The sequence below is a fragment of the Gillisia mitskevichiae genome (assembly GCF_003634585.1).
In the GTDB taxonomy this organism is placed as follows: domain Bacteria; phylum Bacteroidota; class Bacteroidia; order Flavobacteriales; family Flavobacteriaceae; genus Gillisia; species Gillisia mitskevichiae.
In genome coordinates, this window is record NZ_RBLG01000005.1 from 1 (window position 1) to 189696 (window position 189696).

Consider the following 189696-nt stretch of genomic DNA (forward strand, 5'->3'; position numbering starts at 1 on the left):
TTCTTCTAGTCTTAATTCTTATCTTTTGGTTTCTTCTGTTATTCTTGCGAACAACATTGAAACGCGCTGTCAATTCAATATATCAATGAACATTTCCCATCTGCCCTTGCGGGCATCTTCCCAAAGGGAAGAATCAAATGGACTCTTGTTGAAATAAAAGGAGTTGAACCTCTTTATCTTATACCCTACCTCGGGATCTCATGTCAATAACTTTTCGTGAACTTTACTACCGCTCAAAGCGGCTGCAAATATACAATGCTTTTTCTTTACCAACCAAAACTATTTGAAGTTTTTTTTAGTTAAATTTTTAAGAACTTTCACTCTCAAAATTTACATCGTATTCTCACTAATCAAGGAACTTTTTGTACCGCTAAACGCGGCTGCAAATATACCAACTTTAATTTCATTCCAGCAAACTTATTTCAAACTTTTTTTTAGTTAAATTTTAACCTTAAAAACGCTCGTGTCTCCCAGTATACAATGAACTTCACCTCCCAAATCAACTACTCGTTGATCGCTTAGCGGGTGCAAATATACAGTTCTTTTATCTTCCTACGCAAGTTTAATAAAAATAATATCAAATTATTTTCAACTTCTTCTTCAAAAAGCGGGGCACTAAAATACAATTTTTTTCTAATTAATTACAAATCAGATCAATAAAATTTTTTAACCTCAGTTTCGGTTTATTAAATCTTTAGAATTTTAATAACTAAAAATAGAAATGCTTCTTCTCTTTATATATACTTGAATTCGGCTTTAGCAAAATCCCCTATAATACTTCATGCTTTGAATAAAACAATTAAACCACTCCTATATATAATAGAGTACTATTCTATCTTTTTTTTAAATCCAACTTTTGTGTTAGGGATTGAAACAGCATCCTTTTGGCGATTTGGAGAAATACTATTATATATAATAGAGTGAATTTATTTACTCTATTATATATAATAGTATTTAGAATTGCCAAAAGATATCGTGGATAGCCCGACCCTGATCTTTTGATCGGGGTAACACCCAGATAATATTCATGAATATATAGACCTAGTATATTGTGCAACCGCATTTAACCTATTATCTTTGCTTTCTTAATATATGGAAATGATAAAAATAAGTTTGCCAGATGGCACTGTTAAAGAATTTGAGAGTGGAGCTACTCCTATGGATGTAGCTAAAAGTATTAGTGAAGGTTTCGCTAGAAATGTGATTTCAGCAAAATTTAATGATACAGTGGTAGAATCCTCTACCCCTCTTACAACCGATGGCAGTCTTATATTATATACTTGGAATGATAAAGATGGTAAAAAGGCTTTTTGGCATTCTACTTCTCATGTTATGGCGCAGGCTATTGAACAATTATATCCAGGATCTAAATTAACCATAGGACCAGCAATTGAAAATGGTTTTTATTACGACGTTGATTTTGGAGAGCAGAAAATTTCTGAAAACGATTTTAAGAAGATAGAAGGGAAAATGTTGGAGATAGCTCGTGGGAAACATGAGTTTAGTATGAGATCTTCTACTAAAGCGGAAGCTTTGTCTTATTATAAGGATCAAAATAATCCTTTTAAAGTTGAGCTTATTGAAAATTTGGAAGATGGCACTATCACTTTTTGTGACCATGATAGCTTTACAGATCTATGCCGTGGTGGTCATATTCCGAATACCGGAATAATAAAGGCCGTTAAATTGATGAGTGTTGCCGGAGCTTACTGGAGAGGAAATGAAAAAAACCCTCAATTAACCAGAGTTTACGGAATTTCATTTCCGAAGCAAAAGGATCTAAAAGAATATTTAGAACTTCTAGAAGAAGCAAAGAAACGTGATCACAGAAAACTTGGAAAAGAATTACAGCTTTTCACTTTTTCACAAAAAGTTGGGCAAGGTTTGCCTTTATGGCTTCCTAAAGGCGCAGCATTAAGAGAGCGTTTAGAAAATTTCTTGAAAGCAGCTCAGAAAAAAGCTGGTTACGAAATGGTGATCACTCCACACATTGGTCAAAAAGAACTTTATGTGACCTCTGGTCATTATGAAAAATATGGAGCAGATAGCTTTCAGCCAATCCTCACTCCTAATGAAGGAGAGGAATTTTTGCTAAAACCAATGAACTGCCCACATCACTGTGAAATTTACAACTCGGCTCCATGGAGCTATAAAGATCTTCCGAAGCGTTTTGCAGAATTTGGAACGGTTTATAGATATGAACAAAGTGGTGAATTACATGGTTTAACCCGTGTTCGAGGTTTTACTCAAGATGATGCTCATATTTTTTGTACTCCGGATCAATTAGATTCTGAATTCAAAAAAGTAATAGACCTTACCTTATATGTATTTGAATCTTTAGGATTCGACGAATTTACCGCACAGGTTTCACTAAGAGATCCAGACAATAAAGAAAAATACATAGGAAGTGATGATGTTTGGGAGAAAGCCGAAAATGCAATCTTATCTGCAGCAAAAGAAAAAGGGCTTAATTATGTTGTAGAAACCGGAGAAGCAGCATTTTACGGTCCAAAATTGGACTTTATGGTAAAGGATGCTTTAGGAAGAAGCTGGCAACTTGGCACAATCCAAGTTGATTATAATCTGCCAGAACGATTTGAACTGACATATAAGGGAAGTGACAATGAAATGCATAGACCAGTAATGATCCATAGAGCTCCATTTGGTAGTATGGAACGTTTTGTAGCTGTTCTTTTAGAAAACACTGGAGGGAATTTCCCTCTTTGGTTAACACCTGAGCAAGCTATTGTACTCTCTCTCAGTGAGAAATATGAAAAATACTCACAAAAAGTTTTAGATTTGCTTGAAAATGACGAAATTCGCGCCGTGTCTGATGACCGAAGCGAGACCATTGGAAAGAAAATAAGGGATGCTGAAATGAGCAAAGTACCTTATATGCTGATTATTGGAGAGCAAGAGGAGAAAGATGGTACAGTTTCTGTACGAAGACATGGGGAAGGTGATATTGGCACAATGCTAATAGAAGACTTCACCAAATTAGTAAAAAACGAAATCAAAAAAACGCATAAAGCGTTTGAAGTATAATTAAAATTAGACAGCCATAGCAATACGTAGAAAAAGATCGAAGCGACCGCTAAGAGAAATTAAAGAAGACCAACACCGCATTAACGGAAAAATCCGAGCAGAAGAGTTACGCCTTGTTGGCGACAACATCGAGATGGGAGTATATCCTACTTCCAAAGCCATGGAATTTGCTGAAGAGCAAGGTTTAGATCTTGTGGAAATATCTCCTAATGCAAAACCACCAGTTGCAAAGGTAATGGACTATAAGAAGTTTCTTTATGAACAAAAGAAACGTGAAAAAGTCTTAAAGGCGAAAGCCAGTAAAGTGGTGGTTAAAGAAATTCGATTTGGTCCACAAACCGATGATCATGATTATGAATTCAAAAAGCGTAATGCTGAGAAATTCCTAAAAGACGGAGCTAAATTAAAGGCTTTTGTATTCTTTAAAGGGAGATCTATTGTTTTTAAAGATCAGGGTCAGATATTACTTCTTCGTCTTGCACAAGATCTAGAAGAAATTGGAAAAGTGGAACAGATGCCGAAGTTGGAAGGAAAACGTATGACTATGTTTCTCTCTCCTAGAAAAACGAAATAAGAACGTTAATTATAAAATTACACGAGCATGCCTAAAATGAAGACAAAATCCAGTGCCAAAAAGCGTTTTAAGCTTACAGGTACAGGTAAAATTAAAAGAAAGCACGCGTTTAAAAGTCATATCTTAACAAAGAAGTCTAAAAAACGTAAGCTTGCTCTAACGCATAGTACTTTAGTACATACTGCAGATGAGAAAAATATCAAAACTCAACTACGTTTAAAGTAGATTGAAATTTTTGATGGTTTAAACTATTTAAAAACCCTGGAGTTGCGCAATGAAAGTATTCAGAATTAATAATTTATGAATCGCCTTCTTCAAAAACAATTAAAATTATGCCAAGATCAGTAAATTCAGTTGCGAAGAGAGCCAGAAGAAAAAAGGTTCTTAAGCAAGCAAAAGGTTACTTTGGACGTCGTAAAAACGTTTGGACAGTAGCAAAAAATGCGGTTGACAAAGCAATGTTATATGCTTATAGAGACCGTAAAACCAATAAAAGAAATTTCCGTTCTCTTTGGATCGTGCGTATTAACGCTGGAGCTAGAATGCACGGGATGTCTTATTCTCAGTTTATGGGAGGTTTAAAATCTGCAAAAATCGATTTAAACCGTAAGGTTTTAGCCGATCTAGCGATGAACCATCCAGAAGCATTTGGAGCTATAGTTAACAAAGTAAAATAATATTTTTCACGATTAACGTTCTTATATATTCAAAAGCCCGCTCTAATAGAGCGGGCTTTTTTATTGGTTTTTTTTTACTATCATTTTTCACTAAAGTATTAATGTGGGTTACATTAAATCTTAAATTTTAAATTTTAAATAAGACAGATTCATTTGGACTTGAAATTCTTCGCTAAGTTCTATATGAAATTCAGAATGAAATTGAACGGGATTTAGGAAACCCGAAATGCTGAAATAAATTCAGCATGACAATCAATTCGCTATAATAGTTAGGGAAAAGAGGAATTCTAAAAGATTTAATGAACTAAGTCTTCTGTTTCTTTTTCTTTGCCGCTGGGAATAAAACGTTATTTAAGATTAGTCTATAACCCGGAGAAGTTGGATGTAATTCCAACTCTGTCTTAGGATCTCCTACTCTATGTTGATAGTCTTCCGGATCATGCCCTCCGTAAAATGTAAAAAAACCACGGCCTTTGATTCCATGAATATAACGAGCTTCCTCATTCAGTTTATTTTCAGCAAGTACTAAAATATTAGACTTTAAAGTATTTCTATTAAAAGCAGTTGTTTGTCCCATGAAGCCTTTCACCAACATTGTATGATTTTGATTTAACATCGTAGGAATAGGATCCCATTTGGCAGAAAATTCCATTAAAGTGAAATAATCTGTATTCATAGCTACTTGCCTTTTTTCTGTCATATCTATAGATGAGAACTCATATACCATTGGGTTTCGTTCTAAAATAAAATTTGTGAAAGCAAAGGTATTCTCAAAATCTATCTTAGATTGATAGCCTGCTTCACTAGGATCTCCATCAAACATTGGCTCTGCTATATCTACTCCTTCGGCTGCGAGAGCAATATCAAAACTATCTGTTGCGCTACACATAGCAAACATAAATCCGCCACCAATTACATAATCTCTGATCTTTAAAGCTACAGCTAGTTTTTCTTCAGAAACCTTAGAATAACCTAATTTAGCAGCTAAGGCTTCAGCATCTTGCTTTTCTTTTATATACCATGGCGTAGCCCTATAATTTTTATAAAACTTGCCATACTGTCCTGTAAAATCTTCATGATGCAAATGTAGCCAGTCATATAAAATAAGGGCATCACCCAACACTTCTTCATCATAAATAGTCTCATATGGAATTTCAGCATAGGTTAATACCATGGTTACAGCATCATCCCAAGGTTTGTTACCAGTTGGCGAGTAGACCGCAATTTTTGGTGCTTTCTCTAAAATCACTGCTTCCATATTCTTAGAGGGACTTTGAATTTCTTCCAATATAGATTCTGACATTGAATCACTCAAAACCTCAAAAGAAACACCTCTTATTTTACATTCTCTTCGTAAGGTTTCTGTATCTGAAATAAGAAAAGAACCTCCCCTATAATTAAGTAACCACTGAACGCTTAAATTATTCTGAAGCGCAAAATAGGTGATCCCGTAGGCTTTTAAATGATTTTCTTGGGTTTCAGCATCCATCGGGATTAATATCTGAGATGCTTGTATTTGAAAGGAGACAAAAAATAAACCCAGTATAAAAAATGATTTTTTCATACTGGGCGGTAATTGGCAACTATATTGGCTGGAATAGAATACACTATCAACACAACATGTAGGTTTTTTTACTAAATATAATTTGGATAGTAGGACTATTAAGTAGTCATAAATTTTATTTTTAAAATGGCACGTCGTTGTCATCATCACTAAAGTCATCATTCATTGAGCTTCCGAAAGCTTCGTCTGCTGAAGGACTAGGCAATTTACCTCCACCAAAAGGATCTTCGTTCCCACCAGCTTCATTCATTTTTGAATGAAATTCACCGAATGGGGAATCAAAGTCGTCTAAGTTATCAAATTTTCCGAGATGACCAACAAATTTCAAACGGACACTCTCCAAGCCACCATTACGGTGTTTAGCCACTATAAATTCTCCTTGCCCTGCAGTTGGAGATCTTTCTTCATCATCCCACTCATCAATTTTATAATATTCTGGGCGGTAGATAAACGATACAATATCGGCATCTTGCTCAATCGCTCCAGATTCCCTCAAATCACTTAATAATGGTCTTTTACTTCCTCCACGAGTTTCCACCGCACGAGATAGTTGCGAAAGTGCTATAACAGGTATCGCTAATTCCTTTGCTAAAGCTTTTAAATTTCGAGAAATTGTAGAGATTTCTTGTTCCCTATTACCACCTTTAACAGAGCTCCCAGCAGTCATTAATTGCAAGTAATCTACCATGATCATTTTTATACCATGTTGAGAAGCCAAGCGTCTTGCCTTTGCTCTAAGATCGAAAATGGATAAAGATGGAGTATCATCTATAAATAATGGAGCTTTCTCCAAATCTTTAACCTTTACATTTAGTTGCTCCCACTCATGGGTTTCTAAATTCCCTGTTCTTAATTTTTCTGAAGACAATCCTGTTTCAGAAGAAATTAATCTAGTTATAAGTTGTACTGCAGACATCTCCAAAGAAAAGAAAGCTACAGGTATATTATGTCCTACAGCAATATTTCTAGCCATGGATAATGTTAATGCCGTTTTACCCATACCTGGACGAGCAGCAATGATAATTAAATCACTTGGCTGCCAACCAGAAGTAAGTTTATCCAGCCTATCGAAGCCAGAAGGCACACCACTTAAACCTTCTTTATTGGAAATTTCCTGAATCCTATTTTTTGCTTGGATAACCAAACTATGAGCAGTTTCCGAAGATCTTTTTATATTCCCCTGAGTTACTTCATACAATTTGGATTCAGCTGTATCTAAAAGATCAAAAACATCGGTTGACTCATCGTAAGACTGTTCAATTATTTCGTTTGAAATTTTTATAAGACTTCGTTGAATATATTTCTGAAGAATGATCCTTGCATGGAACTCAATATGTGCAGAGGAAGATACTTTTTGAGTAAGCTGAATAAGATAATACTCTCCTCCTGCCTTGTCTAAATTTCCATCCTTACGCAATTGATTAGAAACGGTTAATAAGTCAATCGCTTCGGTATTTTCAAAGAGTTTATAGATCGCCTCATATATTAATTTATGAGATGTTTTATAAAACACGTCCGAGTGTAGAATATCTATAATTTCATCTACCCCTTTTTTATCAATCATCATAGCTCCAAGCACAACTTCCTCTAAATCAACAGCTTGAGGAGGAATTTTACCTTTTTCAAGACTCACCACATTGCCTTGGCCATATTTTAGTTGTTGGGGGATTGTAACTTTTTCCATACTACGAATGTAAATAATTTGTTAAGATATCCTTAATTAAATCAGGACAACTTAGTTCACAGGTAGTGAACATTTTACCTGTTGATAACTTAATATTTTTGTTGATAAGGCCAAAAAAATCCGAAGTTATTACCTCGGATTTTTTGAAAGAGTGACTAAGAAAGAACTAATCTTTAAAAACCCCCATATTTGAATATTTATCCATTCTCTTATTCACCAAATCTTTTGGTGATAAGTTTCGGAACTCCTCAAAAGAAGCTAAAATTGTATTTTTTACCGTATTAAAAGTTTCTTCTCTATTGCTATGTGCTCCTCCAAGTGGCTCCTTAACAATTTCGTCTATTAACTTTTGCTTCAGCATATCTTTTGCTGTTAGCTTTAAGGCATCTGCAGCAACTTCTTTATATTCCCAGCTTCTCCATAATATTGAAGAACAAGATTCCGGAGAAATAACAGAGTACCAAGTGTTCTCTAACATTAACACCTTATCTCCTACTCCAATTCCTAATGCTCCACCACTTGCACCTTCTCCTATAATTACCACGATAATTGGAACTTTTAGGCGTGTCATTTCTAATATATTTCTTGCAATGGCTTCCCCTTGACCTCTTTCTTCTGCTTCCAGTCCTGGGTATGCTCCTGGAGTATCTATAAAAGCTACCACTGGAACTCCAAATTTCTCGGCAGATTTCATTAAGCGTAATGCTTTACGATATCCTTCGGGATTTGCCATTCCAAAATTGCGATATTGTCGTGTTTTGGTATTGAAACCTTTTTGTTGACCCACAAACATAAAGCTCTGGTCACCAATTTTACCTAGACCACCAATCATTGCTTTGTCGTCTTTTACATTTCTATCCCCATGAAGTTCAAGAAAAGTATCACCACAAATTGCTTTTATATAATCTAAGGTATAAGGTCTATTAGGATGTCTTGAAAGCTGAACACGTTGCCATGCTGTAAGATTCTTATAGATCCCCTTTTTAGTCTCTATTAATTTCTTTTCAATTTGTTTACAGGTAGCAGTAACATCCACTTCACTTTCTGCTCCAATATTACAAGCTTTCTGGTACTGTTCCTCTAACTCTTTAATGGGTAATTCAAAATCCAAATATTCCATATTAAGTTATTCTGTTTTAATTAGCCTACAAATATAACAAACTTTAAAAGGAAGAATTCCTAAGATATCTTATTAATTTTTCGTTTTGTTTTAAGATAGCCATTCAGTATAACAGTAGATAGAATTATCAAGGCTCCATAATAGAATTGAGGGTTCATTTGCTCTTTACTACCAAAGACTAAAAATGCTAAAAATATGCCATAAACCGGCTCTAAATTAATGGTGAGCATGATGGTATAAGGACTTAGATGCTTCATCACTGCTACTGCGGCAATAAAGGCATAGGCGGTGCATATGGAAGCGAGAATTAATAAATACCACCAATCTTCAGAAGAAAGAGAGAAAAAAGCAAGATTAAAGCCATTATCTCCTCCACTAATGAAAGAGCTGAAACCTAAATAAGTACTTATTGCGACCACTCCTGTTAAAAGCTCGTAAAATGAAATTACAGAAGGAGCAGTATCCTTTATCAATTTCCCATTCATTAAAGTAAAAACAGCAGATAAAAAAGCGGAAATCAAACCTAAGATGATCCCTAAGGTATATTTAGTTTCCACCTGAAATATTATATATAATCCCACGATAACTAATAATCCAAACAGGATCTCGTAACCTACAAACTTACGTTTGTAGAAAATAGGTTCTAAAATAGAAGTAAAAAATGCACCTGTAGAAAGAAGTGCTAAAGTAATTGATACGTTGGATACTTTTATTGCGCCGAAAAATGTTAACCAGTGCAAGGCGATCACAAGTCCTGCAATTACAAGAATTGCTAGTTTTCGCTTGGAAACCTTAAGATTACGCTTCTTCCATTTAATGTATAAGAAGATAAATCCGCTGGCCAGCAACATCCTGTACCAAACTAATGGGACAGCATCTAAAGAAATTAATGCTCCTAATACTGCGGTGAAACCCCAGATAAATACAATAACATGAAAATGTAGGTAACTTTTAAGTTTATCGTTTAGCATTGATCAACAGATAAATAGCTAAAATCCCAAAAGTAACGTTGGGAAACCAAACTGCGATCAATGGTGAAAAAGTAGATTGCTCTGCCAATGTTCCAAAAACCTTGTCGAAAAATATGAAAATAAAAGCCAAGGAAATTCCTAAAGCCAGGTTTACTCCCATTCCTCCTCTTCTCTTAATAGATGAAACTGCAACAGCAATTATAGTAAGTATAAATGCTGAAACTGGCAAGCTCCACCTCTTATAAGCCACCACCAAATACCTGTTCATGTTTCCTGAGCCCCTTCTGGATTCTTGCTCTATAAAATCGTTGAGCTCATTGTAATTAAGTGTTTCTGCGATATAAGTTACAGGAGTTAATTCATCAAATTCGAATGGGAGAATGGTATCTAAAGACCTTTCATGAAAAATTTGATCGGCTTCGTCCCCAATAATTCTCTTATCAAAATTGCTTAAAGTATAAGTGCTATCTGCTTCATTATATTGTAATCTAGAAGCACTTAATTTAAACGTCAATTTATTTCCTTCAAAATGTTCTAAAGTGAAATTTCTGGCAGATTTAGTTTTAGGCTGAAAATTACTTGCATAAATATACTCATCATCATTAATCTGCCTATACACATCACTCGTCTCTTGGACTTCTCCCCCTTTTTTAAGGTATTGATATTTAAATTCATTAAAACCTTTACTTGCTCTAGGCGCTAAATACATACTTAAAACCAAAGCTCCAACACAAACGATACTTGCACCTATTAAATAAGGTCTTAAAAACCTCCAAAAAGAAACTCCACTACTTAAAAAAGCAATGATCTCTGTGTTATTAGCCAGTTTTGAAGTGAACCAAATTACCGATAGAAATAAAAATAAAGGAAAAAGTAGGTTTGCAAAATAAATTGTAAAATCTAAATAATATGCCGCTACTTCTATAAAAGGTACTTCATTTTCCAAGATCTTATCGATCTTTTCTGCAAGATTTACAGTAATACCAATAGGTATAAACAGAAGCAACATCAGGATAAAGGTTCCCAGATAGCGTTTTAATATGTACCAGTCTAATATCTTCAACTTACAGTCGCTTATTCATTTGTTGTACCATCATATTTTTCCAGCTTGCAAAATCTCCAGCTAAGATATGTTTTCTAGCTTCACGCACCAACCAAAGGTAAAATCCTAAATTATGTATGGTAGCAATTTGTTTCCCTAATAATTCATTAACCGTAAACAGGTGTCTTAGATAAGCTTTAGAATATTCTGTATCTACGAATGTAATGGCCATATCATCTATTGGAGAGAAATCATCATGCCATTTTTTATTCTTTATATTAATGGTTCCATGTGCGGTAAATAGCATCCCATTTCTTGCATTTCTAGTAGGCATCACACAATCGAACATATCTATTCCCAAGGCAATGTTCTCCAAAATATTAATTGGAGTTCCCACACCCATTAGATATCTTGGCTTATCTTCAGGTAATACAGCGGTCACCACTTCAGTCATCGCATACATTTCTTCTGCTGGTTCCCCAACAGATAATCCACCAATTGCATTCCCCTCTGCTCCTACAGAAGCTATATATTCCGCAGATTGTTTCCGCAGATCTTTATAAGTACTTCCTTGCACAATTGGAAAAAAGGCTTGACTATAATCATATTCAAACGGAGTTTTTTCTAAATGTGTGATGCATCTATCCAACCATCTATGCGTCATGTGCATAGAACGTTTTGCATATTTATAATCGCAAGGATAAGGTGTACATTCATCAAAAGCCATGATAATATCGGCTCCAATAACACGTTGAATTTCCATTACATTTTCTGGAGTAAACGTATGATAAGATCCATCTATATGAGACTTGAATTTTACCCCACTTTCTTTAATCTTTCTTCTTTCTGAAAGGGAGTAGACTTGGTACCCACCACTATCTGTAAGTATACTTCTATCCCAATTCATAAATTTATGAAGCCCACCAGCTTTTTTTAAGATCTCGGTTTGAGGTCTTAAGTATAAGTGGTAGGTATTCCCTAAAATTATATCTGGATTTATATCTTCTTTTAATTCTCTTTGGTGTACCCCTTTCACAGAACCAACGGTTCCTACGGGCATAAAAATTGGTGTTTCAATAACACCATGATCTGTGGTAACTTTTCCCGCACGAGCATTACTCTGAGGGTCTTTAGCTAAAAGGTCAAACTTCATAATATATTTTAAATAGCTGCAAAGATACTTAAGTAAAGCTCATATAAAAGAGACAAGATTTTAAAAATTGTTAGCTATTACATACAAATCGTTGATAACTGGCATCTTCTAACTTTGTGATACGTATTTAAAAACTTATTTTTGCAGCATTCAAAAAAATAACAACACAACACACAATGCCACACACTAAAGAATTAGAAAATTTTGTAACCCAGGTTCGCCGGGACATTTTAAGGCAAGTTCACAAAGTAAATTCAGGTCACCCTGGAGGATCTCTAGGCTGCGCCGAGTTTTTCACAGCTCTCTATCAAGAGGTGATGGATTATAAAAGTGATTTTAATATGAACGGAATAGATGAAGATCTTTTCTTTTTGTCTAACGGGCATATTTCTCCAGTATTTTATAGCGTTTTAGCGCGAAGCGGATTTTTCCCAGTGGAAGAACTAAATACTTTCAGATTAATAAATTCAAGATTACAAGGGCATCCTACAACTCATGAAGGTTTGCCGGGAATTCGTATTGCATCTGGTTCTTTAGGGCAAGGTCTCTCTGTAGCAATTGGAGCTGCGGAAGCAAAAAAACTGAATAAAGATTCTCATTTAGTATACACCTTACATGGAGATGGGGAATTACAAGAAGGGCAGAATTGGGAAGCTATCATGTATGCCGCTGGTAATAAAATAGACAATCTTATTTCTACTGTAGATGTAAACGGACAACAGATTGATGGGGCTACAGATCAAGTTTTACCAATGGGTAATATTAAAGCAAAATTTGAAGCTTTTGGATGGGATGTTCTAGAGGTAAAAGAAGGAAATGATATTTCTAAAGTTATAGAAGGTTTAAATGAAGCTAAAAGCAGAACCGGAAAAGGAAAACCGGTATGTATCTTAATGACAACCGTAATGGGTCATGGAGTGGACTTTATGATGCATACGCATAAATGGCATGGAGTAGCTCCTAATGATGAGCAATTGGAGAATGCTTTAGCGCAGAACCCTGAAACTCTTGGAGACTATTAATTTTAATTGCTATTTCTTTTAGAAATATTATTCAGACAAAATGAAAAAATACACAAATACAGGAAATAAGGATACGAGATCTGGTTTTGGAGCAGGTTTAACCGAGCTTGGGAAAAATAACGAAAATGTTGTTGCACTTTGTGCAGATCTTACTGGTTCATTAAAAATGGACGATTTTAAAAAGAATCATCCTGAACGTTTCTTTCAAATAGGGATCGCTGAAGCAAATATGATTGGTATTGCAGCTGGGATGACTATAGGAGGAAAAATACCGTTTACAGGAACATTTGCTAATTTCTCTACAGGGAGAGTCTACGACCAGATTAGACAAAGTGTTGCATATTCTGGTAAAAACGTGAAAATATGTGCTTCTCATGCAGGAGTTACTTTAGGTGAAGATGGAGCTACTCACCAAATCTTAGAAGATATAGGCTTAATGAAGATGCTACCTGGAATGACGGTAATTAACACATGTGATTACAACCAGACTAAAGCGGCTACACTTGCAATTGCAGAATTTGAAGGTCCTGTTTACTTAAGATTTGGGCGTCCAAAAGTGGCAAATTTCACACCTGAAGACGGGAAATTTGAAATTGGAAAAGCGGTTAATTTAACTGAAGGAACCGATGTTACTATCATTGCAACGGGACATTTAGTTTGGGAAGCTTTACAGGCTGCTGAACAATTGAATGAAAAAGGAATAAGCGCTGAAGTAATTAACATACATACTATTAAACCTTTAGATGAAGATGCTATTTTAGCTTCTGTAAAAAAGACTGGATGTGTTGTTACAGCTGAAGAACATAACTTCCTAGGAGGTTTAGGAGAAAGTGTTTCAAGAACCTTGGTTGAAAACTTCCCAGCTCCACAAGAGTTTGTTGCCACTAAAGATACCTTTGGTGAAAGTGGAACTCCTGAGCAATTAATGGAAAAATACGGATTGAATGCAGAAGCAATTGTAACGGCATCAGAAAAAGTATTGAAACGTAAATAAAATTAAAAAGTTTATATTTTAAACCCTTCAATCCTAGTGGTTGAAGGGTTTAATGTTTTTAAAAGGAAATAAATGGTATATTTTCTGCGTTATCCATAATCAAAATAAAAAACACAACTTATGAAAAAATTAATTGTTCTTGGCCTTATTTTAATTGGAGGTTCGGCTATGGCTCAAGCCACTTATGGAATAAAAGGAGGTCTTAATTATGGTGCAACTGGAGACTATGAGAATTACGGCCAGGTTATAGGAGATGCTTCAACAGTAGTAGATGGAAAAGAAAAGACCGGATATCATTTAGGAGGCTTTGCAAAACTGGAATTCCTTGGAATATTCTTACAACCTGAAGTTGTATATACTAGACTTAATACAGATTATGGCCAATTTGATTATAATATAGACAAGATCGATGCGCCGGTTTTGGTAGGAATAAACGTATTAGGACCTTTAAATATTAAAGCTGGACCCTCTTTTCAATACGTCCTAAAAAATGAATTAGAGAATACTACTCTTTCTATCTCAGAAGTAGAAAATGAGATCACTGTGGGATATCAACTTGGAGCAGGATTAGAATTCGGGAATCTAGGTTTCGATGCTAGATATGAAGGAGCTTTTAAAGAAAATAATGCTTTTGGAGAGGCGGCATCAGACCAGAACTTCAAAATAGACTCAAGACCTTCACAATGGATCTTAAGTGTTTCCTATACTCTTAATTAGAGTTTAGAAATAGAAATAAAAAAGCCACGAAAAATTTCGTGGCTTTTTTTATATTCAATTAGATAGCATTTACATTTTCAAACTCGTCTTCATCAAGATAGTTTGGTATTCCGTTACCATTCGTATCCGGGAAAGTTATTGTACCATCCTCATTTACTATTATTTCATCCCTAGTTAAAGTACCATCACCATCATCATCTACATCTATAAAATTTGGTAAGGTATCTTCATCAGAATCATCGTTAGATACTATTCTATCGTTATCCAGGTCTTCTAAGTATGAAGGAATTCCATCTTGGTCGTGATCTGCTTGATTTACTTTGTATAACTGAAAGCTAAATATCAAAGGACTATATGCTGGAATATTTTCACGTGCATTATTAAAATAAGCCAAGCCTGAAGGTAAGAATACTGCTCCTACTCCATAGTCGTCGGTAAATTTTACTGTATTATCGTCATTCACTTCAAAATTTGAAGCTCCTCCAAATTCAACCAATGCTTCTGTTATAGCTACAACTGCAAGACCTGAATTTGCTTGGGTCAAGGTTCCTGGATGATCAAACCAAACAGGGTTTGTGGTATTATCAAAAGAGATCTCATTCAATAACTCCCCTTTATAATTCTGAAAAGTAGAATCTGCAAAAGTAGGATGCGCTCCAACTCCTTCTCTTATTTTCAGAATATAGATAGTATAATCCACCTCGTTACGAGTAACGATCTTTGTTGATAATAAATCTGAATCTATAAGAGGGGTTTTATCTGCATTCGCCTCGTCTATAGAATCGAACTTTATTTTGTAATCAAAACCCTCTGCTGGGTTCTGAAAATCTTCTTCGTTATAAAAATGTGTTTGCAAATAGGCAATTAATGCTTCATCATCTTCAATGGCTTGTTCTCCACGATCTCTTACAGGAACCACTTCAGTATCATCATCATCGTCTTTTTTACAGGATATTATAGAAATGCTCGTAAGCACCATTAAAATAAACAACTTTGTCAATCTCATCATTAGGTAAATTTAAGGCGGCAAGATACAATAATCTTGTATTTTTGCTTAGGATTTAGACAGATTTAAGAAGCTAATATGAGAGTTGATAAATTTTTATGGTGCGTTCGGTATTTCAAAACAAGAAGTTTAGCTACTAACGCATGTAAAACAGGGAAAGTTAAGATAAAAGGGGCAAATGTTAAACCTTCTAGAGAGGTGTTTCCGCAAGATAAAATCACTATTAGAAAGAATCAGATAAATTATGAAATTGAGATTCTTGATGTTCCCACAAGTAGATTAGGCGCTAAGTTAGTTGGTCTTTACATTAATGATATTACACCTAAGGAAGCTTTTGAAAAAATGGAACTGCTTAAATACTCCAAAGATTACTACCGAAAAAAAGGAGTAGGAAGACCAACAAAAAAGGACAGAAGGGATATAGACGATTGGTTTGAAGAAAAAGCAGAAGAAAAGGAAACTAAAGTTGAGGACAAAGAGCAAGATCTAAAAGAATGAAATTAGACGAAAACTATTGGGCAACCCGTTACAAGGAAAATAGGATAAAATGGGATATTGGAGAAGTCTCTACCCCTATTAAGGAATATATAGACCAATTAGAAGATAAATCCTTGAAAATTCTAATCCCAGGTTCAGGGAACTCTTATGAAGCAGAATATTTGCATCTTCAAGGTTTTAAGAACGTCTTTGTTATAGACATTGCAAGAGAACCCTTAGAAAATTTAAAAAACAGAACACCCAATTTTCCTGAAGAACATTTGATACAAAACGATTTTTTCGAATTGAATATGCAATTCGATCTCATTTTAGAGCAAACGTTCTTTTGCGCTTTAAATCCTTCACTTAGACCTAAATATGTTGAAAAAATGAAGGAACTATTATTCCTCAATGGTAAATTAGTAGGTTTGTTTTTCAATTTCAAACTAACTACATCTGGTCCTCCTTTTGGTGGTAGCGCAGAAGAATATCTGGAATTATTTCACCCACATTTTAAAATATTGCAACTAGAAGATTGTTATAATTCTATTTCTCCAAGATCCGGGAATGAATTGTTTTTTATCTTTAAAAAAATTAAATAATCTATGCCAACCTCAAACAAGATCCTCAACAACGAGCAAATTCAGCATAAAATAAAACGTATTGCCTATCAGATCTACGAAAGTAATATAGATGAAACGGAGCTTATTTTGGCGGGAATTGCTAAAAGTGGGTTCGTTTTTGCAAATAGACTTAAAACAGTATTGGAAGAAATTTCCGATTTAAAAATTATTTTGTGTGAAGTTAAATTAGATAAGAAAAATCCTTTAGCTGGTGTAAAAACTTCTTTAACCGCGACAGAATATCAAAATAAGTCTATCGTCTTAATAGACGACGTATTAAACTCGGGCACAACTTTGATATATGGAATTAAACATTTCCTAGAAGTGCCCTTAAAACAGTTTAAAACGGCTGTGCTTGTGGATAGGAGCCATAAAAAATACCCTGTAAAAGCAGATTTTAAGGGAATTTCTTTATCCACCTCGCTTAATGAAACCGTAAAAGTGAATTTTTCTATTGGCCGAGATAAAGTAGAATTATTTTAATTTATCGGCAATTTCGTTAGCAATTTCATTTGGAGTACGGTTTTCTACATTTACCACTAGATTAGCTTGATTATAGTAGTAACCACGCTCAAACAAATGCTTTCTCACAAAATCTTCAAGATCATCCTCTGTCTCCAAATGGCTTATCATTGGCCTTTGTGATTTTTCTTTGAACAATCTTTTCACTAAAAACTCAACCGAAGCTTTTAAATACACCATTTTGGATTCCGGGAAATTCTTAATAAGATCTAAATTGGTTCCATAGCAAGGGGTGCCTCCACCTAAAGCTACTATAAGATCATTTGGGTCTTCGAGTACATCTTCTAATATTCGGGTTTCCATTCTGCGGAAATATAATTCCCCTTTAAATTTAAAAATCTCAGGAATAGTCATTTCCTCAATTAGAGAGATTTGTTCGTCTATATCGATAAGCGGATAAGCTAATTTAGTGGATAATTTTTGTGAAATCACAGATTTGCCTGATCCCATATATCCTGAAAGAAATATTTTCATGCTGAAAAAGAGGTGTTTAGAAATTAATTTGAAACATTTGCAAATTTATGTCAATTTCCTCTTGAAAAATAAATTAATGATAGTATATTTGCACCCGCATTTGCAAAACAATGCAAGTAATGATTTGGTAGCTCAGTTGGTAGAGCATCTCCCTTTTAAGGAGAGGGTCCTGGGTTCGAGCCCCAGCCAGATCACTAAATTTTTGGATTTATTTCCAATATGTTCTTTTTAATTAAGATTTGGTAGCTCAGTTGGTAGAGCATCTCCCTTTTAAGGAGAGGGTCCTGGGTTCGAGCCCCAGCCAGATCACTAAATTTTAGTTCTTACTAAAATTATTTCCGCAGCCCTTAGGAATTCAATTTCGAAGCGCGCAATTTGCCCGGGTGCTGGAATTGGTAGACAGGCATGGTTGAGGGCCATGTGTCCATTAGGGCGTGCGGGTTCAAGTCCCGCTCCGGGTACTATTTAACTTCCACCCCTTTTCAAATTTTTTTTTCTAGTTTTTATTTTTTCTCTTTCGTGTAATTTTCTACGACAAGGGTCTCTGTTATTTTATCATATAAATTTTGATTCTCTTTATCCCATAACAACCATATTAGGGGAATAATTAAAAAACCACCCAGGTATTTTAGTAATTCACGTATAGCACCATCTGATGCGAATTGATATTCTTCTCCAGATTTGGAAGAAATCACTTTAAGCCCTAAAATTTTGTGCCCTAAATTACCCGAAAATAGTGGGTAAAAGATAAATCCTGTTAGTATAGATGCGAGAGCCGAATAAAGAAATTCATCAACATTAATTTCTCTATTTAAATAGTCATCTATAGAATTCCCTAAGATTTTATAATATCCCAGTACTATAATGGCATATATAATTCCTTCAAACAAATGGGCTAAAAGGCGCTTTCCTTTAGATGCTATTTTATATTGAAACACGTAATCTTCGGGCATGTTACTATTAAATTAATTGGATTTGAGAATGAGTACAAAAATATCATTTATTAAAGGATAACATACTTAAATCTAGGCTGAAAAGGAGATCACATCTTATGGTTTATAAAAGTCCGTAAATTCAATGCAATTATTTTGTTTAATTATTTAACATAAAGATTAAACAATTTAACATTACATCAAACATATCCCTTAATATTTTATGTAGATTTGTTTATCTTGCTTCAAGCATCCTATGGAACATATAAAACAGAATTTCAGCATAAAAGATTTAGAGCACCTTAGCGGTATTAAAGCTCATACTATAAGGATCTGGGAGAAGAGATATAATATTCTCTCCCCAAGTAGAACTGATACCAATATTAGAACCTACGATCTAGAGAGTTTACAGAAAATTTTAAATGTAACTTTCTTAAATGGTCACGGCTACAAGATCTCCCGAATTGCCAAATTAAGTGATTCTGAAATTGGAAAAATGGTTAAAGAGGTCGCTGCCACCGCAAGCGAAGAAAATAGAGCCATAAATTCTTTTAAGATCGCGATGGTGAATTTTGATTCGAATTTATTTCATAAAACCTATATGAATCTCTTGGATACTAAAAGTTTTAGAGAGATATTTTTAGAGATCTTTATTCCACTACTAAATGAAATAGGTCTTTTATGGCAAACAGACACTATCAATCCAGTGCACGAGCATTTTTTAGTGGGTTTAATTAAACAAAAGCTGTATTTAAATATTGCACAACTGGAAAGCTCTAATAGTTATGAGGGGGAGGATTTATACGTTCTCTTTTTACCCGAAAATGAGATTCATGACCTAGGGATATTATATTTAAATTATGAGCTTAATTTTCATCATAAAAAAACTATTTATCTTGGACCAAGCATGCCCTTAAATGATATGAGATATCTTTTAGACATTCATCCAAACCCAACCTTTATTAGCTACTTAACGACTGAACCTAGAGAACTTTCTGAATTTATAAAAGAGTTTGACACTGTTTTATGCAAAAATCTAAAGGTGGAATTGAATCTGTTTGGAAGTAAAATTCAAACTATAGATCCAAACACTCTATCCCCACATATTAAAATATTTAAGTCTATTCCAGAATTCTCAAATCAATTTTCGAATTAATGAGTAAAACGGTAAGCATAATAGGTTCTGGTTTTGCATCTCTTGCTGCGGCTTCTTACCTAGCAAAAGATGGGTACAAAGTTTCTGTTTATGAAAAAAATGCAGACTTAGGTGGACGTGCAAGGCAATTAAAAAAAGAAGGTTTTACATTCGACATGGGTCCTTCTTGGTATTGGATGCCAGATGTATTCGAGCGATTCTTTGCCGATTTCAATAAGGCTCCATCAGATTATTATAAGTTAGAGAAATTGAAACCAGCTTATAAAGTGTTTTTTGAAGCTGGTAAAAGCATTACTATAGAAGATACCTTAGAAAAAATTTATTTAGCCTTTGAAGAAGAGGAAAAAGGTAGTTCTAAAAAACTTAAAAAGTTTATAGACCAAGCTCAAAGCAACTATAATATTGCAATAAAAGACCTTGTATATAGGCCAGGTGTTTCTCCTATAGAACTTATTACTCCGGCGACTATTAAAAAAATAGGTCAATTCTTTGGTACAATTGCAGGAGATGTAAGAAAAGAATTTAAGAATAAAAATCTTGTTCAGATATTAGAATTTCCAGTGTTATTTTTAGGCGCAAAACCAAGTGATACCCCATCTTTCTATAGTTTTATGAATTATGCCGACTTTGGATTAGGAACATGGCATCCCCAAGGAGGAATGAATAAAGTGATCCAAGCTATGATCTCTTTGGCTAAATCTTTAGGGGTTGAATTTTTTACAAATGCTTCAGTAGAAAAAATCAATGTTTCTAAGGGAAAAGCAGAAAGTATTTCTGTAGAGGGAAGAAAGATACCATCGGATATTATTTTAGCCGGCGCAGATTATCATCACAGTGAAACTTTATTGGAACCAAAGTATCGCCAATATTCTGAAAAATATTGGGCGAAAAAGACCTTTGCTCCATCCTCATTACTTTTTTATGTTGGTTTCAGTAAAAAAATTGATAACATAGAACATCATAATTTGTTTTTTGATGTCGATTTTGAAGCGCATGCTCAAGACATTTACGATTCTCCTAAATGGCCAAACGAACCACTTTTCTACGCTAATTTTACCTCTGTTACAGATAATACCACCGCGCCAGAAAATTGCGAAAATGGATTTTTCCTTATTCCTTTAGCTCCTGGGTTGGAAGATACGGAAGAATTGAGAGAAGAGTACTTTGAAAAGATTATTACGAGATTTGAAAAACTCACGAATCAAGAGGTAAGAAAATACGTTATATTTAAAGAATCGTTTTGTGTTAACGATTTTATTAAAGATTATAATAGCTATAAAGGAAATGCTTACGGTATGGCAAATACCCTGTTGCAAACCGCTTTTTTAAGACCCAAATTAATGAGTAGTAAAGTAAAAGGCTTGTTTTTTACTGGGCAGCTAACCGTTCCTGGTCCTGGAGTTCCTCCAGCACTTATTTCAGGAAAATTAGTGTCTGGACTTATTCATAAAGAATTTACCATATGAAATCAATATTTGACTCAGTTTCACGAGCCTGTAGCCAAACGGTAACTAACGCGTATAGTACCTCTTTCTCGATGGCTACTAAAATGCTAGCTCCTTCAATTAGACAGGATATCTATAATATTTATGGATTTGTAAGATTTGCAGATGAAATTGTAGATTCTTTCCATGATTATAATAAAGAACAATTACTTGAAGATTTCACTCAGGATCTTTACAAGGCGATAGATAACAAAATAAGTTTAAACCCCATTATAAATTCATTTCAGGAAACTGCGCATAAATATAAGATCGCACCAGAGCTTTACAATGCTTTCTTAAAAAGCATGAAATTAGACTTACATAAATCCACTTACCTTACTCAAGAAGATTATAAGGAATATATTTATGGTAGTGCAGATGTTGTTGGCCTCATGTGCTTAAGAGTCTTTGTAAAAGGTGATAATAAAAAATATCTGGAATTAAAAGATTCTGCAATGAGTTTGGGATCGGCATTTCAAAAAGTTAATTTTCTAAGAGATCTAAAAGCAGATTTTGAAGATCTTAGCAGAAGCTATTTTCCAGGTACAAATCTGGCAGCCTTAGATGAAGTTAGCAAGCAAAAGATTATTTTTGAAATTGAAGAAGATTTTAAAGCAGGATTAAAAGGTATTGCCAAATTACCTGTAGAAGCAAAATTTGGAGTTTATACAGCTTATATTTACTACAGTAAGTTATTGAATAAATTAAAAAAAGTGCCGTCTTTGGAAATTAAGAACAAGCGCATAAGTGTACCTAATTATCAAAAAGCCGGATTACTTGCAAAATCTTATATCTCATATAGATTAAACTTAATATAATGGAACTCATACTTTGGATCGTAATTTTTATTGCTACTTTCTTAATGATGGAAGGAATGGCATGGTTTACTCATAAATATGTAATGCATGGTTTTTTGTGGAAATTGCATCAAGACCACCACAAAAAGGATCACAGTCACTGGTGGGAAAGGAACGATCTTTTCTTTGTTTTCTACGCAGTTGTAAGTATCACTTTCTTTCTTTTGTGGCGTTATGATGACCTTTGGATAGGTTTGCCAATAGGACTAGGTATACTAGCTTACGGAATTGCTTATTTTATGGTTCATGATATTTTTATTCACCAGCGATTTAAAATATTTAGAAACGCAAATAATAAATATGCGAAGGGAGTTAGAAGAGCACACAAAATGCATCATAAACATTTAGGAAAAGATGAAGGTGAATGTTTTGGAATGCTTTGGGTACCTTTCAAATATTTTAAGAAGTAAATTCATTTTAACACCCCGATCTATTGCCACAAAAATTCGATTATATTATTATTGGAAGTGGCTTAGCGGGACTTCAGTTAGCCTATGCACTTAGCAAGGATCCCTATTTTTTAAAACTAAAAATTGCTATAATAGATCCTTCTTTAAAAGAAACCAATGATAAAACTTGGTGTTTTTGGGAAAAGGGGATTGGAAAATGGGATGAGATAATTTACAGCACTTGGAATCATGGTAAATTTATTTCCTCAGAAGCCAATATAGAATTAAAATTAGATCCGTATTCCTATAAAATGTTGAGATCTTTAGATTTCTATAGTTTCATAAAATCAGCATTAAAGTCCAAAACCAACTTTCATTTTATTTTAGATGAGATCGTGGAGATAGATGAAATAAGTTCTATAGCTACAGGAAAAGAAGGCAATTATATTGCGAGTCATTTTTTTGATAGCCGAATTGACTCTAGATATTTAGAAGATTCTAAATCAACTAAAATTTTTCAACATTTTAAAGGATGGCATATTAAAACAAAAACACCTGTTTTTGATAAGTCTACTTTTACGATGATGGATTTTAGGATAAAATTTCCAGAAAGCACCAGCTTTACATATGTATTGCCTTTAAATGAAAGTGAAGCACTATTAGAATATACATTTTTCACCCCATTTCTTACTGAAGATCCTGTTTATGATACTTACCTAAAAAGGTATATAAAAGAAATACTTAAAATTGATGAGTATGAAATCCTAGCAACAGAAAAAGGAGTGATCCCTATGACAGATCATAATTTTCATGATGCAAGTAGTTCCAAAGTTACTAAAATAGGCACAGCTGGTTCTTGGGTAAAGGGCTCTACAGGATATTCATTTAAGCACACAGAAAAAAAAATAGCCCAATTAATCGCTAACCTGAAATTTGGGAAGGAACCTAGAGATGGATTAATAAACAATCGCTTTAGATGGTATGATGCTATTTTTTTAGATGTTTTAAATAGAAATAATGAACAAGGAGAAGAACTATTCTCTAAATTCTACTCAAAAAACAGTCCTCAGGCAATATTCAAGTATCTAGATGAGGAAACAAATATATCTGAAGAGCTAAAAATTATGTTTAGCCTGTATGATCCAGAATTCGTACGCTCCTTTTTTAGAAAATTATTCTAACAGAAGTTTATCTAAAGTGTTTCTAAGACTTTCACTATTCCAATCTGCCGCACCAACCTTTTTAATAACGATAGCGCCATTTTTGTCTATTAAATATGTGGTAGGTAGCGTATTTCCATTTAATGGCTCTGGAGCTTCACTTAAAGGCCTGTAAGCAGGAAGGGAATATTTCTTTCGGTTTAAAAAGCCTTTTACTGTTTCATGATCTTCAGAAGAAACAAATAAGAACTCTACTTTATCTTTATAATCTCTATATAATAGCTCAAAACTTGGCATTTCTGCAATACAAGGAGGACACCAGGTAGCCCAGAAATTTACAAGTACTACCTTATTCTCTAAAGAAGTTAATTCTAATCTATCCTTATTGTTCTTTTCCAAAGCCCAATTATAATCTGCCAAGGATTCTCTCTCCTCTTCAGAAGTAACAGATGGACTAAAAGCTAATAACTTATTTACAAAGATCTGTATAGGTTTACGTGTGCCGGGAATGATCATTGCGAGAATTACTACAGCAATAATAATATTTGACCATTGATTTTTAAAAAGCTTCATCTTTATATATTCTTGTAACTAATTGGACTCAAAAATTAGTACCAAAGTTACCATCTATTTTTCAAGACTGCTTAGTTTTCTATTCAATTTAAATAATTCCTTTTTTAAAAAATCTATGGCTTCCTCCATATTCTGGATCTTGCCCTTAGAGGCAATTTGATGATGAGGAATCATTACACTACTAATTTTTCCACGTACAACCATGGCCTGGTAAATCTCTGACTTACGAATTTTCTTAAGTTGATCTGGTTCCAGCTGATTATCACTTTCTAAAAGTAAAAAATCTGTATTATTATCTAAACGAATACGTTTAATTAATATACCGCTTTCGGTTACTAGTAAGATTAAAGATCCGTCCAAAATATTATCTATTTTAGGTTGATCTTGACAAATTAGCACATCTCCAGAAAGCAAGGTTGGCGTCATACTATCTCCAGCTACTTCAAACAATTTTTGCTCATAAGCTGGGTTAAATCCAGGGATCCTATACCAATCTGCTACTTCAAAACTATTTTCCTTATGGAAATTTTTAATAAAACCGGCGTGAGCAGATGCTTTAATAAGAGGGATAAAACCATTGGAAGGATCAATCCTTATTAAATATTTATCTCCTTTTAATATAAAATCTGTAGTTACATTATATAATTTGCTCAAATTAATAATATGGTCTACTGCTATCCCGTTTTGAGAATTTTCAATTAAAGAATATGCTGCTTGCGAAATAAATAATTTTTCAGCTACTAAAGATTGTGAATAACCATTTTGTTTACGCAGGGCTTTAATTCTTTCTCCGATAAATGCTCTTTTAGTCATTATCAATATTGCTTGGTGGTTAATAAATTTGAGTTGAAAATGCATCAGCAAGGTCGACAATTAAAGGCGAAAGAAATATGGTTATAATGAATAATGATAAAATTGAGTGAGAGCAGTCATAAAATTGTTAATTTTATGTTAAATAGAAATATTTGACTTGACAAATATTTCTATAATTTCTACTTTCATATAGAAAATTAACTACAATGGAATATGATGATGCAGTCTAATTAGTTAATAATCAGTTTTTTAAAAATGTTTAAATAAAAAAAAAGTGCAGCATGCAATTTATGATTACAGATGGTAACTAAATGTTAAAATGCATTAAGTTAAATGGCAAAAACTAAAAATTTTTATTTATGGACTAACATTTTAATCAAATTTTATACTTAATTATTATAAATAAATTGGTTACGCAATTGTAGGGTGTTGTTTAACTAATTGAAAGAAACTCGGAAATTTATTTTCGAGTTTTTTTATTGTGTTGGATGTCAATATGATAAGAGTTTTTATAATTAATTGCAATATATTTAATATTATTTTAATAATTCATAGTTATATTGCATATATGTTAATTACATGTTAAAAATTGTTAATGCTTTTTTTAAGCCTAATTAATTCATAAATTTAATTTTTAATTTTTAATTGTTAATGGCAATTTCACTTGATTTTACAATCCCTACCTTCTGAAATCAGGTTATTTCGAATTAAACATTATTCGAAATTGAACTAAACATAATTACATTTTTTAATAGTCTAGGTATACAAAAGTATTTTATGTATACAGATTTGTGTGTTTCATTTATTATGATTCACAAGATTATCTGACTTTGATATTGGTTAGTTAGTTGATAGTAGGGTATTAACTTTTCTAACTAAAGAACCCCGGAAAATTAATTTTCCGGGGTTTGCTATTTAAAATTGGGTAGAAGTTTATCTACTTCTTATGCATTATTCTGGATCTTAATTAAGTTTAATGCTGAACCTTGCTTAAACCACTCTATCTGAGAATCGTTATACGTATGGTTCGCTTTAAATGTATCTTTACTTCCATCTGCATGCACAACCTCTATAGTTAAAGGCTTATCTGGCGCAAATTGAGCTAAATCTACAAAGTTAAAAGTATCATCTTCTTGAATAAGATCGTAATCCTTTTCATTAACGAAAGTGATCCCTAGCATTCCTTGCTTTTTAAGGTTAGTTTCATGAATTCTAGCAAAAGATTTCACTAATACTACCATAACACCAAGATGTCTTGGCTCCATAGCTGCATGCTCTCTAGAAGACCCTTCTCCATAGTTGTGATCTCCAACTACAATAGTCGGAATTCCAGCAGCTTTGTATTTTCTAGCAACTGGCGGCACACCGTCGTACTCACCAGTAATTTGGCTTTTCACGAAGTTTGTCTTTTTATTAAAAGCGTTTATTGCTCCAATAAGCATGTTGTTAGAAATATTATCTAGATGCCCTCTATATCTTAACCATGGGCCAGCCATAGAAATATGATCTGTCGTACATTTTCCAAAAGCTTTAATAAGCAATTTTACTCCAGTAAGATTTTTACCATCCCAAGCTTCAAAAGGCTCTAGTAATTGTAACCTCTCACTATCTTCAGCAACCTTGATCACTACTTCACTACCATCTTCAGAAGGAGCAACATATCCAGGATCTTTTACATCAAATCCTTTTGGAGGAAGTTCTATTCCTGTTGGCTCATCCAACATCACTTCTTCTCCATCTTCATTTAATAATTTATCTCTAGTAGGATCAAAATCTAATCTCCCAGAAATTGCTATTGCAGCCACCATTTCTGGAGAACCTACAAAAGCATGCGTATTAGGGTTTCCATCTGCTCTTTTAGAAAAGTTTCGGTTAAAAGAGTGTACAATTGTATTTTTCTCATCTCCTTTTCTATCACTTCTATCCCATTGCCCTATACAAGGTCCACAAGCATTTGTGAAAATGGTAGCATCCAAATCTTCAAAGATCTGAAGCAATCCATCTCTCTCTGCTGTAAATCGTATAGTTTCTGAACCAGGATTAATTCCGAAGTCTGATTTTGCTTTTATATTTTTATCTACCGCTTGCTTCGCTATAGAGGCAGCACGCGTTAGATCTTCGTAAGATGAATTTGTACAAGAACCTATAAGACCCCAATCCACCTTTAATGGCCAATCATTTTCTTTTGCTTTATCTCTCATTTCAGAAATAGGAGTTGCAAGATCTGGAGTAAATGGTCCATTTAAATGAGGTTTCAATTCAGATAGATTGATCTCGATAACTTCATCAAAATATTGTTCTGGATTTGCGTATACTTCATCATCTCCAGTTAAGTGTTCTCTAATTTCATTTGCTGCCGCAGCAACATCTGCTCTATTTGTAGCATTTAAATAACGCTCCATAGAATCGTCATATCCAAAAGTAGAAGTTGTTGCTCCAACTTCCGCACCCATATTACAGATAGTTCCTTTTCCTGTACAAGACATAGAACGAGCACCTTCACCAAAATATTCAATTATAGCTCCTGTACCACCCTTAACCGTTAGAATACCAGCTACTTTCAAAATAACATCTTTAGCAGAGGTCCATCCAGAAAGTTTCCCAGTTAATTTTACTCCAATCAATTTCGGGAATTTAAGTTCCCATGCCATTCCTGCCATAACATCTACAGCATCTGCACCACCAACTCCAATTGCAACCATTCCCAATCCACCTGCGTTAACAGTGTGAGAATCTGTTCCAATCATCATTCCACCAGGAAAAGCATAATTTTCTAAAACAACTTGATGAATAATTCCTGCACCTGGTTTCCAAAATCCAATTCCATATTTATTAGATACAGACTCTAGGAATTCAAAAACTTCATGACTCGATTTATTTGCTGAAACTAAATCCAGTGCTGCACCCATTTTAGCTTGGATCAAATGATCACAGTGAACCGTTGTAGGAACTGCAACATTCTTTTTCCCGGCCTGCATGAACTGAAGCAATGCCATTTGAGCCGTCGCATCCTGACATGCAATTCTATCTGGCGCGAAGTCTACATAATCCTTCCCACGTTTAAACGCCTGGTTAGATTCTGCATCCCATAAATGAGAATAAAGTATTTTTTCTGAAAGTGTTAAAGGCTTTCCAACAACATCTCGTGCTTTATTTACACGATCTGCCATTTGACTATAAACCTTCTTGATCATATCTATATCGTATGCCATATTGTATTTGATTTTATGTTCTAAAAAAGTCTTGCGAAATTACGAAATTCCACCGAATTTTAAAAATTAGAACTAAAATTGAATAATATTTAGGAATACTTTAAATAAACCCGAGTTTTAAATCCAATGTTTTAATTTGAATTAAAAATTTAGCTGAAATTTGAGAATATGATAATTTATATTTGAGTTATGCGCGTAGAGAAAGATTTATCGTCCTTCATATTAAATAAAATTCAAGAACAAACGTAGCAAAGTTTGCTACCAAACTAATTATCCATTAAATTAAAAGAAGTAAGAAATTTAGTTTTACTAAATGTAATTTTTCAATGGATATTAAAAAATAGATCCTAGAAGAGGGATTGTATAATTTGGTCTTCAGTTATCCCTTCTGCTTCCGCTTTATAATTTCTTATAATTCTATGCCTAAGAATCCCCGATGCAACAGCTTGAATATTCTCAATATCGGGAGAGAATTTTCCATTTAGGATTGCATGAGCTTTAGCGGCAAGAACTAGATTTTGTGAAGCTCTTGGCCCTGCTCCCCAATCTACATAATTCTTTATTAAATCTGGAGTAGCTTGTCCATTGGGACGACTTTTGCCAACCATTCTAACAGCATACTCAATCACATTATCTGCAACAGGAACTCTTCTCACCAATTGCTGAATTTCTGTGATTTCTGAAGCAGAGAACAAAGGTTCTACAGCTTGTTCCTTATTAGAAGTAGTTGCCTTTACTACATCTACTTCCTCCTGAAAAGACGGATAATCTAGGTTTATTGCAAACATAAACCTATCTAATTGAGCTTCTGGTAAAGGATAGGTTCCCTCCTGCTCTATTGGGTTTTGAGTTGCTAAAACAAAATATGGTAAACTAAGCTTATAATGATTTCCTGCAACGGTTACAGATCTTTCCTGCATAGCCTCCAGCAAAGCTGCTTGAGTTTTTGGAGGAGTTCTATTTATCTCATCTGCAAGAATAATATTAGAGAAAATTGGGCCCTTAATAAATTTAAAATGTCTATTCTCATCTAAGATCTCAGATCCTAAAATATCACTAGGCATTAAGTCTGGCGTAAATTGGATCCTTTTAAAATCCAATCCTAAGGCTTTGGCAATTGTATTTACCATAAGGGTCTTCGCTAACCCAGGAACACCAATTAATAAGGCATGTCCTCCGGAAAATATCGATAAAAGGATTTGGTCTATAACCTCCTCTTGACCAACAATTACCTTCGCTATTTCTTTTTTAAGTAGCCTATGTTTTACGACTAAATTTTCTACAGCGGTGACATCAGACATTTTTATGTTTTATTTCTTTAACCAATCACGATCGAAAGTACAATTACGGAATTTACCATTGATCTTAATATAGGTATTAGCAATTTTTTCATTTTGCCATTTCCCAATTGCTTCCAATTGTTTATCTCTTAAAGCCAATTCCTTGATCTTCATATAATCTTGCACAAAATCTGCCTTGTGCTCTTTGTACCTTTTATTAACGGTAATTATTTTATAGAAAATCTTTCCTGTACGTTCTTGATCTCTTAAAACTAAAGAAACATCACCTTCTTTTAAATTTACAACCTGCTCGTAAAGTTCTGGATCTATTTTGGTAAGTTCAAATCTTGTATCTCCATTTGTAGGATTTATTAATTTCCCATTATTTGCTGCAGTTTGCTCTTCATCTGAAAATTGTTTTGCGGCAGCACCAAATGTGATCTCTTTATTAATGATCTTAGCTCTAAGGCTATCAATCTCAGCTCTTGCGCTTTCTATAGTTGCATTGGTAACATCTGGGATCAATAAGATATGTCTGATCTCAAGATTCTGCCCAATAACCTTTTCGACCTTAATAATATGATATCCAAATTGAGAAGCAAATGGTTCACTAACTTCACCTTCTTGTAAACTAAAAGCTGTGTCTTTAAAATCTTTATCTAAACCATCTTTACGAGTGATCACCATTCTACCACCATCGCTGCTGGAGCCTGGATCTTGCGAATAAAGCACGGCTTTCGTTCCAAAGCTCGCTCCATTATCTACAATATCTTCTCTAAATTGATTAAGTCTATCTATTACTTTCTGCTTTTCAGTTTCTGGAACTTCAGGCTTAATTATAATTTGGGCTACCTCAACTTCATCTCCAAAAAACGGTCTGTCTTCTACTGGTATTTTATCAAAATAAGATCGAATTTCTTCAGGGGTGATTTCAACTTTTTCAATAATATTTTGTTGCATTCTTTTAGAAAGTTCTTGCTGCTTATTAAGCTCAAATAATTCATTTCTAAAATCATCTTCAGAATCTCTTTTGTAGAAATTTAATACCTTTTGCATAGAACCAACTTGTCCTACCATTTGAGTTATTTGCTGATCTACGTAATTTCTAACTTCTGCATCAGAAACAAGAATACTATCTTGAATTGCGTGGTGAGCATATAATTTATTCTCTAATAAACTACCTGCTAACTGGCAATCTGTAATATCTTCAGTAGAAACCCCTTGACTTTTAAGATCTTTATACATAAGATCTATATCGCTATCTAGGACAACATAAGCTCCAACAACAGCTGCAATACCGTCAACTTTATATCGTTGGAATTCTGCTGGCTCTTGCTTAACTTCTACTACTTCTGTTACTGGCTGTATGGCTGTACTATCTGTAACAATTACTTCCTGTGCCTTAACGCTGCTATGAAACCCAATTAAGAGTGTTCCTATAGCTATACCTTTAGTTATAAATTTCAAATTGTTCGTTTTCAATCGCATCTCTTGTTATATCTTTTTCTAATTCTTTTACCAAATTGGCTTTTCGCTTATTAAGCAGGATCTGCTTTATTGTGGATGTTGCATATTCCAACGGGGCTTGATCATTCCTTAATAATACGTCGTTTACATACACCAAATATACCTCTAATGAATCTTCAAGCTGAAGAAAATTTGACTTTTTTAAAAGTTGTGATTTATTCGCATCATTTAAGGGTACAATTCTATTATAAACAGATTTTGTACTAACCCAAACCGAATCGTTAAAGGAATAGGATTTAAACTGAAGAGAAATTTTATCAAGCTTAGATTTATCCTTTTCATTAAACCTAATAAACTCCTTTTTCACATCATCGAAATCTTGATTATTATTAAGGTTGATAAACCTCAATTTCACGAGGTCTTCATTCAGCCTAAAATTCTCGAGATGCTCCTTATAGTAACTTTCAATTTCATTTTGATTAAAAGTGGTGTCTAATCGTTTCGCCACCATAGCATCTGCATAAGCTTTACTATAAAGTTCGTTTTTATAGTTATTTACCAATTCATCAAATTCCTTCTGCTGCTCGTTGCTTAAATTAAACTTAGCCTTATCTATTAATAACTGCTGTGTAGCCCATCTATTTATAAAATTATTCACCATTAGAGTGCTATCTTCCTCAGAAACACCTTCCCCAACCAATGCTTGAATGTCTTCTATGTACAAATAATTTTCATTTACCCTAGCAACAACTTCACGTTCATCTGCAGTTTGAAAATAATTACAACTTTGCAATAGTAATAAGCAACCTAGGGATAAAATAAATTTCGAGATATGATTCTCCATTGTAGGAAGATAACTTTAATAATAAACAATATTTCTATTTAATACAGAATAGCCTGATTGTTATAAAAATATAGCCACAAAAATAATAATTCCATAAGCTTATACAAGCTATAAGTTGTAAACGATTCAAAATACAGGAAATTACACCCTTAAAATATAATTTTTCTGAAGTATCTTGATAATACAACTAAAATGATACCAAGATGAAATATTCAAAAGAAATTATCATCGATTTACCTAGAGAAGAAGTGATCGCCAAAATGGAAGACCATAAAAATTTTAAACATTGGCAAAAAGGCTTTATTTCTTATCGGCATCTTAGTGGAAGTCCCGGCCAGGAAAATGCCCGATCTAAATTAAAATATAAAATGGGTAAGAGAGATATAGAAATGATAGAAACTATAGAGATAAATAATCTCCCTAAAAAACTCGTTCTTTCTTATGATGCAAAAAGTGTCTTTAACAGACAAAAGAATTATTTTGAAGAAGTGGAGAACAATTCAACTAAATGGATCTCAGATAATGAATTTGTATGTGCGGGCTTTATGAAAATAATCGCATTTTTGATGCCTGGGTCTTTCAAGGATCAAACTTATAAATACATGAAAGATTTTAAAGCTTTTGCTGAAAACGGCACAAGTGTATTAAATGAATAAAATAATGGAGAGACAAATTAAACTTATATGGGACTTTAGAGGCCCGCAAGCATTACATATTGCTAAACATCATGAGATCCATTTAAAGGACTTTATTAAGGCTGAAAAACTCACAGATTGGGACATTACTGGTTTTGAAGAAGTAAGTGAGTTACATTCAATAGCTTTTTGGGTGGTCCCAGAATCTGAGATCAAAAAATATCGAGATATCTTAAAACCAAATAGAGCAACTGTCTACGAAAAATGATCTTTTTAGCATTAATCGTATAATTATTAGTCTGTCTCTGTTATATTTGGAAAAATTAAAAAAATCATGAAAAAAGTTTTACTGGCATTAGCCATTTTTATTACAAGTATTAATATCCAAGCCCAAACAAAAGTAGGAACTATAGATGCTGAATATATTCTAGCACAAATGCCTGAAATCGCAACTGTTGAAGAAGGTTTGAAGGCCTACAATGACGATCTTCAGGCTGATATGCAAGCAAACATTACCAAATACGAGGAATTAGTAGCTAGTTATAAGGAAAATAATACCACGTTTACTAAAGAAGAAAAGACTGCTAAAGAATCTGAAATTATTTCACTTGAAAATGACATTAAAAACTTTAGACAAAAAGCTTCTGTACTTATGCAGGTAAAAAGAAATGAATTAACACAACCTCTGTATGTTAAAATAGATGAAGCAATGAAAGTTGTTATTGCTAAAGACAAATACACACAGATCTTCAACGCAAGCGGAAATGGATTGGCATATTCTGATGCTAAGTATGATATTACAGATGCAGTTATGAAAACCTTAGGTATAGAATTACCGAAAGAATAAGCTTAAATAACCTCATAGAAAAAGGCTGCCTCAATAATATTGAAGCAGCCTTTTTTATTTCTTAACTAGTTTTAATTTATCTGCTATAATTAGGAGATTCGTTAGTGATCGCAACATCATGAGGATGACTTTCATTAATTCCAGAAGAAGTGATCTTCACAAATTTTCCGGTCTCTTTTAAAGTTTCAATATCCTTAGCTCCACAATACCCCATTCCAGCTCTAAGACCTCCAACAAATTGATGGATACTTTCTTCTAATTCCCCTTTATAAGGAACACGACCAACAATTCCTTCTGGCACAAGTTTCTTAATATCGTCTTCTACATCTTGGAAATATCTGTCTTTAGAACCTTGTTTCATAGCTTCCACAGATCCCATTCCTCGATAAGATTTGAATTTTCTACCTTCATAAATAATGGTTTCACCTGGAGATTCTTTTGTTCCAGCAAGAAGAGATCCTAACATTACAGAATCTGCTCCGGCTGCAATAGCCTTTGGAATATCTCCTGTATAACGTATCCCTCCATCTGCAATTACAGGAACACCTGTTCCTTTTAACGCAGCTGCAACTTCTAAAACCGCAGAAAATTGAGGAAATCCTACTCCTGCTACCACTCGTGTTGTACAAATAGAACCTGGTCCTATTCCAACTTTTACAGCATCTGCTCCAGCATCCGCTAAATATTTAGCAGCTTCAGCTGTTGCAATATTTCCAACTACTACTTCAAGTTCGGGAAATTTAGCTTTAATATTTTTCAATACTTCTACTACTCCTTTAGTATGCCCGTGAGCAGTATCTATTATAATAGCATCTACACCAGCTTTTACCAACGCGCTAGCACGCTCTACAGAATCTGCAGTAACACCAATAGCCGCAGCCACACGAAGTCTTCCGTAGCTATCTTTATTGGCATTTGGTTTTTGAGTAAGTTTTGTAATATCTCGAAAAGTAATAAGTCCTATCAATTTATATTGATCGTCTACAACAGGCAACTTTTCAATTTTATTCTTTTGTAAGATAACCTCAGCTTCCTCTAGGGAAGTCCCTTCAGAAACCGTAACCAAATTCTCTGAAGTCATTACCTCAGCAATTGGTCTATTATTATTTTTTTCGAATCTTAGATCCCTATTAGTTACAATACCTAATAACTTTCCATGCGCATCTATAATTGGAATTCCTCCAATACTGTGTTCCTTCATATTATTTTTGGCATCCTGCACTTTTGCAGTAAGAGGTAAAGTAACGGGGTCTATGATCATCCCGCTCTCTGCACGTTTAACCTTGCGAACTTTCAAGGCTTGTTCCTCGATACTCATATTTTTATGCAAAACTCCAATACCGCCTTCTCTAGCCATGGCAATAGCCATTTTGCTCTCTGTTACCGTATCCATTGCAGCGGATATAATAGGTACATTAATGGTAATATTTCTTGTGAATTTTGTGCGAATACTTACTTCGCGAGGTAGAATTTCTGAATATGCTGGAACTAATAATACATCGTCGTATGTAAGTCCTTCCCCAACAATTTTGGATTCGTGTGCAGTCATAGCAATTAAAGATTAATTGCGTGCAAATATACGTAATTTAAAACAAGGAAATTGTCTGAAAATCAGCTATTATTATTTTTCTTAATAAGAAGCTGATATAGGGCTATTAACACTGAGGTTGTGAAAATTAGTGTCATAAATACTCCTGAAATCATTACAACATATTTCATCCATATAACTCCAGCCCACATAAAATAGATTCCTCCGAAAGTTAGGAGTATAGAAAAGAAAGGTTCTATAATAAGAAACATCTTAAATGTAGTTGGAAGTTTCGTTAATAACATAACCCCTCCCAAAAGGAAAAAGATAAATGACATAGAAAGGATATGTGTATGAATAATGGTAAGCATCTCCCGCTCTCCCTTTTTAAATTTCATAACATTAGCCTCTATATCTTCTTCATTACCCAAATAATTTTCTTCAATTCCAGAAGGATTTGTGGTCTCTGTTTGATTTACAAACAACAAACCTGTAAAATATCCAAAACTTAGAACTACAATAAAAGTTGCCAGAAAATATTTAATTTCCTTGGGAAAAGTTAAAAGAAGCCCATTATATTTCATTAAATAATTTTCTTATTATGTAGAATCCCTACAGATTCTAGAATATCGCTCATTGCGCTTTTCATAGAACGAACTGAAATAGTTGCTCCAGAAATGGCCGCAATATCATCTAAGGAATCTTTATTGGACTTTCCTGTAAACTGACTTAACCATCTTCTACTCCCTATCTCTCCTCCATATTCTTCACGATACACCAAAACTTTGGTGCTAGCGATCTTAAGATCTTTATCAAATATTACTAAATAATCAAACTGGGCAGTTTTGCTAGCCGCCTTGTCTAAATAGACATACCCTAAAACTGCGCCCTTCGCTGTGATCTGAAAAAAATTTTCATTTGTGATCGATGAAGGTAATTGAGAATTAATATTGGACGAGACTTCTACGTTTGTGAAATTATAAGAAGTAATATCAAAAACATCCTTCACCTCTTTATCTACCTTTTTGTCTAGAGTCTTTGGAATTCCAAAGGACATTAAAAAAAGAACAGAAAAAACGACTGGTATTAATTTTCTAAATTTCATAGTGTAAAAATATCAATTTGTTTACTCTTAGTCAATTAAAATGCCAAAAGTCGGAATTGCTTTTATATCCCGACTTTTTAACATCTCAATTATATTTCAATTAGAACCATACTCCAACTCCCAAGTTAAATTGGTTTTGAGCATTACTTCCGCTTACTGCGTTATTTTTAATTTGATAATCTCCTTTAAAAACAACCCCATTTGCTATGTGATAACTTAATCCCATAGTAAGATCGTCTCTATTATAAGCATCATTTCTTACCAAAGAACCTTCTGTATCTGCATGAGTATCGTATTGCTCGTATCGTGCAAAAGCAAATAACCTTTGTTCATTTTCTATTGGTAAAATATTATAAGCTGCTTCTGCATACCAACCTCCAAGTTCACTTCCAAGCTCAGATCCTGTTAACTCGTTATAATCTTCAGTATCTGTTAAAGACGCATATACAATTTGACCTCTTGCTGTGAATTTATTCTTCACATATCTCGCATCAAAACCAATCATAGACAATCCAACATCTGCTCCAGGAATATGATCTACCTCATCATCTGCTTGTGTTCTACCTACATATCCTGAAAGTCCTAAACGCAATCCAGGTACTCCATAATATTCAACTTTAGATGCAAAGTTTGGTTTATTAATGGTAGACTTGATTCCTTTTTGACGACCACCACGTAATCCAGATTTTCCTCCAATATTTCCAGAGCCATCTGCATTAGTAGATTTAAAACCGTTAAAGATATATGCTTGGTAAGATAAGGAAGCACTATTTATCCTTCCTGTAACTCCAACCCCAATCTCTCTCCAGGTAGTTGGTATAATTTCGTGATCCATAGATGGACGTTCCACTCCGTTAAATGTAGTTGGTTCGTGATATTCATTTATAATTCCCATAGGAACCAGCATTAAACCAGCTCTTAGATTTAAATTATTTGCTACATTATAATTTACAAATGCTTGCTCTACAAATACCTCATCTACATGCTCAAATTCTATTTCAGAAACAAACTGAACCTTATCTGAGAATCTATAACCTAATAGTACTACCAAACGATGTACATCTAAAGTACCATTATCACCTTCCGGCTGGTTGTAAACTACTTCTCCATACCCTCCAATTGTAACAGCATTTCCATTATTTGCTGAAAGAATTTTTTGTGCAGCATTTTGCTGTTGTTGCGAATTTGCCGAGGTGGTATCTTGTGAAGTTTGCGAAAATGTAAGAGCAGAAGTTGCTCCTAAGATCAATGAAAGTATTACCTTTTTCATTAGAGTTTTATTTAGACTGATTTAAAATAGTGATTCAATTTCGGGTGCAAATATAGAAACGAATTTCAGTTGCACAAAGTTTATTTAGAATAATTTTAAATAAGAATATTCGATACTAATTCTAAAAAGAATAAATAATTCTAATGGTAAGCTGAGAAGATTTTTGTAGCCTCATTGTAAGAAGATTCGAAGCTGGTCATTTTAATATTTGAATCTGCTTTTTTAGAATTGAAATAAGAAAGCATCTTTTCTGTAGGCATATTACCTGTAAGTTCATCTTTCGCCATAGGACAACCTCCAAAACCTTGGATTGCACCATCAAACCTTCTACAGCCTGCTGTGTAGGCAGCATCAATTTTTTCATGCCACTTTGTTGGCGTAGTATGTAAATGAGCTCCAAATTCGATATGTGGGTATTTTGGAATCAAGTTAGAAAATAGATGAGAAATTATCTCTGGAGTACTACTACCAATAGTATCTGAAAGAGATAAAATACTCACTCCCATCTCCGAAAATTTTTCTGTCCATTCGCCCACTATATCCACATTCCATGGATCGCCATAAGGATTTCCGAATCCCATAGATAGATACGCAACAACTTCTTTATTTGAAGCATTTGCGATCTCAAGTATTTCCTTTAGAGTTTCCACCGATTCAGCGATCGTCTTATGGGTATTCCGCATCTGAAAATTCTCAGAAATCGAAAAAGGATATCCTAAATATTTAATCTCGGGATGTTGAGCTGCATCTTGGGCACCACGCACATTTGCAATTATAGCAAGCAATTTACTTTGGGTGGTAGAAAGATCTAATTTAGATAATACTTCGGCAGTGTCCTGCATTTGGGGAATCACCTTTGGTGAAACAAAACTTCCAAAATCTATGGTGTCAAATCCGCATCTAAGCAATGACTGGATATATTGAACTTTCTCATTTGTTGGTATAAAAGATTTAATGCCTTGCATTGCATCTCTTGGACATTCGATAAGTTTAATTTTATCCATGCCCAAAGATACTATTTTAGCATTTATATAAAAATAATCAAGAAATATGTGAAGAATGTAAAACTGGAATGATTTAAAGACTGAAGATTAAGATATTGCAATTATTACAATAGAATTAAAATCCCGATTCCAATAAAAACTACCACCTGTATCCATTTCAAAAAATCACCCGATCTTCTATGTTGCATTAAATATTCAGAAATTTTACCGGCAAGAAGTGCAACCGCTCCAAAGATCAACAAGGCCTGAATCATAAATAGAAATCCCAGCAAATAAAATTGTAAAATAGTATTCCCTTCCGGTTCCCATAGAAATCCAGGAAAAAAGGCGAGAAAGAAAATAGTCACCTTGGGATTTAAAACATTCATGATAAAACCTTGACGAAATAAACTTCCAGAGCTTTTTTCAGGAACTCCTTTAATCGCTATAGTACTATCACTTTTAAATACTTTATAGGCTAAATAGAATAAATACAATGCGCCAAACACCTTAATTAGGGTAAACAATACTGGGGAAGCTTTTATAACTGCAGAAACCCCAAATGCCACAAGGCTGGTATGTATAAGAATTCCCGAAACCAATCCAAGTGTAGTTACAATACCTGCCTTTTTCCCATTAGATATACTCTGTACTAATACATAAATATTATCTGGTCCAGGAGACAGCGTTAATAATATTGATGCAGTTAAAAATGGAATAAGTTGTAGTAGCACAAAGAATGGGTTTACTGTGTTTTGTTAGTAGCAGATAAGATTGCCTTATTAATTTCTTTTATTAATCCCGGCCCTTCATAAATAAAACCTGTATAAAGCTGAATTAAACTGGCACCAGCTTCTAATTTTTCCAGAGCATCTTCAGCAGAATGAATTCCTCCAACACCGATTATCGGGAATGCTTTATTACTTTTTTCTGAAAGAAAACGAATCACCTCTGTAGATCTATTTTTTAATGGTTTACCGCTTAATCCTCCAATTTCAACCTTATTCTCAGATTGAAGATTTTCTCTTGAAATGGTAGTGTTAGTTGCAATTACGCCCGCAATTCCAGTTTCAGCAACAATTTCTATAATATCCATAAGCTGCTCGTCTGAAAGATCTGGCGCAATCTTTAAAAGAATTGGTTTAGGATTTGTCTTTAATAAATTTAATTGCTGCAATGTGTTTAATAATGCAGTTAAGGGCTCCTTATCCTGAAGTGCTCTTAGATTTGGAGTGTTTGGTGAACTCACGTTTACAACGAAGTAATCTACATAATCAAAGAGAGCATCAAAACATATTTTATAATCTGAAACCGCTTCCTCATTTGGAGTGATCTTGTTTTTACCAATATTACCTCCAATTAGAACTTTCTTATTGGATTTTAGTCTTTTTACTGCTGCCTCTACCCCTTCATTATTAAACCCCATTCTATTAATAATAGCAGAATCTTCCTTGAGCCTGAATAATCTTTTTTTATCATTCCCTGGTTGTCCCTTTGGAGTAACAGTTCCTATCTCTATAAATCCAAAACCTAGTTGATCTAATTCCTTGTACAAATCTGCATTTTTATCGAAGCCAGCAGCCAATCCAACAGGATTTTTAAAGGTCAAACCAAATACTTTTCTTTCCAAGCGTGGATCATTTATTTGAAATTTGTTTTTTAACAAACTTGCAACTCCTGGTAATTTAAAAAGAAACTTCATCGCATCAAAAGTAAAATAATGCACCTTTTCTGGATCAAAATTAAATAAAAGCGGTCTTATCAGGGATTTATACATATTTGGGAGATTTTTACAAAAATAGTTTATTTTAGAAAACAGCGAAGCCTTTGCATAAATGAGTATTAAAGTTTTATGGCCTTAAAGAAAATATAAAACAAAAATAAAAGCAGCCCGAAGACTGCTTATATTTTGATTAGTGAATTATAAGTTTATTTCAAAGTAAATGCAACTCTTGCAAATAAAAATCTACCGCCAATCCCAAATTGCTGGGCTCTTCTAGACCAATCGAATCTTCCATCACTTCTATTGTTAAACTCACCTTTTGCTCTATCTGGATACACATCTAACAAATTATTTGCTCCCACAGTAAGAGTAAGAGATTCTGATGCTACATAGCCTAGAGATAGATCTGTTACTATCTTAGAACTAAACACTTGTTGGTTTGCAACTGTTGTAGTAGCTTCAGTTACCTCTCCAAAAAACACATTTCTTAAGAACACGTTGAATTTTCCAGCTGTTAAGCTATTAGTAAGATTTACCTTTGTTCTAGGCACGGCTTCTTCAAGATATATTCTACTATCCTCTGGGAAATAAGTTCCTACCAATCCTGCTCTTTCAATTTGTGGAGAAGAATTGATTGACCCAACCTGTTTTGTTTTAGATAAGGTTGCAGCAAGATCAGATTTTAGTCTGAATCCGTTGTTAAATATCGCGTTATGCGTAAGTACAAAATCTACCCCTTTAGATTCTGTATCGATCGCATTTGCAAAAAAGGAAGCTGCTGTAGCATTAGCTTGTGCTAATAAATTATCCAATTCTGTTCCAGTTCCCGGGCCTTCAAACTGCCCTGTATAAACTACTCTATCATCTATAGCTACAAAATATCCATCTACAGTTAGAGAGAGATTTGCATCAGGAATTTGTGCTGTAAATCCAACGCTCAAACTTTTAGATGTTTCCTCTTTTAATTGAGGGATCCCTAATAATTTTGCTGCCCGACTATCGTTTGCAAAGGTTCCTACTTCTTGCGGATTCCCATCATTATCAAATATAGTTGATGTCGAATTAAAATTTAATTGATGTAAAGAAGGAGCTCTAAAACCAGTATTTGCGGCTCCTCTAATATTAATGTTCTCTGTTAACTTATATCTTGACGACAATTTAAAATTAATTGTAGATCCAAAATCTGAATAGTCCTCGAATCTAGTCGCAAAGGTCAGTAAAAATTGTTCTGTAATATCTGCTTCAATATCGAAGTATCCTGCAATACTACTTCTTTCTCTAGATAATTCATTTTTAGGACTAAAACCAGGAAAAACCTGAGATCCTCCAGGTCTTCCGCTACCAAAGAAATCTGTTGCCGGAGATTGAGTGGCTGTAGTAATTGGTGTTCCATTTTGCGTGTATTGCTCGTATGAGGCTCTTTCTCCTGCAACTATCTCATAATTCTCTAATCTATATTCAGCTCCAAAAGCAACGTTTAATCCAGCGAACATATCTTCATAGAAATTGGAAATATCCAGATTCGTGGTATTTTGAGCAAAAGAGAATCCTCCTGCATCAAAAGTAGTTGGACTTGCTTGTTGTAAAGAAGCGTTCGAAGTGTTAGAGATTAAATACAAAAACTCATTTTTTCCCCAAGCATTACTAAAATCTACATCCCACTCACCGATCTTTCCTTTAATACCTGTGGCTATAGATTTATCATTAATTTTAGAATTTATCTCAGGTAAAAATCCATCTATATAAATGGGAGTATAAGTTCTATTTTGATTTGGTAATCTATAAAAACCCGCAGAATTACCTCTTCGAGAACTTATCCCTGCAAAAGAATATATCTCTGTTCCATTATCATCCAATGGCAAAGAAAAATTCGCAAAGAATCTTCCTCCTCTTAAAGCAGACTGACCAACTCTCATATTGTAATCACTACGTTCCTGATTTCTCGCAGCCAATTCTTGATCTGTCACATTATTTGACAAAGGATTGTAAAAAATGACATTTCCTTCAGTATCTGTCTGAGTAGAAGTATGCAATTCTTCCGAAGAAAAACCACTTATTAGGTCTTTATCTTCTTGTGTTAAAAAAGGCAAACTTTGAGACAAGCTCCTTACATCATCATCTGCAATATTGGTGATATCTATATTTTGTGCTAAAGCCAATCTTTCAATTGAGTTATAAGCATTAAAAATAGAGCCTTCCCACTCTTTCATTCTGCTATAATCTTCACGATAATCAAAATCTCCAGAGAAATTAATAAATCCTCCATTATCTCCTAATCCAATTCCGTAGCTAGCGGCAACATTTATTGTTTCTCCATCTACTCCACCGGTTTGATCGTTTGCATTTTCTGCGAAATTTGCTCCAGTAGTAACAGCAAGATTTAGTTCATTTATATTTTTATTCAAAACAATATTAATAACCCCTGCAATTGCATCAGAACCATATTGTGCAGCTGCCCCGTCTCGTAGAACTTCAATTCTTTGTATAGCTGCAGCAGGGATCGCGTTTAGATCGGTTCCCACACTTCCTCTACCAAATGTTCCATTCACATTAATTAAGGAAGAGTTATGTCTTCGTTTACCATTTATCAACACCAATACTTGATCTGGCCCTAAACCTCTAAGAGAGGCAGGATCTATATGATCTGTTCCATCGGAAATTGTTTGGGTATTAGAAGTAAATGAAGGAGCAACATAATTTAACATCTGGTTTAAGTTAACCTGCGGCACCGCAGTGGCTAATTCTTTTATATTTAATACATCTATAGGAACGGTAGATTCTACCACGGTTCTGCTAGGATTACGAGACCCTACGAGCATCACTTCACTAAGTGCTAATCCAGAAACCATAGTTACATTTAGGCTTGCACTCTGAACTACAACTTTTTTGGTATCAAAACCTACAAATGAAAAAACCAAGGTTTCACCCATGGTTGCATCAATATTAAATTTCCCGTCAAAATCTGTTATAGTTCCTTTATTAGTGCCTTCTATAGCAACCGAAACCCCACCCAGTGGCTGTTCTTGATCATCTACAACAGTACCCGTAATTTCCTGCGTTTGAGCTTGTGTTACCCATCCAACAAAAAACAAACAAAACATTACATAAAAATTCTTCATAAGTTTATATTTTTGGTTTATCTAAAGATAGGAAAAAAAAGGCGTTATTAACTTAACTCAGTGAGCATCAACACTTAACTTATCTATAATATATTAACGTTCGCAACAATTAATAATTAAAAAGCATTTATGATATCAAAAAATAATATCATCAATAGGTTTATAGGGTATGTTACAATAGACACTCAAAGTGATCCAGATAGCAATAAAACGCCTAGTACAGAAAAACAATGGGACCTCGCCAATAAACTTGCAGTAGAGCTCAAAAAGATAGGAATGACGGAAGTTGAAATTGATGAAAATGCCTATATCATGGCAACTCTCCCTTCTAATGTTGCACATGATGTTCCTGTAATTGGTTTTGTATCCCATTTTGACACTTCTCCAGATTTCACAGGAACAAATGTTAAACCTCAAATTATAGAAGATTATGATGGAAAGGATATTTTATTAAATAAAGAGCAGGATATTATTTTATCACCAGATTACTTTGAAGATCTTTTGCAGTATAAAGGTCAAACTTTAATCACTACAGATGGTACCACTCTATTGGGCGCCGATGATAAAGCAGGGATTACTGAAATAGTGACCGCTATGGAATATTTAATAAATAATCCTCAAATTCCTCATGGAAAGATTAGAGTTGGATTTACCCCAGACGAAGAAATTGGTAGGGGTGCACATAAATTTGATGTAAAGAAATTTGGGGCAGCTTGGGCCTACACCATGGATGGTAGCCAAATTGGCGAATTGGAATACGAGAATTTTAATGCGGCGGGAGTTGTTGTGAAAATTAAAGGGAAGATCGTACATCCTGGATATGCTAAAGACAAGTTGATAAACAGTATGTATATAGCACAAGATTTCATTAACTCGTTACCCAGATTAGAAACTCCAGAGCATACGGAAGACAGACAAGGATTTTTCCATTTAACGGATATTAAGGGAGATGTAGAAGAAACAACATTGAAATATATTATTAGGGATCACGATAAAGGTCATTTCGAGGCTAGGAAAGAGATGATAAATAACTTAGCGCAGGAAATTAATTCTCAGCATGAGCGAGAAGTAATAAATATTGAGATAAAAGATCAATATTTCAATATGCGCGAAAAGATAGAGCCTGTAATGCATATAGTAGATATTGCTGAAGAAGCAATGAAACAACTTAATATCACTCCGCATATAAAACCAATTAGAGGTGGAACAGATGGGTCTCAACTAAGTTTTATGGGCTTACCATGTCCAAACATTTTCGCTGGAGGACATAATTTTCATGGTAGATTTGAATATGTTCCTGTAGAAAGTATGCAAAGGGCTACTGAAGTAATTATTAAAATTGCAGAATTGACTTCAGAAAAACATAAATAGCTTAATATGGCTAAAGTTGAAAATGTCGATCAATACATTAACAAGCATTTTAAATGGAAAGATAATTTGTTGCTTTTAAGAGAAATGTTGCTTTCTTATAACTTATCTGAAACCATAAAATGGGGTTCTCCAGTTTATATGAAAGATGGTAAAAATTTAATTGGGATAGCAGCTTTTAAAAATCATTATGGTTTATGGTTTTTTCAAGGAGCATTACTTCAAAAGAACACCAAATTATTGGTAAATGCTCAGGAAGGAAAAACACAAGCCATGAGACAAATTAAACTAGTAGAGACTTCTGTATTGGATTTGAATGTTTTAAGCAAATATATTGAAGAAACCATTGCACTTCATGACCAAGGAGAAACCGTGAAGTTAGTCAGTCCTAAAAAAGTTGAAATCCCAGTACAATTAAAATTAGAGTTAGATACCAATTCAGATTTAAATAAAGCTTTCAGTATACTAAGCCCTGGAAAACAGAAGGAATATTCATTATATATTGTTGAAGCTAAACGGGAAGCAACAAAACAAAGTAGAATTAAAAAAATAATTCCAATGATCATAGAAGGAATTGGTTTAAATGATAAATACAAAAATTGAACTAGTAAAAAACAATAAAACAAAAAAGGAGCAAATAAAATTTGCTCCTTTTTTGTTTTGAAATGTTATTTTAGTTAGAAATAGCAGCTTCCACCTTTTCTACGCTTAGTTTTATTTTCTGAATCCCATATTTTAAATGTAAGACTTACTATAAGTTGATCTAAACGAAGATCGTCTAAAGTGGCTCTATTTACAGTGGGAGCAGTAAACAGAGCATCATCAGATTGAAAATCCACTTCATAAGGCTCAGCAGAGGATAAAGAGTAATCATAACGAACATCTACTCCAATAAATCCAAATTGTGCTTTCACCCCAAATTGAGCGGAAAAAGGCGTGTTTTGAATCGTGACTTCAGCGGGATTATCCGTAGGTTCTATTCTTTCTATAGTTGCTGAAATTATATTTTTATAAGCTACGCCTCCATAAACATCCAAAGGGCCATAAATATTATACCCAACTAAAAGGGGAACACTAAATTCCTCGACTTCAAATAAAGTTGGCCCTTGTGGAAAATCAAATCTGGATTCTAATTTAGAGTATACCACTTCTGGTCGAACAAAAAACTTTCCAAAATTTACTTGCACCCATCCACCACCATGAAAACCAATTTCACCCTCAGCTTCAAAAGTATCGCTTGTATATTGTAATGGAAGGCCTGAATTTATACCTGTAATTTGGCCACCGAATGTTTTATTAATCCCGCCTTTCAATCCCACTTGAAATTGTTGAGCATTCATTTGAGAAAAAGTAAAGCTAGTTAAGCTTATTAGGAGGGCAAAAACTAATTTATTCATAGGAAAGAGGTTAGTCTAATTGGTGGCTATTAATGGTAAATATATTGTTTTAATAGAAATTTCAAAGTTGTTTCTTTTGATAAACGCCTCAAAAATAAAAAAATTATACAATTCTTGATGTTATATAAAAATAAAAGGTTGTTCCAAATATCGAAAACTCATTATTCAATACCTGGGACAACCTATCTATACTAAGAAATTTAATCTAATGTACAATGATAGCATCTGCCTTTCCATCAGGATCATTTGAAACAGAACCATCTGTTCTAGATGCCCCTAACAGCAAAACTCCTGCTGCATGTGGAGAAGCCATAGAAGTCCCACTAATAGTATTGTAGCCACCACCTTTCCATGTAGATTTAACCGCTACACCAGGTGCTGCAAAATCTACAGGAGGATTTCCATAATTAGAAAAACTAGCCCATCTATCATTGCTATCCATAGCAGAAATGGTTACAATGTTTGGTCCATTTACTCTGGCCGGAGAACTATTATTTGCATCATTACTTTCATTTCCTGCAGCTAAGGCAAATTTAATTCCATTTTGAGATGCTGCATAAATTGCATCATCTAAAGCTTGAGAAACAGGGCCTCCTAAACTTAAGTTTGCAACATCGCCATTAGATCCATTAGCTCCAACATAATCTACACCAGCTATAACTCCAGAATATGAACCACTTCCTCTACTATCTAAAACTTTTACAGGAATAATGGTAGCTCCAGGAGCTACACCTATTACACCAAATCCATTATTTAAAGCCGCTATCGTCCCAGCAACATGAGTACCATGACCATTCCCATCATCTGCAGATTTACCATCTTTCCCGGAGGTAAATGCATTAAACGCTCTAGAAGAATCTACATTTAAATCTGGGTGATCCAAGTCTACACCGGAATCTACGACAAAAGCTACATTATTACCGGTATAACCAGCAACTCCATTAACTCTTAAAATTCCATAAGGAGTTTCTTGAGAACCTCCTCCTGTTCCAGGGTCAGGCTCACCACATGGGCCTCCATTTGGAGTTCCACATGGAGGTGCAAAACTCACTATTCTATCCTGCTCTATATATTTAACTCCTTTGTTATTCTTCAATAACTCTAACTGAGCTTTATCTAATTTAAGTGTTGCACCACTAAAAACATTACTATAAACATTAACGATTTCTGCGTTTATAGAAACCTCATTTAAAAATCTTTTAGTCTCTTGATTCATCGCAGCCTGCGCTTTTCCGTAATTTTTAGGATACTTTGTACTTACATCGGCGATAGCTCCTTCTTGAAATACTACAATATACTGTCCATCTATATTCTGAGCATCGAAATTTGCATCAATTTCTGTAAAAGCTTCAGGATCTGTAGTGGTGTTTTGGTCCTGTGTACAGGAAAAGAAAAACGCAGAGGTTGCTAATACAGCAATACCAACTTTAAGTCTTGATTTTAACATATTCATTTTAATTTTGGTTAAAAATTAGTTAACAACATCTTCAAATCTAATCTATTTAAACCTTAAACCAAAAAAAATCTGAGAGGTAGCTCTCAGATTTACTTGTACTTATGGTTCATTTACATGACTTTAATAGATATGATATACGCTATACAATAATGTTAAAATTTATATTGAATGATATTAAAACTAATCTCTAAGGTTCCATTTTTTTATACCATTATCAAGAATATAAATTTGCTGAAAACCGATTTCTTTAAGAATTAATGCAGCTTCATTAGATCTATTATTAGTAGTGATATATATAGCAATTGGTGAATTTTTATCCAACTTTTTGAGATCTTCTCTTAGCTCCTCATTCCCTATAATATTGTCTGCGCTAATTAAATGTGACTTTTTAAAATCTTCTTTCGATTGAATCTCAACTTCCTCGACAGTATTATAACGAATATGAGTATTTAACTCATCCGCAGTAACCACCTGAATTTCTTTCGCTTTAGACTGCACACAGCCTTGCATGAGAAAAGTGATTAATAACAACCTAAAAAAAACTTTCATCATTTGCAGAAGATTATTTTTCTATCTCACCATCCCAATCGGTAATACCACCCATTAAGTTATAAGCGTTTTCAAAACCTTGTTGTTTCATTAAGGCACATGCTTGAGCACTTCTTGCTCCAGATCTACAGTACACATAATAACTTTTCGATTTATCTAATTTCTCGATCTCATCTAAAAAGCCTTGTCCCTTGTAAATATCAATATTGATTGCTGTTGGAATATAGCCTTCAATAAATTCTTCTTCTGTACGTACATCTAGGATTACGGCATTATTATCTTCGCCAACATCTTTAGACCACTGTTCTTGAGTAAGGTTTTTCATATTTATGATTTTTATGCTTAACTAATAGTAAATTGAAATGTAAATATAATGTAAAGGATATTATCTAATAATTTCAGAATAGAAAAAATTAAAAAATTATAAGCTACCATATAAACGTTCATTTATATAGTTTATTGAGTTTAGAACGATTTCATCCATTTTGAATAAAAAACATTTAACAAAATATTTAAAGTTAGATTGAAGATTTGAATTACATTTGTACATACAAATATTGTAGATACAAATGAAAATAGAAGAATTATTAAAAACAGATCAAACTCTTCCTCCTTCGCGGAAGCTGCTTCTTAGCATTTTACATACTACAAATTTGATAAACGATAAAATCTCCGAAACATTAAAACCTTTTGATATAAGTATATCTCAATTTAATGTTCTAAGAATATTAAGAGGACAGAAAGGTAAGCCAGCTAATTTATCTACAATTCAAGAACGAATGATTAGCAAAATGAGTAATACCACTCGGCTAGTAGACAAATTAATCGTAAAGGAATACGTAGAAAGATCTATTTGCCAAATGAATCGTAGAAAAGTGGAAATAAATATCACCTCCAAAGGATTAGAAGTTTTAAAGGTTATAGACCCTCTAATAGATAAAACTGAGGAATTAATTACTAACCAATTATCTCCTTCAGAAGTAGAATCAATCACAACTAATTTACAAAAACTATTAAAATAGAAAATTATGAGTACTTATATAGACGATTTAAATTGGCGTTATGCCACCAAGAAATTCGATTCAAATAGAAAGGTTTCAACGCAAGATCTTCAAACCTTATTAGAAGCTATTCAACTTACAGCTTCATCTTATGGTTTGCAACCTTATGAAATTATTGTTGTAAAAGATGCTGCCTTAAGAGAAGAATTAAAAGCAGCGTCATGGAATCAAACTCAGATTACAGATGCTTCAGAAATCATTGTATTCGCTAACAAAACAGAAATTACCACAAACTATGTAGATTCTTATCTACAAGATATTGCACAAACGAGAGATCTTAAGATTGAAGATCTACAAGGTTTAAAAGGAATGCTAGAGTCTACTATTTTAAAACTTAATCCAGAAGATCAGAGTGCTTGGGCAGCTAAGCAAGCATATATAGCATTAGGAAATTTTCTTTCTGCCGCAGCAAATCTAAGAATAGACACCTGTCCTATGGAAGGCTTTGATGTCACTAAATACGATGAGCTTTTACATTTAAAAGATAAAGGTCTTACTACAGCTGTTATAGCAACCGTTGGATATAGAAGTGAAGAAGATACCACGCAATTTGCAGCAAAAGTTAGAAAAAGCAAAGAAGATTTAATAAATAATTTATAAACCAATTAAGAGAATAATCATGAAAAAAAATCTATTAAAAGGAGCTGCTGCTTCAGTAATTGTTTTAACAACATTAGCATTTACAACGATGAAAAAAGAAATTAATATCAAAGAAAGTAACGTAACCTGGACAGGTAAAAAAGTTACGGGATCGCATACAGGAACTATTCAATTAAAAAGCGGATTCTTTAATATGGAAGACGAAAAATTGATAGGTGGTGAGTTTGTAATGGACATGTCTAGCATTTCTAATACCGACCTTTCTGGAGAAAGTAAGCAAAAACTGGAAGGTCATTTAAAATCTGAAGATTTCTTCGGGGTAGAAAAACATCCTACCGCCAAATTAGTAATCACTAATATAGCTTCGAAAGGAAATGGATCTTACGGTGTAGTCGGGAACCTTACTATAAAAAACATCACAAAACCTGTAACTTTCGATTTGGAGATAAATGATAATTCTGCATCTGCAAAATTATCTATTGATAGATCTAAATATGATGTAAAATATGGCTCTGGAAGCTTTTTCGATGACTTAGGAGACAAAACGATCTACGACAATTTTGATCTTGACGTAAATTTAAAATTCTAAGTTCAGATAAATCTATTTCAACTTAAGTATCATTTTGGAGAAAACCTTTGTCAATTCAACAATGATACTTATATTTGAACCAATGAAAAATAATACAGTACATACTTGGTGGTGGAGTAACTTACGTCAAAACGTCGTGAAGTAACACTGCTATAGTATTTTCATATACAAGGCTTGTCTCACGACAAGCCTTTTTTTGTTTAATTTTTTCTGAAATAATAACATGTATACTTTAAAGACCACTTTTAAAAAACTACTTGCAGACACTCTTACTCCGGTAAGTGTCTATCTTAAAATTCGTGATAAATACCCCAATAGTTTATTGTTGGAGAGTAGTGATTATCACGCTAACGATAATAGTTTTTCCTATATATGTTGTAATCCTATTGCTTCTATTAAAATAAAGAACGGAGAAATAAAGGAACTATTTCCAGATGGTTCAAAAAGAGTTACTGCTATTACCCCTGAAATTAAAGTTTCAGAAGCAATTCAGAAATTTTCCTCTTTTTTTAAAACAGAGAACTCCAATTTCAAGTTTATAAATAATGGCCTTTTTGGATATATTGGATACGACGGTGTTCAATATTTAGAAAATATTAAGATCGAGAAAAAGAAAGGAGATCTTGAGATCCCGGAAGTTTATTATGCGGTTTATCAAAACATTATAGCGATCAACCATTTCAATAATCAAGCTTATATTTTCGACCATAATTATAATTCTGAAAGCAAACTAGAAGAAATCTCTCAGCTTATAAAAGTGAAGAATTTTGCAAGTTATAATTTCAGAAAAGACCATGCTCCTATCTCTAATCTCACCGATTCAGAGTTTATGGAAAACGTGAAATTAGGAAAGAAACACTGTCAACGTGGCGATGTTTTTCAGTTGGTACTCTCCCGCAGATTTACTCAAAACTTTAAGGGAGATGAATTTAATGTGTATCGCGCATTAAGAAGTATCAATCCTTCTCCATATTTATTCTATTTCGATTATGGAGACTTTAAGATCTTCGGAAGTTCTCCGGAAGCGCAATTAGTGGTTTCCGATGGAAAAGCGGAGATCCATCCAATAGCGGGAACTTTTAAGCGTACAGGAAATGATGAGCAAGATGCTGCTTTAGCTAAAGAATTATCTGAAGATGATAAGGAAAATGCAGAACATGTAATGTTGGTAGACCTTGCCAGAAATGATCTAAGTAGGCATAGCACAAATGTAAAAGTGGAGAATTACAGAGAAGTACAATTCTTCTCCCATGTTATTCATTTAGTGAGTAAAGTAACTGGGACTAAAAATAAAGAAGTTAGTACCATGCAAATTGTGGCAGATACTTTTCCTGCAGGAACCCTTAGTGGTGCCCCAAAACATAGCGCTATGACTCTTATTGAAAAATATGAGAATGTGAATAGAAGTGCGTATGGAGGCGCCATTGGCTTTATGGATTTTCACGGAAATTACAATCACGCCATCATTATTAGATCTTTTGTTAGTAAAAATCATCAACTACATTATCAGGCTGGAGCAGGTATTGTTTCTGAATCTAATGAAGAAAATGAATTGCAAGAAGTGTATAATAAGTTAGGGGCATTAACTCAGGCAATTGAAATTGCAGAAGAAATTTAAAATGAAAGAGAACGAAAATAAAAATATAGCAGCAAAGATCGAATTTCAAACTGGCAAGAGAACTTCAGTTTTAGTGATAGACAACTACGATTCCTTTGTGTATAATTTGGTGCATTACCTAGAAGAATTGGACTGTGAAGTAACGGTTGTTAGAAATAACGAAGTGGATCTGGACATGATCGCCAAATACGATAAGATCTTACTTTCTCCTGGCCCCGGAATTCCCGATGAAGCCGGCTTATTAAAGGAGATCATTATACGTTATGCTCCTACAAAAAGCATCTTGGGAGTTTGTTTAGGCCAACAAGCAATTGGAGAAGTTTTCGGCGGAAAATTGATCAATTTAGAATCGGTTTTTCATGGAGTTTCTACTAAGATCAATGTTTCTGTGGAAGACGAGAGTTTGTTTAAGCATATAGATAAGGAACTAATGGTGGGAAGATATCATTCTTGGGTGGTAGATCCAAATTTGCCGGGAGTCTTAGAAGCTACATCTTTCGATGAAAACGGACAAGTTATGTCCCTACGACATAGGGAATATGATGTTAAAGGCGTTCAATTTCATCCCGAATCGGTATTAACTCCTATGGGTAAACAAATGATGAAGAACTGGGTTATAGAAAGCAGAAAGTAAAAAGATGAAACATATACTTAACAGATTAATCAATCACGAAACCATTTCGAAACAGGAAGCAAACGAAGTTTTGGTAAATATTTCGAAAGGAGAATATAACCAGAGTCAGATCGCTGCTTTTTTAACGGTTTATATGATGCGAAGTATCACCATAGATGAGTTAGAAGGATTTCGGGACGCACTTTTAGAACTTTGTCTTTCTGTAGACCTTAGCGATTATAATGCTGTAGATCTTTGTGGAACTGGAGGCGATGGAAAAGATACATTTAATATCTCTACGCTTTCTTCATTTATAACTGCCGGAGCGGGAATCAAGGTTTCCAAACATGGTAATTATGGGGTTTCTTCTATTAGTGGAAGCTCGAATGTAATGGAATATTTGGGGATTAAATTCAGTAATAAAACAGATTTTTTAGAGCGTTGTATAGATAAGGCTGGGATATGTGTTTTACATGCTCCCCTATTTCATCCAGCAATGAAAAATGTTGCGCCTATTAGAAAATCGTTGGCGGTAAAAACCTTTTTCAATATGTTGGGGCCCATGGTAAATCCTGCATTTCCAAAGAACCAGTTGGTTGGAGTTTTTAGTTTAGAATTGGCAAGAATGTATGGATATCTCTATCAGAACACCGATAAGAATTTCACTATTTTACATGCCTTAGATGGGTACGATGAGATCTCTTTAACAGGTGCAACCAAAACAATTTCAAATTCTACGGAAGGAATTTTAGAACCTTTAGATTTTGGAGTAGAAACTTTAAATGCTTCTGAAATTTCAGGTGGAAATTCTATAGAAAATTCTGCCAAAATATTTGTTGATATATTGGAGGGGAATGGATCCATTCCACAAAACAATGTTGTTTGTGCTAATGCAGGGATGGCAATTGCAACTTCTACAGGATGCACACCTATGGAAGGTTTTGTGAAAGCACAAGAATCCTTGAATTCTGGAAAAGCACTGACAGCTTTGAAAAAATTACAAGAACTAAGCGCGGCCTAATTAAATTGTAAATAAATGAATATTCTAGATAAAATTATTGCTGATAAACGAAATGAAGTTACACTTAAAAAACAGCTTATTTCTGCTCAAGACTTAGAACGTTATCCGCTTTTTGGTTATAAAACCAATTCCCTGGCAACTGCTTTAAGGAATAGTTCTAGCGGAATTATTGCAGAACATAAACGAAGATCTCCATCTAAATCTGTGATAAATCAGGATCTAAATGTGCAGGATGTTGCTTCTGGATATGAAAATGCAGGAGTTTGCGGAATGTCTGTACTTACCGATGGAAAATATTTTGGCGGATCTTTAGATGATCTTATTCTGGCAAGAACTTCTGTAAAAATGCCATTATTAAGAAAGGAATTTATTATTGATGAATACCAGATTTTGGAAGCCAAAGCCCATGGTGCAGATGTAATTCTACTAATTGCTGCAGTATTAACTCGAGATGAAATAAAGGCCTTTTCTGAATTGGCTAAAAGTTTAGGTTTAGATGTTTTATTAGAGGTCCATAATTTAGAAGAACTAGAGAAATCTATCATGCCTAGCCTTGATATGTTAGGTGTGAATAACAGGAATTTGAAAACTTTTGAAGTGAGTACCGAGATCAGCAAACAACTTTCAGAAAAGATTCCAAATGATTTTGTGAAGGTTTCAGAAAGTGGAATTAGCAGTGTGGAAGCTATTAAGGATCTAAAAAATTACGGCTATCAAGGTTTTTTAATTGGTGAGAATTTTATGAAGACCACCGATCCCGGAAAAAGTGCTGCTCAATTTATTCAAGAATTAAACGCACTTTAAAATGAAGGATCTCAAATTGAAGGTTTGTGGGATGAAGCATTCAGAAAATATTCTGGCGGTGGCAGCTTTAATACCCGATTATCTCGGTTTCATCTTTTATGAAGGATCTCCTAGAAATTTTTCAGGAGAAATCCCGGAAATAGATACAGCTATCAAAAAAACTGGAGTTTTTGTAGATGCTGAGATCGAGTTTATTTTAGATAAGGTTAAAAAATACAATTTCAACGCGATTCAACTTCACGGAAAGGAATCAGCTGAATATTGCAAAGAATTAAGATCAGCCTTGGGTCAAAATAATTCAGCAGAAATTATAAAAGTGTTTTCTGTGAAAGAGAGCTTCGATTTTGAAGAACTTATACCTTACGAAGGTGTCGTAAATTTCTTCCTTTTCGATACAAAGGGGAAGAATAAAGGAGGAAACGGAATTGCTTTTAATTGGGAGCTATTAAAAGATTATCCGTCCTCTACTCCATTCTTTCTTAGTGGAGGAATTGGTCTAGATGAAGTTTTAAAAATAGAAAAACTTTATGCTTATCTTGAAAAAAAGAATAAATCGAAGTTGCTTTTTGGAATAGATGTGAATAGTAAATTTGAAATTGAAGCAGGATTAAAAGATGCAAATGCATTAAAAAATTTTAAAGATAATTTGGGTTTAGATATCCAAGTATAATATAGAAAACATGACTTATCAGGCAGATGAAAAAGGTTATTACGGCGAATTTGGCGGAGCATATATTCCCGAAATGTTATATCCTAATGTAGAAGAATTAAGGCAGCAGTATATACAGATCATGCAAGAAGAATCTTTTCAGAAGGAGTTTAAAGAGCTCTTAAAAGATTATGTAGGAAGACCTACTCCGTTGTATTTTGCTTCCAGACTTAGCGAAAAATACAACACCAAGATCTACTTGAAACGTGAAGATCTTTGTCATACTGGTGCTCACAAAATAAATAATACTATCGGCCAGATCTTAATGGCGAAAAGTTTGGGCAAGAATAGGATCATTGCAGAGACGGGAGCAGGTCAACACGGTGTCGCAACCGCCACAGTATGTGCATTGATGGGGATTGAATGTATAGTATATATGGGGGAAATAGATATTGATCGCCAAGCTCCAAATGTTGCCAGAATGAAAATGTTGGGCGCTACTGTAATTCCTGCGAAATCTGGAAGTAGAACATTGAAGGATGCCACCAATGAAGCGATTCGTGATTGGATAAACAATCCGATAGACACGCATTATATTATTGGATCTGTAGTAGGACCTCATCCCTATCCAGATATGGTGGCACGATTTCAAAGTGTAATCTCAGAGGAAATTAAATCTCAACTTCTGGAAAAAGAAGGAAGAGAAGCGCCAGATTATGTGGTGGCTTGTGTTGGAGGTGGAAGTAATGCTGCGGGTATTTATTATCATTATTTAGATAATCCAGAAGTGGGAATTATAGCAGTAGAAGCTGCAGGAAAAGGGATTTTATCGGGTGAAAGTGCCGCAACTTCTGCGTTAGGGAAAGAAGGAATTATCCACGGTAGCAAAACCTTATTAATGCAAACTCCCGATGGACAGATCACCGAGCCGTATTCCATTTCTGCAGGATTAGATTATCCAGGGATAGGGCCGATGCATGCTAATTTATTTAGATCTGGAAGAGCTGAATTCATTTCAATTACAGATGCAGATGCTATGAAAGCTGGACAGGAATTAGCCAAATTAGAAGGAATTATTCCCGCTATTGAGACTTCCCATGCCTTAGCCATTTTTGAAGATCGAAAATTCAAGAAAGATGATATTGTAGTATTAAATCTTTCTGGACGTGGAGATAAGGATCTGAGCACTTATATAGAATACTTTAATTTATAGAATATTAAAATGAATAGAATTCAATCGAAATTACAAGAGGATAAAAAACTTCTTTCCATATATTTTACCGCAGGTTATCCACAAATTGATGATACCGTGTCTATTATAGAAGATCTTGAAAACAATGGGGTAGATATGATAGAAATTGGCTTGCCGTTTAGTGATCCTTTAGCAGACGGACCAACCATACAAGAAAGTAGTACTAAAGCATTAAAAAATGGAATGACCACAGAAAAGTTATTTCAGCAATTAAAAGATATCAGAAAAACGGTAAAAATCCCATTGATCATTATGGGATATTTTAATCCTATGCTTCAATATGGAGTGGAAGATTTCTGTAAAAAATGTGAAGAAATCGGGATAGATGGTTTAATTATTCCAGATTTACCAGTAGATGTATATTCAGAAAAATATCAAGCTATTTTCGAAAAACATAACCTCATCAACGTATTTCTAATAACTCCTCAAACTTCGGAAGAGCGAATTAGATTTATAGACTCTGTTTCCAATGGGTTCATTTACATGGTAAGCAGCGCAAGTGTTACCGGTTCTACATCTGGATTTGGTGAAGATACTAAGGATTACTTCAAAAGAATATCTGAAATGAATTTAAAGAACCCACAAGTTGTTGGCTTTGGGATTAATGACAAGCAAAGTTTTAAGGAGGCAACTGAATATTCCAACGGAGCAATAATAGGAAGTGCCTTTATTAAGGATTTAAATAAAAATGGAACTAGTAAGATCTCAGATTTTGTAAAAACACTTAGATAGCTTTAACCATACTCTAACAAGGCATTAATACTTTTTATGAATGTTTAGCTTTACCTTTAATTAAACTTAAAGATACAGTCATGGAAAAAAAGTTTGAAAGAACAACCGAGCAAACGAATCCTACCAATCCAACTGGTGATAGAAATCAAAAAACCAACAAGGTAGATATCGATGAAAAGACAATTAAAAAGCAACAAAATAAAAAGTAGTTATGGGCAGAGGTGATAAGAAAACAAAACGAGGAAAAATAGCTCTTGGAACCAGAGGAAGATTAAGACCTAAAAGAGGAAAGTTTAAGACGAAACCTTCTACTCTTGCAGACCTTGACAAAAAAGAGTTGAAATAATCTTAGTTATATCTTATTAAAAATACCCTTTATATTGAAGAATCCTGAAATCAATTGTATTGAATTCAGGATTCTTTGTTTTGATACTTTTGTAAAGATCCATACTTCCAATAGCTCTATTAGCAGAACCTGAAGGTGCTGTTAGAGACACCGTATTAATCAACCTTCCGTCTAATACAAATTGATGTACTCTAGGAACTTCATTAGAAATTACTTTCAATTTAATGTCTTCTTCAAGATCTTTTAAATGTCTTCTAAAAAAATATTCCGGTCCATTTTTACTGTTCCCTCCAGTAAAAAGCAAGGTGTTAATATTTAGGTTAATTCGTAAAATCCCAATTATATCCCGAAGTTCTACCAATTGCATTCCAAGATCTGAAGCATCTATTTTATCTCTTCGGCTACTTTCTACCACATCACAAATCCCGATCCCTCTTTTTTCTAAAAATCTTTTTCTTTGTAATATGGCTTCTTCCGTGTTTTCATATTTCAAGTTAAGATCGAATAGTTTATCCAATACGGGCCATAAAAGTCCGTCTCTACTGCCATAACAAAAATTCACATCGTCTGGCTTTAATGCTCCAGTTGTAAATCTAGGAGGAGGCAAAGTTCCAACGATTAATTTCGTTGCATTTTCAGGAATAAATGGTTCGTAAGGATGCGTATGATGAAACATATTTCAGGCTATTTCATAACAATTACCAAGTCATCAGAAAACACCATTCTACCTTCTGGTAGGATCACTTTATCCACTTCTCCTTCTGAATGTGCAGTGATCGTTGTTTCCATCTTCATAGCTTCAATAATAAATAAGGGCTCATTCTTTTTCACTTTTTGACCCACTTTTACCAATACAGATGCTAAAGAACCTTGTAAAGGAGCACCAATTTCAAGATCGTTCCCTTTATCTTTTTTCTGATGCACAATTTTTTCCACCTTGATAGATTTGTCTTGAACCTGCACTGCTCTAGTTTGCCCGTTAATTTTAAAGAAAATGCTAGACATTCCATCTTTATTGGCTTCACCTACAGAAACAAGCTCAACCAACAAGGTTTTACCTTTATCCATCTCTACAATGATCTCTTCTCCTATTTCTAATCCGTAGAAAAAATTCTTTGTTGGAATAGAGATCACATTTCCATGTTCTTTATGATGGTTATAGGCATCTGTGAACACCTTAGGGTATAATTTATAAGATAAGTAATCGGACATATTCAATTCTCTTCCCATACCATCTTTAAAAGTTTCTTTGAATTCTGCCAACTCCTTTTCAAAATCTATTGGTTCTAAATGCGCGTTTGGTCTTTCTGTAAATGGCTCTTCATCTTTTAATACGATCTTCTGAATCTTCTCTGGAAAGCCACCAACCGGTTGTCCTAAGCTTCCTCTAAAGAAACTTTTCACAGATTCTGGAAAAGAAATATTCTCACCATTTTCCAACACATCATCTATAGATAGATTATTGCTTACAAGATATTGTGCCATATCTCCCACTACTTTCGAACTTGGAGTTACTTTCACTATATCTCCAAAAAGGCCATTTACCTCGGCATACATATTAGTGATCTCATGAAACCTATTACTTAGACCCAAGGATTCTGCTTGTGGTTTTAAATTTGAATACTGCCCACCGGGAATCTCGTGTTTGTAAACAGCAGCAGAGCCAGCTTTTAGTCCACTTTCAAATGGATAATAGTAACTACGAACTGCCTCCCAGTAATTGGAATATTCATTTAATTTATCCATATCAAAATCGTTCGCACGACTTTGGAATTTCATCATCTCTACAATAGAATTAAAATTAGGTTGAGAAGTTAATCCTGATAATCCACCCAAAGCAACATCTACCACATCTACCCCCGCTTCTATTGCTTTTAAATATGTTGCTGCCTGTATTGAAGAAGTATCATGTGTATGCAAGTGAATAGGAATATTAATCCTGGATTTTAATGTTCCAATCAATTCTTCGGCTGCATAAGGCTTTAGTAAGCCCGCCATATCTTTAATTCCCAAGATATGAGCACCTGCATCTTCCATTTGCTTTGCCAGTTGAACATAGTACTCTAAAGTGTATTTTGTTCTTTTTGGATCCAGAATATCTCCGGTATAACAAATTGAAGCCTCGGCAAGTCCGCCAGTGTTTTTTCGTACATATTTAATACAAGGTTCTATAGATTTCATCCAGTTCAAGGAATCGAAGATCCTAAAAACATCTACACCTTGCTCCCAAGATTCTGTAACAAATTTCTCTATAAGATTATCTGGATAAGCAGTATAACCCACTCCGTTAGAACCTCTCAATAACATTTGGAGCAACACATTAGGCATTGCTTTTCTTAATAATTGTAAACGTTCCCAAGGGTTTTCTTTTAAAAATCTAAGACAAACATCAAAAGTAGCTCCTCCCCAAACTTCCATAGAGAAAATATTGGAATGGTTTTTTGCAAAACCTTCTGCTACCTTCATCATGTCATAAGTTCGCATTCTTGTAGCAAGTAAACTTTGGTGCGCATCGCGCATAGTAGTATCTGTAAAATGAACTTTATTTTGATGCCTTAACCAACGAGAGAATTTCTCTGGCCCCATTTCAGTCAGAAGATCTTTCGTTCCCTTCGGATAATCACCAAATTCATCGAATTTTGGTACTTTTGGAATAAGAAATTTAGCAGTTGGATCTTTTACTTTCACATCTGGATTTCCATTTAAAGTTACATCTCCTAGAAAACTTACAATTTTATTCGCTCTGTTTCGTGGTTCTCTTATTATAAAGAGATCGGGATTCTTATTAATAAAATTAACCGTAACATTTCCTTTTCTAAAGGTTTCATGAGCCAAGATATTATCCAGAAAGCTCATATTAGTTTTTACACCTCTCACTCTAAATTCTGCAAGAGCACGTCTCATTTTTCTACAAGCTCCATCCAAGGTTCTACTACTAGCAGAAACTTTTACAAGCATAGAATCGAAAAATGGAGAGATTTTCACGCCTTGATAGATACTACCCGCGTCTAAACGTATTCCAAATCCTGAAGCACTTCTATATGTGGTGATAGTCCCGTAGTCTGGTTTAAAATCGTTTTGGGGGTCTTCTGTCGTAATTCTACATTGTAATGCAAAACCATTAGTTTTTAAACTTTCTTGGCCTGCTATTTTAATTTGCTCATCTGAGAGTTTGTAATCTCCGGCAATAAAAATTTGAGCTTTTACGAGGTCTATACCTGTGATCACTTCAGTAACGGTATGTTCTACCTGAATTCTAGGATTCACTTCTATAAAATAAATCTCCTCCTCTTCTACCAAGAATTCTACCGTTCCAATATTATTGTAATTAACCGCTTTACAGATATCCAAGGCATATTTATAAAGCTTGTTCTTAGTCTCCTCTTTTAAACCTAAAGAAGGCGCGAATTCTATCACTTTTTGATAGCGTCTTTGCACAGAGCAGTCTCGTTCAAAAAGATGCACCATATTCCCATGGTTATCTGCCACGATCTGTATTTCTATATGCTTTGGATTCTCGACAAATTTTTCAATGAACACGGTATCGTCTCCAAATGCATTTCCTGCTTCGCGTTTAGATTCTGGGAAAGCTTTTCTTAGCTGATCTTCCTCTCTAATTACCCGCATTCCACGTCCACCACCTCCAGAAGCAGCTTTTAGCATTACAGGATATCCTATAAGTTTAGCCTCTTCTAACGCAATTTCTATTGAAGTAAGCTCCCTTTCGTTACTTTTAATAATTGGTACATTGTTGGCAACGGCAACTTTCTTCGCCATTACTTTATCACCCAAGGATTTTAAAACGCTTACTTTAGGACCAATAAAGATGATCCCATTTTCCTCACATTGCTTTGCAAATTCTGCATTTTCTGAAAGAAAGCCATATCCGGGATGAATTGCATCTACATCATTCTTTTTAGCAACCTGAATAATTGCCTTAATATTTAAATAAGGCTTTAAAGGTTCGCTGTCTTCGCCAATCTGATAAGATTCATCGGCTTTATAACGGTGTAAAGAGTACCTATCTTCATAGGTATAAATACCAACCGTTTTTAATCCAATTTCGGTACAGGCCCGAAAAATTCTGATGGCAATTTCTCCTCTATTTGCTACTAATACCTTTTTGATCTTCATCTATGCGTTGTGTTTTTGACAATTAAATTTCTATGCTCTGAAAGTTATTAAATAAAATAGGTATTCTACAAATCTATCTAGAAATTACATTAATTAATTAACAGAAAATGCCACCTATTAGGTGGCATTTTCTTTATACTGATGGAATTCTTATAAACTTTATAGAATTATAAATAAATTTATCTAGTAAATACTAACTCTGTATCACGGGAAGATTCGGTTTCACTGTATTTATATCCTTCATAATCAAAAGCCTTTAATTCTTCAATTGTTTCAACTTCTTTATCTACAATATATCTAACCATAGAACCTCTGGCCTTTTTAGCAAAGAAGCTCACTATTTTTAGTTTACCGTTATTAAAATCTTTAAATACAGGGGTGATCACCTTTGCTTTTAATTTCTTTTCATTCACTGCCTTGTAATATTCGTTACTGGCAAGGTTGATAAAAAGTTCTTCCTTCTCCATTTCCTTATTTAAAGAGTCTGTGATCTTTTTTTGCCAGATCTCATAAAGATTCTTCTTTGAATAAAGCCCCACATTAGTTCCCATTTCTAATCTATAAGGCTGGATAATATCCAATGGTTTTAAAACTCCATAAAGCCCTGAAAGTATTCTCAATCTATCTTGAATAAAATCGAGCTTTTCTGTAGGTAAGGAATAGGCATCTAATCCAGAATAAACATCTCCATTAAAAGCATACATAGCAGGTCTAGAGTTCTTTAAAGTATGCTCCTCTTGAAACTCTTTATATCTGGTATAATTAAGATCGGCCAGTTTATCGCTTATGTCCATGAGGTTGGCAACTTCATTTTTAGACATTCGTGACATTTTACGATTGATCTTTATTGCTGTATCCAAAAACTGAGGCTGAGTTCCACGAGTTGTGGGTAGCTTAGTTTCGTAATCTAAACTTTTTGCAGGGGAGAGAACAATTTTCATAAAAATTTTATTTTTCAATTCAGGAAAATAGCTACTTCCTGAAATTACCTTTCAAAAATAACAATCTAATAAGAGGTTTAAACTGCTTAGTATAACTTCTTATCGATTCAAGTATTGAAAGATTTTATCTTAACACTTGGCAATTTAAAAAATCCAAAAAAATTGGAATTACAGATTTAGCGTGAGGGATTGAGGCGTTGTTGAAGCTCTCCCGATCTTTATCGGGAAGCGACCGCCAAAAGCCCGACCCCAATTTTTATTGGGGGCACGCCCTAAGAATCCATATAATCCTTCTGATTGATAGAATATTTACGCCATTTCTCTATACATTCCTGAATGTCTTGTGGCACTTCCGAGTCGAAACTCATCCATTCCTTGGTCACAGGATGCGTAAATCCAAGTGTTTTAGCATGTAATGCCTGTCTTGGAAGCACTTTAAAACAATTATCTACGAATTGCTTGTATTTAGTAAAGGTGGTTCCTTTTAAGATCTTCTCTCCGCCATAACGCTCATCGTTAAACAAGGTGTGTCCAATATGTTTTAAATGAACCCTGATCTGGTGAGTTCGTCCGGTTTCCAATTTACAGGAAACCAAAGTTACATAGCCAAAACGCTCTAGAACCTTAAAGTGAGTTACCGCAGGTTTCCCTTGTTCTTCTACATCGTCTACATAAACAGTATTCTGCAATCTGTTCTTTGGATGCCTTCCAATATTTCCTTCAATTCTACCTTCATCTTCCTCAACATTTCCCCAAACTAATGCGATATATTCTCTGGAACTAGTTTTCTTGAAAAATTGCTTAGAAAGATGCGTCATTGCCTCCTCTGTTTTTGCAATTACCAATAAACCACTGGTGTCTTTATCTATTCTATGCACCAATCCAGGTCTTTCACTACTGTTATTCGGCAAATTATCTATATGAAAAATAAGCGCATTTATAAGTGTCCCACTGTAATTTCCATGTCCTGGATGCACAACCATTCCTGCTGGCTTATTGATCACCATAAGAGCATCATCCTCGTAAACAATGTCTAGCGGAATATCCTCTGGAGTAAGCAAGAATTCATATGGTGGATGTTCGAACATTACCTGTACTACATCTCCAGGCTTCACTTTGTAGTTGGATTTTACCGTTGCGTTATTTACATAGATATTTCCATCTTTTGCTGCCTTTTGAATTTTACTTCTCGTGGCATTCTCTATGTAATTCATTAGGTATTTATCCACCCTAAGTGGCTGTTGCCCTTTATCTGCAGTAAATTTATGATGTTCGTAAAGATCGTCGTCTTGGGTATCTTCCAGTTCTGGACCTATTAATTTAGAATTCGTCATTGTTGTCATTATCATTATCGATACCACCTTCTTCGATGCTATCATCTTCATTTAAATCGCCATTATATCTACTAGACCCATCTCCTAACACTAAATCTATTTTAGCCGTTTTCATAAGTTCGTCTCCTGCTTCCACAAGCTTCCCTTTGTGTCTTAATTCTAAAACTGCATCTTTAGCGATGTCTGGTTTATAAGTTACAGATCCAATTTCGAAACCTAGAGATCGCAAAGTAGGTTCTACCTGTCTTCTTGTTCTACGTATAAGATCTGGAATCATTACTTTTCCATATCCAGAAGGATTTAATGTGATATATATTTTTCTATTTTCTTTTACAAATTTCCCTGGTTGCGGTACTTGGTCTATTACAGAGTATTTTGGATAATCTGGGTTATAATTTGCTGAATCTAAAATTTCGTATCGAAGATCCAACTCATCTAAAGTAACCTCTACTCTACCCAAAGAAAGTTTTGCGAGATCTGGAACTTTAATGCGTTCATCTTGATTGGTAGAATGTTCTAACCATTGCATAGTTAAAAAAGCTAGCACCACAAGTGCTGCAATTGCTAAACCTATTTGGATTAAAAAGGTTTTGCTGAAAATAAATTTAAATAGACTCATAAATTATTTATAAATGGCAAAGATATAAAAACGCCGGGGTTTTGGTGGCACCCACTATTAGTCATATTTTTGTTAACGTAAATTAAAGCTGTTTATTTAATATGAAGAAAAGAATTGCCATTGCCATGGGAGGTTATTCTAGTGAATACCGGATCTCGATTAATAGCGGAAATGTTGTTTATAAAAATCTAGATCGCTCTATTTATGAGCCTTATAGAGTTCATATCATGCAAAATGAATGGTTTGTAGTGGCAGATGATGATACTCCATATCCAATAAACAAGAGCGATTTTACAGTAAAGATCAAGGATAGAAAAATTCAATTTGATTGTGTTTTTAATACTATTCATGGAACTCCAGGTGAAAATGGACTCTTACAAGCATATTTAGACTTGGTAGGAATCCCACAAACTTCCTGTGGATCTTATCAAGCTGCGCTTACTTTTAACAAACGTGATCTAATAAGTGTTTTAAAGCCCTATGGAATTAAAACAGCAATCAACTATTTTCTGGACAAAGGAGATGAAGTTGAAGTAGATGAAATTATTGCGAAAGTAGGTTTGCCTTGTTTTGTTAAGGCAAATAAAGCAGGTAGTAGTTTTGGAGTTAGTAAGGTTAAAGTTGCAGAAGATCTAGAACAAGCTGTGAAAGTAGCTTTAAAGGAAGATGATGAAGTTATCATTGAATCTTTTTTAGATGGAACTGAAGTTTCTGTGGGGGTAATCATGTATAAAGGAAAGATCCTAGCATTACCAGTAACTGAGATCGTTTCTGAAAACGAATTCTTTGATTATGAAGCGAAATATCTAGGAAAGTCTCAAGAAATAACGCCGGCAAGAATTTCTAAGGAGCAGACTAAAAAAGTGCAGGATATTTCTAAATTGATCTACTCGAAATTAAAAATGAAGGGATTTACCCGTTCAGAATTTATCTTTCATAATGATGAACCTCATTTTATTGAAATGAATACTACTCCTGGACTTAGCGAAGCAAGTATTTTACCTCAGCAAGCTGAAAAAGCAGGAATTAGTTTACCTCAACTTTTTGGTAGTGCTATAGAAGCTGCTCTAAAATCGCACTAATTATTAACTTAGGCTAATTAGCTATATTTGTTAGATATCACAAATTCAACTTCATGAAAAGAGCAGTTTTTCCAGGATCTTTTGATCCTATTACCTTAGGACATGTAGATATCTTGGAGCGTGCATTGCCTCTTTTTGATGAGATCATTCTTGCAATTGGAACCAATGCCGATAAAAAGTATATGTTCTCTCTAGAAGATAGAGTTCGGTTTTTGGAAGAAACTTTTAAAAATGAAGTCAAGATAAAAGTAATGACTTACAAAGGACTCACTGTAGATTTCTGTAAAAAGGAAAATGCAGCATTTATTCTTAGAGGACTTAGAAATTCTATAGATCTGGAATTCGAAAAAACCATAGGTCAAACCAATTATAAAATGTCTGGTATAGAGACCGTTTTCTTGATCTCTTCTTCAGGAAAAGGACATATTTCATCTAGTGTAGTGCGAGACGTTCGAAAAAACGGAGGAGACTTTTCTTTTATGGTGCCAGAGGTTGTTAAATAAAAGAGCCTCTAGGGTAAAACAAACAGTGACATCCCCTGATATTTCTAGACTCCTCCCGATAGTTATCTGGACGAAATGACAAAAATATAAATGTCATCCTGTCCCAATATCTATCGGGATTGTCGAAGGATGTTTTGAGATAAACAGACTATTAAAAAAATAGATTTCTTCGTTAAAACAATAACTTCTCGACTCCGCTCGAAGTGACACTATAGCTTTATGAATATTTAGAAAATATAATTCAAACCGGCACCCACGAAATAATTACGAGGATTTCCGGGGTAATAATATCTTGGAGCTGCTCCACCAAATCCTACGGCATTTGGCAACACACTAGAAGCATATTTCTCGTCTAAAACATTATTAACACCTGCAGAAAAATTAGCATCAAATTTCTTAAATAATTTAAAATCGTATCGCGCTTTTATATCTAATAGCTGATAATTTTCGGTGCTCAAAGAATTTGCATCATTCAATTGAATTTCTCCCACAGCCAATAAATTGGTGTATAGCGAGAACTTTTCTGTATAGTTTAATTCGAATCCTGTATTTAAAGTGCTTTTCGGAATTCCGGGTAGATTATTTCCACTAAAATCTTGTTCCCTATCCACAAACTCTTCAAATTCAAAATAATTTAAAGCAGCATTAAAATAAGGTTGTATTGTGATTGATGAAGACAAATCAAGATTATATCTTATAGTAGTTTCAATTCCATTATGATTGGTTTTCCCAGCATTAATCCCTACATATTGATCTTCAGAAATTCTTTGTGCAACCAATAAATTTTCAATTTGGATGGAGTACAGGGCAACTTCAGTATATAGTCTATTATTCAACCAATTTCCTTTAAAACCAATTTCATAATTAATCCCTGTCTCTGGTTTTAGATCGGTATTAATTTGTCCTTCCGGCGTTAAAGTTTCCTCCACTGTTGGAGTTGAAAATCCATGACTTATGGAAGTATAAATATTCTTCCCCTTATTAATTTCATAAGACAATCCCAACCTTGGAGAAAAAACGGTTTTAAATCTATAATCTCCAGACTGATCTATTTCATCCTGAACATATAAATCTTTTAAACTATAACTCGTTGTGTTTATATTAAAGCCTGTTTCCAAGTTTAGTTTTTCAGAAAGTTCCAAATTAAGCTGACCAAAGAAATTTGCATAACCTCTATCTTGCTCATTATTGCTAAGACTATTTCCTAATACGCTACCTTGATCTTCAAAATCCTGATATAAATTCTCAAAGGTTTGCATGTTATACCATTCTTTATAATACTCTGCTCCAAAGCTCAATTCTGAAGCGAGCTCAAAAACATCCATTTTAAGATTGAATTTTGTTCTAGCTCCAGTTGCTACTCGTTCTTCTTTTAAAATATTAAAAGGTCTTGGCTCGTAAGCATCCCGAAAATTCACAAAGAGACTGGTTAGATTTGTGAGTCTGTTTGAAAAATGATGCAAATAAGAAACTCCAAGCAAACCTCTATCATAAGACTCAAATCCTTTGGAACTTCCCCATGTAAAAGCAGCTTTTTCAGGATCGTTTAAATAGTCATTCTCATTAAGTGAGCTCGGGATAAATGCTTTTAATTTTGTAAAATTTCCCAGAATGGAAAGCTTGTTTCCATTTTCCGTAAAAACGTTCGCATTTATTAATGCTGATTGTTTTTTATAAGAACCATTAGCCCTGTAGCCATCACTTTTTAAATCGCTAAATGTAGCAAATAAGGAGGTATTCTCAGTTCCATGAGATCCCGAAATCGTTTTTTTATTAGTATTAAAACTTCCTATTTGTGTAGAAATCCCTGTTTGAGTTTTATCAATTTCGGCGTTCGCTGCAAACATATTAATTACGCCTCCTAATCCAGCTCCATACATACTTGAAGTAGGGCCTTTAATAATTTCAATTTTCGAGATGGCTTCAGCATCAAAATCATCTATCGTTAATTCTCCTTCTCCAGTCGTTAAAGGGATCCCATTGAAATAAGCCTGAATTCTATTCGTGCTAAATTGAGATCTTGCACCAATTCCCCGAATGTTTAATTTGGTGGTATTTAACGCTCCCTGATTTACATACACTCCAGGAACAGCATTAAAAACTTGAGCAAAGTTGGAGTCATCTTTTTTCTGAAGATCCTCAGAAGTTAAAACGCTAATTGCACCTGGCGTACTTTGTAATGTTTTTGAAATAAGCGCCCCAGTTATAACTATTTCTGATAGATTTTCTGTGGAAGGAATGAGTGCAATTGTTAAAACTGAACTAGGATTTGCCTTAATTTGGCTAGTACTATAACCTAATGCTGAAATTTCTAAAATGATAGTTTTAGTTGAAGTCTTTATTTCAAAACTCCCTTCTGAATCAGAAAAAACAAAAACCTCAGAACCAGTTTCAAAAATCTTTACATTTTCAATCGGTTCTGAAGTTTTTGCATCAATAATTTTACCTTTTACAACTTGTGCTGAAATATTCACAGCACTAAATAATAAGAATACAACAAGAATAAATTTCTTCAAGAGCAAGTGTTTTATTCCGCAGAAATTTTCCAGATCACATTAGAATCGTCATCATTCACTAATAAAGACCCATCAGGTAATGTAGTTATTCCAACTGGTCTTCCATGCACTTCTCCAGTTTCTTCATTCGCTATAAAGCCAGTTAAGAAATCCTCTGGTGGCTGTGGCTGTCCATTTACAAAAGGCACAAAAACAACTTTATATCCAGAAAGCGGATCGCGGTTCCAAGATCCATGTTGACCAACGAAAGCTCCATTTTTATATTTTACGGGAAAAGAATCATGATTATAGAATGTAAATCCTAAAGATGCAGTATGCGGGCCAACTGGTACATCTGGCATAATAGCTTTCTCAACTAATTCATTATGCGGATTGTCTTCCCAACGAGGATCTTTTATTTGCCCATAATAAGAATAAGGCCAACCGTACCATCCGCCTTGTTTTACGCTGGTAATATAATCCGGTACTAAATTATTACCCAATTTATCTCTTTCATTCACTGCTGTCCACAATTCTCCAGTAACAGGATTCCAATCCATCCCAACCGGGTTTCTAATTCCGCTGGCATATACTTGCTCTCCAGAACCATCAGGATTGATCTCTAATATCCCTGCTCTTCGAACTTCTTTATCCATACCGTATTCACCCACATTACTAGCAGAACCTACAGAAATATAAATTTTACTACCATCTGCATTTGCAATTAAGTTTCTAGTCCAGTGGTTATTATAACCTCCGGCTGGAAGTTCTACGATCTTTTCACCTTCAGATTTCAAATTAAGATCTCCTTCTTTATAATTATATCTATATAATCCATCTGTATTAGCGATATAAAAATAGTCTCCTAAAATCAACATCCCAAAAGGTTGATTTAAGCCTTCCTTAAAAGCTCCTCGGTGCTCAAAAATTCCATCTCCATCTTGATCCCTTAAAATAGTTACTCTGTTCGCACTATTTCTTGTATTAGCTTCAACAACAAATACATCTTTATTTGGAGCTACATAGGTCCAACGTGGATGTTCAAATCCATCAGCGAAAATTTCCACCTTAAATCCTTCTGGTGCTATTGGCATTTCCCCTTCTTTCCAACCCACTACTTTACTAACTTTTTGGATAGATTTAGAATGAAATGGCGCCGGTATCTCTAATTTCCCAACGGCAGTTTCAACTATATTAGCAGGACGTTGCGACAATTCTTGCTTCTCTTGCTCATTAAATTCCTTTACTTCCTTCATTTGTGCACAGGAAGTTAAAGTAGCTCCTACAAGCAATAAGCTAAATGTAATATTTCTCATAATTTCTCTATTAAAAATTAAAAATAGTCTATAATTTAAATGGATTAAAACATTCTCTAAGCATTAGGTTTACTTTAACTACTTTCATAAAATGATACAGGTTATAATAGTTTTGGCTGCCGTTGCAGTTTTAACTAAGTTTATAGCGTAAAATGGATTATTTCTTATGAAGAAAATTTTTATAGCCTCCCTATTAGCTTGTGTTTTTATTTCGTGTGATCTTTCTAAATATAAACTGGATAAAGAATACGACTTTGAAACAGTATTCGAAAAATCTGGAGGAACGCAAACCCCTGCTTATGCAGAGGTTATAAAATATTACGAAGAATTAGATGATGCTTATACATCTATTCAACTAAAAGAATTTGGAAAAACAGACAGTGGGGAACCTTTGCATTTAGCTGTTTTTAGTCCTACTGAAAACTTTAATTTTGATGAAATAAGAGAAAAATACACTATTATTCTTATAAATAATGGCATTCATCCAGGAGAAAGTGATGGTATAGATGCTACCATGATGCTTTTTAGGGATTTAGCACAAGATTCTATTACAGTTCCAAAAAACACCATTATCGCCACTATTCCAGTCTATAATATTGGAGGAGCACTTAATAGAAATTCTACTTCTAGAGTTAATCAAAATGGCCCAGAAGCATATGGCTTTAGAGGAAATGCTAGAAATTACGATCTTAATCGTGATTTTATTAAGGCAGACACAAAAAATACAAGAAGTTTTTCTGAGATCTTTCATGAAGTAAAACCAGATATATTTGTAGACACCCACGTTAGTAATGGTGCAGATTATCAATATACTCTTACTCACCTTTTCACACAACATAACAAACTTGGTGGAGAATTAGGAGATTATCTTAATGAGAAAATGATGCCTTCTTTAAAGGCATCCCTGTGGGAAAATGAATGGGATATTACTCCGTATGTTAACGTACACAATCAGGTACCAGACAAAGGATTTACGCAGTTCATGGATACTCCAAGATATTCTACTGGATATACAGCCTTATGGAATACCTTGGGATTAATGATAGAAACCCATATGCTTAAGCCATATAAAAACCGAGTTATGGGTACTTATAGAACTTTACGGTCTATAGTAGACATCGCTGAAAGAGATCGAGAAAAAATAAAAGATCTTAGAGCAAGAGCACAAAGAAAATATTTAACCGAACGCTTTTATCCTGTAAATTTTAAGGTTGATAGCACAAACATTAGTAAACTTCAGTTTAAAGGCTACGAAGGAGCAGAAATAGCCAGTGAAGTTACTGGTAGCACAAGGCTGAAATACGATAGAAATAAGCCTTTCAAAAAAGAGGTAGATTATTATAATAATTTTATTTCTGAAGAGCAGATAGAGATCCCACGGGCCTATATTATCCCGCAGGGCTGGTGGAATGTTACAGATATTTTAAAGACCAATAATGTGGAAATGACCGCACTTAAGAAAGACACTACCATGCTTGTGGAGATCTATAATATTGAAGATTACAAAACATCTCCGAATCCTTACGAAGGACATTACCCTCATTACGAAACTAAAATCACCACTACAAAAGATAGTATTAAGTTTAAAAAAGGAGATCTTTATATTAAAAGTTTTCAAGCTTCTGTACGCTACTTATTGGAAACATTAGAACCAACTGCCCCAGACTCATTTTTTAATTGGAACTTTTTTGATACTGTTCTTCAGAAGAAAGAGGGGTTTTCGGCATATGTTTTCGAAGATCTAGCCAAAGAAATATTAGATAAGGATCCTGCTTTAAATGAAGAGTTTCAGGAAAAGAAAAGATCTGACACCGAGTTTTCTAAGAATTCATCTGCTCAATTAAACTGGTTATATAAAAAATCTGGCCTAATGGAAAAAGCCTATTTACGATACCCTGTCTTTAGGGTGAGTCGTTAAATATTCTTTCGGAAACAATAATTTAATATTTGCGTAAGATTTGGTAAGTGCTTTTTGAGATTTAGAGAAGTTTTTCCATTTAACTTTCTTAATTCCTTCTGCATGTTCTGGAACAAGCTCTCCAGTATATGAAGTTTTCATCTCGTACCAATGCGTCACTTTCAATCTATATTTATCTTTACGCTTAAAAATATGGTAAGTCTTTCTTAAAAATCTAACAATTTCTAGGTCTTGAACACCAGTCTCCTCCATTACTTCTCTAATAGCAGATTCTTCTAAACTTTCAGATTTCTCTGTCTTTCCTTTTGGCAAATCCCATCGCTTGTTGCGATAGATAAATAAGATCTCCTTATTATCGTTAAAAACCATTCCACCTGCTGCAGTTACAACTGGAAGTTTTTTAAGAAGATGCTTAAAAAGTTTATCCTCATTTTTATGATAAAGATTTACATATAATAATTCTCCATCATTTATTTTTTGGATAATTTGCTTCAGCTTAACCGTTTTAATTGGAAAGGCACTGTAATTTTCACCTATTTCTTTCTTAGTTGATAGAATAATAGGGATATCATTTACAAAAACTTTATACATTTGCAGTATGATTTTAAATAAAGAAACAGCAATTAAAACAGCTGAATTGCTGTTGCAAATTAAAGCAATTAAATTAGAACCACAACAACCTTTCACTTGGGCCAGTGGATGGAAGTCTCCAATCTATTGTGATAATAGAATAATCCTCTCCTACCCAATAATTAGGAATTACATAAGAGAACAATTTGCTAAACAAATTGAAGACCTTTATGGGAAACCAGATGTAATAGCTGGAGTAGCTACTGGAGCCATAGGTATTGGCATGTTGGTTGCAGAGTATATGAGCCTGCCTTTTGTCTATGTTAGACCAGAAGCTAAAGGCCATGGCAGAAAAAACCAGATAGAAGGACATTTAGAGAGTGGACAAAACGTAGTGGTTATAGAAGACCTTATTAGTACAGGCGGCAGCAGTATTAATGCCGTGAAAGCACTAAAAGAAGCTAATGTGAACATAAAAGGTTTACTTGCCATCTTTACTTATGGGTTTGATATTGCTGAAGAGAATTTTAAAGAAGCAAAAGTAGATTTACATACTTTGGGTAATTACGAGTATTTAATAGAAACTGCTTTAAGAACAAATTATATAAATGCCGATGAGGCAGAAACATTAAAAACCTGGAGACAAGATCCCAGTAAATGGAACCAATAATATGAATTTAGAAAGTCCAAAAGTTACTACAAAAAAAAGTCAGCAAGAATTATATAATTTTTTAACTGAAGTAGAGAACTACAAACAATTAATGCCTGAAAGCATCGAAAAATTTGAAGTTACTAAACCAAACACCTTCCTTTTTGGTTTAAAAGGAATGCCCGAAATAGAATTAGCTATAAAGGAAACCGTAGAGCCTGAGCTAATTGTTTTAGGATCTACATCAGATAAATTCAATTTTTCACTGAATATTATTATTGAACCGAATGGAGAAAATAGTGATGCCCAGTTATTATTTGATGGAAAATTTAATGCGATGATGGCTATGATGGTAAAAAGCCCACTTAAAAAGTTTATTACCACACTTAGCGAAAACATGTCTAGCCTTTAAAAAAGCAATTTAAGTTCCTTAAGATCAAAAGTACGTATAACTTCATCTTCAACTTTTAATCTTAACAAGCCAGACGGGGTAACACCTAAAATAATTCCAGCAAGCATGCTTCCATCTTTTAATTGAAAGGTGGAAGCTTTTTTTCTTCGGAACAAATTGGCTTCATAATCCTTTAGAACGTCTTTAAAAAATGATTCATTGTTGGCTACGATCATATTTTCCAAGTGTTTCAATATAACCGATAGGACTTCATCCGTAGAAAAAATGGTACCAGTAAGATTTTTTAAAGAAGCTGCTTTTGGAAGATCCGGAAAATGAACTTGATTTACATTTAGCCCAATACCTATAACACTCGCCCTTATACTATTGTTTTGTAAGATGTTTTCAATGAGCACGCCACCTATTTTATAGCCATCTGCCATAATGTCGTTAGGCCATTTCAACTTTAAATTGTTAATTTTTAATTGCTTTAAAGCCTTTAGAATTTGCAATCCAACGGCTGCACTTATTAAGAATTGATCACCAATTTCTACACTCGGTTTTGGATAAATTACGCTAAAAGTAAGGTTTTCACCAGCATTAGAAACCCATGTTGCACCCCGTTGACCTCTTCCCGAAGTTTGGTTGCTAGCAATAATACAAATTGGAGAATCATTTTTATTAGTATTATACCTTTCTCTCGCTAAAGTATTAGTAGACTCGGTGGCATTAACTTTGATAATATGCATATATAAATGTAGTTAAGAATGGTGTTAAATGTTTATTGTAACAGACCATTAAAAAGACTAAAAAGTAATAACTTTGCGTAAAGAAATAAATTTAATGGCAAATAAAGAAACGAACAACGATCAACTTATTGCTCATATCATAAAAGGAATAGAAGAAGTTAAAGGAAACGATATTGATATTCTTGACTTAAGGGAAATTGAAAACACTGTTTGTGATTATTTCATTATCTGTAATGGTACTTCGAATACTCAGGTAAACGCCATTGTAAGCTCCGTACAAAAAACCGTAAGTAAATCTCTAAAAGATAAACCTTGGCATATAGAAGGAAGTGATAATGCCGAGTGGATCTTAATGGATTATGTGAATGTTGTAGTTCATGTATTCCAAAAGCATATCAGAGAATATTACGATATAGAGAGTTTATGGGGAGATGCAAAAGTGACCTCGATCGAAACTAAGTATTAAAAACTAATTAAAGAAGAATGTCGAAGAAACAACCAAATAAAAAAATAGAACCTAAAAAACCTAAATTCAGTGCTTATTGGATCTACGGGGCAATTATTATTATTTTTTTAGGTATCAATTTTTTTGGTGGATCAGGGTTCAATGAACCAGCAAAAACGAATCCAGCAGAGTTTGAAAGCTACTTGAAGGATGGTGATGTTAAAAAGGTAGTAATTGTAAATAGAAATCAGGCTAAAGTTTATCTAACAGAAGAGGCCAAAGCGAAAGATATTCACAAAAAAACTGGTGATGGCGAATTATTCGCAACCGGTGATTCTCCAGATTATAGTTTTGAATTTGGAGATCTTCAGAATTTTGAAAACAAGGTTCAGGAGATAAAATCTGAAAACAATTTAGAGACATTTGTTACTTATAATACAGAATCTAATGTACTTGGTGAGATCATTTTAACCTTGTTACCCTTTGTTCTTATTATTGGTATATGGATCTTTATAATGCGTAAAATGAGCTCTGGTGGTGGAGGTGGTCCTGGAGGACAGATCTTTAACATAGGGAAATCTAAAGCAAAATTATTCGATCAGAATACCGATGTTAAAACCTCATTTAAGGACGTTGCAGGATTAGAAGGTGCTAAAGAAGAAATTCAGGAAATAGTAGACTTCTTAAAGACTCCAGAAAAATACACCTCTCTTGGTGGTAAGATCCCAAAAGGAGCCCTATTAGTGGGACCTCCAGGAACAGGTAAAACTTTATTAGCCAAAGCAGTAGCAGGAGAAGCTAAAGTTCCATTTTTCTCATTATCTGGATCAGATTTCGTTGAAATGTTTGTAGGTGTTGGTGCTTCTAGAGTACGTGATCTATTTAAACAAGCAAAAGAAAAATCTCCTTCTATAATATTTATAGATGAGATCGATGCAATTGGTAGAGCCAGAGGAAAGAATAATATGTCTGGATCTAACGATGAACGTGAAAATACATTGAATCAGTTATTAACTGAAATGGATGGTTTTGGAACAAACACCAATGTAATTGTTATCGCCGCAACCAACCGTGCAGATGTATTAGATAAAGCGTTAATGAGAGCTGGACGTTTCGATAGACAGATATATGTAGATTTACCAGACGTAAGAGAACGTAAAGAAATATTTGAAGTTCACCTTCGTCCTATTAAGAAAGTAGCAGACGAGTTAGATATAGAGTTTCTTGCTAAGCAAACTCCAGGCTTCTCTGGGGCAGATATTGCTAACGTTTGTAATGAAGCAGCTTTAATTGCGGCTAGAAAAGGTAATAAAGCAGTAGGGAAACAAGATTTTCTGGATGCAGTAGATAGAATTGTAGGGGGTCTTGAGAAGAAAAACAAGATCATTACCCCAGATGAGAAAAGAGCGATCGCTTATCACGAAGCAGGACATGCCACTGCAAGTTGGATGTTGGAGCATGCAGCTCCTTTAGTTAAAGTTACCATTGTACCTAGAGGACAATCCTTAGGTGCTGCATGGTACTTACCAGAGGAAAGATTGATCGTACACCCAGAGCAAATGTTAGATGAAATGTGTGCTGCCTTAGGTGGAAGAGCTGCTGAAAAAGTGATCTTCAATAGAATATCTACAGGAGCGTTAAGTGATTTGGAAAAAGTTACTAAACAAGCCAGAGCAATGGTTACTATTTACGGATTGAATGAAAAAGTAGGTAACCTTACTTTTTATGATTCTTCTGGTCAGAGTGAATATAACTTCACTAAGCCATATAGTGAGAAAACAGCTGAACTTATAGATAAAGAAGTTTCAAATTTAATAGAAACTCAGTATCAAAGAGCAATAGCTTTATTAGAAACTAATAAAGATAAGTTATCTCAGTTAGCCGACATTTTACTTGAGAAAGAGGTGATCTTTAAAGACGATCTTCAGAAAATATTTGGAAACAGACCGTTCCCTGAAAAAGAAGAAGTTCCATTGATCGCTAAAAAAGCTGATATTAAGGATACTAGCTCTGAGGATAGTGAGATTGAGGAAGAAACTCCAATAAATAAATAATTAAATTATACTTAGGAAAAAATCTTAATTTATCTTAGTGTTAAATTAAGATTTTTTACCTTTGATTTGAAAGGTACTAAAAACCACGAATTCTCAATATGAGTCTATTTAGAAAATTTTTAAATCCTAAATCTAAATCAGACAAAGGTCAAGACGTTCCAGAAAGTTCTGACCGTGGCAAGTATATGCCAGATGTTAAGCTTCCTACCGACGAGCGTTTTATGCTCAATTTCAAAAATAATGGCGGTAAATTCTTGTATTGCGAGAATGAAGAAGAAGTTACCGATGCCTTCGATAATATTCTATTAGAAAATGATTGGTACGAACAACCAACTTGTTGCTTCGACACTAATTTAAAAAAGAGGTTCGATAAATTCAATTTAGAATTCAATAAGTCAGGAGAATCTGCTTTTTTTCTTTCTACTTGCGAATATTTAATTGCAAATGATGGTTCAATTTTAATTTCTTCTAACCAAATAAAGGAGAAGAGATTTAACGAACTTCCCCAGAATTTTATAATCTTAGCTTCTACAAGCCAGTTAGTTGATAACATTGGCGAAGGGTTAAGAGGGATAAAATTTAACAATAAAGAGAGAATCCCTTCTAACATTACAACAATAAAAAGTTTTGAAACTCAGAAAGAAGGTAATTTTATGAGTTATGGAAGTAGCACAAAAAACCTATATTTGCTGCTTCTGGAAGATTTATAAAATATGAGGGAAACTATTATTAGGGCAATTTCTGGATTACTATATGTATCCATTTTAGTAGCGTCAATTCTATCTTCAGAATTGATCTTTATTGGCCTTTTCTTTCTTATAGGTTTTGTTTGCTTACTAGAACTTGAGAAACTATTAAGATTAAAAAGCTATGCTCTATACGGAGTTCACGCTGTCTTATTCTTCTTTTTTAGTTATCTAAAATTTAATTCGAACGCCACCTTACTCCTATTAATAATCACCATTTTCGTAAATCTATTCTTAGTTAAGGATTTACTCTTTATTAGAAAAATCCCTGTTTTTGAAAAGAAGAAGTACATAATTCTAATTTTTTATTTAATATCATCCATCATATTCCTTACTCTAATACCTACCTATTCTGGAACTTTTAATCCAGATTTGATCGTTGGAGTTTTTGTGCTTATTTGGACCAATGATACATTTGCCTACTTAGTAGGGAAGAACTTTGGAAAAACCAAGTTGTATGAAAAGATATCACCTAATAAAACTATTGAGGGTTTTCTAGGGGGAATGATATTTAATTGCGTTGCTGGATACTTCTTATTCTATTTTACACGTTATCTGAATGTAGAATTCTGGTTGGGATTAGCCATTTTATTGAGTATTTTTGGTACTCTTGGAGATCTAATTCAGTCTAAGTTTAAACGTCAGGCTGGAGTAAAAGATAGTGGAAAGTTAATGCCGGGTCACGGCGGATTATTTGACAGACTGGATAGTATTATATTTTCTAGTCCTTTTGTTTATGCTTATTTATTGATAATAAACTATGTTTCATAAAGAAGGTTATAAGATCATGATTTTTACTACAATTTTATTAATTGTAGTAAATGTATTGTCCTATTTAAATATTAACACCTATTGGGTTAAATTCTCGATCCTCGCAATTAGCATATTATTTTTCTTATTAATACTTCAGTTTTTTAGAAATCCTAAAAGACCAACCCAATTAAACGATGCGAGAGTAGTATCGCCAGTGGATGGAAAAGTTGTAGTAATTGAAGAGGTCTTTGAAAAAGAATATTTTAAAGACAAAAGATTGCAGGTGTCTATATTCATGTCTCCTATAAATGTACATGTAACACGTCATCCTATTGGTGGGTTAGTAAAATTTAGTAAATACCATCCTGGAAAATTCTTGGTTGCTTGGCATCCAAAATCCAGTGAAGAAAACGAAAGAACTACGGTTGTTGTTGAAAATAACGTGGCTGGAGAAGTGCTTTACAGGCAAATTGCCGGCGCTTTAGCCAAACGTATTGTGAATTATGCCGTAGAAGGTCAAGAAGTGATTCAGGGTAGCGACAGTGGTTTTATTAAATTTGGATCTCGAGTAGATGTTTATTTACCTATAGGGACTAAGATCAATGTAAAATTGAATGATAAAGTTAAAGGTGGGGTAAGCGTTATAGCTAATCTAGATTAAGATAATAAAAATGGTAGTGTCTTCAGATCAAAAATTTTTAAAGGCTTACGAAATGGCAAGCAATACTAGTTTGAAATTTCCGCCAGATATCATGCTTCATTTTTATGCCTATTACAAGCGCGCAACCACACTTAATGGTTTCTATACAACTAAAGACGATGAGGATGTAAGAAGTGGTTTTAAAGCCAATGCACTTATACAAGTAGAACAACTTTCACAATTAGAAGCAAAAGAAAAATATATTGAAATGGTTGAAAAATATATTGGGCAAATATAACTACCTGCCCAATCCATATCTTTTAATTTAACTCACCTCTATTCCAATCCAGCTAAACTAGCTTTCAACATCTGAATTTTCGCCTCTGCATCTGCTTGTTTTGCTTTTTCAATTGCAACAACAGCCTCTGGAGCATTCCCTACAAAACGTTCATTAGATAACTTCTTTTGAACAGATTTTAAAAACCCTTCAGTATATTTTAATTCTTCTTGAATCTTCCCTTTTTCAGCTTCTACATCTATAGCCCCTTCAATTGGGATAAAATATTCATTGGATTTTACTCTATAAGAAAGAGAGCCCTCTACTTGATGATCTACATATTCTAGGGTAGATACATTCCCGAGTTTTTTAATCACCTCATTAAATGATGAAGAGGTATTTTCATTATTTAGAATTTGAAGAGAAATTTGATCTTTAAAAGAAATGTTTTTCGATTTTCTAATATTTCTTATTCCAGAAATCACTTCTGAAGCAAAAGAAAATTCAGAAATAATTTTAGCGTCAACAGCCTTTACTTCCGGCCATTTAGAAATTATTAAAGCCTCCTCTTTAGACCTTGTATCTAATTGCTGCCAGATCTCTTCAGAAATAAAAGGAACAAAAGGATGCAAAATCTTTAGGTTATCTTCTAAGATCGCAATCACCTCATTATAAGTTTTTTCATCTATAGCTTCACCAAAATTTGGCTTCACCATCTCTAAGAACCAAGAACAGTAATCATCCCAAATTAGTTTATAAGTAGACATTAAGGCATCACTCATTCTATATTTAGAGAAATGATCTTCGATTTCTAATAAGCTTTGTTGGAACTTAGCTTTATACCATTCTATGGCAATTGCTGAAGATCTAGGTTGCTCTATAGTTTTATCTACTTCCCAACTTTTTAATAATTTAAACGAATTCCAGATCTTATTAATAAAACCGCTTCCTTGCTTACAAAGGTCTATTTCAAACATTAGATCGTTCCCTGCTGGAGAGCTAAGCAACATTCCAACTCGAACCCCATCTGCACCATATTCGTTTATAAGCTTTATAGGATCTGGAGAGTTCCCAAGAGATTTAGACATTTTTCGTCTTTGCTTATCTCTAACAATTCCTGTTAAATAAACATTTGTAAAAGGTTTCTCTCCTCTATATTCATAACCTGCGATCATCATTCTAGCAACCCAAAAGAATAAAATTTCTGGGGCAGTAACTAAATCGTTTGTTGGATAGTAATAATTAATTTCGGGATTATCCGGCTCTAAAATTCCATTAAAAACACTCATAGGCCATAACCATGAAGAGAACCAAGTATCTAAAGCATCAGAATCTTGTTTAAGATCTTGGAGGTTAAGCTCAGGATTATTTGTTTGCACTTTTGCTTTCTCTAGAGCTTCCTCTATATTTTCGGCAATTACAAAATCATTCTTACCACTTCCGTAATAATATGCCGGGATCTGTTGCCCCCACCATAATTGTCTAGAAATATTCCAATCTCTCACGTTCTCCATCCAATGTCTGTATGTATTTACAAACTTATCTGGCACAAGGTTAACGTCTTTATTTAGAACCGCATCTAAAGCTGGCTGAGCCAGTTCCTTCATTTTCAAAAACCATTGATCGCTTAGCTTCGGTTCTATTACCGCGCCGGTACGTTCACTGGTTCCTACTTTATTAATATGAGTTTCAGTTTTTATTAAAACACCTAAACTCTCTAATTCCTTAACTATTTCTTTTCTGGCAACGAATCTATCTTTTCCTTTATAATGAAGTCCAAATTCATTTAAAGTAGCATCATCATTAAAAATATCTATTACCTCTAAATTATGACGCTCCCCTATTTCTTTATCGTTAATATCGTGGGCAGGAGTTACTTTTAAACAACCTGTACCAAATTCAACATCTACATAATCATCTTCAATTATTGGAATAATTCTATTTGCCAATGGCACTATTGCTTTCTTACCTTTTAGGTGACTAAAACGCTCATCATTTGGATTAATACAAATTGCAGTGTCTCCTAAAATAGTCTCTGGTCTAGTGGTAGCAATAGTTACAGTCTCCTCACTATTTTCTATTTTATAAGTAAGGTAGTATAGATTCCCTTGTTTTTCTTGATAAATAACTTCTTCGTCTGAAAGCGTTGTTTTGGCTTCCGGATCCCAATTCACCATTCTATACCCTCTATAGATTAGGCCTTTTTCATACAGATCTACGAATACTTTAATTACCGATGCCGACATATTGTCGTCCATAGTGAACTTCGTACGTTCCCAATCGCATGAGGCTCCTAATTTTTTTAATTGTTCGAGTATAATTCCACCATGTTTGTGGGTCCAATCCCAAGCATGTTCCAAAAATTCCTCACGAGAAAGGTCATTTTTGTTTATACCTTCTTCCTTCAATTTAGCCACCACTTTTGCTTCAGTAGCAATAGATGCGTGATCTGTTCCTGGCACCCAGCAAGCATTGAAACCTTTTAATCTGGCTCTTCTAATAAGAACATCTTGAATAGTATTATTCAGCATATGCCCCATGTGCAGCACTCCCGTAACATTAGGTGGAGGAATAACAATAGTATATGGAGTCCTTTCATCTACTTCTGAATGAAAATAACCTTGCTCCATCCAGTAGTTGTACCATTTATCTTCTACCTTTTGAGAATCGTATTTTTGGGATGCTGACATAATTGGTCTAGTTTTTGAAAATATCTGCAAAAGTACTTATAAGTTGAAGATTATAAAAGAAGTAGTTTTCCTTATATGTTTTTGAGTTTATTCAAAACAACTTACCTTTACTTAATTGAAAATTAAAAAACATGAAAAAAATCCTTATCATACTTACTTTAATAGTAGCTGGTTTTTCTACTGTGAATGCCCAAAATACTGCCAAATTTGAATTCAAGTCTGAACTTATAGACTATGGAGATATCGAAAAAGGGAGTGATGGCTTAAAAGTATTTCAATTTAAAAATGTGGGCACTGTGCCTTTAATTATTGAAAATGTTTATTCTAGTTGCGGATGCACTGTTCCTACATGGACCAAAGCTGCAATTGCACCAGGAAAATCTGGAGAGATCCAAGTGAAATATGATACCAATCGCGTAGGACCAATAAGAAGAACAATAACTATCTATTCTAATGCGGATGAATCTACCAAAGCGGTAAAAATAAAAGGTCGAGTTTTAGATCCCGATGAAAAATCTTAATTACCAAAACTCTCGAGAAATCGGGAGTTTTTTTTTATAATATTCTTTTTAATTTAAAACGAATATTTAGAATTTCTCCATTTCTATTGATTTTCAATCTCATGGTTCTCCCCTCTTCAGAACTAAACATTTTATTTATTTCGGAAAGTTCGTATCTATGAGCTGGTTTCCTGTTAATAGTTTCAACCAAGTCTCCAATTTTCAAACCTGCCAATGCCGCAGGAGAATTAGGTCTTAATTCAGCAATTACATATTGAGGTGCCAATTTAAATTTCACTTTAGAATAGCTTTTGTATACAACCACCCCTTTAAAATCATTTTCAGATTCACTAAATACTGCTGAATCATTATTTTCAAAATCCTTTACCACTGTAAATCCTTCATGTGCCAGCACAATCCCGCTCATATCATACTCGAAAGTATCACTGAAGTTCTTGTTAGGCTTTAACCTCAATCGTTTGTTATTATAATCGAAAGTTGAATAGAATCGTTTTAAAACCTGAGAACCCAAGCTACCGTTACGTGACTCGTAGGTTGTTACCCCTTCAAAATATAAAGTATCTGGAAAGCTTGCAGTGATCTCCTTTAGTTGGAATTTTCCTAGTTTCAGATTATTAAGTCTAGCACGTTTTCCATATACACTACCACCCATCCCGAATCCCAAAAAATCTTCGAAATTTTCAGCCGGGATCTTAATACCAAGATCGGGAGCTTCAAATATCCAAAGCGCATCCCCAGAACCACTATCTATCAACAGATCCATCGGAAGTAGGTCATCATTATCTATATTAACCAAAACTTTTATATAGGGTTTATTTTTATGAAATATCAAATCAAAATCATCGCAGCGTTTACATCTATCATAAACATAAGAGTCTGATTTGTAAGCGGTCAATCTTTCTTTTATATAATCAAATTCTACAACGAAGTCCTTAAAAAAATCATACCCAATTATTCCATGAATAGGTAATCCTAATCTATTGGAAAGGCTTATTTGATGATCGTAAACTATATAAACGGTAAAATTAGAGTGAGATGCATTTCCAATACGAACGTTATTTCCAGTAGATTTAATTGCTGTAATCGCTTCACCTTCCCCCCATCCTCTCAAAGTAATGTCAGACACATTTTTCACATCTAATGAATCCTTATCTTCCAAACTAAATATTATAGAAGAATCTACTCCGGTATCTAATAAGAAAGTAAGTTCTACTCCATTTATTTCAACCGGAATCACAACCAGATCGTTTACAGATTGAAATGTAAGATCAAATTTATTTTTATCGCCATCTATACTAAAAACTCCTTGAGCTATAGATATACTGGAAAAGCATAGAAAAACAATTAATATGTAAATAGGGTAAGCCATATTTTTAATTAATTTACGAAAAATATGAGGATAAATGACAATCCTAAAAAATTGAATTCTGCATTATATTTCGCATTTTTGCAATGAAAAAATAAAAAATTGTTATGCCTAAAATTTCAGTTAAAGGTAATTCTATGCCAGAATCACCAATTAGAAAATTAGTTCCCTTCGCAGAAGCAGCCATTAAAAAAGGTCGAAAGATATACCAACTAAACATTGGACAACCAGACATTAAAACTCCAAAAGTTGCTTTAGATGCGGTTAGAAATCACACTATTGAAGTGCTTTCATATAGCCATTCTGCTGGATTTGAAGGTTACAGAAATAAATTAGCGAACTACTACAAGAATCATGATATCCCTGTAAACGGGGAAGAAATAATAATTACCACAGGTGGGTCTGAAGCATTGCTTTTTGCTATGGGAAGTATTGCTGATACGGGTGATGAGATCATTATTCCAGAACCATTTTATGCTAATTATAATGGTTTTGCTACGGCATCAGGAATAAATATTGTTCCTGTTGAATCTAAAATTGAAACAAATTTTGCTTTACCTCCTATTGCAGATTTTGAGAAGTTAATCACTTCCAAAACTAAAGCAATTTTAATTTGTAATCCAGGGAATCCTACAGGATACTTATATACTAAAGAGGAAATAGATCAATTAGCTGAAATCGCAATTAAACATGATATCTTTCTAGTAGCCGATGAGGTTTACAGAGAATTCGCTTATGATGGTGTAAAGCATCACTCTGTAATGAGTATAGATAAATTGAAAGATCATGCCATAATGATAGATTCAGTTTCCAAGAGATATAGTATGTGTGGCGCTAGAATTGGTTGTTTAGTTTCCAAGAATAAAGAAGTTATTAGTACTGCAATGAAGTTTGCACAGGCTAGATTAAGCCCTCCAACATTTGAACAAATTGCTAGTGAGGCAGCTTTAGAAACTCCCCAAAGTTATTTTGATGATGTTATTGAAGAATATACTTCTAGAAGAAATTTACTTATTGCTGGACTAGAATCTATTGAAGGCGTAAAGGTTGCTACGCCAAAAGGAGCTTTTTACTGTATTGCAGAATTGCCAATAAAAAATGCAGATGTATTCGCAAAATGGTTATTAGAAGAATATCAATTAGATAACGAAACTATCATGGTTGCACCAGCAGCTGGGTTTTATTCTACTCCAAATACTGGTCTTAATCAAGTAAGGATTGCATATGTTCTTAAAAAGGAAGATCTAGAAAGAGCTATAATAATTTTAAAGAACGCCTTGCAGGAATATAATAAATAATGAAAATTTCTCAGAATGCTTCTTTAAAAGCCTACAACACCTTTGGTATAGATATCAAGGCGAAAACCTTGATATCTGTTAAAAGTTTAGATGAGCTTATTACTGTTCTTAAAAATAACTATGCTAAAGATCTATTTATTTTAGGTGGAGGTAGCAATATGTTACTTACTAAAAATATAGAGGAAACAGTAGTTCACATCGATATTAAGGGAATTGAGGTTGTAGAGGAAACTGAAGAATTTGTATTTGTAAAATCCAATGCAGGTGAAAACTGGCATGAATTTGTCTTACATACGCTCGATAATAATTGGGGCGGCTTAGAAAACCTGTCACTTATTCCAGGAAATGTAGGCACTTCCCCAATACAGAATATTGGTGCTTATGGCGTAGAACTTAAGGATCATTTTGTGTCCTGCAATGCCATTAATATTCAAACCTTAGAGATTGTAAATTTTACTGCTGAAGATTGCGAATTTGATTACAGAAATTCTGTTTTTAAAAATAAGCTGAAGGGCAAATATATAATCATTAGTGTGATTTTTAGGTTAACCAAAGTCAATCACAAATTGCTTACTAACTATGGCTCTATTAATGAAGCAATAATTGAAATGGGAATTGCCAAACCTGAGATTAGAGATATTTCTAATGCGGTTATACAAATTAGACAACAAAAGTTACCAAACCCTAAAGAATTGGGAAACAGCGGGAGCTTTTTCAAAAATCCAGTAATCAAGACTACAGAATTTGACATCTTGAAAAAACAATTTCCAGATATACCAAATTATCAAGTTGGAGAAGATAGCATTAAAATACCAGCAGGATGGTTAATAGACCAAGCAGGACTAAAAGGTTATCGTGAGGGAGATGCTGGTGTACATAAAAATCAGGCTTTAGTATTAGTAAATTATGGAAGAGCTACTGGAGAAGAAATACTGGAGTTATCCCGTAAAGTTCAAAAAGAGATATTGTCGAAATTCAAGATCCATTTAGAACCAGAAGTTAATATTATTTAAAATAAAAAAGTCCCGCAATTGCGGGACTTTTATTTAACTAGAAGTTATTTCTAATTATGATTTCTTCATTACAACGGCATCGATAACGTGAACAACTCCATTAGAAGCATCTACATCTGCTTGAACGATCGTAGCGGTTTTACCATTTCCATCTTTTAACATGATCTTATCACCTTTCATCATAGCAGTTAATTCGGATCCTTCTACAGTTTTAAATGTGTAGGTTCCATTATTATCTTTTATAGCTTTAGCTAAGTCTGCAGAAGTAATTTCACCTGAAACAACATGATATTTCAAAACAGTTTGTAAATCAGCCTGATTTTCTTTCATCATTAATTTATCAAGATTCGCTTTTGGAACTTTCGCAAATGCAGCATTAGAAGGTGCAAATACAGTAAACGGACCTTCATCTTCTTTCATCATAGTTGCAAGTTCTGCAGATTGAAGTGCACTAACAAGAGTACTTAGATCCTCTGTAGCCATTGCTTTGGCAGCAATACTATTAGATTGCATTTCCATCTTTTCTTGCTCCATCTTCATGTTAGCTTCTCTTTCAGCCTCTTTCTCAGCTTCCATTTTTTCCATTTCCATCTTGTCCTTCTCTTCCTGCTCTTTTTTCTTATTATCCTCACAAGAGGTAAAAGCAAATACAGATAAAACGGCAATTATTAATAAATGTTTAATTTTCATAATTTAGTTTTTTTTGTGTTAATTAATTGATGCAAGTTAGCTCAGATTCCATAATTATTGTACATATAGCAATTAAAGTTTAGTTAAATATTGTAAAGGTTATACTAATGTTTTAAATGGTTTTTTTAGGACCTTTTTTTATCCGTATTTTTGCATTATAAATTAATGATTATGGAATTACTTTTAATTACTATAGTATTATTAGGCCTTGCTTTTGCTGGGATTGCAATAAAAATTTGGGCAAAAAAGGATGGGGAGTTTGCGGGAACATGCGCGAGTCAGAGTCCATTTTTGAATAAAGAAGGAGAAGCTTGTAGTTTTTGTGGAAAATCTCCCGACGAAATTAAAGATTGTTCAGATTCCAAAAAATAGGAATTTTAAAATATGGCAATATTTTTACTCGGATTTTTCATTCTGATAACCCTAATTAATATCCTATTTTTTATAGGATATTTTAGTTTTGCCTCGGCAAAAGAATCTACATCTACGTCTACCCCTCCAGTCTCAGTAATAATTTGCGCAAAAAATGAAGCTGAAAATTTAAAAGACTTCATACCATTTATACTAGAACAAACATATCCTAACTTCGAAGTTATCCTCGTTAACGATGCTTCAATAGATAACACACTGGAAGTTATGGAACAATTTGAGGCTTTAGATCATCGTTTGCGCTTAGTAAATGTGCAAAACAATGAAGCTTTTTGGGGAAAAAAGAAATATGCCTTGACTCTAGGCATCAAGAAAGCTAAAAACTCTACTTTACTTTTCACAGATGCAGATTGTAGACCAGAAAGCAAACTCTGGATCTCTGAAATGGCTTCAAATTTTGAACCTAATAAAACCATTGTGCTTGGTTATGGGGGATATCTGAAAAATAAAGGTTCGTTTCTGAATAAACTCATTCGATATGAAACCTTATTAACTGCAATTCAATATTTTTCATTTGCAAAATGGGGTATTCCATATATGGGAGTTGGAAGAAATCTGGCATATACTTCTCAAGAGTTTTACAACCAAAACGGGTTTGCAACACATTTACATATAAAGTCTGGCGATGATGATCTATTTGTAAATCAAGCCGGGACACAACATAATACTGCTATTACATTTAACAAATCTTCTATAACCAGAAGCATTCCGAAAACAAATTTCTCTAATTGGATACTTCAGAAAAGAAGACATATTTCTACAGCGAAGTTTTACAAGAAGAAACATAAATTTCTACTGGCATCTTTTTACCTTTCTCAAGTCGGTTTTTGGATTTTGCTTACATCACTTTTGATTTTAAAAATATATTGGCCAATGGTATTGGGGATATTCTTATTAAGACTAATCATCCAATATACCGTTTATTATAAGTCTGCTAAAAAATTAGATGAGATGGACCTTTTATGGTTAATTCCATTTTTGGAAGTATTTTTAATCTTCACACAATTAAGTATCTTTAGCATGAATGTTTTTTCAAAACCAACCAATTGGAAGTAAATAGTGAATCTCTTTTAAAGGAAATTGAAAAAGCGAAAAAAGGAGACCAAGCTGCCTATAAATTTTTATTAGACACCTTTTGGCTGGAAGTTTTTAGCTTTCAATTAAAAAGAACTAGAAACGAAGCAGATGCCGAGGATATTACTATTCAAACATTCTCTAAGGCGTTTGATAAATTAAATAGTTTTAATGACAATTTTGTTTTTAAAACTTGGCTTATTACCATTTCCAAGAATATACATATAGACCTTTTAAGAAAAAAGAAAGCCTCTATTAGGGCAAATACTTCAGATTCTGGCATGGAATACGTTCATGATATCATGGACGAAACTCCTTCTATGGAGGATATTTTAATAAATGAACAACATCTGGCTCAATTATTAAGTGATATTAAAATGCTAAAACCTCCTTATCAAGAAGTTATTAATCTTAGGTATTTTCAGGAAAAATCTTATAAAGAGATCGCATCTCACCTTGATGAACCAATGAGTAATATAAAAGTAAAACTTTTAAGAGCTAAAAAATTACTCGCTCAAATAATAGAATCTCGTAAAGCTTAATTCTCCCTTTAAGACTATCCTAATCTAGTTACCCAATTCATCATATTATTGTATCTTTGGGCCTTAGATTTTTGATATGATAACAGAAACTTTAGCTACCCCAAAACGCACTCCGAAGCCAAAATGGTTACGCGTTAAACTTCCAACTGGAAAAAAATATACAGAACTTAGAGGACTTGTAGACAAGTACGACCTGCATACTATATGTACTTCTGGAAGTTGCCCTAATATGGGAGAATGTTGGAGTGAAGGAACAGCTACGTTCATGATCTTAGGGAATGTATGCACAAGATCCTGTGGTTTTTGTGGAGTAAAAACTGGAAGACCAGATACTATAGACTGGGACGAACCAGAGAAAGTGGCTCGATCTATTAAGCTAATGAAAATTAAGCATGCTGTAATTACAAGCGTAGATAGAGACGATATAAAAGATATGGGTTCTATTGTTTGGGCAGAAACTGTTAAGGCAATACGAAGAATGAATCCAGATACAACTTTGGAAACCCTTATTCCAGATTTTCAAGGAAATGAAAGAAATATAGATAGAATTATTGCAGTAAAACCTGAAGTGGTTTCACATAATATGGAAACTGTAAAAAGACTCTCAAGAGAAGTTAGAATTCAGGCAAAATACGAGCGCAGTTTACAGGTTCTAAAATATTTGAAAGATCAAGGTATTGCTAGAACTAAATCTGGAATTATGTTAGGTTTAGGAGAGCAAGAAGATGAAGTTATTCAAACCTTAAAAGATCTTAGAAGTGTTAATTTAGATATTGTAACTATAGGACAATACTTGCAACCTAGCAAAAAACACTTACCTGTTAAGCAATTTATCACACCAGATCAATTTAAAAAATACGAGACCATAGGATTGGAATTAGGGTTCCGCCATGTTGAAAGTGGCGCTTTAGTAAGATCTTCTTATAAAGCCCAAAAACATTTAACCTAATAGGATTCCATTTAAAAAATGTCACAAAAAATAAAAATTGGAATAAATGGTTTTGGCCGTATTGGCAGAAATTTGTTTAGAATTTTATTGAATCATCCGCAAATAGAAGTTGTCGCTATCAACGACATTGCTGAGGCACAAACCTTGGTTCATCTTCTTAAGTATGATAGTATTCATGGGCGTTTTCCTGAAGTTATATCTCATAAAGATTCCAATCTCCTAATTGACGATAAGTTAATTCCAATTTTACATAAGCAGCATCCAAAGGATATTAACTGGAGCGACTATAATGTAAATATTGTAATTGAGGCTTCGGGTAAATTTAAAAATCAGGAGGATTTACAATTCCATTTACAAAAAGGTGTAGAAAAAGTGATTCTTTCGGTCCCGCCAGATGATGATACTATTAAAATGGTAGTATTGGGAGTAAATGAGCATATTTTGGATGGAACCGAGAAAATTATTTCCAATGCATCCTGTACAACAAATAACGCTGCACCAATGTTCGACGTGATTCGGAAGAATTTTGGTATAGAACAAGCATATATTTCAACCATCCATTCCTATACTTCAGATCAGAATTTACATGATAAACCACATCGTGATCTAAGAAGAGCTAGAGCTGCTACCCAGTCTATTATACCTACAACAACAGGAGCCGCTAAAGCACTAACAAAGATCTTTCCTGAATATAAAGAAGTAATAGGTGGATGTGGGATAAGAGTACCAGTCCCAAATGGGTCTCTAACAGATATGACCATCAATATTTCAACAAATACAACAATAGAGGAAATAAATTCGGTTTTTAAAAATGCTTCGGAAACCTATTTAAAAGGTATACTTAGTTATACGGAAGAGCCTATTGTTTCAATTGATATCATTGGAGATACTCATTCATGTATTTTCGATGCAGGAATGACCTCTGTTATTGGAGGAGGATTAATTAAATTAATTGGTTGGTATGATAATGAAATTGGATACTCAAGTCGCTTGAAAGATTTAATTTTATTCGTCGATAAGAATTAACTATATTTAACAATATTAAGCACCAGCCTTTGCCCCAATGAGGAACATATTATTTTCTGCTTTTGTTTTATTTAATATTTACACAGCCCAGGCTTTTCAAGAAAAAGGGGTTGCTGAACCGTCTGATATAGATAAACAGCTAAGACAATTACTTAGCAATGCTGAAATCTCTATAAATGTATTAAATTTTGAGAAAGCTCACGAACAACTTGATGTTGCATTAAATCTTGCAAAACAAATTGGAAATCAAAAATATATTGCCCTTTCCAGCAGTATACTCTCACAATTATATTATATACGCCACGATTATCCCAAAGCGATCACCGAAATGGAGCGTGCCATTGCTATACAAAGAGAATTAGACGATCAACCAGGGCTAGCATATAGTTATCTCACTTATGCCAAACTTTTTCATTCAGCTGAATCTCCAGAGCGGGCAATTAAATATTTAAATCTGGCTCAGGATTACTATGAAAAACAAAATGATACTGAACTTTTAGGGATTGTGAGCCTAAATAGAGCAATGATTACTATGGGAATAAGTAATTCCGAAGAAAATATTAATCGCGCACTAACATATTTAAATAAGTCTCAAGAATATTTGAAAGACACTGATAATAAATATGAATTATCTAGACTATATTATTATTTGGCCAGAGCTTATCTATCATTAAATCGTACAAACGAGGCAGAAACCGAGGCTCTAAACGCTATTAAAATCTCTTATCAATACTCTCTTGGAGGTATGATTATGTATTCTAACAGGCTCCTAAGCCAAATTAAGGAAGCTCAAAAAGAATATAGTAAATCCCTTGATTATTTAAAAATAAGCAATCGGGTTAGAGATTCCATATTTAATATGAGTAAGGAAGCTTTAGCCGTAGAAGCAAACACTAGATATGGCGTGGATGCCATGCGAAATAACCTCCAAGATCTTACAGAAAGAAATGCTGCTCAAGAACGTTCCCTAAAAGTTAACAAGCTTACCACCATCTTAAGCGTTGCTCTTATCACGATATTATCCTTGCTAACTCTTTCATTATATAAGAACAATAATCTTCGAGCAAGAGCAAATGACTTATTACAAAAGAAGAATGATGAGTTAACCCTAGCTAAAGAAAATGCCGAAAAGGCATCACTTGCAAAAGCGCAATTCTTATCTACTATAACTCATGAATTAAGGACACCGCTTTATGCTGTAACAGGTTTAACCCATTTATTATTAGAAGAAAGTCCAACAGATAATCAAAAGGAGCATTTAAATTCTTTAAAATTTTCAGGAGAATATTTATTATCACTAATAAATAACATTCTGGACCTTAACAAACTTGAAGCGAAAAAAGTAGAAGTATTAGATACTTCATTCGACCTTGAAAAAAGAATTTCTGATGTGTTAGTTGCACTTAAAAATTCTGCCGATGATAAGAAAACTAAACTTCACTATTATTTTGATCCTGATATTCCTAAAAAACTAAAAGGAGATCCATTAAAAATCTCTCAAATCCTTATAAATCTAGTTGGAAACTCTATAAAATTCACAGAAGAAGGTGACATTTGGATTAATGTGAAAAGAGTGAATCAGGTTGGTCAATCTGTATTCCTGCATTTTGAAATAAAGGATACAGGAGAAGGAATAACCAAGGAAAAACAATCCTCCATTTTCGAGAATTTCACACAAGGTTCAATTCAAATAAACAGAAAATTTGGAGGAACTGGATTAGGCTTGTCTATTGTAAAAAACTTACTAAACTTAATGAACAGTGAGATCTATTTAGATAGTGAATTTGGAAAAGGGTCTACCTTTAGCTTCGACTTAAAATTTGAAGCATTCGAGCAAGCGGAAGGTGTAGCTGTGTCTAAATTATCCAAAATTGCTCCTCTGACTAATGATATAATGCACAATAAGAAGATCTTGATCGTAGAGGATAATAAGATCAACCAAATGATCACTCGAAAGATCTTAGAAAAGCATAAAGTAATATGCGATGTGGCAGATAATGGAACCATCGCAGTAGAGAAAGCATCCAACAATTATTTTGACCTTATTCTTATGGACATCCATATGCCAGGAATTAGTGGAATTGAAGCCACAATTTTAATTCGTGAATTCGATGAAAAAATTCCGATCGTTGCCTTAACCGCGGTGACCTTGGATGAAAATTTAGATGAATTTTATTTAAACGGATTTACCGATATCATCCCGAAACCATACAAAACAGAAGAGTTCTTTAATAAGATCAACTTCCACTTGTCCAAAAGAAGCGTTACAGTATAACTTTTGGCATGCCCTTTGAAGTTATCGCTTTAGTAGAAGTATATAAAAGATATATAGTTTGAATTAGCCAAATAGAAAAAATGAGATGCATCGTGCATCTCATTTTTCATTTAAAACAAAATTTGAAATTCGTTTATTGAATTCTTCAGTATCCCTAACAAACTTCATTTTAATTGGTAGATAGAATAATTTTTCTAATTCTACCTCGCCCTTTAATCTCATAAAATCCTTTTCTGTAGTAATAACCAGCTTGGATTGTGCTATCTTCTTTATTTCTACTGAAGTAAAATTATGATGATCGGGAAAATTTAAATGCTGAAACGAAATACCAGAGTCCTTTAAATATTCCAATAAAGAAACCGGGTTTGCAATTCCCGTTACTAAGCTTATTTCCTTACCAACAAGTTCCTGAAGACTAATTTTTTTAAGGCCATTAAAAACATGGTCATTATAACTTATATAACTAAAAAATAATTGCTGATAATTTCTAAGATTTAAAGTACTTCTAATATTTTCTTGCTCTATTACATTAAGGTTCTTTGGGCATTTGGTAACCACAATTATTTTCGCTCTTCCAGCTCCAGAAATAGGCTCTCTTAAATTACCGGCAGGCAACATAAAATCATTTTTATAAAGATCATTATAGCGTGTTAGCAAAATATTTAATCCTGCTTTAACTTTCCTATGTTGAAATGCATCATCTAACAATATAAGATCTGGATGATGTTCATTTTCCAATTTAGCTATGCCTATTCTCCTATTCTCATCTACTGCAACTATTGCGCTCTTAAACTTATTTTTAAATTGTAGAGGTTCATCTCCAACATTTGCGGCCTTTTCTTCAATTGTAACCAATCTATAACCTTGAGTTTTTCTACCATAGCCTCTACTTAATGTTGCCACCTTATTATTTGGAAGTAAAAATTCTAGTAGAAATTCTATCATTGGTGTTTTCCCTGTACCTCCAACACTAAGATTACCCACGCAAATCACTGGAAAAGAATAAGCTGTAGATTTAATAATCCGCATATCATATAGCAAATTTCTAATCGTTATAATTAGACCATAAAGCAAGGCGAAGGGAAAAAGGAATTTTCTTAGGATACTCATCTTAGCGAAAGTATAATATTTATATTTGAATTAAAATAGTAGAACATGATTATTGCAGATGTTATAAAACACTTAGAAGATTTTGCTCCAATTGCCACTGCAGAGGATTTCGATAATGTTGGATTATTGGTTGGGAATGCTACAACAGCTTTAAAAGGTGTATTAGTAACTCATGATACTTTAGAAGAAGTTGTAGAAGAAGCAATATCCAAAAACTGCAATTTAATAGTTAGCTTTCATCCCATTATTTTTTCTGGTCTTAAAAAGCTGAATGGCAAAAACTATGTAGAACGAGCCGTAATTAAAGCTATTAAAAATGACATTGCTATTTACGCTATTCATACCGCTCTAGATAATCACAATCTAGGAGTAAATAAAATTATGTGCGATAAGCTTGGACTTGAAGACACGAAAATATTGATTCCAAAAAAGGGAGTTCTTAAAAGACTTACTACTTATATACCTAAGGAACAAGCAGATGAATTAAGAAAAAAATTGTTCGAAGCAGGCGCGGGAGCTATTGGAAATTACGATGAATGTAGCTTTAGTATTCCAGGCACCGGAAGCTATAAACCTAATTTAAATTCTAATCCTACCATCGGGAAAAAGGGTGAAATTCATTATGAAGAAGAAATTCAGATTGGGGTAATATTTCCAAAACATTTGGAAAGCAAGATCTTAAAAGCACTTTTCAAAAACCACCCTTATGAAGAGGTGGCTTATGAGGTGATCACTTTAGACAACTCACATCAACAAATGGGATCGGGAATGATTGGGGAGCTTCCTGAAGCGATGAATGAGGTTGAATTTCTATCTCTCGTAAAGAAAACATTTAAAGCAGATGGAATTAGACACTCCCAATTATTAGATAAAAAAGTAAAGAAAGTAGCCGTGTTAGGTGGAAGCGGAAGTTTTGCTATTGATGCTGCAAAAAGTGCGGGCGCAGACTTCTATATAACTGCAGATCTTAAGTATCACGATTACTATAAACCTGAACAAAAACTGGTAGTTGCAGACATTGGTCACTATGAAAGTGAACGATACACAAAAAACCTATTACATGTGTATCTTAGTAAAAAAATTAGTAATTTTGCAATTATTTTAGCGAATACAAAAACGAATCCTATCAAGTATTATTAAATATGGCAAAGAAAACCGAGGTTACTGTAGAAGAGAAGTTAAGAGCATTGTACGATCTTCAGTTAATTGACTCTAGAATAGATGAAATTAGAAATGTACGAGGTGAACTTCCTTTAGAGGTAGAAGATTTAGAAGATGAAGTAGCCGGATTAAATACACGTATACAAAAGCATGATACAGATCTAGAAGTTATTGATAACGATATCAAAACCAAAAAGATCCTTATTGAAGACGCTAAGGCATCTATCAAAAAATATGCTGAACAACAGAAAAACGTTCGTAATAACCGTGAATTCAATGCACTTAGTAAGGAAGTAGAATTTCAAGAACTTGAAATAGAACTTGCAGAAAAGCACATTAAGGAATATAGAGCTTCTATCGAGCAGAAAAAAGAAGTTATTGGACAAACCAAAGAGAAATTGGAAGATCGCCAAAAACACTTAGTGCACAAAAAAGGAGAATTAGATGAAATTTTAGCTGAAACTCAGAAAGAGGAAGATATGCTAACTAAAAAATCTAATGATTTCGAAACTCAAATTGAAGAAAGACTAATCACAGCTTACAAGAGAATTAGAAATAATGTAAAAAATGGTCTGGCTGTAGTCCCTGTAGAAAGAGGAGCTTCTGGTGGATCTTATTTTACTATTCCTCCTCAAGTTATTGTTGAGATAGCAAGTAGAAGAAAGATCATCACAGATGAGCATAGTGGAAGAATCTTGGTGGATGAAGAATTAGCTAAGGAAGAACAAGAAAAAATGGAAAAAATGTTCTCTAAGTTCTAAGACAGCATTTTCTAAATACTTTAAGGGTTTAAAATAATTGCAAACAAGCGATTATTTTAAACCCTTTTTTTATGACATAAATTGATTAACACCAATTTCACACAAACTCCTGTTTAATTAAATAACTTTATTAATATTATAAATGCCAAAACCTATGAAAGCACGCATTATTATATTATTAGTAATTACTGCATTATTTGCTTCCTGTAAAGATTCTAATAACGAATCTGTTTCCGAAGAAAAAATAAATTCTGAAACTAGTACAGAGAGAAATGAGAATGTAATTGATTATTCAAATTCTGAAGGAATCCCAAATGATTCAGATATTTTAAATTCTAAAAACAACACTCCTGCTTCCAACAAAACCACAAAGGATGAAAAATCCTCTACGGGTAATCTAAATTCTGATTTGACAGGTAATTATATAAAAATTGGGGAAGAGATTGATAATTCATGCACCTGTTATTGTGTTAATATAACATATACCGCAAATTCAGAAATGTGCCTCACCCCTTCCAAAGTTTATATTAATACTAGAATGGTTAAATCCACTAACGGGACCATAAATATTTTTTTAGTAAATCCTTCTTCTAAAAATACAGATGGTAAAAATATTCCATGGTCAAAATTTGATAAGAACACCCCAATAGCAAAAATTATCTCTAAGGAAAATGGAGAAATAGAATTAGACTGGTTAGGATTCACTATAAATGGAGACTTAGCCTTAGATTATGCCATTCTTGGCAAAAAAACCCTTGAAGGAAATTATAAAAAGAAATAATATGAAAACTATTTTAAGCCTCACCTTTTCACTACTATTTTTCTCCTGCGGAAATAGCAGCACAAATACTTCCGCAAAATCTGCAGATTTGAACAAAGACCCCATTGAAGTTCCTATGCAGGATAATATGGCCAAAGCTTATTTTGCAAGTGGTTGTTTTTGGTGTGTGGAAGCGATTTATGAAAGTGTAAATGGAGTTTCTGAAGTTTATTCTGGTTATGCAGGAGGCCATACAGAACACCCAACTTACGAAGCTAGTAACACTGGGAAAACAGGACATGCTGAGGCCGTAGAAGTGATCTATGATCCAGCAGTAGTGAGTTTTGAAACATTAGTACAGGTATATTATGGTTCTCAAAATCCAACACAGGCAAATGGGCAGGGTCCAGATAATGGATCTCAATATCGCTCTATTATTTTTTATCAAAATTCAGAGCAAAAAGCTATTATAGAAAAAGTGTCTACCGAAGTTGCTAAAGGTTACGAAAAGCCGTTGGCAGCTGAGATAGTACCATTTCAAAAATTTTGGATGGGAGAAGATTATCATCAGAATTACGAGAGATCGCATCCTGAAAATCCTTACATACAAAATGTATCTATTCCTAGATTAGAAAAATTCAAAAAGAAATTCCCAGAATTACTAAAAAAGAACGCACACTAAGAGCGAAGATACTTTAATAAAAAAGAGCCCATGAGGGCTCTTCTGTATTTTATAACTTTCCTAGTTGAAATTTAAAATAAACTTGTTTTTAATGAGCCTGAATAAGTTTCAATATTAAGTCTTCAATTTCTTGAGTCTCCCATTTAGCTTCTATTCCTTCAACATTCATAACCTTATCCATAACATCCCTTTGCTTGTCTCCTATAGCAAGTGCATCGGCATAAGGTTTGTCTGAAAAGGTGACTCTGGAATATAATGGAATCCACTTTTCAGGATATTTTTGAGCAAAGTGCTTTTCAATTTTTTTCCTAAGTATAAATTGAGAATTCGCAGTCTTGCTGCTCATCTCTACAAAATTCCTATAGCTTAATTCTGCTATGGCATCTGCATTCGGCTTTCTGATTTCCTGATATTCTTTGAAGATCCTCTCCCAATCGTCTTCAAACTTCTCTATAAGATCATCTAAGACAGAGATATCTTCAAAACCAGCATTCATACCTTGTCCATAAAATGGCACGATAGCGTGAGCAGAATCACCTACTAAGGCCACTTTATCCCAATATGTCCAAGGATAACATTTCATAGTGACCATTGCACTTGTTGGATTTTTAAAGAAATCCCGAGTTAAATTAGAAATATCAGACTTGATATCCGGGAAATATTTACTGAAGAATTTTTCTGAATCTGCTTCAGTAATAATTTTTTCAAAAGAAACCTCTCCTTCAAAAGGCATAAAGAGGGTGCACGTAAAACTGCCATCTAAATTTGGCATCGCAATAAGCATAAACTCTCCCCTAGGCCAAATATGAAAGGAAGCATTATCTAATTTATGAGATCCATCTTCATTAGCCGGAATAGTTAATTCCTTATAACCAACATCTATAAAATCTTGAGAATAGTTAAATCTACTATTTCGCTGCATTTTATGGCGAACTCTGGAAAAAGCACCATCGGCTCCAAACACCATATCAAATTGATATTCTTGCCATTCTGCTTTCTCAGATTCACCTGTATAAATTTTAGCCTCAGCAAGGTTAACATCCCAAACTTTTTCTTCAAATCTAAATTTAGCACCTGTTTCTTCAGCCAGATCGATCATTTTTCTATTTAGCACCCCTCGAGAAATAGAATAAATAGCTTCTCCTTCTTTCCCGTATTTCTGAAAATATAAAGGCTTATCATTTACATGTAATGCACGTTTATCTAAAGGCAAGGCTAGTTCACGAATCTCGTCTTCTATACCAACTTTTCGTAAAGCATTCCAGCCTCTATTGGACATTGCAAGATTTATAGATCTTCCAGAAAATTCTACTTTTCTTACATCCGGTCTACGATCAAAAACCGTAACCTCGTGACCTCTTTTTCTTAGATAAATAGCAAGTAAAGAACCAACTAATCCTGAGCCAATAATGGCGATATCTTTAGTTTTCTGCATTAATTTTTATAGGTAGATAACTTCTTTATTCTAGAAAGTAATCTAATTTGAAATTAGAAAATTGATGATTCAAAAATACAGATTAATTCCCAATTGATTTTTTAAATACTTGTCTCATTTATTATGAGGCTCTCGCTAGAAATTCTGTTTTTAAGTTCCCAAAGTTCATCAATTCATTCAGAAGTCATTAAAATAACGTTAAATAGTACGCCATTTACAATTTGTTTAACACCTGTTAAAACCTTCAACCTGTAACTTTAATTTTCTAAAATAGAAGCATGAAAGAGAATCAAGCATTATTAGAATCTTATAAATTAGAAGACCTTAGCCTTAGAAACAGAGTTGTAATGGCACCAATGACCAGAAATAGAGCAGATAATAGTGATAATGCTCCAACAAGTCTACATGCCGAATATTACAAACAAAGAAGTGGTGCGGGTTTAATAATTACTGAAGGATCCCAGATTTCAGAAAGAGCTGTTGGTTATATTAATACGCCTGGAATTTACACAAATGCACAAGTTGAAGGATGGAAGAAAGTGACCACTGCCGTGCATGAAGAAGGCGGAAAGATCTTTATTCAGTTATGGCATTGTGGAAGAATGTCTCATCCAAAGTTTCATAATGGGGAAAAGCCTTTGGCTCCAAGTGCAGTGAACCCTAATGCACAATCCTTTACCCAAGATGGATTTGAAGACACCGTAGAGCCTAAAGCTATGTCCTTGGTAGAGATCAAAGAAACTATTCAAGAATTTAAAAAGGCAGCACAGAACGCAAAAGATGCTGGTTTTGATGGGGTTGAGATACATTCTTCTAATGGATATTTAATTCATCAGTTCTTTAATAAAAATTCTAATACCCGAACAGATGAATATGGCGGAAGCATTCAAAATAGGGCCAGGTTCTTTTTTGAAGTTATAGAGGCTATTAATGAAGTTTGGGATGAAACTAAAATTGGAGTAAGATTAAATCCTTCCTTAAACGATGCGTTTGGGATCAAGGCTACAGAAGAAACTATTCCCACTTTCGACTATATAATAGAAAAGCTTAATGCTTATAATCTTGCTTATCTTCATTTATCTGAACCATTTACTGATGTTAGTAAAATAGATTTCTTGGTTACAGAAATAGCTAGACATTATAGACCTATTTACAAAGGAACATTGATGATTAACTCAGGTTTTGATCAAGAAACAGGAAATCAAATCATTAAAGAGGGGAATGCAGATCTCGTTTCTTTTGGGAAATTATTTATTTCCAACCCAGATTTACCAAAGCGATTTGAAAAAAACGCAGATTTAGCCGAATGGGATGAAGATACTTTCTATACTCCAGGAGCCAAAGGCTATACAGATTATCCAAAATTAAAAGAAGAACCAGTAGGTGAATAAACATTTTACTAGCACTAATAATCTAAATCATTAAAAATGAAACAAGAAAAAATAGATCAACTAAAAAGCATCTTAAATAAATTAGAGGATATTAAACATAGCCAGGAAAGTGTAATTGATAAAATAAATCATGTGATCACAGATCTTTTCCAACATCCTGATAAAAAATTAGAAAAGGCAATGGAAGATGCTCATCAAAAATCGTCTGATAATGTGGATTCTGTAAGTGAAGTATTAGAAGAACTAGAAATGAGAATTAACAAAGCAGAGAACGAAAGCTAAAACAATTAGCCTTGCTCCTACTCAAAAAATTTAACATTATATAAGTTTGTCTAAATCCCACTAACAGTCTTGGTTTTAAATAATTACAGTGTTAAAAATTAACATATCGCCTCAAATAAAATTTTAGGAAATTAGTTAAACACTCGTTAAAATAGCTTAGATTAGTTAGTGATTTACATAAATTCGTATTGAAATCTAATCAGATTATAATTTTAGAGTATGAGTTTATCGGAGATAATCTAAATAAATTCATAACTAAAACAAATAATCACTAACCATTAATAAGCAACAATATGTTGCAATAAAAAACTAACAATATGAAAGATTTAATTTGGCTGATCGTAGTACTATTAATAATTGGATGGCTAATAGGATATTTTGCCTTTCCAGATTTAGGTAGTATCATTCACATCTTAATTGTAATTGCAGTAATACTTATTTTATACAAACTTCTAACTGGAAGAAGGTTGTAATCAACACATAACTTTTTAAAAAGCCCTTTGATATTCAAAGGGCTTTTTTTTTGTGCTATGTTTTGTTATAATTAGAATTACTACTTTTAATCAAAATTTTGAATTATGAAAAAAATACTCAGCCTATGTCTGCTTCTCACTTTTTTAATTGGGTGTAAGGACAATCAAAGTAAGTCAGAGGGATTAGAAGCTACTGTTTCTGAAATAAAATCCGAAGAACTACCTATTACAGCACAGATTGCAAATGCAAACGGTATGGAAAAATTTAATGAGTTGGATGAATTAAATTTCACCTTTAACGTAAAGGTAAATGACACTTTACGTAGCAATAGAGCTTGGAAATGGTTTCCTAAAACTAAAAAAGTGGAACTTACTGAGAAAGGAGAAACTATAAGCTATACTCAAGGTGATAGTTTAACCGAGAATGCTTTGGCTGCAGATCAAAAATTTATAAATGATTCTTATTGGCTGTTATTTCCCTATCAATTAATGTGGAGCGATTTTGAATCTACCTATAATGAGAAAGGAATTTCCCCAATTAGCAATGAGGAAATGAAAATGCTTACGGTTAGTTACAAAGGTAAAGGAGGATATTCTCCAGACGATTCTTACCACATATTTTTTGGAGAAGATAATATGATCAAGGAATGGACCTATGTTTCTTCAACAGGTAGAGAATTAACTACTACTTGGGAAGACTATGAGACCTTTAAAGGTATTCCAATTGCAAAAATGCATAAATCTGCAGATAGCAGTTTTCAACTATATTTTACAGATATTAAATTCAAATAAAACATAATTATTAATTCTTAAGAATCCCCTTCTTTAAGATCTGTCCAAAATTATACATGTCTTTGAAAGAACAGTAAAATGGTGCTGGAGCCAAACGGATAACGTTTGGTTCTCGCCAATCTGTTATCACGCCTTGTTCCATTAAATAGTTAAAAAGTTCTTTCCCCTCACCGTGAAGGAAAACAGATAATTGAGTACCTCTTTCTTCCTGTTTGGAAGGTGTTATAATTTCAAAACTGGCATCTACCTCCTTATCAATTTCCTGTAAGATAAATTCAAGATAAGCTACAATTCTATTTCTTTTTTCAATAAGTGCCGGCATTCCTACCTCATCAAACATTTCTAGAGATGCTAAATAAGGGGCCATTGCTAAAATTGGAGCATTGCTTATTTGCCAAGCATGTGCATTAGGTTCTGGTTGAAATTCTGGTTCCATTAAAAAACGACGTTCCTTATTATGTCCCCACCAGCCTTCTAATCTGGTAATATCTTTTTTACCGTGATATTTTTCATTAATAAAACTGCCAGATGCATTTCCGGGGCCAGAATTCATATATTTATAACTACACCAGGCGGCAAAGTCTACATCCCAGTCATGCAGTTTTAGTTCTATATTACCCGCAGCATGAGCAAGATCCCAACCTACTTTAGCTCCAACAGCATGACCAGCTTTCGTTATTAATTCCATATCCAAGACTTGTCCCGAATAATAATTAACCCCTCCAATTAAAACCAAAGCACACTCCTCTCCTACTTCCTCAATTTTCGCAAGTATATCTTCAGTTCTAAAAAAATGCTCCCCTTCGCGCTTCTCTATTTTAACGACCGCATCCTTTTCTGTATACCCATGAAATTTAACTTGAGATGCGATCATATATTGATCACTGGGAAAAGCTTTTTCTTCGCAGATAATCTTGAAACGTTTTCCTTCAGGTTTATAAAAAGTTGCCATTAATAAATGAAGATTAACAGTAAGAGTATTCATCACCGTGATTTCACTAGGTTTTCCACCTACAACTTTCCCTAGTTTAGCTGAAAACCGCTCATGGTAATCCCACCAAGGCTTTTCTGCATAAAAATGCCCTTCTACCGCGAGATTTGCCCAATCTTCCATCACTTCATCCACATATTTCTTGGCAGATCTAGGTTGAAGACCTAAAGAATTTCCTGTAAAATAGATCACTTGTTTTCCGTTTACCTTCGGGAAAATAAATTCATCTTTATAAGAAGCTAATTTATCTTCATTATCTAATTTCTTAGCAAATTCTAAGGTATTTTCAAATCTCATAGCACTAATTTGACGTAAAAATACTATTAATATTCAGCTACAAAAAGTTCATTTTGAATCAATTCTTAATTAATTGAGGCAATAGAAAAATAGTTATGTCTAAATTTGCAAAAAACAAGATACATCCATGCATTTTCTACCTGAAGCAATAGATACATATACTGTTGAGCATACCCAAGCCGAGCCTGATATTTTGGCCCAATTAACAAGAGAAACCTATCAGAAAATACTTCAGCCCAGAATGCTAAGCGGACATTACCAAGGAAGATTACTTAGCATACTCTCTAAAATTATTAATCCGTCTACTATTTTAGAATTAGGAACCTATACAGGATATTCAGCAATATGTTTAGCAGAGGGTTTAAAGACTAATGGCGAGTTACACACATTAGATGTAAATGAGGAATTACAATCTATCCAGAATAAATATTTTGAACTTTCAGGATTCAGAAACAAAATTCATCAACACCTTGGTGAGGCTTTAGAGCTCTTACCAAAATTAGATATGAAATTTGATCTTGTCTTTATGGATGCAGACAAGCCTAATTATCCTGCATATTTCAATCTGATAATAGATAAAATAAATCCGGGAGGCATTTTACTAACAGATAATGTATTGTGGAGTGGTAAGGTTGTAGAACACGTTAAGAAAGATGACGAGTCTACAAAAGCACTTTTAGAATATAATAACATGGTGGCAACAGATGATAGACTTGAAACCATACTATTACCTATAAGAGATGGATTAAGTTTAAGCCGAAAAAGAGCTTAGTAGAATCTTTTACCTGCTAAAAGATATAATTTATAGAACCCATAACCAAAAAGAAAACCTACTATAGCTCCTACAATAAGATCTAGCGGATAATGAACACCTACATATACTCGGCTTAATACAAAAGTGATGGGCCAGATATAAAATATGTAGATCCATTTATACTTTTCTCGCAAACTTAAAACAACAAAAGTTGTAACCACAAATGAGGAAGAAGCATGTCCTGAGAAAAAACTATAGTTAGTTGGGGATTGTAAAATCCTAATAATATCCAAAAGTTCAGGATCATTGTTAGGTCTTAGTCGTGCAGCAATTCCTTTTACAAAATTAGTGAATGCTAAAGTGGTAAGAAATGCTGATAATAGAAATGCAGAATTAAATAGCGCTTTCTTTTTATGGAAAGCTATAAAAAAGAGCACAAAAAAAAGAAGGTAAAGCGGGATCCAATGTTTAATATTCGTTACGAAGATCCAAAAGTTATCGTACTCCTCTATTCCAAGGCTGTTTAAATAAACAAACAGTTCCCTGTCCCATTTATCTAATTGGTCTAGCATTAAAACCTTCGTTTTATAGACCCTGTAATTTCATCGATATCCTCTTTCACCTTGCTAATTTCATTTCGCACATCATTGGAGATATCTTTATTAATCCCCTGCTTTTCTGCACTTTTAGTGATCTCACTTTTAATGTCGTTAGAAGCATTTTTTAAAGTACGCATACCTTTACCTAGACCTCTAGCGATGTCTGGTATTTTATCGGCACCAAAAACCATGATTAATATAAATATTATAAAACCAATTTCGGCACCACTAATAAATAATGGAAGTGTTATCATAGCAACAAAGATAATCACAATATATATTAAAAAAAGAAGCCGACTCGTTAAAGTCGGCTTAATTTATTTTTCTGAAAGATTACTCTCCAGTTTCTTTCTTGAACTGCTCAAATTTGCTCTCTTTAGCTTCTTGAGGCCAGCTGTTGTTATCTAAATTAACATCTGCAGTTTCCATATTAGGATCTACAACTACTTTAGTGATTTCCTTATCACTTGCTATCGCTTTACTAACTTCAGAATCGTTCTTTCTCCAAACTTGCACCGGGTAAGTTACGTTTTTAGTGGTTCCATCTGCATAGGTGAATTCAACTATTAAAGGCATTACCAAGCCACCAGGCTTATTAAAAGTGATCTCATAGAAATATTTAGGAGACTTCATTTTTGCACGCTCTTCAGCAGAAAAATTATCCATCAAATATGCTTGTAATTTTGGAGCATTCTCTAAAACGCTCTTAGATTTCATGTCTTCAGAAAATTCTTCACTTCCCTCTTCTACAACATATACAAAATCCATACTTTCTGGATCTGTTACTCCATAACGTTCCAACATTGCTAATCCATCTTTGGTAGCTTTATCTGTTACAAAGTATTTCTTCACATCTTTAACTCCTATATCTACATAGTCTGTACCATAGAACCATCCTCTCCAAAACCAATCTAGATCTACACCAGAAGCGTCTTCCATAGTTCTAAAGAAATCCTCTGGAGTTGGGTGTTTAAACATCCAACGTTGTGCATAGGTTTTAAAAGAAAAGTCAAAAAGTTCGTGTCCCATAACAGTTTCTCTCAAAATATTAAGAGCTGTTGCGGGCTTTCCATATGCGTTATTTCCTAATTGGAATACATTTTCTGGATTAGACATAATAGGCGCAATATACTTTTGATCTCCTTTCATATAAGGAACAATCTTGCTTGGAATACCTCTTCTAGATGGATAAGCAGTTTCAGGTGAAATTGCTGCAGGATATTCTTTTCCAAAATCTTGTTCAGCTAAATATTGCATAAAAGTATCTAAACCTTCATCCATCCATCCCCACTGGCGCTCATCTGAGTTCACGATCATTGGAAAAAAGTTGTGTCCAACTTCGTGAATAATAACACTGATCATTCCAAACTTAACTCTTTCACTATAGCTACCATCTTCTTCTGGGCGGCCATAATTCCAACAGATCATTGGATATTCCATCCCTTGATTTTTAGCATGGATAGATATTGCTTTGTGGTAAGGATACTGAAAAGTATGCTTAGAATAAGAAGTTAAAGTAGTTGCTACTGCTCTTGTAGAATACTCTTCCCATAAAGGATTTCCTTCTTTAGGATACATAGAAACAGCCATTACATCTTTTCCCATAACATCCACGTTCATCATGTCTACTACAAATTTTCTTGAAGTAGAGAATGCAAAATCTCTAACCATAGTAGCCTTAAGCTTCCATGTTTTCTTTTTGTCTGAAAATTGTTTTTCAGCAGCTTCAGCTTCAGCCTGAGTAACAATAATTACTGGCTTATCATAAGATTTTTTAGCTTGCTCATACCTTTTCATCATGTCTTTGGTATAAACATCTTTTCTATTCTGAATTTCTCCAGTTCCATCTAATATGTGATCTGCAGGAACAGTTATATTCACTTCATAGTTACCAAATGGAAGTGCGAACTCTCCATTCCCCCAGAATTGCATATTTTGCCATCCTTCAACATCATTGTAAACTGCCATTCTTGGAAAGAATTGAGCAATTACATAAACATTGTTTCCATCCTTCGGAAAGTGCTCATATCCAGATCTTGCTCTATCTGTTACGTGATTATTTACATTATACCACCATTTAATAGAAAAAGAAGTGCTTTCTCCGGCCTTTAACGGCTGTGGTAAATCTACTCTCATCATGGTAAAATTGATAGTATGAGCAAGTGCTTTCCCATCTTTAGTTACAGATTCAATATTAAAACCACCATCAAAAGGTTCGTCTAAAAATTGACTTGCAAAAGTTCCAGGTTGATTAACTGCAGATATACCACTACCGTTCTTCTCTAATGCTACAGAGTTCTTGGTACGGATATTCTGATCTAACTGCACCCATAAATATTCTAAATCGTCTGGGGAATTATTATGATAAGTAATTGTTTCTACACCTGTAAGCTTCTGAGTTTTGTCATCTAACTCAATATCCATTTTATAGTCTGCTTGATTTTGGTAATAAGCAGAACCTGGCGCTCCTGAAGCAGTTCTATATTGATTAGGAGTTGAAAACTCCTCGTAAAGTTGTCTAAATTGATTTTGATTTGTGTGGCCCATTTCCTTTACTTCTTCCTTAGGAGTCTCAGTTTCCTGAGCATACATTCCAGTAGAAAGAACTACGAAAAATACCAACATGGCAGATTTAAATTTTCTCATTTGTTCTTTGTTGATTTTTAATGTTGCTAAAATTAAGTATTAAATAAAGCTGTACAATCAATTGGTTAAAATTTTAACAAATCTTCTTGTTTCGCTTTGGTAAAGATTAAACTTTTAGTGATTTCTTTATAGGTAACATGCACCAGATTCTTTTGTTCTATAAACATATCTGTTAGTAATGCATTTTTTACCTCGATGCTCTTAAACGACGTGACTTTTGGGACTTCTAAATATAGTAATACCATATCATCCTCATATTCCTTTCCCAGATAATTTACCTCCACGTTTTTTCCATCTAATTGAATTTCAATTTTCTTTTTCAGATATGTTTTAATATAATTAGCAGCTTCAGGACTTTCATTGCTTTTGCCTAAACGCATAGTTGAGTCATATCTAGTTTGAAGAAGGTCTTCCAAATCATCTATAAATACCCGGGAAATAATTTGAAGACTTTGCGTTTTCTCATTGTATTCAATTTCGGTAACACTCACATAAAATTTATGCGCTACAGAAAAAGACATTAACATAAAACCACAAATTAGGGGTAATAAAAATTTGATTCTCATAAAATATTAAAAATTAAAGGAACTAATTAAAGTCGCTTAATAAGCATATATGTATACCAAAAGCAATAAATGTTCCAAAATGAGGAGTTGTTTTTTAAATAAATTTTAAAAACAACTGATAATAAGCAGTTTAAGAAAAATAGTATATAAGCGAATTGAGAAAATTGGCAAGGCTGTCCTAATTGAAAATCACTAATCCAGTCCTAGTTTTCTTTTATTATACGTTTTACTTTGTTCTAACAAAAACTCGATCAAGGAAAGCTGATTTTTCGATTTCACCAAGATCACTCCCAAACCATTATCATTGGCAAAATAAATAAAATCATCTATAAAATCCTTTTTAATCGCTAGGGTTACGGTAAAGAATTTTTCGTCAAAAAGCTCACGTAAATGCGCTATTACATCACTATTGTTTTTATATTTATTAAAATCTAGTTTTATCTCAGGTGGTTTTGGATCTGGAAGTATAGGGCTAAGTAATAATCCAATAATTCCTAATACATCACCACCAGGAAGACCTGGTCGCTGGCCTAAAGCTAGATTTAAAGGAGCCTTTTGAGGATCGTTTATGTCCGATTCGAAAATCATGTTGTTTATATCCCCAATAGAGAAATTTACCGGCAAATCCCGCACAATTGGAATTTGGGCGATATCTGTATTTATATTTCCAGTAAGAGTTATATTACTAATATTTACTTCAGCAAGAACATTTAGATCTTCTTCTAATTCAATATTTAAAACCCCCGTTTTGATCATTTCTGAAGTAATTCGTATCGTTACATTCTTATATTGAATGGAGGAAAATAAAAGTTCATCATTTTCTCTTACCAAAATCTGATAAGATCCAGAATCTGAATTCACAGTTCCAGTTTGTTGGGTAGAATTTATAATATGAATGGAAGCTTCTTCCAAAAAAGGTGCGGAAACAATTCCGCGAAGCTGAGTGTTTTCTTGACCGAATGAAGGGGAAACCGTAAATAATAGTAGGGTAATTACTTTTAGATAAGTTTCTTTTCTCATATTAATATTTAGATGCTAATTAATTTTTGTTCAATTGCTTTTTATATTTTTTACTCTGTTCCATTAAAAAATCAATAAGATCTAATTCATTTCCCTTTCTTAACATTTCCTCATCGAGGCCATTTCTGTCTGCATATAAAATAAAATCTGGGATGTTATCTAGATCGATATTAAAATTGTCTTTAAAAAACCTATCGTTATATAATTGTCTTAATTCAACATCAATTTCTTTGTAAGAATTAGAATATGGATTGGAAATATCATTTTTCTTATTAGATATTAATAAAACTTTGAAAAGATTAACAAAATTGATGCCATTTACCAATTTTGTTTGATTAAATGCCAAAGCTTGATTTTTAGGAGCTTTTCCAAAATTTGCCACATTTTCTACATTTGCATATTCTCCATCAGGAATCCCTATTTTAATATTAACTGGCATTTGGATCACTTCTAACTCCTCTACATCTGCATTTAAATTTCCAGTAAGATCGTAAGGAGAAACTAACACTTCTGGAAGTCTATTTACAAGTTCATTTACATAGATATTTAATTTTTTGCTTTCCAAAACTCTCTTATCTATAACAATAAGAAATTCCTGAAATTGAACAGCAAACACTTTTATACTATCGTTTTCAGCTACATCAATTAGAAATTCCCCATTAGAATTGGAAATCGTTCCTTCCTGAGAATTCAAATTAAAAATACTTATTCCTTGAGGATCTTCTCCTACTGGAACTTCAATAGTGCCACTTATCTTTATTCTATCATTGGTCTGGGCATAGCTAAAATGCACAATAAGAAACGCAACTAATAGGTAGGTAAGCTTTTTCATAGAAATGTTTTGTTTAAAGAAACAATTTAAGATGAAATAAATATAACAAGCTTTACTTAAACTTTGGTTAAAGCTTCACAATACTTAAATTTACAAAAATTCGTGAATGAAAAATGCCATACTAGCAAGTACTTCTACCTTGCACGGACAACAATATCTTTCTTATCTACTACCAGAAATAGCGAAGTTATTTAAAGGTTGTAGCGAAATAATTTTTATTCCCTTTGCAAGACCCGGAGGGATCACCCATGAAGAATACACCTCTTTAGCGAAAAAAGCTTTGCAATCTATATCTATAAATGTAAAGGGATTACACGAATTTGAAGATAAAGAGCAAGCTCTAAAAGAAGCTCAGGGCCTATTTACAGGTGGAGGTAATACTTTTTTATTGGTAGATAAATTACATCGGAATAATTTAATGATGCCATTAAGAGAACAAATATTAAAAGGAACTCCTTATTTAGGAAGCAGTGCAGGAACTAATATTGGTGGTCTCACCATGCAAACCACCAATGACATGCCTATAATATATCCGCCTAGTTTTAAAACCTTAGGTATTGTTCCCTTCAATATAAATCCTCACTATCTAGATCCAGACCTCCATTCCAAACACAAAGGTGAAACTCGTGAAACTAGAATTAAAGAATTTCACACATTAAATACGCAACCTGTTGTTGGACTTAGAGAAGGAAGTTGGTTAGAAATTAAAGATAACGACATTACTTTAAGAGGAACTCTCTCTGCAAGGATCTTTACAGTTGGAAAAGAGCCAATAGAACTAGCCTCTAACACCAAGCTTACCTCAATTATTTAAGATGGATTATCAAAAAATACTAAATACCATTCATGAAGATATAAGCTACCACAATGCTATTGGTAAGGTGGCGGCATATATCCCTGAATTAGCTAAAGTAGATCCAAAAAAATTCGGGATGCATCTATATTGTAGAGATTCTGAGCATTATTCATTTGGAGATAGCCAAGAGAAATTTTCTATACAGAGTATTTCGAAGGTTTTCACTCTAACTATGGCAATGCAGATCTTAGGAGAGTCTTTATGGGAGCGTGTAGATGTAGAACCCTCTGGAGATCCATTTAATTCATTAACACAGTTAGAATATGAACAAGGTGTACCTAGAAACCCTTTTATTAATGCGGGAGCACTAGTAATAGCAGATATTTTGGTGTCTAATTTAGAAGATCCAAAAAAAGATCTTTTAGAATTTGTAAGGAAACTTACAGGTAATAATGAAATAAATTACGATCTAAAAGTTGCAGAATCTGAAAAGTCTACCGGATATAGAAATTACGGATTAGTAAATTATATGAAGGCTTTAGGAAACATAAAAAATGATGTAGAACCTATCTTAGATTTTTATTTCCATCAATGTTCACTAGCGATGTCTTGTGAAGAGCTTGCAAAAGCATTTATGATCTTTGCAAACGAAGGAAAATTATTAGATACCGAAGAAAAGATCATTTCTAAGAAACGCGTTAAACGTATAAATGCTTTAATGCAAACATGTGGGTTTTATGATGAAGCAGGAGAATTTAGTTTTGAAGTTGGCTTACCTGGAAAAAGTGGCGTTGGAGGAGGCATAGTTGCTATTCATCCTTCTCAATATTCTGTTGCCGTATGGAGTCCTCTTTTAAACCCGAAAGGAAATTCTGAATTAGGAATGGCAGCATTAGAAAAACTTACTACTCTTACTGGATTTTCTATTTTTTAAAGGCTTCAAAATAAGTATTATACAAAAGAAAAAACCTCCCTATAATAGGAAGGTTTTTTGAGCGAAAGACCGGGTTCGAACCGGCGACATTCAGCTTGGAAGGCTGACGCTCTACCAACTGAGCTACTTTCGCAAGACGGTACAAATATAATCCTTAAACTTTTCAACTTCCAAAAAAAATTACAGCTTTTTTAAAAAATGATATCCCTTAATTACATAGTCTAAATTCATATAAAATTTATGAGACTTAAAGTTCTGAACGTAAGAGTTTAACTCCTGCATCTCACATCCTTTCCCTCTTGCATATTCAAAGATATATTCAAATATTTCTCTACCAAAACCTCTATTTTGGTATTTAGGTTTCACAAAAACGTGATCTGCTTCGCAAGATTTACCTGCATAATGACGAGTCATGAACCAAAGTCCAAAAGTACCTATAACTTCTTCATTTAAATAAATAGCAAAGCATTCATAATTCTGCTCGAACATTTCATTCATTCTGGATTTCAATAATGATTCTTCTGTTTGATATTCAGACAATTCCATTATTAACGGAATAACCAAATCCATATCTTTCTTTAAAATCTTGTTAATTGATAATTCCATCCTACGGTTTTCTGCGAAATTAGTCATAATTTTAGCTTCAATTAAAAAATAGAATAAAACACTCATGAAAAATAAACCTGGAAAAATCCAAGACCTCATAGACGAAAAATTCATAGAGCAACGAAAAATATTTATGTGGGGACAAGTAGATGGCAAATCTGCTAAGCACGTGATAGATAGATTACTTTATTTGGATGCAATTTCAGATAAAGAAATTCAATTGTTCATTAATAGTCCTGGAGGATTTGTTACCGATGGATTTGCAGTTTACGATACTATGAAATCGCTTAGAAGTCCTATTTCTACAATTTGTAGTGGATTAGCAGCCTCTATGGGATCAATTCTCCTTTCTGGAGGTACTAAAGGAAGAAGATTCATTCAGCCACTTGCAAAAGTGATGATCCACCAACCAAGTGGTGGAGCACGTGGCCAAGCTTCTAATATTGAGATCCAAGCTGCAGAAATTTTAAAAATAAAAGACATCAGCGCCAAGATCCTTTCAGAAAATTGTGGTCAGAAAATCGAAAAAGTACTTAAAGATTTCAACCGTGATTACTGGATGGATGCAGATGAATCTATTGCTTACGGTATTGTAGATGGCGTATTTAAACCCTAAATAATATGAGTCAGGAAATAAAACACAAAGAGAACGATACTAGAGGTATGTTCTATATGGAGGATGACAAAGGAATAACTTCTGAACTCACTTACTCAAAGCAAGATAATGGTGTTTTAGTAATAGATCATACTGAAACAAGATCTGAATTGGAAGGAAAGGGTTTAGCATCTATGCTATTACAAAGAAGTGTAGAATATGCTAGAGAGAAAAATTATAAAATTGATCCTCTATGTCCTTTTGCTGAAGTTAAATTTGATGAAATAAAAGAATACAGAGACGTTTTAGCTAGTTAAATCTTTAACATGAGCGCTACCTTCACTATCCGATTAATTTCTGCTAGCGCCACCTATTCGTTGAGAAATGAAGTTTTGAGACCGGGGAGACCTGCAACAGAATGTAAATTCCCAGGCGATGATTCCAAAGGAACATTTCATTTAGGGATTTTTAAGAATGATATAATAATTGGGGTTGCTAGTTTTATGAAAAACAGCAACCCTTTTTTTGAACCCATATCTCAATTTCAACTTAGAGGAATGGCGGTTTTAAGCAAACATAAAGGTTTGGGAATAGGAAGTTTACTTTTAAAAGAAGGAGAATCTAAAATAAAACAAGAAAATCAAGATCCATTTTTATGGTTTAATGCTCGAGTTACTGCCATAGATTTTTATAAAAAACATGGCTACGAGAGTTTTGGGAATAAATTTGAAGTACCAGGTGTTTGTGAGCATATTGTAATGTTCAAACACTTTAAAAGCAAGAAAAAATTAGAAGTATGATTTTATTAAAACTCCTAAATCAGTTTTCTGTAAAAGTTACACTTATTGCGGTACTCACTTTGCTTTTAATGTTTAGCTGTAAAAACAACAATGAAGATACTTCGGAAATAGATCCAATACAGGAAATATCTGAAAACACTCCACTCGGGACTAAAAAATCTATTTCAAAAATTCTCTCCAACCCTCTAGCAGAAGAATTATTTTTAAGCGACTCTGTTAAGAAATTTTATGCTGAAAGAGAAAACTCCTCTGCATGGAGTAATAATGAAATGCGAAAAGATTTTATTGAAATTCTTAAAAACGCTGAAGTTGAAGGTCTATATTTTGCAGATTATCATGGTAAGGAAATTGAAAATATTGAGTCCAGTTTAAACTCTCAAAATAATGATGAAAAAAGTAGGTATGACATTTTGCTTACAGATGCCTACTTTCAATTCGGTAGCCACTTACTAAATGGTAAAACCGATCCACAAAAAATTCATGAGATCTTCGATATCCCAAAAAATCGGGAAAATCTTAGTCTTCTTCTTAAAAACGCATTGGCTCAAAATAATTTAGATCTTGCATTTAATAAGCTAAGGCCTAATCATCCGGTATATAACCAACTCATCACCTCTTTAAAGGTTTATAAAGAAAAGATGTTGGATTCTGATAAATTCCAGGAAATTGATGGCGGAGAAATGATAAAACCTGGAATGCAAGATGTTAGATTACCAAAAATAAAGTTTAGACTCATGGCGCTAGGATATCTAAAAGATATAGATACTTTTAGTAATGATCATTCCCGGCCAGTCCAAGATGCAATTAAACAATTGCAACTAGAGAATGGACTGTTATCTGATGGTATTATTGGAAACAGCACCATTAAATTATTAAATATTGATTATAAAGACAGATACAACCAAATTCTAGCCAATCTTGAACGTTGGCGATGGTATCCTAGAGACCTTGGAGATCATTATATCTTAGTAAATATTGCTAACTATCACTTGGATGTTGTTAAGAACGACGAGCTTGTGAGAAGCCATAAAACAATGGTGGGTACAGATATTAGAAAAACCCCAATCTTTTCAGAAGAAATAAAATATATTGTTTTTAATCCCAATTGGACGATCCCTCCAACCATAAAGACAAAGGATGTGATTCCGGGAGCGAGAAAAGATCCAAATTATCTTAACCGAAAAAAGATAGACGTCTATAGTTCCAATGGTGTAAAGCTGGATCCAAGTGAAGTAGATTGGAATAGTAATAAAGTAAAATCCTATACTTATAGACAAAAACCTGGAAGCTCGAACCCGTTGGGCAAAGTAAAAATTATTTACCCAAACAAACACTTGATCTATTTACACGATACGCCTTCTAAATCTCTTTTTTCACGGAATTCCAGAGCGCAAAGTTCTGGCTGTATTAGAGTAGAACATGTAATGGAACTTGCTGAATATTTATTGAGCGATCAGCCAACCTATAAAACAGAAAAAATTAATGAAATTCTAGAAACTGGAAAGCTGACAGAAGTTAGGGTGCAACAACGAGTGAAGGTGCATCATTTATACTGGACAGCATGGTTAGAAAATGAAAAACCGAGGTTTACAGAAGACATTTATAATTACGACGAAAAGATTATAAAGGAACTAAATAAGGTTTCTAAGCCTTGATCATTTCAGAATCATTTAAATAAGTTTTATCTGCAGAGTGAATATAGATGACCGACTTATTTTTTATAACATCTATAATATCATTATTAAGTGCGGTAGGTAACGCAGGACAACCATAACTTCTTCCCAGTCTTCCCAATTTATTAGCAAAGGAAGGATTTGCATAACTAGCACCGTGAACTACAACATAACGCTCTCTAGCTTTAGAGTTAAACTGTTTTTCCATTCCATCTATAAACATGGAGTAACCGTTCTTACCATAGTAAGTTTCTCCAGTTACATAAAAACCTAACGAACTTTGTAAAGAATTCACTTTATTAGAAAACTTTGTAGCAAATTCGCTTCCCGTATTCTTACCATGAGCTACAACCGTATGGAATAAAACTTTGTTATTAGCCATATCTAAAACCCACATTCTTTTTTTTGTAGAGGAAAGGGTAAAATCTATAATTGTAAGAATGTTTTTATCAAATGCATTTTGTTCGGATAATTTATAGTAACCAATCATTCCATTCTTAAAACTGTCCAAATCTGGAACACTTGCATTATTATCTACAAATTCAGTATATACCTTATTAATTTCTTCTTCAAAAGTTAAGTTTATTTTGACCGTTTCTTTTAATGCAACTGGATTTTCCGTGATGTTAGTTGCATCAAGCGTTTCGGTGGTGGTAAAAGCAAAAGAAAAAGTAAGGAAAGTAAGTACGGTTAGAAATTTATACGACATAAAGAAATTAAAATTATTGAGAATTGTTAATATTTTCCAAACATTATGCCAACTTACAAAAATAAAATCAGAACAAGTCTTTTACCGTGTTTTATTTACTCTTTAGCGATAAAAACATTTAATTGACTTGTATTCAAATAATTAAATTTTACTTTATTGGACACAATAGATATGATAACGACTACTACCCAGTTTTATTTTATGAAATCTTAAAAAAAATTAAGAAAATTTAACGGTTAAAATTTTAAGGTTTTATAATTTCTTATTTCAAAATGATCTCAGGACTATATACCTTAAACTTTTCATTTTTGATGATCTAAAAAATTTAATTAAAGTTTGATTTTAATAAAATATTAATAGGACTATTTTAACAAGCCTACTTATAGTTTATATCTTTACACCCTTACAAGTAACCTATGAACAAGAAAGTACTTCTTATGATTTTGGATGGCTGGGGAATCACTCAGGATCCTAAAGTTTCTGCAATTTCCAAAGCCAACACTCCTTTTATAGACAGTCTATTTAAAAATTATCCAAATGCACAACTTCTTACTCACGGAATGAATGTAGGATTACCAGATGGACAAATGGGTAACAGCGAGGTTGGACATATGAACTTAGGTGCGGGAAGAATTGTTTATCAAGATCTTGCAAAGATAAATTTGGCTGTTCAAAACAACAGCCTAATAAGTGAGCCCGTATTAGAACAAGCCTTTGATTATGCAGTTAAGCACAATAAACCTATTCATTTTATGGGTTTAGTAAGTGATGGTGGCGTACATTCTCATATCAATCATTTAAAAGGTTTATTAAGCGCTGCTGAAGAGTTTGGGGTGAAAGAGAAATACGTTCATGCATTTACAGATGGTCGTGATGTAGATCCAAAGTCTGGCGTGAATTTTATTGCTGAAATTGAAGAACATTTAAAGAAAACGAATAGCAAATTAGCTTCAGTTATAGGAAGATATTTTGCTATGGATAGAGATAAGCGCTGGGAACGAGTTAAGAAAGCATATGATCTTATTGTATCTGGAATAGGCCATAAAACCACCAATGCTGTTGAAGCAATTTCAGAAAGCTATAACAATGGTATTACAGATGAGTTTATAGAGCCAATAGTACTTACTAATGAAGCTGGGCAGCCAGTTGCAACTTTAAAAGATGATGAAGTTGTAATTTTCTTCAACTTTAGAACAGATAGAGGACGACAATTGACACAGGTGCTAACTCAGGAAGATATGCCACAGTTTTCTATGAAGAAAATGCCTTTGTATTATGTTACTTTGACTAAATATGATGATAGTTTTACCAATATAAATATTGTCTTCAAAAAAGAGAATATCAAGACCACGTTAGGGGAAGTATTGGAATATATGGGGAAAACTCAAATTAGAATCGCCGAAACAGAGAAATATCCTCACGTTACCTTTTTCTTTTCAGGCGGAAGAGAAAAACCATTTAAGGGCGAAACACGAATAATGTGCAATTCTCCAAAGGTTGCCACCTATGATCTGCAGCCCGAAATGAGTGCTTATGAAATTAGAGATAAAATTATTCCAGAGCTAAAATCTAGAAAAACAGATTTTATATGTCTTAATTTTGCTAATCCAGATATGGTAGGCCATACCGGGGTTATGGAAGCGGCTGTAAAAGCTTGTGAAGTGGTAGATGAGTGTGCACAAAAAGTAGTAGAAACAGCTATAGATAATGATTATAGCATTTTGTTAATTGCAGATCATGGTAACTGTGAAGTAATGATGAATGCAGATGGGTCACCAAACACTTCCCATACCATCAATCCAGTGCCTGTAATATTAGTAGATAAAGATATAAAATCCATAAAAAATGGTAATTTAGGAGATATAGCTCCGACTATTCTTAAGTTAATGGGAATTACCAAACCAGAATTAATGACCCAAGAACCTTTAATTTAATACAAGTAGAATAATATGAAAATTAGTTTATACCTTTTAGCATTCGCATTTTTGGCAAGTTGTGGTAACGCAAGTAAAACAACAAATACTACCGAATCTACTACAACATCGGCTTCAACTAATAGTTCACCCGAGGTAGCTGTAGAAGTAGAAACTAAATCTAATATGCAACAAGGAATGTTAGTAGGAGAATTTAATAAAGCAGATCTAGAACAAGAAGCGTTTTCTAAATGGTTCAATGATGGATATAATGAATTTAATCCTTCCCCTGAAGCCATGGCTACGATAAAAAAGAATATTTCAGACTATGAGATAGTTGCCTTTATGGGAACTTGGTGTCCAGATAGCAGAAGGGAGACTCCAAAGGTATTCAAGATCTTAGAAGAAGCTGGTTATGATATGTCTAAACTTACTTTTTATGGAGTAAATAGACAAAAGACAACTACAGATAATATTGAAAAAGAATTTGAATTAAATAGAGTTCCAACTGTGATCTTTTTAAAAGATGGAAAAGAAGTAAATCGTTTTGTAGAATATCCAAGAGAATCTATAGAAGAAGATTTTGCTAAAATTGTTTCTGGAGAAGAGTACAAGAACTCCTATGCCAACTAATAAATAGAAGAATATCCCTACAATATTGTGAATTTTATTAACGCATTTTTCTTAGTAATTTTGCAGCATGTATAGTACCAAAACCATTGCTGTAGATTTTGATGGAACTATAGTAGAAAATAGGTACCCGGAAATTGGTAAACCTATCCTTTTTGCAATAGAAACATTACTCCACCTACAGAAAGATGGGCATTTATTGATCCTGTGGACCTATAGGTCTGGTAAAGAATTACGCGAAGCTGTGAAATTCTGCAATCAAAAAGGGATCGATTTTTATGCTGTAAATAAAAGTTACCCCGAAGAGATATACGACGAGTCGCTGAGTAGAAAAATTCAGGCAGACATTTTTATTGATGATAGAAATATTGGCGGACTTCGCGGTTGGGGTGAAATTTATCATGAATTATCCTCCTCCCCAGAGAAAGCAAAGTTTACAAATAAGAAGAAAAAAGAAATATCAGGTAAGCGAATCCTGAATTTTATTAAATCGAAATTATGATTATATCCAAAAGCAAAGAGGAAATTGAATTAATGCGTGAGAGTGCTTTGGTTGTTTCTAGGACATTAGGAATGTTAGCTTCAGAAATAAAACCCGGGATCACCACATTAAAATTAGACAAATTAGCTGAAGAGTATATTAGAGAACAGAATGCCATACCTGGATTCTTAGGTTTGTATGACTTTCCAAATACGTTATGCATGAGCCCTAATGCACAAGTGGTTCATGGAATTCCTAATAATAATCCTTTAGTTGAAGGTGATATTATTTCTATTGATTGTGGAGCCATAAAAAATGGATTTTATGGAGATCATGCTTATACTTTTCCTATTGGCGAGGTTGCAGAGGAAACCAAAAAATTATTACAAGTTACAAAAGAATCACTTTACGAAGGCATCAACGAATTTAGAGCTGGCAAACGAGTTGGTGACGTTGGGTACGCTATTCAAAAATATTGCGAAGATCATGGTTACGGGGTAGTTAGAGAGCTTGTAGGTCATGGTTTAGGTAAAACCATGCACGAGGATCCAGAAATGCCGAATTACGGCAAAAGAGGGCGCGGGAAAAAATTTATTGAAGGAATGGTTGTAGCTATAGAGCCTATGATCAATCTTGGAACAAAAAATATCAATCAGCTTAATGATGGCTGGACAATTCTAACTGCAGATAATAAACCTAGTGCGCATTTTGAACATAATGTAGCATTGGTAGATGGAAAGCCAGAATTGCTTTCTACCTTTAAATATATCTACGAAGCATTAGGAATTACAAGTAACGAAGAAGACAAATTTAGATCTAAAGTTTATGGTTAAGAATTTCCGACAAGAGCAATGGGTAACCTACCACGATGAATCATGGCAGGATAGATTTGTGTATAAAATCTCCAACCATGGAAGAGTAATAAGTTTCGTTAAAAACCCAGAAGGCGAACTTATAAAAGGTGGTAGAACTGCAGGCTATTTATCTTTTGTAGTGAATCTAAAAAATGGAAAAAAGAAGAATTATTATTTCCATAGAATCATCGCCGAGTGTTTTCTTGAAAAGAAAGAAGATGATCTTTTTGTGATCCATAAAAATTATAAGAAACAAGAAAACCAAGTTTCAAACTTAGCATGGACCAATAAAGAAGAATGGACAAAACATCAGTTTGGGAATCCTAATGTAAAGGAGAACAAAATGAAGCGTAAGCTAAGACAAGTAACCTCCTATTCTAAATTAAGCTACTCGCAGGCAGTAATTTTAAAAAAGAAATTATTAGATCCAAATAGAAAAACTAGAATACGCATATTAGCTAAGCAATTTGGAGTTTCTGAAATGCAGCTATACAGAATAAAATCTGGTGAGAACTGGGGTGATATTGAGGTATGATCCAAAAGGCATTTAAATTTTTTCTGAATAAAATTCCACGTCCGTTATTAATTAGAGCCAGTTATTTAATTAGACCGGTGATAGCATTAGGTTTGAGAGGCTCAAAATATACAGATCCTATAGACGGGAAATCCTTTCGTAAGTTTTTACCTTATGGGTACGAGCAACAACGGGAAAATGTACTTTCTCCCTCTACCCTCTCCCTAGAACGTCATCGATTACTGTGGCTATATTTAAAAAATGAAACGGGGCTTTTCACTGAAAAAATTAAGCTTTTACATTTCGCTCCGGAACAGGCTTTTTATAAGCGCTTCCAAAAAATGGAAAATCTAAAGTATACAACTACAGACCTTAATTCCCCCTTAGCAGATGTAAAAGCTGATATTTGCAATTTACCTTTTAAAGATAACTCTTTCAATTTTATACTTTGTAATCATGTTTTGGAGCATATTCCAGATGATACAAAGGCAATGAAAGAACTTTATAGAGTTTTGTCACCGGGTGGGATCGCAATTCTACAGATTCCTCAAGAATTAAACAGAGCTACCACCTTTGAAGATAATTCTATCACCTCCAAAAAGGAAAGAGCAAGGATCTTTGGGCAATATGATCATGTTCGGGTTTATGGGAGAGATTATTTTGATAAGCTAAGAAGTATAGGTTTTAAGGTGAAAGAAGTGGATTATACAAATATGTTGACTCCTTCAGAAATTGACTCATATAGGCTAGCTCCAGGAGAGGTCATTCCAGTTTGCTCAAAGTAAGAACTTATTCGGTTCTCAGAACTTTTTTAAATCCGGGAGTGCTAAAGACTTTTACTTCTTCATCTTCAGCATAAATAAAATAAACATCCACATCTTTGATTTTAGATAACATTTCTTGAGAACGCTCCAGCCCCAAAGCCATAAATGCTGTTGCATAACCATCTGCTAATGCACAATTTTTAGCCAGTACAGAAGCGCTTAATAAATTACTCTTTTCAGACCTTCCTGTTATAGGATTTATAGTATGAACATACCGTTGACCGTTCAAGGAATCTAATCTAAATTTTCTGTAATTTCCAGAAGTTGCCATTCCCCTATCTTTTAGATATAATGTAGCTTCAAATTCCCGCTCCCCTTCTTTTTGTAATGGATCGTCTATAGCTACCACCCAAGGTTCTTCAGAATCCATATTAGAACCTTTTGCCACGAGCTCTCCTCCTACTTCTACTAAATAATTAGCTACCTTTTTAGAATTCAAATATTCAGCGATCACATCTACTGTAAAGCCCTTCGCTATTGCATTAAAATCTAAATATATTCCGGGAAGATCCTTAACAATTCTATTTTCAGAAGTAAGCTTAAGCTTATTGAGACCGACATATTGTAACAAAGAGTCTATTATACGGGTATTTAAGCTGTCCTTTCTACTCTCCGGACCAAAACCATAAGCATTTACCAAATTGCCAACTGTGGGATCAAAAAAGCCATTACTCTCCAAGTAAATTTTTTCTGAAGCTTTAAAAACTTTTTTGAAGTTATTATCTATTACAATGGAAGTGTCTCCAGTATTGATCTTAGAGATATCTGAATCCGGTTGGTAGGTACTCATAGACCTATTAATCACTTCAAAAATAGAATCCAATCCTTTTTCTATTGGAAGTTCTGTATCATGAAAAAATTTCACTTGATAGGTTGTTCCTAAAGCTTCACCTGTAAAAACTTGAGCCTTCTGGTTCTTAGCACAGCTAGTAATTAGAAATCCAAATGAAAAGGTGACTAGTACTATTTTGAATTTAAATCTCTTGTAGACCTTCATAATTTACGGTGTAAGCTTCAACTTTTAATACAGGTTGATCATAATCTTCAGAATTTGCAAGGCCAACTCCCGCATAATAAGTTTTCGCGTTGAATTTTAATGCGTGCTCCTTAATGACTTTCAATAACTGGGGATCATAATATTTAGGATCCACAGGATATGGGATAGCACGAACGATAACAAAATTCAATTTCGTGTCCTTTAAAGCAACAAATTGAGGATTTCGTTTTAATTGGCTATTCACACCAAGAAACTCGTATCCATTATCTTCCAATTCCTTGCCTACAATATTCATAGCAAGATTATGTAATTCCTGATCTGATAATTTCTCTTTCATACTTTTCAAAAATACGATTATTGCTAAACAGCTAATAAAAAAAAGACCGACTATTTACATAGGTCGGTCTTTATTATATTAAATCTTGATCATGGTTTACCCACCAAAATCATCGAATCTTACATTTTCTGGAGGTACACCTAGATCCTCGGTCATTTTTTCTACGGCCTTATTCATTAAAGGAGGTCCACAGAAATAATATTCGATATCTTCAGGCGTATCATGGTATTGCAAATAATTGTCTATTACCACTTGGTGAATAAATCCTACAAATCCATCTCCTTCTCCTTCAATTCCATCCTTTACTTTCCAATTATCTTCTTCCATTGGTTCAGATAAAGCTAAGTAAAATTTAAAGTTCGGGAAATCTCTTTCTAGAGCTCTAAAGTGCTCTGTGTAGAATAATTCTCTTTTAGATCGTCCTCCATACCAGTAACTAACTTTTCTTCCTGTTTGAAGGGTTCTGAATAAATGATACAAGTGAGAACGCATTGGTGCCATACCAGCTCCACCACCTACATATAGCATTTCTGAATCACTTTCATTAATAAAGAATTCTCCATAAGGTCCAGAGATAACAACTTTATCACCTTCTTTTCTTGAGAAAATATAAGAAGAAGCAATTCCAGGATTTACATCCATCCACCCATTCTTAGCTCTATCGAAAGGAGGTGTAGCTACACGAACATTAAGCATGATCTCACGACCTTCAGCAGGATAAGAAGCCATGGAGTAAGCACGTTCTACCGTTTCAGTATTTTTCATCTGTAAAGGCCAAAGCTTAAACTTATCCCATTCATCTTTAAACTTATCCGGCTCTCCAGGGTGTTCATCTGGATGGGCAGTTATATCCATATCTTCAAATTTCACCTCACATTGAGGTATTTCAATTTGAATATATCCACCTGCTTTATAATCCATTACTTCAGGAATTTCTACTACGAATTCCTTAATAAACGACGCTACATTGTAATTACGAACTACGGTAGCCTCCCATTTTTTAATACCAAATACCTCCTCAGGAATCTGGATCTTCATGTCTTCTTTTACCTTAACTTGGCAACCAAGTCTCCATCCTTGAGCGATCTCTTTTCTTGTGAAATGAGGTTCTTCTGTTGGTAAAATAGTTCCACCTCCATCTGTAACTATACATTTACATTGGATACAAGTTCCACCACCACCACAAGCAGATGGTAAGAATAATTTGTTCTCACCAAGGGTAGAAAGTAAAGTTCCACCAGATCCTACTTGAAGATCTTTTTCTCCATTCACACTAATAGTAACTGGTCCAGAAGGCACCAATTTTGCTTTAGCGCCCAGTAATATGGAAACTAATAAGAGTATAAGTACTAAAAATACAATTACACTTGCTATAATAACTGTCATTGTTGTGTCTTTTTATTATAATTCAATTCCCATAAAACTCATAAAACCAATTGCCATTAACCCTGTAATAATAAAGGTTATCCCTAATCCCTTTAAAGGACCAGGAACATTGGAATAAGCAATCTTTTCTCTAATGGCGGCAATAGCAAGAATTGCTAAAAACCATCCAATACCACTTCCTAATCCATAAGTAATAGCTTCAGATACCGCTGTAAAACTTTTTTGTTGCATAAATAAAGATCCACCTAAAATAGCACAGTTCACTGCGATAAGTGGTAAAAAGATCCCTAATGCGCCATATAAAGCTGGAGCAAATTTTTCTACTACCATTTCCACCAATTGTACCATTGAAGCAATTACCGCAATAAACATGATGAAACTTAGGAAACTAAGATCTACGCTAGCATACTCAGGATTTAACCACTGTAATGCTCCCGGTCTTAGTAAATATTGATCTAACAAAAAGTTGATTGGAACTGTAATGGCAAGTACAAATATTACTGCCGCACCTAAACCAACTGCTGTTTTTACTGTTTTTGACACTGCTAAGTAGGAACACATTCCTAAAAAGTAGGCAAAAATCATATTTTCTATGAAAATACTTCTAACAAATAAATTTATATAATCCATTTTATAGTGCTTTAACGCTGTTAGTTTTGTTCTATTAATTTACGGTTTCTTGAACGTTGTACCCATATAATGATACCAACCACAATTAGTGCCATTGGAGATAATAACATTAATCCGTTATTCTCATATCCATAAGCATACAATCCAGTAGATTCTGCTGCAACTGCTGCTTTATGTCCTAATACTTCAAAACCAAATAATTTACCAGATCCTAGAAGTTCTCTAAAAAAGGCTACTATTATTAAAATTACTCCGTATCCAGCTGCATTTCCAATTCCATCAAGGAAAGATTTATAAACTCCGTTCCCTAAAGCAAAAGCTTCCAAACGTCCCATTACAATACAGTTTGTAATAATAAGACCAACGAATACAGAAAGTTGCTTACTTACATCGTAGGCATATGCTTTTAAGATTTGATCTACCAAAATTACCAAAGATGCTACAATTACCAATTGAACGATAATTCTAATTCTATTTGGGATCAAGTTTCTTATTAATGAAACGATCATGTTAGAGAATGCTAATACTGCTGTAACAGCTAAAGCCATTACAATTGCAGGTTCTAACTGAACCGTAATTGCTAATGCCGAACAAATACCCAAAACCTGTACCGTAATTGGGTTGTTGTCATTTAACGGATCGCTTAATAACTTTCGATTATTCTTCGATAAGAAATGCTCTCTTTCTTCAGAATTAGAAAGAAATAAAATCATTTCTTTTTTCTTTGCTTCCTTTGCTTCAGAAGCTATTTTAGTATCTATAGCCATAATTACTGAATTGCTACTTTAATATCCTTTTGCTTTTTGAAATATGGTAGATAATGTTGTAATCTTTCAGAGATCATATCTGAAACTCCATTTCCAGTAATTGTAGCACCAGAAATTGCATCTACTTTATTATCCTCTTTATTAGAAGGTCCAACATTTCCTTTTACAACAGAAACGCCTATTAGATTCCCACTTCCATCGAATATCTTCTCGTCTGCAAAACGTTCTCTAAACCAAGTTTGAGTAATCTCTGCACCTAATCCAGGAGTTTCTCCTTTGTGATCGAAAACGGCTCCTTTAATTGTATTTACATCATCCTTTAAAGAGACATATCCCCAGATAGCATCCCAAAGACCTTTTCCTCTAAGTGGAATAATATAATATTTAGCACCATCTATATTTGCAATGTATAATGGGTATACTTGCTCATTTCCTGGTTTCTTCAACTCTCTTGCAAGATCCACGGTAAAAGCATCAGCTTTTTCATCTACACTACCGTCTTCTTTTAAAGCAACAGTTTCTGTAATGCACTTGTCATACAATCCTTCAGCTTCGCTTCTTTCAGTCTCTATCCCAACAGTAGCCAAGATATTTTGCATTTTTTCCTGACGTACATTTTCATTTTGTATTGGCTGAAGTGTTGTTGCTGTAAAAGCTAATACACTTGCTACCACTACCACCATTATAATGGCAAACATAAATGTATAGCCGTTGGTGTTCGTTTTATTTACTGGTATTTCTTCCATAACTAAACTGCTGTTTTAATTTGTCCGGAGGCGCTTACCGCTCTTTTTTTACGTCTATTAATGTTTGCTTGAATTACGTAATGGTCTATTGCCGGAGCAAATACATTCATTAATAATATCGCTAACATAATTCCTTCTGGATATGCCGGATTGAATACACGGATCATTACTGCAAAGAAACCTATTAAGAATCCATAGATCCATTTTCCTTTTAAGGTTTGTGCTGCAGAAACAGGATCTGTTGCCATAAACACAATTCCAAAAGATAATCCACCAATGATTAAGTGTTGATACCAAGGGAAATTTGTTAAGGCATTACCTTCTATTCCCATGTTTGGTAAGGCATTGAAAATTAATGCCATTACAGAGGCACCAATAAAAGCACTTAATATTATTCTCCAGCTTCCCACCTTTGTTAGCACTAATATAAGCGCTCCCGCTAGGATACAAATAGTAGAAGTTTCTGCGATAGAACCAGGGATAAGTCCAGAGAACATATCCAGTGCACTATAAGTAACATTTGGCGCTTCCTTCCCAGCTGCTGCAAGGGTTCCTAAAATAGTTTCACCAGAAACACCATCTATATTCGATGCTTCACTTACCCAAACCTGATTTCCAGACATGAAAGTTGGATACGCAAAGAATGCAAAGGCACGAGCTGTTAATGCAGGATTAAGAATATTCATCCCTGTTCCTCCAAAAGCTTCTTTACCAATTACTACGGCAAATATTACTGAAAGTGCCACCATCCACAATGGGATATCTATTGGCATAATCATAGGAATCAAAAGTCCTGTTACCAAATAACCTTCATTTACCTCGTGTCCTCTAAAGATCGCGAAAGCAAATTCGATACCTAAACCAACTCCATAAGAAACAGCGATCATTGGAAGAATTTTCCATGCTCCATGAGCAAGGGCTTCCATAAATCCTACTTCAGATTGTATTTGAGAAAGATATTGGTATCCTCCATTCCACATTCCAAAGATAAGCGCAGGAATTAAAGCAAGTACCACGGTTATCATGGTTCTCTTTAAATCTACAGCATCCCTAACATGGGCTCCTTTTTTGGTAGTATGATTTGGAGTATATAAAAAAGTGTCCAATGCATTTATTGCCGGAGCATACTTTTCTAACTTATTACCTTTATTAAAAGGCACTTTAAATTGATCTAGTTTTTGTCTAATCCATTCCATAATTCAACTTTTTAACCTACTTCGGTAATCATTAAATCCAAGCCAAGACGAATAATGTCTTGAGCCTCCAATTTTGAAGTGTTTACATAATCTATTAAAGCAAAATCCTCTGGAGCCACCTCATAGATCCCAAGATTTTCCATTTTTTCGATATCACCAGCTATACATGCTTTTAGCAATTGCATAGGATAGATATCCATTGGTAACACTTCTTCCATTTCTCCCGTAACCACTAAAGCGCGTTCTTCTCCATTTAAGTTGGTAGTAAGAGCGTACTTCTTTTTCGGAAACAACCAAGAAAGAGAAGTTTTGGAATGGGAATGAATATTATTATAAGTGAATGGTAACCATCCAAACATTCTATATTTATTTCCTTCCGGAATTAAAGTAAGAGTATTGTTAAAAAATCCTATATATTGATTATTAGAAAGCTTAGTTCCGGTTAAAACGTCTCCAGAAATAATTCTAACATCATCTGATACCTGACCAACAAGATCTGAAGAATTTGCTCCAATCTTTATCTTATAGTATTTATGATCTTTAGCTTCACTTCCACATAAAGCAATGGTTCTATCTGGATGATACTGGCCAGTTAAGAACACATTACCAATAATAGAAACATCCTCTGCCCCAACTGTCCAAACTCTTTCACCTATGTTAATAGGATCTATCTTATGGATCTGAACACCAACATTACCTGCAGGATGTGGCCCTGTAACTTTATGAAGCTCTACTCCTGTAATTCCTTTTAAAACTGCTTCTGAAGAATCATCTACTGAAAGATGTATTTTTCCTGAAGTTAATTTTTGAAGTGCATTTATTCCTTCTTGAAAAGCCGCAACCTTATCCTTCAGCACAAAACCTATATCTGCTGATAAAGGCGCTGTACTTACTGCAGAAATAAAGATCGCTTTTGGCGTGTCTTCTGGAGAAGCAACGATATCGTAAGGACGTTGATTTAAAAATGCACCACAACCGCTCTCGAACAAACGGTCTCTAACAGCTTCTGCTGTAGAAGTTGTAGCATTCATTTTTCCGAAATCCTTAAAACTATCTGTAGGATCTGCATCCACGATAACCTCAATAATTCTGCGCTTCTCTGCACGTTTAATTTCTTTTAGAGTTCCACTAACTGGAGATGTAAATGTTAATTTCTCATCGTATTTAGAAAAGAACAGCACATCACCTGCTAAAACTGTGGCTCCCTCTTTAACAGCCATTTTAGGTACTGCCGAGTAGAAATCTGGAGGCTTAATTGCGTAAGTCTTAGACCTAGGGGCCTCAACAACTTGCTTTTCCGCCTCCCCTTTTAAACGTAGAGTAAGCCCTCTTTTAATTCGAATGTCTTTTGACATAGGATGAAGTGTATATTAAATTTATTTTTTAAAGTGTGCAAATTTACTAATTTTAACCCTACAACTCCCAAAGAAATTGGATAATTTTAAATCTTAAGTTGTTAAAGTACCCACATAAAATAATGGGAATAGAATTTGTAATTGCCTTTATTCTAATATCTAATTAAATGAATACTATTCTTAGCTCGATTTGTTTTCTTTGGGTAACGTTTTCGATTGCTCAAGTGCAAGAGGAAGTTCTACCTCCCAATTATATAAAAAGTATTATTTTTAAAGGTAACGGTAATGTTTCAGGAAATCCAGTTTTGCAGCTGGGAGAATCAATTAGTTTAGAATTTGACGATATCATTGGCGACGAAGCTAATTATTATTATAAAATTGAGCATTTTAATTACGACTGGACGCCTTCAGAATTAAAAAAATCTGAATACTTAAATGGTTTTGATAACGTGAGAATTAGCAACTATAATAATTCTTACAACACCCTTCAAGGATACACCCACTACAATCTCACATTTCCAAATAAAGATACCAAATCTTTAAAGCTTAGCGGGAATTACATGCTTAAAATTTTAAATGAAAATGAGGAGTTGGTTTTTTCAAGAAAATTCATGGTTTATAAGCCAATTGCTCAAGTAAAACTTGATATAAAAAGATCCCGTGACCTCAAGTATATTAATTCTAGGCAAGTAGTTAATTTCAGCATTAATTCTCCAGATTTTTTAATTAGAAATCCAGAATCCACAATAAAAGTAATCATTACTAAAAACCATAATTTAAAGTCGGCTATTCACAATATAACTCCACAGTATACTATTGGAAATGAATTGATCTATAAATATGATCAAGAAACCTCATTTCTCGCTGGCAATGAGTATTTACAATTTGACAGTAAAGACATTCGGTCTACCACTCTAGATATTGGCCGAATTGAATTAAATGAACTATACAACCACTTTCTTTTTGCAGATAGATCTAGAGCTACTGAACCCTACACGTACAACCCAGATATTAACGGACAATTTGTAATTCGAACCTTACAAGGCGAAAATCCTTCTATTGAAGCAGAATATGTGTGGACTCATTTTAAACTTCAGAATTACGATCCTTTAGACGGAGGAGAGCTTCATTTATTTGGCGCTTTCAATAATTTTGAATTAGATGAAACTACTCTCATGAAATACAATAAAACTTCTGGCATCTATGAAAACACTCTTCTTATAAAGCAAGGTTTTTATAATTATAAATATGTCCTATTAAACAAAGACGGTTCATTAGACGAGGGATTTATTAGTGGAAATTTTGATGTGACTGAAAATGAATACCAAGTTTTAGTGTATTTTAGAGATCTGGGAGCGAGATACGATCAAATTATTGGTTTTGGAAATGCGAGTTCCTTGAATATCTCTAACTAACCAACTTTCAAAATATTGGCTCATGAAGAGCGAACGCTCCTTAACAAAGTACCGTGGTCTTTCTTGTTTAAATTGCGACCATCCCTTAGACATTAGCGACAAATACTGTTCGAATTGCGGACAACTAAACAGTACCAAGAAACTATCTTTTAACGACTTTTTTATAGAATTCTTCGCTGGAATATTCTCTTACGATTCCAGAATGAGAAGAACTTTAAGCACACTTATTTTTCGTCCTGGAAAGATCACTAAAGATTATGTTAGCGGGATACGTACTCGATATGCCAATCCGTTTCGGTTTTTTTTAAGCATCTCCATTATCTTTTTTATTGTTTGGAGCTTTTCGCTTCAAACCACAAGTATCGGCTCATTTGCAGATAGTCAAATAGATGAAGAAGTTAACCAGTTATCAGATGAGGAAAAAACAAAAATAAATGAGGAGATCAAAAAAGTTCCTTTTGGAAATGAAATAGATATAGACTCCATTTTATCCAATAAACCAATAATTGCTAAACCAAAAAACTACAAAGACCGCTATCTAGCTCAGGAACAATTAGACACTTTAAATTTATTAGAATCCTCTTTTAAACAAATTGGACTTTATTCAGATTTTTATAATGAAACAAATATTATAAATCCAGAAGAGGCAATAGATAGTTTAGACCATACTAATAAGTTTTGGAATAGATATTTATACAGAAAAGCTGTAGATACAGAGATCATAAAGAACAACCCGAAAATATTTATAGAATACCTTATTAGTAAATCTCCATTTATCATATTTTTCTACTTACCTGTTTTCGCTTTGATCATTTGGCTTTTCTACTGTTACAAGCCCATTAATTATATGGAGCATTTAGTTTTCACTTTTCATGTTCAAAGTACATTTTTTGTATTTCTTTTAATTGGTTACCTATTAGACCAAATTTTCCAATCGGAGATATGCATGATATTTGCTCTTTTAATATTTCTGTTCTACTTGTATAAGGCTCTACGGAATTTTTATAATGAAGGAAGATTTGTGACTATTGTTAAATTTATGGCTCTAAATTTTATATTTCTTACTTTAGCTGTGATAGCGGCATTTATTTCTGTGCTCACTTTTTTCGCAATTAGATAATTATGGTTCAAAAAGTTACATGTGGAATTAAAATTTCCGTAGAGACCAATTTCGAAGGCACATTTTATAAGAACTATAAGATCCACTTTGCTTTTGGGTATCGCGTAACTATAGAAAATCAGAGTAAAGATTCGGTACAATTAACTTCCAGATTTTGGAATATCAAAGATGCTCTTAAGGATACCGAAATTGTTCAGGGAGAAGGTGTAATAGGTAAAAAACCTATTCTATTACCAGGTGAAACACACACCTACAGCAGTGGTTGTCTACTTTCTTCACCTTTTGGATCTATGACTGGCTATTATAATATGATCAACTTCACAAGTTCTAAAAAATTTAAAGTTGCAATTCCTACCTTTAAACTGAGTGCACCATTTGCTCTAAATTAATATCTTAGATTGATATTTAGGCCTTGAGTTTTAGGAGTGATCAAAACTCTTCATTTAAAATTTTAGCTCAATCTTATCTCTATCCTTTAAGTCCATAAATCGCATTTCCGTAAGATCATGACTACTTTCAATTTGAGTGATATTTTGGGTTTTCACATAGCCTCTATTCATAACCACATCTACATTTGGATCTCCAACTCCTGCTGAAAAATGGAAATTCCACAAAGAGTTTGCATCAGCTATATTCTTTTGTTGAAATTCTTGAAACCAAGTTTCTCTCTGCTTTTTCATTTCAGAAGAATAAAGCGGCGACGATGACCAAATATGAGGTTTCAATTCTAGCTCTTGGAAGTGTTTAATTTTACCATCCCAAACAAGTTCTAAAAAACGCAAATGTGAATTCCAATCTACCGCTATAATTGTAAAAGGTTCAATATTTACGAGATCATAGTTTTCTACAGCTTCATCTATAGAAATTGTAGCTAAAAGATCTTTTACAACCACCCCTCTACTTAAGCGATAATTAGTTTCTCTAACATGCGGTTTAAACTCACCATTTAGTAAACAGATCAATCTTTTTCTTTCACTTAAACCAATCCAAGTTCCACCGGCAAGTTTATCTTTTGGGTAAAGCATCTTTACACCATTTTCCAGATAGAAATCTGGAGAAAGCGCTTTCCTATCTGCAGCTTCATCTCTATTAGAAGTAAGGATAAAACCTGTTTTTTTAACTGGAAATGGTATTAATGTTACCGTACACATAGGCTCATGTTAGAAATCCCAATTTACGACATCTTCACTTAATTTGTAGTTGAACTTCTATCTCTGGAACTCAAGGTATCTCGGTTAATTTTTTTTATATTTACGGCCTTAAAACCGAATAGAAACATCTAAAAAATAATTATGGGAAAAGGATTTTTTCAAGTTCCGACAGCTATTAATGAGCCTATTAAGTCTTATGCTCCGGGATCACCTGAAAGAGAGGAAGTGTTGCTTACTTATAAAGATATGTACAACGAAAAAATGGACGTTCCATTGTACATAGGTTCTGAAGAGATTCGCACTGGAGATACAATGAGTATGCATCCTCCACATAATCATAAACACGATCTTGGTAAATTTCATTTAGCCAAGAAAAAACATATAGAACAAGCTATTGCATCTTGTCTTGAGGCAAGAACTACTTGGGCAGAATTGCCTTGGGAGCAAAGAGCTGCAGTTTTCTTAAAAGCTGCCGACTTAATCGCAGGACCTTACAGAGCAAGAATAAATGCAGCAACAATGATCGGGCAATCCAAAACGATCTTTCAAGCTGAAATTGATTCTGCATGTGAATTGATAGATTTCTTGAAGTTCAATGTAGAGTATATGGCTCAAATCTATGAAGAGCAACCAGAATCTTCTTCAGGAGTTTGGAATAGATTAGAATACCGTCCGTTGGAAGGTTTTGTATACGCAATCACCCCTTTCAATTTTACAGCAATTGCCGGAAATCTTCCAGCAAGTGCCGCTTTAATGGGAAATACAGTAGTATGGAAACCAAGTGATAGTCAGGTTTTTTCTGCACAAGTAATCATGGAAGTTTTTAAAGAAGCTGGAGTGCCAGATGGTGTTATAAATATGGTAATGGGAGATCCTGTTATGATCACAGATACTGTATTGGCTAGTCCAGATTTCGCCGGAATTCATTTTACAGGAAGCACAAGTGTTTTTAAAGGAATTTGGGGAAAAATTGGTGCTAATATAGATAAGTACAAGACCTACCCACGTATTGTTGGAGAAACTGGTGGTAAAGATTTTATCTTGGCGCATAAAACCGCAAATGCAAAACAAGTTTCTACTGCAATTGCACGAGGAGCATTTGAATTTCAAGGTCAGAAATGTAGTGCTGCATCTAGAGCTTATATACCGAAAAGTTTATGGCCAAATGTTAAAGAATTTCTAGTAGATGATGTAAATTCTTTTAAAATGGGTTCTCCAGAAGACATGAGCAACTTTATTACTGCTGTGATCCATGAAGGTTCTTTTGACAAATTAGCTAAATATATAGATCAAGCTAAAAAGGATAAAAATGCAGAGATCATTGTAGGTGGAAATTATGATAAATCTGAAGGTTGGTTTATTGAACCAACAGTAATGCTTACAACAGATCCTCATTACACTACTATGGAAACTGAATTGTTCGGACCAGTTATTACAATTTATGTGTATGATGATAATAAATGGGAAGAAACATTGAAGCTTGTTGACGAAACAAGTATTTATGCATTAACCGGTGCTGTTCTTTCTGGAGATAGATATGCAGCTAACCAAGCAACTCAAGCCTTGCAAAATGCAGCTGGAAACTTCTACATAAATGATAAGTGTACTGGAGCTGTAGTAGGACAACAACCATTTGGTGGAGCAAGAGCCAGTGGAACTAATGATAAAGCAGGTTCTAAATTGAATTTGTTACGATGGATCTCTCCAAGGTTGATAAAAGAAACATTTGTTCCAGCAACAGATTACAGATACCCTTTTCTAGGAGAATAGATTAATTTATATTTTATAGAAAAAGCCGCAAATTTTAAAATTTGCGGCTTTTTTATTTAACACGCCTAAAATTTAATTATAAGCTTAGATTATAATGTAAGGTAAAACCTATTTATTAACTAGATCCAAAGTGAATTTATAAGCTTATTAACGATTATTTAAACATTTACTCGAATAATTTTCAAAAATTAGATGTAAAAACGTAATTTAGATTGTTAACTTTCTATATACCAATCGCATACTCCACAAAACTCTCCCACAGTTTTGTGTTATTTATAAACTATCACTCGATTATCCCCCACGTAATTTAGTTTGCTCTAAACAAATACGACTATGGGTAAAAAATTACTTTTTCTGATTTTAATATTATTTGCCTACCTCTTCCCTGCTTCAGGAATGGCCCAAGAATGCCCAAGCAGTATTTCAATATCATCTAATTTAGGAACTACTATTTGTGAGAACACAAATGTGACTTTTACTGCTTCCCCTAACGGAGGAACAAGTCTTTCTTTTGAATGGTTTGTAAATAGTAGCAGTAGTGGAACCGGGCTTAGTTTTTCTTCAAATACCTTATCCAATAGTGATAAGATAAAGGTTGTTGCTAAATCTACAGACAATCCTTTATGCTCAACAACAAGTAACGTATTAACTATCACTGTTAACGCTATTAGAGTACCATCTGTAAGTATTAGCTCAACTGCTAATACAATATGTCCTGGCGATAACGTAAAATTTACGGCATCACCAGTTAACGGGGGCACTTCCCCTAATTATCAATGGAAAATTGGATCTGCTATTCAGAGCGGTAATTCTAATACTTTTTCAACTACCGCTTTAACAGATGGACAATCTGTTACTGTTCAATTAACTTCTAATGCCACTTGCGCAGCGCCTACTACTGCCATCAGCGATCCAATTGTTATTGCCGTACAGCCTGGAACTCCATCTATACCATCTGCAATTCAAGGAGAAGCAAGTGTATGTCCTGGTGTATCATCATTAGTATATTCAGTTCCTGCAGTTACTAATGCAACAGAATATATCTGGAGCTTGCCTAACGGTTGGTCTGGCACAAGTACTACTAACACAATTAGTGTTACTTCCGGAGCTACTGGAACTGGAACGATAACTGTAAAAGCAAAGAATAGTTGTGGTACCAGTGCAGCTCAATCCTTACCTATTACTATAAAAGCTGGAACTCCAACAACACCTATAGCTATTACAGGGGATACACAAGTTTGTCCAGGCATATCAAAAACCTATAGCGTTGCAGCAGTTGCAGGTGCTGTCGAATATGAATGGACTTTACCAAATGGATGGAATGGTTCAAGCATAACCAATAGCATAAATGTAACTACTGGCACTACTGGGAATGGGAATATTACGGTTAAGGCAAAAAACGACTGTGGAACAAGTCCTGCCAAAATTCTAGCGGTATCTGTAAAACCAGGAACTCCTGCTGTACCAACAACAATATCGGGAACTGCTAATATTTGTCCTGGCACCACGAATACCTATTCTATTGCTGCAGTTCCCAATGCCACAAGTTACGAATGGACATTACCAAACGGATGGACAGGCAATAGTACCTCAACATCTATAAATGCAATTAGTAATTCATCTGGAGGTGACATAAAAGTTAAAGCAATTAATGATTGCGGCATCAGTGCAGTTCAAACCCTAACTGTTACCATGAAAGCAGGTACGCCTGCCACTCCTTCTATTATTTCAGGGTCAAACACCGTTTGCCCAAATACTTCTGAAACATATTCTGTTACAAATAATACAAATGCAACGGAATATATTTGGACACTTCCTAATGGTTGGACTGGAACAAGTACTACATCCAGTATATCTGTTACAACTGCTGTATCAGGCTCTGGTAACATAAAAGTGAAGGCAAAAAATGATTGTGGTACAAGTGCTGAGGCTACAATTGCTGTAAGCATAAAAGCTCCAGCTCCAATTATGAATGGAACTATTTCAGGTCCTGCTACAGTTTGTTCTGGAAGCAGTGGCTTAACATATACAATTCCTGCTATTGCCAATGCCGCAACTTATACTTGGTCACTTCCTACTGGTTGGTCCGGAAACAGTACAACCAATTCCATTACAGCAACTGCTGGAACTAGTGGGAATATTTCAGTAAAAGCCATTAATAGCTGCGGAGAAAGTGGTCCTTCCACCAATTTTGCCGTTTCTGCAACATCCGGAGTTCCTTCGACCCCAGGGGTGATCACTTCAAGTTTGGGCAATAATAAGAATATTTGTCCTCCAGCAACTGCAATAACTTTTAGTCTACCAACTGCAGTAGCTGGCGCAACTTCTTATAGTTGGACGCTACCATCTTCAGGTTGGGAAATAATATCTGGTGCAGGCACAAGAAATATTACCGTTAAAGTAACTTCTGCAGCAGCTTCAGGAGCTCAGCAAGTTAGTGTTCAAGCTATAAATATTTGCGGTATCACTTCTTCTACATATACAGGAATTGAGGTTTCTAATCACATTGTTACTAATGCAGGAGCAGATATTACAGTTTGTAAAACAACTAATTTAGCACCAATTACATTTGATGCAAGCGTGGTCTTCGGAAATTCTAAATTTGATCCAACCTTTCAATCGTCTGGTTCCGGTTCATTCCCTGGACCTGCACCTAAAAATGAAAGTGGGAATTTTACTTACCAATATAAACCAACATTAGCAGATTATAATTTGGGTCAAGTAACTATAACTATGACTGTACCCCGGCCAAATGGTAACAACACCAATTGCGGAACAGGTAATGGAAATAATGGAGTAGATGACGTAGTCATATTTTTCAAACCAGATCCAACTGCAAGTATTGCAGGAACTTCAACAATTTGTACAGGGAATGCTACTGATATTACATTTACTGGAACCCCCAATTCCATAATAACTTATAAAAAAAATGGAGGCGCAGATCAAACGATTGCAGTTGGATCGAGTGGGAATGCTACTTTAAATACGGGAGCCTTAACAGCAAATACCACCTATTCTTTAGTAAGCGTAAAACATGCAGCTGCTCCAGATTGTTCTATACAAATTACGGGCTCTGCTATAGTAACTATAACTCCCAAACCTACTGCCACCATAAGCTATGCGAACTCTCCATATAACAAATGTATAACAACTGTTCAACCTGTAACCTTAAATGGCACAGGAGCTTTTCAAGGTGGAAAATACTCATCTACAACAGGATTAACTATAAATCAGAATTCAGGTGCTATAACTCCATCAAGCAGCACAGCAGGTACTTACACTGTAACTTATGAAACTTTGGCTTCTGGTGGATGCGAGAAAGTTTCTACTACATCCCAAGTAATTATTGAAGATATTCCAACAATTTCCTTGAGTTATTCTGGAACACCGTTCTGTTCTGACGATACTTCATCCCCTCTTCCTACTTTAGGTGGTACAGGAGCATATGAAGGAGGGAACTACTCTGCTGAAAATGGGTTGGATATAAATGGAAATTCTGGAGCAATCAATATTCCTAACAGTAGCCCTGGTACTTATAATGTAATTTACTCAATAACTCCAGCAAATGGATGTACTCCTATTACTCAATCTGCTTCCGTAGTTATTACAGAAAAACCTCAACCTAGTATAAACTATTTATCTACAGAATTTTGTAAATCTGAAACCGACTCAAAAGCTGTTACATTAACTCAAACTGGCACGGCAATTATTACAGGGGGAACCTATTCATCATCTCCTTCTGGTTTAAATATTAATAGCTCCACGGGTGCAATAAATCCAAGTATGAGTACTGCTGGAGATTATACTATAAAATATACTCTGAATACAGGAAATGGTTGCCAAAGCGTTTTTACAGAAACCACCTTAAGTATCACAGAGACGCCAAGTGCAGAGATTAATTATGCGGGACCATTTTGCCAATCCAATTCGACTCCTCAACAGGTAACTTTTAGTAATACAATTGGAGCTTATGAGGGTGGCGTATTTTCTGGAACAGCTGGATTATCAATAAACCCATCTACTGGAGCAATTACACCAAGCACCAGTCAATCTGGAGAGCATACTATAACCTATGCCTTTGTAGCTTCTGGAGGTTGCGAGTCCACCGAAATCAACACCATCGTAATAATTACCTCGGCACCAACTGCGACCGTTTCTTATAATGGACCATTTTGCACATCACAATCATCTCCACAAGCGGCTATATTCGATAATACTGCTGGAGCCTATCAAAATGGAACATTTTCCGGAACTAATGGTTTATCCATAGATTCAAATGGAAATATCGATCCTTCATCTAGTATACCTGGAGAACATATAGTTACTTATACTATACCTGCAACAAATGGCTGCGAGGAAAATGAAATGACAGCTGAGATTGAAATTTTAGAACAGGTTATCATTACAACTCAACCTTCCAATGTTGGAATATGCTCTACACTATCTGCAGAATTTGAGGTAGTTGCCTCCGGAGACAACCTAACATATCAATGGTTTAAAGATGGTATAGAAATATCTGGAAAAACATCTTCTCTACTATCTTTTAATAATGCAACCTCTACGAATGCAGGAGATTATTACGTGGTGGTTAGCGGAACAAGCCCGTGTTCTCCTATTACTTCAGAAACCGTTACACTTAATGTAGATGAAGAAATTATAATAATTAAACCTGCTGAAGATGAAACATTTTGTGAGAATGATGTAACTGAGATCACTTTTGAATTTATAGCACACGCCAATGGGGCACCTCTAACTTTTGAATGGATAAAAGATAATAATACTATTAATGCTGGTGGTAATTATACCATGATTACAACTGGTCCAACTGGACCTACTGGTGAATATAATGGGAAACTGACTATTTCTAATTTGACAACTTCAGATAATGGAGCATATGCTGTAAAAATTAAAGGTCCAGATTATTTTACTTGTCAAGATGCCACTTCCAAATCATTCACTTTAAGTATTAAAGACCAACCTGAGCCTCCTCTAACTGCAGATTTAACTTACTGCCAAGGAGATATTGCTTCATCACTCACCGCGATTGGTACAAGTTTAAAATGGTATGAAACAGAAACTGGAGATGATCTAATATCTGGAACACCTACTCCTATTACAAGCGATGTTGGATACACTTCTTATTGGGTAAGTCAGACACCAAGTGAATGTGAGAGTTTAAGGGAAGAATTAGTGGTTGAAGTTAAAGCGAGACCGGCCATTCCTTCAACTACAACAAATTTAACTTTCTGCCTAAATGAAGTAGTGAACACACCTCTAGAAGCAATCGGCGAATCGGGAAATACAATTAATTGGTATAATACAGAAAATTCTGTTACACCATTGAGTACTGCTCCTACACCAAATACAAGTACAGATGTTACAACGAATTATTGGGTAAGTCAAACTCAAGGAAATTGTGAAAGTGACAGAGTTCAGGTTTCCATTACAATAAATCCCTTACCTATTTTAACTGCGAGTACAAATATTACAACAATTTGCGCTGGAAGTCCCGCAACATTAACTGCCTCTGGAGCCAGCACTTATTTATGGACTGTGGATGGAGAACCAATCCAACCAGCTGCAGAATCAACAAAAGCATCCCCTCAAGTGAGCCCAACTGAAACCACCACTTATTTAGTAACTGGTACAAGCGACAAGGGATGTACTAGTACAACTACAGTTACAATTCAGGTTGACAAACAAACAATTGCCCCTACAATAACTCCGAGCGCTACTTCTGTTTGTATAACTAATAACACTGGAAGTTTAAGTATTGCGGGAACCGTATATGAAGGTACTATACAGAGATGGGAGTCGTCTGTTGATGGCGGAACTACTTGGAACATCATTAATAATATAACTGAAACTTTAACTTTCACTAACCTTAACCAAACAACAAAATATAGAGTTGCCGTTAAGAGTGGAATTTGTGCGGAGTTATTATCTGCACCTGTAGAAATTAAAGTGGACCCTGTACCAGTGGGAGGTAATTTACTTTTTACAAAGAACAATGAACGTATTTATTTATCTTGTGTGAGCCCAACTTCTAGTAGTGGCCTGTCTAATATTAGTATTTCAGGACATAGCGGGACAATAGTAGCGTGGAAATATAGAAAGATCTCGGCATCCACATGGACTACAATTCAAACAAGTGGGACATCAATAACCGCTTCTCAAATTTATGCCCTAGGACTTAATGAATCTATGGTTTTTCAAGTTGAAATATCTAGCGGCTCATGTACTCCTAATGCGCTTTCGCAAACTGCCATATTAAGCGTAATCCCATCAGATATTGCACCTAAACCTGTTAAAGTTGAGCCCGCAGTTGTTTGCAAAGGGGATATTGTAACTTTGAGTTCGAGTACTGGTTACGGAGAAACCTTTGGTGAATTTGATGGAGGGGCATTTGGCAATGCAGCAATTGATCAAAGCAACAATCCATGGAGATTTAAAGACAAAGGGGTAATTGTAAATTTCGAATCATCGGCAAATAATACCAAGCCCAATAGATGGAATAGAACACAACGTCATGATTTTATCACTGCTAATTTAACGAGTCCATATAGTACAACTTTAAAAGAATGGAATTCAATAAATCCGGGACAAGAACATTTCGCCATCGTTTCTGGAAATAATTCCACTACAATGGAAACCCCGGTTTTCGCTTTATCTGGATTAGACCAAGGCATTTTAACCTTCGATCAAGCATATAATCTTACCCCTGGAGCTACAATTAAGGTGCAAATTTCCACAGATGGAGGAAATACATATAATGCAGTATTATTTCAGAAAGTTGGAGTATCAGGTAGTGGAAATTATGACCGTTTTAGTCAAGGAACAGTGGGAATAAATAAAATGGCTTTAGATTTAGGTCAATATTTAGGTCAAAATAACCTAAGAATCCGCTTTAGCTTTGATGGCACAAGAGATGGTGATGTTTGGGCCGTGGACAATGTTATTGTTCCTGATGGCCCTCAAGATGTTACTTTAGAATGGAGAGATTATAGTGACCCAGCATTCCCTGAAGGAATCTTTATTGGTAATGATAATTCTGAAGAATGGGAACCAAAATTAATTGGATGGAACAAATTCGAGGTGAAAACTGCAATTATATTAGATTCGAATGGTCAAAATTGTAGTAGTATAGAAAATTCTAAAACCATTAGAGTTTTTGTGTTTGACAGATATACCACAACTATAACCTCAATTGCAGGCACTTGTGGGAATTATTTTGCTGAATTAAATGCCATTACAACTGGAGCTTTTGGTGGAAATATTGGAAGCTTTCCAACAGCAGATGGATATATAGGAGAATGGGAGATTAAAAAAGCTGGCGTTATAGCAGATCCAGCTACTTATACTTTAACTAACGTAGTTGCCAATAGCTCGTTAACTCCTAAAAACAATCCTAATGTTCTGTTTGAAGCAACTATTTCCGGGGACTTTGAAATGGTTTGGAAACTAATTTCAACCTCTATTTATCCTAACGATTATTTTGATGAAACGCTAAGAGGACAAGTAGTTCAAAATACTGGGTGCTTACCAGTATTCACTCCAACACCTATTCAATTAAAAGATTGTACCACATTGGATTTTGATGGTGTGGATGATTATGTAGACCTTGGGACTAGCTTTACCGGTAGTTACAGTATTGAAGCATGGGTAAGGCCAGAAGCTGCTAATGGAACTATCATAAGCGGTCCTAATTTTGATATTTCTCTAGTAAGTGGAAATGTTAAGTTTAACTCTAAAACATTCTCTGCTGCCTTAACTCCAAACTCCAGATGGTATCATATTGCAGCTACGTCTGCTGGAGAACTTTATGTAGACGGAATACTTATAGATAATGGTGCTGGAGTAGGTGGTGGATTTGCCAAGACTATAATTGGTGCAAAATGGAATGCCTCTAGTAAAAAAGCTGAAGATTATTTTTCTGGATGGATTGAAGAAGTTAGAATATGGAAAAAGGAACTAAGCATTGAACAAATTCAATTTATGATGAATCAGCATTTACAAAATGCTGCTAATATGGGTAAAGAAATACCTATGCCAGTACCAGGATCACTCACATACAGTGATCTTGAAGGTTACTATCCACTAATATCCAAAATTCCAGATCTAAATAATTTAGAAACTTTTGAAGCAGCACTGATGCCTGCAAATGGACTTACACCAGATATCTCACTTTCCAATATAGTTCCTGGAAGACTATATAACATGACTACAGATCAGCAAAACACTGCTCCTCTTCCATATATTTCAGCAAATGATGGATTATGGTCTAATATAAATACCTGGTTACGTCCAAATGTTTGGGATGCACCAAATAGCATAGGTGTGAAAACTAGTATAAGAATAGACTGGAATATTGCTAGAATTAATCACAATATAGAGTCTGGAGATAGAGACATCACACTTTTAGGACTAAAATCGGAAACGCAAAATAAATTATTAGAGATCTCTGGACCTGGTAATAAAGATGAAAATAATAGTGGACAATTATTAAGAGTTACACATTATTTGAAATTGGATGGTAATATAGATTTGGTTGGTGAATCTCAATTAATTCAAAATGAAGGAAGTTTGCTCGAAGAAGCGAGTGCTGGTTACTTAGAAAGAGATCAACAAGGAACCTTAAGTAGTTTTAATTATAATTATTGGACTGCACCAGTAAGTATTCAGGGAGCAGCTAATAACTCAGGATTTACAGTACGTAATATTATGTGGGATGGTACAGATGCTAAAAACCCAAAAGCTATTAATTATAAGCCCTCCTACCCTGCCGCCGATGGTGCTAAAACCAACCCTATAACCAAAAGTGATTACTGGATTTATAAATTCGCGAATAAATTAGCAGACGATTACGATTCTTGGCAACATATAGGAAGTACAGGTTTCCTTAAAACTGGAGAAGGCCACACAATGAAAGGGGTATCTGGAGTTGGAGGGACAGCTGCAATAAAACTAAAACAAAATTATGTTTACAGAGGTAAGCCTAATAATGGCACAATCACCCTACATATAGATAAAGAAAAAAATTATTTAGTAGGTAATCCATATCCTTCAGCAATAGATGCAAACGAATTTATTTACGACAACCTAAACTCGGTTAACGTAGTTGGAGCTCGTAATAATAAAAATGTTTTTGATGGAACTTTATATTTCTGGGATCATTTCTCTGGAGCAACTCATATATTAAGAGAATATATTGGAGGCTATGCGGTTTTAAATTTAACTGGAGGTGCACCCGCTATTGCTACAGATGATAGAATTAATTCTACCGCAGGAGTATCTACAAAATCTCCTGAAAGATATATCCCAGTATCCCAAGGCTTTTTTGTAAATACCGGAACAGAAGAAAACATATCTGGGGGTGTTCCTTTCACCTTAGATGGTGGTGAGATCACTTTTAAAAATGGCCAAAGAGTATTCTCTAGAGAGTCGTCTGGAAATTCAATTTTCCTAAGACCAGAGAACATAACTAAAACCAGAAAAGACGAAGTGAAGAATACTGGTTCTAGAATACGAATTTCATTTAAATCTCCAAAAGGATATTTAAGACAACTATTAGTGGGTACCAATGCTTATGCAACAAATGGATTTGATCTAGGTTATGATGCTCCAATGATAGAATATAATTCTGAAGATATGTATTGGTTGCAAGCAGGGAATTTCTTGGTAATACAAGGAGTACCAGATTTTGGTAAAGATCAAATTTTACCAATAGGTGTACGAATTGAAAAAGCTGGGGAGTTCACAATTAAAATTGATACTCTGGAAAATATAAATGATGATCATACTATCTATTTAAGAGATATTACTTTAGATACTATACACGATATACGATCTAAACCTTATTTAGCAACCGCTGAACCAGGTGAAATTACTGATAGATTTGAATTGATCTTTTTTAAAGAACAAGCACAAGTACCTATAGAGGAACCTATTATAATTGAGGACATAACAGATTTAGGTCTTTTACATTCCTATTTGGAAAACGAAATGATGGTCCTTAATCCTCAAGAATTAAGTATCTCTGCAATTTATTTATTTGACCTTAATGGGAAACTCCTACATGTATTTAAGGATACACCTTCTGAGAAAGAGATAATTTTAAGGGTTGGGAATTTTAGTGAAGGAATATATATTTTAAAGATGCATACAGTTAAGGAAATCATTACAAGAAAAATTATAATAAAGAATAAGTAGATTAGTTCTTGTTAAATATTAAAAGTCCTTGTTCCAACTCAATATTTGGTAGCTCTATATTTTTTGAATCTTATTAAATAGACTTAAAATATAGTTCTACAATTCTATTTCGGGAATTTTTAATTACTGGATTATATTCGGCTTTACTTGAACATATAAATTCTGCCTATTTCAGAAATAATAAACTATTAATCCTTAAATTATACTGAACCAAAAAATAAAATTCCTACTATTTAATGAGCTCAATCGGATTTTCTAAAAGAGGTTTCCAGTGGAAATGTAAACTATAAGTTGCTATTTGAGTTATCAATTAAAGCTAAATTGAGTAGAACAAAAACATTGTTTTACTCAATTTTTTGTGATTTTAAATCTCGCGGTTATAATAAAAATTCTGAAAAATTAAAGAGCTATACAGTAATCTCTTTTATTATGAAAAAGAGCTGAAACTATAAAAATCATAAATAATTTTTGGTATTGATAAATATCTAAACATTTATACTTCAGCTGTATAAATCTCTTGAAAAAATAAGTTTTAAATAAGATTATTCCTACAAATATAATATTATTGTCTTAATAAAGTTAAATTTTAATGTATTTCATCGATTAATAAGGTATTTCACCCTGTGAACTGGAGAATTTTAATGTAGTTTTACAAAAATTCTGTTAAAATAATTGTCTCATGGGAAAAATTACTTTAATGGGAAGAAATCCATTATTGAGTTTACTCTTTTTAGCTTCTTCCCTTTTTATAAACATATTTGCTAATAATATTAATGAGGAGATTATCATTAGTGGTAATATTTCAGAGTTAAATTGCAACAACGTTAATAATGCCGCTATAACAATTTCTGTAAGTGGTGGTACAGCTCCCTATACGTATTTATGGAACGATGCCAATACTTCTAAAAACCGAACTAATTTACCAGCTGGATCTTATAAAGTTACCGTTACTGACGCACTCTCTATAACAGCTTCCAAAACTTTTGTGATAAATAGTCCCACTGCTATTATTATAAATTCTCTCTCTAAAACCAACATTTCCTGCTTTAACGGAAATGACGGAGTAATTACAGCAGGATCTGTTTCGGGTGGAAATAATAATTATGAATATTCTATTAATGGAACAAATTTCCAGAGCAGTAATACATTCTCAAATTTAACAGCTGGCAATTATACAATTACAGTTAGAGATAGTAATAATTGTAGGACATCCAATACCACCTCACTTACAGAACCTAACCAGTTATCTATGCAAAGTTCTAGCTTTATTGCAGTTAGTTGCAATGGGAAAAGTGATGGATCTATAACTATTGGTACTGGAACTGGAGGTAGTGGTGCATATACCTATTCTATAGATGGTAATAACTTTAAATCTTCAAGAACCTTTAACGATCTTATTGCAGGTACTTACACTATTACTGTTAAAGATGATAACAACTGTGAGATTTCAGAAAATATTACAATTACTGAGCCTTCCCTATTATCAATGCAGACTTCATCCACTACCTCGGTTTCATGTAAAGGTAAATCAGATGGGTCAATAACCGCAGGAGAAGTAGTGGGCGGAAATGGTAATTACACTTATTCTATTAATGGCTCCACATTCCAATCCAGTAATCTATTTTCAAATCTAAGTGCGGGTAATTATACACTTAGCGTAAAGGATCTTAAAAACTGCGAAATATCAGAAATAATAACTATTAATGAGCCCGCGGCTTTGGAGGTAATGTCTCCAACTATTAAAAATACTACATGTAATGGAGCTTCAGATGGAACTATAGTGGTTGGTACGGCCTCAGGAGGAAATGGAGATTTTAAATATTCATTGGATGGAACAAATTATCAAAATGATAATTTTTTTGAAAATCTCCCAGCCGGAAATTATGTTATATATGTTAAAGATAAAAAGGGCTGCGAAATAACTATGGTAACTAATGTAGATGAGCCATCTTCTTTACTTATGCAACCATCAACTTATTCTCCTGTAAGCTGTAATGGAGCTAAAGATGGAAAAATCATTGCAGGAGAAGTAACTGGTGGAAGTGGTACCTATCAATATTCTATTGATGGTATTTCATTTTCCTCCAACAATACTTTCACAGAATTAAATGCCGGAAATTACACTTTGCAAGTAAAAGATTTAAATGACTGTACTACAGAGGAAGATATTATAATTTCCCAACCCGATACCTTATCTGCAATTCCTGCGACTTTCAAGGCATTAACTTGCTTTGGAGCAAATGATGGATCTATAATTGTTGGAACTGTAATTGGTGGAAATGGAGGTTACGAATTTTCTATAGATGGAACGAATTTTCAAACCAATAACACTTTTTCTAACCTACCTGGAGGAAATTATACTTTAACAATAAGGGATTCTAAAAACTGTTTGATTTCAGAAACAATTACAATAGCCGAGCCTATTGCGTTAAAAATGGAATCTGCAGAAATCACGAATGTTAATTGTTATGACTCTGGAGATGGAGAAATAGTGGCAGGAACCGTTACTGGTGGAAATGGTGGATATGAATATTCCCTAGATGGAATAAATTTCACTACAAGCAATACGTTTAATGAGCTTAATGTAGGTAATCATACTATAACCGTAAGAGATGTTAAAGGATGTACAGTTACAGAGACTGTTACATTAACTGGACCACAGATACTAGTAATGGATCCAGCAACGAAAACTGATATTAGCTGCCATGGAGCGTCTGATGCTACCGTAACTGCAGGAGCGGTTAGAGGAGGTACAACGGGTTATCAATATTCTATAGATGGAGTGAATTTTGGATCGGAAACAACATTCAAAGTTCTATATGCAGGAACATACACCCTTACAGTGCGAGATCTAAACGGTTGTAAAATAGAAAGAATTATAGAAATAAATGAACCGGAACCACTAATTTCTGAACCAGCTTCATCCACAGCTGCTGCATGTGTAGGAAATAACAGCGGAACCATAACAGCAGGATCTGTAACAGGAGGAAATGGTGAATACTTATATTCAATAGACAACACCAATTTTAATAATACGGGTATATTTACTGATGTTGCAGAAGGCTCTTATACCATTTTTATAAAAGATAGTAAGGGATGCGCTACTCAATCTGATGTTATAGTAGCTGCTCCTGAAGCGCTAGATGCTAATATAGTTAGCACCAATGTAAATTGTTTTAATGGATCTGATGGAACATTATCTATAAATAATGCCACTGGAGGTCATGGAGCTTTTGAATATTGCATAGATGGAACCACTTGGCAAACTGACTCAAAATTCACTGCACTAACGGCTGGCACATATTCAGTTAAAATTAGAGATCTTGATTATCCAAGTTGTGAAATCACTTTAAGTAATAATACAATTATTACTCAACCAGCAGCTACAGTAAGCGTTCAGGTTACAACCACAAGAACTACCTCATATGGAACTTCAACAGGAACTGCTACTGCCAATGCTTCTGGCGGAACACCCGGGTTCACTTATGCGTGGAGAAAAATAAATGAAGCAACTGTACTTCAAACTACCAAAACTGCAAATGGTTTGGCTGCAGGTAATTATGAAGTTACTGTAACAGATAAGAATGGCTGTTCACAACTTAAAGAATTAAAAATAATAGAGGCTATAAAAGCTCCAATCATTCCAACGTCTATTTGTCCAGAAGATGAAGATGTAATTAGAACTTCTTATTTTGAAGTAGAAGATCTTACTGCTATAGGTGGAGTTGGTCCTTATACTTATTTATGGAATTTTGGCGAAGGAGCTACTCCTCAAACTGCTACAGGTCCAGGATCTCACGTTGTGAAATATAATACCTCAGGAAACAGAACGATAACAGTTGAAGTTAAAGATAGCACTGGAGCTGTTAAAACAGAATCTATAATTCAATACGTTGGTGAATGTTTTAAGGATGATTGTGGATCTAATGATTTTGCTATTAACTCTTTTTATATGGCAGATGCCAGTGGAAATAAAATCACCGCTGCTACCTGTGGAAATGGACAACCAAAATTTCTTTTCTTTGATCTTCCAACCAATTCTACACGTTACTCCTTATACATAGAATATATTTTTACTATAGAACATGCAGATGGTACTTTGACTAATGTGAATAGGGGCTTATGCTTTTACGAGAAGGAAGCTATTCCTACTAAAGTAAAAACTATTGAAATAGATTGGGAATGTGGTGACCTGTTAACTATAGAGAATGTGTATTTGACATTTTCGAATAATAGAAATTGGAAATGCGGTCAAGGTCCAAAGCCAAAATGCTATTCTACTAATAATAATGAAGTTGTAATTACTCCATTATACGCCCGAGCTACTCCAAATGAATTATTATGTAATGGGTCTAACAATGGAATTGTAACAGTAAAAGCAAATGGTGGTCAAGGACCATATCAATACAGCATTACAAGTGCCACTTCTGGTTTTCTGCCGAGTAATGAATTTTATAATTTAATAGCAGGAAACTATACGGTGTGGGTAAAAGATAATGAAGGAACGGTATTTAAAGCAGCTCCTGTAACTATAAATCAGCCGCTTTCGCCTATTATTCTTTCTGTTACTTCAACAAATCCTATTTGTTTTGGAGAAACAGGTCGAGCTACAGTATCGGCAACAGGAGGTAGCCCTTTTCAATCTGAAAACGCCGAAAATTATTATACATATTTATGGAATGATGCAACTGAGCAAACAACTGCAACTGCCATTAATTTAACAAACGGAGAATATACTATTACAGTAATAGATAAAAATGGTTGTCAAGCCATTGAAAAAGTAACAATAGTAGAACCAGCACAAATATCTAAAGCAATTGCTGGGGAGGATCAAAATTTTAGTTGTGGCTTTAAGGGAACCAATCTTTCTGCAAATATACCGGAAGAAGGAACTGGAACTTGGACCATTATTTCCGGAACAGGAGGACAAATTAGCGAACCTAACAATCCTCAATCTTATTTTACAGGAACGGCAGGTAACTATACCCTTCAATGGACTATCGCTAATGAAACCAACACTTGTACTACTAATGATCAAATGTTAATTTCATTTACTGAAGATTGTAGCACGTTAGATTTTGATGGTGTAGATGATCACGTAACAATGGAAAATAATTATAATTTAAGCTCTGGTAATTTTACAATTGAAGCTTGGGTAAAATTAAACTCACTGAATGGCCAACGCACAATAGTTTCTAAGAGAGACTCACAAAACCTATCTGCCGGAGGTTATGATCTTTCAATTAATAGTGGATCTCCAACGTTTAGATGGGGTAATTCAACCGTAACATCATCGTACAAATTAACTACTGCAAGGTGGTATCATGTCGCGGTCATATTTACTAACGGCCAAGCTAAATTATATGTAGACGGAATTAAAGTAGGAAATGGAAGTGCCAGCAATCCTACAGCGACCTCAAGTCCCTTTCTTATTGGAGCTATTTTTAGAGGAAATAAACCGGAAAATCCGGTGAATTATTTTCATGGCTGGATAGAAGAAGTGAGAATTTGGAAAACTGCACTACAGGAAGAGCAATTAAGATTCATGATGAATCAACGTTTAAAGGTAAATGTAACTCCAGTAACTGGGACAGTATTACCCTTAGTAGTGCCAGGAGACCTTGCCTATAATAATCTTGAAGGATATTATCAACTTATAGGTAGTGAACTATCTAACGGATTTACACCAGATAAATCTATAAATAAGGTAGATGGATTATTAAAAAATATTGAAACTACCCAAGAAAATTCAGCTCCCCTACCCTACATTTCTAAAGTCGCAGGGCAATGGAGAAGCAAAAATACTTGGCAACGACCAGATGTATGGGACGCTCCTAATAGTTTAGGAATTAATGGGGAACCTATAAATTGGAACATTGCCCAAATTGCACATGATATTACGTCAGGTGGAAAGGATATTTATATGCTAGGCCTACTTTCTCAAATTGGGGAGCTGAATATGGCAAATCCAAATCAAACTTTAAACGAAAATAATTCTGGACAAGGACTTACTATTACTCACTATTTAGATCTAAACGGAAGTATAGACCTAGTGGGCGAATCCCAACTAGTTCAAACCGAAGGAAGTATTTTGGCACCTACAAGTGCTGGTTTTATTGAACGAGATCAACAGGGAACTGCAAATAGTTACAACTATAATTACTGGTCTTCTCCAGTTGTAGATCAAGGAACATCAAATTCTACATACATGATTTCCAAAGTGATGTTGGATGGTACCGATACTAATAATCCAAAAAACATCATGTTCGGGAATGGTGTAACCTTTGCAGATGGAAAATATTCTAATCCAAGGATGATAAGTAATTATTGGATATGGAAATTTAGAGGAACTGCAGATGAATATTCTGAATGGAAACATATTGGTAGCAATGGTGTTTTAAAAATTGGAGAGGGATATACTATGAAAGGGACTTCTGGAGATGCATCCATTGCAGATAGACAAAATTATGTTTATAAAGGAAAACCTAATAATGGTACTATTACCTTAAATATAAGTCAGGATCAGAATTATCTTTTAGGCAACCCCTACCCTTCTGCAATTGACGCTAAAAAATTCATATTAGATAATATTAAAGACAGTGGTGGATTAAATAATGTAAATGTGTTTACAGGAGCCGTCTATTTCTGGGACCATTTTGCTGGAAAAACTCATATTCTAAGAGAATATGTTGGGGGCTATGCAACCTATAATCTTATTGGTGGTGTGAAAGCCATTGCAATGGACGACAGAATTAATAGTAATTCTGATGCAGTTGCGAGTAAAACTCCTGGACAATATATTCCTGTAGGGCAAGGTTTCTTTATAAACTCTATGCCAGACCCATCTTTAAATGGATTGAACAATGTAGTGGGAGGAGATATTGTTTTCAAAAACAGCCAGAGGGTATTTGCTCGAGAAGCAGTAGGGAGTTCTCAATTTTTAGCTCCAGAGAAAACCGATAAAGCAAATAAGGAAGCAATAGCATTAGGAAAGATCAGAATAAACTTCCGTTCTCCTAAAGGTTACAGAAGAGAACTTCTAGTTGGTATTAATCCAAATGCAACTAATGGATATGATCTTGGATATGATGCACCATTAAATGAATATAATGTAGAAGATATGTTCTGGCTAATTAAGGACCATGAATTTGTAATTCAAGGAGTGTCAAATTTCGATGTAGATCAAGTATTACCTATAGGCATGATGATAGATGAAGAAGGACCAATTAATATAGGATTAAAATCTTGGGAGAATTTACCAGATGATAAAATGGTTTACATTCATGATAAATGGAATGATAGTATACATGACATAAAAGAGATTGCCTATGAAACAACTATGAAGCCCGGTTATATTGTAGATAGATTTGCTTTGATCTTTTTTAAAGAAAAAGAAACTATCACTCCCATAGATACAATTCAAGTACCTATGATTACGCCTAAGGATTGCTTAGTAACAATGAAACATAATTATAGAGATAATGAAATCCAGATCTTAAACAATGAAGAAATTCAAATTGACAATCTTTATTTATACGATCTAAATGGCAAATTATTAGTAAATCATTCGTCCATTTCAAATTCCAAAGAAGTAAGGATAAGTATAAAAAATTATCCCTCAGGCGTTTATATCGTTAAATTAAAAACAACCGATAAGCTAATCACACAAAAAATCATTATCAAAAATTAACATTAAAATTCGTACATATATTAGGTTTCCGACAATAAAAACTAGCTAATTCACAGTATTTATGCGTTTTAGCTAAATTTTTCGCCCTTTATCAAAACTACTTTCATGTAAACTACGTACATTTGGAAACATTTGTAACAAATTTTGCATGGGAAAAATTACTTTATTGGTTAGAATTAACATATTAATCTTAATGATATTATGTTCAACTAACTCTTTATTGGCTTCCGAGAAATCAGATTTAGATAAGTTTTCATCTACTTCTGAAAATGTCTGTTATATGTTTTTTGAATCTAAGGAAATAGAACCTTTAGGTTTAAATAATTCATTAATTGAATCTTTTACAGCATCATCCTATAAAACGGAAGAGGTAAATAAGTCTATGGTTTTAGCAAAACCTAGTATTACTTTATCTGCAATACCTGTAATATGTAAAGGAACATCTAATGCAATTTTATCATATACGGCCACTACTAACAATCCAAATAAGTATTCCATAATATTTGATCAGTCTGCTAAGAATGTGGGATTTTCAGATGTTAGTAAAGATCATTCCTTTCCAACTGGCGCAGGGAGTTTAAACATTAATGTTCCAACGAATGCACCTTTCGGAACTTATGAAGCTACTTTCTACACTAGTAGCAGCAGTAATTCCAGTGATAAAAGTGATCCTTATAGGATAAAAATAATTATTGGAGATAATGATAATCCAACAATTACGACGCTTGCCGCTATTAATGTTAATGCAGACTCCGGAACTTGTACATACGCAAGTTCCCAGCTAACAAAACCTAGTGCTGCCGATAATTGTTCAATAGCAAGTGTGATTGCTTCGCCAACTAGTTTAGTTCTGGGTGCAAATACGGTAACCTGGACGGTAACCGATGGCGCAGGTAGAAAAGCAACATCTTCACAAACAGTAACGGTGGTTGATTCACAGGATCCAACAATTACGACTCTTGCTGCTATTAATGTTAATGCAGACTCCGGAACTTGTACATACGCAAGTTCCCAACTAACAAAACCTAGTGCTGCCGATAATTGTTCAATAGCAAGTGTGATTGCTTCGCCAACTAGTTTAGTTCTGGGAGCAAATACGGTAACCTGGACGGTAACCGATGCTGCAGGTAGAAAAGCAACATCTTCGCAATCAGTAACAGTGGTTGATGCACAGGATCCAACAATCACGACTCTTGCCGCTATTAACGTTAATGCAGACTCTGGAACTTGTACATACGCGAGTTCCCAACTCACAAAACCTAGTGCCGCCGATAATTGTTCTATAGCAAGTGTGATTGCTTCGCCAACTAGTTTAGTTCTGGGAGCAAATACGGTAACCTGGACGGTAACCGATGCTGCAGGTAGAAAAGCAACATCTTCGCAATCAGTAACAGTGGTTGATGCACAGGATCCAACAATCACGACTCTTGCCGCTATTAACGTTAATGCAGACTCTGGAACTTGTACATACGCGAGTTCCCAACTCACAAAACCTAGTGCCGCCGATAATTGTTCTATAGCAAGTGTGATTGCTTCGCCAACTAGTTTAGTTCTGGGAGCAAATACGGTAACCTGGACGGTAACCGATGGTGCAGGTAGAAAAGCAACATCTACACAAACAGTAACGGTGGTTGATGCACAGGATCCAACCATCAATTGTGTAGGAGATAAAATTAAAACGGCCGATATTGGAAAATGTTATTATACAGTTATTGGAACTGAATTCGATCCAACAGCAACGGCAGATAATTGTGGTATTACACTCTTAAGTAACGATTTTAATGAAAACTCGACTTTGGCTGGAGCACAAATACCTAATGGGACGACTATTATTTGGACCATAACAGATCCCTCTGAAAATACAGAGACCTGTAGTTTTACAGTAACTGTTAATGATACTCAAATTCCTACCTTACCAACGTTACCTGATATAATTGCGCAATGCTCAATTACTGTAACACCACCCACTACGATAGATAATTGTAAAGAAACGGTAATAGGTACAACTGGTGTAGATCTCACCTTTACTGAATCTGGTTCTATATTCTGGATATTTACTGATGATTCAGGTAATTCTACCCCCGCTATTGAGCAAAAAATTCTTATAAATGATACCGAGGCACCGGAACCGGAATTACAAAATTTACCAGTACAGACGATCAATGGGTGTGAAATTTCAAGTCTTTCCGATTTATCCAGACCTAAAGCATTAGACAATTGTGATGGTATAATCTTAGGAACTTTAAGTCCAGATTTTATATTTCCTTATTCTTTTTACGGAAACCGAACAATTACTTGGAATTATATAGACAGCAGTGGAAACACCACTACTCAAAATCAAGAGATTAAACTTGTGCCCGTAAATATAAATGGAGGTAATATCACTGGAACTTTTCAAGGTTCCGAATTTTCTGATAGAGTTGATATCTCGGCTTGTGGATCTTCAATCTCTATTCTGTTAAAACTAGTTAATCAAAGAGGAACAATCTTAAATTGGGAAAAATTTGCAGAAAATGATGGAGCTTGGGAGAATGTTTCGAACAATACAAGTCAATTGAATGTTTCATTTGTGCAAGGTCAATTAGAGTCCACTTTTTATAGAGTATTGATTAAGGAAGGTACATGTAGAGAATATTCCAAAACTTTCTACGTTCGAGCACTGCCTGCTGCAACAGCACCATCCATAGAGAGTTTAGATGAGGATGATAGTTATTGCTTGAATGAAACAATTCACTTAAGAGCTAAGACGAATTATCTTGCTACTCAACCTGCCTCTGTAGATTCACAAACAAATTTTGACGGAGGACAATTAAATCCTAATAACCCCGATTCCTGGCTTATAGACGGTTCAACCGGAGGTTACTCGTGTGGAGGAAATAACTCTAAAGCTCGAAATTGGTCCTGTACCAATGATGGACATGACTTTGGAGATATCCTATATTCTAGCCAAGCGGGTAAATTTGCAGTGGCACAAGGAGATTACAATGATAATAAGTACAAAGGAGAATCTCCTAGTACAATTGAGAGTCCAATATTAGATTTAACCGACGCTAAATTTGCCTCTGTAAATTTTGATCAAGCTTATTATTTTGTAAATAATGATTATGCTAATATTGAGGTGTCCACAGATGCAGGAGCAACTTATAAACCACTGAAAATAATTCATGCAGTTGGCAGTGGAGTTAAGAAATGGTATACAGCTGGAACTGCAGAATCTGTTAATGGATCTTCAGCAACCAGATATAATTTCAGTACCGATAATACTTCTATTTCTTTAAACGATTATATTGGAGAAAGCAGAGTAAGGATCAAATGGTCATTTAAAGGAACTTCAGACAATAGTATTTGGGCAATGGATAATCTTTTTATCAATAAAGAAATCTTAGTTCCTACAGATGTGGAATGGACGATAGGAATTGGAGATCCAAATGAAAAACCTATAAAGAATGACGGTACTACCGAAACTAATGTTGATTTACCAGCTAATGTACCTGGTCATCATGAATACGGTGCAACCGCTCTTATAGCAGGTTGTCGTACTTATAGCGAAGACGGAACTGGATTAATCGATGTTTACGTTAGTCATGCTTATGCGGGAGAAGATATTATTAATAACAATGAGCAATGTGGGCAAAATACGGTTCAATTAAACGCCTATGATAATATGCTTTCTGCTAATGAGAATGCTGCAAAAGGTTCTTTCGAGCTTCCAGAAAATTGTGTAGGTTGTGATGATTCCGGAACGAATGAAATTGGAACGTGGTCATATATGAAAGAAGGAAACTCACCATCGTGCGGGGAAACGCCAAGGTTTTCTGATGTTAATTCAGCAAATTCAACTTTTACGGCAGATGCAGGTACTTATATTTTAACATGGACGGTTAATGGCTGTTCAGATACTGTCAAAGTTATAATTACAAGCTGTAATACTGTAGACTTCGATGGAACAGATGATTATATAGAATTTGGACAGAACCATAATTTACAAGGAGATTTTAGCCTCGAAATGTGGGTTAAACCAGAATCAACAACTGGAACTCAAACTCTATTTTCAAAAAGGGATGGAAACTATGATGGTAATGCAAAGGGATATGATTTAAAAATAAGTAATTCTGGAGAAGTTTCTTTTAACTGGGATAAATCTGGATCTATTAGTTCTTCACCTTATAAGATAAATACAAATCGCTGGTATCATATAGCATTAACTCATTCCGCATCTGGAGAATATAAATTATATATTGACGGGGTTTATTTAAAGCTATTGGGGGGTGGATCACCTAGTGAAAATGAGTTTAAGGCAATTATGGGAGCAATGGACACTAAAAAACTAAATAAACCTTTAAATTTTTACAATGGATGGATTGATGAAGTAAGAATTTGGAATGTAGCTCTCACTTCTGATCAATTACATCAAATGATGAATCAAAAAATCATACCAAGTCCAACTAAAAACGGAAACGTTCAAGGGGAAATTATACCAAAAGATATACCTAACATTTTATGGTCTAATTTATCGGGTTATTATCAAATGGAATCCGTGTCATGTGGATATTTAAAGTCTAGTGCTAACCCTATTATTGATGGCGAACTTGTAAATATAACTAGCGCACAACCTCAAACTGCTCCTATACCTTATATTTCTGTAAATGATGGAGATTGGAATAGTTCAATTACCTGGGCACAACCTAGTGTTTGGGATATTCCAAATAGTTCTGGTATAGGAAAAGATATTCTTGATGTGGATCCGGCTCATCCCTCCAATTATCGATCTCCAATAGATTGGAATATAGTTAAGATAATGAACAATAATAGTATAAAGTCTGGATCTCGAGATATTACATTATTAGGATTATTATCTGAATCCGGTAAACTAACAATGGAGGGTGTTATTAATACTTCAACAGGAACTGGAACAGGTCAAGGATTATGGATAACTCATTATTTATCTCTTAACGGGATAATAGATTTGGAAGGTGACTCGCAATTGGTTCAAAAGCGTTATACTCCAAGCCAAACCTATGAAAGTATTTATGAGGAAAATAGCGAAGGATATATTGAAAGGGATCAACAAGGAACAGCTAGTAGTTATAATTATAATTATTGGAGTTCTCCAGTTGTTCCGCTAGGGAATGCTTCAAATTCAACTTATACAGTAGCTTCCGTATTAATGGATGGAACAATTTCAGCCATTCCAAGAAATATTGATTTTGGACAAGGTGTAACTTATGCAGATGGAAAAGCTGCAAATCCAAGGAAAATTAGCAATTATTGGATATATAAATTCAGAGGAAAAGCAGATGAATACAGCGATTATGAACACATTGGCAGCACGGGTATACTAAATGTAGGTGAAGGTTATACAATGAAAGGCACCTCTGGAGTCGCAGCAATTTCAGATAGACAAAATTATGTGTTTAAAGGTAAACCCAATAATGGGGATATTAGTTTATCTGTTGGAAAGAATCAAAACTATATGTTGGGGAATCCATATCCTTCCGCAATAGATGCAAATAAATTTATCTTAGATAATCTTAATGCTAGTGGAGGAAATAATGAAAAAAATATATTTAATGGTGCTTTATATTTTTGGGATCATTTTGGGGGGCAAACACATACTCTAAGGGAATACGTTGGTGGGTATGCTACTTACAATTTAATTGGTGGTGTTAAAGCTATAGCTACAGATGATAGAATTAATAGCAATACTGGAGCTGTGACATCCAATGACAATGTACCCGGACAATATATACCAGTTGGCCAAGGCTTTTTTATTAATACTGTATTAGACGACGATATTGGAAATATTACGGTTGATGGTGGAGATGTATTATTTAAGAATAGTCAAAGAGCTTTTGTAAGAGAAGAAACAAAAATTTCTCATTTTTTAAGTCAAGAGAAAACTATCAGTAACGAAAAAGAAGCAACTCCAGATCCAAAGATCAGGTTAGATTTTAATTCTCCTTTAGGATATCAAAGGCAAATTTTGGTGGGTGCAAATAAAAATGCTACAAATGGATATGATCTAGGCTATGATGCGCCACTTAATGATTATAATGAAGAAGATTTCTTTTGGTTAATTAATAACTATGAGTATGTTATTCAAGGGGTTAATAATTTTAATCCAGACCAGGTCTTACCAATTGGAGTTTATATTTCTAAAGCAGGTGAAGCAAAATTTGAAATAAATAAGCTAGAGAATATTCCAGATAAAACAAATATCTATTTGAAGGATCTAGAAACGAAGTTATATCATGATCTAAGAAAATCGGAATTCAAAATAGCATTGGAACCCGGAGCATACTATGAACGTTTTCAAATTGTATTCGAGAAAAAAGATGATACTCCTGAGGAGACTGAAGAAGAAACTGAGACGGAAACTGAAGAAGAGTCCGAAAATGAGAATTCAGGTAATACAGGGGAAGAAAGCGAGATAGATTCAGGAGAAGAAACCGGTTCTAATACTGATGAATATAAGGAACTGAATCTTTACTATATAAGCAAGGATGAAGAAATTTCCATATTAAATCCTCAGTTAATAGATATAAATAGAGTAGAAATATATAACGTACTAGGACAAATTGTACATAAATATTCAGAAATTACAAACGGTAAGGAAATTAGACTTCCTGTTCATGAGAATTCTACAGGAGTGTATCTTGTGAAATTATATGCTGAAAATAGAATAATAGTAAAGAGAATTATACTATCGAATTAACAGCCTAATTCCTACAAATTTAAACTTAAGCAGAATAAAACGACCACAAATCGTATTAAAAATGCTCTTTATCTGATTTTTAGAGCTTTAATCAAAATTATTTGCAGCAAAAGTATGTACCTTTATACTGCTGCAAATAGGGCTAGATGGAAAAAATTACTTTATTAATTAGATCGTGCTTACTAATTTTTATACTCTTATGTACTTCATATAATGTTTTCGCAAATAAAATAATAGGTTCAGATAAAACTAGTTCTGATACTAATTTAGTTTGCCATTCATTATTTGATTCAGCAAATCTTAGTTTTTTAAAATTTGAAGAATCGAAAGTAAAAAAGATAGCGACTTCAAAAATTGCTGCTAAACCTACAATAACTTTAGGAAATAATCCATCTGTATGTAAAAGTGATACTTCTGCCAAAATTACCTATTCTACAACAACCGGGAATCCTAATAAATATAGTATAACATTTAGTACTGAAGCTCTAGCTCAGGGTTTTCAAAATACAACAGCTGCAACTTTACCTACTTCTCCAAAAGAAATCCCTATCGTTATTCCAGCAAATTTATCTTCTGGAAGCTACTCCGCGAACTTAGCTATTAGTAATCCTGCAGGGGAAAGAAGTAGTAATTATTCTATTTCGGTTACTATTAAGGAATCTCCAACGGTAAATAAACCAAATGATTATATAGTTTGTAATAATGAAATAATTCCTCCTATAATATATTCAGGAAATAATATTAATGGAGTAATTTATAACTGGACTAACAACAACCCTGCAATTAATCTTAGCGCCAGTGGGACTGGAGATATTACCTCATTTCAGGCAAAAAATTCAGGGGATACTCCAATCACCGCTACTATTAAAGTTAGCCCTATAGTAAATGGTTGCACGGGAGAAACTCAGGAATATAAAATAACTGTTAACCCATCTCCTAAGTTCAATAAACCTGCAGATGTTGTGATATGTGATAAAACCACTACTCCTGTAATAAATTTTACAGGCACAACGGTTTCAGGAACAAATTATATTTGGGCCAATAATAATACATCCATTGGATTAGCTGCATCTGGTAATGGAAGCATACCATCCTTCCAAGCTCGCAATACTTCTAATTCTCCAATAAGTGCAACTATTACCATAATTCCAACTGCAAATAATTGTGAAGGAGAATCTCAAATATTTAAAATTACTGTTAATCCCACAGCAAAGGTCAATCAACCTTTAGATGTTATTGTGTGTAACGAAGCGGCGGTTCCAGAGATAAAATTCTCCGGCAGCACTGTTTCTGGCACTACCTATTCATGGATCAACAATAATCCAACTATAGGTTTAGCTGCATTGGGAAATGGAAATATCTCTGCATTTACAGCTAAAAATACAGGAAATGCACCAATTTCTGCAAGTATAACCGTAACACCTAAAGCTAATGAATGTGAAGGAATTCCTGTAACATTTAAGATCACTGTAAATCCAACACCAAAAGTTAATGATGTAATAGATTATGCCATTTGTAATGGTGATAGCTTTTCAAAAATAATATTTGAAGGTAGCCCCGTTTCTGGAACCAAATATAATTGGACTAATAACGACACATCTATAGGTTTAAGTGGAAATGGTACAGAGGAAATACCAGCATTTACTGCAGTTAATAACACGACAGTTCCAGTAACTGCTAATATATTGGTAACGCCAGTTGCTAATAATTGCGACGGAGATGTTATGAGTTTTAAAATTACTATCAATCCAACCCCAACTATTACCAAACCTGCAGATATTGTAGTTTGTGATGGGGAAATGGTTGAAGAAATCATACTTAAAGGTTCTTCTGTAAGTGGAACTAGAAGAAATTGGATAAATGACAATATTGCTATAGGTTTAAAAGCAACTGGCCAAAATAAGATTAATTCTTTTATCGCAACTAATCCTACAAATCAGACTGTTTTTGCTACAATAACCATTAACCCAATTGCTAACGACTGTGAAGGAATACCGGAAACTTTTAAAATAGAGGTTAAACCAAAGCCTAGACTAATAGCTCCTGAAAATCAAATTTATTGTAATGGAGTTTTAACAAGTACTATTCCCTTATCTGGCTCCCCAAATGATATTTTATATGATATCACAGGGGGAGCTGCAATAGGTTTATCAAATAAGTTAGGAGTAACTGAAGTTCCAGCATTCAACACAATACCAGGAAATGCTACTATTTTAATTACACCCAAATCTAATACATGTATAGGAGAACCTGTTACCTATAACATTCAGGTTAATCCTACTCCCACTGTATCCTTAACACCATCTAGTCAAACTATTTGTTCTGGTGAACTCTCTAATATTTCACTATCTGGATCTTTACCTGAAACAACATTTAAATGGATAATCACGGGGATTTCTCCACCAGGAAGTATTAGTGGAGCAATAGAAGGTTCAGGAGAAAACATAGAGCAACAACTTATTAATAATACGAATGGAGTTGCAACTGTAAAATATAAAATTATACCAACAGCAAATAATTGTGATGGAACTCCAATAACTGCTATTATAAACGTTAACCCCACTCCGATCCTACAAATTACTATTCCAGAATGTTTAGAATCTGTAGATTTAACTTCTCCAAATATAAAGAACGGAAATACAACATCAGGGCTTACTTATACCTATTGGACAAATGCAGAGGCTACTGTTCCACTTTCAAACCCATCTAGTGTCGAAAAAGGATTTTTTTATATAAAGGGTACTACGATACCGGGTTGCTACATTGTGAAAGAGGTGGAAATTACAAAGTTAAAGCCAGTTTTAAGTAATATTTTGGATGCCCCTTCACAAATATGCAGCGGGTCTAATTTCGATTTCACTCCTATAAGTAGCTTGGAAAACACATCTATTACTTGGACTAGAGCAGCAATAGGGGAAAACCCTGCAAATCAATCTGATGATAAAAACATAGAAAACCCAAATGAAACTTTATTGAATGTGAGTTCTAGCCCTATTATAGCTAAATACATTTTTAAGTTAGAAACGGCAGATGGTTGTATAAATACTTCTGAAATAAATGTAAATATACTCCCCGAACCTCAATTAATTACCAATCCAGTTGGTGATCGGTGTAACGGTGAAGAAATATCCCATAATTTATCTAGTAATCTTGGTAACGCTTCAATAAATTGGAGAAGAGAAGCATTTTTAAACAATCCTCGGAAAACAGGTTCTGGTAATATTATGGAAACCCTGTATAATGATTCTGGAAATACTGTTGGTGTAACCTATTATATAACATTGTCAACTTCTGAAGGTTGCTCTAGTGAAAAACAAGTGAATTTCTCTCTGCTTTCTGGCCCAAAGGTAACTGCAAATGCATCGGCTATTGAAATCTGTCCAGGAAGTAAAGTTAATTTATCTTCTGTTTTTGAAAATCAAGGAACTTTGCCTTCTGTTTTAATAGATGAAAATTTTAATGCTTCTTTAAGTAATTGGAATACCATTAATAATACAACTGGAGGAAACACCAATGCATCTGCCTGGACCATAAGAAATAACAACTATGATACTGGTTACGGTAGGATTAAATCTAATGATAATTCAAAATTTTACCTTTCAAATAGTGATGCTTCAGGTTCGGGAAGTAGTACTAATACAATCTTGCAATATAACAAGCCAATAAATACTATTGGATACTCAACCCTTAATTTATCATTTTGGAGCTATTTCAGAAAATATTACGATGCAGACAATGCAGTAGTGCAAGTATCAACTATCAATAGCAACAACGATAATGACTGGACAACAATTAAAACCTACACATCTGACGTTAATGGAGTTCAAAACGTGGATTTATCTGGATTTACTGGGAAACAATCTTTATTTATAAGATTTAAATATTCAGCCAATTGGGGGTATTGGTGGGCCTTAGATAATATTTCCATATCTGGAACAACCAAAACTCCAAATGTAATATGGACTTCTTCCACAGACCCAAATTGGAGTTCTAATGAGCAAAATCCGCAAAATGTATATCCAGCTGAAACCACAATCTATACAGCGACTTATAGTGATCCAGACATAGAATGTCCAGGCATTGGTAAAATTGAAGTAACTGTTAGACAACCACCAGCTGTCACAATTACTCCAAATTATTGCGGAGATTCAACTTTCATAGAATTAGTATCAGATAATATTTTTGCTAGTTATCAATGGGAATCTGCGGGAAATATAATTGGGACAGATCGTAGTGTAAATATTGAGCTAGCACAAACATATACTTTAACTGTTACAGACAATTTTGGCTGCATGGGGATTGGATCTATTAGTGTTTCAGATGAATTGCTGACTAATGGGGATTTCTCACAAGGAAATATTGGTTTTTATACAGAATATCAATACGTAAATGATAATCCAAATACTAGAAATGAATTAAACCCGGAAGGTTACTTTGCAGTTAATGAAGATGCCCATAATTTCCATAATAATTTTTATGGAAAAGATCATACTACTGGCAATGGAAATTTTATGATTATTAATGGGCATCCGGGATCTGGAAAAGTAATATGGAGACAAACCATTACCAATATTCAACCTAATACAAATTATTATTTTAGTGCTTGGGGAATGAACTTAAACCCTGGAAACCCTGCCCGGCTTCAATTTCAAGTAAATGGTGTTCCAACCGGTACTATTGCCGATTTAAAAGATGCACCAAAACCTACCAGTAACGGGCAAGTAAATACTAATAATTGGATACAATTTTACAGCAATCCGTTCTGGAATTCTGGTAATTCAACCACTGCGGTATTAGAAATTATAAATTTAGAGACCATTAGAAATGGAAACGATTTTGGAATAGATGATGTTTCATTTGGTACTCTTGAGCCAATAATATTTAGCATATCCCCATCGAACAATTCTGCAATTTGTGAGGGAAGTAATTTAGAACTGTATGCTAATATTGAAGGCGGTAGAGATCCAATAGAATTTGAATGGACCAATCCTAGTGGAGAAATTATTTCTACGGAAGAAAATCCTGTTTTAGAAAATCTATTAACTGCAGACTCTGGTATTTATACGCTAACCGTAATTGATGGCTATGGCTGCTCTCCACAAATTGGAACTACAGAAGTTATAATAGTACCAGAAACTATTGTAGATGCAGGGGAAGATCAATCTGTTTGTGCAGAAAATGCAGAAATACAACTAAGAGGAAGTATTCTAGGCTCTATTACAACAGGAAATTGGACTGGCGGAAATGGTTCTTTTATTCCTAATAGAAACAAGCTTGACGCTATTTACACTCCCAGTACAGAAGAAATATCTGCAGGCTCGGTTATTCTTACTCTTATTTCAAATCTACCCGATGCACCATGTGAACCTGTTTTGGACACAATTATATTAACAATAAATCCTACCCCAATAGTCGATTCTATAGAGACTACGATGCCAAGTTGTTATCAAGGTTCTAATGGAACGGCTAAAGTGATCCTACCAGCTGGAACAGGTCCTTATACCTATGTATGGAGTGATGGACAAACATCTCAAATGGCGACAGGTCTAACGGCTGGAGAATATAACGTACTTATAACTAATGAATTTGGATGCAGCATAACTAAAGAAATAAGTATTACAGATCCATCTTTATTAGAAATAGTGTCGTCGAGTTTTACACCTGTTCAATGCTTTGGAGGTACAGACGGAAGCGTTTCTATAGAAATAACTGGCGGTGTTTTAGAAGAAGAATCCCCAAATTATAATATCAGTTTACTTGACAAGGAGGGAATAGAAATATATAGGGAAGAAGATAATAGTTCCGGATTTCTAACAGTATCCAACTTAATCGCATCTACTTATACTTTTATAGTATCAACTTCAAAAGCTTGTACATCTCTTTCTACGGCTTTAACTGTAAATCAGCCAGATGAAAGCCCAGCTTATGCGGGGGAAGATATAACTATTGCTGAATGTGGAACAACAATTTTCAACCTTTCTGCTTCTGAAATAGATCCTTCTGTGGCTTCAGGAAATTGGACTATATCTCTACCTATAGATGGAGGTGAAGGTTCTTTTAGTGATAGTACCAGCAGAAAAAGTAGCTTTGAAGGGAAAGCTAATACCGAATATATTTTAAGATGGACTGTTACACCTACAAATGGTTGCCCTCCTATTTTTGATGAGTTGATAATTACCTTCCCTCCTAGCTGTAGTAAATTAGATTTTGATGGAGTAGATGATTATGTAGATTTTGGAGATAATTTTAATTTACGAAATAGTGAAAACGCCTTTTCTTTGGAAGCTTGGGTGAAACCCAATTCTATTAAAGGTATTAACACTATAATTTCTAAACGAAATTTAAATGATTTAACCGATGGAGGCTACGACTTAATATTAAACAAGGGAAAACCTTCAATAAGACTCAATAACAAAACTATCTCTACAACCCAATCTATTGGTACAGATAGATGGTATCATATTGCAGCAGTGCAAGAAGGAAACCTAATAAATCTATACGTAGACGGTATAAAATTGAAAACAGATAATCTTTCAACAAAGCCCGGAGATATTAATTCTCCTATGCTAATAGGGGCAATGTATGATCCTGCTGAACCTTTAAATCCTAAGAATAATTTTCATGGTTGGATTGAAGAAGTTAGAATTTGGAAAACAGGATTAAATCAAGAACAAGTTAGGTTCATGATGAATCAACGTATTAAAAATAATAATGGGAATGTTCAAGGTGAAGTAATTCCAATGGACGTACCAACAAATCTTTCATGGAACAACTTAGAAGGTTATTATAGGTTAATTACAGGAGAGGTGGAAAATGGATTTGCATTAGATCATGGGACCTCTGGAATTAGTGGATTATTGAAAAATATAGAAACAACCCAAGAGAACAGTGCTCCACTCCCCTACATCTCTAAAAGTGATGGAAAATGGTTTGATTCTAATAGTTGGCTACAATCAAATGTTTGGAATGCACCAAATACAACTGGAATTAATGGATCTTTAATAAATTGGAATATCGCAAGGATCTCCCATAATTTAAAATCAGAAGTTAAAGACATTACACTGTTAGGGTTACTTTCTGAAGAGAACTCACTTATAATGGGTAAGAAAAACAATAAAAATCAAGGGCAAGGTTTAACTATCTCCCATTATCTAAAATTAGATGGTTTTATTGATTTGGCAGGTAAATCCCAATTGGTTCAAAACGAAAATAGCGTTTTAGATGAATCTAGTTTAGGTTACATAGAAATAGATCAACAAGGTACTGCTAGTAGCTACAATTATAATTATTGGTCTTCCCCAGTTGGTGAACAGGCCAAATCCAATAACTCTCCATTTAAAATTAAAACAATAATGCTTGACGGGAGTAATTCAAATACCCCAACCAATTTGGACTTTGGGAATGGGGTTACATATGCAGATGGGCCGTTTGCCACACCAAGAAAGATCAGTAATTACTGGATCTATAAATTTAGAGGCACAGCAGATCAATATTCTGAATGGGAACATATAGGAAGTGAAGGGGTATTAAAAACTGGTGAAGGCTTTACAATGAAAGGAACTTCTGGTAATGGAAAAATTAACGAAGAACAGAATTATGTGTTTACGGGTAAGCCTAATAATGGAACAATTAAATTAACGGTTGGAAAAGATCAGAACTATCTATTAGGAAATCCATATCCATCAGCTATAGATGCACATGAATTTTTGCTAGATAACATAAAAGCTAATGGGGGTAGAAATGATGATAACATTTTTAATGGTGCTCTATATTTTTGGGATCATTTTGGTGGTAAAACTCATATTCTAAGAGAATACATTGGTGGTTATGCAACGAAAAATTTAATAGATGCTGTACCAGCGATCTCTACTGATGAAAGAATAAATTCTAATGGCAATAGAGGTGTTAAGAAACCAGAGAAATTTATTGCCGTTGGTCAAGGTTTTTTTATTAACACTTCATTAGACCCATACCTCCCAGAAAACATAAGTGTTACAGGAGGAGAAGTGGTTTTTAAGAACAGTCAAAGATTCTTTATTCCTGAAACTCCTGGAAATTCGCAGTTTTTAAAACCAGAAAAAATTAATAAGGAAACTATAGACAATGATGTAAGAGCAAAAATTAGATTGGATTACAAATCTCCTATGGGCTATCATAGACAAATTCTAGTAGGCGCTGATGTGAATACTACGAATGGTTTTGACCTAGGTTATGATGCGCCTTTAAATGACTATAATTTAGAAGATTTCTTTTGGCTAATAGACAATAGAGAATATGTGATTCAAGGGGTATCAAATTTCGATTTAGAGCAGGTGTTACCTATTGGTATCTACATTACGCAAGAAGGTGAATTTACAATAGAGATTAATGCATTGGATAATGTCCCCGAAGAAACTAATATTTATGTTAAGGATTTAGAACAAAATAAATTCTACGATCTTAGAGAAGCTAAATTTAAACTTGACATTGCACCGGGAGCTTACTACGAACGTTTTCAAATTGTTTTTCAATCAGATGAAGATATTGCTGCTAATACAGATGAGGATACGGAAGAAGAATCCAATCCTGATGTTGAAGAAGATGGCTCTGGAGATTCAAAGGATGGACCCGATTCAAACACAAATCTAGATATTATTTATACAAGTACTAATCGAGAATTAGCAATTTTAAATCCAGATAATTTAGAGATCCAAAAAGTGGTGATTTATAATTTATTAGGTCAGAAGATCCAAGAATTTACAGAAATTGAAAATAAAAAAATAATGCCCCTTAGAGTTGAAGAATATCCTGCTGCAGTGTATGTAGTAAAAATGTTTTCTGAAAAAGGAGAAATCTCTAAAAACATCATATTAATGAAATAATATAGAGTGATAGTTTAAATATAAAATGGCCTGGTTTAATATATACCAAGCCATTTTATATTTAAACATTTATTGAATCTACTATTTATATTTTAGAGGAAGATGAACCACCTTTTTAGTTTCAAAAAATTCCTCCTCAAAATAATCGGTTAAAGGATAAATTTTAGCTGTTTTATAGGTTTTTAACTCATCAGAAAGATCCCCACCTTTCAAATATAAAATTCCGTTTTTTAAATTATGACTACTATTTCTAGCTGTTTTCCCTTTTACCCAAGCAACAAAAGAAGGCATCACAGCTACTGCCCTACTTATAATAAAATCAAATTCCCCCTTAATTTCTTCCACGCGAGAATTAGTTGTCTTTACATTCTTTAATCCCAAGCCTTCCACTACTTCATCTACAACCTTTATTTTTTTTCCAATAGAATCTACCAAATGAAATTGAGCTTCAGGAAAAAGAATAGCCAATGGAATCCCAGGAAAACCTCCACCTGTTCCTACATCTAAAATTTCAGCTCCAGGATTAAATTCTTGAACTTTAGCAATTCCTAATGAATGTAAAACATGACGAAGGTATAATTCTTCTATATCCTTTCTTGAAACAACGTTAATCTTAAGGTTCCAATCCTTGTATAAAGCTTGCATGGCTTGGAATTGGTCTAACTGATGAGATGTTAATTCTGGAAAGTATTTTTTTATTAAATCCAAGTTTTTTAATTTAGAATGCAAAAGTAATTAAAATTATGACGTTAATTTTTTACAATTAAGGTATGCTCAATGTAGAATGTTTTACCTTTGGAATTAGAGTTACAAAAATATGGCATTAAAACAAGATCAAATTAGATTTTCTCGATTAGACTCGGTAAAATTCTTTAAAACCCTAAATAAACGCGTCAACGCCTATTTTAAGGATAATAACATTTCCAAAACTGGAAATTGGAAACTGCATTTAAAAACACTTGTAATGTTTTCCCTATTTCTTGCGCCTTACTTTTTAATTATAAGCTTGGATATTTCCCAATGGTGGATGTTAGGGCTTACAATTATAATGGGAGCGGGAATGGCAGGTGTTGGAATGAATGTAATGCATGATGGAAATCATGGTTCTTATTCTTCCAAAAAATGGATCAACAATTTTATGGGGGGCACAATTTATGTCCTAGCCGGTAATGTATATAATTGGCAAGTTCAGCATAACGTGTTACACCATACTTACACAAATATTCATGGGCATGATGAAGATCTAGATGCCGGAAGAATCATTCGTTTTTCAGAACACTCAAAATGGCATAAATTTCATAAGTTCCAGCATTATTATTCAGTATTTCTTTATGGATTACTAACTTTTAATTGGGCGCTTACTACAGATTTTAAGCAAACTAAAAATTATCTATCTAGAAAACTTTCCTATGGTAAAATGCCTTCTCCAACTAAACAGTGGAGTATCATAGCAATAACAAAGTTAATATACATTTCTATTTGGATAGTAATACCAATGCTCTTTGTATCTATAGCTTGGTGGAAGATCTTAATTGGCTTTTTTGTGATGCATTATACAGCGGGACTTATTTTAAGTATTGTATTTCAGCTTGCACATGTTGTAAATGAAACTGAAATGCCACTGCCAGATAAAACAGGGTCTATGAAAAACACCTGGGCAATTCATCAATTATTCACTACTGTAAATTTTGCTACTAAGAATAGATTGGTTAATTGGTTTACAGGCGGACTTAATCACCAAGTAGAGCATCATATATTTCCTAATATTAGTCATGTTCATTATACTAAAATAGCTGAAATTGTTAAGCAGACCGCACGAGAATGCAACTTGCCTTACAACGAATTCAAGACAACTCGTGGAGCAATTGCTGCTCACTTTAAATACTTAAAAGAGATGGGTGCTAAACCTGTTTCAGCCTAAAAAATTAATCTTCTATTTTATGCAAAAACATTTATCTGACCGTATTAATAATTTAGCAACCTCTCAAACCTTAGCCATGGCTGCTAAAACAAGAGAGTTAAGAGAGGAAGGGAAGGATATAATTGGGTTAAGTCTCGGAGAGCCGGACTTTAATACACCAGACTTCATTAAAGATGCCGCAATTCAGGCTATTACCGATAATTATAATTCTTACACTCCTGTAGATGGTTACGTAGAATTAAAGGACGCTATTATTACAAAATTCAAGAGAGATAATGCGTTAACATATAACCGCTCTCAAATTGTAGTTTCTACTGGTGCAAAACAATCTTTAGCCAATGCCGCATTGGTTTTACTGAATCCTGGAGACGAAGTTTTATTACCATGTCCTTACTGGGTTAGTTATGCTGAAATAGTAAAATTAGCAGAAGGTGTCCCTGTTGAAGTTCCAACCACAGTTGAAAATAATTTCAAGATCACACCTCAGCAGTTAAGAGATTCTATTACCCCAAAAACAAAGATGATCTGGTATAGCTCTCCTTGCAATCCAAGCGGGATGGTTTATAGCAAAGCTGAATTAAGAGCTTTAGCCGATGTTTTAGTAGATTACCCAGACATCATTATTTTAAGTGATGAAATTTACGAGCATATAAACTTTGTAGGCGAACATGCCTCAATGGCTCAATTTGAAGATATGTATGACCGTGTGATCACTGTAAATGGTGTTTCAAAAGCCTTCGCTATGACTGGCTGGAGAATAGGTTATATTGGTGCTCCAGAATGGATTGCAAGAGCATGTAATAAAATGCAAGGTCAAATTACTAGCGGTGCAAATTGTATTGCCCAACGCGCTGTAATTACTGCTTTAGAGGCTCCGGTAAGTAAAATCCAATATATGGTAGATACTTTTAAAGAGCGCCGTAAATTGATAATTTCATTATTGGATGAAATTGAAGGATTTAAAACAACAGAACCAGAAGGTGCTTTTTATGTATTCCCAGACATATCATTTTTCTTCGGAAAAAACTTAAAAGGACATCAAATAGATAATGCAACAGATTTTTCTATGTTTTTATTAGAAGAAGCATTAGTAGCAACTGTTACAGGAGATGCTTTTGGTAATCCTAACTGTATTAGGTTCTCTTATGCTGCAAGCGAAGATCAAATTACTGAAGCATTAAAGAGAATAAAATCAGCCGTTTCTTAAGTTTAAGATTATATTAAATAAAAAAGCTCCATAGAAATATGGAGCTTTTTTATTTAATATAAATTCTATATTTTATCTATTTCTCCAGAAAAATGGAGTTAATAATATTAAGACGGTAAATAACTCCAACCTTCCAATAAGCATTAAAAATGCCGACCACCATTTACCAGCAGCAGGCAATATGTCATAATTATTTACAGGGCCAAGTCCTCCAAGCGCTGGACCAATATTCCCTAAGGATGATGCTGCGCCTCCAATTGCTGTCATAAAATCTATTCCCATAAAGGCAAATACTAATGCTCCAATTATAAAGGATAACATATATAGTATAAAAAAGCCTAAGATATTAAATACAATTTCTTGCTTTATAGATCTTTTATTATATCGTACTGGCAAAATAGCATTTGGGTGTAAGCTGCGCTTAAATTCTGTAACTCCATTTCTTATTAAAATTAAGTGACGCATTACCTTTACACCACCCGCAGTAGATCCAGCGGAACCTCCTAAGAACATTAATCCGAAAAACATAACGGTTAAAAATGGTGTCCATAGAGTATAATCTGCACTAATAAAACCTGTTGTAGTGATCACGGTTAGCACTTGAAACAAAGAATGTCTAAAAGCGCTTTCTGCCTCACCCCATACCATTGGGTGTGCTATAGAAGAAATAGAAACATCTGCTTGATAATAAATGATTAAGGATGCAACGATGGTGAAGCTAGCTATGAAGATGCAATACCACTTAAACTCATCGTCATGTAAAACTTTCTGAAATTTTCCTTTAAAGCTAAAATAACTTAAAACGAAATTTGATCCTGCCAAGAACATAAAAACGATAATAATGTATTGAATAATTGGTTGATTATTCCAATACGCAAGACTAGCATTTTTAGTTGAAAAACCACCGGTAGAAAGTGTACTTAAAGAATGATTAATAGCATCAAAGAAGCTCATTCCCGCTACTTTAAGTAATATTGTTTCAGCTAAAGTGTAAAGAAAATATATAAGCCATAATCTTTTTGCAGTATCTGTAATACGAGGCTTTAGCTTATCGGCACTTGGGCCTGGTGCTTCAGCAGAAAACAACTGCATTCCTCCTATTCCTAATAAGGGTAAGATTGCAATTGCCAAAACAATAATCCCCATTCCCCCTATCCAATGAGTTAGGCTTCGCCAAAATAAAACTCCTTTCGGAATAGATTCAATATCATTAATGATTGTAGCACCTGTGGTAGTATAACCAGACATTGTTTCGAAAAATGCATTAGTGAAATCTGGAATTGCTTCTGAAAAAATATATGGCAATGTTCCACTTAATGCCATGAAGATCCAACCGAAAGTAACAACAATATAGCCTTCTCGTTTTTTGATCTCTTTTCTATGTCCTCTGGTAAAAAACATTAGAACAGTTCCAACAAACATGGTGAGTAATGCAGCCGATGAGATTTGTAATGTTACTCCATCTTCGTAATACCAACTCACAATTACTGCCAAAAGCATAAAACCACCATTACACAAGAGGAGTAAACCCATAATGTGTGAGATGATCTTGAAGTTCATTTTAGGCATTATAGAAAGAGTTTTTCAACTTTATTTATAGATCTTGGTAGGCAGCATACAACAATTCTATCGCCAGCGCGAATCATAAAATCTCCTAATGCAATTATTCCTTCCCCATCACGAATAATCCCACCAATAATTGCAGATCTCGGAAAATCTAGATCTTTAATTTTTTTATCGCAAACTTCAGAAGTTGGCTTCACAATAAATTCTAATAATTCGGCATTCATATTATTGAGCTTGGTCATTGCAACCACTTCCCCTTTTCTTATGAACCTGAAAATATTATTTGCTGCTAAAAGTTTTTTATTAATAAGAGTATCTATTCCAATAGAATGGCTTAATTGAAAATAATCCATGTTTTCTACTAAAGCAATAGTCTTTTTTACACTTTTAGATTTGGCAACAAGGCAAGACATGATGTTGGTTTCAGAATTTCCTGTTACGGCAATAAAAGCATCCATATCATGAATATTTTCTTCCTCTAAAAGTTCCACATTTCTACCATCGCTATTAATAACTAATGTATTTGGTAACTCATCTGCAAGATCAAATGCTTTTTCGCGATCGTTTTCGATCAATTTAACTTTAAAATTACTCCGACAAAGATCTGCAGCAGTTTTCTTACCAATTTTACTACCGCCAAGGATCATTACATTTTTTATGGTTTGTTTTACCTTCCCTGTAAGTTTATAAAGTTCATCTACCCCGTTAGCCACGGTAATAAAATAAACCTGATCTCCTTCCTTAAACTGAGTATCACCTCTAGGAATTAATGTGTATTGAGTTCCAAACCGCTGAATTGCAATTGGGACAAAATGAAGTTGAGGAAATATTTTAGCGGCTTCCTTTACTGTTTTACCAACAAAAGTTGCTGTTCTAGAAAGACTAAGGCCTATCATAGTTAATGCTCCATCCTCAAATTCATAGCTATCATCGAAAGCAGATTGATTTAACAGCAAGGCAATTTCACGAGCAGCTAGTGCTTCTGGCGAAATAAGCTCATCTATTCCAAACTTATCAAATCCAATTTCTTCTTTATAATCTAAAAATTCGGTATTAGAAATACGGGCAATAGTACGTTTAGCTCCTAGTTGTTTGGCCAAAACACAAACTGTAATATTGGTAGCTTCACTAGAAGTAACACTAATTACAAGATCTACATTTTTTACCTGAGCTTCCTTAAGAATCTGAATTGAGGTGGCATCTCCCTTTAAGGTCCTTATATCCAGATGAGTATCTGCATATACTAAATTATTCCTATTATTATCTATAAGGGTAATATCTTGAGATTCGTAGGATAGGAGTTTTGCCAGATGAAATCCAACTTCTCCAGCACCAGCAATAATAATCTTCATACTTGATTCCAATTATATGGAAAATCAAAGATAAGTTATTTTAAACAACTGCTTTTAGGTACTATCTTAATAATTATATAATCTTATCAACTCTTTTATTGGATATCCCCTATCTTTGGATCAAATTTTTTATGATGGATAAAAAAGTAACACCCTACAAAGATTCTACACTAAACAAAAAAGAGCAGGTAGCTCAAATGTTTGATAATATTTCCGGAAATTATGATGGCCTTAATCGCGTTATTTCTTTCGGAATAGATATTAAATGGCGCAAAAAAGTTGTTGATCTTGTAAAGAAGAACAATCCTGAAAATATTTTAGACATAGCTACTGGAACTGGTGATTTAGCTATAAACTTAGTAGAAACTGGAGCTAAAGAAATAATTGGATTAGATATTTCTGAAGGAATGCTAGAAGTAGGAAGAAAAAAGATTGGAGCTAAACATCTTTCTGAAAAAATAAAAATGGTTCAAGCAGATTCTGAAGCCCTTCCATTCGAAACTAGTACTTTTGATGCTATTACAGTTGCATTTGGGGTTAGAAATTTTGAAAATCTAGAAAAAGGACTTTCTGAGATCTATCGTGTTTTAAAACCTAATGGAATTTTTGTAGTTTTGGAAACTTCTGTTCCTACCAAATTTCCCTACAAACAAGGTTATAAATTTTATTCTACGAGACTATTGCCAGTGATCGGGAAATTATTTTCAAAGGATAAAGCAGCGTACTCATATTTAAGCGAAAGTGCAGCTGTTTTTCCATATGGAGCAAAGTTCAACAATATTTTAAATAAAATTGGGTTTATAGATATAGAAGATAAGCCTCAAACATTTGGTGTTGCAACCATTTACACAGCTTCTAAATAACCATATGAAAAAAATTGTTGCCATTATAGGGCTTTGTTTGTTCTGTTCTCATGCGAATGCTCAAATATTTTCAGGAGAAAGTATTATTAACCAAGAAAACATCGATAATAAACGATGGTCTTGGGGGTACTATCTAGGCTTTAACACCTATGATTTTGATTTCGATTATAAAAAATATAATCCAAGCCCACTTTTAGGGAAAGATTTTAATGTAGAAAAAACTATAGGTTTTAATGTGGGTCTGGTTGGAAGTTTAAAATTGAATAATAATTTTGACTTACGTTTAGAGCCTGGAGTTAGTTTTAATACAAGAAATTTTCAGGCCCTTAAAGCAGATCAAAATACTTTTCGAGAGATCAATTCTACCTATGTACATATTCCATTACTAGTAAAATTTTCTGCAGATAGACTTAATAATTTTAGACCATTCGTGGTAGCCGGAGTTTCCACCTCCTTAAATTTATCTAGCAACGAAAAAAATCCTGATGATAATAGTGTAGGCCAATTTAGAATGAAGACTAATACTTATTATTATGAAGTCGGGGTTGGTTTAGATCTATACTTACCATACTTCAAATTCTCCCCTTCATTAAGAGGTGTGTTTGCTATAAATGATGAATTGGTTAGAGATGCAGATCCAAATAGTTTATATACTGGAAATGTAGAGCAAATGAGAACAAGAGGTGTGTTTTTAAATTTTACTTTTCAATAATTTTCCTTTCGTCTATATTCACTTAACAAAATAGCTGTTGCAGTTGCTACATTTAAGCTTTCAGTGTTTTCTGCCATGCTGAATTGTGGAATATTTATTTTCTTTTCCACTAAGCTCTCAATTTTTGCAGAAATACCATTGGCCTCATTACCTAATACGATTATGGAATTTTTTGGGATTTCTGAAGAATACACATTCTCTCCTTCTAGGAAGGTTCCAGCTTTAAAATGCGAATTGTTTTCTTTCAGAAATAATGGTAAGTCCATATAATGAATTTTCACCCGCGTAATACTTCCCATTGTTGCTTGCACCACCTTAGAATTATAACAATCTACAGTATCTAGTGAGCATAATAAAGTTTCCACTCCAAACCAATCACAAAGTCGAATAATAGTTCCCAAGTTCCCCGGATCTCTCACCCCATCTAGAGCGATAACCAATCCTTCTAATTTTATTTCATTTCGAAATGGAATTTTAAAAATAGCCAACCCAATTTGAGCTGTTTTTAATCGACTGATCTTCTTTAACTCAACCTCCGATATAATATGAGTTCTATCTGGATATGTATTAAAAATGTCTTGGGTAGTAAAGAGAGAATGCAATTCAAAATTAGATTCTAAAACCTCTTCAATTCCCTTTTTTCCTTCAACAACAAAGAGCCCCATTTTGGTTCGATGTTTTTTTTGCTCAAGACTTGTTATTAACTTAATTTGGCTTTTGCTAACCATGCAATTAATGTATTTTTGAATCCTTAATTCAGCTTTATTGATACGCTATCCCGCAAAAATATCGTTATTATTTTTAACCTTGGCATTTTTCATTTCTTGTGATGCTGTAAAAAGAGTTGAAAGTGACGAATTACTACTTACGGAAAATACTATTTTCCTTAATGGTGAAAAAATTAAGGAATCCAGAATTTACAATCAGGTATATCAGGAACCTAATGCAAAGTTATTAGGAACACCGCTTAGACTTCACTTTTATAATCTTGCTAAGCAAGATCCAGATTCTGTTTTTAAAAAATGGCTTTATAAAAAACCTAATAGAATTAAACGCTTAGAGAATATATATTCTCAAAAACAGGTGAACCGAATTGAAGAAGGCTATGTTGATTTAAATAATTGGATAAAAAAAACCGGAGAAGCTCCAGTAATTATCAATGAAGAATTAACCAAAAAATCTAAAAACAGGCTTCAGGCTTGGTATTTTAACAATGGATGGTTTGATACGGAGATTGACTATGAGATAAAACCTCAAGAAAATAAAAGAGGCGAAATAGATTATTTTGTTACCTCTCACGAACCTTATATTGTAGATTCCATCAATCAAAGAATTGCCTCAGTAGTAATAGATTCTATTTACAATGCATATTCAGCTAGTTCACTTATTACTTCAGGGATTCAGTATAGAACATTAGATTTTAATGCTGAAAGGGATCGTTTATCAAGACTCTTCAGAAATAATGGAGTGTATTATTTTGATCAAGAATATATCACTTTTGAAGCTGACACCGTTGATACGAACCACAAGGTAAATGCTACGGTTATAATTAATAACAGGCAAGTTACTCAAGGTGATACCACAGCTAGAATTCCTTTTAAAATTCACAAAATTAGTAAAGTAAATGTCTTTACAGATTACACTTTTAACAACCGTTATAAACCTGTAACAGATAGTGCAGTCTATAAGGGCTATAATATTTATAGTTTTGATGAACTTGAATATAAGCCTCGTGCAATTACAGATGCCATTTTTATAAAACCTGGAGAAATCTTTAAAGATACAGACAGAACTAGAACATATAATAGAATGAGTTCTCTACGAGTGTTTAAATATCCTAACATTGAATACTCTTTAGATCCTACAGATAGTACAAGCACAGATTTAATCGCAAATATCTTTCTAAGTCCCCAGCCTAAATATTCGTTAGGATTCGATTTTGATATTTCTCAAAGTAATATTCAGGATTTTGGAGTTGGTTTTGGTGGGTCCCTCTTAATTAGAAATGTTTTTAAGGGAGCCGAAAATTTTGAGATCTCCGCAAGAGGAAGTGTGGGATCCTCATCGGATGCTGCAAGAGGAAGCTCTCAAGATCAATTTTTTAATATTTCTGAAATTGGTGCTGATATCAAACTTATTTTCCCACGAATTTTCATGCCTTTTAGTACAGAAAAATTTATCCCAAAATATATGTCTCCCTTCACCACATTAAGTGTAGGAATTAGCACACAAAACAATATAGGTCTGGATAAACAGAACTTAAATGGTATTCTTAATTACAAATGGAATCCTTCTAAAATACTCTCTCATAAATTAGATCTGTTGAATATTCAATATGTTCGGAATTTGAATACTGATAATTATTTTAACGTTTATCAAAATTCATATAATAATTTAAATGAAATTATTCAATCTGGAGATGTAATAACCAAGCCTAGTTACTTAAACTCAGATGGAAAATTAATAATCCCCACAGGAGCCGAAGGTTTTATTAATGATATTGTAATCAACGATCCAAATACTTCCGGACTTTCAGAAGATCAACGGCAAGTAATAGACAACATTAGAGAGCGTAAAGATAGATTAACAGAAAACAATTTGATTTTTGGATCAAATTTCACATACCTTAGTAATAATAAGGAAAACTTATACGATGACGACTTTTCACGATTTCGCTTCAAAATTGAAACCGCTGGGAATTTTCTAGCTGCTTTTTCGAGTATTACAGGTGCTAAAAAAGACGATCAAGGCAGGTACGATGTTTTAGGAGTGAATTATTCACAATATGTAAAAACTGAAATAGATTATATAAAACATTGGGATTGGGGTAATAAAAACATTTTTGCAGTAAGAGCATTTTCAGGTATCGCCATTCCATATGGAAATGCTAATAGTATACCTTTTATTCGTAGTTTCTTTGCCGGGGGACCTAATGACAATAGAGCTTGGCAAGCTTATGATCTTGGTCCAGGAAGCACAGGAGGTAAAAATGAATTTAATGAAGCTAATTTTAAATTAGCCTTTAATGCAGAATACAGATATAATCTTTTTGGAGCCTTAAATTCTGCTTTTTTTATTGATGTTGGGAATATATGGAATGTATTGGATATTGTGGAAGACCCTGCTGCTACGTTTACATCCTTTGCAGACCTTCAGGATATTGCAATAGGCTCTGGCGCTGGATTAAGATATGATTTCAATTTCTTTGTGTTAAGATTTGATGTTGGTCTAAAAACATACGATCCATCACGAACCCTAGGTGATAGATGGTTTAAAGATTATAATTTATCCAATGCTGTTTATAACGTAGGTATCAATTATCCATTCTAAACAAACTAATTTTCTTATTTTTGTAAATCTTAATTTAAACTAACTATCATGAGTCATAATATTAAACCAGGGGTTGCTACTGGAAAGGAAGTACAAGAAATTTTTAAGTATGCAAAACAAAAAGGATTTGCTCTTCCCGCAGTAAATGTGGTTGGTTCTAGTACTGTAAATGCAGTTTTGGAAACAGCAGCAGACCTAAATTCACCGGTTATCATTCAATTCTCAAATGGTGGTTCACAGTTTAACGCTGGAAAAGGACTTTCTAATGAAAATCAAAAAGCAGCTATTGCAGGTGGAGTTGCCGGAGCTTTACACATTCACGAACTAGCAAAAGCTTACGGAGTAACTGTTATTTTACACACAGATCATTGCGCTAAAAAATTATTGCCTTGGATAGATGGACTTTTAGATGCAGGAGAGAAATTCTACAAAGAACATGGGAAACCATTGTACAGTTCTCATATGATAGATCTTTCTGAAGAATCTTTAGAAGAGAACATAGAAATCTGTAAAACCTACCTTGAGAGAATGAGCAAGATGGGAATGACTTTAGAGATTGAATTAGGTATAACTGGAGGTGAAGAAGATGGTGTAGATAATACAGATGTTGATGATTCTAAATTATATACACAGCCCGAAGAGGTAGCTTATGCTTTTGAGGAGTTAAGCAAAGTAAGTGATCAATTTACCATTGCAGCAGCTTTTGGTAATGTACATGGTGTTTATAAGCCAGGAAATGTAAAACTTACTCCAAAAATTCTTAAAAATTCGCAAGAGTTTCTAAGTAAAAAACATGGTTTAGAGAACAATCATATCGATTTTGTTTTTCATGGTGGAAGTGGATCTTCAGTAGAAGAAATAAGAGAAGCGATTGGATACGGAGTTATAAAAATGAATATCGATACTGATCTTCAATATGCTTATACCGAAGGAATTCGCGATTACATGGGAGATAATAAAGAGTATTTAAAAGCTCAAATTGGTAATCCTGATGGAGCAGAAGTTCCAAATAAAAAATATTACGATCCTAGAGTATGGTTGCGTGCCGGAGAAATTACTTTTAAGAATAGACTTAAGAAAGCATTTGAAGACCTTAATAACGTAAATACACTTTAATAAAACGGAAACTAGAATAAGTGATTATTTCAGTTTTTTTAATTACTATATAAATTATGGCTTGGTTTAAGAGAACACAAAAAGGAATTCAAACTGCCACTGAAGATAAGAAGGATGTACCAAAAGGATTATGGTATAAATCACCTACAGGAAAAATAGTAGACGCAGAACAATTAGAGAAAAATTTCTATGTAAGTCCAGAAGATGGTTATCATGTTAGAATTGGAAGTAAAGAATATTTTAAAATACTTTTTGATGATAACAAATTTAAAGAGCTTGATAAGAATATTGATTCTAAGGACCCATTAGGATTTACAGATACTAAAAAATATACCGAGAGATTAAAAGCTGCACAAGAAAAAACGGGACTTACAGATGCTGTGAGAACTGCTGTAGGAAAATCTAAGGGGAAAGATCTAGTTGTTGCATGTATGGACTTTAGTTTTATAGGTGGATCTATGGGATCTGTAGTAGGCGAAAAAATTGCAAGAGCAGCAAATTATGCTTTAGTAAATAATATTCCTTTCATGATCATTTCCAAATCCGGGGGAGCTAGAATGATGGAAGCGGCCTTATCTTTAATGCAAATGGCTAAAACATCTGTAAAATTAGCTCAGTTAGCAGATGCGAATATACCTTACATTTCTTTATGTACAGATCCAACCACAGGAGGAACTACCGCATCTTTCGCAATGCTGGGAGATATAAATATTTCTGAACCTGGAGCTCTTATTGGATTTGCAGGACCAAGAATTGTAAAAGATACCACAGGACAAGATTTACCTAAGGATTTTCAAACTGCAGAGTATTTAAAAGATCATGGATTTTTGGACTTCATAACTCCGAGATCTGAACTTAAAAATAACGTAAATCTATACCTAGACTTGATTTTAAATCAGCCAGTTAGAGCTTAGTTATCAATTTTTTATAGTGGATATTACTATATTAATAAAAGATTTTTACTCTATAACATTTAATAAAAATATAGTATATTTGCGCCTTGACAGAAATACTGTCTGTACATAAAAATCATTAAAATTAATATTGGAATGTATTTAACTAAGGAAGAAAAGCAAGAGCTTTTTAAAAAACATGGAAATAGTGCTACAAACACTGGATCCGCAGAAGGTCAAATCGCATTGTTCACTCAACGTATTTCACACCTTTCTGGTCATTTAAAAACTAATCGTAAAGATTATAATACTGAGCGATCTCTTGTAAGATTGGTAGGGAAAAGAAGAAATCTACTTGATTATTTAATGAAGAAAGATATCTTAAGATACCGTGCTATCGTAAAAGAATTAGGATTAAGAAAATAATTTTCAAGGGAGCTTTATGCTCCCTTTTTTTATTCATATTAATATAACTTCTCACTGTCTTTAGAATTATTTTAAAACTGTTACTCTTAATAAAGCGAAGAGTAGTTTTTCATTGGTCATACAACAACCACACAACAACACAACTTGTTCGTCTGGAAAGACGAAGACCTTTGTATAACACACAATTTGCATTCATGTAAATTGGAATTGAAAAAAAACAATATGATACCAAAAGTTTTTAAAGAGGTTATCGATCTTGGAGACGGTAGAGAAATCACTATCGAAACAGGAAAACTAGCTAAACAGGCACATGGATCCGTAGTGGTTCAGTCTGGAAAATGTATGATACTTTGTACTGTAGTTTCTAACTACGAGCAGAAGGATCTAGATTTCTTACCCTTAACGGTAGATTACCGTGAAAAATTTGCAGCTGCAGGACGTTACCCAGGTGGTTTCTTTAAAAGAGAAGCACGCCCAAGTGATGGTGAAGTTTTAACAATGCGTTTAGTGGATCGTGTATTACGTCCATTATTCCCTAAAGATTACCATTCTGAAACTCAGGTGATGATCCAATTAATGTCTCATGATGAGGATGTTATGCCAGATGCAATGGCAGGACTTGCCGCATCTGCAGCAATCCAATTATCTGATTTCCCATTTGAATGCGCTATCTCTGAAGCTAGAGTAGGACGTGTAAATGGTGAGTTCGTTATTAACCCAACAAGAGCACAACTTTTAGAGTCTGACATCGACATGATGATTGGGGCTTCTGCAGATTCTGTGATGATGGTTGAAGGTGAAATGGATGAGATTTCTGAAGAAGAAATGGCAGATGCGATTAAATTTGCACACGACCATATTAAAATACAATGTGCTGCACAATTAAGATTAGCAGATGCTGTTGGAAGAAAAGAGGTGCGTGAGTACCCAGCTGAAAGAGAAGATGCAGATCTTAAGAAGAAAGTTCATGACATGGCTTACGATAAGGTTTATGCTATTGCAAAAGCTGGTTCTTCTAAGCACGAACGTACTGCAGCTTTTAGCCAAATTAAAGAAGATATTAAAGCAACTTTCTCTGAAGAAGAGATGGAAGATTACGGTGGTTTAGTTTCTAAATATTATCGTAGCGCAGAAAAATCGGCTATTAGAGATCTAACATTAAATGAAGGACTTCGTCTTGATGGTCGTCAGACAGTAGATATTCGTCCTATCTGGTGTGAGATTGATTATTTACCTTCTGTACATGGATCTGCAATTTTCACCCGTGGAGAGACTCAGGCTTTGGCAACAGTAACTTTAGGAACATCTAGAGAAGCAAATAAAATTGATATGCCATCTTACGAAGGAGAAGAGAACTTCTACCTTCATTATAACTTCCCTCCTTTTTGTACAGGTGAAGCAAGACCTATTCGTGGAACATCTCGTAGAGAAGTTGGTCACGGTAACTTGGCTCAACGTGGATTAAAAGGAATGGTACCAGATGATTGTCCTTACACTGTACGTGTAGTTTCTGAAGTTTTGGAATCTAACGGTTCTTCTTCTATGGCAACTGTTTGTGCTGGAACAATGGCAATGATGGATGCAGGTATCCAAATGAAAAAACCAGTTTCTGGAATTGCAATGGGATTAATTTCTGATGCAGATTCTGGGAAATATGCAGTATTATCTGATATCCTTGGTGATGAAGATCACTTAGGAGATATGGACTTTAAAGTAACTGGAACGGCAGATGGAATTACCGCTTGCCAGATGGATATTAAGGTAAAAGGATTGCGTTACGAAATTCTTGTAAGTGCATTAAAGCAAGCAAGAGAAGGTCGTTTACACATTTTAGATAAAATAACTGAAACAATCGCTACTCCTAGACCAGATGTGAAAGAATATGCTCCTAAAATGGTTTCTGTTCGTATTAAGAATGAGTTTATTGGTGCATTAATTGGACCAGGAGGAAAAGTTATTCAAGAACTTCAAAAAGAAACTGGATGTACTATCGTTATAAACGAAGATCCAGTAACTGAAGAAGGTATTGTTGAAATTTTAGGAACAGGACAAGAAGGAATCAACAAGGTATTAGCTAAAATTGATTCTATTACGTTTAAACCGGAAGTTGGATCTGTATATGAAGTGAAAGTTATCAAGATGTTAGATTTTGGTGCTGTTGTAGAATATTTAGATGCACCAGGAAACGAAGTGTTATTACACGTATCTGAGTTAGCTTGGGAACGTACCGAAAACGTAAGCGATGTTGTAAACATGGGCGATGTGTTTGATGTAAAATACTTTGGTTTAGACAAACGTACAAGAAAAGATAAAGTTTCTCGTAAGGCATTAATGGACAAGCCAGAAGGCTATGTTGCTCCTAAGCCAAGAGAAAACGATAGAAACGACAGGGGTCGTGATAACAGAGGATCTAGAGATTCTAGAGGACGTGATGATAGAGATCGCAAGCCTAGAGAAAATAGAGACTAAGCTATTTAAAAACTAGTTAAAAGAGGTCGATTTAAAAATCGACCTCTTTTTTTTGCGCTAATTTTAAAATTTTTTTGATTGCGTTAGAGATTGTAGCGAAAAGCCCACAGCGACCATTGGGAGCGAGGACTTGGAGCGGAAAGCACGACCGTGAAATCCATTTTCATGGATTGAGGGGAACGCCCAAAAAATATTTAGCAGGACTTTTGTAACATTTTAAGGAACTCTTACGTATAACTTAATACAAGAGCTATTCATAATTAAAAATCCAGGGAGAAGATAGATGAGACAACTTAAAATTACGAAGCAGGTAACTAACAGAGAAACCGCTTCGCTAGATAAGTATTTGCAAGAAATTGGTAAAGTAGACCTAATTACTGCTGAAGAAGAGGTAGAATTAGCACAAAAAATTAAAGCGGGTGATGACCGTGCACTAGAAAAATTAACAAAAGCAAACTTGCGTTTTGTTGTTTCGGTAGCAAAGCAATATCAAAATCAGGGATTAACACTTCCCGATCTTATTAACGAAGGAAATTTAGGGTTAATTAAAGCGGCAAAACGTTTTGATGAAACTCGTGGTTTTAAATTTATCTCGTATGCAGTATGGTGGATTAGACAATCTATCCTACAAGCATTGGCAGAGCAATCTCGTATTGTACGTTTGCCATTGAATAAAATTGGTTCCATAAACAAGATCAACAAAACATTTGCTTTTCTTGAACAATCTCATGAGCGCCCACCAAGTGCTGAAGAAATTGCAAAGGAATTGGATATGACAATTAATGACGTAAAGGAATCTATGAAGAATTCTGGACGTCACGTATCTATGGATGCTCCTTTGGTAGAAGGTGAAGACTCTAACTTGTACGATGTATTGCGTTCTGGTGAGTCTCCAAATCCAGACAGAGAGTTATTGCATGAATCTCTAAGAACTGAAATTGAACGTGCCTTAGAAACGCTTACGCCTCGTGAAGCAGATGTTATAAGATTGTATTTTGGTCTTGGAGATCAACATCCTATGACTTTGGAAGAAATTGGTGAAACTTTTGACCTTACTCGTGAACGAGTTAGACAGATCAAAGAAAAAGCGATTAGAAGATTAAAGCATACTTCTAGAAGTAAGATCTTAAAAACATACTTGGGATAATATCCCCTTAAAGATGACAACAGTATATTCCCGATTCTTATCGGGATAACTGTTCGTTTTTTGATTGATGAATGACCCCGGAGTGATGACCGGGGTCTTTTCATTTCAAATATTTAGTGAAAATTTAGAAAATCATAACATAAGCTTATAAGTTGCCTAACAATACAATCTCTAAATTATGTATAAGTTTAAATAAAACCTACATTATGAGATATGCTATTGTATACGTAAGCACTGCTAATAAGAATTTAGAAAAAGCTGAAATTAAGAAAATCCTTAGTTCTAGTAAAAAATGGAATAACGAAAATGATGTAACGGGTCTTTTATTATTTTCTGAAGGAAACTTTTTTCAGATCATAGAAGGTGAAAAAAAGATTATTACTGATTTGTTTAAAAATATTAATGCAGATGATAGGCATCATAATATTCTGCAAATATTTGGAAAAGATATACATAGAGAAGCCTATGATGGGTATGAAGCTGATTTTGTTTCTGATGAAGCCTATTTCGATCCTGAGAAATTTCAACATTATTTAAATCAAATCAAAGTATTAGATAATCCATCTCAAAAAGCTGTTGAGAACATATTGAAAGCATTTTTAATCTATTAGAAAGTAGAAGACTATATTTCTTGTTATTTTTGCAAAAAAAAGAGACCAACAATTATGAAGAATACACTTATTGCTCCATCAGTTTTAGCTGCAGATTTCGCGAATTTACAACGAGATGTAGAAATGATTAATGAGAGCGAAGCAGATTGGTTTCATATTGATATTATGGACGGGGTTTTTGTACCAAATATCTCATTTGGAATGCCTGTTCTCCGGGATATTACAAAACATGCAAAAAAAACGATCGATGTTCATTTAATGATCATAGATCCAGATAGATATATTAAAGAATTCGCTTCTCTGGGAGCTAATATATTAACTGTTCATTACGAAGCCTGTAATCATTTACATAGAACTCTCCAGGCAATCAAGGCAGAAGGAATGAAGGCTGGAGTAGCTTTGAACCCTCAAACCAATGTAGATCTTTTGGAAGACGTAATTAATGATATAGATCTGGTATGTGTAATGAGTGTTAATCCAGGCTTTGGAGGTCAAAGTTTTATTGAAAACACATACTCCAAAGTAAAAAAATTAAAAGATCTGATCCAAAAAAATGGCGCATCTACCCTTATAGAGATAGATGGTGGTGTAACCAATAAAAATGCTGCAGCATTAGCCAATGCAGGAGCAGATGTGTTAGTGGCTGGAAGCTATGTGTTTAAAGCTTCTAACCAAATAGAAACCATTAAAGGACTTAAAGCAATTGCAAATTCATAATATATTAGACGTTGTTATAATTGGAGGTGGTCCAATTGGAATTGCCTGTGCTCTGGAAGCTAAAAAACATGGATTAAGCTATGTTATTTTGGAAAAAGGATGCTTGGTGAATTCCCTTTACCACTACCCCACTAATATGTCCTTTTTCTCAACTTCTGAAAAATTAGAATTAGACAATATTCCATTTATAAGCAATAATCCAAAGCCACATAAAGCAGAAGCTTTAGAGTATTACAGAAGAATCACTACTTCTAATGAACTAAACCTTCATTTATTTGAAAAAGTGAATTCTGTAAAAACATTAGATGATGAACATCATTTAGTAAACACATTTAAAGCCAATTACAAGACTAAAAATGTAATTGTAGCTACTGGCTTTTATGATATTCCGAATTATTTAAATATCCCAGGAGAAGACCTTCCAAAAGTGACACATTACTATAATGACCCTCATTACTATGCTACACAAAAAACCTTAATTGTAGGAGCAAGTAATTCCGCTGTAGATGCTGCTTTAGAAATATACCGTAAAGGTGGAGATGTTACTATGGTAGTACGACAAGAAGAAATTGGAGATCGCGTTAAATATTGGGTGCGTCCAGACATTATAAATAGAATAGCAGAAGGCAGTATAAAAGCGCATTTTTCCTCTGAACTTAAGGAAATAAGCGAAACTGATGTTGTAATAAATACTCCCCACGGGCAAATTAAATTAGAGAATGATTTTGTAGTTTTACTTACTGGCTATCGCCCGAATTTCGACTTTTTAAAATCTATGGGTATTTCACTTTCTTCAGATAAAAGAAGAATTCCAACCTATAATGAGAATACTATGGAAACCAATGTGCCTGGAATTTATCTGGCTGGGGTTATATGTGGAGGAATGGAAACTCATAAGTGGTTTATTGAAAACTCAAGAATACATGCTAAAATAATTATGGACCACATCCGAAATTAAATTATTTTAAACAATAAAAAGAAGGTCTTGAATTTATATTTAAGACCTTCTTAGTTATAGTTTTAGATTAGAACTAAATAACTATAATTTCTGTATTATCATGATTGAACTTCACTCTATTTAGCAAACTTCCATAAAAGGCAAAATCATTGATTTTGAACTTAAAAGATTTATCCAACCAAGGATTCTCCTTTTCTTTAAGAGGAAATGAATAGGGATTAATTACAGGATAATAGGAACCATTGGAATTTATATCTTCTACCCCAATTTCTATTGTAAGCTTCTTCTTATTAAAAGACACATATTTAGCAGAATAATTATATTTGATAAGATCGATGAAATCATTGGAGATCTCCTCACCTGCAATACATTTTTTTAAGTGATTTGCAACCATCAATTTTAGAGCTGCTGTAATTTCCGACTTACTATAATATGTAGTCATACCTTTAAGTTTGATTAATTATTAAATAATATCAAATTAGGGTAATAGTTTTTTAGTGATAGGATGGTATGGAAATTTGTAGAGATTTTCCAAACTGAGAGTTAATAAAATTTTGAGTTTTCAATTAACTAAATTTAAATTACAATTATTTATTAATATCCCAAAATCATTAAGGAATTTTTCGAACAGATGGAATTATTTTACGACAAAATGCTTAACCATTAAATTGTTAAGCATTTAATTATGAACTAATTATAATATTTACTGAATTTAAAAATATAAAAAATAGATTTAATACAGTTTTAAAAACTCTTTTTATATTTATAATGGATAAATATTATATCACTATAACTTCCGCATTTTTATGATTATACTTTTTCCTATTTATTAAATTGCCATAAAAAATTAAATCATTCATTTGATTTTTAAATGATTTCTCAAGCCATAGATTATCTTCTTCCGTAATGGGAAAGGATAATACATTTATAACTGGATAATGAGATGGAATTTGAGTGTCCTCCACCCCTATTTCAATTTGCTTATTCTGATTATTAAAAGAAACAAATTTAGCCGAAAAGTTATGCTTTAAAAGATCTACAAAATCTTCAGAGATCATGTCGCAATGTAAACAGTCTTTCAAATAATCTGAAGCGATTGTCTTTACAGATGATTTAATTTCAGATTTATTAAAATAAGTTGTCATAAGTTTCACTTTTTAATTCGTTGATAAATTTACATTAAACCAATTATCATCAAATTATTTTATAGAAGCTTTAACTCCATATCCTAATTAAAACAAAATAAAGGGCTTCAATAATTAAATTAAAGCCCTTGAATAAAGATGAATTATTTAGTTATTCTACGATAATTCGCTTATCGTAAGATTGTCCGTTCTGTGTTGTAAGCTTCACAATATATATTCCGCTCATTAAATTTTTCCGTTCAAAATTTATATCCTTATTTTCCAATGCTCTTACGAATCCTGAAAATAACGTTTCCACAAGTCTTCCTGAATAATCATAGACTCTTAAAATAACTTTAGAATCTTCTTTAAGACTAAAGCTCAATGTAGAAGCCGAAACAACTGGGTTTGGATACATAGCTAAGGTTTCCAAGATTTCAGGCTGTAGATCCTGCATAATAATTGGTGTGTCTTTGGTTACAACTTCCTGAGCTTTGGAATTTCCTTTTGGTTTATGAATTACGATAGAACCTCCCCCAATCACAGTTGCATCGTCAGAAACTTCGGAGACACCACGTTTGTTATCGTATAGGAGCGAACTAGAGGAATTATTGTCCCATATCATAATTCTAAACTTATCAGTTCCACCACCACCGTTAACATCGCCATCTATTGCAATAACTCTAAATTTATGGTTTCCTACTCCATTCACAGTTCCTGTACCGGTATAAGTTGCCTTTGCTCCTGAAATTACCAGTTGCATATTATCATGCGTAGCACTTGAGAAGTGCAGATCTCCTGCTTTAAATTGGAAGTTTGTATTTCCATCCACCTCATTAGTATTGTTTTTACCAGTCTTGTATTTAGCATTGAAACCGAAATTGGCTTTTCCAACGGCATCTGCATTGGAACCAGTCATTGCACCAACAGGCGAATCTATCCAACCACCACCGGTTACAAAACCTCCAGCTGGGTCATAAATTGGAAGGAATACAATATCTGTTGCAGAGCATCCACCTGCCATAGCTGTTATTGGATAAAGATTCGCATCTAATTTTCCAAGATTGAATCTTGCTATACCATTAATAGATGTTGTTGTTGGTGAACCAAAACCTACCACATTTAGAGTGACAAGAACTCCAGTAAGATTTGTAGTTCCGTCTTTTACTCCAATTGTAACTATAACATCTTCATTGATGCTTCGTGGCATTTGAGCATTAGTGACATCTAAAGTAACCGTTTTTACTGTTAGCTCACCAGGGACATAAAAAATATTATAATTACTCAACCCTGTACCTATAGCTCCAGATATATTTATAGCGTAAGGTGAACCTGTCGCGCTTGCTGATGAAATAGCACCATCTGATATAATCGTCGTTGAACTAATTACATCTCCATTCACTAATCCAACTTGGGTGAACTCGTTACCTGTAAATGTGATTGTTTGACCACAAAATTTTGACTTATCAACAGCCGTTACTGTCAACGTTTTGGCGGTGATTTCAAAAGCAGCTCCAGTATAATTCAATATATAGTTGCTACTCAAGGCTAATGAACCTTGTTCAACTAAATAATTACCAACATTTTCATCTCCCGTTCTAGAAAGTGTTCCATTAAAGGAATCTCCTGAAACCAGTGCAGGACTAAATCCATAGGTTAATGAAGGATCAGCATCACCATAAGTTTTAGTTTGTGCATCGGCAGTAACAGCAATAGTCAACTGAGTGATATCAAAAGCAGCTCCAGTATAATTCAATATATAGTTGCTACTCAAGGCTAGTGAACCCTGTTCAACTAAATAATTCCCAACATTCTCATCTCCCGTTCTAGAAAGTGATCCACTAAAGGAATCTCCTGAAACCAGAGCAGGACTAAATCCATATGTTAATGAAGGATCAGCATCACCATAAGTTTTAGTTTGCGCATCGGCAGTAACAGCAATAGTCAACTGAGTAATATCAAAGGCAGCTCCAGTATAATTCAATATATAGTTGCTACTCAAGGCTAACGAACCTTGTTCAATTGCATAATTCCCAACATTCTCATCTCCCGTTCTAGAAAGTGTTCCACTAAAGGAATCTCCTGAAACCAATGCAGGACTAAATCCATAGGTTAATGAAGGATCAGCATCACCATAAGTTTTGGTTTGTGCATCGGCAGTAACAGCAATAGTCAACTGAGTGATATCAAAAGCAGCTCCAGTATAATTCAATATATAGTTGCTACTCAAGGCTAGTGAACCCTGTTCAACTAAATAATTCCCAACATTCTCATCTCCCGTTCTAGAAAGTGATCCACTAAAGGAATCTCCTGAAACCAGTGCAGGACTAAATCCATATGTTAATGAAGGATCAGCATCACCATAAGTTTTGGTTTGTGCATCGGCAGTAACAGCAATAGTCAACTGAGTGATATCAAAAGCAGCTCCAGTGTAATTCAATATATAGTTGCTACTCAAGGCTAAAGAACCTT

General features: G+C 34.1%; 160 protein-coding genes and 4 tRNA genes. 97 read left to right on the plus strand and 67 right to left on the minus strand.

Annotation, left to right across the window (positions count from 1 at the left end; all coding sequences use genetic code 11):
• Nucleotides 1–1098: 1098 nt before the first annotated feature.
• The 4 genes from thrS (at nt 1099) to rplT (ending at nt 4296) form a co-directional block, all read left to right on the plus strand.
• On the plus strand, nt 1099–3045 hold the full coding sequence (thrS, locus tag BC962_RS14045) for a threonine--tRNA ligase (protein ID WP_121346809.1): 1947 nt from the start codon (nt 1099–1101) through the stop codon (nt 3043–3045).
• Between the two features lie 58 nt (nt 3046–3103).
• On the plus strand, nt 3104–3619 hold the full coding sequence (gene infC, locus BC962_RS14050) for a translation initiation factor IF-3 (RefSeq protein ID WP_083932938.1): 516 nt from the start codon (nt 3104–3106) through the stop codon (nt 3617–3619).
• Nucleotides 3620–3646: 27 nt separating this feature from the next.
• Nucleotides 3647–3844 carry a 50S ribosomal protein L35 gene (gene rpmI, locus BC962_RS14055; protein WP_034924937.1) on the plus strand — a complete coding sequence of 66 codons (198 nt, stop codon included), beginning with the start codon at nt 3647–3649 and terminating at the stop codon, nt 3842–3844.
• A 107-nt stretch (nt 3845–3951) separates the two neighbouring features.
• On the plus strand, nt 3952–4296 hold the full coding sequence (gene rplT, locus BC962_RS14060) for a 50S ribosomal protein L20 (RefSeq protein ID WP_121346666.1): 345 nt from the start codon (nt 3952–3954) through the stop codon (nt 4294–4296).
• 304 nt (nt 4297–4600) lie between these two features.
• Here the strand turns inward: rplT and BC962_RS14065 are convergent, their stop codons facing one another.
• The 6 genes from BC962_RS14065 to tgt form a co-directional block, all read right to left on the minus strand.
• A complete protein-coding gene (locus BC962_RS14065; protein ID WP_245984224.1) occupies nt 4601–5860 on the minus strand; it encodes an asparagine synthetase B in 1260 nt (419 codons plus the stop codon).
• A 121-nt stretch (nt 5861–5981) separates the two neighbouring features.
• Nucleotides 5982–7544: a replicative DNA helicase gene (gene dnaB / locus BC962_RS14070; RefSeq protein WP_121346668.1), complete on the minus strand. Its 1563-nt coding sequence runs from the start codon at nt 7542–7544 to the stop codon at nt 5982–5984.
• Nucleotides 7545–7710: 166 nt separating this feature from the next.
• A complete protein-coding gene (locus BC962_RS14075; RefSeq protein ID WP_121346669.1) occupies nt 7711–8664 on the minus strand; it encodes an acetyl-CoA carboxylase carboxyltransferase subunit alpha in 954 nt (317 codons plus the stop codon).
• A 59-nt stretch (nt 8665–8723) separates the two neighbouring features.
• Nucleotides 8724–9635 carry a DMT family transporter gene (locus BC962_RS14080; RefSeq protein WP_121346670.1) on the minus strand — a complete coding sequence of 304 codons (912 nt, stop codon included), beginning with the start codon at nt 9633–9635 and terminating at the stop codon, nt 8724–8726.
• The gene (locus BC962_RS14085; RefSeq protein WP_121346671.1) at nt 9622–10698 is read right to left on the minus strand and encodes an LptF/LptG family permease; all 1077 of its coding nucleotides are present in this window, start codon (nt 10696–10698) and stop codon (nt 9622–9624) included. Before BC962_RS14085 ends, BC962_RS14080 begins: the two co-directional genes overlap by 14 nt.
• A 1-nt stretch (nt 10699) precedes the next feature.
• Nucleotides 10700–11830: a tRNA guanosine(34) transglycosylase Tgt gene (gene tgt / locus BC962_RS14090; protein ID WP_121346672.1), complete on the minus strand. Its 1131-nt coding sequence runs from the start codon at nt 11828–11830 to the stop codon at nt 10700–10702.
• A 176-nt stretch (nt 11831–12006) separates the two neighbouring features.
• Here tgt and BC962_RS14095 point away from each other — a divergent pair, with 176 nt between their 5' ends.
• From BC962_RS14095 to BC962_RS14105, 3 genes are all read left to right on the plus strand, one after another.
• Complete coding sequence (locus BC962_RS14095) at nt 12007–12852, plus strand: transketolase (RefSeq protein ID WP_121346673.1); 846 nt, start codon at nt 12007–12009, stop codon at nt 12850–12852.
• Nucleotides 12853–12892: 40 nt separating this feature from the next.
• Nucleotides 12893–13846 (plus strand): transketolase family protein, encoded by a 954-nt coding sequence (locus BC962_RS14100; protein WP_121346674.1) that lies wholly within the window; start codon nt 12893–12895, stop codon nt 13844–13846.
• Nucleotides 13847–13966: 120 nt separating this feature from the next.
• Nucleotides 13967–14563: an outer membrane beta-barrel protein gene (locus BC962_RS14105; protein ID WP_121346675.1), complete on the plus strand. Its 597-nt coding sequence runs from the start codon at nt 13967–13969 to the stop codon at nt 14561–14563.
• A gap of 58 nt (nt 14564–14621) precedes the next feature.
• Here BC962_RS14105 and BC962_RS14110 read toward each other — a convergent pair whose 3' ends face one another.
• Nucleotides 14622–15572: an FKBP-type peptidyl-prolyl cis-trans isomerase gene (locus BC962_RS14110; protein ID WP_245984226.1), complete on the minus strand. Its 951-nt coding sequence runs from the start codon at nt 15570–15572 to the stop codon at nt 14622–14624.
• A gap of 75 nt (nt 15573–15647) precedes the next feature.
• Between BC962_RS14110 and BC962_RS14115 the strand changes: the two genes are divergently transcribed.
• The 3 genes from BC962_RS14115 to BC962_RS14125 are packed head-to-tail and all read left to right on the plus strand — an operon-like array spanning nt 15648 to nt 17152.
• Nucleotides 15648–16067: an RNA-binding S4 domain-containing protein gene (locus BC962_RS14115; protein WP_121346676.1), complete on the plus strand. Its 420-nt coding sequence runs from the start codon at nt 15648–15650 to the stop codon at nt 16065–16067.
• Entirely contained in the window at nt 16064–16648 is a 585-nt protein-coding gene (locus BC962_RS14120; RefSeq protein WP_121346677.1) for a methyltransferase domain-containing protein, read from the plus strand. The genes BC962_RS14115 and BC962_RS14120 overlap by 4 nt, the downstream gene beginning before the upstream one ends.
• Before the next feature lie 3 nt (nt 16649–16651).
• Nucleotides 16652–17152 carry a phosphoribosyltransferase family protein gene (locus tag BC962_RS14125; protein WP_121346678.1) on the plus strand — a complete coding sequence of 167 codons (501 nt, stop codon included), beginning with the start codon at nt 16652–16654 and terminating at the stop codon, nt 17150–17152.
• Here BC962_RS14125 and BC962_RS14130 read toward each other — a convergent pair.
• Nucleotides 17144–17665: a shikimate kinase gene (locus BC962_RS14130; RefSeq protein ID WP_121346679.1), complete on the minus strand. Its 522-nt coding sequence runs from the start codon at nt 17663–17665 to the stop codon at nt 17144–17146. The two genes, BC962_RS14125 and BC962_RS14130, sit on opposite strands and share 9 nt — an antisense overlap.
• A gap of 121 nt (nt 17666–17786) precedes the next feature.
• On the opposite strand from BC962_RS14130, the gene BC962_RS14135 reads away from it, so the two are divergent.
• From BC962_RS14135 to BC962_RS14145, 3 genes are all read left to right on the plus strand, one after another.
• A tRNA-Lys gene (locus BC962_RS14135) sits at nt 17787–17859 on the plus strand.
• A gap of 42 nt (nt 17860–17901) precedes the next feature.
• Nucleotides 17902–17974 (plus strand) — tRNA-Lys (locus tag BC962_RS14140).
• Between the two features lie 68 nt (nt 17975–18042).
• Nucleotides 18043–18126 (plus strand) — tRNA-Leu (locus BC962_RS14145).
• Between the two features lie 42 nt (nt 18127–18168).
• On the opposite strand, the gene BC962_RS14150 is transcribed toward BC962_RS14145, so the two are convergent.
• On the minus strand, nt 18169–18618 hold the full coding sequence (locus tag BC962_RS14150; protein WP_121346680.1) for an RDD family protein: 450 nt from the start codon (nt 18616–18618) through the stop codon (nt 18169–18171).
• Nucleotides 18619–18853: 235 nt separating this feature from the next.
• On the opposite strand from BC962_RS14150, the gene BC962_RS14155 reads away from it, so the two are divergent.
• From BC962_RS14155 to BC962_RS14175, 5 genes are read left to right on the plus strand one after another with little or no spacing between them, the layout of a single operon-like run.
• Nucleotides 18854–19753 carry a MerR family transcriptional regulator gene (locus BC962_RS14155; RefSeq protein WP_121346681.1) on the plus strand — a complete coding sequence of 300 codons (900 nt, stop codon included), beginning with the start codon at nt 18854–18856 and terminating at the stop codon, nt 19751–19753.
• Nucleotides 19753–21219, plus strand: a complete 1467-nt coding sequence (locus BC962_RS14160) for a phytoene desaturase family protein (RefSeq protein WP_121346682.1) — start codon at nt 19753–19755, stop codon at nt 21217–21219. The genes BC962_RS14155 and BC962_RS14160 overlap by 1 nt, the downstream gene beginning before the upstream one ends.
• Complete coding sequence (locus BC962_RS14165; protein ID WP_121346683.1) at nt 21216–22055, plus strand: phytoene/squalene synthase family protein; 840 nt, start codon at nt 21216–21218, stop codon at nt 22053–22055. Before BC962_RS14160 ends, BC962_RS14165 begins: the two co-directional genes overlap by 4 nt.
• The gene (locus tag BC962_RS14170; RefSeq protein WP_121346684.1) at nt 22055–22504 is read left to right on the plus strand and encodes a sterol desaturase family protein; all 450 of its coding nucleotides are present in this window, start codon (nt 22055–22057) and stop codon (nt 22502–22504) included. Before BC962_RS14165 ends, BC962_RS14170 begins: the two co-directional genes overlap by 1 nt.
• A 23-nt stretch (nt 22505–22527) precedes the next feature.
• Nucleotides 22528–23664: a lycopene cyclase family protein gene (locus BC962_RS14175; RefSeq protein WP_121346685.1), complete on the plus strand. Its 1137-nt coding sequence runs from the start codon at nt 22528–22530 to the stop codon at nt 23662–23664.
• Here BC962_RS14175 and BC962_RS14180 read toward each other — a convergent pair.
• From BC962_RS14180 to BC962_RS14205, 6 genes are all read right to left on the minus strand, one after another.
• Nucleotides 23656–24216 carry a TlpA family protein disulfide reductase gene (locus BC962_RS14180; RefSeq protein WP_121346686.1) on the minus strand — a complete coding sequence of 187 codons (561 nt, stop codon included), beginning with the start codon at nt 24214–24216 and terminating at the stop codon, nt 23656–23658. The two genes, BC962_RS14175 and BC962_RS14180, sit on opposite strands and share 9 nt — an antisense overlap.
• A 54-nt stretch (nt 24217–24270) precedes the next feature.
• Nucleotides 24271–25029, minus strand: coding sequence for an XRE family transcriptional regulator (locus BC962_RS14185; RefSeq protein ID WP_121346687.1), 759 nt, complete (start codon nt 25027–25029; stop codon nt 24271–24273).
• 944 nt (nt 25030–25973) lie between these two features.
• Entirely contained in the window at nt 25974–28241 is a 2268-nt protein-coding gene (locus BC962_RS14190; RefSeq protein ID WP_121346688.1) for an aconitate hydratase, read from the minus strand.
• A gap of 347 nt (nt 28242–28588) precedes the next feature.
• Nucleotides 28589–29542: an AAA family ATPase gene (locus BC962_RS14195; RefSeq protein WP_121346689.1), complete on the minus strand. Its 954-nt coding sequence runs from the start codon at nt 29540–29542 to the stop codon at nt 28589–28591.
• Between the two features lie 9 nt (nt 29543–29551).
• Nucleotides 29552–31009 (minus strand): peptidylprolyl isomerase, encoded by a 1458-nt coding sequence (locus BC962_RS14200; protein WP_121346690.1) that lies wholly within the window; start codon nt 31007–31009, stop codon nt 29552–29554.
• Complete coding sequence (locus BC962_RS14205; RefSeq protein ID WP_121346691.1) at nt 30972–31832, minus strand: peptidyl-prolyl cis-trans isomerase; 861 nt, start codon at nt 31830–31832, stop codon at nt 30972–30974. The genes BC962_RS14200 and BC962_RS14205 overlap by 38 nt, the downstream gene beginning before the upstream one ends.
• Nucleotides 31833–32035: 203 nt before the next feature.
• Between BC962_RS14205 and BC962_RS14210 the strand changes: the two genes are divergently transcribed.
• The 3 genes from BC962_RS14210 (at nt 32036) to BC962_RS14220 (ending at nt 33314) form a co-directional block, all read left to right on the plus strand.
• Nucleotides 32036–32488: an SRPBCC family protein gene (locus tag BC962_RS14210; RefSeq protein ID WP_121346692.1), complete on the plus strand. Its 453-nt coding sequence runs from the start codon at nt 32036–32038 to the stop codon at nt 32486–32488.
• A gap of 4 nt (nt 32489–32492) precedes the next feature.
• Nucleotides 32493–32735 (plus strand): hypothetical protein, encoded by a 243-nt coding sequence (locus tag BC962_RS14215; protein ID WP_121346811.1) that lies wholly within the window; start codon nt 32493–32495, stop codon nt 32733–32735.
• 66 nt (nt 32736–32801) lie between these two features.
• Entirely contained in the window at nt 32802–33314 is a 513-nt protein-coding gene (locus BC962_RS14220) for an OmpH family outer membrane protein (RefSeq protein ID WP_121346693.1), read from the plus strand.
• A gap of 76 nt (nt 33315–33390) precedes the next feature.
• Here the strand turns inward: BC962_RS14220 and guaB are convergent, their stop codons facing one another.
• The 8 genes from guaB to BC962_RS14260 all read right to left on the minus strand — a co-directional run bounded on the left by guaB (nt 33391) and on the right by BC962_RS14260 (nt 43042).
• Nucleotides 33391–34863: an IMP dehydrogenase gene (gene guaB, locus BC962_RS14225; protein WP_121346694.1), complete on the minus strand. Its 1473-nt coding sequence runs from the start codon at nt 34861–34863 to the stop codon at nt 33391–33393.
• A gap of 62 nt (nt 34864–34925) precedes the next feature.
• Complete coding sequence (locus tag BC962_RS14230; protein WP_121346695.1) at nt 34926–35426, minus strand: hypothetical protein; 501 nt, start codon at nt 35424–35426, stop codon at nt 34926–34928.
• Nucleotides 35426–35947, minus strand: coding sequence for an FMN-binding protein (locus BC962_RS14235; protein WP_121346696.1), 522 nt, complete (start codon nt 35945–35947; stop codon nt 35426–35428). The genes BC962_RS14230 and BC962_RS14235 overlap by 1 nt, the downstream gene beginning before the upstream one ends.
• Nucleotides 35948–36047: 100 nt before the next feature.
• Nucleotides 36048–37217 (minus strand): hypothetical protein, encoded by a 1170-nt coding sequence (locus BC962_RS14240; protein WP_121346697.1) that lies wholly within the window; start codon nt 37215–37217, stop codon nt 36048–36050.
• Nucleotides 37218–37357: 140 nt separating this feature from the next.
• A complete protein-coding gene (locus BC962_RS14245; protein WP_121346698.1) occupies nt 37358–38221 on the minus strand; it encodes a hydroxymethylglutaryl-CoA lyase in 864 nt (287 codons plus the stop codon).
• Nucleotides 38222–38325: 104 nt separating this feature from the next.
• Nucleotides 38326–38934, minus strand: a complete 609-nt coding sequence (locus BC962_RS14250; RefSeq protein WP_121346699.1) for a LysE family translocator — start codon at nt 38932–38934, stop codon at nt 38326–38328.
• 11 nt (nt 38935–38945) lie between these two features.
• Entirely contained in the window at nt 38946–39977 is a 1032-nt protein-coding gene (locus tag BC962_RS14255) for a quinone-dependent dihydroorotate dehydrogenase (RefSeq protein WP_121346700.1), read from the minus strand.
• Between the two features lie 152 nt (nt 39978–40129).
• Nucleotides 40130–43042, minus strand: a complete 2913-nt coding sequence (locus BC962_RS14260) for a TonB-dependent receptor (RefSeq protein ID WP_121346701.1) — start codon at nt 43040–43042, stop codon at nt 40130–40132.
• Between the two features lie 129 nt (nt 43043–43171).
• Here BC962_RS14260 and pepT point away from each other — a divergent pair, with 129 nt between their 5' ends.
• A complete protein-coding gene (pepT, locus tag BC962_RS14265) occupies nt 43172–44413 on the plus strand; it encodes a peptidase T (RefSeq protein ID WP_121346702.1) in 1242 nt (413 codons plus the stop codon).
• A gap of 6 nt (nt 44414–44419) precedes the next feature.
• On the plus strand, nt 44420–45013 hold the full coding sequence (locus BC962_RS16400; protein WP_183075520.1) for a YdeI/OmpD-associated family protein: 594 nt from the start codon (nt 44420–44422) through the stop codon (nt 45011–45013).
• Nucleotides 45014–45087: 74 nt separating this feature from the next.
• Here the strand turns inward: BC962_RS16400 and BC962_RS14275 are convergent, their stop codons facing one another.
• The 4 genes from BC962_RS14275 to BC962_RS14290 all read right to left on the minus strand — a co-directional run bounded on the left by BC962_RS14275 (nt 45088) and on the right by BC962_RS14290 (nt 48137).
• Nucleotides 45088–45807: an outer membrane beta-barrel protein gene (locus tag BC962_RS14275; protein ID WP_121346703.1), complete on the minus strand. Its 720-nt coding sequence runs from the start codon at nt 45805–45807 to the stop codon at nt 45088–45090.
• 205 nt (nt 45808–46012) lie between these two features.
• Nucleotides 46013–47254 carry a S8 family peptidase gene (locus BC962_RS14280; protein ID WP_121346704.1) on the minus strand — a complete coding sequence of 414 codons (1242 nt, stop codon included), beginning with the start codon at nt 47252–47254 and terminating at the stop codon, nt 46013–46015.
• 189 nt (nt 47255–47443) lie between these two features.
• The gene (locus BC962_RS14285; RefSeq protein WP_121346705.1) at nt 47444–47815 is read right to left on the minus strand and encodes a rhodanese-like domain-containing protein; all 372 of its coding nucleotides are present in this window, start codon (nt 47813–47815) and stop codon (nt 47444–47446) included.
• A gap of 10 nt (nt 47816–47825) precedes the next feature.
• A complete protein-coding gene (locus tag BC962_RS14290) occupies nt 47826–48137 on the minus strand; it encodes a rhodanese-like domain-containing protein (RefSeq protein WP_121346706.1) in 312 nt (103 codons plus the stop codon).
• A gap of 244 nt (nt 48138–48381) precedes the next feature.
• On the opposite strand from BC962_RS14290, the gene BC962_RS14295 reads away from it, so the two are divergent.
• The 12 genes from BC962_RS14295 to BC962_RS14345 all read left to right on the plus strand — a co-directional run bounded on the left by BC962_RS14295 (nt 48382) and on the right by BC962_RS14345 (nt 57097).
• Complete coding sequence (locus BC962_RS14295) at nt 48382–48834, plus strand: MarR family winged helix-turn-helix transcriptional regulator (RefSeq protein ID WP_121346707.1); 453 nt, start codon at nt 48382–48384, stop codon at nt 48832–48834.
• 6 nt (nt 48835–48840) lie between these two features.
• A complete protein-coding gene (locus BC962_RS14300; protein WP_121346708.1) occupies nt 48841–49473 on the plus strand; it encodes an NAD(P)H-dependent oxidoreductase in 633 nt (210 codons plus the stop codon).
• Nucleotides 49474–49492: 19 nt separating this feature from the next.
• A complete protein-coding gene (locus tag BC962_RS14305; protein WP_121346709.1) occupies nt 49493–50062 on the plus strand; it encodes a YceI family protein in 570 nt (189 codons plus the stop codon).
• 223 nt (nt 50063–50285) lie between these two features.
• On the plus strand, nt 50286–51680 hold the full coding sequence (locus tag BC962_RS14310; protein ID WP_121346710.1) for an anthranilate synthase component I family protein: 1395 nt from the start codon (nt 50286–50288) through the stop codon (nt 51678–51680).
• A 1-nt stretch (nt 51681) separates the two neighbouring features.
• Nucleotides 51682–52314, plus strand: a complete 633-nt coding sequence (locus BC962_RS14315) for an anthranilate synthase component II (RefSeq protein ID WP_121346711.1) — start codon at nt 51682–51684, stop codon at nt 52312–52314.
• A gap of 4 nt (nt 52315–52318) precedes the next feature.
• Complete coding sequence (trpD, locus tag BC962_RS14320; protein WP_121346712.1) at nt 52319–53314, plus strand: anthranilate phosphoribosyltransferase; 996 nt, start codon at nt 52319–52321, stop codon at nt 53312–53314.
• A gap of 15 nt (nt 53315–53329) precedes the next feature.
• A complete protein-coding gene (gene trpC / locus BC962_RS14325) occupies nt 53330–54118 on the plus strand; it encodes an indole-3-glycerol phosphate synthase TrpC (protein WP_121346713.1) in 789 nt (262 codons plus the stop codon).
• 1 nt (nt 54119) lies between these two features.
• Nucleotides 54120–54788: a phosphoribosylanthranilate isomerase gene (locus BC962_RS14330; protein ID WP_245984228.1), complete on the plus strand. Its 669-nt coding sequence runs from the start codon at nt 54120–54122 to the stop codon at nt 54786–54788.
• A gap of 10 nt (nt 54789–54798) precedes the next feature.
• Nucleotides 54799–55980 (plus strand): tryptophan synthase subunit beta, encoded by a 1182-nt coding sequence (gene trpB, locus BC962_RS14335; RefSeq protein WP_121346714.1) that lies wholly within the window; start codon nt 54799–54801, stop codon nt 55978–55980.
• A 9-nt stretch (nt 55981–55989) separates the two neighbouring features.
• Nucleotides 55990–56751 (plus strand): tryptophan synthase subunit alpha, encoded by a 762-nt coding sequence (trpA, locus tag BC962_RS14340; RefSeq protein ID WP_121346715.1) that lies wholly within the window; start codon nt 55990–55992, stop codon nt 56749–56751.
• An 80-nt stretch (nt 56752–56831) separates the two neighbouring features.
• Nucleotides 56832–56960 carry a hypothetical protein gene (locus tag BC962_RS16580; protein ID WP_262674352.1) on the plus strand — a complete coding sequence of 43 codons (129 nt, stop codon included), beginning with the start codon at nt 56832–56834 and terminating at the stop codon, nt 56958–56960.
• Nucleotides 56961–56962: 2 nt separating this feature from the next.
• Nucleotides 56963–57097 (plus strand): 30S ribosomal protein THX, encoded by a 135-nt coding sequence (locus BC962_RS14345; protein WP_121346716.1) that lies wholly within the window; start codon nt 56963–56965, stop codon nt 57095–57097.
• Between the two features lie 16 nt (nt 57098–57113).
• On the opposite strand, the gene BC962_RS14350 is transcribed toward BC962_RS14345, so the two are convergent.
• The 5 genes from BC962_RS14350 to BC962_RS14370 form a co-directional block, all read right to left on the minus strand.
• Complete coding sequence (locus BC962_RS14350; protein WP_121346717.1) at nt 57114–57773, minus strand: uracil-DNA glycosylase family protein; 660 nt, start codon at nt 57771–57773, stop codon at nt 57114–57116.
• Between the two features lie 8 nt (nt 57774–57781).
• Nucleotides 57782–61231, minus strand: a complete 3450-nt coding sequence (locus tag BC962_RS14355; RefSeq protein ID WP_121346718.1) for a pyruvate carboxylase — start codon at nt 61229–61231, stop codon at nt 57782–57784.
• 179 nt (nt 61232–61410) lie between these two features.
• Nucleotides 61411–62172 carry a peroxide stress protein YaaA gene (yaaA, locus tag BC962_RS14360; RefSeq protein WP_121346813.1) on the minus strand — a complete coding sequence of 254 codons (762 nt, stop codon included), beginning with the start codon at nt 62170–62172 and terminating at the stop codon, nt 61411–61413.
• Between the two features lie 272 nt (nt 62173–62444).
• Nucleotides 62445–63506 carry an RluA family pseudouridine synthase gene (locus BC962_RS14365; RefSeq protein WP_121346719.1) on the minus strand — a complete coding sequence of 354 codons (1062 nt, stop codon included), beginning with the start codon at nt 63504–63506 and terminating at the stop codon, nt 62445–62447.
• Nucleotides 63493–64125, minus strand: a complete 633-nt coding sequence (locus BC962_RS14370) for a PASTA domain-containing protein (protein WP_121346720.1) — start codon at nt 64123–64125, stop codon at nt 63493–63495. The genes BC962_RS14365 and BC962_RS14370 overlap by 14 nt, the downstream gene beginning before the upstream one ends.
• A 101-nt stretch (nt 64126–64226) precedes the next feature.
• Between BC962_RS14370 and BC962_RS14375 the strand changes: the two genes are divergently transcribed.
• Together BC962_RS14375 and coaD are read left to right on the plus strand one after the other, a co-directional pair.
• Nucleotides 64227–65207: a D-alanine--D-alanine ligase gene (locus BC962_RS14375; protein ID WP_121346721.1), complete on the plus strand. Its 981-nt coding sequence runs from the start codon at nt 64227–64229 to the stop codon at nt 65205–65207.
• A 53-nt stretch (nt 65208–65260) separates the two neighbouring features.
• Complete coding sequence (coaD, locus tag BC962_RS14380) at nt 65261–65710, plus strand: pantetheine-phosphate adenylyltransferase (RefSeq protein ID WP_121346722.1); 450 nt, start codon at nt 65261–65263, stop codon at nt 65708–65710.
• 227 nt (nt 65711–65937) lie between these two features.
• Here the strand turns inward: coaD and BC962_RS14385 are convergent, their stop codons facing one another.
• Nucleotides 65938–68226, minus strand: coding sequence for a TonB-dependent receptor (locus BC962_RS14385; RefSeq protein ID WP_121346723.1), 2289 nt, complete (start codon nt 68224–68226; stop codon nt 65938–65940).
• Nucleotides 68227–68237: 11 nt separating this feature from the next.
• A complete protein-coding gene (locus tag BC962_RS14390) occupies nt 68238–69521 on the minus strand; it encodes a PQQ-dependent sugar dehydrogenase (RefSeq protein ID WP_121346724.1) in 1284 nt (427 codons plus the stop codon).
• A 166-nt stretch (nt 69522–69687) separates the two neighbouring features.
• Between BC962_RS14390 and BC962_RS14395 the strand changes: the two genes are divergently transcribed.
• Nucleotides 69688–71439: a M14 family metallopeptidase gene (locus tag BC962_RS14395; RefSeq protein WP_121346725.1), complete on the plus strand. Its 1752-nt coding sequence runs from the start codon at nt 69688–69690 to the stop codon at nt 71437–71439.
• Here BC962_RS14395 and BC962_RS14400 read toward each other — a convergent pair.
• Complete coding sequence (locus tag BC962_RS14400; protein WP_121346726.1) at nt 71407–72030, minus strand: NUDIX hydrolase; 624 nt, start codon at nt 72028–72030, stop codon at nt 71407–71409. The genes BC962_RS14395 and BC962_RS14400 overlap by 33 nt on opposite strands.
• 7 nt (nt 72031–72037) lie before the next feature.
• Between BC962_RS14400 and pyrE the strand changes: the two genes are divergently transcribed.
• The gene (gene pyrE / locus BC962_RS14405) at nt 72038–72679 is read left to right on the plus strand and encodes an orotate phosphoribosyltransferase (RefSeq protein WP_121346727.1); all 642 of its coding nucleotides are present in this window, start codon (nt 72038–72040) and stop codon (nt 72677–72679) included.
• A 1-nt stretch (nt 72680) separates the two neighbouring features.
• Nucleotides 72681–73070: an SRPBCC family protein gene (locus tag BC962_RS14410; RefSeq protein WP_121346728.1), complete on the plus strand. Its 390-nt coding sequence runs from the start codon at nt 72681–72683 to the stop codon at nt 73068–73070.
• Here BC962_RS14410 and BC962_RS14415 read toward each other — a convergent pair.
• Nucleotides 73067–73798 (minus strand): biotin--[acetyl-CoA-carboxylase] ligase, encoded by a 732-nt coding sequence (locus BC962_RS14415; RefSeq protein ID WP_121346729.1) that lies wholly within the window; start codon nt 73796–73798, stop codon nt 73067–73069. The genes BC962_RS14410 and BC962_RS14415 overlap by 4 nt on opposite strands.
• Before the next feature lie 94 nt (nt 73799–73892).
• On the opposite strand from BC962_RS14415, the gene rsfS reads away from it, so the two are divergent.
• The 6 genes from rsfS (at nt 73893) to BC962_RS14445 (ending at nt 78734) form a co-directional block, all read left to right on the plus strand.
• Complete coding sequence (gene rsfS / locus BC962_RS14420) at nt 73893–74264, plus strand: ribosome silencing factor (protein WP_121346730.1); 372 nt, start codon at nt 73893–73895, stop codon at nt 74262–74264.
• A gap of 17 nt (nt 74265–74281) precedes the next feature.
• A complete protein-coding gene (gene ftsH / locus BC962_RS14425) occupies nt 74282–76297 on the plus strand; it encodes an ATP-dependent zinc metalloprotease FtsH (RefSeq protein ID WP_121346731.1) in 2016 nt (671 codons plus the stop codon).
• A gap of 98 nt (nt 76298–76395) precedes the next feature.
• Nucleotides 76396–77007 carry an LUD domain-containing protein gene (locus BC962_RS14430; protein ID WP_121346732.1) on the plus strand — a complete coding sequence of 204 codons (612 nt, stop codon included), beginning with the start codon at nt 76396–76398 and terminating at the stop codon, nt 77005–77007.
• 3 nt (nt 77008–77010) lie between these two features.
• On the plus strand, nt 77011–77814 hold the full coding sequence (locus tag BC962_RS14435; RefSeq protein ID WP_121346733.1) for a phosphatidate cytidylyltransferase: 804 nt from the start codon (nt 77011–77013) through the stop codon (nt 77812–77814).
• Entirely contained in the window at nt 77804–78457 is a 654-nt protein-coding gene (locus BC962_RS14440; RefSeq protein WP_121346734.1) for a phosphatidylserine decarboxylase family protein, read from the plus strand. Before BC962_RS14435 ends, BC962_RS14440 begins: the two co-directional genes overlap by 11 nt.
• Nucleotides 78458–78467: 10 nt before the next feature.
• Nucleotides 78468–78734 carry an acyl-CoA-binding protein gene (locus tag BC962_RS14445; RefSeq protein ID WP_121346735.1) on the plus strand — a complete coding sequence of 89 codons (267 nt, stop codon included), beginning with the start codon at nt 78468–78470 and terminating at the stop codon, nt 78732–78734.
• Nucleotides 78735–78772: 38 nt separating this feature from the next.
• Here BC962_RS14445 and BC962_RS14450 read toward each other — a convergent pair whose 3' ends face one another.
• Nucleotides 78773–81403, minus strand: coding sequence for a valine--tRNA ligase (locus BC962_RS14450; RefSeq protein ID WP_121346736.1), 2631 nt, complete (start codon nt 81401–81403; stop codon nt 78773–78775).
• 131 nt (nt 81404–81534) lie between these two features.
• Between BC962_RS14450 and BC962_RS14455 the strand changes: the two genes are divergently transcribed.
• Nucleotides 81535–81924, plus strand: coding sequence for a DUF1573 domain-containing protein (locus tag BC962_RS14455; protein WP_121346737.1), 390 nt, complete (start codon nt 81535–81537; stop codon nt 81922–81924).
• Between the two features lie 34 nt (nt 81925–81958).
• Here BC962_RS14455 and BC962_RS14460 read toward each other — a convergent pair whose 3' ends face one another.
• Nucleotides 81959–83293 carry an aspartyl protease family protein gene (locus BC962_RS14460; RefSeq protein WP_121346738.1) on the minus strand — a complete coding sequence of 445 codons (1335 nt, stop codon included), beginning with the start codon at nt 83291–83293 and terminating at the stop codon, nt 81959–81961.
• A gap of 104 nt (nt 83294–83397) precedes the next feature.
• On the opposite strand from BC962_RS14460, the gene BC962_RS14465 reads away from it, so the two are divergent.
• Complete coding sequence (locus BC962_RS14465; protein WP_121346739.1) at nt 83398–84588, plus strand: pyridoxal phosphate-dependent aminotransferase; 1191 nt, start codon at nt 83398–83400, stop codon at nt 84586–84588.
• Nucleotides 84588–85601, plus strand: coding sequence for a UDP-N-acetylmuramate dehydrogenase (murB, locus tag BC962_RS14470; protein ID WP_121346740.1), 1014 nt, complete (start codon nt 84588–84590; stop codon nt 85599–85601). Before BC962_RS14465 ends, murB begins: the two co-directional genes overlap by 1 nt.
• Nucleotides 85602–85655: 54 nt before the next feature.
• Here murB and BC962_RS14475 read toward each other — a convergent pair whose 3' ends face one another.
• Nucleotides 85656–86291, minus strand: coding sequence for a fasciclin domain-containing protein (locus BC962_RS14475; RefSeq protein WP_121346741.1), 636 nt, complete (start codon nt 86289–86291; stop codon nt 85656–85658).
• Nucleotides 86292–86462: 171 nt separating this feature from the next.
• Between BC962_RS14475 and BC962_RS14480 the strand changes: the two genes are divergently transcribed.
• From BC962_RS14480 to BC962_RS14505, 6 genes are all read left to right on the plus strand, one after another.
• On the plus strand, nt 86463–86663 hold the full coding sequence (locus tag BC962_RS14480; protein ID WP_121346814.1) for a membrane or secreted protein: 201 nt from the start codon (nt 86463–86465) through the stop codon (nt 86661–86663).
• A 12-nt stretch (nt 86664–86675) separates the two neighbouring features.
• The gene (locus BC962_RS14485; RefSeq protein ID WP_121346742.1) at nt 86676–87776 is read left to right on the plus strand and encodes a glycosyltransferase; all 1101 of its coding nucleotides are present in this window, start codon (nt 86676–86678) and stop codon (nt 87774–87776) included.
• On the plus strand, nt 87767–88336 hold the full coding sequence (locus BC962_RS14490) for an RNA polymerase sigma factor (RefSeq protein WP_121346743.1): 570 nt from the start codon (nt 87767–87769) through the stop codon (nt 88334–88336). The genes BC962_RS14485 and BC962_RS14490 overlap by 10 nt, the downstream gene beginning before the upstream one ends.
• A 76-nt stretch (nt 88337–88412) precedes the next feature.
• Entirely contained in the window at nt 88413–89285 is an 873-nt protein-coding gene (gene lipA / locus BC962_RS14495) for a lipoyl synthase (RefSeq protein WP_121346744.1), read from the plus strand.
• 18 nt (nt 89286–89303) lie between these two features.
• Nucleotides 89304–90311 (plus strand): type I glyceraldehyde-3-phosphate dehydrogenase, encoded by a 1008-nt coding sequence (gap, locus tag BC962_RS14500; protein WP_121346745.1) that lies wholly within the window; start codon nt 89304–89306, stop codon nt 90309–90311.
• Between the two features lie 37 nt (nt 90312–90348).
• Nucleotides 90349–92586: a hybrid sensor histidine kinase/response regulator gene (locus tag BC962_RS14505; protein ID WP_121346746.1), complete on the plus strand. Its 2238-nt coding sequence runs from the start codon at nt 90349–90351 to the stop codon at nt 92584–92586.
• A gap of 99 nt (nt 92587–92685) precedes the next feature.
• Here the strand turns inward: BC962_RS14505 and lpxK are convergent, their stop codons facing one another.
• Entirely contained in the window at nt 92686–93696 is a 1011-nt protein-coding gene (gene lpxK / locus BC962_RS14510) for a tetraacyldisaccharide 4'-kinase (RefSeq protein ID WP_121346747.1), read from the minus strand.
• 45 nt (nt 93697–93741) lie between these two features.
• Between lpxK and BC962_RS14515 the strand changes: the two genes are divergently transcribed.
• From BC962_RS14515 to msrA, 4 genes are all read left to right on the plus strand, one after another.
• Nucleotides 93742–94836, plus strand: coding sequence for a Nif3-like dinuclear metal center hexameric protein (locus tag BC962_RS14515; RefSeq protein ID WP_121346748.1), 1095 nt, complete (start codon nt 93742–93744; stop codon nt 94834–94836).
• 2 nt (nt 94837–94838) lie between these two features.
• Complete coding sequence (locus BC962_RS14520; RefSeq protein WP_121346749.1) at nt 94839–95618, plus strand: zinc ribbon domain-containing protein; 780 nt, start codon at nt 94839–94841, stop codon at nt 95616–95618.
• A gap of 154 nt (nt 95619–95772) precedes the next feature.
• Nucleotides 95773–96399 carry a hypothetical protein gene (locus BC962_RS14525; RefSeq protein WP_147405660.1) on the plus strand — a complete coding sequence of 209 codons (627 nt, stop codon included), beginning with the start codon at nt 95773–95775 and terminating at the stop codon, nt 96397–96399.
• Nucleotide 96400: 1 nt separating this feature from the next.
• A complete protein-coding gene (msrA, locus tag BC962_RS14530; RefSeq protein WP_121346815.1) occupies nt 96401–97060 on the plus strand; it encodes a peptide-methionine (S)-S-oxide reductase MsrA in 660 nt (219 codons plus the stop codon).
• An 88-nt stretch (nt 97061–97148) separates the two neighbouring features.
• On the opposite strand, the gene BC962_RS14535 is transcribed toward msrA, so the two are convergent.
• On the minus strand, nt 97149–98495 hold the full coding sequence (locus BC962_RS14535) for an FAD-dependent oxidoreductase (RefSeq protein WP_121346751.1): 1347 nt from the start codon (nt 98493–98495) through the stop codon (nt 97149–97151).
• 278 nt (nt 98496–98773) lie between these two features.
• On the opposite strand from BC962_RS14535, the gene BC962_RS14540 reads away from it, so the two are divergent.
• The 4 genes from BC962_RS14540 to BC962_RS14555 all read left to right on the plus strand — a co-directional run bounded on the left by BC962_RS14540 (nt 98774) and on the right by BC962_RS14555 (nt 101433).
• Complete coding sequence (locus BC962_RS14540) at nt 98774–99886, plus strand: alkene reductase (protein ID WP_121346752.1); 1113 nt, start codon at nt 98774–98776, stop codon at nt 99884–99886.
• Between the two features lie 36 nt (nt 99887–99922).
• Nucleotides 99923–100168, plus strand: coding sequence for a hypothetical protein (locus tag BC962_RS14545; protein ID WP_121346753.1), 246 nt, complete (start codon nt 99923–99925; stop codon nt 100166–100168).
• A 317-nt stretch (nt 100169–100485) separates the two neighbouring features.
• The gene (locus tag BC962_RS14550) at nt 100486–100641 is read left to right on the plus strand and encodes a lmo0937 family membrane protein (RefSeq protein ID WP_034922533.1); all 156 of its coding nucleotides are present in this window, start codon (nt 100486–100488) and stop codon (nt 100639–100641) included.
• Between the two features lie 105 nt (nt 100642–100746).
• Nucleotides 100747–101433: a hypothetical protein gene (locus tag BC962_RS14555; protein ID WP_121346754.1), complete on the plus strand. Its 687-nt coding sequence runs from the start codon at nt 100747–100749 to the stop codon at nt 101431–101433.
• 10 nt (nt 101434–101443) lie between these two features.
• Here BC962_RS14555 and kynU read toward each other — a convergent pair whose 3' ends face one another.
• On the minus strand, nt 101444–102721 hold the full coding sequence (gene kynU, locus BC962_RS14560; protein WP_121346755.1) for a kynureninase: 1278 nt from the start codon (nt 102719–102721) through the stop codon (nt 101444–101446).
• A gap of 127 nt (nt 102722–102848) precedes the next feature.
• Between kynU and BC962_RS14565 the strand changes: the two genes are divergently transcribed.
• On the plus strand, nt 102849–103493 hold the full coding sequence (locus BC962_RS14565) for an O-methyltransferase (RefSeq protein WP_121346756.1): 645 nt from the start codon (nt 102849–102851) through the stop codon (nt 103491–103493).
• Here BC962_RS14565 and BC962_RS14570 read toward each other — a convergent pair.
• The 6 genes from BC962_RS14570 to BC962_RS14595 all read right to left on the minus strand — a co-directional run bounded on the left by BC962_RS14570 (nt 103490) and on the right by BC962_RS14595 (nt 109138).
• Entirely contained in the window at nt 103490–104047 is a 558-nt protein-coding gene (locus BC962_RS14570) for a phosphatase PAP2 family protein (RefSeq protein WP_121346757.1), read from the minus strand. The two genes, BC962_RS14565 and BC962_RS14570, sit on opposite strands and share 4 nt — an antisense overlap.
• On the minus strand, nt 104047–104328 hold the full coding sequence (locus BC962_RS14575; RefSeq protein WP_121346758.1) for a Sec-independent protein translocase subunit TatA/TatB: 282 nt from the start codon (nt 104326–104328) through the stop codon (nt 104047–104049). Before BC962_RS14575 ends, BC962_RS14570 begins: the two co-directional genes overlap by 1 nt.
• Nucleotides 104329–104407: 79 nt before the next feature.
• Nucleotides 104408–106720 carry a M1 family metallopeptidase gene (locus BC962_RS14580; RefSeq protein WP_121346759.1) on the minus strand — a complete coding sequence of 771 codons (2313 nt, stop codon included), beginning with the start codon at nt 106718–106720 and terminating at the stop codon, nt 104408–104410.
• Between the two features lie 65 nt (nt 106721–106785).
• The gene (locus BC962_RS14585) at nt 106786–107286 is read right to left on the minus strand and encodes a DUF6702 family protein (protein WP_121346760.1); all 501 of its coding nucleotides are present in this window, start codon (nt 107284–107286) and stop codon (nt 106786–106788) included.
• 192 nt (nt 107287–107478) lie between these two features.
• Complete coding sequence (locus tag BC962_RS14590; RefSeq protein WP_121346761.1) at nt 107479–108306, minus strand: hypothetical protein; 828 nt, start codon at nt 108304–108306, stop codon at nt 107479–107481.
• A gap of 19 nt (nt 108307–108325) precedes the next feature.
• Nucleotides 108326–109138, minus strand: a complete 813-nt coding sequence (locus BC962_RS14595; RefSeq protein WP_121346762.1) for a hypothetical protein — start codon at nt 109136–109138, stop codon at nt 108326–108328.
• 106 nt (nt 109139–109244) lie between these two features.
• Here BC962_RS14595 and pepE point away from each other — a divergent pair, with 106 nt between their 5' ends.
• Together pepE and BC962_RS14605 are read left to right on the plus strand one after the other, a co-directional pair.
• Nucleotides 109245–109952 (plus strand): dipeptidase PepE, encoded by a 708-nt coding sequence (gene pepE / locus BC962_RS14600; protein ID WP_121346763.1) that lies wholly within the window; start codon nt 109245–109247, stop codon nt 109950–109952.
• Nucleotide 109953: 1 nt separating this feature from the next.
• Entirely contained in the window at nt 109954–110868 is a 915-nt protein-coding gene (locus tag BC962_RS14605) for a glutaminase (protein ID WP_121346764.1), read from the plus strand.
• Between the two features lie 60 nt (nt 110869–110928).
• On the opposite strand, the gene BC962_RS14610 is transcribed toward BC962_RS14605, so the two are convergent.
• Nucleotides 110929–111001 (minus strand) — tRNA-Gly (locus tag BC962_RS14610).
• A 47-nt stretch (nt 111002–111048) separates the two neighbouring features.
• Nucleotides 111049–111474, minus strand: a complete 426-nt coding sequence (locus BC962_RS14615) for a GNAT family N-acetyltransferase (RefSeq protein ID WP_245984230.1) — start codon at nt 111472–111474, stop codon at nt 111049–111051.
• Between the two features lie 64 nt (nt 111475–111538).
• Here BC962_RS14615 and BC962_RS14620 point away from each other — a divergent pair, with 64 nt between their 5' ends.
• The 4 genes from BC962_RS14620 to BC962_RS14635 are packed head-to-tail and all read left to right on the plus strand — an operon-like array spanning nt 111539 to nt 114524.
• A complete protein-coding gene (locus BC962_RS14620; RefSeq protein WP_121346765.1) occupies nt 111539–112090 on the plus strand; it encodes a ClpP family protease in 552 nt (183 codons plus the stop codon).
• 5 nt (nt 112091–112095) lie between these two features.
• Nucleotides 112096–112386: a GNAT family N-acetyltransferase gene (locus BC962_RS14625; protein ID WP_121346766.1), complete on the plus strand. Its 291-nt coding sequence runs from the start codon at nt 112096–112098 to the stop codon at nt 112384–112386.
• 9 nt (nt 112387–112395) lie between these two features.
• Nucleotides 112396–112869: a GNAT family N-acetyltransferase gene (locus tag BC962_RS14630; protein ID WP_121346767.1), complete on the plus strand. Its 474-nt coding sequence runs from the start codon at nt 112396–112398 to the stop codon at nt 112867–112869.
• Nucleotides 112866–114524 (plus strand): L,D-transpeptidase family protein, encoded by a 1659-nt coding sequence (locus BC962_RS14635; RefSeq protein ID WP_121346768.1) that lies wholly within the window; start codon nt 112866–112868, stop codon nt 114522–114524. The genes BC962_RS14630 and BC962_RS14635 overlap by 4 nt, the downstream gene beginning before the upstream one ends.
• Here BC962_RS14635 and BC962_RS14640 read toward each other — a convergent pair.
• The gene (locus BC962_RS14640) at nt 114514–115251 is read right to left on the minus strand and encodes a murein L,D-transpeptidase catalytic domain family protein (RefSeq protein WP_121346769.1); all 738 of its coding nucleotides are present in this window, start codon (nt 115249–115251) and stop codon (nt 114514–114516) included. The two genes, BC962_RS14635 and BC962_RS14640, sit on opposite strands and share 11 nt — an antisense overlap.
• Before the next feature lie 416 nt (nt 115252–115667).
• Between BC962_RS14640 and gpmI the strand changes: the two genes are divergently transcribed.
• The 6 genes from gpmI (at nt 115668) to BC962_RS14670 (ending at nt 120428) form a co-directional block, all read left to right on the plus strand.
• A complete protein-coding gene (gpmI, locus tag BC962_RS14645) occupies nt 115668–117185 on the plus strand; it encodes a 2,3-bisphosphoglycerate-independent phosphoglycerate mutase (protein ID WP_121346770.1) in 1518 nt (505 codons plus the stop codon).
• Between the two features lie 15 nt (nt 117186–117200).
• Nucleotides 117201–117797, plus strand: a complete 597-nt coding sequence (locus BC962_RS14650) for a thioredoxin family protein (protein WP_121346771.1) — start codon at nt 117201–117203, stop codon at nt 117795–117797.
• 67 nt (nt 117798–117864) lie between these two features.
• Nucleotides 117865–118296 carry a BT0820 family HAD-type phosphatase gene (locus tag BC962_RS14655; RefSeq protein ID WP_121346772.1) on the plus strand — a complete coding sequence of 144 codons (432 nt, stop codon included), beginning with the start codon at nt 117865–117867 and terminating at the stop codon, nt 118294–118296.
• Nucleotides 118293–119108 (plus strand): type I methionyl aminopeptidase, encoded by an 816-nt coding sequence (gene map / locus BC962_RS14660; RefSeq protein ID WP_121346773.1) that lies wholly within the window; start codon nt 118293–118295, stop codon nt 119106–119108. The genes BC962_RS14655 and map overlap by 4 nt, the downstream gene beginning before the upstream one ends.
• Entirely contained in the window at nt 119101–119664 is a 564-nt protein-coding gene (locus tag BC962_RS14665; RefSeq protein ID WP_121346774.1) for an NUMOD4 domain-containing protein, read from the plus strand. Before map ends, BC962_RS14665 begins: the two co-directional genes overlap by 8 nt.
• Nucleotides 119661–120428, plus strand: a complete 768-nt coding sequence (locus tag BC962_RS14670; RefSeq protein WP_121346775.1) for a class I SAM-dependent methyltransferase — start codon at nt 119661–119663, stop codon at nt 120426–120428. Before BC962_RS14665 ends, BC962_RS14670 begins: the two co-directional genes overlap by 4 nt.
• Before the next feature lie 4 nt (nt 120429–120432).
• Here the strand turns inward: BC962_RS14670 and BC962_RS14675 are convergent, their stop codons facing one another.
• From BC962_RS14675 to BC962_RS14710, 8 genes are all read right to left on the minus strand, one after another.
• Nucleotides 120433–121464, minus strand: coding sequence for an FAD:protein FMN transferase (locus BC962_RS14675; RefSeq protein ID WP_121346776.1), 1032 nt, complete (start codon nt 121462–121464; stop codon nt 120433–120435).
• On the minus strand, nt 121442–121801 hold the full coding sequence (locus BC962_RS14680; protein ID WP_121346777.1) for a Na(+)-translocating NADH-quinone reductase subunit F: 360 nt from the start codon (nt 121799–121801) through the stop codon (nt 121442–121444). Before BC962_RS14680 ends, BC962_RS14675 begins: the two co-directional genes overlap by 23 nt.
• Nucleotides 121802–121897: 96 nt before the next feature.
• Nucleotides 121898–123187, minus strand: a complete 1290-nt coding sequence (nqrF, locus tag BC962_RS14685; protein WP_121346778.1) for an NADH:ubiquinone reductase (Na(+)-transporting) subunit F — start codon at nt 123185–123187, stop codon at nt 121898–121900.
• A 15-nt stretch (nt 123188–123202) separates the two neighbouring features.
• A complete protein-coding gene (gene nqrE, locus BC962_RS14690) occupies nt 123203–123817 on the minus strand; it encodes an NADH:ubiquinone reductase (Na(+)-transporting) subunit E (protein WP_121346779.1) in 615 nt (204 codons plus the stop codon).
• Between the two features lie 20 nt (nt 123818–123837).
• Complete coding sequence (locus tag BC962_RS14695) at nt 123838–124584, minus strand: NADH:ubiquinone reductase (Na(+)-transporting) subunit D (protein WP_121346780.1); 747 nt, start codon at nt 124582–124584, stop codon at nt 123838–123840.
• A gap of 2 nt (nt 124585–124586) precedes the next feature.
• Nucleotides 124587–125330, minus strand: a complete 744-nt coding sequence (locus BC962_RS14700) for a Na(+)-translocating NADH-quinone reductase subunit C (protein WP_121346781.1) — start codon at nt 125328–125330, stop codon at nt 124587–124589.
• A gap of 2 nt (nt 125331–125332) precedes the next feature.
• Nucleotides 125333–126526, minus strand: a complete 1194-nt coding sequence (locus tag BC962_RS14705) for an NADH:ubiquinone reductase (Na(+)-transporting) subunit B (protein WP_121346782.1) — start codon at nt 126524–126526, stop codon at nt 125333–125335.
• Nucleotides 126527–126537: 11 nt separating this feature from the next.
• A complete protein-coding gene (locus tag BC962_RS14710; protein WP_121346783.1) occupies nt 126538–127881 on the minus strand; it encodes a Na(+)-translocating NADH-quinone reductase subunit A in 1344 nt (447 codons plus the stop codon).
• A 167-nt stretch (nt 127882–128048) separates the two neighbouring features.
• Between BC962_RS14710 and BC962_RS14715 the strand changes: the two genes are divergently transcribed.
• The 3 genes from BC962_RS14715 to apaG are packed head-to-tail and all read left to right on the plus strand — an operon-like array spanning nt 128049 to nt 130805.
• Nucleotides 128049–129296 carry a type IX secretion system plug protein gene (locus BC962_RS14715; protein ID WP_121346784.1) on the plus strand — a complete coding sequence of 416 codons (1248 nt, stop codon included), beginning with the start codon at nt 128049–128051 and terminating at the stop codon, nt 129294–129296.
• A 22-nt stretch (nt 129297–129318) separates the two neighbouring features.
• A complete protein-coding gene (locus BC962_RS14720; RefSeq protein ID WP_183075521.1) occupies nt 129319–130416 on the plus strand; it encodes a DUF3667 domain-containing protein in 1098 nt (365 codons plus the stop codon).
• Between the two features lie 2 nt (nt 130417–130418).
• Nucleotides 130419–130805 (plus strand): Co2+/Mg2+ efflux protein ApaG, encoded by a 387-nt coding sequence (gene apaG / locus BC962_RS14725; RefSeq protein WP_121346785.1) that lies wholly within the window; start codon nt 130419–130421, stop codon nt 130803–130805.
• A gap of 54 nt (nt 130806–130859) precedes the next feature.
• On the opposite strand, the gene BC962_RS14730 is transcribed toward apaG, so the two are convergent.
• Complete coding sequence (locus BC962_RS14730) at nt 130860–131567, minus strand: NRDE family protein (protein ID WP_121346786.1); 708 nt, start codon at nt 131565–131567, stop codon at nt 130860–130862.
• A 141-nt stretch (nt 131568–131708) separates the two neighbouring features.
• Here BC962_RS14730 and pruA point away from each other — a divergent pair, with 141 nt between their 5' ends.
• The 5 genes from pruA to BC962_RS14755 all read left to right on the plus strand — a co-directional run bounded on the left by pruA (nt 131709) and on the right by BC962_RS14755 (nt 166812).
• A complete protein-coding gene (gene pruA / locus BC962_RS14735; RefSeq protein WP_121346787.1) occupies nt 131709–133337 on the plus strand; it encodes an L-glutamate gamma-semialdehyde dehydrogenase in 1629 nt (542 codons plus the stop codon).
• Nucleotides 133338–133670: 333 nt separating this feature from the next.
• On the plus strand, nt 133671–143546 hold the full coding sequence (locus BC962_RS14740) for an Ig-like domain-containing protein (RefSeq protein ID WP_121346788.1): 9876 nt from the start codon (nt 133671–133673) through the stop codon (nt 143544–143546).
• A gap of 679 nt (nt 143547–144225) precedes the next feature.
• Complete coding sequence (locus BC962_RS14745) at nt 144226–151236, plus strand: LamG-like jellyroll fold domain-containing protein (RefSeq protein ID WP_121346789.1); 7011 nt, start codon at nt 144226–144228, stop codon at nt 151234–151236.
• A gap of 148 nt (nt 151237–151384) precedes the next feature.
• Nucleotides 151385–157951 carry a LamG-like jellyroll fold domain-containing protein gene (locus BC962_RS14750; protein ID WP_121346790.1) on the plus strand — a complete coding sequence of 2189 codons (6567 nt, stop codon included), beginning with the start codon at nt 151385–151387 and terminating at the stop codon, nt 157949–157951.
• A 146-nt stretch (nt 157952–158097) separates the two neighbouring features.
• Nucleotides 158098–166812, plus strand: coding sequence for a PKD-like domain-containing protein (locus tag BC962_RS14755; RefSeq protein ID WP_121346791.1), 8715 nt, complete (start codon nt 158098–158100; stop codon nt 166810–166812).
• A gap of 81 nt (nt 166813–166893) precedes the next feature.
• Here BC962_RS14755 and rsmG read toward each other — a convergent pair whose 3' ends face one another.
• The gene (gene rsmG, locus BC962_RS14760; RefSeq protein ID WP_121346792.1) at nt 166894–167520 is read right to left on the minus strand and encodes a 16S rRNA (guanine(527)-N(7))-methyltransferase RsmG; all 627 of its coding nucleotides are present in this window, start codon (nt 167518–167520) and stop codon (nt 166894–166896) included.
• Between the two features lie 109 nt (nt 167521–167629).
• On the opposite strand from rsmG, the gene BC962_RS14765 reads away from it, so the two are divergent.
• Both BC962_RS14765 and BC962_RS14770 read left to right on the plus strand, forming a co-directional pair.
• Complete coding sequence (locus BC962_RS14765) at nt 167630–168733, plus strand: fatty acid desaturase family protein (protein ID WP_121346793.1); 1104 nt, start codon at nt 167630–167632, stop codon at nt 168731–168733.
• Between the two features lie 19 nt (nt 168734–168752).
• Nucleotides 168753–169940, plus strand: a complete 1188-nt coding sequence (locus tag BC962_RS14770) for a pyridoxal phosphate-dependent aminotransferase (protein ID WP_121346794.1) — start codon at nt 168753–168755, stop codon at nt 169938–169940.
• Between the two features lie 72 nt (nt 169941–170012).
• Here BC962_RS14770 and BC962_RS14775 read toward each other — a convergent pair whose 3' ends face one another.
• Both BC962_RS14775 and trkA read right to left on the minus strand, forming a co-directional pair.
• A complete protein-coding gene (locus BC962_RS14775; protein ID WP_121346795.1) occupies nt 170013–171509 on the minus strand; it encodes a TrkH family potassium uptake protein in 1497 nt (498 codons plus the stop codon).
• Nucleotides 171509–172858, minus strand: a complete 1350-nt coding sequence (trkA, locus tag BC962_RS14780) for a Trk system potassium transporter TrkA (RefSeq protein WP_121346796.1) — start codon at nt 172856–172858, stop codon at nt 171509–171511. Before trkA ends, BC962_RS14775 begins: the two co-directional genes overlap by 1 nt.
• Nucleotides 172859–172992: 134 nt before the next feature.
• Between trkA and ubiE the strand changes: the two genes are divergently transcribed.
• Nucleotides 172993–173721 carry a bifunctional demethylmenaquinone methyltransferase/2-methoxy-6-polyprenyl-1,4-benzoquinol methylase UbiE gene (gene ubiE / locus BC962_RS14785; RefSeq protein WP_121346818.1) on the plus strand — a complete coding sequence of 243 codons (729 nt, stop codon included), beginning with the start codon at nt 172993–172995 and terminating at the stop codon, nt 173719–173721.
• Nucleotides 173722–173725: 4 nt separating this feature from the next.
• Nucleotides 173726–174433 (plus strand): type IX secretion/gliding motility protein PorT/SprT, encoded by a 708-nt coding sequence (gene porT, locus BC962_RS14790; protein WP_121346797.1) that lies wholly within the window; start codon nt 173726–173728, stop codon nt 174431–174433.
• On the opposite strand, the gene BC962_RS14795 is transcribed toward porT, so the two are convergent.
• On the minus strand, nt 174427–175161 hold the full coding sequence (locus BC962_RS14795) for an RNA methyltransferase (RefSeq protein ID WP_121346798.1): 735 nt from the start codon (nt 175159–175161) through the stop codon (nt 174427–174429). The genes porT and BC962_RS14795 overlap by 7 nt on opposite strands.
• A 79-nt stretch (nt 175162–175240) precedes the next feature.
• Between BC962_RS14795 and tamL the strand changes: the two genes are divergently transcribed.
• From tamL to BC962_RS14840, 9 genes are all read left to right on the plus strand, one after another.
• Complete coding sequence (tamL, locus tag BC962_RS14800) at nt 175241–177763, plus strand: translocation and assembly module lipoprotein TamL (protein ID WP_245984232.1); 2523 nt, start codon at nt 175241–175243, stop codon at nt 177761–177763.
• 48 nt (nt 177764–177811) lie between these two features.
• Nucleotides 177812–178879, plus strand: coding sequence for a class II fructose-bisphosphate aldolase (fbaA, locus tag BC962_RS14805; RefSeq protein ID WP_121346800.1), 1068 nt, complete (start codon nt 177812–177814; stop codon nt 178877–178879).
• Between the two features lie 56 nt (nt 178880–178935).
• Nucleotides 178936–179793, plus strand: a complete 858-nt coding sequence (accD, locus tag BC962_RS14810; RefSeq protein ID WP_121346801.1) for an acetyl-CoA carboxylase, carboxyltransferase subunit beta — start codon at nt 178936–178938, stop codon at nt 179791–179793.
• 135 nt (nt 179794–179928) lie between these two features.
• Nucleotides 179929–180198, plus strand: a complete 270-nt coding sequence (gene rpsO, locus BC962_RS14815) for a 30S ribosomal protein S15 (RefSeq protein WP_034919059.1) — start codon at nt 179929–179931, stop codon at nt 180196–180198.
• Between the two features lie 222 nt (nt 180199–180420).
• Nucleotides 180421–182667, plus strand: coding sequence for a polyribonucleotide nucleotidyltransferase (locus BC962_RS14820; protein WP_121346802.1), 2247 nt, complete (start codon nt 180421–180423; stop codon nt 182665–182667).
• Between the two features lie 283 nt (nt 182668–182950).
• Nucleotides 182951–183814, plus strand: a complete 864-nt coding sequence (locus BC962_RS14825; RefSeq protein WP_010230640.1) for a sigma-70 family RNA polymerase sigma factor — start codon at nt 182951–182953, stop codon at nt 183812–183814.
• Between the two features lie 206 nt (nt 183815–184020).
• Complete coding sequence (locus tag BC962_RS14830) at nt 184021–184425, plus strand: BLUF domain-containing protein (RefSeq protein ID WP_121346803.1); 405 nt, start codon at nt 184021–184023, stop codon at nt 184423–184425.
• A 54-nt stretch (nt 184426–184479) separates the two neighbouring features.
• Entirely contained in the window at nt 184480–185142 is a 663-nt protein-coding gene (gene rpe / locus BC962_RS14835; RefSeq protein WP_121346804.1) for a ribulose-phosphate 3-epimerase, read from the plus strand.
• Nucleotides 185129–186100, plus strand: a complete 972-nt coding sequence (locus tag BC962_RS14840; protein WP_121346805.1) for a YpdA family putative bacillithiol disulfide reductase — start codon at nt 185129–185131, stop codon at nt 186098–186100. The genes rpe and BC962_RS14840 overlap by 14 nt, the downstream gene beginning before the upstream one ends.
• A gap of 73 nt (nt 186101–186173) precedes the next feature.
• On the opposite strand, the gene BC962_RS14845 is transcribed toward BC962_RS14840, so the two are convergent.
• The 3 genes from BC962_RS14845 to BC962_RS14855 form a co-directional block, all read right to left on the minus strand.
• Entirely contained in the window at nt 186174–186542 is a 369-nt protein-coding gene (locus BC962_RS14845; protein ID WP_121346806.1) for a hypothetical protein, read from the minus strand.
• Between the two features lie 337 nt (nt 186543–186879).
• Entirely contained in the window at nt 186880–187245 is a 366-nt protein-coding gene (locus tag BC962_RS14850) for a hypothetical protein (protein WP_147405661.1), read from the minus strand.
• Nucleotides 187246–187396: 151 nt separating this feature from the next.
• The coding region (locus tag BC962_RS14855) for an MBG domain-containing protein (protein WP_147405662.1) at nt 187397–189696 on the minus strand (2300 nt) is incomplete at its 5' end.

Bases quoted from the DNA above. Each gene is read 5' to 3' on its own strand.
- thrS (WP_121346809.1), top strand. From the start codon at position 1,099: ATGATAAAAATAAGTTTGCCAGATGGCACTGTTAAAGAATTTGAGAGT.
- rpmI (WP_034924937.1), top strand. From the start codon at position 3,647: ATGCCTAAAATGAAGACAAAATCCAGTGCCAAAAAGCGTTTTAAGCTT.
- rplT (WP_121346666.1), top strand. From the start codon at position 3,952: ATGCCAAGATCAGTAAATTCAGTTGCGAAGAGAGCCAGAAGAAAAAAG.
- BC962_RS14065 (WP_245984224.1), bottom strand. From the start codon at position 5,860: ATGAAAAAATCATTTTTTATACTGGGTTTATTTTTTGTCTCCTTTCAA.
- dnaB (WP_121346668.1), bottom strand. From the start codon at position 7,544: ATGGAAAAAGTTACAATCCCCCAACAACTAAAATATGGCCAAGGCAAT.
- BC962_RS14075 (WP_121346669.1), bottom strand. From the start codon at position 8,664: ATGGAATATTTGGATTTTGAATTACCCATTAAAGAGTTAGAGGAACAG.
- BC962_RS14080 (WP_121346670.1), bottom strand. From the start codon at position 9,635: ATGCTAAACGATAAACTTAAAAGTTACCTACATTTTCATGTTATTGTA.
- tgt (WP_121346672.1), bottom strand. From the start codon at position 11,830: ATGAAGTTTGACCTTTTAGCTAAAGACCCTCAGAGTAATGCTCGTGCG.
- BC962_RS14095 (WP_121346673.1), top strand. From the start codon at position 12,007: ATGCCACACACTAAAGAATTAGAAAATTTTGTAACCCAGGTTCGCCGG.
- BC962_RS14100 (WP_121346674.1), top strand. From the start codon at position 12,893: ATGAAAAAATACACAAATACAGGAAATAAGGATACGAGATCTGGTTTT.
- BC962_RS14105 (WP_121346675.1), top strand. From the start codon at position 13,967: ATGAAAAAATTAATTGTTCTTGGCCTTATTTTAATTGGAGGTTCGGCT.
- BC962_RS14110 (WP_245984226.1), bottom strand. From the start codon at position 15,572: ATGATGAGATTGACAAAGTTGTTTATTTTAATGGTGCTTACGAGCATT.
- BC962_RS14115 (WP_121346676.1), top strand. From the start codon at position 15,648: ATGAGAGTTGATAAATTTTTATGGTGCGTTCGGTATTTCAAAACAAGA.
- BC962_RS14120 (WP_121346677.1), top strand. From the start codon at position 16,064: ATGAAATTAGACGAAAACTATTGGGCAACCCGTTACAAGGAAAATAGG.
- BC962_RS14125 (WP_121346678.1), top strand. From the start codon at position 16,652: ATGCCAACCTCAAACAAGATCCTCAACAACGAGCAAATTCAGCATAAA.
- BC962_RS14130 (WP_121346679.1), bottom strand. From the start codon at position 17,665: ATGAAAATATTTCTTTCAGGATATATGGGATCAGGCAAATCTGTGATT.
- BC962_RS14150 (WP_121346680.1), bottom strand. From the start codon at position 18,618: ATGCCCGAAGATTACGTGTTTCAATATAAAATAGCATCTAAAGGAAAG.
- BC962_RS14155 (WP_121346681.1), top strand. From the start codon at position 18,854: ATGGAACATATAAAACAGAATTTCAGCATAAAAGATTTAGAGCACCTT.
- BC962_RS14160 (WP_121346682.1), top strand. From the start codon at position 19,753: ATGAGTAAAACGGTAAGCATAATAGGTTCTGGTTTTGCATCTCTTGCT.
- BC962_RS14165 (WP_121346683.1), top strand. From the start codon at position 21,216: ATGAAATCAATATTTGACTCAGTTTCACGAGCCTGTAGCCAAACGGTA.
- BC962_RS14170 (WP_121346684.1), top strand. From the start codon at position 22,055: ATGGAACTCATACTTTGGATCGTAATTTTTATTGCTACTTTCTTAATG.
- BC962_RS14180 (WP_121346686.1), bottom strand. From the start codon at position 24,216: ATGAAGCTTTTTAAAAATCAATGGTCAAATATTATTATTGCTGTAGTA.
- BC962_RS14185 (WP_121346687.1), bottom strand. From the start codon at position 25,029: ATGACTAAAAGAGCATTTATCGGAGAAAGAATTAAAGCCCTGCGTAAA.
- BC962_RS14190 (WP_121346688.1), bottom strand. From the start codon at position 28,241: ATGGCATACGATATAGATATGATCAAGAAGGTTTATAGTCAAATGGCA.
- BC962_RS14195 (WP_121346689.1), bottom strand. From the start codon at position 29,542: ATGTCTGATGTCACCGCTGTAGAAAATTTAGTCGTAAAACATAGGCTA.
- BC962_RS14200 (WP_121346690.1), bottom strand. From the start codon at position 31,009: ATGCGATTGAAAACGAACAATTTGAAATTTATAACTAAAGGTATAGCT.
- BC962_RS14205 (WP_121346691.1), bottom strand. From the start codon at position 31,832: ATGGAGAATCATATCTCGAAATTTATTTTATCCCTAGGTTGCTTATTA.
- BC962_RS14210 (WP_121346692.1), top strand. From the start codon at position 32,036: ATGAAATATTCAAAAGAAATTATCATCGATTTACCTAGAGAAGAAGTG.
- BC962_RS14215 (WP_121346811.1), top strand. From the start codon at position 32,493: ATGGAGAGACAAATTAAACTTATATGGGACTTTAGAGGCCCGCAAGCA.
- BC962_RS14220 (WP_121346693.1), top strand. From the start codon at position 32,802: ATGAAAAAAGTTTTACTGGCATTAGCCATTTTTATTACAAGTATTAAT.
- guaB (WP_121346694.1), bottom strand. From the start codon at position 34,863: ATGACTGCACACGAATCCAAAATTGTTGGGGAAGGACTTACATACGAC.
- BC962_RS14230 (WP_121346695.1), bottom strand. From the start codon at position 35,426: ATGAAATATAATGGGCTTCTTTTAACTTTTCCCAAGGAAATTAAATAT.
- BC962_RS14235 (WP_121346696.1), bottom strand. From the start codon at position 35,947: ATGAAATTTAGAAAATTAATACCAGTCGTTTTTTCTGTTCTTTTTTTA.
- BC962_RS14240 (WP_121346697.1), bottom strand. From the start codon at position 37,217: ATGAAAAAGGTAATACTTTCATTGATCTTAGGAGCAACTTCTGCTCTT.
- BC962_RS14245 (WP_121346698.1), bottom strand. From the start codon at position 38,221: ATGGATAAAATTAAACTTATCGAATGTCCAAGAGATGCAATGCAAGGC.
- BC962_RS14255 (WP_121346700.1), bottom strand. From the start codon at position 39,977: ATGTATAAATCCCTGATAAGACCGCTTTTATTTAATTTTGATCCAGAA.
- BC962_RS14260 (WP_121346701.1), bottom strand. From the start codon at position 43,042: ATGAAGAATTTTTATGTAATGTTTTGTTTGTTTTTTGTTGGATGGGTA.
- pepT (WP_121346702.1), top strand. From the start codon at position 43,172: ATGATATCAAAAAATAATATCATCAATAGGTTTATAGGGTATGTTACA.
- BC962_RS16400 (WP_183075520.1), top strand. From the start codon at position 44,420: ATGGCTAAAGTTGAAAATGTCGATCAATACATTAACAAGCATTTTAAA.
- BC962_RS14275 (WP_121346703.1), bottom strand. From the start codon at position 45,807: ATGAATAAATTAGTTTTTGCCCTCCTAATAAGCTTAACTAGCTTTACT.
- BC962_RS14280 (WP_121346704.1), bottom strand. From the start codon at position 47,254: ATGTTAAAATCAAGACTTAAAGTTGGTATTGCTGTATTAGCAACCTCT.
- BC962_RS14285 (WP_121346705.1), bottom strand. From the start codon at position 47,815: ATGATGAAAGTTTTTTTTAGGTTGTTATTAATCACTTTTCTCATGCAA.
- BC962_RS14290 (WP_121346706.1), bottom strand. From the start codon at position 48,137: ATGAAAAACCTTACTCAAGAACAGTGGTCTAAAGATGTTGGCGAAGAT.
- BC962_RS14295 (WP_121346707.1), top strand. From the start codon at position 48,382: ATGAAAATAGAAGAATTATTAAAAACAGATCAAACTCTTCCTCCTTCG.
- BC962_RS14300 (WP_121346708.1), top strand. From the start codon at position 48,841: ATGAGTACTTATATAGACGATTTAAATTGGCGTTATGCCACCAAGAAA.
- BC962_RS14305 (WP_121346709.1), top strand. From the start codon at position 49,493: ATGAAAAAAAATCTATTAAAAGGAGCTGCTGCTTCAGTAATTGTTTTA.
- BC962_RS14310 (WP_121346710.1), top strand. From the start codon at position 50,286: ATGTATACTTTAAAGACCACTTTTAAAAAACTACTTGCAGACACTCTT.
- BC962_RS14315 (WP_121346711.1), top strand. From the start codon at position 51,682: ATGAAAGAGAACGAAAATAAAAATATAGCAGCAAAGATCGAATTTCAA.
- trpD (WP_121346712.1), top strand. From the start codon at position 52,319: ATGAAACATATACTTAACAGATTAATCAATCACGAAACCATTTCGAAA.
- trpC (WP_121346713.1), top strand. From the start codon at position 53,330: ATGAATATTCTAGATAAAATTATTGCTGATAAACGAAATGAAGTTACA.
- BC962_RS14330 (WP_245984228.1), top strand. From the start codon at position 54,120: ATGAAGGATCTCAAATTGAAGGTTTGTGGGATGAAGCATTCAGAAAAT.
- trpB (WP_121346714.1), top strand. From the start codon at position 54,799: ATGACTTATCAGGCAGATGAAAAAGGTTATTACGGCGAATTTGGCGGA.
- trpA (WP_121346715.1), top strand. From the start codon at position 55,990: ATGAATAGAATTCAATCGAAATTACAAGAGGATAAAAAACTTCTTTCC.
- BC962_RS16580 (WP_262674352.1), top strand. From the start codon at position 56,832: ATGGAAAAAAAGTTTGAAAGAACAACCGAGCAAACGAATCCTACCAAT.
- BC962_RS14345 (WP_121346716.1), top strand. From the start codon at position 56,963: ATGGGCAGAGGTGATAAGAAAACAAAACGAGGAAAAATAGCTCTTGGA.
- BC962_RS14350 (WP_121346717.1), bottom strand. From the start codon at position 57,773: ATGTTTCATCATACGCATCCTTACGAACCATTTATTCCTGAAAATGCA.
- BC962_RS14355 (WP_121346718.1), bottom strand. From the start codon at position 61,231: ATGAAGATCAAAAAGGTATTAGTAGCAAATAGAGGAGAAATTGCCATC.
- yaaA (WP_121346813.1), bottom strand. From the start codon at position 62,172: ATGAAAATTGTTCTCTCCCCTGCAAAAAGTTTAGATTACGAAACTAAG.
- BC962_RS14365 (WP_121346719.1), bottom strand. From the start codon at position 63,506: ATGACGAATTCTAAATTAATAGGTCCAGAACTGGAAGATACCCAAGAC.
- BC962_RS14370 (WP_121346720.1), bottom strand. From the start codon at position 64,125: ATGAGTCTATTTAAATTTATTTTCAGCAAAACCTTTTTAATCCAAATA.
- BC962_RS14375 (WP_121346721.1), top strand. From the start codon at position 64,227: ATGAAGAAAAGAATTGCCATTGCCATGGGAGGTTATTCTAGTGAATAC.
- coaD (WP_121346722.1), top strand. From the start codon at position 65,261: ATGAAAAGAGCAGTTTTTCCAGGATCTTTTGATCCTATTACCTTAGGA.
- BC962_RS14390 (WP_121346724.1), bottom strand. From the start codon at position 69,521: ATGAGAAATATTACATTTAGCTTATTGCTTGTAGGAGCTACTTTAACT.
- BC962_RS14395 (WP_121346725.1), top strand. From the start codon at position 69,688: ATGAAGAAAATTTTTATAGCCTCCCTATTAGCTTGTGTTTTTATTTCG.
- BC962_RS14400 (WP_121346726.1), bottom strand. From the start codon at position 72,030: ATGTATAAAGTTTTTGTAAATGATATCCCTATTATTCTATCAACTAAG.
- pyrE (WP_121346727.1), top strand. From the start codon at position 72,038: ATGATTTTAAATAAAGAAACAGCAATTAAAACAGCTGAATTGCTGTTG.
- BC962_RS14410 (WP_121346728.1), top strand. From the start codon at position 72,681: ATGAATTTAGAAAGTCCAAAAGTTACTACAAAAAAAAGTCAGCAAGAA.
- BC962_RS14415 (WP_121346729.1), bottom strand. From the start codon at position 73,798: ATGCATATTATCAAAGTTAATGCCACCGAGTCTACTAATACTTTAGCG.
- rsfS (WP_121346730.1), top strand. From the start codon at position 73,893: ATGGCAAATAAAGAAACGAACAACGATCAACTTATTGCTCATATCATA.
- ftsH (WP_121346731.1), top strand. From the start codon at position 74,282: ATGTCGAAGAAACAACCAAATAAAAAAATAGAACCTAAAAAACCTAAA.
- BC962_RS14430 (WP_121346732.1), top strand. From the start codon at position 76,396: ATGAGTCTATTTAGAAAATTTTTAAATCCTAAATCTAAATCAGACAAA.
- BC962_RS14435 (WP_121346733.1), top strand. From the start codon at position 77,011: ATGAGGGAAACTATTATTAGGGCAATTTCTGGATTACTATATGTATCC.
- BC962_RS14440 (WP_121346734.1), top strand. From the start codon at position 77,804: ATGTTTCATAAAGAAGGTTATAAGATCATGATTTTTACTACAATTTTA.
- BC962_RS14445 (WP_121346735.1), top strand. From the start codon at position 78,468: ATGGTAGTGTCTTCAGATCAAAAATTTTTAAAGGCTTACGAAATGGCA.
- BC962_RS14450 (WP_121346736.1), bottom strand. From the start codon at position 81,403: ATGTCAGCATCCCAAAAATACGATTCTCAAAAGGTAGAAGATAAATGG.
- BC962_RS14455 (WP_121346737.1), top strand. From the start codon at position 81,535: ATGAAAAAAATCCTTATCATACTTACTTTAATAGTAGCTGGTTTTTCT.
- BC962_RS14460 (WP_121346738.1), bottom strand. From the start codon at position 83,293: ATGGCTTACCCTATTTACATATTAATTGTTTTTCTATGCTTTTCCAGT.
- BC962_RS14465 (WP_121346739.1), top strand. From the start codon at position 83,398: ATGCCTAAAATTTCAGTTAAAGGTAATTCTATGCCAGAATCACCAATT.
- murB (WP_121346740.1), top strand. From the start codon at position 84,588: ATGAAAATTTCTCAGAATGCTTCTTTAAAAGCCTACAACACCTTTGGT.
- BC962_RS14475 (WP_121346741.1), bottom strand. From the start codon at position 86,291: ATGAAAATTAAACATTTATTAATAATTGCCGTTTTATCTGTATTTGCT.
- BC962_RS14480 (WP_121346814.1), top strand. From the start codon at position 86,463: ATGGAATTACTTTTAATTACTATAGTATTATTAGGCCTTGCTTTTGCT.
- BC962_RS14485 (WP_121346742.1), top strand. From the start codon at position 86,676: ATGGCAATATTTTTACTCGGATTTTTCATTCTGATAACCCTAATTAAT.
- lipA (WP_121346744.1), top strand. From the start codon at position 88,413: ATGATAACAGAAACTTTAGCTACCCCAAAACGCACTCCGAAGCCAAAA.
- gap (WP_121346745.1), top strand. From the start codon at position 89,304: ATGTCACAAAAAATAAAAATTGGAATAAATGGTTTTGGCCGTATTGGC.
- BC962_RS14505 (WP_121346746.1), top strand. From the start codon at position 90,349: ATGAGGAACATATTATTTTCTGCTTTTGTTTTATTTAATATTTACACA.
- lpxK (WP_121346747.1), bottom strand. From the start codon at position 93,696: ATGAGTATCCTAAGAAAATTCCTTTTTCCCTTCGCCTTGCTTTATGGT.
- BC962_RS14515 (WP_121346748.1), top strand. From the start codon at position 93,742: ATGATTATTGCAGATGTTATAAAACACTTAGAAGATTTTGCTCCAATT.
- BC962_RS14520 (WP_121346749.1), top strand. From the start codon at position 94,839: ATGGCAAAGAAAACCGAGGTTACTGTAGAAGAGAAGTTAAGAGCATTG.
- BC962_RS14525 (WP_147405660.1), top strand. From the start codon at position 95,773: ATGAAAGCACGCATTATTATATTATTAGTAATTACTGCATTATTTGCT.
- msrA (WP_121346815.1), top strand. From the start codon at position 96,401: ATGAAAACTATTTTAAGCCTCACCTTTTCACTACTATTTTTCTCCTGC.
- BC962_RS14535 (WP_121346751.1), bottom strand. From the start codon at position 98,495: ATGCAGAAAACTAAAGATATCGCCATTATTGGCTCAGGATTAGTTGGT.
- BC962_RS14540 (WP_121346752.1), top strand. From the start codon at position 98,774: ATGAAAGAGAATCAAGCATTATTAGAATCTTATAAATTAGAAGACCTT.
- BC962_RS14545 (WP_121346753.1), top strand. From the start codon at position 99,923: ATGAAACAAGAAAAAATAGATCAACTAAAAAGCATCTTAAATAAATTA.
- BC962_RS14550 (WP_034922533.1), top strand. From the start codon at position 100,486: ATGAAAGATTTAATTTGGCTGATCGTAGTACTATTAATAATTGGATGG.
- BC962_RS14555 (WP_121346754.1), top strand. From the start codon at position 100,747: ATGAAAAAAATACTCAGCCTATGTCTGCTTCTCACTTTTTTAATTGGG.
- kynU (WP_121346755.1), bottom strand. From the start codon at position 102,721: ATGAGATTTGAAAATACCTTAGAATTTGCTAAGAAATTAGATAATGAA.
- BC962_RS14565 (WP_121346756.1), top strand. From the start codon at position 102,849: ATGCATTTTCTACCTGAAGCAATAGATACATATACTGTTGAGCATACC.
- BC962_RS14570 (WP_121346757.1), bottom strand. From the start codon at position 104,047: ATGCTAGACCAATTAGATAAATGGGACAGGGAACTGTTTGTTTATTTA.
- BC962_RS14575 (WP_121346758.1), bottom strand. From the start codon at position 104,328: ATGATAACACTTCCATTATTTATTAGTGGTGCCGAAATTGGTTTTATA.
- BC962_RS14580 (WP_121346759.1), bottom strand. From the start codon at position 106,720: ATGAGAAAATTTAAATCTGCCATGTTGGTATTTTTCGTAGTTCTTTCT.
- BC962_RS14585 (WP_121346760.1), bottom strand. From the start codon at position 107,286: ATGAGAATCAAATTTTTATTACCCCTAATTTGTGGTTTTATGTTAATG.
- BC962_RS14590 (WP_121346761.1), bottom strand. From the start codon at position 108,306: ATGAGAAAAGAAACTTATCTAAAAGTAATTACCCTACTATTATTTACG.
- BC962_RS14595 (WP_121346762.1), bottom strand. From the start codon at position 109,138: ATGAAAAAGCTTACCTACCTATTAGTTGCGTTTCTTATTGTGCATTTT.
- pepE (WP_121346763.1), top strand. From the start codon at position 109,245: ATGAAAAATGCCATACTAGCAAGTACTTCTACCTTGCACGGACAACAA.
- BC962_RS14605 (WP_121346764.1), top strand. From the start codon at position 109,954: ATGGATTATCAAAAAATACTAAATACCATTCATGAAGATATAAGCTAC.
- BC962_RS14615 (WP_245984230.1), bottom strand. From the start codon at position 111,474: ATGGAATTATCAATTAACAAGATTTTAAAGAAAGATATGGATTTGGTT.
- BC962_RS14620 (WP_121346765.1), top strand. From the start codon at position 111,539: ATGAAAAATAAACCTGGAAAAATCCAAGACCTCATAGACGAAAAATTC.
- BC962_RS14625 (WP_121346766.1), top strand. From the start codon at position 112,096: ATGAGTCAGGAAATAAAACACAAAGAGAACGATACTAGAGGTATGTTC.
- BC962_RS14630 (WP_121346767.1), top strand. From the start codon at position 112,396: ATGAGCGCTACCTTCACTATCCGATTAATTTCTGCTAGCGCCACCTAT.
- BC962_RS14635 (WP_121346768.1), top strand. From the start codon at position 112,866: ATGATTTTATTAAAACTCCTAAATCAGTTTTCTGTAAAAGTTACACTT.
- BC962_RS14640 (WP_121346769.1), bottom strand. From the start codon at position 115,251: ATGTCGTATAAATTTCTAACCGTACTTACTTTCCTTACTTTTTCTTTT.
- gpmI (WP_121346770.1), top strand. From the start codon at position 115,668: ATGAACAAGAAAGTACTTCTTATGATTTTGGATGGCTGGGGAATCACT.
- BC962_RS14650 (WP_121346771.1), top strand. From the start codon at position 117,201: ATGAAAATTAGTTTATACCTTTTAGCATTCGCATTTTTGGCAAGTTGT.
- BC962_RS14655 (WP_121346772.1), top strand. From the start codon at position 117,865: ATGTATAGTACCAAAACCATTGCTGTAGATTTTGATGGAACTATAGTA.
- map (WP_121346773.1), top strand. From the start codon at position 118,293: ATGATTATATCCAAAAGCAAAGAGGAAATTGAATTAATGCGTGAGAGT.
- BC962_RS14665 (WP_121346774.1), top strand. From the start codon at position 119,101: ATGGTTAAGAATTTCCGACAAGAGCAATGGGTAACCTACCACGATGAA.
- BC962_RS14670 (WP_121346775.1), top strand. From the start codon at position 119,661: ATGATCCAAAAGGCATTTAAATTTTTTCTGAATAAAATTCCACGTCCG.
- BC962_RS14675 (WP_121346776.1), bottom strand. From the start codon at position 121,464: ATGAAGGTCTACAAGAGATTTAAATTCAAAATAGTACTAGTCACCTTT.
- BC962_RS14680 (WP_121346777.1), bottom strand. From the start codon at position 121,801: ATGAAAGAGAAATTATCAGATCAGGAATTACATAATCTTGCTATGAAT.
- nqrF (WP_121346778.1), bottom strand. From the start codon at position 123,187: ATGACAGTTATTATAGCAAGTGTAATTGTATTTTTAGTACTTATACTC.
- nqrE (WP_121346779.1), bottom strand. From the start codon at position 123,817: ATGGATTATATAAATTTATTTGTTAGAAGTATTTTCATAGAAAATATG.
- BC962_RS14695 (WP_121346780.1), bottom strand. From the start codon at position 124,584: ATGGCTATAGATACTAAAATAGCTTCTGAAGCAAAGGAAGCAAAGAAA.
- BC962_RS14700 (WP_121346781.1), bottom strand. From the start codon at position 125,330: ATGGAAGAAATACCAGTAAATAAAACGAACACCAACGGCTATACATTT.
- BC962_RS14705 (WP_121346782.1), bottom strand. From the start codon at position 126,526: ATGGAATGGATTAGACAAAAACTAGATCAATTTAAAGTGCCTTTTAAT.
- BC962_RS14710 (WP_121346783.1), bottom strand. From the start codon at position 127,881: ATGTCAAAAGACATTCGAATTAAAAGAGGGCTTACTCTACGTTTAAAA.
- BC962_RS14715 (WP_121346784.1), top strand. From the start codon at position 128,049: ATGAATACTATTCTTAGCTCGATTTGTTTTCTTTGGGTAACGTTTTCG.
- BC962_RS14720 (WP_183075521.1), top strand. From the start codon at position 129,319: ATGAAGAGCGAACGCTCCTTAACAAAGTACCGTGGTCTTTCTTGTTTA.
- apaG (WP_121346785.1), top strand. From the start codon at position 130,419: ATGGTTCAAAAAGTTACATGTGGAATTAAAATTTCCGTAGAGACCAAT.
- BC962_RS14730 (WP_121346786.1), bottom strand. From the start codon at position 131,567: ATGTGTACGGTAACATTAATACCATTTCCAGTTAAAAAAACAGGTTTT.
- pruA (WP_121346787.1), top strand. From the start codon at position 131,709: ATGGGAAAAGGATTTTTTCAAGTTCCGACAGCTATTAATGAGCCTATT.
- BC962_RS14740 (WP_121346788.1), top strand. From the start codon at position 133,671: ATGGGTAAAAAATTACTTTTTCTGATTTTAATATTATTTGCCTACCTC.
- BC962_RS14745 (WP_121346789.1), top strand. From the start codon at position 144,226: ATGGGAAAAATTACTTTAATGGGAAGAAATCCATTATTGAGTTTACTC.
- BC962_RS14750 (WP_121346790.1), top strand. From the start codon at position 151,385: ATGGGAAAAATTACTTTATTGGTTAGAATTAACATATTAATCTTAATG.
- BC962_RS14755 (WP_121346791.1), top strand. From the start codon at position 158,098: ATGGAAAAAATTACTTTATTAATTAGATCGTGCTTACTAATTTTTATA.
- BC962_RS14765 (WP_121346793.1), top strand. From the start codon at position 167,630: ATGGCATTAAAACAAGATCAAATTAGATTTTCTCGATTAGACTCGGTA.
- BC962_RS14770 (WP_121346794.1), top strand. From the start codon at position 168,753: ATGCAAAAACATTTATCTGACCGTATTAATAATTTAGCAACCTCTCAA.
- BC962_RS14775 (WP_121346795.1), bottom strand. From the start codon at position 171,509: ATGCCTAAAATGAACTTCAAGATCATCTCACACATTATGGGTTTACTC.
- trkA (WP_121346796.1), bottom strand. From the start codon at position 172,858: ATGAAGATTATTATTGCTGGTGCTGGAGAAGTTGGATTTCATCTGGCA.
- ubiE (WP_121346818.1), top strand. From the start codon at position 172,993: ATGGATAAAAAAGTAACACCCTACAAAGATTCTACACTAAACAAAAAA.
- porT (WP_121346797.1), top strand. From the start codon at position 173,726: ATGAAAAAAATTGTTGCCATTATAGGGCTTTGTTTGTTCTGTTCTCAT.
- BC962_RS14795 (WP_121346798.1), bottom strand. From the start codon at position 175,161: ATGGTTAGCAAAAGCCAAATTAAGTTAATAACAAGTCTTGAGCAAAAA.
- fbaA (WP_121346800.1), top strand. From the start codon at position 177,812: ATGAGTCATAATATTAAACCAGGGGTTGCTACTGGAAAGGAAGTACAA.
- accD (WP_121346801.1), top strand. From the start codon at position 178,936: ATGGCTTGGTTTAAGAGAACACAAAAAGGAATTCAAACTGCCACTGAA.
- rpsO (WP_034919059.1), top strand. From the start codon at position 179,929: ATGTATTTAACTAAGGAAGAAAAGCAAGAGCTTTTTAAAAAACATGGA.
- BC962_RS14820 (WP_121346802.1), top strand. From the start codon at position 180,421: ATGATACCAAAAGTTTTTAAAGAGGTTATCGATCTTGGAGACGGTAGA.
- BC962_RS14825 (WP_010230640.1), top strand. From the start codon at position 182,951: ATGAGACAACTTAAAATTACGAAGCAGGTAACTAACAGAGAAACCGCT.
- BC962_RS14830 (WP_121346803.1), top strand. From the start codon at position 184,021: ATGAGATATGCTATTGTATACGTAAGCACTGCTAATAAGAATTTAGAA.
- rpe (WP_121346804.1), top strand. From the start codon at position 184,480: ATGAAGAATACACTTATTGCTCCATCAGTTTTAGCTGCAGATTTCGCG.
- BC962_RS14845 (WP_121346806.1), bottom strand. From the start codon at position 186,542: ATGACTACATATTATAGTAAGTCGGAAATTACAGCAGCTCTAAAATTG.
- BC962_RS14850 (WP_147405661.1), bottom strand. From the start codon at position 187,245: ATGACAACTTATTTTAATAAATCTGAAATTAAATCATCTGTAAAGACA.